General features: G+C 59.7%; 193 protein-coding genes, 1 tRNA gene and 1 pseudogene (2 of these 195 running past the window's edge). 53 read left to right on the top strand and 142 right to left on the bottom strand.

Features of this window, described 5'->3' with window-relative positions:
* From GBEM_RS08330 to GBEM_RS08310, 5 genes are all read right to left on the bottom strand, one after another.
* Window positions 1-465 carry the 5' portion of a PfkB family carbohydrate kinase gene (locus GBEM_RS08330; protein WP_012530092.1) on the bottom strand. Its footprint begins 453 nt before the window's first position, so the window shows 465 of its 918 coding nt (coding positions 1-465); it begins with the start codon at window positions 463-465; its stop codon lies beyond the left edge, outside the window.
* 82 nt (window positions 466-547) lie between these two features.
* Entirely contained in the window at window positions 548-1,411 is an 864-nt protein-coding gene (mtnP, locus tag GBEM_RS08325) for an S-methyl-5'-thioadenosine phosphorylase (RefSeq protein WP_012530091.1), read from the bottom strand.
* 32 nt (window positions 1,412-1,443) lie between these two features.
* Window positions 1,444-2,499, bottom strand: a complete 1,056-nt coding sequence (gene rlmN, locus GBEM_RS08320; RefSeq protein WP_012530090.1) for a 23S rRNA (adenine(2503)-C(2))-methyltransferase RlmN — start codon at window positions 2,497-2,499, stop codon at window positions 1,444-1,446.
* Window positions 2,500-2,566: 67 nt separating this feature from the next.
* Complete coding sequence (gene ndk, locus GBEM_RS08315) at window positions 2,567-2,980, bottom strand: nucleoside-diphosphate kinase (protein WP_012530089.1); 414 nt, start codon at window positions 2,978-2,980, stop codon at window positions 2,567-2,569.
* A gap of 147 nt (window positions 2,981-3,127) precedes the next feature.
* Window positions 3,128-3,331 (bottom strand): hypothetical protein, encoded by a 204-nt coding sequence (locus GBEM_RS08310; protein ID WP_012530088.1) that lies wholly within the window; start codon window positions 3,329-3,331, stop codon window positions 3,128-3,130.
* Window positions 3,332-3,797: 466 nt separating this feature from the next.
* Here GBEM_RS08310 and amrA point away from each other — a divergent pair, with 466 nt between their 5' ends.
* Complete coding sequence (amrA, locus tag GBEM_RS08305) at window positions 3,798-4,349, top strand: AmmeMemoRadiSam system protein A (RefSeq protein ID WP_012530087.1); 552 nt, start codon at window positions 3,798-3,800, stop codon at window positions 4,347-4,349.
* A 106-nt stretch (window positions 4,350-4,455) separates the two neighbouring features.
* Here amrA and GBEM_RS08300 read toward each other — a convergent pair whose 3' ends face one another.
* The 3 genes from GBEM_RS08300 to GBEM_RS08290 all read right to left on the bottom strand — a co-directional run bounded on the left by GBEM_RS08300 (window position 4,456) and on the right by GBEM_RS08290 (window position 9,036).
* A complete protein-coding gene (locus GBEM_RS08300; RefSeq protein WP_012530086.1) occupies window positions 4,456-5,781 on the bottom strand; it encodes a citrate (Si)-synthase in 1,326 nt (441 codons plus the stop codon).
* A 217-nt stretch (window positions 5,782-5,998) separates the two neighbouring features.
* A complete protein-coding gene (locus GBEM_RS08295) occupies window positions 5,999-7,189 on the bottom strand; it encodes a M24 family metallopeptidase (protein WP_012530085.1) in 1,191 nt (396 codons plus the stop codon).
* A 197-nt stretch (window positions 7,190-7,386) separates the two neighbouring features.
* Window positions 7,387-9,036, bottom strand: coding sequence for an AMP-binding protein (locus GBEM_RS08290; protein ID WP_012530084.1), 1,650 nt, complete (start codon window positions 9,034-9,036; stop codon window positions 7,387-7,389).
* A 654-nt stretch (window positions 9,037-9,690) separates the two neighbouring features.
* Between GBEM_RS08290 and GBEM_RS08285 the strand changes: the two genes are divergently transcribed.
* A complete protein-coding gene (locus GBEM_RS08285; RefSeq protein ID WP_012530083.1) occupies window positions 9,691-10,359 on the top strand; it encodes a hypothetical protein in 669 nt (222 codons plus the stop codon).
* Between the two features lie 170 nt (window positions 10,360-10,529).
* Here GBEM_RS08285 and GBEM_RS08280 read toward each other — a convergent pair whose 3' ends face one another.
* Entirely contained in the window at window positions 10,530-11,495 is a 966-nt protein-coding gene (locus GBEM_RS08280) for a D-2-hydroxyacid dehydrogenase (RefSeq protein WP_012530082.1), read from the bottom strand.
* Window positions 11,496-11,505: 10 nt separating this feature from the next.
* Complete coding sequence (locus GBEM_RS08275) at window positions 11,506-12,096, bottom strand: DUF502 domain-containing protein (RefSeq protein ID WP_012530081.1); 591 nt, start codon at window positions 12,094-12,096, stop codon at window positions 11,506-11,508.
* Window positions 12,097-12,308: 212 nt separating this feature from the next.
* On the opposite strand from GBEM_RS08275, the gene GBEM_RS08270 reads away from it, so the two are divergent.
* From GBEM_RS08270 to mtaB, 4 genes are all read left to right on the top strand, one after another.
* On the top strand, window positions 12,309-13,685 hold the full coding sequence (locus tag GBEM_RS08270) for a S41 family peptidase (RefSeq protein ID WP_012530080.1): 1,377 nt from the start codon (window positions 12,309-12,311) through the stop codon (window positions 13,683-13,685).
* Complete coding sequence (miaA, locus tag GBEM_RS08265) at window positions 13,682-14,602, top strand: tRNA (adenosine(37)-N6)-dimethylallyltransferase MiaA (RefSeq protein WP_012530079.1); 921 nt, start codon at window positions 13,682-13,684, stop codon at window positions 14,600-14,602. Before GBEM_RS08270 ends, miaA begins: the two co-directional genes overlap by 4 nt.
* Window positions 14,603-14,952: 350 nt before the next feature.
* Window positions 14,953-15,621: a serine O-acetyltransferase gene (gene cysE / locus GBEM_RS08260; protein WP_012530078.1), complete on the top strand. Its 669-nt coding sequence runs from the start codon at window positions 14,953-14,955 to the stop codon at window positions 15,619-15,621.
* Window positions 15,622-15,803: 182 nt separating this feature from the next.
* Window positions 15,804-17,093 (top strand): tRNA (N(6)-L-threonylcarbamoyladenosine(37)-C(2))-methylthiotransferase MtaB, encoded by a 1,290-nt coding sequence (gene mtaB / locus GBEM_RS08255; RefSeq protein ID WP_012530077.1) that lies wholly within the window; start codon window positions 15,804-15,806, stop codon window positions 17,091-17,093.
* Here mtaB and GBEM_RS08250 read toward each other — a convergent pair.
* The 10 genes from GBEM_RS08250 to GBEM_RS08205 form a co-directional block, all read right to left on the bottom strand.
* A complete protein-coding gene (locus tag GBEM_RS08250; RefSeq protein WP_012530076.1) occupies window positions 17,090-18,310 on the bottom strand; it encodes a response regulator in 1,221 nt (406 codons plus the stop codon). The two genes, mtaB and GBEM_RS08250, sit on opposite strands and share 4 nt — an antisense overlap.
* A gap of 261 nt (window positions 18,311-18,571) precedes the next feature.
* Window positions 18,572-19,831 (bottom strand): DUF6178 family protein, encoded by a 1,260-nt coding sequence (locus GBEM_RS08245; RefSeq protein ID WP_012530075.1) that lies wholly within the window; start codon window positions 19,829-19,831, stop codon window positions 18,572-18,574.
* A 119-nt stretch (window positions 19,832-19,950) separates the two neighbouring features.
* Window positions 19,951-20,229: a YcgN family cysteine cluster protein gene (locus tag GBEM_RS08240; RefSeq protein WP_012530074.1), complete on the bottom strand. Its 279-nt coding sequence runs from the start codon at window positions 20,227-20,229 to the stop codon at window positions 19,951-19,953.
* A gap of 14 nt (window positions 20,230-20,243) precedes the next feature.
* Entirely contained in the window at window positions 20,244-21,032 is a 789-nt protein-coding gene (locus GBEM_RS08235) for a hypothetical protein (RefSeq protein WP_012530073.1), read from the bottom strand.
* 24 nt (window positions 21,033-21,056) lie between these two features.
* On the bottom strand, window positions 21,057-21,932 hold the full coding sequence (locus GBEM_RS08230) for an ExeA family protein (protein ID WP_012530072.1): 876 nt from the start codon (window positions 21,930-21,932) through the stop codon (window positions 21,057-21,059).
* A 302-nt stretch (window positions 21,933-22,234) separates the two neighbouring features.
* Window positions 22,235-22,486, bottom strand: coding sequence for a hypothetical protein (locus GBEM_RS08225; RefSeq protein ID WP_012530071.1), 252 nt, complete (start codon window positions 22,484-22,486; stop codon window positions 22,235-22,237).
* Between the two features lie 193 nt (window positions 22,487-22,679).
* Window positions 22,680-23,948 (bottom strand): capsule assembly Wzi family protein, encoded by a 1,269-nt coding sequence (locus tag GBEM_RS08220; protein WP_226373942.1) that lies wholly within the window; start codon window positions 23,946-23,948, stop codon window positions 22,680-22,682.
* A gap of 430 nt (window positions 23,949-24,378) precedes the next feature.
* On the bottom strand, window positions 24,379-26,010 hold the full coding sequence (locus GBEM_RS08215) for a capsule assembly Wzi family protein (RefSeq protein ID WP_012530069.1): 1,632 nt from the start codon (window positions 26,008-26,010) through the stop codon (window positions 24,379-24,381).
* Window positions 26,011-26,075: 65 nt separating this feature from the next.
* Window positions 26,076-26,453: a GxxExxY protein gene (locus GBEM_RS08210; RefSeq protein ID WP_012530068.1), complete on the bottom strand. Its 378-nt coding sequence runs from the start codon at window positions 26,451-26,453 to the stop codon at window positions 26,076-26,078.
* Window positions 26,454-26,558: 105 nt separating this feature from the next.
* Window positions 26,559-28,502, bottom strand: a complete 1,944-nt coding sequence (locus GBEM_RS08205; protein WP_012530067.1) for a polysaccharide biosynthesis protein — start codon at window positions 28,500-28,502, stop codon at window positions 26,559-26,561.
* 539 nt (window positions 28,503-29,041) lie between these two features.
* On the opposite strand from GBEM_RS08205, the gene GBEM_RS08200 reads away from it, so the two are divergent.
* From GBEM_RS08200 to GBEM_RS08175, 6 genes are all read left to right on the top strand, one after another.
* Complete coding sequence (locus tag GBEM_RS08200; protein WP_012530066.1) at window positions 29,042-29,716, top strand: hypothetical protein; 675 nt, start codon at window positions 29,042-29,044, stop codon at window positions 29,714-29,716.
* Window positions 29,717-30,649: 933 nt separating this feature from the next.
* On the top strand, window positions 30,650-31,399 hold the full coding sequence (locus tag GBEM_RS08195) for a sulfite exporter TauE/SafE family protein (protein ID WP_012530065.1): 750 nt from the start codon (window positions 30,650-30,652) through the stop codon (window positions 31,397-31,399).
* Between the two features lie 327 nt (window positions 31,400-31,726).
* A complete protein-coding gene (cysD, locus tag GBEM_RS08190; protein ID WP_012530064.1) occupies window positions 31,727-32,533 on the top strand; it encodes a sulfate adenylyltransferase subunit CysD in 807 nt (268 codons plus the stop codon).
* Window positions 32,533-33,759: a GTP-binding protein gene (locus GBEM_RS08185; protein WP_012530063.1), complete on the top strand. Its 1,227-nt coding sequence runs from the start codon at window positions 32,533-32,535 to the stop codon at window positions 33,757-33,759. Before cysD ends, GBEM_RS08185 begins: the two co-directional genes overlap by 1 nt.
* Entirely contained in the window at window positions 33,756-35,528 is a 1,773-nt protein-coding gene (locus GBEM_RS08180; protein ID WP_012530062.1) for an alkaline phosphatase family protein, read from the top strand. Before GBEM_RS08185 ends, GBEM_RS08180 begins: the two co-directional genes overlap by 4 nt.
* Before the next feature lie 3 nt (window positions 35,529-35,531).
* Entirely contained in the window at window positions 35,532-37,505 is a 1,974-nt protein-coding gene (locus GBEM_RS08175; protein ID WP_012530061.1) for a sulfatase, read from the top strand.
* Window positions 37,506-37,604: 99 nt separating this feature from the next.
* Here the strand turns inward: GBEM_RS08175 and GBEM_RS08170 are convergent, their stop codons facing one another.
* From GBEM_RS08170 to GBEM_RS07970, 40 genes are all read right to left on the bottom strand, one after another.
* Window positions 37,605-38,165, bottom strand: coding sequence for a sugar transferase (locus tag GBEM_RS08170; RefSeq protein WP_012530060.1), 561 nt, complete (start codon window positions 38,163-38,165; stop codon window positions 37,605-37,607).
* A complete protein-coding gene (locus tag GBEM_RS08165; RefSeq protein ID WP_012530059.1) occupies window positions 38,162-39,133 on the bottom strand; it encodes a UDP-glucose 4-epimerase family protein in 972 nt (323 codons plus the stop codon). The genes GBEM_RS08170 and GBEM_RS08165 overlap by 4 nt, the downstream gene beginning before the upstream one ends.
* Window positions 39,133-40,377: a glycosyltransferase family 4 protein gene (locus tag GBEM_RS08160; RefSeq protein WP_012530058.1), complete on the bottom strand. Its 1,245-nt coding sequence runs from the start codon at window positions 40,375-40,377 to the stop codon at window positions 39,133-39,135. Before GBEM_RS08160 ends, GBEM_RS08165 begins: the two co-directional genes overlap by 1 nt.
* Before the next feature lie 18 nt (window positions 40,378-40,395).
* Window positions 40,396-41,532, bottom strand: a complete 1,137-nt coding sequence (gene wecB / locus GBEM_RS08155) for a non-hydrolyzing UDP-N-acetylglucosamine 2-epimerase (RefSeq protein WP_012530057.1) — start codon at window positions 41,530-41,532, stop codon at window positions 40,396-40,398.
* The gene (locus GBEM_RS08150) at window positions 41,529-42,653 is read right to left on the bottom strand and encodes a polysaccharide biosynthesis C-terminal domain-containing protein (protein ID WP_012530056.1); all 1,125 of its coding nucleotides are present in this window, start codon (window positions 42,651-42,653) and stop codon (window positions 41,529-41,531) included. Before GBEM_RS08150 ends, wecB begins: the two co-directional genes overlap by 4 nt.
* Window positions 42,650-43,666: a polysaccharide biosynthesis protein gene (locus GBEM_RS08145; protein WP_012530055.1), complete on the bottom strand. Its 1,017-nt coding sequence runs from the start codon at window positions 43,664-43,666 to the stop codon at window positions 42,650-42,652. The genes GBEM_RS08150 and GBEM_RS08145 overlap by 4 nt, the downstream gene beginning before the upstream one ends.
* 26 nt (window positions 43,667-43,692) lie before the next feature.
* Window positions 43,693-44,835, bottom strand: a complete 1,143-nt coding sequence (locus tag GBEM_RS08140) for a glycosyltransferase family 4 protein (protein ID WP_012530054.1) — start codon at window positions 44,833-44,835, stop codon at window positions 43,693-43,695.
* Window positions 44,832-46,172, bottom strand: a complete 1,341-nt coding sequence (locus GBEM_RS21445; RefSeq protein ID WP_012530053.1) for a hypothetical protein — start codon at window positions 46,170-46,172, stop codon at window positions 44,832-44,834. Before GBEM_RS21445 ends, GBEM_RS08140 begins: the two co-directional genes overlap by 4 nt.
* The gene (locus GBEM_RS20345; RefSeq protein ID WP_201764289.1) at window positions 46,169-46,906 is read right to left on the bottom strand and encodes a methyltransferase domain-containing protein; all 738 of its coding nucleotides are present in this window, start codon (window positions 46,904-46,906) and stop codon (window positions 46,169-46,171) included. Before GBEM_RS20345 ends, GBEM_RS21445 begins: the two co-directional genes overlap by 4 nt.
* 182 nt (window positions 46,907-47,088) lie before the next feature.
* Window positions 47,089-48,147, bottom strand: coding sequence for a CgeB family protein (locus GBEM_RS08125; protein ID WP_012530051.1), 1,059 nt, complete (start codon window positions 48,145-48,147; stop codon window positions 47,089-47,091).
* Complete coding sequence (locus GBEM_RS20340) at window positions 48,144-49,196, bottom strand: glycosyltransferase family 2 protein (protein WP_012530050.1); 1,053 nt, start codon at window positions 49,194-49,196, stop codon at window positions 48,144-48,146. Before GBEM_RS20340 ends, GBEM_RS08125 begins: the two co-directional genes overlap by 4 nt.
* Before the next feature lie 2 nt (window positions 49,197-49,198).
* Complete coding sequence (gene asnB, locus GBEM_RS08115) at window positions 49,199-51,061, bottom strand: asparagine synthase (glutamine-hydrolyzing) (RefSeq protein ID WP_012530049.1); 1,863 nt, start codon at window positions 51,059-51,061, stop codon at window positions 49,199-49,201.
* Between the two features lies 1 nt (window position 51,062).
* Window positions 51,063-51,896: a class I SAM-dependent methyltransferase gene (locus tag GBEM_RS20655; RefSeq protein ID WP_012530048.1), complete on the bottom strand. Its 834-nt coding sequence runs from the start codon at window positions 51,894-51,896 to the stop codon at window positions 51,063-51,065.
* Window positions 51,897-52,099: 203 nt separating this feature from the next.
* Complete coding sequence (locus GBEM_RS08105) at window positions 52,100-53,098, bottom strand: glycosyltransferase family 2 protein (protein ID WP_226373966.1); 999 nt, start codon at window positions 53,096-53,098, stop codon at window positions 52,100-52,102.
* Between the two features lie 62 nt (window positions 53,099-53,160).
* Window positions 53,161-54,648 carry an O-antigen translocase gene (locus GBEM_RS08100; protein ID WP_012530046.1) on the bottom strand — a complete coding sequence of 496 codons (1,488 nt, stop codon included), beginning with the start codon at window positions 54,646-54,648 and terminating at the stop codon, window positions 53,161-53,163.
* Entirely contained in the window at window positions 54,638-55,240 is a 603-nt protein-coding gene (locus tag GBEM_RS20335; protein ID WP_012530045.1) for an acyltransferase, read from the bottom strand. The genes GBEM_RS08100 and GBEM_RS20335 overlap by 11 nt, the downstream gene beginning before the upstream one ends.
* Window positions 55,237-56,340, bottom strand: coding sequence for a DegT/DnrJ/EryC1/StrS family aminotransferase (locus GBEM_RS08090; protein ID WP_012530044.1), 1,104 nt, complete (start codon window positions 56,338-56,340; stop codon window positions 55,237-55,239). The genes GBEM_RS20335 and GBEM_RS08090 overlap by 4 nt, the downstream gene beginning before the upstream one ends.
* Window positions 56,337-57,269, bottom strand: coding sequence for a WxcM-like domain-containing protein (locus GBEM_RS21935; RefSeq protein WP_012530043.1), 933 nt, complete (start codon window positions 57,267-57,269; stop codon window positions 56,337-56,339). Before GBEM_RS21935 ends, GBEM_RS08090 begins: the two co-directional genes overlap by 4 nt.
* A 71-nt stretch (window positions 57,270-57,340) precedes the next feature.
* Window positions 57,341-58,954 carry a hypothetical protein gene (locus tag GBEM_RS08080; protein ID WP_012530042.1) on the bottom strand — a complete coding sequence of 538 codons (1,614 nt, stop codon included), beginning with the start codon at window positions 58,952-58,954 and terminating at the stop codon, window positions 57,341-57,343.
* A gap of 119 nt (window positions 58,955-59,073) precedes the next feature.
* The gene (locus tag GBEM_RS08075) at window positions 59,074-59,790 is read right to left on the bottom strand and encodes a class I SAM-dependent methyltransferase (protein ID WP_012530041.1); all 717 of its coding nucleotides are present in this window, start codon (window positions 59,788-59,790) and stop codon (window positions 59,074-59,076) included.
* Window positions 59,777-60,751, bottom strand: a complete 975-nt coding sequence (locus GBEM_RS08070; protein WP_012530040.1) for a glycosyltransferase family 2 protein — start codon at window positions 60,749-60,751, stop codon at window positions 59,777-59,779. Before GBEM_RS08070 ends, GBEM_RS08075 begins: the two co-directional genes overlap by 14 nt.
* Window positions 60,752-60,824: 73 nt before the next feature.
* Window positions 60,825-62,012 carry a GumC family protein gene (locus GBEM_RS08065; RefSeq protein WP_012530039.1) on the bottom strand — a complete coding sequence of 396 codons (1,188 nt, stop codon included), beginning with the start codon at window positions 62,010-62,012 and terminating at the stop codon, window positions 60,825-60,827.
* 109 nt (window positions 62,013-62,121) lie between these two features.
* A complete protein-coding gene (locus tag GBEM_RS08060) occupies window positions 62,122-64,980 on the bottom strand; it encodes an SLBB domain-containing protein (RefSeq protein WP_012530038.1) in 2,859 nt (952 codons plus the stop codon).
* Between the two features lie 804 nt (window positions 64,981-65,784).
* Window positions 65,785-66,300 carry a KdsC family phosphatase gene (locus GBEM_RS08055; protein ID WP_012530037.1) on the bottom strand — a complete coding sequence of 172 codons (516 nt, stop codon included), beginning with the start codon at window positions 66,298-66,300 and terminating at the stop codon, window positions 65,785-65,787.
* A gap of 128 nt (window positions 66,301-66,428) precedes the next feature.
* Window positions 66,429-67,397 carry a KpsF/GutQ family sugar-phosphate isomerase gene (locus GBEM_RS08050; protein ID WP_012530036.1) on the bottom strand — a complete coding sequence of 323 codons (969 nt, stop codon included), beginning with the start codon at window positions 67,395-67,397 and terminating at the stop codon, window positions 66,429-66,431.
* Window positions 67,398-67,677: 280 nt separating this feature from the next.
* Window positions 67,678-68,499, bottom strand: a complete 822-nt coding sequence (gene kdsA, locus GBEM_RS08045) for a 3-deoxy-8-phosphooctulonate synthase (RefSeq protein ID WP_012530035.1) — start codon at window positions 68,497-68,499, stop codon at window positions 67,678-67,680.
* 382 nt (window positions 68,500-68,881) lie between these two features.
* Window positions 68,882-70,483: a CTP synthase gene (locus GBEM_RS08040; RefSeq protein WP_012530034.1), complete on the bottom strand. Its 1,602-nt coding sequence runs from the start codon at window positions 70,481-70,483 to the stop codon at window positions 68,882-68,884.
* A gap of 165 nt (window positions 70,484-70,648) precedes the next feature.
* Window positions 70,649-71,404: a 3-deoxy-manno-octulosonate cytidylyltransferase gene (gene kdsB / locus GBEM_RS08035; protein ID WP_041262700.1), complete on the bottom strand. Its 756-nt coding sequence runs from the start codon at window positions 71,402-71,404 to the stop codon at window positions 70,649-70,651.
* A gap of 197 nt (window positions 71,405-71,601) precedes the next feature.
* On the bottom strand, window positions 71,602-72,837 hold the full coding sequence (locus GBEM_RS08030) for an EAL and HDOD domain-containing protein (RefSeq protein ID WP_012530032.1): 1,236 nt from the start codon (window positions 72,835-72,837) through the stop codon (window positions 71,602-71,604).
* A 35-nt stretch (window positions 72,838-72,872) separates the two neighbouring features.
* A complete protein-coding gene (locus GBEM_RS08025) occupies window positions 72,873-73,943 on the bottom strand; it encodes a protein-glutamate methylesterase/protein-glutamine glutaminase (protein WP_012530031.1) in 1,071 nt (356 codons plus the stop codon).
* Window positions 73,944-74,441 (bottom strand): chemotaxis protein CheD, encoded by a 498-nt coding sequence (locus tag GBEM_RS08020; protein ID WP_012530030.1) that lies wholly within the window; start codon window positions 74,439-74,441, stop codon window positions 73,944-73,946.
* Complete coding sequence (locus tag GBEM_RS08015; RefSeq protein ID WP_012530029.1) at window positions 74,438-75,316, bottom strand: CheR family methyltransferase; 879 nt, start codon at window positions 75,314-75,316, stop codon at window positions 74,438-74,440. The genes GBEM_RS08020 and GBEM_RS08015 overlap by 4 nt, the downstream gene beginning before the upstream one ends.
* 98 nt (window positions 75,317-75,414) lie before the next feature.
* Entirely contained in the window at window positions 75,415-77,505 is a 2,091-nt protein-coding gene (locus GBEM_RS08010; RefSeq protein ID WP_012530028.1) for a chemotaxis protein CheA, read from the bottom strand.
* Complete coding sequence (locus GBEM_RS08005) at window positions 77,502-77,867, bottom strand: response regulator (RefSeq protein WP_012530027.1); 366 nt, start codon at window positions 77,865-77,867, stop codon at window positions 77,502-77,504. The genes GBEM_RS08010 and GBEM_RS08005 overlap by 4 nt, the downstream gene beginning before the upstream one ends.
* Window positions 77,867-78,229: an STAS domain-containing protein gene (locus tag GBEM_RS08000; protein WP_012530026.1), complete on the bottom strand. Its 363-nt coding sequence runs from the start codon at window positions 78,227-78,229 to the stop codon at window positions 77,867-77,869. The genes GBEM_RS08005 and GBEM_RS08000 overlap by 1 nt, the downstream gene beginning before the upstream one ends.
* A gap of 27 nt (window positions 78,230-78,256) precedes the next feature.
* Window positions 78,257-80,068: a methyl-accepting chemotaxis protein gene (locus GBEM_RS07995; RefSeq protein ID WP_012530025.1), complete on the bottom strand. Its 1,812-nt coding sequence runs from the start codon at window positions 80,066-80,068 to the stop codon at window positions 78,257-78,259.
* A gap of 430 nt (window positions 80,069-80,498) precedes the next feature.
* Window positions 80,499-81,143, bottom strand: coding sequence for a metal-dependent transcriptional regulator (locus tag GBEM_RS07990; RefSeq protein WP_012530024.1), 645 nt, complete (start codon window positions 81,141-81,143; stop codon window positions 80,499-80,501).
* A 349-nt stretch (window positions 81,144-81,492) separates the two neighbouring features.
* Window positions 81,493-83,484, bottom strand: a complete 1,992-nt coding sequence (gene feoB / locus GBEM_RS07980; RefSeq protein WP_012530022.1) for a ferrous iron transport protein B — start codon at window positions 83,482-83,484, stop codon at window positions 81,493-81,495.
* Between the two features lie 151 nt (window positions 83,485-83,635).
* The gene (locus GBEM_RS07975) at window positions 83,636-84,067 is read right to left on the bottom strand and encodes a Fur family transcriptional regulator (protein WP_012530021.1); all 432 of its coding nucleotides are present in this window, start codon (window positions 84,065-84,067) and stop codon (window positions 83,636-83,638) included.
* A gap of 226 nt (window positions 84,068-84,293) precedes the next feature.
* Window positions 84,294-84,617 carry a hypothetical protein gene (locus GBEM_RS07970; RefSeq protein ID WP_012530020.1) on the bottom strand — a complete coding sequence of 108 codons (324 nt, stop codon included), beginning with the start codon at window positions 84,615-84,617 and terminating at the stop codon, window positions 84,294-84,296.
* A gap of 153 nt (window positions 84,618-84,770) precedes the next feature.
* On the opposite strand from GBEM_RS07970, the gene GBEM_RS07965 reads away from it, so the two are divergent.
* Both GBEM_RS07965 and GBEM_RS07960 read left to right on the top strand, forming a co-directional pair.
* On the top strand, window positions 84,771-85,175 hold the full coding sequence (locus GBEM_RS07965) for a c-type cytochrome (protein WP_012530019.1): 405 nt from the start codon (window positions 84,771-84,773) through the stop codon (window positions 85,173-85,175).
* Between the two features lie 127 nt (window positions 85,176-85,302).
* The gene (locus GBEM_RS07960; protein ID WP_012530018.1) at window positions 85,303-85,602 is read left to right on the top strand and encodes a PQ-loop domain-containing transporter; all 300 of its coding nucleotides are present in this window, start codon (window positions 85,303-85,305) and stop codon (window positions 85,600-85,602) included.
* Window positions 85,603-85,615: 13 nt separating this feature from the next.
* Here the strand turns inward: GBEM_RS07960 and GBEM_RS07955 are convergent, their stop codons facing one another.
* Both GBEM_RS07955 and GBEM_RS07950 read right to left on the bottom strand, forming a co-directional pair.
* On the bottom strand, window positions 85,616-89,035 hold the full coding sequence (locus tag GBEM_RS07955; protein WP_012530017.1) for an aminotransferase class V-fold PLP-dependent enzyme: 3,420 nt from the start codon (window positions 89,033-89,035) through the stop codon (window positions 85,616-85,618).
* Complete coding sequence (locus GBEM_RS07950) at window positions 89,036-90,100, bottom strand: L-histidine N(alpha)-methyltransferase (RefSeq protein WP_012530016.1); 1,065 nt, start codon at window positions 90,098-90,100, stop codon at window positions 89,036-89,038.
* A 155-nt stretch (window positions 90,101-90,255) separates the two neighbouring features.
* On the opposite strand from GBEM_RS07950, the gene GBEM_RS07945 reads away from it, so the two are divergent.
* A complete protein-coding gene (locus GBEM_RS07945) occupies window positions 90,256-90,756 on the top strand; it encodes a DinB family protein (protein WP_012530015.1) in 501 nt (166 codons plus the stop codon).
* Between the two features lie 15 nt (window positions 90,757-90,771).
* On the top strand, window positions 90,772-91,950 hold the full coding sequence (locus GBEM_RS07940) for a hypothetical protein (protein ID WP_012530014.1): 1,179 nt from the start codon (window positions 90,772-90,774) through the stop codon (window positions 91,948-91,950).
* Between the two features lie 12 nt (window positions 91,951-91,962).
* Here the strand turns inward: GBEM_RS07940 and GBEM_RS07935 are convergent, their stop codons facing one another.
* Together GBEM_RS07935 and GBEM_RS07930 are read right to left on the bottom strand one after the other, a co-directional pair.
* Window positions 91,963-92,721 carry a 3',5'-cyclic-nucleotide phosphodiesterase gene (locus GBEM_RS07935; RefSeq protein WP_012530013.1) on the bottom strand — a complete coding sequence of 253 codons (759 nt, stop codon included), beginning with the start codon at window positions 92,719-92,721 and terminating at the stop codon, window positions 91,963-91,965.
* Window positions 92,722-92,910: 189 nt separating this feature from the next.
* Complete coding sequence (locus GBEM_RS07930; protein WP_012530012.1) at window positions 92,911-93,126, bottom strand: tetratricopeptide repeat protein; 216 nt, start codon at window positions 93,124-93,126, stop codon at window positions 92,911-92,913.
* Window positions 93,127-93,473: 347 nt separating this feature from the next.
* Between GBEM_RS07930 and GBEM_RS07925 the strand changes: the two genes are divergently transcribed.
* The 6 genes from GBEM_RS07925 (at window position 93,474) to mobA (ending at window position 104,345) form a co-directional block, all read left to right on the top strand.
* Window positions 93,474-97,961: a DEAD/DEAH box helicase gene (locus GBEM_RS07925; protein ID WP_012530011.1), complete on the top strand. Its 4,488-nt coding sequence runs from the start codon at window positions 93,474-93,476 to the stop codon at window positions 97,959-97,961.
* 245 nt (window positions 97,962-98,206) lie between these two features.
* The gene (gene fdnG, locus GBEM_RS07915; RefSeq protein WP_012530010.1) at window positions 98,207-101,386 is read left to right on the top strand and encodes a formate dehydrogenase-N subunit alpha; all 3,180 of its coding nucleotides are present in this window, start codon (window positions 98,207-98,209) and stop codon (window positions 101,384-101,386) included.
* Window positions 101,387-101,389: 3 nt separating this feature from the next.
* A complete protein-coding gene (locus GBEM_RS07910; protein ID WP_012530009.1) occupies window positions 101,390-102,178 on the top strand; it encodes a 4Fe-4S dicluster domain-containing protein in 789 nt (262 codons plus the stop codon).
* Window positions 102,171-102,785, top strand: coding sequence for a formate dehydrogenase subunit gamma (locus tag GBEM_RS07905; protein ID WP_012530008.1), 615 nt, complete (start codon window positions 102,171-102,173; stop codon window positions 102,783-102,785). Before GBEM_RS07910 ends, GBEM_RS07905 begins: the two co-directional genes overlap by 8 nt.
* Before the next feature lie 30 nt (window positions 102,786-102,815).
* Window positions 102,816-103,658, top strand: coding sequence for a formate dehydrogenase accessory protein FdhE (locus tag GBEM_RS07900; RefSeq protein ID WP_012530007.1), 843 nt, complete (start codon window positions 102,816-102,818; stop codon window positions 103,656-103,658).
* A gap of 12 nt (window positions 103,659-103,670) precedes the next feature.
* The gene (gene mobA / locus GBEM_RS07895) at window positions 103,671-104,345 is read left to right on the top strand and encodes a molybdenum cofactor guanylyltransferase (RefSeq protein ID WP_012530006.1); all 675 of its coding nucleotides are present in this window, start codon (window positions 103,671-103,673) and stop codon (window positions 104,343-104,345) included.
* A 105-nt stretch (window positions 104,346-104,450) separates the two neighbouring features.
* On the opposite strand, the gene modF is transcribed toward mobA, so the two are convergent.
* The 4 genes from modF to GBEM_RS07875 all read right to left on the bottom strand — a co-directional run bounded on the left by modF (window position 104,451) and on the right by GBEM_RS07875 (window position 110,158).
* Window positions 104,451-105,908 carry a molybdate ABC transporter ATP-binding protein ModF gene (modF, locus tag GBEM_RS07890; protein WP_012530005.1) on the bottom strand — a complete coding sequence of 486 codons (1,458 nt, stop codon included), beginning with the start codon at window positions 105,906-105,908 and terminating at the stop codon, window positions 104,451-104,453.
* 323 nt (window positions 105,909-106,231) lie between these two features.
* Entirely contained in the window at window positions 106,232-107,401 is a 1,170-nt protein-coding gene (gene nifS / locus GBEM_RS07885) for a cysteine desulfurase NifS (protein WP_012530004.1), read from the bottom strand.
* Window positions 107,398-108,252, bottom strand: a complete 855-nt coding sequence (gene nifU / locus GBEM_RS07880; RefSeq protein ID WP_012530003.1) for a Fe-S cluster assembly protein NifU — start codon at window positions 108,250-108,252, stop codon at window positions 107,398-107,400. Before nifU ends, nifS begins: the two co-directional genes overlap by 4 nt.
* Window positions 108,253-108,733: 481 nt before the next feature.
* Window positions 108,734-110,158 (bottom strand): phosphoglucomutase/phosphomannomutase family protein, encoded by a 1,425-nt coding sequence (locus tag GBEM_RS07875; RefSeq protein WP_012530001.1) that lies wholly within the window; start codon window positions 110,156-110,158, stop codon window positions 108,734-108,736.
* Between the two features lie 234 nt (window positions 110,159-110,392).
* On the opposite strand from GBEM_RS07875, the gene GBEM_RS07870 reads away from it, so the two are divergent.
* Complete coding sequence (locus tag GBEM_RS07870; protein ID WP_012530000.1) at window positions 110,393-110,686, top strand: PxxKW family cysteine-rich protein; 294 nt, start codon at window positions 110,393-110,395, stop codon at window positions 110,684-110,686.
* A gap of 89 nt (window positions 110,687-110,775) precedes the next feature.
* Entirely contained in the window at window positions 110,776-111,228 is a 453-nt protein-coding gene (locus GBEM_RS07865; protein ID WP_012529999.1) for an NUDIX domain-containing protein, read from the top strand.
* Window positions 111,229-111,389: 161 nt separating this feature from the next.
* Here the strand turns inward: GBEM_RS07865 and GBEM_RS07860 are convergent, their stop codons facing one another.
* The 39 genes from GBEM_RS07860 to secA form a co-directional block, all read right to left on the bottom strand.
* Window positions 111,390-112,211 carry a menaquinone biosynthetic enzyme MqnA/MqnD family protein gene (locus GBEM_RS07860; protein ID WP_012529998.1) on the bottom strand — a complete coding sequence of 274 codons (822 nt, stop codon included), beginning with the start codon at window positions 112,209-112,211 and terminating at the stop codon, window positions 111,390-111,392.
* Between the two features lie 75 nt (window positions 112,212-112,286).
* Window positions 112,287-112,676 carry a glycine cleavage system protein GcvH gene (gcvH, locus tag GBEM_RS07855; RefSeq protein WP_012529997.1) on the bottom strand — a complete coding sequence of 130 codons (390 nt, stop codon included), beginning with the start codon at window positions 112,674-112,676 and terminating at the stop codon, window positions 112,287-112,289.
* Window positions 112,677-112,679: 3 nt separating this feature from the next.
* Window positions 112,680-114,020: an acetyl-CoA carboxylase biotin carboxylase subunit gene (gene accC / locus GBEM_RS07850; protein WP_012529996.1), complete on the bottom strand. Its 1,341-nt coding sequence runs from the start codon at window positions 114,018-114,020 to the stop codon at window positions 112,680-112,682.
* 119 nt (window positions 114,021-114,139) lie between these two features.
* Window positions 114,140-114,610, bottom strand: coding sequence for an acetyl-CoA carboxylase biotin carboxyl carrier protein (accB, locus tag GBEM_RS07845; protein WP_012529995.1), 471 nt, complete (start codon window positions 114,608-114,610; stop codon window positions 114,140-114,142).
* Between the two features lie 82 nt (window positions 114,611-114,692).
* Window positions 114,693-115,763, bottom strand: coding sequence for a M24 family metallopeptidase (locus tag GBEM_RS07840; RefSeq protein ID WP_012529994.1), 1,071 nt, complete (start codon window positions 115,761-115,763; stop codon window positions 114,693-114,695).
* A 22-nt stretch (window positions 115,764-115,785) separates the two neighbouring features.
* Window positions 115,786-116,220: a type II 3-dehydroquinate dehydratase gene (gene aroQ, locus GBEM_RS07835; protein WP_041263105.1), complete on the bottom strand. Its 435-nt coding sequence runs from the start codon at window positions 116,218-116,220 to the stop codon at window positions 115,786-115,788.
* A gap of 11 nt (window positions 116,221-116,231) precedes the next feature.
* Window positions 116,232-116,594: a roadblock/LC7 domain-containing protein gene (locus GBEM_RS07830; protein WP_012529992.1), complete on the bottom strand. Its 363-nt coding sequence runs from the start codon at window positions 116,592-116,594 to the stop codon at window positions 116,232-116,234.
* Window positions 116,584-117,756, bottom strand: coding sequence for a tetratricopeptide repeat protein (locus tag GBEM_RS07825; protein WP_012529991.1), 1,173 nt, complete (start codon window positions 117,754-117,756; stop codon window positions 116,584-116,586). The genes GBEM_RS07830 and GBEM_RS07825 overlap by 11 nt, the downstream gene beginning before the upstream one ends.
* A gap of 1 nt (window position 117,757) precedes the next feature.
* Window positions 117,758-118,846, bottom strand: coding sequence for a 3-dehydroquinate synthase (gene aroB, locus GBEM_RS07820; protein WP_012529990.1), 1,089 nt, complete (start codon window positions 118,844-118,846; stop codon window positions 117,758-117,760).
* A complete protein-coding gene (locus tag GBEM_RS07815; protein ID WP_012529989.1) occupies window positions 118,843-119,355 on the bottom strand; it encodes a shikimate kinase in 513 nt (170 codons plus the stop codon). The genes aroB and GBEM_RS07815 overlap by 4 nt, the downstream gene beginning before the upstream one ends.
* A 162-nt stretch (window positions 119,356-119,517) precedes the next feature.
* Entirely contained in the window at window positions 119,518-120,699 is a 1,182-nt protein-coding gene (gene aroC, locus GBEM_RS07810; RefSeq protein ID WP_012529988.1) for a chorismate synthase, read from the bottom strand.
* A 172-nt stretch (window positions 120,700-120,871) separates the two neighbouring features.
* Window positions 120,872-121,177, bottom strand: coding sequence for a disulfide isomerase DsbC N-terminal domain-containing protein (locus tag GBEM_RS07805; protein ID WP_012529987.1), 306 nt, complete (start codon window positions 121,175-121,177; stop codon window positions 120,872-120,874).
* A gap of 83 nt (window positions 121,178-121,260) precedes the next feature.
* Window positions 121,261-125,895 carry a CFI-box-CTERM domain-containing protein gene (locus tag GBEM_RS07800; RefSeq protein WP_012529986.1) on the bottom strand — a complete coding sequence of 1,545 codons (4,635 nt, stop codon included), beginning with the start codon at window positions 125,893-125,895 and terminating at the stop codon, window positions 121,261-121,263.
* Between the two features lie 211 nt (window positions 125,896-126,106).
* Entirely contained in the window at window positions 126,107-126,676 is a 570-nt protein-coding gene (locus GBEM_RS07795; RefSeq protein WP_012529985.1) for a hypothetical protein, read from the bottom strand.
* Window positions 126,677-126,686: 10 nt separating this feature from the next.
* Window positions 126,687-129,527 (bottom strand): type IV pilus secretin family protein, encoded by a 2,841-nt coding sequence (pilQ, locus tag GBEM_RS07790; RefSeq protein ID WP_012529984.1) that lies wholly within the window; start codon window positions 129,525-129,527, stop codon window positions 126,687-126,689.
* A gap of 12 nt (window positions 129,528-129,539) precedes the next feature.
* Entirely contained in the window at window positions 129,540-130,100 is a 561-nt protein-coding gene (locus GBEM_RS07785) for a pilus assembly protein PilP (RefSeq protein WP_012529983.1), read from the bottom strand.
* Window positions 130,081-130,680 carry a type IV pilus inner membrane component PilO gene (pilO, locus tag GBEM_RS07780; RefSeq protein WP_012529982.1) on the bottom strand — a complete coding sequence of 200 codons (600 nt, stop codon included), beginning with the start codon at window positions 130,678-130,680 and terminating at the stop codon, window positions 130,081-130,083. Before pilO ends, GBEM_RS07785 begins: the two co-directional genes overlap by 20 nt.
* 15 nt (window positions 130,681-130,695) lie before the next feature.
* On the bottom strand, window positions 130,696-131,304 hold the full coding sequence (locus tag GBEM_RS07775; protein ID WP_012529981.1) for a PilN domain-containing protein: 609 nt from the start codon (window positions 131,302-131,304) through the stop codon (window positions 130,696-130,698).
* Window positions 131,301-132,353 (bottom strand): type IV pilus assembly protein PilM, encoded by a 1,053-nt coding sequence (pilM, locus tag GBEM_RS07770; RefSeq protein WP_012529980.1) that lies wholly within the window; start codon window positions 132,351-132,353, stop codon window positions 131,301-131,303. The genes GBEM_RS07775 and pilM overlap by 4 nt, the downstream gene beginning before the upstream one ends.
* Before the next feature lie 18 nt (window positions 132,354-132,371).
* Window positions 132,372-132,569, bottom strand: a complete 198-nt coding sequence (locus GBEM_RS07765) for a helix-turn-helix transcriptional regulator (RefSeq protein WP_012529979.1) — start codon at window positions 132,567-132,569, stop codon at window positions 132,372-132,374.
* 272 nt (window positions 132,570-132,841) lie between these two features.
* Window positions 132,842-133,459, bottom strand: a complete 618-nt coding sequence (locus tag GBEM_RS07760) for a hypothetical protein (protein WP_012529978.1) — start codon at window positions 133,457-133,459, stop codon at window positions 132,842-132,844.
* Window positions 133,460-133,473: 14 nt separating this feature from the next.
* A complete protein-coding gene (locus GBEM_RS07755) occupies window positions 133,474-134,694 on the bottom strand; it encodes a PulJ/GspJ family protein (protein ID WP_012529977.1) in 1,221 nt (406 codons plus the stop codon).
* Window positions 134,687-135,109, bottom strand: a complete 423-nt coding sequence (locus tag GBEM_RS20330; protein ID WP_012529976.1) for a prepilin-type N-terminal cleavage/methylation domain-containing protein — start codon at window positions 135,107-135,109, stop codon at window positions 134,687-134,689. Before GBEM_RS20330 ends, GBEM_RS07755 begins: the two co-directional genes overlap by 8 nt.
* The gene (locus GBEM_RS07745; protein WP_012529975.1) at window positions 135,075-135,584 is read right to left on the bottom strand and encodes a pilus assembly FimT family protein; all 510 of its coding nucleotides are present in this window, start codon (window positions 135,582-135,584) and stop codon (window positions 135,075-135,077) included. Before GBEM_RS07745 ends, GBEM_RS20330 begins: the two co-directional genes overlap by 35 nt.
* Window positions 135,585-135,794: 210 nt before the next feature.
* On the bottom strand, window positions 135,795-136,415 hold the full coding sequence (locus tag GBEM_RS07740) for a pilus assembly PilX N-terminal domain-containing protein (RefSeq protein ID WP_012529974.1): 621 nt from the start codon (window positions 136,413-136,415) through the stop codon (window positions 135,795-135,797).
* Window positions 136,416-136,429: 14 nt separating this feature from the next.
* Window positions 136,430-137,608, bottom strand: coding sequence for a prepilin-type N-terminal cleavage/methylation domain-containing protein (locus GBEM_RS07735; protein ID WP_012529973.1), 1,179 nt, complete (start codon window positions 137,606-137,608; stop codon window positions 136,430-136,432).
* Window positions 137,609-137,628: 20 nt separating this feature from the next.
* Window positions 137,629-138,042 carry a type IV pilus modification PilV family protein gene (locus GBEM_RS07730; protein ID WP_012529972.1) on the bottom strand — a complete coding sequence of 138 codons (414 nt, stop codon included), beginning with the start codon at window positions 138,040-138,042 and terminating at the stop codon, window positions 137,629-137,631.
* Window positions 138,014-138,499 carry a pilus assembly FimT family protein gene (locus GBEM_RS07725; protein WP_012529971.1) on the bottom strand — a complete coding sequence of 162 codons (486 nt, stop codon included), beginning with the start codon at window positions 138,497-138,499 and terminating at the stop codon, window positions 138,014-138,016. The genes GBEM_RS07730 and GBEM_RS07725 overlap by 29 nt, the downstream gene beginning before the upstream one ends.
* The gene (locus tag GBEM_RS07720; RefSeq protein ID WP_012529970.1) at window positions 138,499-143,205 is read right to left on the bottom strand and encodes a pilus assembly protein; all 4,707 of its coding nucleotides are present in this window, start codon (window positions 143,203-143,205) and stop codon (window positions 138,499-138,501) included. Before GBEM_RS07720 ends, GBEM_RS07725 begins: the two co-directional genes overlap by 1 nt.
* Window positions 143,206-143,273: 68 nt before the next feature.
* Window positions 143,274-144,068 (bottom strand): DsbC family protein, encoded by a 795-nt coding sequence (locus GBEM_RS07715; protein ID WP_012529969.1) that lies wholly within the window; start codon window positions 144,066-144,068, stop codon window positions 143,274-143,276.
* A gap of 225 nt (window positions 144,069-144,293) precedes the next feature.
* Complete coding sequence (locus GBEM_RS07710) at window positions 144,294-145,664, bottom strand: sigma-54-dependent transcriptional regulator (RefSeq protein ID WP_012529968.1); 1,371 nt, start codon at window positions 145,662-145,664, stop codon at window positions 144,294-144,296.
* A 64-nt stretch (window positions 145,665-145,728) separates the two neighbouring features.
* Entirely contained in the window at window positions 145,729-147,195 is a 1,467-nt protein-coding gene (locus tag GBEM_RS07705; RefSeq protein ID WP_012529967.1) for a sensor histidine kinase, read from the bottom strand.
* A gap of 10 nt (window positions 147,196-147,205) precedes the next feature.
* Window positions 147,206-148,030 carry a prepilin peptidase gene (locus tag GBEM_RS07700; protein ID WP_012529966.1) on the bottom strand — a complete coding sequence of 275 codons (825 nt, stop codon included), beginning with the start codon at window positions 148,028-148,030 and terminating at the stop codon, window positions 147,206-147,208.
* A 142-nt stretch (window positions 148,031-148,172) separates the two neighbouring features.
* On the bottom strand, window positions 148,173-150,839 hold the full coding sequence (locus tag GBEM_RS07695) for a valine--tRNA ligase (RefSeq protein WP_012529965.1): 2,667 nt from the start codon (window positions 150,837-150,839) through the stop codon (window positions 148,173-148,175).
* Window positions 150,840-150,925: 86 nt separating this feature from the next.
* The gene (locus GBEM_RS07690; protein WP_012529964.1) at window positions 150,926-152,143 is read right to left on the bottom strand and encodes a response regulator; all 1,218 of its coding nucleotides are present in this window, start codon (window positions 152,141-152,143) and stop codon (window positions 150,926-150,928) included.
* A gap of 240 nt (window positions 152,144-152,383) precedes the next feature.
* Window positions 152,384-153,529 (bottom strand): serine hydrolase domain-containing protein, encoded by a 1,146-nt coding sequence (locus GBEM_RS07685; protein WP_012529963.1) that lies wholly within the window; start codon window positions 153,527-153,529, stop codon window positions 152,384-152,386.
* 56 nt (window positions 153,530-153,585) lie between these two features.
* Window positions 153,586-153,993, bottom strand: coding sequence for a DUF2914 domain-containing protein (locus GBEM_RS07680; protein ID WP_012529962.1), 408 nt, complete (start codon window positions 153,991-153,993; stop codon window positions 153,586-153,588).
* 83 nt (window positions 153,994-154,076) lie between these two features.
* Complete coding sequence (argJ, locus tag GBEM_RS07675; protein ID WP_012529961.1) at window positions 154,077-155,252, bottom strand: bifunctional glutamate N-acetyltransferase/amino-acid acetyltransferase ArgJ; 1,176 nt, start codon at window positions 155,250-155,252, stop codon at window positions 154,077-154,079.
* A 165-nt stretch (window positions 155,253-155,417) separates the two neighbouring features.
* Window positions 155,418-158,294, bottom strand: coding sequence for a preprotein translocase subunit SecA (secA, locus tag GBEM_RS07670; protein WP_012529960.1), 2,877 nt, complete (start codon window positions 158,292-158,294; stop codon window positions 155,418-155,420).
* A 304-nt stretch (window positions 158,295-158,598) separates the two neighbouring features.
* Between secA and mnmH the strand changes: the two genes are divergently transcribed.
* Entirely contained in the window at window positions 158,599-159,639 is a 1,041-nt protein-coding gene (gene mnmH / locus GBEM_RS07665; RefSeq protein WP_012529959.1) for a tRNA 2-selenouridine(34) synthase MnmH, read from the top strand.
* On the opposite strand, the gene GBEM_RS07660 is transcribed toward mnmH, so the two are convergent.
* The gene (locus tag GBEM_RS07660) at window positions 159,614-160,507 is read right to left on the bottom strand and encodes a DUF2156 domain-containing protein (RefSeq protein ID WP_012529958.1); all 894 of its coding nucleotides are present in this window, start codon (window positions 160,505-160,507) and stop codon (window positions 159,614-159,616) included. The two genes, mnmH and GBEM_RS07660, sit on opposite strands and share 26 nt — an antisense overlap.
* Window positions 160,508-160,687: 180 nt before the next feature.
* Here GBEM_RS07660 and GBEM_RS07655 point away from each other — a divergent pair, with 180 nt between their 5' ends.
* From GBEM_RS07655 to GBEM_RS07600, 12 genes are all read left to right on the top strand, one after another.
* Complete coding sequence (locus tag GBEM_RS07655; protein ID WP_012529957.1) at window positions 160,688-162,658, top strand: cache domain-containing protein; 1,971 nt, start codon at window positions 160,688-160,690, stop codon at window positions 162,656-162,658.
* Between the two features lie 44 nt (window positions 162,659-162,702).
* Window positions 162,703-164,088 (top strand): sigma-54-dependent transcriptional regulator, encoded by a 1,386-nt coding sequence (locus tag GBEM_RS07650; RefSeq protein ID WP_012529956.1) that lies wholly within the window; start codon window positions 162,703-162,705, stop codon window positions 164,086-164,088.
* A 396-nt stretch (window positions 164,089-164,484) separates the two neighbouring features.
* Window positions 164,485-164,682 carry a hypothetical protein gene (locus tag GBEM_RS07645; protein ID WP_012529955.1) on the top strand — a complete coding sequence of 66 codons (198 nt, stop codon included), beginning with the start codon at window positions 164,485-164,487 and terminating at the stop codon, window positions 164,680-164,682.
* A gap of 79 nt (window positions 164,683-164,761) precedes the next feature.
* Window positions 164,762-165,013: a hypothetical protein gene (locus GBEM_RS07640; protein WP_012529954.1), complete on the top strand. Its 252-nt coding sequence runs from the start codon at window positions 164,762-164,764 to the stop codon at window positions 165,011-165,013.
* A 12-nt stretch (window positions 165,014-165,025) separates the two neighbouring features.
* Window positions 165,026-166,075 carry a hypothetical protein gene (locus GBEM_RS07635; RefSeq protein ID WP_012529953.1) on the top strand — a complete coding sequence of 350 codons (1,050 nt, stop codon included), beginning with the start codon at window positions 165,026-165,028 and terminating at the stop codon, window positions 166,073-166,075.
* Window positions 166,076-166,951: 876 nt separating this feature from the next.
* On the top strand, window positions 166,952-167,263 hold the full coding sequence (locus GBEM_RS07630; RefSeq protein ID WP_012529951.1) for a DUF485 domain-containing protein: 312 nt from the start codon (window positions 166,952-166,954) through the stop codon (window positions 167,261-167,263).
* A 22-nt stretch (window positions 167,264-167,285) separates the two neighbouring features.
* Entirely contained in the window at window positions 167,286-169,274 is a 1,989-nt protein-coding gene (locus tag GBEM_RS07625; protein ID WP_041263099.1) for a solute symporter family protein, read from the top strand.
* 204 nt (window positions 169,275-169,478) lie between these two features.
* Complete coding sequence (locus GBEM_RS07620) at window positions 169,479-170,696, top strand: DUF294 nucleotidyltransferase-like domain-containing protein (RefSeq protein ID WP_012529949.1); 1,218 nt, start codon at window positions 169,479-169,481, stop codon at window positions 170,694-170,696.
* A 48-nt stretch (window positions 170,697-170,744) separates the two neighbouring features.
* Window positions 170,745-171,068, top strand: coding sequence for a DUF4212 domain-containing protein (locus tag GBEM_RS07615; RefSeq protein WP_012529948.1), 324 nt, complete (start codon window positions 170,745-170,747; stop codon window positions 171,066-171,068).
* Complete coding sequence (locus GBEM_RS07610) at window positions 171,061-172,581, top strand: VC_2705 family sodium/solute symporter (RefSeq protein WP_012529947.1); 1,521 nt, start codon at window positions 171,061-171,063, stop codon at window positions 172,579-172,581. The genes GBEM_RS07615 and GBEM_RS07610 overlap by 8 nt, the downstream gene beginning before the upstream one ends.
* A 26-nt stretch (window positions 172,582-172,607) precedes the next feature.
* The gene (locus GBEM_RS07605; RefSeq protein WP_012529946.1) at window positions 172,608-173,882 is read left to right on the top strand and encodes a putative nucleotidyltransferase substrate binding domain-containing protein; all 1,275 of its coding nucleotides are present in this window, start codon (window positions 172,608-172,610) and stop codon (window positions 173,880-173,882) included.
* Window positions 173,883-173,891: 9 nt separating this feature from the next.
* Window positions 173,892-174,683, top strand: coding sequence for a sugar phosphate isomerase/epimerase family protein (locus GBEM_RS07600; RefSeq protein WP_012529945.1), 792 nt, complete (start codon window positions 173,892-173,894; stop codon window positions 174,681-174,683).
* On the opposite strand, the gene GBEM_RS07595 is transcribed toward GBEM_RS07600, so the two are convergent.
* The 12 genes from GBEM_RS07595 to GBEM_RS07540 form a co-directional block, all read right to left on the bottom strand.
* Window positions 174,673-175,128 (bottom strand): universal stress protein, encoded by a 456-nt coding sequence (locus GBEM_RS07595; RefSeq protein ID WP_012529944.1) that lies wholly within the window; start codon window positions 175,126-175,128, stop codon window positions 174,673-174,675. The genes GBEM_RS07600 and GBEM_RS07595 overlap by 11 nt on opposite strands.
* Before the next feature lie 226 nt (window positions 175,129-175,354).
* Window positions 175,355-176,155, bottom strand: a complete 801-nt coding sequence (locus tag GBEM_RS07590) for an inositol monophosphatase family protein (RefSeq protein ID WP_012529943.1) — start codon at window positions 176,153-176,155, stop codon at window positions 175,355-175,357.
* Window positions 176,145-176,612 carry a ferritin family protein gene (locus GBEM_RS07585; protein WP_012529942.1) on the bottom strand — a complete coding sequence of 156 codons (468 nt, stop codon included), beginning with the start codon at window positions 176,610-176,612 and terminating at the stop codon, window positions 176,145-176,147. Before GBEM_RS07585 ends, GBEM_RS07590 begins: the two co-directional genes overlap by 11 nt.
* A gap of 145 nt (window positions 176,613-176,757) precedes the next feature.
* Window positions 176,758-178,305 (bottom strand): ammonium transporter, encoded by a 1,548-nt coding sequence (locus GBEM_RS07580; protein ID WP_012529941.1) that lies wholly within the window; start codon window positions 178,303-178,305, stop codon window positions 176,758-176,760.
* 40 nt (window positions 178,306-178,345) lie between these two features.
* Complete coding sequence (locus GBEM_RS07575) at window positions 178,346-178,684, bottom strand: P-II family nitrogen regulator (protein WP_012529940.1); 339 nt, start codon at window positions 178,682-178,684, stop codon at window positions 178,346-178,348.
* A gap of 439 nt (window positions 178,685-179,123) precedes the next feature.
* Window positions 179,124-181,238, bottom strand: coding sequence for a putative bifunctional diguanylate cyclase/phosphodiesterase (locus GBEM_RS07570; protein ID WP_012529939.1), 2,115 nt, complete (start codon window positions 181,236-181,238; stop codon window positions 179,124-179,126).
* Window positions 181,232-183,688 (bottom strand): response regulator, encoded by a 2,457-nt coding sequence (locus tag GBEM_RS07565; RefSeq protein ID WP_012529938.1) that lies wholly within the window; start codon window positions 183,686-183,688, stop codon window positions 181,232-181,234. The genes GBEM_RS07570 and GBEM_RS07565 overlap by 7 nt, the downstream gene beginning before the upstream one ends.
* 116 nt (window positions 183,689-183,804) lie before the next feature.
* Window positions 183,805-184,491: a type 1 glutamine amidotransferase gene (locus tag GBEM_RS07560; protein WP_012529937.1), complete on the bottom strand. Its 687-nt coding sequence runs from the start codon at window positions 184,489-184,491 to the stop codon at window positions 183,805-183,807.
* A gap of 110 nt (window positions 184,492-184,601) precedes the next feature.
* Window positions 184,602-185,558 carry a CapA family protein gene (locus GBEM_RS07555; protein ID WP_226373941.1) on the bottom strand — a complete coding sequence of 319 codons (957 nt, stop codon included), beginning with the start codon at window positions 185,556-185,558 and terminating at the stop codon, window positions 184,602-184,604.
* 211 nt (window positions 185,559-185,769) lie between these two features.
* Window positions 185,770-187,764: a (Fe-S)-binding protein gene (locus GBEM_RS07550; RefSeq protein WP_012529935.1), complete on the bottom strand. Its 1,995-nt coding sequence runs from the start codon at window positions 187,762-187,764 to the stop codon at window positions 185,770-185,772.
* Window positions 187,765-187,817: 53 nt separating this feature from the next.
* On the bottom strand, window positions 187,818-189,146 hold the full coding sequence (locus GBEM_RS07545) for an electron transfer flavoprotein subunit alpha (protein WP_012529934.1): 1,329 nt from the start codon (window positions 189,144-189,146) through the stop codon (window positions 187,818-187,820).
* 66 nt (window positions 189,147-189,212) lie between these two features.
* Window positions 189,213-190,025: an electron transfer flavoprotein subunit beta/FixA family protein gene (locus GBEM_RS07540; RefSeq protein ID WP_012529933.1), complete on the bottom strand. Its 813-nt coding sequence runs from the start codon at window positions 190,023-190,025 to the stop codon at window positions 189,213-189,215.
* Between the two features lie 256 nt (window positions 190,026-190,281).
* On the opposite strand from GBEM_RS07540, the gene GBEM_RS07535 reads away from it, so the two are divergent.
* Window positions 190,282-191,127, top strand: a complete 846-nt coding sequence (locus tag GBEM_RS07535) for a TonB family protein (protein ID WP_012529932.1) — start codon at window positions 190,282-190,284, stop codon at window positions 191,125-191,127.
* On the opposite strand, the gene galU is transcribed toward GBEM_RS07535, so the two are convergent.
* From galU to GBEM_RS07500, 7 genes are all read right to left on the bottom strand, one after another.
* Complete coding sequence (gene galU, locus GBEM_RS07530; protein WP_012529931.1) at window positions 191,124-191,990, bottom strand: UTP--glucose-1-phosphate uridylyltransferase GalU; 867 nt, start codon at window positions 191,988-191,990, stop codon at window positions 191,124-191,126. The two genes, GBEM_RS07535 and galU, sit on opposite strands and share 4 nt — an antisense overlap.
* 96 nt (window positions 191,991-192,086) lie before the next feature.
* A complete protein-coding gene (gene folD / locus GBEM_RS07525) occupies window positions 192,087-192,932 on the bottom strand; it encodes a bifunctional methylenetetrahydrofolate dehydrogenase/methenyltetrahydrofolate cyclohydrolase FolD (protein ID WP_012529930.1) in 846 nt (281 codons plus the stop codon).
* 171 nt (window positions 192,933-193,103) lie between these two features.
* Window positions 193,104-193,352 carry an FmdB family zinc ribbon protein gene (locus GBEM_RS07520; protein WP_012529929.1) on the bottom strand — a complete coding sequence of 83 codons (249 nt, stop codon included), beginning with the start codon at window positions 193,350-193,352 and terminating at the stop codon, window positions 193,104-193,106.
* A gap of 84 nt (window positions 193,353-193,436) precedes the next feature.
* The gene (locus tag GBEM_RS07515) at window positions 193,437-193,898 is read right to left on the bottom strand and encodes a CBS domain-containing protein (protein WP_012529928.1); all 462 of its coding nucleotides are present in this window, start codon (window positions 193,896-193,898) and stop codon (window positions 193,437-193,439) included.
* 9 nt (window positions 193,899-193,907) lie between these two features.
* A complete protein-coding gene (locus GBEM_RS07510) occupies window positions 193,908-194,207 on the bottom strand; it encodes a DUF167 domain-containing protein (RefSeq protein WP_012529927.1) in 300 nt (99 codons plus the stop codon).
* Window positions 194,204-194,650 (bottom strand): DivIVA domain-containing protein, encoded by a 447-nt coding sequence (locus GBEM_RS07505; RefSeq protein ID WP_012529926.1) that lies wholly within the window; start codon window positions 194,648-194,650, stop codon window positions 194,204-194,206. The genes GBEM_RS07510 and GBEM_RS07505 overlap by 4 nt, the downstream gene beginning before the upstream one ends.
* Entirely contained in the window at window positions 194,647-194,976 is a 330-nt protein-coding gene (locus tag GBEM_RS07500) for a YggT family protein (protein ID WP_012529925.1), read from the bottom strand. The genes GBEM_RS07505 and GBEM_RS07500 overlap by 4 nt, the downstream gene beginning before the upstream one ends.
* Window positions 194,977-195,275: 299 nt before the next feature.
* Here GBEM_RS07500 and GBEM_RS07495 point away from each other — a divergent pair.
* The 6 genes from GBEM_RS07495 to GBEM_RS07465 all read left to right on the top strand — a co-directional run bounded on the left by GBEM_RS07495 (window position 195,276) and on the right by GBEM_RS07465 (window position 202,119).
* A tRNA-Sec gene (locus tag GBEM_RS07495) sits at window positions 195,276-195,373 on the top strand.
* Window positions 195,374-195,943: 570 nt separating this feature from the next.
* Window positions 195,944-196,714: a substrate-binding domain-containing protein gene (locus tag GBEM_RS07490; RefSeq protein WP_012529923.1), complete on the top strand. Its 771-nt coding sequence runs from the start codon at window positions 195,944-195,946 to the stop codon at window positions 196,712-196,714.
* Between the two features lie 138 nt (window positions 196,715-196,852).
* Complete coding sequence (locus tag GBEM_RS07485) at window positions 196,853-197,224, top strand: hypothetical protein (RefSeq protein WP_012529922.1); 372 nt, start codon at window positions 196,853-196,855, stop codon at window positions 197,222-197,224.
* A 20-nt stretch (window positions 197,225-197,244) separates the two neighbouring features.
* On the top strand, window positions 197,245-197,736 hold the full coding sequence (locus tag GBEM_RS07480) for a DUF1003 domain-containing protein (RefSeq protein WP_012529921.1): 492 nt from the start codon (window positions 197,245-197,247) through the stop codon (window positions 197,734-197,736).
* A 788-nt stretch (window positions 197,737-198,524) separates the two neighbouring features.
* Entirely contained in the window at window positions 198,525-199,451 is a 927-nt protein-coding gene (locus GBEM_RS07470; protein WP_012529919.1) for a substrate-binding domain-containing protein, read from the top strand.
* Between the two features lie 7 nt (window positions 199,452-199,458).
* Entirely contained in the window at window positions 199,459-202,119 is a 2,661-nt protein-coding gene (locus GBEM_RS07465; protein WP_012529918.1) for a response regulator, read from the top strand.
* Window positions 202,120-202,272: 153 nt separating this feature from the next.
* Here the strand turns inward: GBEM_RS07465 and GBEM_RS07460 are convergent, their stop codons facing one another.
* Window positions 202,273-202,737 (bottom strand): NADAR family protein, encoded by a 465-nt coding sequence (locus tag GBEM_RS07460; RefSeq protein WP_012529917.1) that lies wholly within the window; start codon window positions 202,735-202,737, stop codon window positions 202,273-202,275.
* A 420-nt stretch (window positions 202,738-203,157) separates the two neighbouring features.
* Between GBEM_RS07460 and GBEM_RS07455 the strand changes: the two genes are divergently transcribed.
* The 4 genes from GBEM_RS07455 to GBEM_RS07440 all read left to right on the top strand — a co-directional run bounded on the left by GBEM_RS07455 (window position 203,158) and on the right by GBEM_RS07440 (window position 207,603).
* Window positions 203,158-203,415 (top strand): hypothetical protein, encoded by a 258-nt coding sequence (locus tag GBEM_RS07455; protein ID WP_012529916.1) that lies wholly within the window; start codon window positions 203,158-203,160, stop codon window positions 203,413-203,415.
* A gap of 256 nt (window positions 203,416-203,671) precedes the next feature.
* Window positions 203,672-204,181, top strand: a complete 510-nt coding sequence (locus GBEM_RS07450) for a DUF3592 domain-containing protein (protein ID WP_012529915.1) — start codon at window positions 203,672-203,674, stop codon at window positions 204,179-204,181.
* A 163-nt stretch (window positions 204,182-204,344) separates the two neighbouring features.
* Window positions 204,345-204,854, top strand: a complete 510-nt coding sequence (locus tag GBEM_RS07445; RefSeq protein ID WP_226373940.1) for a DUF2059 domain-containing protein — start codon at window positions 204,345-204,347, stop codon at window positions 204,852-204,854.
* 541 nt (window positions 204,855-205,395) lie between these two features.
* Window positions 205,396-207,603 carry a methyl-accepting chemotaxis protein gene (locus GBEM_RS07440; protein ID WP_012529912.1) on the top strand — a complete coding sequence of 736 codons (2,208 nt, stop codon included), beginning with the start codon at window positions 205,396-205,398 and terminating at the stop codon, window positions 207,601-207,603.
* 706 nt (window positions 207,604-208,309) lie between these two features.
* On the opposite strand, the gene GBEM_RS07435 is transcribed toward GBEM_RS07440, so the two are convergent.
* Both GBEM_RS07435 and GBEM_RS07430 read right to left on the bottom strand, forming a co-directional pair.
* Window positions 208,310-208,570, bottom strand: a complete 261-nt coding sequence (locus tag GBEM_RS07435) for a GlsB/YeaQ/YmgE family stress response membrane protein (protein WP_012529911.1) — start codon at window positions 208,568-208,570, stop codon at window positions 208,310-208,312.
* A 207-nt stretch (window positions 208,571-208,777) separates the two neighbouring features.
* Window positions 208,778-209,215, bottom strand: coding sequence for a nucleoside deaminase (locus tag GBEM_RS07430; protein ID WP_012529910.1), 438 nt, complete (start codon window positions 209,213-209,215; stop codon window positions 208,778-208,780).
* A 319-nt stretch (window positions 209,216-209,534) separates the two neighbouring features.
* On the opposite strand from GBEM_RS07430, the gene GBEM_RS07425 reads away from it, so the two are divergent.
* Window positions 209,535-210,959: a metallophosphoesterase family protein gene (locus GBEM_RS07425; RefSeq protein WP_012529909.1), complete on the top strand. Its 1,425-nt coding sequence runs from the start codon at window positions 209,535-209,537 to the stop codon at window positions 210,957-210,959.
* A gap of 66 nt (window positions 210,960-211,025) precedes the next feature.
* A complete protein-coding gene (locus GBEM_RS07420; protein ID WP_012529908.1) occupies window positions 211,026-214,001 on the top strand; it encodes a beta-propeller fold lactonase family protein in 2,976 nt (991 codons plus the stop codon).
* A 122-nt stretch (window positions 214,002-214,123) separates the two neighbouring features.
* Here the strand turns inward: GBEM_RS07420 and GBEM_RS20650 are convergent, their stop codons facing one another.
* The gene (locus GBEM_RS20650; RefSeq protein ID WP_148212899.1) at window positions 214,124-216,091 is read right to left on the bottom strand and encodes a Nif11-like leader peptide family natural product precursor; all 1,968 of its coding nucleotides are present in this window, start codon (window positions 216,089-216,091) and stop codon (window positions 214,124-214,126) included.
* A gap of 446 nt (window positions 216,092-216,537) precedes the next feature.
* Here GBEM_RS20650 and GBEM_RS07415 point away from each other — a divergent pair, with 446 nt between their 5' ends.
* From GBEM_RS07415 to GBEM_RS07405, 3 genes are all read left to right on the top strand, one after another.
* On the top strand, window positions 216,538-216,960 hold the full coding sequence (locus GBEM_RS07415; protein WP_012529906.1) for a nucleotidyltransferase substrate binding protein: 423 nt from the start codon (window positions 216,538-216,540) through the stop codon (window positions 216,958-216,960).
* Window positions 216,960-217,262 (top strand): nucleotidyltransferase domain-containing protein, encoded by a 303-nt coding sequence (locus GBEM_RS07410; RefSeq protein WP_012529905.1) that lies wholly within the window; start codon window positions 216,960-216,962, stop codon window positions 217,260-217,262. The genes GBEM_RS07415 and GBEM_RS07410 overlap by 1 nt, the downstream gene beginning before the upstream one ends.
* 354 nt (window positions 217,263-217,616) lie before the next feature.
* Window positions 217,617-218,477: an AraC family transcriptional regulator gene (locus tag GBEM_RS07405; RefSeq protein WP_012529904.1), complete on the top strand. Its 861-nt coding sequence runs from the start codon at window positions 217,617-217,619 to the stop codon at window positions 218,475-218,477.
* A 600-nt stretch (window positions 218,478-219,077) separates the two neighbouring features.
* Here GBEM_RS07405 and GBEM_RS07400 read toward each other — a convergent pair.
* The 11 genes and pseudogenes from GBEM_RS07400 to GBEM_RS07350 all read right to left on the bottom strand — a co-directional run.
* Window positions 219,078-219,488, bottom strand: coding sequence for a hypothetical protein (locus tag GBEM_RS07400; protein WP_012529903.1), 411 nt, complete (start codon window positions 219,486-219,488; stop codon window positions 219,078-219,080).
* A 275-nt stretch (window positions 219,489-219,763) separates the two neighbouring features.
* Entirely contained in the window at window positions 219,764-219,970 is a 207-nt protein-coding gene (locus GBEM_RS07395) for a DUF6290 family protein (protein ID WP_012529902.1), read from the bottom strand.
* Window positions 219,971-220,005: 35 nt separating this feature from the next.
* Window positions 220,006-221,201: pseudogene (locus tag GBEM_RS07390) on the bottom strand (bifunctional 3,4-dihydroxy-2-butanone-4-phosphate synthase/GTP cyclohydrolase II).
* 240 nt (window positions 221,202-221,441) lie between these two features.
* Window positions 221,442-222,350: an electron transfer flavoprotein subunit alpha/FixB family protein gene (locus tag GBEM_RS07385; protein ID WP_012529901.1), complete on the bottom strand. Its 909-nt coding sequence runs from the start codon at window positions 222,348-222,350 to the stop codon at window positions 221,442-221,444.
* A gap of 10 nt (window positions 222,351-222,360) precedes the next feature.
* Complete coding sequence (locus tag GBEM_RS07380) at window positions 222,361-223,137, bottom strand: electron transfer flavoprotein subunit beta/FixA family protein (RefSeq protein ID WP_012529900.1); 777 nt, start codon at window positions 223,135-223,137, stop codon at window positions 222,361-222,363.
* A 13-nt stretch (window positions 223,138-223,150) separates the two neighbouring features.
* Entirely contained in the window at window positions 223,151-225,121 is a 1,971-nt protein-coding gene (locus GBEM_RS07375) for a (Fe-S)-binding protein (RefSeq protein WP_012529899.1), read from the bottom strand.
* Between the two features lie 139 nt (window positions 225,122-225,260).
* Window positions 225,261-226,604, bottom strand: coding sequence for an FAD-binding protein (locus GBEM_RS07370; RefSeq protein ID WP_012529898.1), 1,344 nt, complete (start codon window positions 226,602-226,604; stop codon window positions 225,261-225,263).
* Window positions 226,605-226,622: 18 nt separating this feature from the next.
* Window positions 226,623-227,435, bottom strand: a complete 813-nt coding sequence (locus GBEM_RS07365) for an electron transfer flavoprotein subunit beta/FixA family protein (RefSeq protein ID WP_012529897.1) — start codon at window positions 227,433-227,435, stop codon at window positions 226,623-226,625.
* 218 nt (window positions 227,436-227,653) lie between these two features.
* On the bottom strand, window positions 227,654-228,580 hold the full coding sequence (sucD, locus tag GBEM_RS07360) for a succinate--CoA ligase subunit alpha (RefSeq protein ID WP_012529896.1): 927 nt from the start codon (window positions 228,578-228,580) through the stop codon (window positions 227,654-227,656).
* Entirely contained in the window at window positions 228,577-229,755 is a 1,179-nt protein-coding gene (gene sucC / locus GBEM_RS07355; protein WP_012529895.1) for an ADP-forming succinate--CoA ligase subunit beta, read from the bottom strand. Before sucC ends, sucD begins: the two co-directional genes overlap by 4 nt.
* A gap of 358 nt (window positions 229,756-230,113) precedes the next feature.
* On the bottom strand, window positions 230,114-230,686 hold the final stretch of the coding sequence (locus tag GBEM_RS07350; protein ID WP_012529894.1) for a (Fe-S)-binding protein. 1,416 nt of this gene lie beyond the right edge of the window; 573 of the gene's 1,989 nt are visible here — the last part of the coding sequence; its start codon lies beyond the right edge, outside the window; it ends in the stop codon at window positions 230,114-230,116.

The following is a 230,686-nucleotide window of genomic DNA, read 5'->3' as shown; positions in this document are numbered from 1 at the left end:
CTCAGGCTTGGAGGAGATCCAGAAGTTCATGGTGTCCAAAGCCACCACTTTGGGGTTGGGCACCTGGTTCAGCACCTCCATCTGCAGTTCGGGGTCGATGTTGGCGAGGATCAGGTATTCGGCGCCGGCGTAGGATGCCGGTATCACCGGTTTGAAGCTCTCGAAGACGTTCAGGTGCGTCTCCAGAGTCTGCGCCTCGTTCAGGTCGTAGCCGTAGCGCCCTTTCCAGTGGAAGGTCTTGCCCGGGACCCTGGAGAGGCCGGTGAGATCGATGTTCCTGGAGGAGAGGAACTTGGTGTGCTCCTCGGGGAAGTCCTCCCCGACCACGGCCACGAGGTTCACGTCGGTGAAAAAGCTGGCCGAGGTGGAGAAGTAGGTGGCGGAACCGCCGAGTACGCGTTCCCTTTCGCCGAACGGGGTCTCGACGGAATCAAGGGCGACGGAACCAACGACAAGTATGCTCATGAAACCTCCTGGAAGTGTTGCGGGATGAGGTACGGCAAATCTATTCTTAATTCTGCATCTATCGGCAAAGGCTGCCGGTTCCTTAGAGGTATTTCCCCATGATCAGCTCCAGGTTCTCGCGGGTCTCTACCGGGATCACGGAGGTGTCGCTGATGATGGCGTATTTGAGGGCCTCGCCGCAGCCGCAGCCGCGCCCTGCCGCGACCTTCGCCACGGCCTGGCGGATGATCTTCTTGGCGGTGGCTACGTTATTTTTGATGATGGCGATGATAGCCTCCACCGAGACGTCCGCGTGGGCGTCGTGCCAGCAGTCGTAGTCGGTGGAGAGTGCGATGACGCCGTAGCAGATCTCCGCCTCGCGCGCGAGCTTCGCCTCGGTGAGGTTGGTCATGCCGATGATGGAGGCCCCGAAGGAGCGGTACAGGTGGCTCTCGGCGCGGGTGGAGAAGGCGGGCCCTTCCATGCAGACGTAGCAACCTCCCCGGTGCACCACCGCGTCGACCTCGACGGCTGCCGCGTGCAAAAGATCGGAAAGCTCTGCGCAGACCGGGTCGGCGAACTGGACGTGCCCCACCACGCCGTTTCCGAAGAAGGTGTCCTTTCTGAAGCCGCGGGTGCGGTCGATGAACTGGTCCGGTATCACGATGTGCCCCGGAACGATCTCCTCCCTGAGGCTACCCACGGCCGACACCGAGATGATGCGGGTGACGCCCAACTTCTTCATGCCGTAGATGTTGGCGCGGTAGTTCACCTCGCTGGGGGTGAAGCGGTGACCCTTGCCGTGCCGCGGCAGGAATACCATGCTGACCCCGTCCAGCGTCCCGGTCACATACTCGTCGCTAGGCCTGCCGAAGGGGGTGTCGACCGTCACCTGGGCGACGCCGGTCATCCCTTCCATCTCGTAGAGCCCGCTGCCGCCGATAACGCCGATTACCTCGTTTGCCATCTCTACCTCCAGGGATTTTATTTCAGTTCTCTCTAGCCTTCGCAGCCGCAGTTGCGGCGTTCGCCGTCCTCCTGATCCAGCCGTCCCTTGAGCTGGCCGCAGGCGGCAGAGATGTCGCTGCCGCGGCTGGAACGGGTGATCACGGTGACGTTTTTGTCCAACAGATACTTGTGGAAGCGGTCGATCGACTCCTGGGTGGGGCATTTGAAGTCGCACCCTTCGTGCTCGTTGAACGGGATCAGGTTCACCTTGGAGGGGATGTTGCTGATCAGCCGCACCAGCCTCTTCGCGTCTTCAAGCGAGTCGTTCAGGTCCCGGATCATCACGTACTCCATGGTGATCCAGCGCCGGGAGGGAAGCGGGAACGCCTTGCAGGCGGCGAGCAACTGGGCCAGAGGATAAGTGCGGTTCACCGGCATGATCCGGCTCCTCACCTCGTCGGTGGTGGCGTTCAGCGAGACGGCGAGGTTCACGGTGCAGCCGCGCCCGAGTTCCGCCATCTCGGGGACGAGCCCGGAGGTGGAAACGGTGACCTTCCTGGTGGAGAACTGGAAGCCGTCCGGGTCGGTCAGGATCTGCACTGCCGGGATCACCCCTTTCAGGTTCGCCAGCGGCTCCCCCATCCCCATGAAGACGATGTTATTGACCGGCTGGTCGCGCTTCACCGCGCAGACCTGGTTCACAATTTCGGCCGTGGTGAGGTTGCGGGAGAGCCCGAAGCTGCCGGTGAGGCAGAAGGCGCAACCCATGGCGCAGCCGACCTGGCTCGAGATGCAAAGCGTGTTGCGCCCCTCGTCGGGAATCAGGACGCTCTCCACCGCGCTGCCGTCGGACAGGCGGAAGAGGTACTTCCTGGTCCCGTCCTCCGACGCCTCAACCACCTCGGGCGTCAGGTTGCTGATCTGGGCGATCTCGCCCAGCATGACCCGGAACTCCTTGGAGACGTTGGTCATCTCCTCGAAACTTCCGGCGTCCATCTGGTAGAGCCACTTGAAGATCTGCTTGGCGCGGAAGCGCTCCTTGCCCAGCCCTGAGATGTACGACTCGAGACCCTGCAGGGTCAAATTCTTTATGTCTGTTTTCTGCATCGCCTTTTTCGGATATAAAAAAGCCCTTCTAGCGAAGGGCTTTCGATCTGCCTAGACCAGTTGCGAATTACACCAGCTCGAGCTGGTTGAAGAAGTAAGGAATCTCGTAGGAAGCGGACTCCGGGGAGTCGGAGCCGTGCACCGTGTTCTCCTCGATGCTGACGCCCAAAGCCTTGCGGATGGTGCCTGCCTCGGCGTTAGCCGGGTTGGTGGCGCCCATCAGGCCGCGCCAGTCGGCGATGGCGTTCTCTTTCTCGAGCACCAGCGCGATTACCGGGCCGCGGGACATGAATGCGCAGAGGTCGCCGAAGAAGGGGCGCTCTTTGTGCACATAGTAAAACCCTTCCGCCTGGCACTTGGAGAGACGGATCTTCTTCATGCCGACGATCTTGAAACCACCCTCTTCTATCATCGCCAGGACCTTCCCGGTGACGTTCCTCTCGACTGCATCAGGCTTTATGATGGCAAATGTTCTTTCCATTGCTTCCTCCGGATTCATTGTAGTAGACGACCGTTTTAACTAGCATTCCTGCCTGCCGCTTGTCAAGGCAAATAGGCGGGAGCAAATACAAAAAAAGCCCACAGAGGACTCTGTGGGCTTCTTGAAACAGGGAGACCCTGTTTCGAATTACTTGTGCTCAGCCGGTGCGGCCGGAGCAGCCGGAGCTGCCGGAGCGGTGGCGGAGGACATCGGAGCCTGTGCCGGTGCAGCCGGTGCAGCCGGTGCAGCCTGCTCAGCAGCCGGAGCCGGAGCCTCTTCTTTCTTCTTGCAGCCAGCAGCAAAGGACAGAGCCAGAGCCAGGCAAAGTGCCAAGGAGATCAGTTTTTTCATTGACGATATCACCTCTTTTCTTTTTAGATTTACCATTACTGCGCATAGCGCACTGGTTTTTTTGTCACAACAAAGGGCGAATATACTAGCATTCCCGCAAAAGTCAATACTTTTTAAAAGAAAGAAACGCAAAAAATTATTAAAGGACGTTACTCCTTCCGGAGGGAGCGAAAGCATGCGAACTACCGTCGTTTTGCCCCCGCTCACGCCCGCTCCCGGAGCCAAACTAACGGGGGCCTAACGAAGAGGAAGATAAAGGAAAAGGAACCGGGAACGTTGACGGCGGAAAGCCGCGCTGCCAGGACATCCGCTCCATCGGTACCCGAAGGCGAAACACCGGCGCCTTGCAGGCCCTCGGCAGCGCATAAGGGAGGCAACGTTAATGCTTGTAAACGGCGGGTAAATATATTATTTTAGGCAAATTAGTTTTCCGGCACCGCTAGCCGGCGCCGGTTAAGGGGGGCTCGTGAACGAAACACTCAACTCCGCAGACAAGAAACTCCTTTTGCACCTAGCCAGGGAAGCGGTCACTGCCGCCGTTGAGACCGGCAAAGTAAACGTGCGGCAGGTGACCGAGGCGCACCTGCAGGCGACCAAAGGGTGCTTCGTCACCATCAAAAGGCTGGGTGCCCTCCGGGGGTGCATCGGCAATTTCAGCTCGGAGAAACCGCTTTACCTGCTGGTGCAGGAGATGGCGGCCTCCGCGGCCACCAGGGACCCCCGCTTCTACCCCATGAAGGAGGAGGACCTGGCCGACTTCGAGCTGGAGATATCGGTCATTTCGCCGCTGCAAAAGATCGCGACGCCCGAGGAGGTCGTGGTGGGAAGACATGGCTTGTACCTGGAAAAAAACTTCTCCCGCGGCGTGCTGCTGCCGCAGGTGGCGGTGGAACAGGGCTGGGACAGGGAGACCTTCCTGGGCCAGACCGCGCTGAAGGCGGGGCTTAAGAAAGAGGACTGGAAAGAAGGGGCGGACCTGTACGTATTCACCGCAGAGATCCTCGCCGAGCGGCACTGAAGGGATCGCCTTTCCCGCAAAGAGGGGCATCGCCGTTATTTACCAATAGGGCATAAAAAAAGGGGACGCCATGAGCGCCCCCTTTCTTGTTTCTGCAGCTTCTTGCTTACATCTTCCTGCCGCCCTCGGCAGCCCACTTCTCGAGCATGTCGGTGGTGACGGACTTCGGACGCTCGATGGCGTAGCCGAGGCCGCGGTCCCAGGTGATGTTCGCCATGCAGCCCAGGGCGCGCCCTACGCCGAAGAGAACGGTGTAGAAGTCCCACTCCTTGAGGCCGTAGTACCACTGGATGACGCCGGACTGCGCGTCGACGTTCGGCCAGGGGTTCTTGGTCTTGCCGTGCTCGGTGAGGACGCCCGGTGCGGTCTCGAAGATCATGGCGACCAGCTTGAACAGCTGATCGTCCTTGAGGCCCGGGGTCTTGAGGCAGAACTCGCGCTGAGCGGTGTAGCGCGGGTCGGTTTTCCTGAGAACCGCGTGGCCGTAGCCCGGAACGACCTGGCCGGCGTTGAGGGTATCCCACAGAGCCTTGGTGACGTTCTCTTTGGTCGGCTCTGCGCCGTTGAGCTTCTTCTGGAACTCCATGATCCAGCCGAGCACTTCCTGGTTGGCAAGGCCGTGCAGCGGGCCTGCCAGGCCGTTGAGGCCTGCGGAGTATGCGTAGTAGGGGTCGGAGAGAGCGGAGTGCACCAGGTGGGTGGTGTGAGCCGAGACGTTGCCGGACTCATGGTCGGAGTGCAGGATGAAGTACATCCTTGCCACGTCCTTGTACTGCTCGCTCTGGCCGATCATGTGGGCGAAGTTTGCGCCCATGTCGAGCTTCGGATCGATGGCGATCTGCTTGTCGCCGCGGTATTTGAGGTTGTAGATGAATGCGGCCAGTACCGGGATACGGGCGACGATGTCGCTTGCGTCCTCGTAAACGGACTCCCAGGCGTCCATCTTGTTGAACTTGCCGCCGCTGTAGAATGCGGCGAACTTGGAGTCCTTCTGCATAGCCATGATGCCGACGGAGAGCATGACCATCGGGTGGCTCTCTTTCGGGAGCGCGCGGACTGCAGTGTAAACGTACTCGGGTACGACCTGACGGGTCTTGAACTCAGCCTCGACAGCAGAGACCTGAGCCGCGGTCGGAACTTCGCCGGTCAAAAGGAAGTACCAGAAAGACTCGACGGTCGGGTACTCGGAGCCGGCCGCTTTCGGCAGCGCTTCGAAGGTCTCGGGGATGGTCTTGCCGCGGAAACGGATCCCTTCCTGCGGGTCGAGGTAGGAGATGTCGGTAACGAGCGAACGGATGTCGCGGGCGCCGCCGATGCACTGACCGATGTCCACCTTGTCGATGATCACCGAGCCGAACTCTTTGGTCAGGCGGGTGATACGGGGACGGTGGGCTTGGATCTTCTCAAACAATTTCTCTTTTAATTGCGTCATGTGCCAGATCTCCTTTTCTGTTGGGGTTGAGGTACACACTGGATGAATTAAAACGATCGAATCGCCCGCTGACAGCGTGCCCGTCGAAATAGACCTCGGCCGGATGCGCTCGGAAGGTATACTGTATACAAAGATTTTTCAAATGTATACCAAAGCCCTCGGCCAATTTCAATACAAAAAATTCCGTTTTACTATTTTGCATACATTTTAATTCAAGTCAGAGCAGTACCAGCTCCTGCCGGGAAAAGGTCAATCTCTTAAGTCCCTGTTCCGAGAGATAAAACGAATTTTCGATGCCGACCGCACCTTCCCCGGGAAACACCAGTTTCGGTTCGAAGGCAAACGCCATCCCCACCTGGAGCGTCTCACTTTCAAAACCGCGGGCGATAAAAGGGTATTCGTCGATCTCGATGCCGAGCCCGTGGCCGATGAAAGGAACCTGGCTTCCCGGGGTCCCCATGAAGTTGTCCGCGTAACCCATCTCGCAGGCCAGATCGAGGCAGGCGTGGTAGATCCCCCCCCAACTGGTTCCCACCTCGGCCATCTCCATCATCAGTTCCTCTATGCGCAGCATGTCTTGGTAGCCGCGCCGCATCCGGTCCGAGACGGAGCCTATGGCGAAGACCCTGGTCTGGTCGACCAGGTAGCCGTCGAAGCAACTGGCGAAATCGACCACTACCGGCTCGCCGCGCCGGATCCTGTTGTAGCTGGCCCCGTGGCCGAAGGCGGGGGTAAGCCCCATACCGCCCAGCGCGGTGTTGCCGGCTGCGGGCGCCGCGGCATCCGGCCCTGCGAGCACCTGGGCTCCGCCGACCTCGCCGTTGAAGGCACGCATGCGCACATGCCCCTGGTGTCCTTCCAGGCGCGAGAAGCGCTCCAGTTCGGCGGCAAGTTCCACCTCGCAGATCCCCTCGCGGATCGTCTCGGCAGCCTTTTTGTACACCTTGTCCGCCTGGTTGCCGGCGTCCTGCATGATGTGAATTTCGTAGTGGGACTTCACCATGCGCACCCGGCGTATCAGGGGGGAAGCGTCGACCAGTTCGGCGTCGGGGTAAAGGGCGCGGTATTTGAGGTAGAGGTTGACCGGGAGGACGTCGAGCTCGAGACCTAGCCTTTTCGGCGCGCTATGGCCGTGGTCGGAAACAAGACCGGGGAGATCGTTGAGGGAGGACGAAGGGAGCACCTCGGCCAAGGCACTTTCCATGCGGGCCCGGAGGTAGTCCCTGCGTACCAGGTAGATGGGGCGCCCGGAGGCGGGGACGTAAAGGTTCCCTGCCTGCGCGGTCCCGGTGAAATAAAAGAGGTCCGCGTTCTGGACCATGATGACCGCGTCGATTCCTGCACCGGCCATCTCGCTTTGCAGTTTTCGGTACCGGTATTCCAGCTCGTTTTTTGGCGTAAGCCGCATCGCTCCTCCTTCTCGTTTCCATGACTCAATGACTCAAGGGGGACAGGCACCTTGCGGAGCCAGTCCCCTTAGGACCGGCGCCTTGCGAAGCCAGTCCCCTAGTTCATGAAAAGGAGAAGGAAAGATAACTCACAAAGCCCCTGCCGTCAACAAGACAGCAATGATAACGGCAGGTTAAAAAGCGATGCGGCGTCTTTTCAGATATTTTCCTCAAGCTGCAGCTCGCGTATCGCCATTTCCCGCAGCTTGAACTTCTGGATCTTGCCGCTGGCGGTCATGGGATAGGAGTCGACGAAGCGGACGTACTTCGGGATCTTGTAGTTGGCGATCCGGCCGCGGCAGAACTCCTTGACCTCCGCCTCGGACATCTCGCTTCCCTGCTTCAGAACCACGGCCGCCATCACCTGCTCCCCGTATTTGCGGTCCGGCACACCGTAGACCTGAACGTCGGAGATATTCGGGTGGGTGTAGAGGAATTCCTCGATCTCGCGGGGATAGATGTTCTCGCCGCCGCGGATGATCATGTTCTTGATCCTGCCGGTGATCTTGCAGTAGCCGTTTTCGTCCATGACCGCGAGGTCTCCGGTATGAAGCCAGCCGTCGGCGTCGATCGCCTTGGCTGTTTCCTCCGGCATCTTGTAGTACCCCTTCATGACCAGGTAACCGCGGGTGCAGAGTTCCCCCTGCTTCCCCGGCGGAAGCTCGGCGCCGCTCTCGATGTCCACGATTTTAAGCTCCACGTTGGGGAGCACCCTCCCCACCGTGGAGACCTTCAGCTCGATCGGGTCGTCGGTGCGGGTCTGGGTGATGACCGGGGAGGACTCGGTCTGCCCGTAGGCGATGGTGATCTCGCTGGCGTGCATGTCCCGGATCACCCGGCGCATCACCTCTATGGGGCAGTTGGAGCCGGCCATGATCCCGGTCCTAAGCGAGGTGAGATCGAACTCCGGGAAGCGGGGGTGCTCAAGCTCGGCGATGAACATGGTCGGGACGCCGTGCAGCGCGGTGCAGCGCTCCTTTTCCACCGCCTGGAGCACCTTCAAAGGATCGAAGATCTCCACCGGCACCATGGTGGAGCCGTGGGTGACGCAGGCCATGACGGCCAGGACGCAGCCGAAGCAGTGGAAGAAGGGAACCGGGATGCAGAGCCGGTCCTTTTCGGTAAAGCGCATGCACTCGCCGATATTGAAGCCGTTGTTGACCAAGTTGTGGTGGGTCAGCATGACCCCTTTGGGGAAGCCGGTGGTGCCGGAGGTGTACTGCATGTTGATGACGTCGTGCACCGAGAGGGTCTTTTCCACCGCGTGAAGTTCCGCGTCCGGGACCTCGCGCCCAAGCTCCACGATCTTCTCGAAATTGATGGTCCCCGCGGGGGCCCCTTCTCCAAGAAAAACCACGTGCTTCAAAAACGGCAGGTCGCGGCTTTCGAGTTTTCCCGGCTCGCTTTCGGCAAGCTCCGGCACCACGGCGGCCAAGGTCCGGATATAGTCGGTGTCCTTGAACCCCTGCACCAGGAACAGGAATTTCGAATCGGACTGCTTCATTATGTACTCGAGCTCGGCGGACTTGTAGCTCGTGTTGACGGTGACGAGCACGGCGCCGATCTTCGCGGTGGCGAACTGCAGCACGACCCATTCCGGAACGTTGTAGGCCCAGATGGCGAGGTGGTCACCCTTCTTGACCCCCATGCGCAAAAGGCCCTTCGCCACCTGGCGGCAGCGCTCGTTGAACTCACGATAGCTGTAGCGCAATCCCCGCTCCACGTAGATCAGCGCCTCGTTGTCGGGGAATTTCCCGGCAATGTCGTCCAGCAACGCACCGACCGTCAACTCTATCTGTTGCGACATGGAACACCCTCCTTGTAACCTTGCGGCTCATCGCCACACCCAGGAAATCAAGTTCCTGTAATAAAAAGGTTTTATCAATTAGCACAGCGTTTAAGGCATGTCAAGACATAGAATGGGCCATGCCGCCGGCAGCCCCGGCGCCTTCCCAGGCAAAACCGGAACCTCACTCCTAGCCGTAAAAAAAGCTTGACAGAAATTCCGCCCACCACGCAGCGCTTTACGCTAAGTGGCCGGAATTATTACTGCAACCATTCTAACGCCGTTACATTTGTACTGATCATTTTTTAGGCAAATCGCAGATGCTGGTAATTTGATGACGGTTTTGCCCGATCTCCACCTCTTTTCCACAGCGCTATCCACAAACTGTGTGGACGCGCGGCGCCGCCGCGGCATTTCGGCGAGAAATCGGCAGGTTGCACCCAAAAGACAAAAATGGAGGCTCAAAATGCCGCGTCCTTTCGCGTATACAAGGGGTCGATAAGAGTCCCTCCCCCGCTCGCAGTTCAGGATGGCCCGAGCGCTCGGCTTGTGCGCAAGGGTTACTCTGATAACCTGTGGAAGCTTTTTGCAATGAGGACTGGCTAACCCAATACAGGAGGCACGCAAAAAAACCGACAGCACCAACGAGCAGGAGCCCAAAAGGAGGTAGCAACGATGATAAAGGAAGCAATTACAGCGACCCTGATGCTTTCCCTGGGTGTTGCGGGGGTGTCCGAGGCAGGGGAAAACAACAAGCGGAGCAGCGGCAAGAAAACATCCGCGCCGGGATATACGGTCATCTCACCCATCTTCAGCCAGTTGGTCTCCTTCACCCTCCCCGCCGGGTTCACCACGGTCTGGGAAGACGGCAACAAAACCAGCTACCTGCGCGAGGCGGTGCCCACCGGCGAAACGGTGGAGAGCTGGACCCAGATGGTCACCGTCACCGGCGCCAAGGGGCTGGCCGGCAACCCCGACGTCACCCCGCGCAGCTTCGCCGGTGCCGTTGCCGGTGGGTTCGAGAAGTCGTGTCCGGATACATATAGCGGCAAGATCCTGAAGGAAGGGAAAAACGAGCGGGGTTACGACCACATCGTCGCGGTGGTGAGCTGCGGCGCTACCCCGGGGGGAAGCGGAATGTCCAGCGAATCGGCGCTGGTCGTGGTGATCAAGGGGGACAGGGACTATTACACCCTGCAATGGGCGGAGCGCGGATCTCCTTCGGGCAAGGCCATCCCGGTGAACCCGCAGAAGTGGAAGGGACGCCTGGCGAAACTGGCCCCCATCAACCTCTCTCCCATAGTTCCGGGTGCCCCCCAGCCCTCCCCTTCGCGCTCTAAGTAGAAAATCCTTCCTAAAGGCGCCGCATGCCGGGCGGCGCCGGCGATTCACCACGTCCATCTCGTTGCATCTCGTTCCCAAGGTCCACCTTGGGAACGCAAGGACCCTGCGAAGCTCCAGCTTCCCACGGAGGCAAAGCTGGAGGTTTGCGCCGCATGGGTTCCCAAGCGCTATCACTGCACCCCGTTCACCACGTTTTGCGGTTTCCCCGCCAGGAAGGAGGCGATGTTGGCGGCGGTCGCCGCCATCAGCCTGCGCCGGGCGGCAAGTGTCGCCCAGGCGATATGCGGGGTGACGATGCAGTTCTTGGCCAGCAAAAGCGGGCTGTCCGCGGGTATCGGCTCCCTAGCGGCGACGTCGACCGCGGCGCCGGCGATGCTCCCGCGGTTCAAAGCCTCGGCTAGGTCGCGCTCGACGACGAGCCCGCCGCGGGAGGTGTTGATAAGGAGCGCCTGCGGCTTCATCAGCGACAGGGTCCTTTGGTTCACCATCCCTTCGTTTTCATCATTGAGCGGGCAGTGCAGGCTCACCACGTCGGCCTGGCTGAAAAGCTGGTCCAGACTAAGCCAGCGCAAAGAGATCCCTTCCGGGGCCACCCGGTGCCTCGGGTTGTAAGCCAGAACCTCCATCCCCAGCGCCTGTGCGATGCGCGCCACCCGCGCCCCTATCCTCCCGAGCCCCACGATGCCGATGCTCCTGCCGCAAAGTTCCGTCAAAGGCTCTCCCACCAGGGTGAAGTCGGGAGAGGCGGACCAATCGCCGCGGGCCACGGCCTGATGGTACTGCGCCACCCGGTTGGTGAGTTCCAGGAGGAGGGCTATGGCGTGCTGGGCCACCGAGTCGCTGCCGTACTCCGGGACGTTGACCACCGGTATCCCCAGCTGCGCGCTCTTTTCCAGGTCGACCACGTTGTAGCCGGTCGCCAGCACGCAGACGAGCCTCAGTTCCGGGAGCGCAGCCAAGGTCGCCGCCGAGAGCACCGTCTTGTTGGTAAGGAGCACCTGCGCTCCGCGGGAGCGCTCCACCACCATCTCGGCAGGGGTGCGGTCGTAGAGCGTGAGGTCGCCGAAGGAGGCGACCTCGTCCCAGGGGTTGTCGCCCGGGTTCAGCGTATATCCATCCAGGACCACTATCTTCATAATGCCTCCCTTACTGCACCACGGCCCCGCCCGAGACCACGAACTTGACCGCGTCCTCGACCGACATGCCGCAGTCGTGCACCTCAGCTTCCTTGAAAAAGAGGGCGAAGCCGGAGGTCGGGTTCGGCATGGTCGGTACATAGACCACCACCAGTTTCTGCCCCTCGCGCACCACCTCCGCGGTGACGAACCCCACCGCGCGCACGCCTGGCCTCGGCCATTCCACGAAGACCGCCCGGCGGTAGGACGATTTTCCTTCCTTGAACACCTGCGTCAGCTGCTTGCTCGACCCGTAGATGGACTTGACCAGGGGGATCCTGGAGAGTAGCTGGTCCCACCACCTGATAATCCTGGTTCCCATGACGTTGGTGGCGAGCACCCCGGAGACGTAGATGACGATCGCGCCGGTGAGCATCCCCAGGCCGGGGATGTGGTACGGATTGTCGAGAAAGGCCGACAAAAGCGCGTCGAGATACGTGCCGAGGATGCCGTCGGCGAAGTTGAAGAGAAACTTGAGAATGAATATGGTGATGCCGAGCGGGACCACGACGAAGAGCCCGGTGATGAACCGCGCCTTGAAGTGCCTGATCATTTTCTCCATTACTGCCTCCGGAGCTTGGGTTTGGATTGGGTTATGCATCAAAAGGAGCCGCAATGTCAACGGGTTTCCCAGCCAGGAGCTCCTCGGAGGGGACGACTTACCGCCTGTGCCCCCCTCCATCCCCCCAATAGCAGTTGACATCTTTCTCGGCAGAAATTACATTAGCAGGCCGCCCAACTATCCACGCGATTTTACAGATAAAGGCTCTACCGATGTCAAAAAAGGTTTTCGCCGCATTTGCCGTGATTTTTCTCCTCCTCTCGCTCGTCTTGATGCTTCCCCTGATGGACCGGGAGGAGCGGGCCAAGAGAAGCGAGGCCGAGTACCTCGAGATGTTCCGCGACGTCGTCAACATCGTCAAGCAAAGCTACGTGGACAAGGTCGACGACAAGAAGCTCATGGCCGTCGCCATCAACGGGATGCTGGCGACGCTCGACCCACACAGCAACTATCTCCCAGCAACCGACTATACCGAAATGAAGGTGCACATGGCCGGTGCCTTCGGCGGCCTCGGGATCGAACTGGAGATGCGCAACGGCAAGCTGATGGTGAACGCCCCCATCGAGGACACCCCCGCCTTCCGGGCCGGGATCCAGTCCGGCGACCACATCTGGACCATCGACGGTAAACCTACCGCCGACCTCAACATCAACCAGTGCGTAAGCCGCATGCGCGGAACCCCAGGAACCTCGGTAACCCTCGGCATACTGCGCGAGGGTAAGTCGTCCCCTCTCACCTTCCGCCTGGTGCGTGCCATCATCAAGACCAAGAGCCTGAAAGGGAGGCTCCTTGAGCCTGGGTACGGCTATATCCGGATCGGCGAATTCCAGGAGCGCACCGGCGAGGACTTCGAAAAGGCACTGAAAACGCTTGCCGCCGATAACGGCCAGCCGCTTTCTGGCCTCGTGCTGGACCTCCGGTTCAACCCGGGCGGACTGGTGGACCAGGCCTGCCGCGTCGCCAACCGCTTCATCGGCGAGGGGCTTTCCTCAGGGGTCATCGTCACCACCAAAGGGCGCGAGGCAGCGATGGATAGAAGCCTTACCGCGACCGTCGGCGACAAGGAGCCCCGCTACCCGATCGTGGTGCTCATAAACGGCGGCAGCGCCAGCGCCTCCGAGATCGTCGCCGGAGCGCTGCAGGACCACAAGAGGGCCGTCATCATGGGGACCCAGAGCTTTGGCAAAGGAAGCGTCCAGTCGGTGATGACGCTCGACAACGGCGACGGCCTGAAGTTGACCACAGCCCGCTACTACACCCCCAGCGGGCGCTCCATCCAGGCCAAGGGAATCACCCCCGACATCGTGGTGGAGTTTGCCAAGCCCGCCCCCGCTAAAGACAAGCAAAAGGATGCAAAGGAATTGGAGATCCGCGAGCAGGATCTGGACGGGCACATGGACCAGGCTCCGGCGCCGCCGCGCCCGGCGTCCCCCGCGAAACCGCATTCGGCGCCCCCCGCGAAACCGCAGCAAAAGCCGAGCAGCAAGGAGTTGAAAGAGCAGGACCTCCTTAAAGCCGACAACCAACTGGCCCGGGCGCTCGACCTTCTGAAGGGGGTCAACCTGCTGAAAGCGAGCGGCCGGCGTTGACGGACGAGACGGAGACACCCGAGCGCATCCCGAACCTGCTGGTAATTCTCGGTGCGACCGCCTCAGGCAAGACGAGGCTCGGGGTGCAACTCGCCGGCAGGCTGAACGGCGAGATCATCTCCGCCGACTCGCGCCAGGTCTACTGCGGCATGGACATCGGCACGGGAAAAGATCTGCACGAGTACCAGGGGATACCCTACCACCTCATCGACGTGGCACCGGCGGGGCACGAATTCAACCTCTTCCAGTTCCAGCGGCTTTTCCTCGCAGCCTTCACCGACATCTGCAGCAGGGGGGCCTTCCCGGTGCTGGTGGGGGGAAGCGGCATGTACCTCGACTGCGTGCTGCGCGGCTACCGGCTCACCGAAGTGCCGCAGGACCCGGCTCTCAGGGAAGAACTCGCCCCCCTCTCCATGGATGAACTCGCCTCCCGGCTGGTCCGCTCCAACCCAAGGCTTCACAACAGCACCGACCTCACCGAGCGCGCCCGCCTGATACGGGCGATAGAAATCGCGGAATACCGGGGCGAGGCAGGCGACGACTGGCCCGAGTTGACACCTCTCACCATAGGGATACGGTGGGAGCGCGCGCAGTTGCGGGAGCGGATCACCAAAAGGCTCAAAGAGAGGATGGAACAAGGGATGGTCGAAGAGGTGGAGCGGCTGCACGCCATGGGGACCTCCTGGGAGCAGCTCGAATTCTACGGGCTCGAGTACCGTTACCTCGCGCGCTACCTGAAAGGGGAGCTTTCCAGAAACGACATGTTCCAGAAGTTGAACAGCGCCATCCACGACTTCGCCAAGAAACAGGAGAACTGGTTCAGGAAGATGCAAACAAACGGCATCGCGATCAACTGGGTCGAGGGAAATAGCGACCCGCTCGCGCAAGCGCTGGAACTGCTGGCAAAGAACAGATAAAGATAGAGATTGAGATTGAGATTGAGATTGAGATTAAGGTAAAGATTTAAACCCATTCGGTTCCTTGGTTTTATCCCTTTTATCCCCTTCATCCCTGTAAAAGGGGTTGAGGGTTTGCTTCTACTTTGCGTCTTTGCGGCTTGAGTGAGCGTAGCGAGCGGGCGTGACCCTGTTAAAAGGGGTTGAGGGTTTGCTTCTACTTTGCGTTTTTGCGGCTTGAGTGAGCGCAGCGAGCGGGCGCGAGACGGTCCCGGCAGTTAATAATTGACGTAAACAGTGTGGTATGTTACGACAAAAAGCGGACGGAGTTGTAGTTGTTCTCTACCGTACTGAAGCCTAGGGGGGTACCGATGTTTTCCAGACTGAAATCGGACATACAGGCAGTTTTTGACAGAGATCCGGCGGCAAGAAGCGTGCTGGAGGTGATTTTCTGTTACCCTGGGCTCCATGCTATCTGGTTCCACAGGATCTCGCACTGGTTTTGGAAGCACGAATTCTGGTTCCTGGGGCGCTTTACCTCCCACATCGGCCGGTTCATGACCGGCGTTGAGATACATCCGGGTGCAACCATTGGGCAAGGGTTCTTCATCGACCACGGCATGGGGGTGGTGATCGGGGAGACCGCCGAGATCGGCGAAAACGTCACCCTGTACCACGGCGTCACCCTGGGCGGGGTGAGTTGGGAAAAGGTCAAACGGCATCCGACCCTGATGGACAACGTGGTGATCGGTTCCGGCGCCAAGATCCTCGGCCCCTTCACCGTCGGCAAGGACAGCAAGGTGGGTTCGAACTCCGTGGTGGTTAAAGAAGTCCCCCCCAACTCCACCGTGGTAGGTATCCCCGGGCGCGTGGTGATGGCCACCGAGAAGCCGCAGGAGCGCCTGGACCTGGAGCATGGCAAGATGCCCGACCCGGAGGCGAAAGCGATATCCTGCCTCTTCGACCAGATCCGCGAGCTGGAAAGGAAATACGCGGCGCTCGCCGCCGAGCACGAACAGCTCAAGAAGAGACTCGGGTAAAGCCAAAAAACAAGATTAAGATTAAGATTAAGGTTAAACCAATCTTTTGGTTGTGATTTATCCCGTTTATCCCCTTCATCCCTGTTAAATATGTTTTAAGGTTTTCTTTGCGTCTTTGCGTCTTTGCGTGAGATCGATTTTCGTCTTTGCGTCTTTGCGGCTTTGCGTGAGAAAAAGGATTTATGAGTAAGACCATCGCCATAACCACCCTCGGTTGCAAGATCAACCAGTTCGAATCGGCCGCCATGACCCAGGCGCTGGAGCAAAACGGCTACAGCATGGTCCCCTTCTCGGATAAGGCCGACATCTACGTCATCAACAGCTGCACCGTGACGGCGAAGACCGACGCGGAATCGCGCCGGCTGATCCGGCGCGCCACCCGCCTGAACCCGGAAGCGCGCGTGGTCGTCACCGGCTGCTACGCCCAAATGAACGCGGAGGAACTGCTGAAGCTGGCCGGGGTCAACCTGATCCTCGGCAACAGCGAGAAGAAGGACATCGTCGGTTTCCTGGAAGGGATGGACGACCAGCCGCGGGCCGTGGTGAGCGACATCTCGCTGGAAAAGACCGGGGATACGGCGCCGCTGGAGACCTTCGCCGAGCACACCCGCGCCTTTCTGCAGGTGCAAAACGGCTGCGACGCGCGCTGCGCCTACTGCATCGTCCCCTACGCCAGGGGGGCCAGCAGGAGCGTGGCCGTCCAGGAGGCCCTAGACGGCATGGCCGCCTTCGCCGCCCAGGGTTTCCAGGAGATCGTCTTGACCGGGATCCACCTGGGCGCCTACGGACTCGACCTGGCCCCCGCCACAGACCTCCTCGGCCTGATGCAGAAGGCCCAGGAACAAGGTGTGGTGCGGCGCCTGAGGATCGGATCGGTAGAGCCGACCGAGGTGTCAAAGCAACTGATCGACTTCATGGCCCGCTCGCCCATGGTCTGCCCGCACCTCCACCTGCCGCTGCAAAGCGGCTCGGACAGCGTCCTCTCCCGCATGAACCGCGGCTACGACACCGCCCTTTTCCGCGAGGTGGTGCAGTCGCTCGCGTCGGCGATGCCGGAGGTCTGCATCGGTTCCGACGTGATCGCCGGGTTCCCCGGGGAAAGCGACCAGGAGTTCGACGAGACCTACCGCTTCATCGACTCGCTACCGCTCGCGTACCTGCATGTGTTCCCCTTCTCGCAGCGCCCCGGCACGCCGGCGGCGACCATGACGCCGCAGGTGCATCCCAAGGTGATCAAGGAGCGGGCCGAGGCGCTGAGGGTACTGTCGGAGCGGAAGAAATCGGATTATGCGGCGGGATTTGTGGGTCGCGAGCTTCGGGTCCTGGTGCAAAAGGGGGAGAAGGGACTCTCCAGAAACTACCTGACCGTGCTGATCGAAGAAAGCAAGGGGCTGGTGAACCGCGAGGTAACGGTACAGGTGACCGGGGCCAAAGATGGGGAACTGGTTGGCCGGGTGCTTAAGGAAAGCTAGACGCTGAAGGTGAAGGTGGCGCCCTTCCCCAGTTCGGCCTGCGCCTCGATCTTCCCTCCATGGCGGGTGATTATCCTCCTGGCGATGGCAAGCCCGATCCCCCGGCCCGGGAACTCGTCTTGGGCGTGCAGCCTCTGGAAGGGGGAGAAGAGCTTGTCCGCATACTCCATCTGGAAACCGACCCCGTTGTCCCTGACCGCGTAGGCGGGACGCCCTTCAAGCTCGGTGGGAAAGACCTCTACCAGCGCCTCGTCCCCTCGCGGCTCGGTGAACTTCCAGGCGTTGCCGATCACCTGCTCCAGCACCACCTTCAACAACCGCGTGTCCCCGCGCACCATCATCCCCTCCGCCACCTCGATCGACACCTTCCGCTCCGGCTGTGACCGCGCCAGTTGAGCCGCTACCTCCTTGGCAATAGAGGTTATATCCACGCTCTCCTTGACCAGCTTCCCCCTGGTGTGCCGCGACAGTTCCAGCAGCGCGTCTATCATGTCCGTCAGACGTCGAGCGGACTTCCTGAGCCGCTCCAGGTACTCTTTGCCCGTGTGGTTCAGCTTGGTGGCGTATTCGTCGATCAGCGCCTGGCTGAACCCCTCCAGGTGCCGCAAAGGGGCGCGCAGGTCGTGGGAAATGGAATAGCTGAACATGTCGAGCTCGCGGTTGGCGGCCTCCAGTTGAGAGGTCCGCTCCACCACCCTGCGCTCCAGTTCGCTGTTCAGCCGGAGGAGGCTTTCGTTCGTTTCGGTCAGCTCGCGGACCTTTTCCTCCAGCTTGCCTGCTACCAGCTGGCTGTAATTCTTGAGGAATTCCTCTTCAGGCCACGGCTTTTGCTCCACCACCTCGCCGGCCGGCTCCGCAGCCATCAACCTCCCCACCTCATCCCAAAGCTCCTCGGGACGCATGGGTTTTGCCAGGAAAGCGCGAGCTCCGAGGGAAGCCGCCAATTCCGCCTCGCGGCTCCCGGTATAGACGGCGGAATAGAAGATGAAGGGGATGGTTTTTGTGTCCTGAAATTTCTTAATTTCGTGAAGGAATTGGAAGCCATCCATGACCGGCATCAGGCAGTCGGAGATGATCAGGTCGGGTTTCTCCGCCGCGGCCAGCTCCAGCCCCTGCTTCCCGTTGGAGGCCTCCAGGACTTCGCAGCCGTGCCATTCGAAGTTGTAGCGGATAATCTTGCGATCGTTGCGGGAATCGTCGACAACTAGCACCTTCATCCGTACCCCCCCGATGCCTGCGATGGTAGTTAAGGAGAAACTGCACGTCTTTCGCGTCTCGCTTGTTCCCCCCAACCGCGAAGCAGACGACTCCGGGGCCGATGAACAAATGTTAAAGATATTACCAATGAGTAATAGATTTGCAATTGGATTGTGCCCCGAAGAAGGGGCGGATTGAGGCGGGACTGTCTAAGGGGGAAGAAGTGGGAACAAGGGGGGCAAGGGGGACAGGCACCTATCGGAGCCAGTCCCCCTAGGAGTTTACGGCTTTAGCTGGGCCAGAAGACCGGCCACGCGCTCGACGTCGGAAAGATCCCTGAACTCGCGGTAGCCGTCGACGCCGTCCGGGTCCAGCCCGCGGTAAAAGCGTGGGCGCTTGGCCTTAAGCCCCGAAAGGAGCTTCCCGGAGGCGTAGTCGGTCGTCTCGACCTCCCGGGCCTTGAATTTCAACTGCAGGACGATGCTGTAGCCCAGGTGGAACAGCCGCTTCAACTCCTCGCTTACCAGTATCCGGGCGGCCCGCTGCTCGTCCGCCGGCGCCAGCCTCTCCAGCGCAATGTTGAGATAGCCGCTCACCCGGCGCAGTATGGCCAGCATCGCTTCCGGCTCGTGGAACGCGTTTCCTTCCGCGACCAGCGCGCTGTTGACCAGGTAGTTCAGCTCCTGGTAGAGCGTCGGCGTGGCGGCGAGGGCGAGCGCGCGGGAAAAGAAGGTCCCCTCGTCGGCGCTCACGGGCACCAGTTCCCCCCCCTCCCCTGCCGGGCTCAACTCCTTCCCCCCTTCCAGTTGGAAATGCTCCGGATTCACCCGGGCGTAGATCGAAAGAGCCTCGTCCAGCGGGGGGAAGCCGAGGTCCTGAAGCCTGCCGGTGCGGAACCTCTGGCACTGCTCCTCCAACTCCAGGTCCACCTCCCCCTTGGCCCCTTCCATGAGTGCCGTGTAGAGGGAATTGTCCAGCTTGATCAGCATGGACAGGAAGGAACCGACCAGCTGGCTGTGCTTGGGGTTCTTGAAGTTGATCATGAAGACGCCGTCGAAGGTGTGATCGTATTCGGCGAGGCGTTCCTGGTCGTTGGACTGGTCGCCGACCCCCCCGCCGACCTCGATCTCACGGCTCAGGAAAAGCTGCAGCAGGTCGAAATCGAGGTGCTGCAAGAGCTCGTGAACCCGCGGCTCGCCACCTTCCATGAACTTCTCCAGCCAGTGACACACCTGCTCCTCGGAGAAGGTCCACCCTTCCCACGCCTCCATGTCCAGGATGAAAATGCACTGGTCGGCGGACGCTAATTGCAGCAGTTCCACCGCGTCGGCCTCGCCCACCTCCTTGACCAGCCAGAAAAACTCCTGGGGCTCCAGGGTGGCGGCCACCCTCTTCGCGTTCGGGTCCGCGATGATCAGCTCCATCTTCTCCCGTGCCGGCGCCGTCTTCAGATACTTCCCCTTCTCGTCGAGTGGTAGCGCCTGGAAATCGCCCTGCGAGAGCCTCGCTGCTGCTACCTGCCTGTTTTCAACACTTGCCAATATGCAACTCCTTTTATGTTTATAAGCGTGTCACGCAAAGCCGCAAAGCACGCAAAGTAAAAACAATAAATTGCTTTCAGCTTTTCTTGGCGTCTTTGCGGCTTTGCGTGAGGGGGTTACTAGATGATCCCTTTTTTCATCGCCTTCTTGTAGCCGCAGCTTCTGTGCAGCCACTTCAACTCCTTGACCAGCTCTGGGGTCAGCTCCACGCACTCCGGAAAAATCTTGAAACGCTTCTGATAGATCTTGCAGCGCCTGGTGTCGATATCGAGGTAGCGGCATGGGGTCGAGGTAAACAGAATCCTGCCGTCCTCATCCTCAATCTTTTCAAAACAGCAAAGGCCGCATTGCTCGCAAAGCCCCTCCCATTGTTCCCGGTTCAACTTCACTCCCGACATACTACGGTCTCCTCCTACTGCTCCGACGCTCCCAGCGGAATGGTGACGGGCCCTTTGCTGCCGGAAAACCTGACGCTGTCCTCGAATATCTGCTCCACCTTGTAACCGTCGACCACCGCACCCTGCCGAACCGGGCGGCCGTTCACCATGGCGAAGCTGGACTGGCTGTCGTTCTGCCACGCAATGCCGGTCACCCGGATCTCCTGGTGCGTCTTCTCGGAAGAAACGGCGCGCGGCGGTTGGGCAGCAACCGGCGCAGCAAGCGCGGGAGCCGCATAGACGGCAGCGGGACGAGCGGGAACCTGCGGCACCGGGACTTTGGCAGACCGTTGCTGTTTTGCGGCCGGTTTGGCAGCCAGTGTGGCAGCATGTTTGGGGACAGACGCAACTTGCTGTTTTCGAACCGGCGTCTTGACCTCATGCCTTGTTTGCTGAGGCTTTACCGCCACCGGCGCCGCTACCGGTTTTACGGGCGCAGCAGGAGCGGTCGCAGGAGCAGTCGTCACAAGAGCGGTCGTCGCAGGGGTGGCTGACACGGCAGCCTTCGCAACGGGGGCGACCGGTTGAGCCGGGGGTTGCGGAGCTGTTGCCACAACCTGCGCGGCAGGGGGAGCGGACTTCCCGAATCCCCCCATGATGGCATAGGTGACCAAGGTGGCAACTGCCGCGCCGCCCAATGACCAGGCGGGGATCAGCCAGGCCGGCCTGCGCTCTCGCTTTCTCCCCAGCCCGCCGGCACCGGGGTTCCGCTTCTGGTTTTGCGCATCCTCAACCTTCTCCAGCGCCTTCAATATAGAACTCATAAAGAACCCTCGGTTTCTTTGATCTTAGTTGAGCCAGCGCGGCACGCGCCCCAAGACGCGCCTTAAAATTCTCGCTATTATCCCGTAGGGAGCGCGTCCGGCCACCTCGGAGACGGCCTGCACCGCCATGCTCCCCGAGATGATACGGCTCTCCTGGGTGAATCCGATGAGAAGGGCCCGGTCGCAGACGACGTTCACGAGCCTCGGGACCCCGCCGGAGAAACGGAAGATCCGCTTCATCGCGGGTACGGAAAAGTCCGCCGCGCGGTGGCATCCGGCGAGTTCCATGCGGTGATCAATGTAGCGCCGGGTGTTCTCGAAATCCATCGGAAGCAGGTGGTAGCGCACCGTGATGCGCTGGTTCAACTGCCTCAGTTCCTCGCGCGCCAGCACGGTGAGAAGCTCGGGCTGCCCGGAAAGGACGATCTGGATCAGCTTGTCCGTCTCCGTTTCCAGGTTGGAGATGAGGCGGATCTGCTCCAGCACCTCCGGGGAGAGATTCTGAGCCTCATCCATTACCAGCACCACGCTGTGCCCCGCCCTCTTTTGTTCCAGGAGGAATTCGTTCAGCACCTGCAAAAGGTCCACCCGGCTCTCGCTGTCGCAGGAAAGCCCGAACTCGCGGTTTACGCTCTTCAGTAGTTCCAGGGAAGAGAGGCAGGGATTGAAGATGAGCGCGGTGCGGTGCCCCCTGCCGTCCAGCCGGTTCAGGAAGGTCCGCAGGACAGTGGTCTTGCCGGTTCCCACTTCGCCGGTCAGCTCCACGAACCCCACCCGGTTTTCCACGGCGTATAAGAGATGCGCGAGCGCCTCCCTGTGGTGGTCACTGAGGAAAAGGAACCTGGGATTGGGGGTGATGGTAAACGGGCTTTCCCGAAAGCCGTAGAATTCGCAGTACATGGCGGCACGCGTCCTTTGGACAAGGGTTCGTTTTTCAGGTCAGTGAATATAGCGCGAATCTGTCGACAAATAAAGGGGAAAGGGGAAAAAGAGCGCCTCACGCAAAGACGCAAAGACCGCAAAGGAAACACAAAAACGAATCATTTAACAGGGATGAAGGGGATAAAAGGGATAAAACCTTAAACGTTCAGGCATTTAAAGCCTTTCGGGTTTATGCAGTTACCCCATGCATCCCCTTCGTCCCTGTAAATAGGGTTTTTCTTGGCGTCTTTGCGGCTTTGCGTGAGACGGTTTGGAAGGGGCTATTCGCTCTCCATTACCCGATATACGCCATGGTGAGCCTCGGTATCGGCCCTATGAGCGGAGAGGTCGCAGGCGACGGCGTCGATCTTCTTGTTCAGAGTCTCGATTTTGAAATCTACCATATCGAAACGTTCGTCGGTCTTGCGGCTCAGATCGCGGATTTCGTTGCGAAGTACAGCATGCCCTTCCAGCACGAGGTCGAACTTGCTGTTCATCTGTTCCAGGATCACTTCAAGGTTATCTTTTTTCATACCTCGCCTCCGGAAGCACCCGGAGGACTATGCCACACCCCCCTGCGGAAATCAAGGCAGCAGCAAACCAAGGACTGTCACGCAAAGACGCAAAGGCGCAAAGGAGAGACCTTTTGGCTTTCTCCGCGTCTTTGCGGCTTTGCGTGAGAAGCTTTTGCAGCTTTGGTTTTTCTTAGCGTCTTTGCGGCTGTCCTCACATGAAGTAATGCCTCAGCCCTATCCGCATGATGAAATTCTTCTCCGCCTCCCTGGCATAGCCTGCGGAAATCGTAAGGTCGGTCTGGTTGGAGAGTTCGGTGAGAGCGGAGGCTTCAAAGCTTTCCCATCGAAACCTCTCCGGATACCCCTTGCGAAGATTTTCATACGACAGAGACAGAATCAGGGGGTCAAAGTGATATTGCCCCCGCAGGAAGAGGTCCCTTGCGTCGCCTCCGATGTAGTGACCGATAATCCTGCCGTGATAGGTATACCCTTGGGAATAGATGTGATGGGTGTACCAGAACCCTTTGTAGGTGGCGTCCACGTTGTCCGCATATTCGGCGCTGACTTCGAGCCTCTCCAGACTCAGAACCCGGGGAAGATAGATACCGTAGACGCCGAACCACTTCTCCGGAAAGTTGTTGCGTTGATCCTCGCCTGTCATCTCGACAGAAAGCGTTATCGGCTGCACTCGCCACGGTATTACCACCTTGGCATCCAGGCCGGCTCTTTGATCGCCGGCCTCACCCTCTTCATTTTCTCCCCGCCCCAACAAGCTGTTGCCGAAGGTGCGTATACCGGCATTGCGCCCTTCCCCCCCTAAAAGCGCCGTCTTCGCCAACCCCAGTTCCAACCAGGGAAAAGGCTTCAGGTCCAGTCGGAGGCCGTACAGTATCGGCCGGTCTACATCCGTTCGCTCCTCCTCCAGCCTGGAGATAAAGAAGCTGCCGCGGACGCCGATACCGAAGGGAAAATAGGGAACACTGTTGGAGATCTTGAAGATGGTCAGCGGGTCAGCGTTGTTCGACAACAACGGCGAACCGTTAATGCCGGTACCCCACCACTGGCTTTCTTTCCCCAGCACGAATTCCTCGCGGCCGAGATTGGCAAGGAGGTAGGCCTTTTTCAGCCGAAGCCCGGCATCAGCCTCGTACAGATCCGCCTCGGGCCTGACCACTGCGCCTACGTATTTGCTGTCGAAACGACCGGTCGCGTTCAGGAAAAGGTTGTGTCCCCCTCTGACCTCGACGCCGTCCCTGTTTTTCTGCCAGAAGAAGCCTTTATCGTCACTGTACATATACTGCAGATCCACGGTATCCATGACGAACTCTGGAGAGGTATCACCCTCCAGTTCCCTGCGGAATTCCCTTTTCAGCCGGGCGAGGGCTGCCTGCACGCGAAAAGAGTCGTCAGCCGCTACGTTGTGGATTGCCTCCGATGTCAGCCGGGCCGCCTCCCTGCGCGAGATCGGAAGGGTGGACAACTGCGCGGTGGTTATCCCACCGTTTGCTTCAAGAAACCTCAGGTCCCCATACAGCCGACTGTCCAAAGGAAGATAACTGTCTGCCAAGGCCACTTTAGATAGCAGAAGCAAGAAAAACAGTGACATCAAAACAGTAGCTCTCAACGGCCCTCTCCTTTTAATAGGCACAAATTAGACAATATTATTTATATGTAGCAAACAAATACAGTGATGGCAAACAGAATGGTTCAATTTAAAAGAGTTTTAATAAAACAAAGAGGGATCAGATCGAAGGGGAATACTGGATCTGCGAGATAACCGGACAGCATGAAGCAAAGCAAAAGTACGAATTATGCTTGTTCGTGAGAAAGGCGACAACTGGCAAAAAAAAGCCGGCGCCACATCGGTGGAGCCGGCCCAGCAACAACAGATCTCAATCTCAATCTTAATCTTAATATCGGTAGGTCAGTTCAGCCCTTAAGAGCTGGTTCTTGCGGCTCTCCCCCTGCCTCAGCTCAAGGTTATCGATCCACTCGTGCCCGTACATCAGGAGGGCATTCCATTCCCCCTGGACCGGGAAACTCCAGAAGGCGCGCAGTGCGTTCCTGCGCTCAACAGCCTGCATGACTCCGGCGGCGTCGAATTTGCCCATTGCGTCGACCGTCATCCGCCCATAGTCCCCGCGGGTGCTGTGCATTCCCTCAAGAGCCAGGTTGTTACGCACGGAAAACCAGTGGCTGTAGCGCAGGAACCACTCCTCGGCCGCCCCCCCCTGGGAATGCCCGATCGGGAGCCCGTGAGACAGGTACCCCTCCGGGAAAGTCCCGTTGGTGTAGAGGATCTCGTTGCCACGGAAGTATTCGAAGCGGAGGTCGTCCCGGCCGCTCTCGGTCAGTGTCGGGATAAAGAAGCCGGCCACGTAGCTCTCGACGATGGGCCAGAACGCGGCGGCATCCTCGCCGGAAAACTCTCCGTACAGTTCGCTGTTTCTGAGCCAGGGGAGCCTGAAGCGAAGATCGACACCGGCCAATGTGTTGGAATTGTCATGGTTCCAGCCGCCGATCAGCCCGCGAGCGTTGTCACCGAGACTGTTGCTAACGCCCGGCCCGCCGAGTTGCCGTCCGAGGTTGATGCCGAATTCTATATTCTGCGTCGGTTTCATCGAGAGCTTCCCGGCAAAAAACCAGGGCTCTCTTTCCTGACCGTCAGTCACCGTTTTTTCCAGCTGAGAAAAGATAAGTGTATATTTCAGGTCCCAAAGATATTTGGTGGAAACAAGCTCCGGGCTCGACAGTTTCACCAGGTCCATGTTGCGCGCGTTGTTGGTAAGCGTGATGGCGCCGCGGTAGCCGGGTCCCAGCCAGTTCTCGTCACGCCCCGCCTCCAGCTCCAGACCCTTGCCGCCGAACTTTATGTAACCCCGGTTCAGGCGCAGCGTCGCCTCGTCGGTCTTTTCCGACCAAAGCAGCATCGGCTCAACAAGCAAGGCCGCCTTTGCCCCCCAGTAAGCCTCGCCGCTACCGCGCAGGTCGAGGTTGGAGCCGGAGTGGTAGACCACGCCGTCGTTGTTTTCAAAAAGCGGTGTCCCCTCGAAGCCGCGCTGCTGAACGGGATTGGGGTAAGGGGTCGCCGGCCTGAGGCCGCTGCCGATGCCGAAGACGCCTTCGTTGCCCCCATCTTGCACCGCGCGGAAGTAGCTGCGCGGCTTACCATCCAAATACACGTAGCGAAGGCGCGCGGCAGCAACCGGCTCGAAATCCAGGGTTTTTGCCTTTCCCTCGTCGGCATAAAGGGCCGCCTCGCGTGGCAAAAGCTCCCTCAGCCGCTGGACCATCTCATCCGCAAGCGGGGGGGGGTCGCCGGAGGCAAGGCGCGTTTCCGCCTCACGCAGGAGCCGCACCGCCTCGGCCTTCGAGAAAGGACGGATCCCCTTCACATCGCCAGAGACGAGGCCATAGCCCGAGAGCTTTTCCAGGTATAGATAGATGGGGCTGTCGAGAGGGATGTTGGCGGAAGAAAGGGCAAAAGCTGAAGAAGCGAAGCTAGTGATACCAACGACGAGTGCTACCAGGAAAAATCTCATAAATTACATTCTCTCACGCAAAGCCGCAAAGGCGCAAAGGGTACCCGCAAAAAAAGAAGTCACTATCACAGATCGTTAACAACCCTGGTGATCCCGTCTTTTATCAGGTTCTCCCCAAAATTGATCAGCAGTCCCAGTTTCAAGTTGGATAATCTAAGGTACGTCAGCAACTGCTTTTTGTGCACAGGAGCTATTTTCTCAACAGACTTGAGTTCGACAATGACTTTGTCATTCACAACTAGATCAGCCCGGTATGCCTCATCAAGCCTTACCGACTCGTAAATTACAGGCATAGATCGCTGGCGCGACACCATGACATCTCGCTGTTCAAGCTCATAAGCCAGCACAGTCAAGTAAACAGACTCAAGCAAGCCTGGTCCCAAGTGCTTGTGGACCTTGAAAGACGCATCGACGATGATCGTTGCAATCTCGTTCTCCGTCATAGGCGTCTCCGTTGGGAACAGGAAGCCTTTCTTTGCGTCTTTGCGGCTTTGCGTGAGTCGTTTTAGGTTTGCGGCTTTAGCCTTTAGTATTTAACCTTTGCGTCTTCAAGCCGCGGAGCCCTCTTTTGAGGCTAACTGCAGGTTCCTCACCAGGGTAAGCTTTTGCGGAGGGAAGAGGTCCGGCCTGACCCGCTGGAAGGCAAACGGCGGCGCCACGTCGAACTCGTAGCGCGGCACGAACTCGGGCACCATACGCCGCAAAGACTTCAAAAGCTCCTTGATATCCTGGTTTCTGGCATGCCCAAACAGCTCGTCCAGATCCTGGCTCACCCTTCTCAGGTCGGTTTCCACCGGCGCCATCACCCGTATCTTCTTGTGGCTCGTGGGCTTTATCCCCTCGCCGTTGATCAAAAGCTCCTCGAACAGCTTCTCGCCCGGCTTCAACCCCGTGAACTGGATGTCCATTTCCTTGTACGGGATCAGCCCGGAAAGCCTGATCAGCTCCTCGGCCAGAGAAAGTATCCGGACCGGCTCTCCCATGTCCAGCACGAAGATCTCCCCGCCGCGCCCGATGCAGCCTGCCTGCATCACCAGCTGCGACGCCTCAGGAATGGTCATGAAGTAGCGCACCACATCGCTGTGGGTGACGGTGACCGGCCCTCCCTTTCTGATCTGCTCTTTGAAAAGCGGTATCACGCTGCCGTTACTGCCCAGGACGTTCCCGAAGCGGACCGTGGTGAACTTGGTCTGGCTCTTCGCCGCCAGGGCCTGCACGTAGATCTCGGCGCTACGCTTGGTGGCTCCCATGACGTTGGTCGGGTTCACCGCCTTGTCGGTGGAGACCATGACGAAGTTGCTCACCTTGGTCTTGTGCGCCGCATCCGCCACGATTCTTGACCCGAGGACGTTGTTCAGCACCGCCTCGGCCGGGTTGTACTCCATCATGGCGACATGCTTGTAGGCCGCGGCATGAAAGACCACCTCGGGAATGAACTCGTCGAATACCGCCTCCACGCGCTCCTGGTTTTTCACGTCCCCCACCATGGGGATGATCCGCAGGTCCGGGAAAGCAGCGGCAAGCTCCTTCTCGATGTAGAAAAGAGGGGTCTCCGCGTGATCGAAGAGGACCAGCTTCGCCGGCTTGAAACGCGCAACCTGGCGGCAGATCTCGCTACCGATGCTTCCAGCCGCACCGGTCACCAGGACCCGCTTGTCGGTCAGGTAGTTGCGGATGGCCGTCTGGTCGAGCATCACCGGGTCGCGCCCCAGGAGATCCTCTATCTCCACGTCCTTGATCTGGCTCATCGACACCTTGCCGTCGACAATAGCGGTGATGCCAGGAAGTGTTTTGAACCGCGCCTTGCTCCGCTTACAGTTGGCTATCACCCGGCGCATCAGTTCACCGTCCCCGGAGGGGATGGCGAAGATTACCTCTTCGATGGCGTGTTTTCTGACCATGGCGCAGAGGCGGTTGGTGCCCCCAAGGACCCGAACGCCGGAAAGACGCATGCCGCGCTTCTCAATGTCGTCGTCAACGAATCCTATTACGTTATAGGGGGAATCGGCCTCCTTGCGGATCTCTTTGAGCAGAAGGTTGCCGGCCTCCCCGGCGCCGATGATCAGTGTTTTCTTTCCTTTGTGCAAAGAAGGAAAGAATCTCGTCTCACGGTAAACCCTCCAGACCAGGCGGCTACCAGCCACCAGCGAGAAGAGGAGAAACCAGTCAAGAAAGTAGATGGAGCGCGGGAGAGCGAAAGGGCCTTTGATGAGAAGAAGCGCTAGAGCAGAGACGACGGAGGACAGGGTCACAACCTTGAAGATTTCATAAGCGTCCCGCAAAGAGGCGTAACGCCAGATGCAGCGGTACATGCCGGAGGCGATGAAGATGACCGATTTGACAGCTAAAACGATGACAAGCCCTTGCAGCAGGGGACTGGACTGATCGGCAGGAATTTGTAAATCGAATCGAAGCAGGAAAGCGAGAGTGAATGCGGCGACAATCAGGGCAACATCGAGGAAAAATACCAGAAACCTTCTTGTACGGAACATGCCCCCCCCACCCCTCATGAAATCAAGTTTGGACAAGCTAAATGTTAAATCCTGATACATTAGCCCGAGCAGATGGAGATTATAACACCTACTCTCAAAAAAGCAAACTCTAATCTCATTAAGGTAACAATAGGCCACCAAAGCAATACCTTATCTCACGCCCGTTCGCTGCGCTCACTCAAGCCGCAAAGGCGCGAAGAACGTCAAAAGCCGAAAGGCTCTCTACAGGGATGAAGGGGATGAAAGGGATAAAATCCCTGTTAAACGCCTTTCTTCGCGTCTTTGCGCCTTTGCGTGAGAAGGTTCTCTAGCTTTTCGGTTTTGCCGTTATCCCCTGTATCCCCTTCATCCCTGTGAATAGGTTTTGCTTTGCGCCTCTGCGGCTTTGCGTGAGGTGGTTGCCTGTTAAACGCCTTTCTTTGCGGTCTTCGCGGCTTTGCGTGAGAAAATTTTAAAAAAAATTACCATGGCCGCTGTACACGTCGTTAACCGGTGCTAAGATTCCACCCGCTACGGAAATCGCGTAAAGGAGGTTTCGAATGACACTACCGGAACTACTGGAACTCAACTTCAACGGCCACAGCATCAACGACTTCATCGCGGAAGTAAACACCATAGCCGACAAAACGGAGAAGCACCCGGCCCTTAAGGACTTTCCCGAATACTTCACCCCACCGGAGAAGCTCAGGGAAAAAGCGGTGCTACTGGTGCAACTTCGCGATGCCTCCGCCAGCGGCGACAGGGATAAGAAGGCGGAGAAAATGGCCGCCTGGGAAGACACCAAACTTGCCGTGATCATGAACGGTAAGCACATCACCATGCTGTCGTTGCACCGCAACGACCCCAGCATCCTGCTTAACACGGGCTACAAGTTGAAACAGAAGCACATTGCTAAACCCACCTCCTCCTCTTCCACGGACCTGCTGGCGGAGACGCCGGGCCTCGAGTTGAGGTACATGCAATCGGGTTCGGGGCCAATAGTGGGTGCCTTCACCGTCATCATAACCAAGGCTAAGAACAGGGCGTCCACAGAGCTGCAGATGTCTGACAACCCTTCTGACGAATCTTCCTGGAATAGCCAAGGGATCTATGCCAAATCGCGCATAGAGTACAAAGGGCAACCATCGGAAAAACGTGTCTACTTCAGGGCCAGGTACCACCAGGACGGCGGCGTCAGTCCATGGTCCCCGGTTGTAAACATCCTCGTTCTGTAAAAAGTCCGCCTCTTTAACAAGATGAAACGACGACGCGGCTGCATCTTACAATCCAGCCGCGTTTTCTTTTGCCCCGGCTTTAGCCTTCCGCCTTGCCCCCCCGCTCCACCCTGCATCATCTTCCAGGCAAATCGATACAGTTAGTCCCAAAGCTGGTGACATATATTTCAAACCGGGAACAGATTAGAAAAATCCGATCCAACTTTCACTCAACTTGAACCTGTTTCCAGAAAAACCGGTCATGCATTAGAAAAAATCGAACCGTTTTTTTCTAATGCATGACCGGTTAGAGAAAAAGCTGCACCTCTTTTTAAAAAAGTTGGACCGGATTAGAGAAAAACGGAACCAGATTAGAAATTATTGTAACGGGATTAGTTTAGAACGGGACTGGATTAGAGGAAACTGGATCAGTTTTGCTGAAAACAGTACCTGGAATTCCCAAAACCGGAACGCTTTTTTCTAATAGAGGACAGGTTTTTTCTAATCTGTGTCAACATTAGAGAAAACCGGTGCTACTTTTCGGAAAGCTGTACCCGTTTCGGGTAAACCAGTGCAGCTTTTTCTAAAAGTAGGTTCACTTTTCTTTGAACCCGTTCCTGTTTTGTCGAAAAGCGTCTATCGTCCCTCGCTTCGAATCCCAGAAGCTCTCTGCAGGGATGGGCCCAAGACACCGGCTTTGCCCCCTCCGCCCCGTCCTTGCAGTTATTCCCTCGATATCTTCATCGCAGTTAATCGCTAAAGATTTTTTCCGTGTCTTGCGGCTTTGCGTGAGCGGGTTATTTTGAGCCAATACACGGTGAGGATCACTTCCCGACGCCTCCATCTCGTTTCAGGGCAACCCTGTCATCGTAAGTATTTATCAATTGAATACTTTTGAAATTTGTGGTAGTGAAGTCGGAGTTTGCAAATGACCACAGGAGCCATTACTCCTTTATGGAAACAGCGTACTTAGTGCTAGCAGCAATTACAATGGAATTCATAGACAGTTCGATGGGAATGATGTATGGAACTGTGCTTAGCCCATTACTCATAATAATGAACTACGATGTTAAAAATGTAGTCCCTTCCCTGCTCATCTCTCAGGCCTTAGGCGGCTTCATTGCCTCATGGCGGCACCATCATCACAAAAATGCTAACCTCAATTCCGGCACCACCGACCACCAAATCGCCACCACGATCATCTGGTTCGGCGTATTTGCCAGCGCGGTCGGCGTTATGCTTTCGGTCCGCATCCCCGTAAAGATCCTAAACACCTATATCGGCATTCTGGTAACGCTGATAGGCTCAATGATCCTCCTTGGCCGCTCAATCGTTTTGACCAACGGCAAGATCTATCTCCTCGGCTTTGTTAGTGCTTTCAACAAAGCTCTGTCCGGAGGCGGATTCGGTCCTCTTGTGGCAGGGGGGCAACTTGTCCTTAGCAACCGGTGCGAAAAGGGAGCCATCGCTTCGACCGATTTCGCTGAAGCACCTATCTGTCTGATCAGTTTCCTCATATGGATTGGCATCAACGGCTTCCCTCCCCTTGCCCTGTGTATGCCTCTCGCAGCCGGGGCCGTCGTAGGTGGTTTTCTCGGCCCTCACTGGCTCAGCACAATTCAGGACAGAGAAAAACTAAAAAAGACCCTGGGCGTACTGGTACTGTTCGAAGGCATTTGGGTTTTGTACAAGGTGTGGAGCTAATAAGGTACTATCAATTGACACGCCTTGACTACCAGTAAGACGAATGATAGAGTTTAAACTCAACCTCAAACTAAAGGCCTACTATGCATCGTACTCATAAAACCGCACTCAGACTATCTGCTCTGGCAGTTTACCTTGTTGTCTCAACAGTCGACTCGGCACACGCTTATATCGATCCCAATACCGGCGGTTATGTATTCCAGTTCCTTTTCCCTATCATTTCAGCAATTGCGGGAGTTCTTGTTTTTTTCAAAAAGCAGACCGGCTTGGTCATAAGAAAAGTCCTGGACCTTTTCAAAAGAACATAACTGCCGACAGGAGAGAAACATGCACTACCTTCAGGCGCTCGAATCCAAGAGCGTCTACGTAATCCGTGAGGCCTACCAGAAGTTCAACGGACGTATTGCGATGCTGTGGTCGGTGGGTAAAGACTCCACCACTTTGCTGTGGCTGGTGCGCAAGGCTTTCTTCGGAAAAATCCCTTTTCCGGTAATGCATATCGACACCGGCTACAAGTTTCCCGAGATGTACGAATTCCGCGACAGGTTGGCCAAGGAGTGGGGCTTCGAGCTGATCGTCGCCAGCAACAAAGAGCAATTGGCCAAGGGAATGGGCCCTTCGAGCGGACTCAAACTCGACTGCTGCACCGAACTCAAGACCAACGCGCTGAAACAGGCGGTCGACCAATACGGTTTCCAGTCCATCCTTTTGGGTATACGGCGCGACGAGCACGGCATCAGGGCGAAGGAGCGCTATTTTTCCCCCCGCGACGCCGAGTTCCAATGGGACTATGAAAACCAGCCGGCCGAGGTGTGGGACCAGTACAACTCTTTCTTGCGCGAGGACGAGCACTATCGCATCCACCCCATCCTCCACTTCACGGAACTGGACATCTGGCGCTACATTCAGCGTGAGCAGATCCCCATTGTCGACCTTTACCGCAGCAACGGCGGCAAGCGCTATCGCAGCATCGGCTGCGTGCCGTGCTGCAATCCGGTTCCTTCGGAGGCTGCGACCATCGAGGAGATGATAGCCGAGCTTGAAACTTCGACAGACTCCGAACGCGCCGGCAGGGCGCAGGACAAGGAGAACCTCTACACCATGCAGAAACTGCGTTCGTTGGGATACATGTAATGACAGATGCGATCAAATCGGCATTCCCCATAGCCATCACCGGCCATGTCGACCACGGCAAGAGCACCCTCATTGGAAGGCTCCTCTACGACACCGGCACATTGCAGTCGGGCCGCTACCAAGAGATGCTGCAGAGCTCCTTGGAGACCGGGCGCGGTGACGAGTTCGCTTTCGTCCTCGACGCCTTCGAGGAGGAACGACGGCGCGGCATCACCATTGACACCTCGCAGATCTACTTCAACTCAAAGCTTCGCCCCTACCTGATTATCGACACTCCGGGCCACCGCGAATTCATCCGCAACATGGTCACCGGTGCGAGCTACGCCAAGGCGGCGGTGCTCATCGTCGACGCGGTGGAGGGCGTGATGGAGCAGACGCGGCGACATGCGTGGCTCCTGAGCATCGTTGGGATTCAGGAAATCTGCGTTGCGGTCAACAAGATGGACGCAGTAGCCTACTCGAGCGACGCGTTCGCCGCCCTTTCCGTCGCGGTGGAATCTCTTTTCACCGAGTTCGGCCTCTCCCCCGCAGCGATAGTGCCGATTTCCGCCCGCGTGGGCGACAACGTGGCAAAGCTGAGCGGCTCGATGCCATGGTACACGGGAAAATCGCTGCTTGAAGTGCTGGACTCTCTGGAGTGCCGCCCCATCGAAGAGCGTCCTTTCCGCTTCCCGGTCCAGGATGTCTACCGCTTCGATTCGGAGCCTATCGTGGTAGGCAGAATAGAATCGGGAGCGGTACGGATTGGGGAGAAGGTCACCATTTACCCAGGCGGGCGCGAGTCCGCCATCGGCACCATCCGCACCTTCCCCTCCAGTGAAGCGGCCTCTGCGAGTTACGGAGAGGCTATCGGCTTCACTCTCGAAGCCGCAGATGCAGAAATCGTACGCGGATCGGTCATTGCAGCAGGAGCTCCTCCAACCTGCGGTAGAGAGTTCCAGGCCACGGTGTTTTGGTTCATGGACGAATACGCGGCAGGAGACCCGGTCACCATCCGCTGCACCACACAGTCGGTGCCGGGCAGGATACTCCTACATCAGGTCTTCGACCCGGCCCAACCGGACGCGGAACTTCCTTCCGACCTCATCTGCGTCGGCGAGGCAGCACGCTGTACCATACTCACCGAAGTAGACCTGGCAGGTGACCACCCTGGTCTCATCCCTGAAACAGGCCGCTTTGTCATTGAACGAGAAGGCATTCCGGCAGGAGCAGGTATTTTTCGATGAGTAAGACGATTTTTCTCGGCATCGACGGCATGGACCCCAAGATTGCCGAGCAACTGATGAGTGCAGGCCAGCTCCCCAACTTCGAGCGGCTCGCAGCCCGCGGCCACTACAGCCAGCTTGCAACTATTAACCCGCCGCAGTCTCCGGTCGTCTGGTCCACCATCGCCACCGGCCTTGCCCCCAGCGGCCACGGCATCTACGACTTCATCCATCGCGATCCTGCCACGTACAAGCCTTACCTCTCGCTGCACCGTATTGAGCACGGCAGATACGTCAATCCCGTGCAGGGGGAAACCTTCTGGGAAAAATGTGCCGCAAAAGGAATCGGGTCCACCCTTCTCAAATGGCCCATGGGGTTTCCCCCCCGCCCCTTCCCTGGGCAGATGCTCGCGGGGCTCGGAGCACCGGACCTCCGGGGAATGCTCGGCACCTACACCTGCTATACCTCCGCTCCGGAAAAGATGGAGCGCGATGCAAAAGGACGTATTGTTCCTGTACCAGGTAGTGCCCAATCCGTCCAGACCGACATCACCGGTCCTTTCACGGTGGGACTCACCGGGAGAAAGGCCACCACGATACCGCTTAACATCCAGCTCGACGCGAACTCGGTCACCTGCCGGATCGGACGCCAGAGCTTCACCCTTGCGCCTGGTCAGTGGAGCCCCTGGCTCACCATAGTCTTCGACATCGGGTTTTTTAGGACCGTAAAGGGAATCTGCCGGTTCTACCTCTCAGGGCTACACCCGGAGTTCTCCCTCTACATGACGCCAGTAAACGTCGCCTTCGACAGCTCCGAATTCCCTATTTCACACCCGGCCGATTACGCGGTCGAACTGGCAGACGCCATCGGGCCCTTCTCCACGTTAGGGTTAGCTGAGGACACCAATGCGGTTAACGACGGCGCGCTCGACGAGGACGGTTTCATCTCCTTATGCGATGGTATCATGGCAGAACGCGAGTCGATGTTCTTGTATGAGTTGTCCCGCTTCCGCGAAGGACTCCTCGCCTGCGTCTTCGATACCACCGACCGTATCCAGCATATCTTCTGGCGCATGCATGACACAGGACACCCTATGCACGACCCAGCCCTTGCCGAGAGCTACAATGATGTCATCCCGCGCTACTACCGTTGGATGGATCGCATACTGGGGGTGGTCCTTGATCGCGCGCCCGACGCGGCGCTTATCTGCTGCTCCGACCACGGTTTCTGCAGCTTTCGCCGTTCGGTCCAGGTCAACGACTGGCTGCTGCGGGAGGGATTCCTGGCCCTAAAACCTGGTGCCAAGCTATGCGAGGGGCTCTTCGAGGAAATTGACTGGTCCAGGAGCCAGGCCTATGCAGCCGGGCTGAACAGCATTTATCTCAACCTGCGCGGACGCGAGAAAGAAGGGATCCTCAACGAGAGTGAGCTACCGGCATTGAAAAGCAAACTGGCTGCAAGGCTCGCCTCCTTGTACGATCGCGGGAGGCCTGTTGTCTGCCGGGTACACGATGCCGAGCTACTGAAAGGGGACAACCCTCATGCGGCCGCCGGCGGGCCGGATCTTGTAGTAGGTTTTGCGGAAGGGTACCGCGCCTCCTGGCAAACCGCCATTGGTGGCATAACCGGGGGCGAGATCATCGAGGACAACCTGAAGAAATGGAGTGGCGACCACTGCTGCGACGCAAGCCTAGTCCCAGGTGTTCTTTTCACAAACGCCCCCACCACCGGCTACATGTCGTCCGTTAATGAAATCGGGAACATGCTGGCGGAACTGACCCAAAGGTAGCCAATGCCACTCGACAGCCACCCCGATCACCCCACCACACTTCGCGACAGGTTATTATACGTTTTCAAGCTCTGGAGTTGTTTTCTGAGCTTGGTCTACCTGCCGCTCGACCTCATCTTCCGCCTGGATTCCTTCCTTCTCTCCAGGCCCGTTTCCTATGTCGTAGTAAGTAGCGCAACACTGCTGTTGCTCATGGTGCTCCTGTCCGTGGTGATTGCCGGTGCTTACTTCCCTTGGGCCGTCCTCGCAGGAGTGGTCCGAAGAGGGAGGGATCCTCACCGCGACAATGCCAAGCTCACTCACTTCCTGCTTGTTTTCCTGGGCTGCATGCTGTTCGCGAAGCTCTTTAAGCTCTGGCTGGCGAAGATAGGTCACCCAGTCTCGCTACGTGCCATTTATATTGGACTCGCACTTTTCCTGGCGATCTGTTGGGCAAACCGGCAGGTCTTTCACCAGAGGATCCGCTATCTCGTACTGTCGCTGTCGGGTCCCCGGTTCCTCCCCTCCCTTTGCGCCATCACATTTGCCATCACCCTTGGACATGCGATTAACGGTGGGCCACAACCCTCGGGGAAGCTCCAACGATCCCACTCCGCCGCCAGAACCGGGACTCCCAACATCATCCTGATTACCTTCGATGCTCTGTCGGCAGAGGATATGTCGCTCTATGGCTACCACTTGAAGACCACTCCCAGCATGGACGCCTTCGCCAGGGAATGCTACGTCTTTGAGAGTGTCATCGCCACCTCCAACTGGACCAGACCGACCGCTGCATCGCTTATGACGGGGGAGTATCCGGACCGCCATAGGTTGATCAACATCGGAAGCCACGACAACGTTATTGCTGCCCCGGACGAATCGCTCCCAGCCTATCTGAGAGATAGCGGGATGCGGACCGCCGCGGTGATCGCCAACGGTGGATATGCCCACCCCTACGCTATCGGCCTCGCCGATCAATTCGACCACAAACCCTTCCTCGCGCCGGATCAGCAGAGGCTCCCATACTTCAACCCTTTGCTCATGTTCCATCCGGAGTACTCATACCTTGGAGAACACTACTTCAAAAATGGTGCGGCTCTGTGGCTTGGAGAAATCCTAAGCGAACTTGTCGGCCAGTTGGACAACTTCTGCCGACATACCGTGACCATCTTTCCGCCGGAGATGGTCTTTCGGCATGGGGAACGGTACCTTAATTCCCATCGGGAAAAGCCGATGTTCCTCTGGCTTCACTCATTCGCCCCGCATGCAGCCTACTTACCGCCCCCTCCCCAGAAAGGGACCTTCCTCCCCGGCAACGGGTTGGCAGACAACGTGACCCAAGGCGCGTTCCTTGGGGCCTACCCAGATTCGAAACAAGGAACTGTAGACCAACTGCGCCTGCGTTACGACGAGCACATACTCTACGCTGACTATGCCCTTGGCAAGCACTTAAGATTCCTGAGGGACTCCGGCCGAATGGAAGACTCCATCATAATAATCTCGGCAGACCATGGCGAATCCTTCGCTGGGGGTTACCAGGGGCATGGCGGGCCCCTCCTCTCCCAGCCGCTGGTACACATCCCGTTGCTGATCCACCTGCCGGGTCAAACGAGCGGCAAGAGAATAACGGGCACCGCATCACAAGTCGATATAGCTCCCACGGTAGTGGAGCTACTAGGGGGCAAGATTCCTCGCTGGATGGAAGGTAAAAGCCTGAAGGGGGCGCTGACGGGCGGGAGCATCCCAACGCAGCCGGTATTCTGCATGAATTTAGATGGCAATCGGACCCACGGGAAGCTCACCAAAGGGAATATTGCAGTGCTGTTTGAAGGTTACAAGTATGTCCAAGACATAGGGGGCGGTCCTGGAAGGCTATACGATCTTCGGTCGGGCCAGTCCGAGATTGTCGATCTTGCAGACAGGGAAAGGGCACGCGCGGGCGCGATGCGCCGGCTCGTGCTGGATAGGTTCGGAAGCAGCGGTAGCCTTTCCGAGTAGACGAGGGCAAACAAGAAACCTGAGTGCCCGATTGGCAATCGAGGCTTCCCTGGCTTTTCCCATGTGGTGTTCAACCTCAGGCAGTAACTATGGAGTTAGTCAGTGCTGCACCCCATCTGTTTTAAGTACCTTAACCAAAGTAAGAAAGATGATGCGAAGGTCGAAAAGGAAACTGCTGTTTTGAACGTAGTAGGAATCGAACTCGACCTTGACCGGTATGAGAAGCTCATCCCTGCCGTTCACTTGGGCCCAGCCAGTCAGGCCAGGGGTAATGAGATGAACACCCTTACGGGTCCTCAGTTCGATGAGGTCATCCTGGTTGAAGAGCGCCGGCCGGGGGCCGACGAAGCTCATGTTCCCCGTCAGTATACTCAGAAGTTGCGGCAGTTCATCCAAACTAGACTTCCTAAGGAACTTCCCGATCGGTGTAAGGAACTGGTCCGGATTGGTGAGCAGGTGGGTGGCAACAGCAGGAGTGTCGACGCGCATGCTGCGGAACTTTGGCATCCTAAAGATGACGTTGCACCTTCCCACCCTATCGGACCAGTACAGAACCGGCCCCGGCGAAGTCAGCTTCACCAGCAGGGCGATCAGAAGCATTGGAACACCGAGACAGGCAAGCAGCAAAAAAGACAACACAAAATCGAAGGTTCTTTTCATGCATTCCACCTTTCCTTCCGTTGTCTCTTGAACCATTGAGCCGTCTCCCGCAAACCCTCATCCATGGAAAACGACGGCTGCCACCCGAGCAGTTCTTTGATGCTGCTGATATCCACCGTAAGCGACCCAGTGAGCCGAGTCACGGCGCCGGTTTTCCCGGTGACGCTGGCTGCGCACAACATAAGCCCAGGAGGAAACGGTACGAGCCGCACCGGCGCATCCAGAGCCTTTGCTGTCCTTCTGATCAACTCCGGCGTAGAGACATCGTCGTCATCACTGACCAGGAACGTCTTTCCTGCTGCAGTTGGATGCGAAGCGCAGGTCGCAAGGGCGTCAGCGAGATTGCCGACATAGATCAGGCTGCGCCTGTTAGCGATACTTGCCAGCGGAAGTGGGATCCCTAGGCTCACCACGTTCAGCATGTTGAGGAAGTTGGCCTTGACCCCGGGACCGTAGACGAGGGTCGGTCTCACCACGACGACCTCCAAACCGGTTTCAGCCTCTATCTTCCGGATGGCCTGTTCGGCCTCCCATTTGCTGATGCCGTACGGGTCGGTGGGGGCAGGGAGGGAATCGGCACAATAAGGATCCGCCGTTTCTTCGCCATTCACTTTGACGGAGCTGACAAATACAAGCCTCTTCACCCCCGACTGCGCGGCTTCCCTAGCCAGGCGGACGGTTCCCTCGACATTCACCCGGCGAAACTCTACCAGCGGATCCGCCGCTGGATCGTCCATGATATGCACCCGCGCCGCCAGATGGATTATCGTGTCAATGCCCGCCAGGGCATGGCTCCATGACGTGTGGCCGCTGAGTGGTTCAACAGTCACCGGGAGTACGCCTTGCTGCAAACACTTCGGGTCTTCAGACGGCAGCAACGTACCGCGAACCTCCGTTCCTTCGGCGATGAGCCTCCTGCACAGCATACAGCCAACAAATCCAGTGGCTCCGGTAACCAAAACTCTCATTATTGCACCACGTCCCTGTTGTCGACCGCCCTCAGTTCCTCCATCCACGCCTCCAGCCGGTCGAGGAGGATGGTGCGGTCGAAGTTTTCATTATAGTACCTGAGACCACGCTCTCCCATGCCCCGGCGCTGCTCCAACGGGGTATGCCGCATCTTCAGGATGGCATTGGCCAAGGCCGAAGGGTCTTCCGTTGGACAGCAGAATCCGGCGGCAGCCTCCTCAATGACCCGTGCCCCCTCCCCGTCCAGCGCAGCAACAATTGGTCTGCCGCAGGCGAGGTACGACTGGATCTTGGCCGGGATAGTAAGGGAGAAGATGGGTTCCTTCTTCAAGGTCACCAGCATCGCGTCCGCCAGAGAGAAGAAACCCGCCATAGCTTCCAGGGGGTAACGCCCAAGCAGATGAAAGGTCTCTTGAAGTTCCATCTTAGCAACTTCTTCATCCACCCATTTGCGCATCCTGCCATCGCCGATGATTACGAAATGAATGTCCTTATGGTTCCGAAGGCGCTGCGCAGCGCCCAGAATGGTCTCGAAATCTTGGGCGGCGCCGATGTTACCCGCAAACATGACGACGAAGCCCTCCGGGATTTTGCCCCTTTCAGGAGCGTCGCCAGCAAGATTTACGACAGCATAGGCGTCCTCCCCATACTGCGGGAAATAGCGAACCTGTCCCCTGTCCACGACGTACTGCAACACCGGTCCTACGAAAGCCCGGGAGGTGACCAGAATACGGTCACACCCCTCGTATATGAAGCTCACCAGTTTTCCCACTGCTCCAAGGATGAAGGGTGGCACGACCGCACCTGCCGCGGCAAGACTCTCCGGCCAGAGATCCTGCACCCAGAACAGCACCGGAATCCCCCTAAGTCGCTTCATAAACAGCGCCGGGAGAGCGACCGTCACCGGAGACGGCTCAAAAATAAACGCAACGTCGTAGCGGTCACGGCACCGCAGCGGTCCCAAGATCGAAGCCGCCAGCACGAAGGAGAGATAGTTGAGCGCCAGGCGGGCTCCTGAGGCTCGGCCACGAGGCAATATCGGCACACGAACCACTCGCGCTCCGTCATACTCATCGGACCACGGCCCCCAGAAGCGATATCCCTTAAAGAAGCTGCCATCCGGGTAGTTGGGCAGTGCCGTCAGCACCGTTACTTTGTGCCCACGTTCGACAAGCCCTTTTACAACATCGTTGATTTTGAAGTTTTCAGGCCAAAAATACTGTGTCACTACCAATACATGCATGCGCATCTCACCCGTTCGTTACTTCAGCTCCTTGCGCCACACCACCCGGTTCACGTAGTCGGTGTAGCTGATGATGATGCGCAACACCTTGTCGGACACGTTGGGCATGGAGTAGTCGAACACCGGGCGCAGGCTTCTGACCTCACCCCGCTCCTGGCTCTGCAGGATCTCCAGCCCCTGCAGCACCCGGTCCGGTTCCAGCCCGGTCATCATCACCGATGCCTCCTCCATCCCCTCGGGGCGCTCGTGCGCCTCGCGAATATTCAGAGCCGGGAAATTGAGGATGGATGACTCCTCAGTGATGGTGCCGCTGTCAGAGAGGACGGCGAAGGCGTGCTTTTGCAGGTGGACGTAGTCCGAGAAGCCGAGCGGCTTCAGGAGCTCCACCTTCTCGTGGAAGGAAAGCCCCTTCTCCTCGAAACGTTTGCGGGTCCTGGGATGGGTAGAGACTATAACCCTTTTCCCGTAGCGCTCGGCAATGCCGTTCAGGATGGCAGCCAATTTGACGAGGTTCACCTCAGAATCAACGTTCTCTTCGCGGTGGGCGCTGACCACGAAGTAGTCGCCGCGAGCAAGTCCCAGCCGGGTGAGAACGTCGGAGGCATCAATCTTTTGCATGTAGGAATTCAGCACCTCGAACATCGGGCTCCCGGTTTTGATGATCCGGTCCGGCGGCAGTCCCTCGCGCAAAAGGTACTCGCGCGCTATAGAGCTGTAAGTCATATTGATGTCGGAGATGTGGTCAACTATCTTGCGGTTGGTCTCCTCCGGCACCCTCTGATCAAAGCAGCGGTTGCCCGCCTCCATGTGAAAGATCGGGATCTTGCGCCGCTTGGCCGGCAGCGCGGCGAGGCAGCTGTTCGTGTCCCCGAGGACCAGGAGCGCTTCAGGCTTCTCCTTCTCTAGTACCTGGTCCACCTTTATGATCAGCTGACCGATAGTCTCCGCGGCGTTGGCACCGGCCGCATCCAGGAAATGGTCAGGCTTTCTGACACCCAAGTCGTGAAAGAAGATCTCGTTCAGCTCATAGTCATAGTTTTGCCCGGTGTGCACCAATATGTGATCGGCATGCTGGTCCAGCTTCGCCATAACGCGGGAAAGGCGTATGATCTCAGGCCTCGTGCCGACGACCGTCATTACTCTGATCTTTTTCATGCACCACACTCCACAGTTTCGAAATAAGTATCGGGCCGCTCCGGGTCGAACAGCTCGTTGCACCACATCACGGTCACCATTTCGTTGGCGCCGATGTTGCTGATGTTGTGAGTGTAACCGGTGGGGATGTCGACCACCTCCAGCTTGGCCCCGCTCACCGGGTACTCGATGATCTCTTCGGTGCCGACCTTGCGGAAGCGGATCACCCCTTCGCCGCTCACAACCAGGAACTTCTCGTTCTTGGTGTGGTGCCAGTGGTTCCCCTTGGTAATCCCCGGCCTGGAGATATTGACCGAGACCTGTCCCCTGTCCGCGGTTTTGATGAATTCGGTGAAGGAGCCCCGGTCATCGACATTCATCTTCAACGGATAGCTGAAGCGATCGGTAGGCAAGAAGCTCAGGTAGGTGCTGTAGAGCTTCTTTGACAGCTGGTCGGCGAGGTTGGGGATGCTCCTTTCCTCACGGCTCCGCTTGAACGAACCGATCATATCGGCGATTTCGCCGAGTTGCGCCGTATGGACCGGCTCCACCTTGCAAAACCCCTCCGCTGCCGGAAGACGGCCGTTCAGGTCTGCGGCAAAGGCGCGCACCACATCGTCCACGTAGACGAGATTCATGACTACCGACGGGTCGTTGACCTGAATGGGGAGGTCGTTCGCGATGTTGTGGCAGAAGGTGGCGACCGCGCTGTTGTAGTTGGGGCGGCACCACTTCCCGAAGACGTTAGGGAGCCGGTACAGGTACACGCGGGCCCCGGTGTCGCGGCCGTAGGCTGCGACCACCTCCTCCGCGCGGCGCTTGCTGACGCCGTAGGGGTTGTCCTGCGCCGCTTGGATGGAGGATGAGATGAGAAGCGGTGTTTTCCTGCCGTGTCTCTTCAGGATGGCTACCACACCCTCGGTGCTGCCGGTGTTTCCGATGGCGAACTCCTCCACCTGCTGCGGGCGGTTTACTCCGGCGAGATGGAAGATGAAGTCGGCTTCGACAACCAGCTCGGTGAGGCTCTCCTGCTCGCACTCCACATCAACCCCGTGAACCTCGACTCCCTCCAGGTGTGCCAGGGAAGCCGCGAGGTTCTTGCCGATGAAGCCATTCGATCCGGTGATGAGGACCTTCCTCATGCCCTCCCCTCCAGTTCGCCGCGAATGTAGTCGAGCTTCAAGAGCTTTTCCTTGATCTCTGCCACGGACAACCTCTGGGTGTTGTGGGAGTTGTAGTCGTCGATGGTTGACACCTTCTCCTCGCCTTCGGTGAAGTACTTGCCGTAGTTCAGGTCCCTGTCATCAGGAAGAATCCTGAAGTAGTCACCCATGTCTTCGGCCTTGGCAAGTTCCTCGCGCGTGAGCAGGGTCTCGTACAACTTCTCTCCGTGCCTCGTGCCGATGATGCGGATTTCGTTGTTCGCGTCGAACAACTCCTTCACCGCCACTGCCAGGTCCAGTATGGTGGAGGCGGGTGCCTTTTGCACGAATATGTCCCCTTGCCTGGCATTGCTGAAACCGTAGAGGACAAGGTCGACAGCATCGTCAAGGGACATCAGGAACCGGGTCATATTGGGATCGGTAACGGTGAGTGGCTTGCCCTCTTTTATCTGCTTCACGAAAAGCGGGATGACGGAGCCACGGGAAGCCATCACGTTGCCGTAGCGCGTGCCGGAAAATATCGTCCTGCTCACGTCGGTCATGCGCGCCTTGGCGACCATGAGTTTCTCCATCATCGCTTTGGAGATACCCATGGCGTTGATGGGGTAGACCGCCTTATCGGTGCTGAGGGTGATGACCTTCTTCACCCCGCTTTGCAGCGCGGCATTGAGGACGTTTTCGGTCCCCAGCACGTTGGTCCGTACCGCCTCCATCGGGTAAAACTCGCAGGAAGGAACCTGCTTAAGAGCCGCGGCATGAAACACGAAGTCGACTCCATGCAAAGCAGCGTTAATACCATCAAAGGCACGCACGTCGCCGATATAGAACTTCACCTTGCCGTTGTTCAGCCCGATGCGCATGTCCTCCTGCTTTTTCTCGTCGCGGCTGAAAACGCGGATCTCTTTGATGTCGGTGTGCAGAAAGCGTCGTAGCACTGCGTTCCCAAAGGATCCGGTGCCGCCGGTGATGAGCAGGGTCTTGCCAGAAAACATGTACTCCCCCTTTGCAGAAAATTTGCCTACCGCCCGTTACCACAGGCTACCTGCGCGATAAACGAAAAAGTCTCCCGGGCGCAACGCTCCCAGGAAAATGATCGAGCCGCTTGACGGGCCTGCAGCGCGAGGCGTGTCCGCAGTGCCCCGTCCTGATAAAGACGCATGATCGCCTGTGCGATCTCCTCGGGCCTCTCCGGGTTGAAATAGACCCCCCCTTCCCCGAGGACCTCCGGCATCGGTCCGCTGCCGGAGCAGGCGATGGGAAGCCCCGTAGCCATCGCCTCTAGAAGGATATTAGGGAGGTTTTCACAGCTGGAGGCGAAGACGAAGGCATCAGCTTTCTGATACTTCTCCTCCAACCGCTCGAACGAGAGCGGCCCCGTGTATTTGAGGAACTCCCCTGCGGGATCGAGACGTCTAATGGCGTCGGCGAGTCGCTTGCCGGCCGGACGGTAGCAGGGACCGACGAACTCGACCCACAGAGGCACCCCTTTGAGGCGGAGCGCGGCTACCGCTTCGGCCACATGCCACTGGTGCTTGTAGACGTCCACAATGGAAACGTAGAGCAGGCGTAAGGGGCGCGACGGCGAAAAACTTTCCCCCCTGCATTTCAGCCCCCCGAAGAAACGCTCCTCTATGCCGTGAGGTATGATGGCAACCTTCCCCGGTGCCCTGTCAAGTTGGGCCCGTACCGTATCGTGCGCGTAGCGGGTCAGGAAGATGGTGCCTTGGGCCTGCTCGAAGGAGCGCTTTTGGCTGGCACGCAAAAGCAGCATCTTCACTCTCATGAAACTGGCGCCGAAGCGGCGCGCTTCCGCTGGCTCGAATGGGAGGAGGTTCTGGGACATCACGACGCAGGGGAGCCCGGGCGCCGTCGGGAGCGTTCCTCCGGGGGAAAAAAGTACGTCGCATGAATGCTGTGCCAGGCAGCGGGGAAGCATCCACCGCTGCCACGCCATCCGTACCGGCAGTGTCCGGTCCAGAAGCTGCACGTGCAGCTTCTCCAACCTGCTACGGTCCGGTAGGCACCCCAGCGTGTAGGCCCCGCCCCAGACCAGCACCCGCACCCCGAGCGCCTCTAGGTCTGCGGCGGCCAAAAGCTGCCCCAGATGCGTTATCCCGCCCCCGGCCCTAATATTCGAGGCATCCACGCCGACGACAATCACGCGCTCACCTCCTGTCGGGGTTTGGCGGTGCGGGCAACCTTGAACTTCTGGAACAGAAAGAGGACAAGGTAAAGCGCAATCGCTGGGTATAGGGTAGCCTTCAGGAGGTTCATGAAATCGGAACGAAGGGAGTTTAACGCACCGAAGAGGATACCGATGCCGAGCACGGAGAAAATTGTCTTCCCTTTCGCTATCCCGTTCAGGACCTTGGCGACGACCACGCCGTAGCATAGGTGCATGAACGCCACCGCGGGCATCCCTCCCGAGTAGATCGCCTCCGCCAGGAAGCCGAAGTCCTGGCCGTACCAGCCGAACCTCTCGTGAAGTACAACCACCAGCGGTTCGCCGAAAAAATAGCGGCCGAACAGGAAGCGGGGGAACAAAGTGTTACCAACTGCCTTCACATAGTAGGAAAAACCCTGTATGCCGCTTGAGGCTATGTAGTCCGCCATCTCTGTATTCACGTGCAAGGTCGACATCGGGGAGATCACCATGGAGACCACGTTCGGGAAGTAGTCGACCAAGAGCGAGAAGCTCACGGCGAACATCTGCCATCCGACGTAGAAATCGCGGTTCATGCCAAGCAGGCTAGAGAGTAGGAACAGCAGCACGATGCACCAGATCATGCGCCGCACGAGAAGCATTCTGGCCTCGCCACTGGCCCATGAGAAAAAGGTGACCACACCGAGGATCAGCACAGGCGGGAGAGCAAGCCTTCTAGACCCGTCGAAGCCTACCAGAACGATGTGCAGGAGGACCAGTAATAGCGTGAGATTGATTCTCCAATTCATGCGCCGAAGTGGCCTTTTAAAATCGTAGAGAATGAGCATGCTTAAAAGGACCATGTTGAGGGGAAGTAGCGTCGTATACCAAAGCGGCGCCACGTCCTCCATGAACTGCACTCTCGTCCCAATTCCGATCTGCCTTATCGCGCAAACGTATGAATATAGCATCATCACGCAGGATGCGATCCTGATGGCGAGTGCGATGAGAGGCATCGGGGGGATGCCTTGCAGCGGATTGCCCAGCCGCGGCCGTAGCTTTTGAATCTCCTTTTTCGTCTTCCTTTCGGCGAGCAAAAGGGCGCCTCCGTGGAAGGAAAGCGCGGCTAATATCGAGTACACCAGCACTTGGGGAATGAACTCCTGAACGATGTCCCCCGAGAAGTTGAAGCCGAAGTAGTAATGGACCGGAAGGTAGGTCCAGTAGCTTGCCGAGAAGATGGAGGCCATGATCAGCAAGTAATATCGGTCCAAGCCCTTGTGCAGCAAGGGGGGAAGCAGCCAGACGAGGGCGTTGGTGCAAAGCAGCAGGTAGAGATGCGAGCCGTCGTTCATATCGCAGTTTGAGCCGATTGGTACATGTGGGGGATTTCCTGCTTAACCTGGTAGCGCGCGGAGCAACTGGCACAGATCAATTCTTTCCCACCCTCCTTCTTGATTGTGCCGCCACAGGTGGGACAAGCGAGAAGCCGCATCAGCTCGATAGAGCCATTCCTTTTCTTCTGTGACAGGAAGTTCCGGGCAAACTTCAGAGCGAGCTGCCCGGCATGATGCCGCACCCCCAACCGTTGGGGAGCGCGCTGCCCACCCTGAGGCGGTTCCCAGTCCAAGGAGACCTCTTCGTTGAGAACCTCGAAGTCGATCGTGTCCTTCCAGTAGAACCTGACGTGGAAGTCAAACGGGCTGTGGGGCATGGTTTGGCGGGTGACGACGGCTTTCACCCTGTGCTCATAGAGTTCGACCAACTCAGGGTCTGAGCGCCAGTCGGGCTTCTTGCGGATGATAAGCTTTCCGCTCCTAACCGTTATCTCGAGGCGATGGTCACGGTACGGGTTGATCCTTTCCATGAAGGCGTCGGGGACCTCAATGTATCCTGCCTTAGCCACGCGCTGAAGTTCCGACAGGAAGCGAGCCGGGTCGGTTGAGTGCTCGAGGACATGGGAAGCGATGACAAAGTCGAACGCCTTGTCCTTGAAAGGGAGGTGCTCAACAAACCCCAAAACGGTCGGACGGTCCACGACCAGCGGCACCCAGTGCCGCTCCTGCGTCTCCTGGTAGGCATCCAGCAAGATATTACTCCTGAAGTAGGGGTTGCCGCCGGAGCCGACCTCAAGGACCAGCGCGTCATCCGGGACAGGGCAATGCAGCCGCCGAAGCGGCCAAGCGAACCTGTCTTGGTTGATTTTTCTGAAAAGACGCATAAGAGCGGATTCGTGATCTAAAGACGCCATATTTCCCCTTCATTGCTACGTCAGATTTTTGCCAGGAGGGTTCGCATGCGCGATACCACGTCGTGGCCATCCGCGACCACGCGTGCCCTCCCCGCCGCAGCCACGGCCTCCCGCTCAGCATCGTGTCGCAGGTAGTGCCTGATCTTCTCAATAAGTTCGCCGGTAGAACGAAAGAACTCTGCCTCCTTCCCCTCCCGAAACAGCGCACCCAAGTCGTCGGAATGCTCGGCGAGCATGAACGTCCCGGCTGCCGGAATCTCAAAACATCGCCTAGTATACGTGTCACGATTCAGCTTCGAGAGGAGGCAGAGTGCGATCTTCGCCCCGCAGAGGGCCTTGTTATATTCATCGCCTAGCAGCGGCACTATCGGTGCAAGGCGCGCCAAAACCGGCGAGCGCTTGACCACGTGCTGCCACTCTGGGCCGAAGAGCCGGAAACGCACCCCCTCCTCGTGAACGATCCCTTCCAACAAAAGGTCGCGGCCGTCCGCCTCGTAATGCCCGGCAAAAACCACATCGCTGGAGAACTGCTCGGCCTCGTGAGAGGTCAGCTTAACTGGCCTGTTCCGCTCCGGGATATACCAGGACCGGAGCAACTCAACCCGGCGCGCACCTGCCCGTCTGAAGTCCTCCAGATTGTGCAACCGGTAGGCAAGCATCAGGTCGTAGGCTGGCACCGCGGCCAGAAAATGCCGCCATAGCAGCCGGGAGTGTCCCTGGGCGAAGGGATCGTCGTTGTTGTACCCCACGAGCACCGTCCCCGGGAGCCCTTCTTTGATCGTCTTGAGCGCATCCTTGGAGATGTGCGTGCCGCGGTAGACGAAGATCAACTCGGGGCGCACTTCAAGAACCGCAGCGATGAAGTCAAGGTTCAGTCGGGAGATCAGGGGCCCTGCTATGAGCCGGTTCTGGATCCTCCCAGCGACGCCGGTGAACTGTCCTATAAGACCTGTACCTGCCCCTTTGAAGTACTGATGCCAAGAAAAGCGGTACGGCTCGTGCCCGAGTGCGGCAAAGGCACGGTAGACCGCCTCCTCGTGCAGGTCCGAGTGCCAGTCGCCGGCTACTAGGATTCTCACCGCACCTCCCCTTGGTACACCGTCCCAATGGTTGGGGTGCGACCGAGTTTTTCCTTGATCCAACAGATGATGATCGCGCTCCTACGGCTTCCGAGCAGCAGCAGCGCTAGAAACCATAGGTGAAACATAGGATGGCGGGCGAATCCGAGCCGCCCAAGGGACACGGCGTAGTTCAGGAACACTGGTAGCGGACGCTGCGCCTGGATGGCGAGGATCGGATAGCAGTAGTTGGCAATGTCGCGTAAAATGAAATTGTAGATGGGAATCCGCCGCTGCTGCTCGACGAACCGCGCGATCTCCAGCATTCCTTTCATGAAATGGACCGACGACTCGGGTGTCTGCTCCTTGGGCTGAAACTTATTTCGCTCGGCGGCGCTGTTGCCGAAATCGGGGGTACCGCCATTACGGTAGAGGACAGTCACGTCCGGTAGGTAAACAGCGTTCATGTCCGCAAGGATGTTGGCAACTAGGTAGAGCTGGTACAGGAGCGTGCCGTCGAAGCGGTCAGTCGACCAGCTGCGCGCGGCATCCCTGTGGATCACCAAGCCGGGAATGACCACGGCACGGCGGTAGATGGTGGAGATGGTCCGACTGCCGGCGGGAAAGAACAGCTCGCGATCGAAGTAACGGAAGGTCTGCACCACGTTTTCCGGCTCGCCGTCGAACGCGGCATAAGTACGCAGCACAACTCCCACCTCCTCGTACCGGGACACTGCGGAAGCTACCTTGGAGAGCGCCCCGGGGCACATCAGGTCGTCATTCCCCATGAAAAAACAGTATTGACCGTTGGCCTGCTCGATCAGGTTGCGCAAATTGCCGTCGTAGCCAAGGTTTCGGACGTTCTCCTGGTAACGGACCGGAATGATCGAGCTCTCGGCGTAGCGCCTGGCGATGGACCGGATGGCCTCACGCTCTGGAGAACCGTCCTCGCAGATGAGAACCTCAAAGTCATCGAAAGACTGACACAGGATTGAATCGAGCAGGGCTTCGAGAACATGGGCGCGATTGTATGCCGGAATACAAACGGTTATCAGTGGTCTATTAGTCAAAGCTAATTCTCCTGGCTATTTTTTTGTGACAAGGCAAGCATCATCAATGCGAAGAGGCGCGAGCCGTTAGCACGCCCTTTCAGATGCCCGGCGATGAGCCTCGCAACCTCGTCCTGTACGATGCAGTCCGGTAACCAGCGGCGCATTTCCTCGACCTCGCCCCCCCGGGAACTGCGCAGCCAGCTGTCCAAAGGTATGGAGAATCCCTGTTTTCTGTTGATGTCGAGCTGGGGGGGGAGCATGCGACGGCCTAGCACCTTCTGGAGCCGGCGACTTTCCTGCCCCTGTACCTTCCAATGGGAAGGCAACCTGCCGAAGGCGAACTCGACCAGCCGGTAGTCAAGGAGCGGGGCGCGAAGCTCTAGGCTCACCGCCATGCTCGCTCGATCCACCTTCACCAGGAAGTCGTCCGGCAAAATGCCTCCGAAATGGGTTCTGGTCATGCAGTCAAGAGGGTCGCGGCCGGTCCGGAACAGCGACATCAGCCAACGCTCCGGCTCATCCAACTGTTCACCAAGGGCCTGAACCTGCTCCGAGGCCAAGATGCGACGGCGCAGCGAGAGGTCGAAATAAGGGCTTCCCCATATCATGGACTCGTACGCCCCACCCTGCAGGGCAAAGAGGCGGTTGCGCCCCTTGACCCCGGCGGGCAGTGCTCCCGCCGCACGGCCCGCCGCCAACAGCAGCGGCTTCGGTATCCAGCCCAGACAGCGCTGGTCCGCAGCTGCCATGGTGTAGTCGGCGTAGCCGCCGAAAAGTTCGTCGCCGCCGTCGCCACCAAGCGCCACCTTTACGTGCTGCACGGTTAACCGGGAGACCATGAAAGCAGGCAGAAGCGAAGAGTCGGCAAGTGGCTCGTCTATTAAGGGAGAGAAAGCGTCTAGGGTCCCCAACGATGGCTGGGGGACCTCCAGCACGTGGTGCTCGGTCCCGAAGTGGCGCGCCACGATGGCGGCGTATCCTGCCTCGTCGTAGCGGGTGCCGGGGAACGAAACGGTGAAGGTCTTGATCGGCGTGGTCGAGGCCTGAGCGGCGGCTGCCACCACCAGACTCGAGTCTAACCCCCCCGATAGCAACACCCCCACGGGCACGTCGCTGCGCAGACGCATGGCAACCGAATCCCGCAGCAGGCTCTCCGCCTCGTCCGCGAGATCTTCGCACCCGCGGCCCGGGTCAGGGAGGTTCTGGGGCAGGCTCCAATAGCGCCAGGTCTCAAGCTCCCCGCTTTCGGGGAGGAAGTAGCCGGCATGGGCGGGGGGAAGCTTTTTAGCCCCGGCAGCGATGCAGAGCGTGTCGGGTACGTAGCCCAAGGCGAGGTAGAAATTCAGCGCGCGCAGGTCGACACTCTTTCCCGGGCCAAGCGCCTTCAATTCGGAAGCGAAGCGTAACGAACGCCCATCGTGGACGTAATAAAACGGCTTCTTCCCCGCCCGGTCTCGCGCCATGAACAGACGGGGCTGGTTGGCGACATCTCCCTCATCCCAAATGGCCAGAGCGAACATGCCATTAAAGCGCCCCAGACAGTCCGCGCCCCACTGGCGGTAGGAGGCGAGGACGACCTCGGTATCGCCGCTGCCAGAAAAAAGGAATCCCAGTGCGGCCAGTTCGTCCCTGATCTCAAGGTAGTTGTAGATCTCACCGTTAAAGACTATGTGGTAGCGGCCGCACGAACTGGCCATGGGCTGGTGTCCAGCTTGAGACAAGTCCAGGATAGAGAGCCGACGGTGGCCGAGGACGACGGTCCGGTCCGGTGAGACCCAGCATCCTGAGTCATCGGGACCGCGGTGGGCGAGGCTGGCAATCTTCTCGTACAGTTGCTCCACCGGGGCGGACTGCGGCGATAGTGCTCCAAAGATGCCACACATGTCAGGATTTCCTCAAGATGATGACGCTGCCGTTGGCATAGAGATCCAGCGTATTCAGGCCATAGCGTTCCTTCAGGTAGGGAAGGCGCTCCGGGTGCTTGTCAAAATACCGCTCAGCCGCAGTGGATATGTTCAGATGCGAATTGCAAATCTCGTAACCGGCCTCGACGAAGATGCGCAGGTACTCTTCAGGGCGCAGAAAGGAAAAATACCCCCTTTCCAGCAGGAAGGGGCCCTCGCAGCCGTGCTCATGGTGCTTCCATTCGCTCATGGTCCGGTCAATGTATCTGTCGTACTCAGTGTCATCCAGCATCAAGTGGTTATAGTAGTCGTCTTCCGCCAGCGGGAACGTGTGATCGCCGTTGGGACCGTACCAGAGAGGACCATAGGTGGCGACGAAAAGCCCGCCCGGTTTAAGGGCGTCAAAGGCGCGGCGAGCCATCTGTGACAGGTCAGAGATGTGCTCAAGGACGGCATAGCTGAAGATGACGTCTACGCCTTCCTGCCCGATGAAGCTCCAGTCCTCCCCCACCAGGTCGCGCTGCAGGAACGTGATGCTGGTGCACCCGTTCGAGAACTTTGCGATTGCCTCGTCCCAGCATCTCTGATAGTTGACTATGTCCACCCCAATGACCCTGCCCGGGCGATGAGGGAACCAAGCGACAGCATCGTCCCCAAAGCCGCAGCCAAGGACAAGGACGGTCTTATCCCCGAGTCCGCCGAGCGTCCTTGAGCAAAAGGAACGCTGCCGCTGCAGCGATACGCTCCACTCCTTGGCAAAAACCTGGAAGCTGCCACAAGCCTCAGGGTACCTACTCTTAAGCAGTGGGGACATCAGTCTTTCTCGTGCCACGCAGAAGAGGTCCTTAAGTCGCCTCGACGGCTCGAAGCAGAAGACATGTCCTGCCGGGCTGCGGTCGGTGGCGTCAATAACCGCCTCGTGCTCTCCTGCTTGTTCTCTCTTCCGAATGTATCTTGTTCTTGCCATCTATTTACCCGACGTCTTGATAATGTATTTGCAGTGCATAGCAGACTCCATCAGCCTGGACAGTCCGTTCCGGAACCGAGATACTTTTGTTCCCCCCCGGGCAGCAGCAACTGAACCCTGCGCAATATCCGGCTGCAACGCTTAGTAAAGGCGGCGTACAGCGGGTAAGGGTTTGTGCGCCGGCCCGAAAGCATGAAGTCCCACAGCACATCGGCACAGTGTTCCGACACGTCGAACATCCCGGCGCGTGAGCGGGCGACATAGATGCGTAAGAATTTGACAAACTCAGTCAGCTTCCACTGCCAGACCAGCCACCCAAGGCCTGCTTCATCCCTCTGCGCGCAGCATTGCAGCGCTCGGCGCATCATGTCGTGAAACTCCAGGTTCATATTGATGCTCCCCACCCTGTTGCTCCAGTTGTCCGGATGACGTCTGTTGACGACCGTGCAGACGGGAAGGTATGCGATACTGTGCGAAAGCCCCGCCTGGATGAACCAGTCGGTGTCGGATACCGAGTAGCGCGTATCGAAGTGGCCGACCGCCTCCCACAGCGTCCTTCTGAATACCCACGTTGAGGGTTGGAAGGGGTAGCTCGTCTGCTTAATGATGTGCTGCAGAGTTTTCCTGCCGTTGATCACGAAAACCTGATCAGAGATCAGCGCGCAAGAGACAATTGGAAATTGGCGGCAGGTGTCAGTAAGGTTGAAAAAACCAGAATGCACCATGTCCACCTCGCGGTTTTCCTCAAGAAAGCCGACTGCCGTCTTCAGGTGATACGGCAGGAAATAATCGTCGTCTGAACAATAGGCTATATAATCCCCCTGAGCCGCGTCGATCACTTTGTTCCAGTTGGGTACCCCTCCGGAATTGGTAGCGTTCTCGATCAGTTTGAGCCGGGGGTGCTGGGCTGAGACCTCCCTTAGCACCTGCACCGTATCGTCAGGGGAGCAGTCGTCGCTCACGATCACCTCGAACGGTTCGAGCTCCTGGTTGAGTGCTGCGAGCACCGTCTGTTTCACCATCTGCGCCCGCCCGTATGTCGGTATCACCACTGAGATTTTGAGATTTAAGTCTATAGCCACATTTGCTCCGTGTTTGGACGTCAGCGTCCTTACTTTCTGCTGAAGGGATTCCTTCCTAGCGAGCGGGTTATGCGCAGCAATGAGGATGCTCCGACGCCGGTCGTGATCAAGGTGCCAGCTAGGTAACCGGCGGAAGAGCCGTCTTTGACCAGGAAGGTGACTAGCAACGCCAGCAGGAACAGTACCGAGATGTTGGCAACGTTGGCCCTGCTGGGAACGAACTTGATAAGCCGGTAGGCAAAGAAGCCATTCAGCAGGCACAGCAACAGGTACGAGATGAAGAACGATATGCCTGTCGCGCTGACGCCAAAGTACGGGATGCCCGCAGCCACCAGGGCCAGGTACAGGCCGTTCCAGAACAGTTCGGCAACGAGGAAGGCGCGGCAGCTCCCTTGGGCGAGCATGACGAACCCCATCGGCCACGCCACGATCTTGAAAAGGTCGCCGAGTACCTGCCAGCGCAGGATCTCCGACGTGGCGCCGAAGGCGCTCGAATAAAGAGCAGCCACTACAAAGGGGGCGAAGGTCAACATACCTAGTATGACCGGGGCGGTGAGAAGGATCGCCACCTCCCCCTGCTCGTTCACCATCCTGCGCGACTGCGCGTGGTCGTCCGCAACGGCGGTCAATCTCGGGTAGAAGTCCGTCCCCATTGCGTTCAGCGCGAAGCTCACGTACAGCATGGATATGTTCCAAGCAGCGTGGAACTGTCCAGTCGCCTCAATGCCAAGTTTTCGAGCGAGAATCGCTCGGACGACGAACTGGCACCCGACGGTCAGGACGGCGGACCCCATGAAGACTACGCCGAGGCGTAATAGCTTTTCCGAATGGGCCAGGAATTCTTCGCGGCGCACCGCCCTGTTCGGGAGTTCGATCTTGCGGCTTAGAAACCAGGAAACCAGCAGCGTGGCTAGCGAGCTGCCTACGACAGCGACGACGATGCCTGATTCTTTCAAGAGCCACAGCGCTGCCAAGGTAACGAGCATGCCGATGATGGCGCCCATACCGTTGACACGGGCAAGGTCTCCTATGCGGCGCAACCCGTTGAGGAGCGCGGTCTGAGCGCCGGAAACGGTAGTAGCCCATACACCGATTCCCAGAATGGCGATGGTGGTCGCGCCGGAGGGACCTCCGTAACCCGCTAGCTTAGATATCGGTGTCCTAAGCAGGAGCATGAGTAACGCTCCGATGATTGCGGCCGCCATGGCAAGACGCCTCAGGACTAGGTAGCAGAGCGCAACGCCGCCCTCCCCCCCCTTTGCCTCGGCATCAGATATCTGGCGCACGCCGCTTGAGTTAAGCCCGAGACCGGCAACGGTGGAAGCGGTGGCCTGAACGGATTGCAACAGGGCGAAGGCGCCAACCCCACTAGGGCCCAGAAGCAGGGCCACCACCTTGTTCTTCAGGATTCCTGTGGCGATCTGGACCACAGCCGAACTCCCCATGACCGCGGACGCCTTCAGTATGTGCCCGATGGAGCCCCTTTTTTCAGCTGTAGTCCCAGTCTCAGCAGCCATCGAGGGTCCTAAGTACTTTGGCGGGATTGCCCCCGGCCACAGAGTTTGGGGGAATGTCGCGCGTCACTACCGACTGCGAGGCGATGACCGAGTTGTCGCCGATGGTGACACCTTTCTGCACGATTACCCTGCTTCCGAACCAGACGTTCTTGCCGACCGTGACCGGCCTCGACGTGCCGGGACTGGTCCTGCGTTCGGCAGGGTGAATGCCGTGGAAGTCGGTATCCATCACAAGCAGATTGTCCCCTACCAGGCAGTCATCGCCGATGGTTATCCCGACCGTGGAGATGAGCGAGATGTTGTTGGAGAAAAGGACGTTACGTCCGATCTGGATAACGGCTTCGGCGGCGCGCGCCTGAATCAACACCTCGCCATTGCCTGCCTTAGGCGCGGGGCGTGAGCCGAAGGCCGTGTCGTCGCCAATGGATACCTTGCCGTATCCGTCACAGCGCAGTGGGACCTGCAGCAGAACGTTCTTGCCGACGTTTAGTCCGCCCCTAAGCGCCGTGGTCTGGAACCTCAGGCAGAGCCGATACCAAGCGTGGCGCATGCGAGTGAGTAAAACAAGCAGCAGACGGTAGAGGGCTCTCACAGGCACCGTCCCGCTGTATCAATGACGCTTTGGACTTCCGACTGCAGGAGATGTGGCCCCATGGGCAGGCTTAGCACTTCGCGATGGATGGCCTCAGTGATCGGAAACGTCCCCTGGGAGAGGCCCAGGTAGGCGCAGGCCGGTTGTAGATGTGGCGGGATGGGGTAATGGATCATGGTGCCGATGCCAGCCGCGGCAAGCTTCTTCTGCAGGTTGTCCCGGTCGGCGCTCCTCACTACGAAAAGATGCCAGATATGTTCTCCGAAGGAGGGAACCTCCGGCAGCACGAGGTCGAGCCCTTTTAGCCCATTCAGATAGTAGTCGGCAAGGGCCCTGCGCCTGTCATTCCACTCATCTAGCTTGCGCAGCTTGATTCGCAGCACTGCGGCGTGCATTTCGTCCAGCCGGGTGTTGTAGCCAATGGTCTCGTTCTGGTACTTGACTCGCGATCCGTAGTTTCGCAAGACCCGCACCCGGTCGGCGATCTCGCCGTCGTTGGTGACGACTGCGCCGCCGTCGCCGAAGGCACCGAGGTTCTTGCCTGGATAGAAACTGAAACCGGCTGCGTCGCCGAGGGTTCCGGCGCGCCGTCCGCGGTAGCTAGTGCCGTGAGCCTGAGCCGCGTCCTCGATCACCTTCAGACTGTGTTCGCGGGCTATGGCGTTGATGGGGTCCATGTCCGCTGGAAAACCATAGAGATGCACCGGAAGAATCGCTTTGGTGCGGCTCGTCACCGCCTTCTCCACCAGCGCCGGGTTCAAGGTGTAGGTATTTAGCGACGGTTCGACCAGCACAGGGGTCGCACCCGTGTAGATGACAGCAAGTATGGTGGCAATATAGGTGTTAGCGGGAACAATTACCTCGTCCCCCTCCCCAATCCCCATCGCTCTCATGATCAGGTGCAACGCATCCAAACCGTTACCGACGCCGACGCAGTGTTCAGCGCCACAGTAGGCGGCGAACTCCTGCTCAAACAGGGTGACCTCGTTGCCCAAAATGTACCAGCCGGAATCCATGACCCTATGGTAGGCCTGATCGATCTCGGCGCTTAACTCATCGTAGGTGGAGCGGAGGTTCAGAAATGGGATGCTCAAACTCATACTGCTCCCCTCATGGCCAAGAAATCGTCGTAGTTTCTGACGTAGTCATCGGGATCGTATGCGTCGGAGGCAAGTACCATAAGGACCGCGTCAGGGGAGAAGTTGTACTGCACCCCCCAGACCATCGGAGGGATGTGGGCTCCGATATTTGGGGAATTGAGCAGGATCTCCTCTCTGTGAACCGAATCGTCTACAAGTAGTGAGCATGCCCCCTTGACGCAGACTAGGAACTGGTGCAACTGTTTATGGGAGTGCTCTCCCCGGACCTCCTTATTGGGGACGTCAAAAACGAGAAAATACCGCTTAGGTATGAACGGTAGCATCTTTGCCAACTCGCCGGAGGAGAGGCTGCCACGCATGTCGGTGATGATCGGCATTCGGTGCAACGTCGTGCCGGTGAGGCTCTTGAATTCCTCCGGCATCTGGGATGGGCTCTTCTGAGGAACACTTGCGGCGGCGGGCTTACTGGTGACGTAACCGTGGATGCGAGCGGGGTTGCCGACGACTATGGCGTTGGGAGGGACATTCTTCGTGACCACGGCGCCAGCGCCCACCATGGCGTTCTTCCCGATGCAGACTCCGGCGAGGATGGTGGCATTCGCGCCTATGGAGGCCCCTTGGCGCACTATGGTCTTTGCGAATTGCTCAGGGTACTTTTTGCTGCGGGGGAAAAGGTCGTTGGTAAAGGTAGCGTTGGGACCGACAAAGACATCGTCCTCAAGCACCACCCCATCCCAGAGTTGCACACCGCACTTGACGGTCACCCTCTCGCCGAGAACTACGTCATTTTCGATGAACACGTTGTCGCAGATGTTGCATTCCGACCCCACCGTGGCACCCGGTAGTATGTGGGCAAAAGCCCATACACGAGTGTTGTTTCCTATCTTCGAAGACTCAACCAACGCCTTATCATGTACAAAATATTTCATTTTTTCCCTCCATGACTGATCACGGCACGGGTAACTCGACCGAAGGACAGAAGAAGTTCCAACCTTACCCGTTACCCATTTGCTTCTGGGAACTGCTTAGGCACTCTACGGAAAACGATCCCCCCCGCCGTAGCATCGTAGTAGAGGACGTAGTCAAGCATGGACACCTGGCACGGATCCGAGCCAGACTTGTCGGGTGTGCGAAAGTTACTATCACCTTTCTGTCGGACCAGACCGTTATGCACTGGATCGTACTCGAGTCTTACCACCAGTTCTTCCCCGGTCCCTTCTGCGGCACTACGCCCGTTGCACAAGACCCGGCCATCAACCACAATCCGCACGGGGTGCCCTGAAGCCGCCCTGGAAAGATAGTATTTAAGGTGGGAATCGAAGTGTGCGATGTACCGGGCATAGGCATCGCGCCTGGACCGTCTAGTAATCACGAGGCTGTCGTATCTACCTTCGCCGCTTTTCAGTATTTCGCCAACCCTTGCTGCAACAGTGCGGGCCTCGCGGAGCGACTGCTCAATGCTCATCCGCGCCGAGAGAAAAGAAATGAGGTTCGCGGTAAAGAAAAACAGTATAACCCCGCACATCCCCCCCCTCAGGAGAACATTGCGAGTAGCTTCCATCCCGTGACGGAGCAACAGTCCCACCGCCAGCAGGGACAACCCTAGAGCCGGCAGGAACAGGGCGTAGAGCGGAGGAGTCGTAAACCTGCTGCCGAAAATCCAGTAATAGGACCAAAGACCGAATGTGCACCCGAAGAAGATCGCGCCGTCCACCATCTGCTGTGCTGTATTTCGGGCGACGGAAGCCTTCAGCCTTGACAGTACTCGCCACAAGATCGCGGTGCAGGCGACGGGGATTGCAAGGATCGTCGCCAGTTGCAGTGGGCCGTAGCTTCTGAAGTTCACGCCGAAATAATAAAAGGCCCATTTGAAGGAGTATATCAAGCTCATCGCCTTCCTGATGAGTTGCTCTTCCAAGCCCAGCACTGCGCTGCCGTTTGCCACAATCTCCGCTCCCTTCATCAGCTTTGGCTGGTTCTGGATGAACCAGACCTGGCTTAGCAGATATGCCATCAGGCAAAGTGACACGAGGGCAAGGCAGGCAAGCGCCCTGTTTCGATTGTACTTTCTGTTCGCCGCAACCAGATGAAAACTCGCTGCGGCGTAGTACAGTGGCATCAAAAGCGTCGCCTCATACAGATACAGCGACACAACATAGGTTACGGCGACGAGGAACGCTGGGAACAGTCCTGACCTTCTGAATGTACATTCATAGACATACCTTATAGCTAGCAGATTGAACAGGTACGATGCGAGCCCGATGAATGAGTATCTAAAGATTATGAGGTAGTAGGAAAACGGAAAGGAGAGCATCAATATCAAACACAGTAGTTGAAAATCACTCCTATCTTTTTGATCTCCTGTCTCTTCAGTATAGATCCTGCCAAAGGTACGGATATAGCCATCTAGGACGACAAAGTACAGCACCGAAATGAGCAGTATAGCAAAATCAAAGTGCTCGACGAAAAACCTGTAATACAGGTAATTCAGGTCGAACCCCAAAACCCGGTAGAACTTATAGGTGTCGAAGTTGTAACTGAAGACTGAGAATGCATCCCAGCTAAACTTGCGGTATAGCTCGAGGAACCCCGTATCGTCGAGGTAGACCGGCATGGGATCGAGTATCACCGCATGCAACGCAACGAACAGCACCGGAAGCAGATATTTATTTCTCAACTCGACGATTAGGCACCCCAGCTTCGGATTTCATTCACGTACGAGGCTCTAACCGTTTAGCCGGCGTTCTGCCCCTGGCGCTCCTCGCAGTAGTAAAGGTCGTTGCCGATCACCACACAAATGGCTTCCGGGTTCTTCATCAGCTTCAGCAGACTGAAGGGATAGGGAAAGAAGTGTAGGTGCAGGTCGAAGGTGTACTTATATTCCCTTTGCATCGGGACCACCACAATCAGACGCATTGCAGCGACCCTCCTCAGTTCGGCTACCGCCCTCTCTATGTCGACCACGTGCTCTAACGTGTGGGAACAGACCACTGTGTCCGCAGCCCCCGTGGCAAAAGGAAGGAACTCCGCGCTCCCCTCCAACCACTGCACGCGTTGGTCTGATCGCGCTTCTTGCGGGAGATTGGTATCCAGACCTGCAACTTTTTTCAGACCAAGCTCAGCGATTCTCCGTGCAACGTACCCACTGCCGCACCCAACGTCCAGAACCGTTTCCCCTACGATATCGGAGAGTATGCGTTGCAGGCATTCCCGGTTTAGATCTGTGTCACGCTCCAGATGGCTATTGCGCAGTTCCTTGTAAAGTGCGCGGAGCCCCGCCTCTCCCAGTCCGGGAGCCTGCTCTTTGAAATCCAGGAAGCGTGCAGCCTTGTCCCTGAACAGCAGCCAGAACAACACTCCCATGAACATCCTGCTGTCCCTCAGAAACGGCGGAACGACATTGTCCAGGAACCAATTTATCCTTACCGTCACATCCCTATTCAGCTTCATGGCACTCAGCGATGTTCATCATTGAGTCGACTAGGTAGATAGGCCTCTCCCTGCTCTGTATCAGGATGACCCCTATGTACTCACCGATGATACCGGTGATAAAGAACTGTATGGCGAACAGGAACGAGACAAGGACGACGATGGTGGTGTACCCTGACGGCGCGTTACCGATGAACCTCATCACTATAGAGTAAATGCCGACCAGGATGCTGAACCCACCGACTATTAACCCGGTGATTATCCCAAGCCTGAGCGGGAGGTTGCTGAAGCTGAAGAACGCGTTGAGGGAAAGGCCGCAGAGATCGGAGAACGTGTACTTGCTTTTGCCGCACGCCCGCTCGCTCGCGGTGTAGCTTATGACCGACTTGCGGAATCCGAGTGTCTGAACGTACCCCCTAAGGAAACGGATCCTTTCACGAAACTCAACTTTTAGGATATTTGCCACCCTTCTCGATACCATGAAGAAATCGGAGGCGCCTGTTTCGAACTCCATGGGAGAAAGTTGATTTAACAGGCGATAGAAAAACAACGATTTCATCTTATCGAAGCGCGAGAGATTGTTGCTGGCGACCCTCTTCATGCAGACGATCTCGAAGCCGTTTCTGTACTGCTCAAGCATCTCGCCTATCTTAGCAGGCGGGTGCTGGAGGTCGGCGTCCATGCAGATGACCGGGTTGCCCCTGCTGTGGTCTATGCCGGCGATCATCGCAGCTTCATGGCCGTAATTGCGGGAAAGGTTGATGATCTTTACTCTAGGATCCAAGCTCGCCAGTTCCTTAAGAACCGCAGCACTACCGTCATTGCTCCCATCGTTTACGAAAATAACCTCTGCAGCAGCACCCAATTGGCCGAGAACCCGGCTCAGTTCATCATAAAAACCAGGCAGCACTTCTTCTTCGTTGAATACCGACACCACCACAGTCGCGAACAGAATGTCAGCATTTTGGGAATGTGAGTTCATAAGGCAACACCTATCGTAGCAAGACGATCCATAGCCTGCACAGCGACATATCAGGTCATTGACGTCAAATCTGTTACCTCAAAGAGAGGAGGCGCCCTTTGATATCGGCCAAGATCTTTCTATCCGCCTCACTCATCTTTTCCAGGTGCTCTTGCAAGAATATCAGCACCAGAGAGGCGGCCACCGCCACCATGGTAGCGGTGATGACAATGGCGGAGCGTCTTGGCTTACTTTTTACAGAGGGGGCTACAGCCGTGTCGAGCACCTGGAACGCTGAAGAATCCTTCGCCTCGCTGAGCTTGGCCATCTCATATTGCTTGGTGAGTTGCTCAAAGACAGATTCCTGTATCTTGAGCTCACGCATCTTCCGGGCATACTCGAGCCCCAGCCTAGGAACATTGCCTATCGCCGGAATACCCTCGCCACCTAGACCGGGACCTGACATCCTATCCATCTCGGCCTGCAGGCGCTTGATCCCCGCCAGGAGTGAGCGCACCTCTGGGCTCTCGTCTGTCTGCCTGGAGCGCAGTGCTGCCAACTGAACTTCCTTAGTCGCCAGTTCAGCCTTTAGCCGTGCTATCCCTTCGATGCTTGCCTTGGCCTGCGAGTCAACCTGTACTATGCTGTTTTGCTGGGAGAATGCTTTGATTTCATCTTCAGCCTTCTTCAGTTCTCCCTTTACCAATTCCAGCCGTTTTTCGAGAAATGCTCTTTCAGAGCCTGCCTTGGATAGGTTAAGCCTCACCGAAGTCCTGCCAAGCTCCTCAACATACATGTTTGCGACGCGAGCCGCCATCTTCGGATCCTTATCATCGGCCGTGATGTTAATGATACCGTCCTTGCCGGTCTGCATACGCACGGTCGCTTCTAGGCCTCTCCTAGCCAATTCGGCATCCTTGGTTTTATAATATGCAGTAAGGTCAAGACGCCGCACAACCTCGTCCGCCACAGATCTACTTCTCAGAAGGCCAAGGTAGAGTTCGGTACCAGAACCAAGGCCACCCGGTGCGAGACCAGCTATGCCACCGACCTGTCCCAACATTGCAGAAAGCCCGCCGGCCGTTTCTTTCTGTGGCGGCAACACCTTGGCAGTTGCGGAATAGATATTGGGGAGAGTGAAGCTGTAAGCAACAGATGCGACGACCGCGAATGTGCACATCTTGATGATAAACATCTTTCGTTTCGCGATAATCTGTAAAAGTTCGAGCAGATTAATCTGTTCCTCTACATCAATGTCAGCCTGATTCTGGTTCTCTGTCATGGGCTTCCTTCGAGTTGCTCCTGCGCCGGAAAGCGCGAAATCCAGTTAGTAAGGTGGTAAATCTGCGATGCCCGCTCCCGGACGCGACACAACTAAAGGAATTACCAGCCTAAAGGCCTGCAGCCACCAACACACCGGCCATTACAGCTATGTTACCTATGATGGTGGCAATGTCCTTCATATTCCTAAGGTAGGCGGTCTTCTCGTACTGCCTTGGTACGATGATGGTGTCCCCGGAATCAAGCGGCTTGCCCCAGAAGGAGTTGTAGAACAAGAATTTCGTGGAGTTGGCCTGGCTTGTGACCGAACCGTCCACCTTCACGACATAAATACCGTCGGTATCCGCATCTGCGGTCGCGCCACCAACCTGTTTCAGATACCACTCGACGCTACGCCCCTTCTGCGCCACGATGGTGTTCTGGTTATAGACGTCACCGATTACGTTGATGCCGCCGGGGTCGCTAGGAATGCTCAGTTTGTCCCCGCCTTGCAACTCGACGTCGTAATTGCTCCCCTCAAGCTCCTTCAGTGAGGCTATCTCAATCAGCACACGCCCTTCGGCCTTCTTCTGCTTCAGAATCTCGACGCTCTGCATCAGCCCTTCCAGGGTGGTCTTCGAGCTGGCCACTTCCTCGGCGGAGGATGCTGTCTGCGACATGTTGGTCTGGAGCTTGATGATGTTTTCCTGTGCCTTGGCCAGCGACTCGTCCATGCGCTGCTGCTGCAGTTTCCTGGCGCTCTCCCGGGTAAAGCGAGTCCCCTTGAGGTAGGCCCGATCGGTGAAGCCGCCGGCTCTTGCAATGACGGAACTGAGCCGCTCCCCTTTCGAGATGGGATAGGTGCCCGGGAAAACGAATTCCCCTTTGAGCGTTACGTAGCGCTCCTTCGCCTCGGCCCAGTTGGGTATGCGCCGTACGGTCAGCTCGTCGAAAGGAGACAGCTTGATGTTCGCTTCGCCGCCTGCCATGGCTTTTTCCAGATCCACTGTGATGGTGAACGAGGTGACGGCGTCGCCGGTACGCTTGATCCTGGTGATTTCGGCGTTCTTCAGGTAGGCTGAGAGCTTCACGTTGCCGGCCTGAGTCAGCAGGTCGCGCACCGTCATGTTCTCCATGTAGCGGACGGGTCCGGGGCGCTTCACCTCTCCGCTCACCTTGACCACGGGGACCTCCTCCATTTCGCGCTTGGAGAAGATCTTCACCCGGTCGAACTCCTTCAGTTCCAGGTCCTGCCCCGCCTCCCCCGCCATGGCACGGGAGACGTCGAACGGGACCACCTCGGGGTGCAGGTCGGGGGCAAAAAGCCTGATGATCTGGCCAGTGGCCGCGTGGTACTCGGGGAGCAGGCTATCTTTCTGCACCAGGGAGCTGATCTTCATACCCGGCTTCAGCGCGTAATCGCCAGGCCGGACCACGTGCCCTTCCAGGCGCACGTAGCCACGCAGCACCCGGTCGATGGAGAGTACTTTGACCAAGTCGAGGTCCTGGACCGGGACTGCAGCGGTGATATCTTCGGAAGTCTTGCCGATTACATCGAGGTTGACGTCGGTGACGACCTTCTTGTCGTGCGCCTGGACCCGGTACAACTGGACCCGCTGCAGGTAGCCTATGGAGTTGATCCCCCCGGCGAGCGCCAGCAGATCCTTCAGCGTCGTTTGTCCCTTCAACTCGTAGATGCCCGGGCGGCGCACGTTGCCCGCGACCCCCGCTACCTTCCCTATCACAGGGACAAGCACGGTGTCGCCCGGCTGCAGCCGGATGTCTTTCCCTTTGTCCCCTTTGAGGAAGAAATCGTAGAGGTCCACCGTTTCGAGGAGCTTGCCGTTCCTGTTGATCTGGATGTTCCTGAGACTGCCGTTCTTGGTGGGGCCGCCGGCCTCGGAAAGGGCACCGATGAGGGTGGAAAGGGAGCTTATGTTGTAGTCGCCGGGAGAGGCAACTTCGCCCACCACGTAAACCTTGACCAGCCTGAGCTGCCCCATGTTGACGTTCAATTCGAAGTCTTTGTAGATGCGAGCGATGTGGTTTTTGAGCAGCGCAGGAAGCTGTCCGTAGCTCTGTCCGCCGACTTTGACAGCGCCCACTTTGGGGATGACGATATCTCCGCTGCGGCTAACGTCGAGCTTGTAGGTGCCGTTGAGGCTTCCCCATACGGTCAGGATCAGACGGTCGCCCGCACCGATGATGTAGTCGGGGCCGACCGGAACGTCTGTCTGTGAAGCGAAGGGATCTTCCTTGGACTTGAAGAAGTTGTAGCCGAACTGGATCAGCTGTTTATTGCCATAGGGCTCAGGCTTCGCCTTGTCAGCCGTCACCGGGTTTTCGCTCATGGCGCGTTCAAGGGTGGACAACTCCTTCGCCTTGCGCTGCCCCGGGCGGGTCTTTCTGGCGACCTTGCTCCGTTTCACACGCTCCTTGCCGGTCTTAATATCGGAACGCTTCTTCTCTTCGTTTAGTTCCTTGCCGTCCTTGTCCTTCTTAGGCTCCTTGTCTTCCTTGAGCGCCTCACCGTCATTGACGTTGTACGGCTTTTCATAGCGTTTCTCGTAAGAGCTATCGTATGACCTGTCAGAGGAGCTGTCAGAGGAGTTGTCATAGGAGCTGTCATAGGAGTTGTCAAAAGAGTTATCGTAGGAATTGTCGTAGGTGTCGTCGCTGGAGATCTCATCCGCACTTTGTTCCTGGCGATCATCGTATCGTGAGGTATCGACATCCTCACCGCGGGCGCGCTGGCGCCGCGAATCCCTCTCCCCCTTGTCCATCTGGGGTTTGGAGATGGTGTCAGCCTCATCTTCGGGGTCCGGCAGCTTGAAATAGTCCGAGGCGCCGAAGATGGAGCCGTTCTCTTTCATGCCGGCGTTGGCAGAAGTTCCAGATGATGAATATTGAGCCTCGGGTTGTGAGGCGGGGAAGGCTATGGCGTTGGAAAGGAAGGCGAGCAAAACAGCGAACAGCAGGATTTTCTTCATGCTTATGCGTACCCCTACTTCATGAGATGACTCAGACGTTCATTGACAGGCTTTTCGCAGCACGGATATATCACGTTAAACTTCTAATGTAAATGAAATGTGCACGTATCCTAACGCTTTTCCGAACAGAGTGCAGTGCGGTCTGCTCAAGCCGTGCAGTCTTGAAAAATAGCTGTAACTGCAGAGCTATTTAAAAGCCCGAGTTAATTATCAGGGCTTTAGTCTATAGCACTTATGCCGTATGAAGTAAACTGAAAAAAGGACGCCGTAGAGAGCCGCTGCTGGCGGGTTTTCACACAATTGACACAGCCGCGTCGTCCGCGCCTGTTAAACGATTCAAAGCAGATTTCGTGCCACTTCTGGGGCGTGCAGCGGATAAAGCGCCGGCAGCCGCAGGGCCTGGGCGAGACGGAGCTCAATTCCTTTTCATAGGCAAAGACTTAGTGATTACAGCGCGGGGGGAGAACTAATTAAGGCGGGTTTCGTCTGTACAGACGCAGTTCGGTATTAAGAACTATTGCGGAGAGAATTACTGTATTTATTGGCATGTGACAGTGTCAAAAAGACAGTGAAGACTGAATTTTGACATTGAGAAAAACAAAGCGCCTCACGCAAAGACGCAGAGAACGCAAAGAACACCCTCAAACCTTTTACTCACATGGACCTTTAAAGTCTTTCAGATTCTGTCTCACGCAAAGACGCAAAGACCGCGGAGAAAACCTCTAGAACCGATTTATAGGGATGGAGCTTTAGCCTTTCTTTGCGTCTTTGCGGCTTTGCGTGACACGGTTTGCTTTGCGGCTTCTACACGTAGTACCTGGACGTGACGGTCTCCCAATTCCCCTGGGCCTTGAGGATGAGGTCGCAGACTTCGCGCACGGCTCCCCACCCACCCCTGTTCTTGGCGACGAACTGCGCGAACTCGTAGACCTCGCAGACGGCGTCCGCAGGGGCGGCGGCAAATCCCACCCTTTTCAACAGCGGGATGTCGATGACGTCGTCCCCCATGAAGGCGACCTGTTCGTCGGTAAGCCCCGTCGCCTCCAGCATCTGGCGGTAAGGGACCAGTTTGTCGAGCGACTTCTGGTAGACCTGCCCGATGCCGAGCTCTACGGCACGGTTGTAGACCACCTGGGATTCGCGGCCGGAGATGATCCCCACCTCGATGCCGGAGCGCTGCAGCATCTTGATGCCGTGGCCGTCCTTCACGTTGAAGAACTTGCTCTCCACCCCGTTGGAATCGAAGATGATGCGGCCGTCGGTCATCACGCCGTCGACGTCGAGAATCAGGAGCTTGATCTTTTTCAGTCTTTCTTCCATAAACACCTCACTAAGAAACCCCACCCCGGTCTCACGCAAAGACGCCAAGACCGCAAAGAAAACCTTTAAACGCTTTCTGCTTGGCGCTTCAGCCTTTCTTTGCGTCTTTGCGGCTTTGCGTGACCGGGTTATGCTATGCCGGCCTTCAGGAGGTCGTGCAGATGGACGATACCTACCGGGGCCTTGGCCTTATCATCGTCGAAGACAAAGAGCGAGGTGATGGAGTATTGCTCCATCTGCTGCAGGGCCCGCGCCGCAAGCTCCTCGCGATTAATCCGCTTGGCGCCGGCTTTCATCAGCTCCGCGGCAGGGAGGTTGATGATGTCGAGCCCCTTGCCGAGCGCACGCCGCAGATCGCCGTCGGTGATGACGCCTATGAGGGCGCCGTCGTCGGAGGTGACGCCGGTGATGCCGAGACCTTTGGAGGTGATGGTGAAAAGCGCCTCCCGCATCAGGGTCTTTTCGTTGACCAGGGGGAGCGCCTCACCGGAATGCATGATGTCCTGGACCCTCAATAGGAGCCTGCGCCCCAGCGCGCCGCCGGGGTGGAACATGGCGAAGTCTTCGGCCTTGAAGCCGCGGCTGACCAGAAGCGCCACCGCGATGGCATCCCCCATGGCGAGGGTGACGGTCGTCGATGCCGTGGGGGCAAGCCCGAGCGGGCACGCCTCTTCCTTTACCGATATGTCGAGAAAGATGTCGCCGCTCTTGGCGAGGGTGGAGGTGGGGTTGCCGGCCATGGCGATGAGCGATGCGCCCAGCCGCTTGATGATGGGGAGGATTTTCACCACCTCGTCGGTCTCGCCGGAGTTGGAGATGGCGATGACGACGTCGCCCTTCATGATCATGCCGAGGTCGCCGTGGATCCCTTCCGCCGGGTGCAGGAAAAACGCGGGAGTCCCCGTCGAAGCCATGGTGGAGGCGATCTTCTGGCCGATGAGGCCGGACTTGCCCATGCCGGTCACCACGACGCGGCCGGTCTCGCTGTTCAGGATCATCTGCACCGCTTGTTCGAACGCTCCGTTGATCGACGCCTCAAGGTTCAAAAGAGCCTCAGCCTCGACCCGTATCACCCTCTTCGCTTCTTCTATTATCAATTTCAACTCCTTAAAGGCGGTCTCACGCCGCAAAGACCGCAGAGAAAATCTTTAAAGCTTTTCAGATTCTGCCTCACGCAAAGACGCTAAGACCGCAAAGAAAATCTTTAAACCTATTTACAGGGATACGTTTTAGCCTTTCTTTGCGTCTTTGCGGCTTGGCGTGACACGGGTTCGCTTTGCGCCTTTGACCCAAAAGGCAAAACAAAAGGTCAGGTTACCCCTAAGCCTCTGTTTTGCCTTTCTTTGCGCCTTTGCGTCTTTGCGTGAGATGCTTTGGTTACTGGTTTACGATAGCGTCGATTGCTTTGAGCTTCTTCAAAAGCGCCGGCATGTCGTCCAGGCGCACCGAGTTAGGCCCGTCGCAAAGGGCCTGCTCCGGCTCCTCGTGCACTTCCATGAAGATGCCGTCCACCCCGGCCGCTACAGCCGCGCGGGAGAGGAACTCGACGTACTCGCGCTGTCCGCCGGAAGAGGTCCCCTCCCCTCCCGGGAGCTGCACGCTGTGGGTGGCATCGAAGATGACCGGATAACCGGTGGAGCGCATGATCGGGAAGCTCCTCATGTCGACGACGAGGTTGTTGTAACCGAAGCTCGCGCCGCGCTCGGTGAGGATGATGTTATCGTTGTCGCAGGAGCTGATCTTGCCGACCACGTTCTTCATGTCCCAGGGGGCCAGGAACTGCCCCTTCTTGACGTTGATCACCTTCCCGGTGTTGCCGGCTGCGACCAGGAGGTCGGTCTGGCGGCAGAGAAAGGCAGGGATCTGCAGCACGTCCAGGACTTCGGCCGCGGGCTCGACCTGCTCGATGGAGTGGATGTCGGAAAGGACCGGGACGCCGAGCGCCTCTTTCACCTTGGCGAGGATCCTGAGCCCCTCCTTCATCCCGGGGCCGCGGAATGCGGTGACCGAAGTACGGTTGGCCTTGTCGTAGGAGGCCTTGAAGATCAGCGAGATCCCCACGCCGTTGCAGATGCTCATCAGCCTCTCGGCGCAGCGCAGCGTGGCGGTTTCGTTTTCTATCACGCAAGGCCCGGCTACCAGCGCCAGCGGCCTTCCCCCGCCAATCTTCACTCCACCTACGGTGATTTCCCTCGTCATGATCTCTCCTTATCAAAAAACTAAAGGCTTTCTACAGGGATAAAGGGGATGAACAGGATAAAGGCTGAGCCAAGAAGAAAACCTCTTGTTAAGCCTTTGCCGTTATCCCCTGTATCCCTTGTATCCCTGTTAAATGCTTTTGGGCCTCACGCAAGGACGCCAAGACCGCAGAGAAAACTTTAATCCATTTACAGGGATGAAGGGGATGAATGGGATAAGACCAAAAACTTGAGGTTAAACTCCAAAGCCTTTTTTAGGTTCTGCAGTTATCCCTTGTATCCCATTTATCCCTGTTAAACGTTTTTGCTTTTGCCTTTCTTTGCGTCTTTGCGGCTTTGCGTGACACGGGTCGCTTCAGGTTGCGGCTTTGCGTGACCCTGGGTTAGCCTCTCTTCGCCTTGGTGGCCCCGATGAAGGCCTTGAAGAGCGGGTGCGGGTTCAACGGCTTGGACTTGAACTCGGGGTGGAACTGGCACCCCAAGAACCACGGATGGTCGGGAAGTTCGATGATTTCCACCAGGTTCCCCTCTTTGTAGACCCCCGAGATGACCATCCCCTTCTCCTCAAGGCAACTGCGGAAAAGGTTGTTGAACTCGTAACGGTGGCGGTGGCGTTCGGAGATCTCGGTGGCGCCGTAGGCCTTCTGGGCGAAGGTCCCCTTGGTGAGGGAACAGGGATAGGCGCCGAGCCTCATGGTCCCCCCTTTGTTCTCCACTCCCTTTTGCTCTTCCATCAGGTGGATCACCGGGCTCTCGCAGTCCGGCTTGAATTCGCTGGAGAACGCTTCGGGAAGCCGGCAGACGTTGCGGGCGTACTCGACGGCTGCCATCTGCATGCCGAGGCAGATCCCGAAGAAGGGGACCTTGTTGACGCGGGCGTATTCGATCGCCTTGATCTTCCCTTCGGTGCCGCGCTCGCCAAAACCGCCCGGGACCAGGATGCCATCGACGTCGGCCAGCGCCTTCTCGCCCCCGTCCTCCTCTATCTTCTCGGAATCGAGGTAGACCAGCTTGACGCGGCAGTCGTTGGCGATGCCGCCGTGGGTGAGCGCCTCGGAGAGCGACTTGTAGGACTCCTTGAGGTCGACGTACTTGCCGACCACCGCTATGCGCACCTCGCCGGAGCCGGGATTGGTGAGCTTGGACACCACCTGCTGCCAGTGGGAGAGGTCCGGAGCCTTGGTCCAGATGTTGAGTTTTTCCACCACCTGGTCGTCGAGCCCCTGATGGTTCAGCGCCATCGGCACCGCGTAGATGTGCTCGGCGTCCTGGGAGGTGATGACCGCCTTCTCTTCCACGTTGCAGAAAAGCGCGATCTTCGCCTTCATGTCCTGCGGGACGTCCTGCTCGCAGCGGCAAAGGAGGATATCGGGCTGGATGCCGATCTCGCGCAGCTCCTTCACCGAGTGCTGGGTCGGCTTGGTCTTCAATTCGCCGGCCGTCTTGATGTAGGGTACCAGCGTCACGTGCAGGTAGAGGACGTTGCCGGGGCCGCGGTCGCTCTTTAACTGGCGGATCGCCTCAAGGAAAGGGAGCGACTCGATGTCGCCCACGGTGCCGCCGATCTCGACGATGGCGATGTCGGAGCCCTTGGCGTTTTCCAGGATGTTCAGCTTGATCTGGTCGGTGATGTGCGGGATGACCTGCACGGTCCCGCCCAGGTAGTCGCCGCGGCGCTCCTTCTCGATGACCGAGAAGTAGACCTGGCCGGTGGTGAAGTTGCTCTTTTTGGAGAGCTTGCCGGAGGTGTAGCGCTCGTAGTGCCCGAGGTCGAGGTCGGTCTCGGCGCCGTCGTCGGTGACGAAGACCTCGCCGTGCTGGAAGGGGGACATGGTCCCGGGATCGACGTTTATGTACGGATCCAGCTTCTGGATGGTGACCCGAAGCCCCCTAGCCTCAAGAAGAGCGCCCAAAGAAGCGGCGGCGAGTCCCTTGCCGATCGAGGAGACAACGCCGCCGGTAACAAAGATGAATTTTGTCTTCACTTAAAAAACCTCCGAAACGTAGAAACAGTTCAACGTTCAAGGTTCAACGTTCAACGAAAACTACTGAAAACTCCAGCGGCAGCGTGACGTGAACCTGAAGCGAAGAACCTGATATGGAACCTTGCATCTGCTTTAAAACGTTGAACGTTGAACGTTGAACCGGTTTTAGCCTTTCAGCCTTTCCAGCACCTTATCCAGGTCCGCCGGGGTGTCTACGCCTATGGACTCGAACTCGGTCTCGACGATCTTGATGCGGTAGCCGTTTTCCAGAACCCGCAACTGCTCGAGCTTCTCGGCGAGCTCGAGGTAGGTCGGCTGCAATCCCGCGAACACGGGGAGGAACTCCCTGCGGTAGACGTAGAGACCTACGTGCTTGTAGCAGAGAAGCTTCCCGGAGACGAAGGCGTCGTCTTTCAAATCGTTCCACTTGTCCCTGAAAAAGGGGAGCGGCGAACGCGAGAAGTAGAGCACGTTCCCCGTGGGGTCGGAAACGACCTTCACCACGTTCGGGGAAAGAAAGTCGTGCAGCGTCTTGATCCTGCACTTCAAGGTGGCCATCGGGATGGACGGATCGTCCAAAAGCGGCCGGATCGCCTCGTCGATCATGGCGGGATCGATCAGCGGCTCGTCCCCTTGGACGTTCACGATGATGTCCGCATCGATCCTGGCGGCCACCTCGGCCAGGCGGTCGGTACCGGTCTCGTGGGTCGGCGAGGTCATCTCGACCCTGCCGCCGAAGGCGCGCACGGCGGCGGCTATGCGCTCGTCGTCGGTCGCCACTATCACCTCGGACACGAGGGTCGCCTTCGCTGCGCGCTCGTAAACATGCTGCACCATGGGGCGCCCCATGATGTCCGCCAAGGCCTTCCCCTCAAAACGCGTAGAAGCATACCTGGCGGGTATTACCGCGGTTATTTTCATTTGGCGTCTCAATAAGGACTCCGTCCGGAACTGCCGGCGTGAAGTCCTGGTTGCGGTTGTGGTTTGGTGAATTGGTATGGCTGGCTTTTTGCTGCGGCTTTAGCCGGCGGAGCGCAGCCTGAACTGCCGGCTCCGTCCCTTGTCTGGCGGGACGAAACAAGTTACATCAAAAGAAAGGGTTGTGTCAAGGTGTGAAATTAGAGAGATGCGGAGAGGCTGTCGGACCAGGCGATGGTCTCTAACTGGCAGGAAAGAAGCTGATCCAGATCGAGGCCGCTTTCTTCCAGTTGTTCGTTCACCCCTTCGAAGTCAGCCTCTTCCAGCCTCTGGGCCAGTAACAGTAGTCCCCCCAGTTCGCCTTCGCATGATAGGAGGGCCGACTTTACGTTCTCCACTAGATTCAGTTTCCCCACCAGCTCGTTCATGGAGTCGTCGAAGAGTACGTCGATGAGCGAGAGGATCCCGACCATGAAGGCCTGGTCGGCAAGCTCCCTCCCGGCGCGCCCCTTGAGGGCCAGCACCAGCAGCTCCATCAGTTTGCCGCGCGTCGCGGCCATCTCCAGAAGCGGGCTGTGCACGCCGTTGCTGTCGTTGCTGGCGTAAAGGGCCAGGGTGATCCAGCGCTTCAACTGCTCCATCCCCAGCACCATGAGGGCGTGGCGCAGGGTCTTGATGCGCACCCTGAGGCCGATGGCAACCGAATTCACCAGCCTTAGCAGGTTATAGGTGAGCCCGGGGTTCTGCTTGAAGGTCTCCTCGATCTCCTCCAGCTCCGTGTCGGCCATGACCTGCTGCATCAGCCGCAGCATGGCGATCTTCGCGATGTCGATCTTGTTCTGCCGCAGCACCACGGGACGGGCGAAGTAGTACCCCTGGAAGAGATGGAAGCCCAGCTGCGAGCAGAAGCGGTACTGCTCAGCGGTCTCCACCTTCTCGGCCAAAAGGGTGAAGGGCCAGGGATTGAGCCGCTCCAGCATCTCGGGAAGAGCGGCGGCCGGCGTCTCCAGCACGTCGACCTTGACGATGTCGATCGCCTCGTAGATCTCGTGGAAGTCGGCGGAGTAGACATGGTCGTCGAGGGCCAGGGTGAAGCCCAGCGACTTGAGGGTGCGGCAGCGTTCCACCACGTCCCGGTCCACCACGATGGTTTCCAGAAGTTCGATCACCACGCGGTCCTTGGGCAAAAGTTCCACCGCGTCGCTCATCAGCATCTCGCGGGTGACGTTGAAAAAGCCGCGATGCCTCCCCAGGACGTCCTCGATGCCAAACTCGGCCAGGGCTCCCACGATGACGCTGGCGCTCGCCACCTGGACGTCGAGAAAGTTCGCCGACTGCAAGCTCTCCGCGGAACGGAACAAGAGCTCGAAGCCGACTATCTTCTGGGTCCGGTCGAGTATCGGCTGTCGTCCGAGAAAGAATTTTTCTTCGCTCATGGATATCCCCGAAAAAGCTGTTCAACGTTCAACGTTCACGCGCAAAGCCTCAGGACTTCGCGGCTGATGGCGTCGAGGGGACGCACCAGGTCGACCCCCCCCAGCTTGATCGCCTCGTTGGGCATGCCGAAGACGATGCAGCTCGCCTCGTCCTGGGCGATGTTCACGGCACCGGCCTGCTTCATCTCCAGCATGCCGTGCGCGCCGTCGTCCCCCATCCCCGTCATGATGACGCCGACGGCGTTCTTGCCGGCGTAACGCGCGGCGGACCTGAAAAGCACGTCCACGGAGGGGCGGTGCCGCGAGACCAGCGGCCCGTCCTTGATCTCGACGTAGTAGCGGGCGCCGCTTCTTTTCAAAAGGAGATGGTGGTTCCCGGCAGCGATCAGCGCCCGGCCTCGCACCACGGTGTCGTTGTTCTCCGCCTCCTTGACCGTGATCCGGCAAAGCCCGTCCAGCCGCTGCGAAAAGGCGCGGGTGAAACCTTCCGGCATGTGCTGCACGATGACGATGCCGGGAGAGTCGGCCGGCAGCGACTCCAGGAAGGTGCGCAGCGCCTCGGTGCCGCCGGTGGAGGCGCCTATTACGACCACTTTTTCCGTGGTCTGCATCATAGCCTGGCTCTTGGGCTTCTCCATGATGACGTCGGCGGAAAGCTTCGGGGCTACCTGGTGCGGGGCCGCCGACACCTTCCTGACCCTCGCCTGGCTCGCCGCCTTCACCACGTCGCAGATCCTCACCCTGGACTCCTCGAGGAAGGTCTTGGTCCCAAGGCGCGGCTTCTGGATGATCTCCACCGCCCCGTACTCAAGCGCCTTTAACGCGGTCTCCGACCCCATCTCGGTGAGGCTTGAGCACATCACCACCGGGATAGGATGCTGGCTCATGATCTTGTGCAGGAAAGTGATGCCGTCCATGCGCGGCATCTCGACGTCGAGGGTGATGACATCGGGGACCTCGTGCCTGATGCGCTCCGCCGCGATGAAGGGATCGCCGGCCGTCGACATCACCTCGATCTGGGGATCGGAGGAGAGGATCTCCGACAGGGTCTGACGCACCACCGCCGAATCGTCCACTATAAGCACTTTTATCTTCTTCTTCACCATCTATGAAACCCCCGATTTACCGAGCCGTTGTAAAAGCACCTCTCCCGTATCGGTATGAAAGATGATCTTTCTTCCCCGCTCTCCCCCCAGGTCCTGGCGCACCACCCTGATCGCCTCCCGATTCAGCACCTGGAGCGCCATCTCCGCGTTCTGGCTTCCCACACCCGGATGTTTCACGCTCCCCTCGAACATGTCGGCGCCCCCGAATACCTTGGCCTGCAGTTCCTTGTCGGCGACGCCGTGCGCGCGCAGCCGCTTCAGCATCATCATGACGGCACAATCGACGTACTTCGCATGGGAGGGATCCTCGTGGCTGCAGCCGGCCGGACTGCCGCAACTGGGGAGTTGCGCGTGACAGATGGCGCCGAAGCGGGTCCTGGGGCAAAAAAGCGTCACCGCGATGCAGGACCCGAGCAGCGTGGTGACCAAAGTCGGTACAGAGCTTACCATCATCTGCCCCGGTTTGAGGAAAAGTAGGCTCTGAACCTGCTGGCTCATTTCTGCCTTCGGTACACGGTCGGATACACGCTCACCAGAGGCACGTCCAAGCCGCTCAGCGTCTCTGAGTGCCCCATGAAAATGAACGCCCCAGGTTTCATGTTCCGGTGAAAGCGCTGCAAGAGCTTCTCCTGGGTGGGGCGGTCGAAATAGATGATGACGTTGCGGCAGAAGATGATGTCCAAATGCTCCCGCATGCCGAAATCTTCGTCCATGAAGTTGAGCCTGCGAAAACGCACCTTCTCGCGCAGCTCCGGCACGATCCGGACCATGCCGGAGCTCCTGTCCTTGCTCCTCAACAGGTACTTCTTCTTGAGCTCGAAGGGGACCGGCTCCACCTGGCTCTCCTGGTAGATGGCGTTTTTCGCCTTCTCCAGGACCCGCGTGGAGATGTCGGTGGCGAGGATCCTGAAGTCGAACCCGGGGTTATTGAGGGCGAACTCGGAGAGAACCATGGCGAGCGTATAGGGCTCCTCCCCAGAGGAGCAGCCGGCGCTCCAGATGGCCAGGGTGGCGCCGGGATGTTTTCTCACCCAATCAGGCAAGACCGTATGGGAGAGGTAATTGAAGTGGTCGGGCTCGCGGAAGAAGTCCGTCTTGTTGGTGGTGACCATGTCGAGCATCTGCACCAACTCCTTCTCCAGCCCCTCGTTGGAGAAGAGGTAGTCGCAGTAATCGGTGAAGCTGTGAATGCCGAGCGCCCTCAGCCTTTTTTGCAGGCGCGCTTCCAGCATGGTCTTCTTCACGTCGGGCATCTTGATGCCGCAGGTGTCGTAGATGAAACGGCTAAGTCTGCCGAAATCACGCGCCGACAGGACGGCGGTGTGGTCGATGCGGCCGGGTTCTTCCATGCGTAGCGCTCCCGATGCGAACATTCATCACTCCCTCAAAGGCTGTTCAACGTCCAACGTTCTATGTTCTACGTGAAAGTCAAAGTCTGTTCTACGTTCTGCAGTTAGAAGTAGAACCGCAGTTAAGCCTGCCCGGCTTCCACCGCCTGCAATAGTTGCGGCACGTCCAGGATCAGCGCTACGGATCCGTCGCCTAGGATGGTGGCGCCGGAAATGCCGTCCACATCCCTGTAGGCGCGCCCCAGCGACTTGATCACCGTCTGGTGCTCCCCGATCACCTGATCCACCACGAAGCCGACCCGGCTGCCGTTCATCTGGGTGATGACGATCTGCTGGATCTCCGGAGGGGTTCCCTGGATCCGGAAGTGTTCCCTGAGCGGGATGTACGGAATCAACTGCGCCCTCACGTGGGCCAGGTTGCGGCCGTGGGAACGCTCCACGTCCTCGCGGGTCAGTTCCACGCACTCGTCCACCAGGGAAAGCGGCAGCATGAAGGAGTCCTCCCCGATCTGCACCCTGAGGCTCTCGATGATGGCCAGGGTAAGAGGGATCTTCACCGCGATGCGGGTCCCCTTTCCTTGCACGCTGGAGATGTCGATGCTCCCCCGTAAGAGCTCAATGGCCCGCTTCACCACGTCCATCCCCACCCCGCGCCCGGAGACGGAGGAGATCTTTTTCGCCGTGGAGAAGCCAGGCGCGAAGATGAGCGAGAAGAGTTCCTTGTCGCTCAACTCCGCCGTGGCGGCGATGATCCCCTTCTCGATCGCCTTGGCCCTGATGGCCTCCTTGTCGAGCCCGGCGCCGTCGTCGTCTATGGTGATGACGACGCTGTCGCCGGAATGAACCGCGGCAAGGTGCACGGTGCCGTGGGCGGGCTTGCCTGCCTCCACCCGGGCCTCGGGGAGTTCGATGCCGTGGTCGATGCTGTTGCGGATCAGGTGCACCAGCGGGTCGTTCAGCTTCTCGATCACCGTCTTGTCCAGCTCGGTCTCGGCCCCCTCGGTGGTAATCTCGATCTGCTTGCCGAGTTCGACCGAGAGATCGCGCACCAGGCGCTTGAACTTGCTGAAGGTACTGCCGATGGGAAGCATCCGGATGTTGAGCGCGCTGTCCCTGAGTTCCGCGGTGAGGCGCTCCACCTCCTCGGCAATGGCCACAAGCTCCGCGTCCTCCCGCTGCGCCGCCGTCTGGGAGAGGCGCGCCTGCACGGTGACCATCTCCCCGACCAGGTTTACCAAAAGGTCGAGGCGCTCGGCGGGGACCCGGATGCTGGAGGCGGCTTCGGTCGCCTGCTTCTCCTGGCGCACCTCCTTGACGTGCCGCTGCTCCACGAGGGCGGACTGCACCTTACCCTGGTCCAGGATACCGTTCGACACGGCCAGTTCGCCGAACTTATGCTGCTGGGCGAGTATCTCCTCCATCTCTTCGGTAGTGATGTCCCCACGCTCCAAGAGGATCATCCCGAGCTTCTTGTAGTCCTGCGGCTCGTCGAACTGGGTATGCTCCGCCACCTGCTCTATCCTCAACTCGCAGTCGTCCTCGACGAAGATGAAGACGTCCCTGATCGCGTTGTCGCCCTGGTCGGTGGTCAGTATCAGGTCCCAATAAACGTAGCAGGCCTCGGGGTCGATCTCCTCGAGGCAGGGGAAATCGCCGGTCTGCGCCACCACCGAGCAGGTCCCCAGCTCCTTTAGCTCCTGCAGCAGCGTAAGCGGATTGGTCCCGGTGATGAAGATGTCCCGGGACGGTGCGAAGCGGATCCGATAGGTGGCCAGATTGACCGGCTTTTGGGCGGCCGCGGCAGCCTCGGGGGGCTCTGCTGCGGCCGGCTGGAAGCCGGCCAGCTCGCGCAGTCCCATGATGATTTCCCCGCTGGCCTTGAGGTCCACCCCTCCCCCCCCGTCGTCGGCCCCGTCCAGCATGGCGCGGATCTGGTCCCGCGCCGCGAGCGTCAGGTTGACCAGGCGGCCGGTCACCTTCAGCTTGCCGTTGCGGACCATGTCGAAGATGGTCTCCACCTCATGGGTGAAAGCGGCGATGTCGTCAAAGCCGAACATCGATCCCGAGCCCTTGATGGTGTGCATGGCGCGGAAAACCCTGCCGATGACGTCGACATCGTCCGGCTGCTCCTCAAGCTCCAAAAGCGAGGTCTCCAGTTCAGCCAGGAGCTCGTACGCCTCTTCCTTGAATGCCTGCCGGTGCTGGTCTATCATCCGAGCACCTTCTTCACCACCGCCATCAACTGTTCCGGCTTAAAGGGTTTCACGATCCATCCCGTGGCGCCGGCCGCCTTTCCTTCCTGCTTCTTGGAGTCCTGCGACTCCGTGGTCAGCATCACGATCGGTATGAACTTGCAGCTGGGAAGGGCGCGGGCCCCCTTGATGAGCCCGATCCCGTCCAGGTTGGGCATGTTGAGGTCCGTGATCAGCATGTCCACCTTGGTGGAGGAGAGCTTTTGCAGCGCGTCCTTGCCGTCCACCGCCTCGACCACGTCATATCCCCCCTGCTTCAGGGTGAAGGTCACCATCTGCCTGACGCTGGCGGAATCGTCCGCCGTCATTATTACCTTGGCCATTATTTCTCTCCTCCTACCCAGATGCAGCTATAAGAAGTGTCCCTCGCACACCCGGTATGCCTGCGGAAACCGGCTCCGGCTGCCATTTCGCGAAAGGTCAGGTTTCCTCCGTCCGTGATGTAGAGCCACTTCCCCCCCCGGACGGCGCTTTGGTGCGCCGCGCAGAGAAGCTGCAGCCCGGTCAGGTCTATCCCGGTCATCTCGGAGAGATCCACCTGCAGCTCGCTCGCCGCCTCAAGCGCCGCCAATAGCGCCTGACGGAAACCGCCGGCGTCGCCGATGGTCACCCCTCCCGAGATTTTCAGTATCTGTTTTCCCCGCGACTCTGGGTCTTGCCTGCACTCCAACTTGAATTCGTCCATAAACCGTCCTTTATGCTGGAAAAGTTGCTAGAAAAGTTCCACATTGCCGCCCAGATCGTCCTCGGTGGCAGCCGGCGGCGGCGCGGCGGCAACGGTGAGCGGTCGCGCAGAAGCGTCGCGCCCGGCGTGAGCCCCGCTGAGCGATTCGTGAATCCTGCGTTCGCTTTGCATGGTGTAGCGCTGGGTGAGCTGCTCCAGGTTCCCGGCTCCCGGCGAGGCGGGAGCAATCTTTCTGGCCTGCGCCACGACCCCCGCTATTTCCCCCACCGCCGTCTCCAGCACCTGGCTCACCTTGCGGTGCACCGTGATCCCCGCCACCACCTGTTCGATGTCGCCGGAGAGCCGGGTGACCGAGTCGTCCATGTTGCGTAGCGAGTGCAGCAGGGTGTCGTGCACCTGCCTTAGCGTCTGCAAAAGCCCGGAAAGGGTCTGCACCATGCCGTGCACCTCGCTTTCCAGCCCCGAGGCCTCGGCCCCCACCCCCTCGTTGAGGCGGTCGGTCACCGCGATGATCCCCTGCAAGGTCCCGGAGACGGCGCCGGTGTGGTCGATGGCGTCGATGGAGAGGCGCTGGATGGCCTCGGCGAGAACGCCCAGGGCGGCACCCTCGTCGCCGGTGTAGGCTGACTTTATCTGCGCATTCAGCGCGATCAGCTTGATCTCCTCGCCGATCTTTTCGATGTCGCCCACGAAGGTGGCGATCTCCCCCACGGTCTGCGCCACGGTTGCCATGGCCACGCAGAGCGCCTGGTTCACCTTGGAGCTGTCCAAAAGTGCGTCGCTCACCACCGAGATATCTTTCTCCATCTCGGAGAAAAAGCTCCCTCCGGTCTGGTCCGCCATTCCCGCCATGCTGGAGGTCTGCGCCGAGAGCCCCGACTGCTTGCGCGCGATCTCCCTCAGGCCGTCGATGATGGTGGTGACCGCATCGTCCAGTTCCGCCTCGGCATGGCGCAACTGGGCTATCTGCAGTTCGCAGACCGCAGCCGCGGTATCGGCTCCGGCCGTCCCGGCGGACAACCCGTGCTTGAGGTCGGTCAGCGCCTCGTCGACGTGCTCGATCTGCTGCCTTACGATGTCGTGGGCCTGCATGGACATCACCACGTCGCCGATGGAGCGGTACACCTCGTCGGAGACCGCCGAGATCGTGGCTACGGAACTGGAGCAGCGCGCGTTGATCTCGGTCAAGGCCTGCATGCTCCCCCGGGTCCGGGCAAGGATGGCCATGACCTGGTCATGCTGCTGCGCGCCGCTGTTCAAAACCCCGGCCAGGGTCTGTTCAATGGTCCGGGCCAGCTCCTCCTTGCGCTTCAGGATTACGGCGGCCTTGTCGTTGACCTGCACCGACAGCTCCCCTACGTCGCTTGCCAGCGTGTCGAAGCCGGCCGCACTCTGCCCCAGGCGCGCGCTCTCTATCTTGGTGGAGATGCCGAGCATCCTAAGCACCTTGTTCACCTTCTTGAATCCCGACAGCGGGTCGCTTACCTTGGCGAGCAGTACCAGGATCTCGCGCAGCGTGTCCGCGCTCACCTCGATCTCGTTCTGGGCCCGATTCACGTAGCGCCCCATGTCGTCGAGCATCTCCCCCAGCCCGCGCATGGCCCCGATGACGTGGTCCCCCGCGACTTCCCCCACCATCTCGGAGGCAAGCCCGGAGATCCCGAGGCCCCGCTGGTAGAAATCCTGGAGCCTGCCGCCGATATCGAGAAACTCCTGCTCGGTGGTCCCGGAAACGGCAGCCAGTTGAGCGGCCTGCTCGGCCAGCACCGCCGACCAATCTTCCGACAGCCTCTTCAACTCCGCATCCTGCGTCACGCTATCCTTGCCTGCTGGCATCATAAGTACCTTCTTTATCGAGCAAATGGCTTCGTTAAATATTGCGGCCGGGGCGTTTTTCATCGTCACGGGCCCGGCTTTTTAATTTATCGTCAGGCATTGTCAGATCTTGAAGCCTTTTTTCTCATGTAACTGAAAATTCGTATGATTTAATGATGCTTCGACCATCCTCCCGTAATGGACGTAATGGACGTAATGGACGTAATGGACTAAATGGGGCTAGGGGCTAGGGGCTGGGGGCTGGGGGCTGAAAGGCAGGGGTTAGGGATCGGGGGCTAGGGGTCGGGGGCTAGGGGCTGGGGGCTATCCCCTGGTTCCCAAGCTCCAGCTTGGGAACCCAATGCGACGGCAAAGCTCCAGCTTTGCATCCTGGGAAGCTGGAGCTTCGGACGGGTTTTTTCCAGTCCCCAGCCCCTAGCCCCTAGCCCCTGTTTTATCGTCTGACGAAAATTTCGCGGGCCATGGCCGAGTCGATGGCGAATTCGGAAAAACCGACCCTGAAGATGTAGGACGGGAAAGCCTGTAAAAGCGAGATGCGGTTTCCGGGGAGCACCCCCATGGCCATCAGTTTCTGCATCTTCTTGCTGTCCTCGGTCTGGATGTAGGCTATGTCCCCCTCGTCGCCGGGTTTGAGCTCGGTGAGCGGCACCACGCCGAGATCACCGGTCTTACGCGCCTCCTCGCAGCACTCCCCGGGAGGTATCGGCTTGCCGTGCGGGCAGGTCACCGGGTGGTTCAGCATGGTGCAGACCTTGGTGTCCACCCCCTCGTTCAAAAGGTGCTCGAACTGGCACGCCTTCATGTCCCCGCTCTCGCCGCGGATGTTGAGCACGTCCATCATCAGCCTTTCGGCGAGGCGGTGGCGCCGGATTGTGTTGCGCCCCTCATCCCGCCCTTCGGGGCGGAAGTAGATGCGTCCTCCCTTGATCTCCACCAGGGCCTGCGAGGCAAGTTCTTGATAGGCGGGATCCGAGGCGTCTATTTCCATTCGGTCCAGTTCTGCGTAGCCGGTTCCTTTTTCCTCCGACTCGATCCACAACGCCTCCAGTATCTCTTCAGCCTTGTCAGTCAGCTTCATAAACCGCTCCTTTATCGAATATAAACTCTCAGTCATTTTGTTGTTTTCTTTTTGGAGAATACCTTCTTGAGTGTCTTGACCAGCGCTGGCTCCGGGGGATTCTCATAGTTGCACCTGGGGCACTTCACCATCTTGCAGCCGCTTGACATAGGGCAGTTCTTGCATCCGACGTTGCCCTCATTCTCCTCGAACTCGTACCCGCAAAACCCGCACCGCATAAATTCGGACTCTCTTTGGTAGCTGTCACAGCGCACTTTAGGGTGCATTTGAGTCAGTCATTGGATTTTAGTTGTCAATTGTCAATTGTCCATTGTCAATTGGTTCACAAAGGTTTTCGTCGTCAACTGGTTTACAGCAATTGCGTGGCAAGCAGGAAACGGTTCAAGAGCCACCCGCTGCCGAAGGCGAAGACGGAGACGAAGAGCCCGATGGCGATGGCCACATTCCAGCCGCGCTCCTTCTTCATGATCAGAAACTGCGCCACGCAGGGGATGAACAGGGTGAGGGTAACCGCCGCCACGGTGAGTTGCCGGGGGTTCAAAAGCCCCTTGGCCTGCAGGTCGTAAAGCCCTGCCGCGCCGTAATCGCGCCGGAAGAACCCGAAGATGAAAGCGACGGCCGACTCCTTGGGGAGCCCCAAGGCGGCCATGACCGGTGTCATCGCCTCGATCATCTTCTCGAAGAAATGGGTGATCTTACCGAGCCACAAAAGCACGGAGGCGAGGATGAACAGCGGCAGGATCTCCATGAAGTACCACTGCATCCTGGTGTAGGTCTTGGTCAGCACGTTGCCGAACTGCGGCAACCGCATCGGGGGGATCTCCATGTAGAACATCGGTGTCTCCCCCGGGAGCACCTTGGCGGCCAGAAGGCCGACCAGCAGGAATATCAGGGTCAGGCAGACGCCCCAGGCCAAAAGCGCTCCGGGAGTCTGGGAGAGAAGCGACATGATGACCCCCAACTGCGCCGAACAGGGTATGGCGAGCGCCAAGAGCACCGTGGCGATGACCCGCTCGCGAACCGTCTCCAGGGTCCTCGTCACCATGGTCGCCATGGTGTCGCAGCCAAAGCCTAACACCATCGGTATCACCGCCCGGCCGGTGAGTCCCATGGTCTTGAACACCCGGTCCACCAGGAGCGCAAGCCGCGGAAAATAGCCGCTGTCCTCGAGCACGGAGAAGAAGAGGAAGAAGGTGGCGACGATGGGGAGGATGATGCCGACGGCGTAGCGGAAGCCCAGGGTGATGATGCCGTACTCGCCCACCAGGAGTTCCTGGATCATCTCCCACGGGACGTTGAGTTTAACGACCTCGGTGATCCAGGGGTTGAAGTACTGCTCGAATCCCTTCCCTTCGAGGAAATCGACCAGCGTCCCGGCGCCGAAGACGCCGACGAACTGGTAGAGGCCGAAGTAAAGCACGATGAGCAGCAGCGGGATGCCGGTAGTCGGGCGCACAGTCCAGCGTGAGAATCGCTCGGCGAGCGTGACCACGCGCTTCTCCGGGATCTTGAAGGCGCCGTCCAGGATCTTCTTCACTATCGCCTTGCGCTCCATGGAGAGGTCGAGATGGAACGACTCGCGGCGCTCGAAGCGCTTGTCACGAACCACCGTCTGGAGGGCAGGAAACCATACGCCCTCGGTTTCCCGTACCAATTCGGCTACCTCGGTGTCGTCCTGCAAAAGCAGAAGCGCGATCGCCTTCTTGGAGAGGATGTACTCGCCCCTGAGGCTCTGGCAGATCTCGGCGATGTCACCCTCCATCAGACGCGAGTAGGTGAAGGGGGGGACGGCGCCGGAGGAGCTGCCGGCAATGGCGGATTTGATCTCGGGAACACCGATCTTCTTAGCGGTAGCGGCGCCGATGACCGGGATGCCGAGCCGCTGGGACAAAAGCGGGATGTCGATCTCCAGCCCCATGCGCGCGGCCTCGTCCATGATGTTCACCACCAGCACCACGGGAAGCTCCGCCTCGATGAGCTGCAGCGTCATCGGGAGCATCCGCTCCAGGTTGCGGGCGTCAAGGACGTGGAGCACGAGGTGCGGGCGCTCGGTCAAGAGGATCTCGCGGGCCACCCGCTCCTCCTCTGTGATCGGGAGTATGGAGTACATGCCTGGTGTGTCGATGATCTCGAATTCTTCCCCATTGATCGCCGTGCTGCCGCGGGAAACCTCAACCGAGGTGCCGGGATAGTTGGATACGGTGACGTAGGCGCCCGTGAGGGCATTGAAGAGAACGCTCTTTCCGACGTTGGGATTCCCCACCAGCGCCACCTTCTTGGCGCCGCTGGCGGCAACGGTTGCGGCTTCGTGGCAGGAACCCTTCTTCTTGAAAAATGACATGTTTTCCACTACCCCTCTTTAACGTTTGAATGCCAATTAAAAGTCGATGAATATCACTTTCATGATGGCGGGAAAAATTTTTTATAGCTTTTGGTGCGGGACCGCAGAGAACCGGTGGGCAGCCTAAACCAATGAGGAACCCGCCAGCCCTTTACTTTCTACAGCCGGAGCAAAGGCCGTAGAGTTCGAGGCGGTGGCGCTCGATCAGGAAGCCCCGGCTGTTGGCCACCTCGTCCTGCAGTTTCTCGATGGTCTCGTTCTCGAACTCCTCGATGTGGCCGCACCGGGTGCAGACCAAGTGATCGTGGTGCTCGCCCTCCCCCACGTGCTCGTAGCGGGTCTGGCCGTCGCCGAACTGCATCTCGCGGGCGAGACCTGCCTCGGCGAAGAGCTTCAGAGTCCGGTACACCGTGGCGTAGCCGATGTTCGGGTGCTTGGCTCTGAGCTTCAGATACAAGTCCTCGATGCTCAGGTGCCTGTCGCTGGACAGGAAGCTGTCGAGGATGATGTCCCGCTGCTTGGTCGTCTTGAGTCCGCGCTGAGCGATGAAGTCCGCGAAGATTTTTTTCTTGGCTCGTTTCATGTGAACCCCAATTGAAAGTGGATGTCATAGTAACGGCGGCGCCCGTCACTGTCAATGATTATTTTGAAGCACTGCGGACAGAATGGACAGAATGGACAGAATGGGGATGGGAGGAGTGCGGAAACTCTTATAGCACTGGCAGGACGAAGAACAGGCTGCTAACCACGCGGTAAGCAGCCTGCTGGTTTTTACTGCCGTGCGGTCTCTTGGGCGGTTCTACCTGCCGTCATCGAGCCCTTGGCTTGGGAGCTATCTCCGGGGGGATGTCTTCGGGGTCGGGGAGCAAGGGCCTGCCGCACTGTTTGCAGCAATCCTCGCAGCCGTTTTTCTTTAGAGGGCTTTGTTGCTGCTGCCCGGGCTGCACCGGCGCACGGGCGGCCTTGCACTTTTGGCAACAATCGCAAGCTCGTTCCTGTTTTTTGTCCTGCATATCCTCGATATCGGTGCCGACCACGCCGCTTGATTCGTATTTCTCTTCCCCACCCTCTGCGCGTGCGGTTGAAACCTGTAGCAGGAGAACCAGCGCCACCATGATCGTCTTTGTCATCATCTCTCTTTCCTCCCTTTCTCAGTAGGCGGGACGTAAAAAATTAACATCAGCCAATAAAAAGTCAATTGCAGTGAATTGTCGACAGCACCGGAAGCGGCAGCCACTTTCTTTGGTATACTCCCCGGATGAATAAACCCTAACAGGAGGTGTCACATGCAGAGGCGTTTGGTCGTAACTTTGGCAATTCTGGCACTCGTCGCAACCTGTGTCACAGGATGCAAGAAGAAGAGCGAAGAGCAAGCTCAACCTCCACAGAGCACCACCGCGGCTCCCGCTGCACCTGCAACACCACAACCGGCAGCTTCTGCAACCGCGACCACTGGGGAGCAGCTCTTCAAACTGCACTGCGCAGCCTGCCACCCAAACGGCGGCAATACCATCACCCCGGCTAAGACTCTCAGCAAGAAAGCGATGGCCGACCGGAACATCAAGAGCACGGACGACATCGTGAAGATCATGCGCAACCCAGGCCCCGGCATGAACAAGTTCGACGAGGGGATGATCCCGAAGGACGACGCCAAGAAGATCGGCGACTACATCCTGGCGACTTTCCCCTGATCCGGAACCACCCTATTGCATACAGAGAGGGGGCGGAAAATTCCGCCCCCTCTTCGTATCTCCGCCCCCATGCAGTTTTGTGACCCACTTCACTGCGCTTTCAGCGCATCGGTAGTACCTTTCACACATGAACTGCCTGTTCGCCCTCAAATCCCTCTACGCGCTGAACGGCGTCATCGCCGTGCTCCTGTACCTGCCGCAGATCGCGAAAGCCTGGAAGGACAGAAGCCACGCCCTGTCGCTCTCCCTGGTCACCTTCGGCGGCTGGAGCCTAGGCTCGCTGATCACCGCGCTCTACGCCTCTTTTCTGGTGCGGGACCAGATCTTCACCGCGATCAGCCTCGGCAACATGGCCGGCTCCGGGGCCGTATTCTTCATCGCCGCCTCCAACCGCCTGGCCTCCCGCGGCACTTCCTCCATCAGCTAAAGCTCCCCTCGTCTCAGCGGCAGGCTACGAAACGCACCGCCTGGCCGGTATCCCGCAACAGCTCCCGCAGACGATCCAGCACGTACTCTATCTCCCCGTCGTCGTTTGCCCGTCCCAGGGAAAAACGGACGGAGCAGTGTGCCTGCTGCGGCGTGAGCCCCATGGCAAGCAACGCGTGGGAAGGGTCCGGGTTTCCGGACTTGCAGGCGGAGCCGGACGATAGCGCCACCCCGTGGCGATCTAACAGCAACACCAGCGACTCGCCGCGGATCCCCGGCAGCTGCATGTTGAGCGTGTTGCAAAGGCGCCGCTTTTCCGGGCCGTTTTTACTCGCGCCGGGTACTATGCCGAGAATTCCCTGCTCCAGCCGGTCGCGAAGCCGCGCCAGCCGCTCCGGCTCGCCGGCGAAGAGCCCCGCCTGCGAAAGCTCCACTGCCTTGGCGAAACCGACGATCCCGGGAACGTTTTCGGTCCCGGCCCGAAGCCCGTGCTCCTGCCCTCCGCCGGTGATGATCGGCTCCAGTTTTACCTCCCGACCGATATAGAGTGCACCCACCCCTTTGGGACCGTGGACCTTGTGGGAGGAGAGGCTGACCAGATCCGCCCCCAACTGCTCCAGGTCCAGTTCCATCTTGCCCAGCGCCTGCACCGCGTCGCAGTGAAAGAGCGCCCCCATCCGATGTGCAATCCGCGCCAGTTCGGGCACGGGCTGAAGCGCCCCCGTCTCGTTGTTGGCGAGCATCACCGAGACCAGCAGGGTGTCCCGGCGGATCACCCGCTCCAGCTGTTCCGGCTGCACCACCCCCTCCCGGTCCACGTCCAACACGCTCAGTTCGTACCCCTGGCGGGAGAGGGCGCGGCAGGTGGCGAGTACGGCGGGGTGCTCGATGCTGCTGGTCACCAGGTGGCGCCTGGAGCCGTCTGCAGCCAGCGCCGCTCCGCGCAGGGCGAGGTTGTCCGCCTCGGACCCCCCTCCGGTGAAGACGATGCGCCGGGCGGTGCAGTTGAGCGCTTGAGCGACCTGGCGCCGGGCATCCTCCAGCGCAAAGCGGGCGCGGCTCCCCTTGCCGTGGATGCTGGAAGGGTTCCCCCAGTCGCCGCCAAGGTAAGGGAGCATCGCCTCCCGCACCTCCGGGCGAACCTCTGTGGTGGCGTTGTGGTCCAGGTAGACCTGGCGCAAAGCAACGACGGCCGGGGTTAGCCCTTCGGTGAAGGTGGACCCGATGGACTCAATGGACCCGGTGGACGACTTGGAACTGGCGGAGTCGGCAACGAAAGTCTCTGCCTTGCGCACTCGACAGAGAAGGGTCTTGTAGACGGGGAAGCCGGAGATGGGATCGTAGCGGCCGGGGTCGGTGAGTTGGTTCACGTTGCACTTTTGCCAGGCCTCGGAACCCAACGGCCCTCCCCCTCCCATGGCGGCGTCGATGCTCCCGCGCACGATGCCGCTGGTTAGCCTTGCTGTAAAAAGTGCCTGCCCCCTCGGGGTCTCGACCCAGACCCGCTCCCCCTCCCCGACCCCGAGCTCTGCCGCATCTTCCCGGTTCAAGGTGACCGGCGGCTCGGGAAGCGGGTCGGACAGGTCGCGCACGCCGTGGTGCTGGCTGCGAAAATCGTGCATCGTACGCGCGCCGGAGTTGAATACCAGCGGGTATTCACGTGCCAGCTGCGGGTCGGCAAGCGGCCCCTCCCCAGGCTCGGTGTAGACCGGCAGCGGCGCGTAGCCGTTTTCCGCGAGGATGGAGGAGGCGATCTCGAACTTGCCGCTGGGGGTGTTGAAACCGGGTTTCCCGTCGGGACGCAACAGCCCCTTTTCCCATTTCTTGTACTGCATCATCACGGCAGCAACCCGCGCTTCCCCCCCCTGCGCCCGCACCTCTTCCAAGGAAAAGCCGCTCCCCTCAAGGGCGAAACGGAGCATCTCCTCCTCGCTTTGCGGGTACAGCTCGCCGTACCCCAGGCGCCGGGCCAACTCCGCCAGGATCAGGAAGTCGCTACGCGCCTCCCCCTGAGGGAGGACCAGCCGCTCCCTTATCTTGAAGAGCGGGCCGTACCTCATGTAGGAGGTGATCTCGTAATAGGTAGCGGCGGGGAGGACGATGTCGGCATAGGCCGAATCGGCCGTGTGGTAGCGGTTGATGGAGACCATGAAGTCGAGGGAGGACAAGGTCCGGCGCCACAGATCCGGATCCGGCCAGGCGGTGATGATGGAGCCTCCCAGCACCAGTAGCGCCCGCACCGGATAAGGCTTTCCTTCCAGCACGGCCTCCGGGAGCACGGCGGCATGGGATTCGCCCCGGTAGGCGCTGTAGATCGGGAAACGGTCGCGCCCAAGCGCCTTCTTCAGATCCGGGTTTCGAATCAGGCGGGAACGGTTCTGGGGGAAGATATTCTCTTTCATCCGGAACAGCACTCCCCCGGGGACGTCGAGCTGCCCGGCCAGCGCGAAGAGCGTGAAGACGGCGCGAATCGCCTGCACCCCGCTATCGGAGTACTCAAGCCCCGTGTACATGACCGGTGCCGCGCCCCGGACCGAGGCGATGCGGCGCGCCAGGTTCCTGATGTTATCCGCCGGGACTCCCGAAATCTCTTGCACCGCTTCGGGACGGAAGTGCTGCACCAGCGTACGGAGTTCGGGGAAGCCGACGGTCCAGTCGCGGGCAAAAGCCTCGTCGTAAAGCTCCTCTTCCACCAGGACGCCGATCAGGGCCAGCGCCAGCGCCCCGTCGGTTCCGGGACGAATCGGGATCCACTGAGCACCCGCCTCCCGCGCGGTCTCCCCAAGCCGCGGATCTATCGCGACCACCTGCGCCCCTCGCGCCCTTGCCGCCAGGATCTGGCGGTGCGCCAGGGGAGGCGAATCGGTAGCCGGGTTGGCGCCCCAGATCACGATCAGTTCCGACTGTTCGAGGTCGGTCTCCATGGTGATCAGCATCTCTCCCATGGTGACGTGAGGGGCGATCATGGCGAAGGAAACGTAGCAGAGGGCGCCCACACCAAGCGTGTTTGGGGACCCAAAGGGAAAGAGAACGTTGGAGGCTGAGGAAACCGCGGCGTCCGCCGGCTGGAACAGGTCGCAAAGGGCCATGTCGAAGCTGCCGCGCCCGGTGTAGATCGCCGCCCCCTCCGCCCCGTAGCGCGCCTTCACCTCGTTCAACCGCGTCACGATGGTCTCGAAGGCCTCGTCCCAGGTGATGCGCTCGAAGTCGTACCCCCCCTTGGGGCCTATGCGCTTGAGCGGATAAAGGAGCCGGTCCGGGTCGTGCACGATCTGCGGGGAGTGGCGCCCGATACGGCAGAGGATACCCATCGGGCTTCCAGCCTGGGGCTCCACCGCCACCAGCCTCCCCTGTTCAAGGGTCACGGTGACCAGGCAGCCTGCCGGGCAGATGCCGCACATGCCGTTACGGGTCTCGCGGCTATGCTCCGACATCTATGACCTCCCCGATTGGCCGCTATACCTTGGCAAGCGGCGCAGCAACAAGAGCGCAAACCAGCGCCGCTCGTCGCTGAAGACCTGCTCGGTGCCGAAGCCGCAGCGGTTCAGCTCCGGGATCACCTGCTCCAGCCGGAACTTCCGGGAGATTTCGGTCCGCACCGATTCCCCTTCGGCTATGGTAATGGCCCTCCCCGGGGGTTGAAGGAGGAAAGCCTGCCGCTTCGTGAAACAGGCGTCGATCTCGATCTGCTCCAGCTCCGCCTGGTAACGCGCCGAATGCTCGATGGACTCGAGGTCTATGGCACTGCCAAGTTCGCGGTTCATCCGGGCGAAGATGTTGCGGGTAAAACGCTCCGTTACTCCAGCCCTGTCGTTGTAGGCCGCCTCCAAGACCGAACTTCTCTTCACCAGGTCCAGGCCCAGGAGTAAGAAGTCGCCCGGTCGCATCGACGCCGCCAGGGCGAGGCAGAAGCTAGTCATCTCGAGCCGGCTGAAGTTGCCGATGCTGCTCCCCAGGAAGGTCACCAGCACAGGGGAGAGCTGCGAAAGAAGCGGGAACGCTTCAGCGTACTCGCTGTTCACCGCGATGACGCGGGCAGCAGGAAACCTCGCCGAGATGCTTTTGCAGGCCCCCAGGAGCGCGGTCAGGCTCACATCCACCGGAAAATAGCAGACCGCCTTGGAGCGCTCCAGCCAGGCTCTCAAAAGATTATCCGTCTTCGCCGCGCTGCCGGCCCCAAGCTCCATTATGTTCGTCGGTCCGGTGAGGGCCCTGATGCGGGCGGCGTTGGCCGCGAGGATCGAGGCCTCGGTACGGGTAAGGTAGTATTCCGGCTGCGCGGTGATCTGGTCGAAGAGGATGCTCCCCTGCGCATCGTACAGGAACCTGCTCTCCAAGCGGCGCGGCGGAGACGCGAGCCCTGCCGCGGCCGAGCGCGCGAAATCCTGCACCGGGTCCGCAGCGGCCGACGGCCGCACGATTCTAGGGCCTCGGCCTCGGCTCGCTTCACTGAGTTGGCGGCAGATTTGGGGTTCGGGCGAGGCGAAAAAGGTATCCATGGCTCCTCCTTGAGGGTTCCCAGAAGTAGTAGATTATAAGCTGCTAATTATAACCGTCAACGCTCATGATAAAGGCGACGCTCGCCTTTGCATTTATGAACCCGGGCCAGTAGAGTTAGGGTGTGAAAAATCAGAGGCCGGCAAGGAGGGGTCACATGAAAGAGGACCGTTCGCTGAGAAAGGAACTCCTCGACCTGCTGGAAGGGGGCAACGCCCATTTCAGCTTCGAGGAGGTGCTCGCCGGGCTGCCGCCGGATTCGATCAACCGGAAGCCCCCAAACACGCCCTACTCGCTCTGGCATTTCGTGGAGCACCTGCGCATCGCCCAATGGGACATCCTGGAGTTCATCCGGAACCCGGCGCACGTCTCGCCGGACTACCCCTACGGTTACCGCCCGGCCGCGGGTTGGAGAACCGACGTTGCCGGGTGGGAAAGAAGCTGTGCCGGGTTCCTGGCGGACCTCGAAGCGCTAAAGGAACTGGTCAGGGACGAGCGGAACGACCTTCTGGCTCCGCTGCCGCACTCCCCCTCTTACAACATCTTGAGAGAGGTCGTGCTGGCGGCCGACCACAACGCCTATCACATCGGCGAGATCGCTATTATCCGGCAGGTACTGGGGCTGTGGCCCGCGGACAACAGGTACCTGACCGGCTGAGAGAAGGGAGCGGACATGGACAAAGAGAACAACATCATGCTGGTCGGCGACATCATGCTCGACTTCGCCGGGAGCACCGGGCTTACCGACCCCGACCGGGCGCCGCGGCGCTACCTGTGGACCGACGCCTTCGCCGTCTGCAACTTCCTGGAGCTTTACCGTCGCTCTCATGACGAAACCTGGCTGGAGCTGGCGCGGCAGTTAGTCGACCAGGTGCATCACGTCCTCGGGCGCCACCGGGACGACGGCCAAGCGAGCGGCTGGTTGAGCGGTCTCGACGAGCAGGAGGGAGAACTACACCCAACCATCGGGGGACTGAGGATAGGGAAGAAGCTTCCCGAGCGCGCCCCGGACGAGCCTGCAGACGAGCGCCTGGAGTGGGATCGCGACGGGCAGTATTACCACTACCTGACCAAGTGGATGCACGCGCTAAGCTGCATGACCCGGGTCGCCGGAGACGTCACCTACCTCAGGTGGGGCATGGAACTGGCCCGGACCGCGCACCGCGCTTTCCGCTACGCCGCGACGCCGGAGGGGTCGCCTGCGCTGCAGTGGAAGATGAGCATCGACCTGAAGCGCCCGCAGGTCCGTTCCGCCGGGCTGCACGACCCGCTGGACGGCCTGGTCACCTACAGCGAATTGCGGTCGCTTGCGGGAGACTTCGCCGTAGACGGGCTGCCGGACCTGGGAGAGGAGATCGGGGAACTGGCGGCGATGTGCCGCGGCAAGAGCTTGGCCACCGACGACCCTTTAGGCATCGGGGGGTTACTGTGCGATGCCAACTGGATGGAGCTGCTGGTGATCAAAGGGGATTTTCAGCATCTGCGCCTCTTCCGGCAGGTACTGGACGACAGCCTGGCGAGCCTGGAGAGCGCGGGGGACGGTTTCCTGGAACTTCCGGCGCGCTACCGGCTGGCGTTCCGCGAACTGGGATTGTCGATCGGGCTTAGGGGGGTAGCGAACCTGGCGAGGCTCGTGGTCGAGTTCCAGGAGGATCACGACCCCGATCTGCTCTTCGAGCTCACCCCACGCATCGAGGCGCTTACGCCACACCTGGCGATGGTGCCGAAGATAGAGCGGTTCTGGCGGGAGGAGCGGAACAAGGGGACCGAGCATTGGAAGGAGCACCGGGACATCAACATGGTGATGCTGGCGACAAGCCTCGCCCCCGAGGAGTTTTTGCAGGCGGGTTAGGCATTGGCGCATTCACAGGTCATAGACGTTTCCGCCGCGCAAAAGCTCGACCCCCGGAAGACGCAGGGCCGCAAGCTCCGCCTCGATCCGGTCGTAATACTGCGGTTTCAGATGGGTAATCAGGATGCGCGGGGGGAGTTTCGGCAGTTTCGCCAGCTCCTTCCCCAGGAGCATGGGCGTCAGGTGACCGGTGAGAAGCGCTATCTCCGCCATGTCGCTCGGGAAGGAAACCTCGACGATCAGCGCCGCCAACTCCCCGGCCAACTCCCAGATGCGCTCGGTGGGGCCGGTGTCGCCTGTGTAGAGCAGCGAAGTCCCCCCCCTGCTCACCCGATAGCCGACCGCAGGGACGGGATGGTTCACGGGGGAGGCCAGCACCTCGTAATCGCCGACCGCGAAGGACTTATCTACCGGGATCGGCTGGTAGCGCAGCACCGGGGCCTCGGGCGTGGGGATGCGGGTGAAATCGGGCCAGATGACGCCGTTCATCAGGTGGGTGCCGAGAGCCGCGAGGACTTCAGTCGTGCCGCGGACCTGGACGGTCCGGGAAAGTCGGGAGACGACGATGTTATCGGCCAGAAGCGGGATGCCGCGGATATGGTCCAGGTGCGAATGGGTCACCAGGATGTCGTCGATGCGCCACTGCTCGTCCTCGCTGAGCACGGCACCCACGGTCCCGGCGTCCAGGAGCAAAGAGTCGTCGATCAGAAAAGCCGATGGACTGTGTCCGGGGAATTCGGCACCTGAACAACCTAGTACGCGTAATCTCACAGATTTCCTCCCCTCCCTAACCCTCCCCCTCCGGGGGCGGGGACTCCGCTTCGCTCCGGGATCGAGAATTACCCCCCAAAAACGAGTACCTGCCCACGGCAGCGTGCAGCGCGAAGGCGGAGCCTGCCCACCGTAGCCCAAAGGGCGAAGGCGGAGCCTGCCCACCGTAGCCCAAAGGGCGAAGGTCGGCTATTTCGGCAATACCGCCAGTCTTTCCTGCGCCTGTTTCGCAACCGGGCTATCGGGATATTTGTTCACGATCTCCTGGTAGAGCTGCTTTGCGTGTTCCCTGTTGTTCTGCTTTTCCTCGAACTGCGCGGTGTCGAAAAGCTCCTTGCCCTTGTCCGAGTTGCACGCACCCGTCAACGCAAGCACCAGCATCATCAACAGTACGGATTTCTTCATCTATATCTCCTTTTGATTCCGGCGGGTTCTTGATGCCGCGGGCATCAAGGACGACCTTCGCCTTGAACTCAACGTAGGTTGCCGCAGTGTAAATATCACTTGGTACTCTTTGAAGACAACTATTTTGTCTCATCGAAATCGTGAAATCGCCGCTTTTGTCGTTGAGGAACGATAAGGGCAATGTCACATCCGTTTGCTATGCCTTTCCCGCTGCTTTGTATCGTGACGTCGCGTGCTGCGTCAGCCTCTCTAGTTCCTATCGGCTGGAGTCAACGCGGCTCAAGCAGAATCGAAAGATGACTGCGAGAAAACTTGATTAACTTCCCTCTTGACCTAAAGTCATAGCTATGCCGGAAAACGTCCTGAAATATTTCCACCCGCTGATAGCCGACTGGTTCAGGGAAACCCTGGGAGAACCGACACTGGTACAGTCGCGCGCCTGGAGCGAGGTGATGCAAGAGCGGCACGTGCTGGTGACTGCCCCGACCGGAAGCGGGAAGACGCTGGCCGCTTTCTTGTGGGCTATCAACCAGTTGGTGACCGGCGCCTGGCCCTGCGGGGAAACGAGAGTGCTCTACGTCTCCCCGCTTAAGGCGCTGAATAACGACGTGCGCCGCAACCTGACCGCGCCGCTTTTCGAATTGCGCCAGCACTTCGCGAAGCACCGGGTTCCCTTCCCCGATATCGGGGTAATGACCCGCAGCGGCGACACACCAGGCGACGAGCGCCGAAGGATGCTGCGCCATCCCCCGGAGATCCTGATCACCACACCCGAGAGTCTCAACATCCTCCTTACTTCAAAGGGAAGCAGGGCGACGCTCAACGGCGTCGCCACCGTAATCCTGGACGAGATCCATGCGGTCGCCGGGGGGAAGCGGGGGACGCACCTGATCACGGCGGTGGAGCGGCTGGTGCTCTTGAGCGGTGAATTCCAGCGCATCGCGCTGTCGGCCACGGTGCGGCCGCTGGAAACGGTGGCGGATTTCGTGGGGGGGCTCCGACAAGTCGGAAGAGAGCATGTTCCCCGGCCCATCTCCATAGTCCGCGGGGACCGCGGGAAAAGCTTCAGCCTCACTATCAGCGCTCCGGATGAGGCTGGGGAAAAACGAGCTGCGGACGAGTTATGGCCAGCGCTCACGGCCCGATTCGCGGAGATCATCGAGCGGCACCGCTCCACCCTCTTCTTCGCCAACAGCAGGCGCACCACGGAAAAGGTCACCCGCCTGATCAACGAGCTCTCGGGCGAGGAGCTCGCCTATTCCCATCACGGCTCCCTGTCGCGGGAGATCCGCCTGGCCGTCGAGGAACGGCTGAAGCGCGGCGAGCTGAAGGCGATAGTGGCAACCAACTCGCTGGAATTAGGCATCGACATCGGTCGGCTGGACAGCGTGGTGCTGATCCAGACGCCCCGCTCCATCTCCTCCGCCATTCAGCGCATCGGCCGCTCGGGGCACGGGGTGGGAGAGGTGAGCTCCGGGATGCTCTTTCCCACCTACGGCATGGACTTCGTCTCGGCGGCAGTCATCGCCCGCGCCATCGCCGACGGCGAGATCGAGGAGGTCCGCCCGGTGGAGAACCCACTCGACCTGCTGGCCCAGATCGTCCTCTCCATGGCACTGGCCGAGACCTGGCAGTTGGACGACCTTTACGACTTCCTGAAGGGGTGCTACCCGTACCGGAACCTTTCCCGGCAGCAGTTCGACCTGGTGATCGGCATGCTGGAGGGAAGATACGCGGACTCGCACGTCCCCGAGCTGCGCCCGAGGGCGACGGTGGACCGGCTGGAGCAGACCATCTCGACCCGCCCCGCGCTTTCCATGCTCATCTACCTGGAGGGAGGGACTATTCCCGAGAGGGGGTACTTCGAGCTGCGCCTGAAGGAGAGCGGCGCCAAGATAGGGGAGCTGGACGAGGAGTTCGTCTGGGAGCGGAGGATCGGGGACACCTTCGCGCTCGGGGCGCAGGTCTGGCAGATAACGGAGGTGACCCACAGCACGGTCCTGGTGGTGCCGGCCAGGAAGTCGCAGCAGATCATTCCCTTCTGGAGGGCGGAGGAGCTGGACCGCGATTTCTTCTATTCCGAAAAGATCGCCTCGTTCCTGCAGCACTGCGACGAGCGGCTGGGGGAGCCGGAATTGATCGAGGAGCTGATGCAGCGGCATTTCATGGACCGGGACGCGGCTCGGGCGCTGGAGAGCTACCTGAAACTGCAAAAGGAATCGACCAATGCCCCCCTTCCCCACCGCCACCATCTGCTGATCGAGCAGTTCCGCGACCCGGCCGCAGGGGCGGAAACGGAGCAGATCATCCTGCACACCCTCTGGGGGAACGCGGTCAACCGCCCGTTCACCTTCGCGCTCACAGCAGCCTGGGAGAAGCGCTACGGCTACCCGCTGCAGGCCTTCTACAACAACGACGGGATCGCGCTATTGCTCCCCCACGACCTGGAGCAGCCGGAGCATCTCCTCGAACTGGTCACGCCGGAGAACATCGAGCCGCTGCTCAGGGAATCGATGGAGGGGACCGGCTACTTCGGCGCGCGCTTCAGGGAGAACGCAGGGCGCGCGCTGCTGCTGTCCCGAAGCAACTTCAAAAGGAGGATGCCGCTTTGGCTGAATCGCCTCCGCTCCAAGAAGCTCCTCGCCTCCGTGCTCAGGTACCGCGACTTCCCTGTGCTCTTGGAAACCTGGCGCTCCTGCCTTAAGGATGAATTCGACCTGGTGAACCTGAAGCGGCTTTTGGAGGAGATCCAGGATGGGAGCATCTATCTTACCCGGGTCCGCACCACGAAAGCATCCCCCTTCGCCCAGGGGCTCATCTGGCAGCAGACCAACAAGTACGTCTACGAGGACGACACCCTGGGGGGCGGGCGGCGATCGGCGTTGGGAAGCGACCTCCCCAAGGAAATGGCGCTCTCCGCGCACCTGCGCCCGCGGCTCCCCGCCGAGTTGGTGCGGCTCTTCGAGCAGAAGCGGCAGCGTCTGGCCGCGGGATACGCCCCCGATTCCCCCAGGGAGCTGATCGACTGGGCGAAGGAAAGGCTCCTGATCCCGTTTTCGGAATGGCCGCTGCTCCTTGAAGCGGTCAGGCGCGACAGCGGCTTAGCGGAAGAGGAGCTGCTGCCGCAGATAGCCGGGCGGCTGGTCGCTTTGACGCTGCCGAAAACTGAGGCCCCGCTGGTGGCAGCCGTCGAGATGATCCCGGAGCTGGCCCGGGCTTTTGCGCTGGAGAAAGAGGAGCTGCCCTGGTCGCCGCTCGCCGGCGACGAGCGTATGACGGCACTTTTGCAGGAGTCGCTGGACCGGCTCTGGGAGCGTAACAGTCTTGCCACAGACGAGGGAGCTGAGGAAGAAGAACCGGCCGCGGCAAGGTCGGTGGCAAGGTGGCTGAGCTATTACGGTCCTATAGAGGTAACCAGGCTGCAACTGACTTTGGGGCTCTCCGACCAGCTGCTGCGCGATACCTTGCAGACGCTGGAAGAGACCGGCGCCATGCTGATCGACCAGTTCACCGAGGCGGCAACGGAGCCGCAGATCTGCGATGCAGTCAACCTTGAGGCGCTGCTGCGCATGCTGCGCAGATCGAGAAAGCCCGCCTTCGAGGCGCTGGATCTCTCCCGGCTCCCCCTGTTCCTGGCGACGGTGCAGGGGCTTGCCGCTCCGGGGAGTTCCGCGGACGACCTAAGGGACAGGCTGGAGCAGCTGCTGGGCGCGCCGCTTTCGGCACCCCTCTGGGAAGAAGAGGTTTTGCCCGCCCGCCTTGCCCCCTACTTCGGGGCCTGGCTGGATAGCCTCATGCAGTCCAGCGACCTCCTTTGGTTTGGCTGCGGCCCGAAGAGACTCTCCTTCGCCTTTCCGGAGGACTTGGACCTGTTTCAGATTCAGGAAAGGGAGAATGCACCTCTGGAGCCGGGGGCCAAGCCCCCCTCCCCTCTTATCCCCGATCCCCGGGGGCACTACAGCCTCACCGCGATCTGTCTCATGTCGGGCCTCTCCCCGGCGACGGTGACGAAGCAACTCTGGCAAGAGGCCTGGAGCGGGGAGCTCGGCAACGACTCTTTCGCTGCGGTGCGCATGGGGATTCTGAACCGGTTCGAGCTGCCGCAACACGCCGCGAGCCACAGCCGGCACCTAAGGCGCCCGTCCGGAAACCGCTGGAGCCGCGTGCAGGAAGGCCCGGGCAATTGGTATCTACTCCCGGCGCAGGAAGGGGCGACCGACGCGCTGGAAATAGAGGAGAGGAACAAGGACCGGGTGCGCGTGCTGCTGGAGCGCTACGGCATCCTCTTCAGGGAGCTTCTGGCGCGCGAGCTCCCTCCCCTGCAGTGGAGCCGGCTGTTCAGGACGCTGCGCATCATGGAGATGTCCGGGGAGGTGCTTTCGGGGAGCTTCTTCACGGGCATACCGGGGCTGCAGTTCATCTCCCCGGAGGCGTACCGGCAGCTTGAGCGCGGGATGCCGACGGACGCCGTCTACTGGCTCAACGCCGCCGACCCCGCCTCCCTTTGCGGCATCGGGCTTGACGGGTTGCCGTATCGCCTCCCCGCCCGCCTCCCCTCGACCCACCTCGTGTACCGGGGCGCAGAGCTGGTGCTGGTATCGAGGCGTTACGGCAAGGAGCTTGAGATTAAGGTGGAGCCGGACGACGAGAGGCTCCCGGAGTACCTGCGCTTTTTCCACACCCTCCTTTCCCGCGACTTCAACCCGCTGAAGAGAATCCAGGTCGAGCGGATCAACGGGGAGCCCGCCGCGTCCTCTCCTTACGCCGGCGCCCTGCTCTCCTTCGGGTTCCAGCAGGCCTACAGCGGCCTGGAGCTGTGGCGAAAATACAGCTGATCCTCCAAGCAGTCCCCACCTCCCATAACGAAGTAACAAGGTTCTACCACATCCGCACACATGCCCTCGCCCCTAAACATATCCTCTACACCGCGCCAGAGAATTTTTTGTATCTTAAGTTGAAATTACAAATGTATAGGGATAAGATGAGAACGCCTGGCTTTTCATTATAATGAAGACACGACGTTTTAAAATTGACGCAGAACAGGTGGGTTTTCCAACAGTAAAAAACGGAGGAAGCAGCCATGGAAGTGTCACGGAGGAACTTTTTAAAGATCTCGGGTGTCGGCGTGGCGGCGACCACACTGGGGCTCAACCTCGATCCCGTCGAGGCGAAAGCCCAGGAACTCGCCATCCAGCACGCCAAGGAAACCACGACCATCTGCCCCTACTGTTCCGTCGGGTGCGGCATGATCGTGCACACCCAGGGCGACAACGTCATCAACGTCGAAGGGGATCCGGACCACCCCATCAACGAAGGGGCCCTCTGCCCCAAGGGTTCTTCCGTGTACCAGCTGCGCGACAACAAGGCGCGCATCACCAAGCCGATGTACCGGGCCGCCGGCGCCGCAGCCTGGCAGGAGGTGACCTGGGAGTGGGCGCTCGACCAGATCGCCAGAAAGACCAAGGCGACCCGCGACGCCTCCTTCGTCCCCACCAGTAAGATAAAGGTCAAGGAGAAGGTCGCCGGGGTCGAGGTCGAGAAAGAGATCGAGGCCGAGGTGAACCGTACCATGGGTATCGCCTCGGTCGGCAGCGCCGCGCTGGACAACGAGGAATGCTACCTGTACCAAAAATTTTTAAGGGGGTTGGGCCTGGTGTACATCGAACATCAGGCGCGCATTTGACACAGCGCCACTGTAGCGGCTCTGGCAGAGTCGTTTGGACGCGGTGCGATGACGAACCACTGGATAGATTTCAAGAACGCCGACGTAATCCTCATCATGGGCGCGAACCCCGCCGAGAACCACCCGGTCGCCTTCCGCTGGATCCTGAAGGCGAAGGAGTCGGGGGCGAAGGTCATCTGCGTCGATCCCCGCTTCACCCGCAGCGCCGCAAAGTCGGACCTGTACGCGCCGCTGCGCTCCGGAACCGACATCGCCTTCCTGGGCGGGATGATCAACCACATCCTGCAGAACAAGCTCTACTTCGAGCAGTACGTGGCCGAGTACACCAACGCCTCCTATCTGGTGAGCGGCGACTTCAAGCTCCCGGGAGAGCTGGACGGCCTCTTCTCCGGGTACGACCCGCAGAAGCGGAGCTACGACGTTAAAAGCTGGTCCTTCCAGAAGGAGGCCGACGACAGCATCAGGAAGGACCCGACCCTGCAGGACCCGAACTGCGTGTTCCAGCTCCTGAAGAAGCACTACAGCCGCTACACCCCGGAGCTGGTCTCCAAGACCACGGGGACGCCCAAGGAAAAGCTCCTGGAGGTGTACCAGCTCTACGCCTCCACCGGCAGGCCCGACCGCGCCGGCACCTCGCTTTACGCCATGGGGTGGACCCAGCACACGGTCGGCACCCAGAACATCCGCACCATGTCCATCATCCAGCTCTTGTTGGGGAACATCGGCGTCGCCGGAGGCGGGGTGAACGCGCTGCGCGGCGAATCGAACGTGCAGGGATCGACTGACCAGGGACTTTTGTTCCACATCCTCCCGGGCTACATGCCGGTCCCCTCGGCCGACCTTCCCACCACGGCTGCCTACATCGAAAAGCACACCCCGAAGAGCAAGGACCCGCAGAGCGCCAACTGGTGGGGTAACCGCAACAAGTACCTGGTCAGCTACCTGAAGGCGATCTACGGCAACAACGCCACCAAGGAAAACGACTTCGGCTACAACTGGCTCCCGAAGCTCGACCCGGGCATGAACGGCTCCTGGCTGATGATCTTCGACAACATGCTCAAGGGGAAATTCAAGGGGTTCTACGCCTGGGGGCAGAACCCCGCCTGTTCCGGGGCGAACTCCAACAAGGTCCGTAACGCCCTTGGGAAGCTCGACTGGATGGTGGCGGTCAACCTCTTCGACAACGAGACCGCCTCCTTCTGGAAGGGACCGGGGATGGACCCGGCCAAGGTGAAGACGGAGGTCTTCTTCCTTCCCGCGGCGGCATCCTTCGAGAAGGAAGGCTCCATCACCAACTCCGGGCGCTGGGCCCAGTGGCGCTATGCGGCGGTCAAGCCGCTCGGGCAGAGCAAGCCCGACTCCGAGATCATGAACGACCTGTACCAGGCGATCAGGGTTCTCTACGCGAAAGAAGGGGGCGCGCTCCCCGATCAACTTTTGAAACTTACCTGGAACTACGGCTTCAAAAGGGCCGACGGCAGCATCCGCTCCATCGACATCCACCAGGTGGCCAAGGAGATCAACGGCTACTTCCTCCAGGACGTCGCCGAGCCCGCCAAGCCGCTCAAACCCGGTGAGGCACCCCCGAAACCGCCCCAACCCTGGGAAGCGAAGAAGCTTCTCGGCAAAAAGGGAGAACTGGTGGGAGGTTTCGCCCAGCTCCAGGCCGACGGGAGCACCTCCTGCGGCTCGTGGATCTTCTGCCAGAGCTACAACGAGAAAGGGAACATGATGGCCCGGCGCGGCAAGAAGGACCCCACGGGCCTCGGGATGTTCCCGGAATGGAGCTGGTGCTGGCCGGTGAACCGCCGCATCATCTACAACCGCGCCTCGTGCGACCCAAGCGGCAAGCCATTCAACGTGAAAAAGGCAGTGGTCTACTGGAACCCGTTGGCGGTGCTGCCGGACGGCAAAATGGGGGCATGGGTGGGCGACGTCCCCGACGGCCCCTGGCCGCCTCTTGCCGCAGGAGCGGAGGGGAGAAAGCCCTTCATCATGAGGGCGGACGGGGTGGCCGCGATCTTCGGTCCGGGGCTTAAGGACGGCCCCTTCCCCGAGCACTACGAGCCGATGGAGTCGCCTCTGGCCCAGAATCTTCTCTCCAAACAGCTCAACAACCCGGCCGTAAAGATCTTCAAGGACCCCGCGGTGAAGGAGGACATCCTCGCCAACGCCGACCCGCGCTTCCCGCTGGTCGCCACCACCTATCGCGTCACCGAGCATTGGCAGACCGGCGTCATGACCCGCAACACCCCTTGGCTATTGGAACTGCAGCCGCGCCAGTTCTGCGAGATCAGCCAGGAGCTCGCCAAGGAAAAGGGAATCGCCAACGGCGACCTGGTCGAAGTCGCCTCCGCCCGCGGCAAGGTCGAGGCGGTGGCCATGGTGACCGTGCGCATGAAGCCGATGAAGATAGGGGACAAGGTCGTGCACCAGATCGGCCTCCCCTGGTGCTTTGGCTGGCACACCCCCGGCGTGGGAGACGCCGCCAACCTGCTGACCCCCACCGCGGGGGACGCCAATACGATGATTCCCGAGACCAAGGCGTTCATGGCCGGGATCGCGAGAAAGGGGTGAGCCATGGCCGACACTATTAATCAAAGCGGCCGTAAAGGCTTTCTTGTCGATACTTCCAAGTGCATCGGCTGCCGCTCCTGCCAGGTGGCGTGCAAGCAGTGGAACAAACTTGAGGCGGACAAAACCGCCAACATGGGGAGCACCGAGAACCCGCGCGACCTGACCCCGGCGCTCTACAACCGCATCCGGTTCATCGAGCAGGAGAGTTCAGGCCAGACGGTATGGCAGTTTTTGAACCAGCGCTGCATGCACTGCGGCGACGCGGGGTGCATCAAGGTCTGCCCCTCCCCGGGTGCCTTGTACCGGACCAAGGAAGGGAGCGTCGTCTTCAACAAGGAGAAATGCATCGCCTGCAAGTACTGCGTCTCGGCCTGCCCCTTCAACATCCCGCGCTACGACAGCAACGACAAGGTCGCCAAGTGCCATCTCTGCTATGACCGGATCGCGGCCGGGATGTCCCCCGCCTGCGCCAAGGCGTGTCCCACCCAGGCGCTGCAGTTCGGCAACCGCAACGACCTGATCAAGAAGGCCACGGCCGCCAAGAAAAAGCTCTACGGGGTGGATGACCTCTTGGGGCTCGGGGTGGTCTACGCGCTGGAAGGGCCGCCCGAGCAGTACGGTTTGCCGGCGAAACCGGAGATACCCACCTCGATCTTCCTCTGGAAGGACGTCATCAAACCGCTGGGCATCCTCGGTTTCTGGGGGAGCATCGGCGCGGTGCTGCTGCACTACGTGACGGTCGGCCCGCAGCGCACCGAGGAGACGGAAGAGAAGGGAGGAAGTCATGAGTAACTACATCGAGCGCTTCAGCACGCGGCAGCGCGTGCTGCATTGGATCGTGACCGCGAGCTTCTTCACCCTGGTCCTCTCCGGGGTGGGGCTCTTCTCGCGCCTGTTCAACGGCTACTTCAACTTCTTCGGCGGTGGGCAGAACGCGATCCTCATCCACAAGATCGCCGGCCCCATCTTCTTCCTGAGTTCGGCCTATATGTACCTGGACCACAGGGCGGAGATCTCCAGCTTCGACAGCAACGACATGGAGTGGTTCAGGAAGGCGGGGGGCTACCTCTCACGCGAGCCGCATCATTTCCACATCGGCAGGTACAACCCGGGGCAGAAGATGTTCGCCCTGTTCATAGCGGTAGCCACCCTGGTATTGGGGATCACCGGCCTCTTCATCTGGGTCCCCACAGCTTTCCCGCGCTGGATCGTGCAGATCTCGCTGATGCTGCACGGGCTGATGTTCGTGGGTTCCATCATGTTCATGGTGCTGCACGTCTACCTGGCCACCATCGGCAACCCGGGGACGGTACAGGGGATGCTCTACGGAGACGTCCGCAAGGATTGGGCGCGTCATCACCATCCGAGATGGTACCGGGAGCGGACCGGCGGGAAATAAACCTTGAGACCACACAGACAGGAGCCGGAAATGTACAGCACGGAGAGGAAAATCGAGGCGCTGCAGAGCGCGGTGCACCGGGCGCCGGAATATGCGGCCATCGCGCCGTTCTTCGCGGCGGTCTACCACTACCAGTTGCAGCACGAAGGAGGCACCGGCATCGGGGTCGAACTGGCCGGAGTGGATCAGGAGCAAAGAAGCTCGAACGGCTTCCCGCTCATCTCCCCCTCGGAGCTGAGGGTGGACCGGTTGACGCTGGTCACCTTCCTGGCCGGTTTGGTGACGGTGCTGGAGGCGGAGAGCACGGAGGGGGCGGCGGCGCTACGGAATATCGGGGAGGCGTTGCAATCCGGGAAGCTCGACCCGGAGCCTATGCTGGCGGCCATATTGGAGCGGCGCCGCGCCCCGCTGGACGAGGCTTCCCTGGCACTTGGTGTGCCGGGAGCGCTTCTTGAGTACATCCTGGAGATTCCGCTGAAGGCAGCGCTGGAACCTTGCGCCGCCGTGCTCGGCGCGGGGGCCTTCCCCGGGTGGCACGAAAGCATCTGCCCCGTTTGCGGCGCGCGTCCGGCCATGGCAGAGCTCTCAGGCGACGAAGGGGAGCGCCGCCTCTGCTGCTCGACCTGCAGCTACAGCTGGTCCTTCCGCAGGATCAAGTGCCCGTCCTGCGGCTGCGAAGACCCGCAACAGCTCTCCTACTTCACCGCAGGCGAGGGGGCGACCCGGGTCGATACCTGCCGGGCTTGCAGCAGGTACATCAAGACGCGCGACACAAGGAAGGGTGGGAGCGAGGTGCCGCTGGAGGTGGAGGATCTGCTGACCATCCACCTGGACCTGCTGGCGTCCAGAGAAGGGTTCGTACGGGGCAAGTAGAAAGGACATCTTATGAAGAAGACAGGAGCAACAAGACGGCAGGTCGCCGCGGGCGGTATCACCGGGGTCATCCTGGCGGGGGGGGTCTCCAGCCGCATGGGGAGCAACAAGGCCCTGCTCCCCTACCGGGGCGGACGCTTCATCGAGTCGATCCACCGCCTGCTCGGAGAGCTTTTCGACGACGTGCTGCTGGTCACCAACACGCCGGAGCAGTACGACTTTCTCCCCTGCAGGAAGGGAGCTGACCTCTACCCAGGGATGGGGACCCTGGCGGGGTTGCACGCCGGGCTGCAGCAGAGCCGGACCCCGTACATCTTTGCTGTTGCGTGCGACATGCCGTACCTGAACCCGGAGCTGATTGCCATGCTGGCGGGGTGCCGGGACCGGGGGGACGTGGTGATCCCGCACGGAGAGAAGGGGGCGGAGCCGCTGCACGCGCTGTACGGGAAAGGGTGTCTCCCGGCGATGGAACGCTCGCTTGACGCCGGGAGGCGGCGCATCGTCTCGTTCTTTCCGGAGGTACGGGTCTGGGATGTAACGCCGGATGAGGTAGCGCGCATCGACCCCAGCTTCGACTCCTTCAAGAACATCAACACGCCTGACGACTACTTCGCCCTTAGAGAAGAGGAGCGCGCGTTTTGCCGGCTCTACACCCCGACGAGCGGCGCTATGACCGTCGCAGGATAGGGATCTCTCACCCGTTGCTTCATTTGAGGCCGGTGCTCGAACGAAGTGTCTCCCCCTCCCGTCAAGGGAGGGGGAGAGCTGGAAACGGAATGAACCGCGTCTATCTCAATGGACGATCTTGCCGGTGTAGCCGCCGCCTGCGGCGGGGACCAGTTCCATGTGGTTGGCGATGCAGGGAATCCGGTCCTCGGAGTGATGGTTCACGTAGAGGATCTGGGTGTCCCCCGTCCTTCCCAGGTGATCCACCAGCTTCAGCACCATCTCCCGGTTCACGTCGTCCAGTCCCTGGCACGGTTCATCCAGGATCAACAGGTCCGGCTGCTTCACCATAGCCCGGGCCAAAAGTACCAGCCTCTGCTCGCCGTAAGAGAGCTCGCGGAAGGTGTCGCCGGCGCGGTGGTTCATGTGCAGCAGTTCCAGCCATTCCTGGGCGATTTCGAGCTGCCTGGGGGAAGGGTCTGAATAGACGCCGATGGAGTCGAAGAATCCGGAGATAACCACCATCTTGGCGGAACCACCTACCCGGTAATCCTGCTGCAGCGTAGTGGAAACCAAACCGATCCGCTTCTTGATGTCCCAGACCGTCTCGCCGGTCCCCCGCTTCCTGCCGAAAAGAGCGATGTCGTTGGCGTAGGCCTGGGTGTTGTCCCCGCTGACGAGGCTCAGCAAAGTGGATTTCCCCGAGCCGTTCGGCCCCGTTATCTTCCAGTGCTCCCCGGGCGATACGGTCCAGGAAAGCCCGGACAGAATCGGTTTCCCGCCGTAAGAGACTTTCACGTCCTTCATCTCGACTAGCGGCACCCCAGCCGGAAGCGGCTCAGGGCGGTGCGCGCAATCTATCTCCGGTAACCGATCGGGAAGGGTGTAATGAAAGGCGTGGAACCGGCGCAGCGCCTCGGAATCGAGCATCCCGTTCTTGGTGCCGCTCATGAAGATGCGGCACTCTTTCAGGTAAGCCACGTGCGTGATTTCGGGGACGATCTCGCTGAAGCGGTTCAGGAGCAGGATCACCCGGATGCCGCGCCCGATGCAGCGGCTGATAAGGGTGCGCAGCACTTCGCAGGAATGCTGGTCCAACCCGTCGAACGGCTCGTCCAGCACAAGCAGCTCCGGTTCCAGCAACAGGGATTTGCAGATCAAGACCTTGCGCATCTCTCCGGTGGAGAGGAACTTGATGCCCCGCTCCAGGATGCCGGTGAACTCCATCTCCTGGGCGAGTTCGAGCAGCGTCGCCTCGTCGGCCTGGGAGCCGGAGAGGATGAACTTGGCCACCGGTGTGCCTTGGGTGACGTAACCGAGAAAGTCGGAGTCGTCGTTGTAGCGTTCCGTTTCCAGGAGCTCGTCGATCTTCTCGAAGGAGACGTACCCGGCTTTGGCCGGGATGCGGCAGATGCCGGAAGCGACCTTCAGTTCGCCGCAGAGGAGTTTCCCCAGCGCCGATTTCCCCGAACCGTTGGCCCCGATGATGGCCCATTGCTCGTCCGCTTCAATGTTGAAGGTGATCCCTTCCAGGTTTTTCCCGTTGTGTATCTTGGCTACTGCGTCCTGCAAAACGATATTCACTGTTCCATCCGATATTTATTCGCCGCACTTGCGGCGTCTTGATGCTTAGTCGGTAGGTGTTTCCCACCTTAGAGCCCTTTCCCGAAGGAGGGGACTGGCTCCGCCAGGTGCCTGTCCCCTTAGAGCTTTGGGGAAGGTGGCTGAGCTGAAAGGAGCGTTCCACTAGAGGGACAGGCACCTAACGGAGCCAGTCCCTTCTGCCGCGCACCCTCTCTCTCCAGCAAGGCCAGTGTGGTACCAACACCGTTCGCTAATAGAGCATAAATAAAGGGGTGAGCGAAAGTCGCTCACCCCTTGGTCATTATGAATCTGACAGCGGGGTCCTACTTGTTCAGGAACTCCCTGCCAAACGGCGACATCTGGCGCAGGCGGCTGATGATCGGGGGGAGTTCCTTGATCACGGCATCGATCTCGGCGTCGGTGGTAAACCTGGAAAGCGAGAAGCGGATGGAGCCGTGGGCGCAGGTAAAGGGAACGCCCATAGCGCGCAGCACGTGGGACGGCTCGAGGGAGCCCGAGGTGCAGGCACTGCCGGAGGAGGCGCAGATTCCCTTCTCGGAGAGGAGCAGCAGTATCCCCTCCCCTTCCACGAACTCCATGGCGATGGAAAGGGTGTTGGGGAGGCGGTTGGTGCCGCCGCCGTTGATCCTGGTGTTGGGGATGAGCGCGGTCAGTTCGCGCTCCAGCCTGTCGCGCATCTCGCGCACGCGCCCCGCTTCCTCGGGCATGTGCAGGTGGGCAAGCTCGCAGGCCTTGCCCATGGCGATGATGGAGGCGGTGTTCTCGGTCCCCGCCCTGCGTCCGCGCTCCTGGTGCCCGCCGACCAGAAGCGGACGGAACGGCGTGCCGCGGCGCACGTAAAGAACGCCTACCCCTTTGGGGGCGTGCAGCTTGTGCCCGGAGAGGGAAAGCAGGTCGATGGCGGATTCAGCCATGTTGAGCGGGATCTTGCCCACGGCCTGAACCGCGTCGGTGTGGAAGAGCGCGCCCTTTGCCTTCACCATCTTGGCGGCTTCCTCGATGGGGAAGATGACGCCGGTCTCGTTGTTGGCGTACATGAGGGAGACGATGACGGTATCGTCATCCAGCGCCGCCTCGAGTTCCTTGAGGTCGAGTTGCCCGTTGCCGTCCACGTTCAGTTCGGTGACCCGGTAACCGCGCTTGGTGAGGTTGCGGCACTGGGTGAGCACCGCGGGGTGCTCGACACGGCTGGTTATGATGTGGCGCTTCTCGGGGAAGACCTCCAGCGCGGAACGAATGGCGGCGTTGTCGCTCTCGGTCCCGCAGGCGGTGAAGACGATCTCGTCGGGGAGCGCACCCAGAAGCGCGGCGACGCGGCTGCGTGCCTCGTCCACTTTCTTTTGCACCTGACCGCCGAAGAAGTGCATTGAGCTCGGGTTGCCGTACAGCTCGCAGAAATAGGGACGCATCTCCTCGAAAACCCGCTCGTCCACCCTGGTGGTGGCGTTGTTGTCAAGATAGATCTCTTTCATCCCTGAACCTCCTGCACGGTGATGTCAGGAGAAACCATCTCACGCAGCTTCTGCTCGACAAATTTCGCGGTGTTGCCGGAAGAGGCGCAGCCGGCGCATGCCTTGCGGAAGGCGACCTGCACGTTGGCACCGTCGATGTCGATCAGTTCGAGGTCGCCGCCGTCGGCCCAAAGCTGGGGACGGATCTCGTTCTCCAGGGTCTCCTGGATCAACTGCATCTTCTTCAGGTTGGTGAGCTTCGTCGGCCTCTCCGGCGCGGCCTTCTTCTCCTCGCCCATTACCTCGGCGATCAGCTCCTTGATCTTCGGGATGCAGCCGCCGCAGGCGCCGCCCGCCTTGGTGAAGTGGGTCACCTGTTCGGCGGTGTGCAGTTTGTTGGAGGAGATGACCTTCTTGAGGAAGATATCTGTCAGGCCGAAGCACTTGCAGACGATCTCACCCTCGGTCTCGACGTGGTCGTGTCCGTGCTTGGGCGCCTCGACGCCGCGGTATTTGGCGATGGCGACCTCGAGCGCCTCCTGCCCCATGACCGAGCAGTGCATCTTCTCCTCGGGGAGCCCCCCAAGGAAATCGGCGATCTCCTGGTTGCTGATCTGCAGCGCCTCGTCCAGGGTCTTCCCCTTCACCATCTCGGTGAGGGCGGAAGAAGACGCGATGGCGCTGCCGCAACCAAAGGTCTGGAACCTGGCATCGACGATCCGTTCTTTTTTCTCGTCCAGCTTTATGAACAGCTTAAGCGCGTCGCCGCAGGCCAGGCTGCCCACCTCGCCAACCGCATCCGCATCGGTAATCTCTCCCACGTTCCGGGGGTTGAGGAAATGTTCTTTAACTTTATCTGTGTAGTCCCACATAGACCCTCCCTTCTAATTAGTCCGGGTATCATAGCGCAGAGCTGATAGAAAGAAAACCCCAAAACGCGCTTATAACTACAGCACGTCAGTCAGGTATACCTCCCCGAGTAAACATCTGCGGGGAACTGCAATTCCCGCTCCGCACGCCCGTCCATTGACCGATGACGAAGACTTCGCCCGACATAACTATCGACAATTTGGTTGAAAAAATTTCTTCCCACAACGTATGGCGGAGGTACATGAAGTAAAGGCGCCCCCGCGATCTGTGTAAGAAAACAGCATAAGCAAGTATGAAGATATAGCGCTCCAAAAAAATGGGGCACGGAGCTGCAATCCGATAATCCAATGAGAGAAGGTCCGATCACCCTCCTGTCATGGTGTTTCAGATTCATCCGCGTCCCATTTTTATTTTTTTTAAACTCGCCCCGACTCGCTTGGGGCGAAAAAACGCCATCGCTGTCGATTGTGGAACGCTTCCGGCTTACGCTTTGCCCACGATGAATTCGCGGCCGGCTTCCAAAAGCGCCTGCAGGCGCGCCTCGTTGGAGGCCTCGGCGTAAAGCCGCACCACCGGTTCGGTCCCAGACTTCCTGAACAGGAGCCAGCTCCCGTCCTCCAGGATGAACTTGTTGCCGTCCACCGTCACCTTCTGCTTTACCGATACTCCTGCGAAGCCTGCGGGGGTGGCCGCGATGCGTTCCGGGAAGACTTCTTCCAGTTCCGGCGACAGCGTGATGTTGACGCGCTTGGTGAGATAGCGCCCCACCTTCTCGTAGAGCTGCTCCAGCAGAGCCCTCACCGGCTTGCCTTCGCGCGCGACCATCTCGGCCACCAGCAGGCAGGCCAGGATGCCGTCCTTTTCGGGGACGTGCCCCTTGATGGTGAGCCCGGCGCTCTCTTCGCCGCCGATGATGATCTTGTCCTGGCTGATCAGCTCGCCGATGAACTTGAAGCCTACGGGCGTCTCGAAGACCTCGATCCCGTGCAGCTTGGCCACCGCGTCCACCAGATGCGAGGTGGCGACGGAGCGCCCTACCCCGCCGGTCATCCCCTTCACCCGGACCAGGTAATCGAGGAGCAGCGCGATGATGTAGTTGGGCTCAATGAAGCTGCCGTCGCTATCCACGATGCCGAAGCGGTCCGCGTCGCCGTCGGTGGCGATCCCCAGGCTGATGGAAGGGTCCTGCTGCACCAGCCGGATGAAGTCCTGGATGTATTTCTCGGACGGTTCGGGGGGGAATCCGCCGAAGTAGGGGTCTCGATTGGCGTTCATCTGCACCACTTTGACGCCGTGGGCCTTGAGCGGTTCGGCGAGGTAGCCGCGGGCGGTGCCGTAGAGAGGATTTACGGCGATGGTCCCCAACTTGGCGATGGCGGCGAAATCGACCTTGGTTGCCAGATCCTCCAGGTAAGCCTGCATCGGGTCGATCTCCACCAGGAGCCCCTTCTGCATCGCCTCGTCGATGGAGCACTCCGTGTAGCAGATCTCTCCCGCCATCTCGTTGGCGCGGTTTTCGATGTCGGTGGTGGTCTGCGGCAGGGCAGGTCCCCCCCAGGAGGGGGAAAACTTGATGCCGTTATATTCGGGGGGATTGTGGCTGGCGGTGAAGTTGATGGCGCCTGCCGTGCCGCGCCTGAGGATCTCGAAAGCGATTACAGGGGTGGGGGTGTCGCGGATGCAAAGATAGGTGGTGATGCCGGCTCCAGTCAGCACGCGGGCGGCCTCACGGGCGAAGGATTCGCCCATGAAACGGGAGTCGTACCCTACGATGATTCCCTTGCGCGCCTCGCCGGAGGCCTTGACGTTGTCCGCAATGGCCTGAGTGACTACCTTCACATTCTCAAAGATGAAATCTTCACACATGATGCCGCGCCAGCCAGAGGTGCCGAAAGTGATACGCTGCATAAATCCCTCCTAAAGAATTGAATAGGCACCAGATGGTGAGGCGAACACCCGCTCGCCCCGATGGAAGGGGGCGAAATCACAGCACCAAGCGACCTGAAAAATAATTACTAGAGATTAATGCATCGCTTTTGGAGAGTCAACTTTTTACGGAAAAAAGTGGGTTGACATTTTTCTTTCGAAATTGGTATGGTAGCTTTTATCAACGATTACGAAGGAATTCAGGAGGCTTAAAACATGCAATGTCAAACCGTACTTCCTGGTGCCGAGTGCACTTTCATGGGCAAACAAGGTTGTGTATTCACTGAAGGCGCTTGCCAGCCGGTAGTGGAAAATTGCGAGGGTTGTGACAGGGTCGTCGACGGCACCATCGGGAAGGTTTGCAGCGCATACCCCGCCCCCGAGAAGAAATGGTCCGCAGGCATCTGCAACTTCGCTACCCACGTGAAGGTTGAGCTCAAGACCGACGACGCCAAAGTCAACCCGCTGAAAGCATCCAAGAAAGCAGCAGGCGCCAAGAAGAAGAAGTAGCACACACCGAAACACGCTGTACCTTAAGGGGAGGACCGATACCGATGTCCTCCCCTTTTTTTGCTCGAAATCCCTCGTGGAGGTGACCCATGCCCTTTGACTATCTGGCCTGCCCCGCCTGCGGCACCAAGGTCAAGCAGTACAAGAACCCTCTCCCGACGGTAGACGTCATCATCGAGCTGCCGGAGGGGATCGTTTTGATCGAGCGGCGCAACGAACCTTTTGGGTGGGCGATACCCGGCGGCTTCGTCGATTACGGCGAATCTCTTGAGGCCGCCGCGGCCCGGGAGATGCTGGAAGAGACCTCGCTCGAGGTTACCGGCCTGAGGCTCTTGGGATGCTATTCCGATCCTTCGCGGGACACCCGCAGTCATAATATCTCCACAGTGTATGTCGCCACGGCCGCAGGCACCCCGAAGGCAGGAGACGACGCCGCCAACCTGGCGGTGTTTCCCATCGACAAGCTGCCGCAGCCCCTTTGCTTCGACCACGGCAAGATCCTCTCCGACTACCGCCAAAGAAAAGAAGCGGGAACCATCTAGCACCGCTTCAGCGAGAGCTAAAAAAAAGGGGCGGGATGATCACTCGCCCCTCCCCCATTGTCCGTTCACATGCAGCCGCAGCTTCATGCGTACCACTTACGATTGCCTTTCGTTGTCAATTATCAATTGTCAATTGTCAATTGGTTCACGCGCCTCTCCCCTCATTCGAAGAACCGTATCTGAGGCAAAGTCGGGATGAGCCCCAGTTCGAAGGCATGACGGAAGAACAGGCGTGCCCCCTCTATGTGCGCCTCGGTCAGCTCGTAGTTGATGGTGTTCCAGTAATCCACCAGGTCGCTTTCCCCGATCCATTCCCGCTCCTGACAGGATGCGGCGATCTCGGGGTAGCTGCGATAGGCGAGTTCCTTGGCCGCGACCAGGTCTCGTGCCAGCATGGTCATCCCGGCATGCTTCGCGGTGGCAGCATCGCGCCTCACGATCCACAAGGCAAAGACAAAGGGGAGCCCGGTGAAGTCGTACCAGAGTTGCCCCAAGTCGTAACAGTAAGCGGCGACTCCCGAGGCGGCACCCTTGAGGGCTGCGTCCCCTATGAGGAGCAGGCCCGGGAAGCGCTTGAGCGCCTCGGCAAGAGGCTCGCGGGTCCTCTCGAAGCTGTTGCTGAAACCGTACTTCCGTGCCAGCAGCACCTTGAGCAGATTCACCGAGGTGTCGGATTCGGCGCTCAACCCGATGGGGCAGCCGTCGAGCTCCTCAACCGGGACGGAGGAGAAGAGGAAAACGCTCTTGACCGCACCGATGGAGCTGATGGAAAGGCTGGGAAGCAGGCAGTACTGCTCGTGCGCGGTAGCGTACTCGATCGACGAGGAAGGGCTTAGATCGATCTCTCCCGAGCGGAGCATGGCGTTCAAGTCGGCCGGCACTCCGTCCACGAAACGATAGCCGCTGCAGTCGAAGTGCGAAGCGAGAGCGGTGAAGATAGGGGTGCAGTTTGCGTACTTGATGTGTCCGATGTCAATAGTCACTGAAGAACTCCGGGGGCTGCAAAAGGAAAAGGCGAGAGATGCTCTCGCCTTTTCTTGTATATGTGCATCTGATTCTTAATCTTCCGCTACGGCGACGTAATCCTCGTAGTGTTCGGCGGACATGAGGAGATTGGATTCCTCGGAGTCCGCCACCTCGATGACCACCAGCCACCCCGCGTCGTAGGGATCGTCGTTGACGAACTCCGGCGCGTTCCCCAGTTCTGAGTTTACCTCCAGCACGGTGCCGGAAAGCGGGGCGTACAGCTCGGCAACGGTCTTCCTCGCCTCGACGGACCCGAAGGAATCGTCCTGCTCCAACTCGTCGCCAGGTTCGGGAAGCTCGACGGAAGTAATGTTGCCCAATTCGGTCTGGGCATAATCGGTAATGCCGATTACGGCGCGCTCGCCTTCGATGCGCACCCACACGTGTTCCTTGCTGTATTTAAGCTCTTCGGGAAAGTCCATAGTTTACTCCAGTACCAGCCTTTCGATGAAGCCGGTGTCTATGTTCCCTTCGATGAAGTCTTTGTTGGCCATGATCCTCTTGTGGAACGGAATGGTGGTCTTGATCCCTTCCACGATGTACTCGTCCAGCGCGCGGGCCATCCTCTTGATCGCCTCTTCCCTGGTGTCGGCATGCACGATCAGCTTGGCGATCAGGGAGTCGTAGTGCGGCAGGACCGAGTAGTTGGTGTAGACGAAGGAGTCTACCCTGACGCCGAGACCGCCGGGGGTGTGGTGATCAGTGATCTTTCCCGGGCAGGGGGTGAATTTCACCGAGTCCTCCGCGTTGATGCGGCACTCGATGGAGTGACCCTTGATCTTGATGTCGTCCTGGGTGTAGCGCAGTTTGAGGCCGTATGCGGAGCGGATCTGCTCCTTCACGACGTCCACGCCGGTCACCATCTCGGTCACCGGGTGCTCCACCTGCACGCGGGTGTTCATCTCCATGAAGAAGAAGTTGTTGTTCTTGTCGACGAGGAATTCCATGGTGCCGACGCTGCAGTAGTTGACCGCCTTGGCCGCGGCGACGGCGGCCTCGCCCATCGCTTTCCTGAGTTCCGGAGTGGTGACGGTGGAGGGAGCTTCCTCGATCACCTTCTGGTGGCGACGCTGGATCGAGCAGTCGCGCTCACCCAGGTGCACCACGTTACCGTGCTTGTCGGCGAGGATCTGGATCTCGACGTGGCGCGGACTCTCGCAGTAGCGCTCGATGTAAACCTCGGGGTTGCCGAAACCGGACTGCGCCTCGGCACGAGCGGTGGCGAAAGCGTTCGGGAGCGCCGCCGGGGAATGGACGATCTTCATGCCGCGTCCGCCGCCCCCCGCCGTAGCCTTGATGATGACCGGGAAGCCGATCTCCTTGGCGACGCGAATCGCTTCGTTGACGTCATGCACCCCTTCCTTGGTACCGGGCAGGATGGGGACGCCGACCTTGATGACAGCCTGGCGGGCGGAGATCTTGTCGCCCATGATGCGCATGCTTTCCGCGGTAGGTCCGATGAAGGTTATGCCGCACTTCTCGCAGATCTCGGCGAAGATCGGGTTTTCGGAGAGGAACCCGTAGCCCGGGTGGATCGCTTCCGCGTCGGTGAGCTCCGCCGCGGAGATGATGGCGTTGATGTTGAGGTAGCTGGAGAGGCTGGGGGGCGGACCGATGCAGACGCTCTCGTCGGCGAGCTTCACGTGGAGCGACTCGCTGTCGGCCGTGGAGTAGACGGCGACCGTCTTGATCCCCATCTCCTTGCAGGTTCTGATGATCCTGAGGGCGATCTCACCCCTGTTGGCGATAAGAATTTTATGAAACATTTATATCTCCAGAGAACAGATTAAGATTAAGACTAAGATTAAGTTTTAGACTAAGACTAAATCAGGAAGCCACATCAACTGAATCTAGTCCTGATCTTTATCTTTTTCCCAATCTGTTGTTACAGCTTTTCCACGACGAAAAGCGCGTCGCCGTACTCGACCGGTTGAGCGTTCTCTTTGCTGATCTTCACGATCTTGCACTTGAACTCGGCCTCGATCTCGTTCATGAGCTTCATAGCCTCGACGATGCAGAGGACCTGCCCTTTCTCGACGATCTGGCCGACCTCCACGTAGGGAGCCGCGTCCGGAGCCGGTGAGCGGTAGAAGGTGCCGACGATGGGGGAAGTGATCACGTCACCCTGCTCTTTTTCGGCGGCAGCCGGCGTAGCGGCCGGTGCTGCAGCTGCAGCAGGAGCGGCGGGAGCCGTAGGAGCGTACTGGTACACCGGGGCCTGCATCTGGAACTGGGGAGCGGCGGAGCTGCAGCCCCTCTTGATGACGACCTTGTCCTCTGCGTTTTCCAGCTCGAACTCGGTGATGTCGGTCTCGGTTACCATCTTTATCAGCATCTTCAGGTCTTTTATATCCACATCTATCTCCTTTGCATTTACGCTAACTGCATGATTAAAAGACTGCCCCGGAGCGCATCGGGTGCAGTCTGCTTGAAAACGGTCACGGCAATACGATCAGGTCCTTGGGGACCTTGGTGATGCAGCGGCAACCATGGGACTCGGCGACCACGGTGTCCTCGATCCTTACCCCGCCCCATCCCGAGATGTAGATCCCGGGCTCGATGGTGAATACCATACCCTCCTGGATCACGTTCTTGCTGCGCGGCGATGCCGCCGGGTGTTCATGAATATCTATGCCCACGCCGTGCCCGAGCCCATGCCCGAAGTACTCGCCAAAGCCGCGCGAGGCGATGTAATCCCTTGCCACAGCGTCAAGGTCCCTGAAGCTCAGCCCCGGGTGAACGGCGTTCATGGCGGCGCGTTGGGCGCCCAGCACGGTCTCGTAGACCTCGCGCTGCCGGCTGTCCGGCTCGCCCAATGAAACGGTCACCGTCTCATCGGAGCAGTAACCGCCGTAGATGGCGCCGTAGTCGAAGGTGATCAGTTCCCCTTTTGCGAGCCGCTTCCCGGACGCCTTGCCGTGGGGAAGCGCGCCCCGCTCGCCGGAGGCGACGATGAAGTCGAAGGACTTGTTCTCCGCCCCCCTCTCCCTCATGGCAACCTCCAGCATCCAGGCGGCCTCGCCCTCGGTCATGCCGGGGGTCACCCGCGCCAGCGTCTCCAAAAGCGACTCCGACGCGATCGCGGCCACCCTTTCCAGGATCTCCAGCTCGCCGGCGTCCTTGACGCTGCGCAGCGCCGTCATCTCGGCGTCCGCCGGAAGGTATTCGATCTGCGGCGTTTTGCTGCAGAGCTCCAGGTAGACGGCAACCATGGTGTGGGCCGCCTCGAAGGCTACCTTGGACGGCTGCAGCTTTTGCAGCAACTCGACCAGCGATTCCATCTTGTTGGAGAACTCGGCAACTCTTGCGCCTGTGACTTCGGCGCCGGCCTGGGAGGTGTAACGGGAATCGGTCAGAAACCATCCGTCGTCTGGCGAGAGAACCAGCAGCGCCTCGCTGCCGGTGAACCCGGTAAGGTATCTGATATTACTGAGGTTTGTGACCAGCAGCAGGTCGCCTCCGACCCGCTCGAGGCACCCCCTGGCCGCAGAGATTCTGTCTATTACCATAAACCCGCCCGTATGACAATTCTTATTTTCCCAGCCGCTCCGCGAGTGCACGCAGTCCTAAAAGGTAGCTGATGGCGCCGAATCCGCAGATCTGACCCACTGCAACCGGAGCTATGTAACTGTGGCTTCTGAAGGGCTCCCTGGCGTGGACGTTGGAGAGATGCACTTCCACAGCGGGGAGCGCCACTGCGGCGATGGCGTCGCGGATGGCGACGCTGGTATGGGTGTAGGCAGCAGGGTTGATGAGGATTCCCTGGCAATCCGCCATGGCTCCCTGGATGGCGTCGACCATGGCCCCTTCCGAATTGGTCTGCAGGATGCGCAGCTCCAGCGAGAACTCAGAGGCAAGCGCCATGAGCGACTGGTTGATCCCCTTTAGCGTTGTGGTGCCGTAGACCCCCGGCTCGCGGGTGCCGAGCAGGTTCAGGTTCGGTCCGTGAAGGACCAATATCCTCACGTCTGGTTTTGTCATTGCAGCGCCTCCGCAAAACCGGGGGCGGCGCGTTTCAAGAGGTAGCGCCCCTTGCCGAAGTTGCCGTCGGCGGTCATGATGAGCGCCACGAAGAAGTCGTCGCTGATCCCGCGCACGACGATGCTGCATCCTCCGGTGATGATGGAAACCTCTTCCAGCTCGCCGGTCTTCAACACCCCAACCGTCCTCTTGATTTCTTTGAGCACCGAAGCGTATTCGACGGTCATCGTCTGCACGTCGACCCCTGCCGATTGCTTCACATATTCATCGATGGAGATGCCGTCGTATCCCATGATGACGCCGCCAAGGCCGCCGCCGCTTTCCTCAACGATCGACTTGAGTATCGCCTTAAACCCCATCTTTTCTTCTCCTTATGTTTTCCAGCCAGCGTTGCAGCTCGACCTCGGCTTCGCCTGCGCCACCGGTCGGCGCGCTCCGCGTCTCCAATACCTCCAGGGCAGGCTCTTCCATTACGGCCGGGGATTCGATGGCAAACGCCGCCTCGGCGGTTGCAGGAAATTCCAGCTTAGCCGGCGTCTCCAAGGCGGCAGGTATCACCAGTTCGGAGTTCCGCTCTGCTTCAGCCATGCCTTCCGGCTCGACCGGGACATCCCAGCCGGCTTCAAAATCGTCAGTGTCCTCCAGCAGTTCCGCGGCGGGCGCCGTCGCGGCAGCCGGTCCCTTTGCCGCTCCTGCGGATTCGACCGGCATCTGCTGCAATTCCAGCATTTCCTGAAGTTCCGCGCAGCGCAGCCGGTACTGCGAGTTGGACGGGTGCGCTGTGATGAGCTCCCGGTAGATCCCCAGCGCCTTCTCGACGAACCCCTGGGAGACGTAGAGTTCCGCCAGGGTCGCAGTCGTAAGCGGATCGGGGGTGGCAGCGTCGCTCCGTTGCGGGGGGAGAGGCTCGACCTCGACCTCTTCCAGGTCCTCGATGGCCCAGATGTCGTCGTCTTCCAGGGGTGCCGCGGCAGCCGGCGCCTGGGGGCGGGCCGGTTCCACCGCGGGACGGAGGGGAGCGGCAAAATCCTCTTCCACCACCTCCTCCAGTTCCTCTATGATCTCGATGTTCTCCAGCACTTCTTCGGGTTCCTCCTGGGAGGGAGTGACGGCGACCGAGTTCAACAAAAGCGAACTCTCCAGGTCGTCCGGGTCCTGTTGCAGCACCTGCTCCAGCACCTTGCGCGCCAGGACCACCTCATTTTGTTCCACGTAGAGCTGACCCAGTAGTTTCAGGGCCTCAAGATGATTCGGCTCGAGCGCCACCGCCCGCTCCAAGGCGTTGCGCGCCTGGCCGGTAAGCCCCTTCGCGTAACAGGCAGTGCCAAGGGCCAGGAAACCGGCAGGGAGGTCGGGATGTGCGGCGCACCCTTTCTCAGCCACCATGATGGCATCGTCCAGAAGGCCAAGCTTTCGGTACAGCTCCGAGAGGGGCGCGAAGCACAAGTTCTTGGCATCGGTTGCCAGCATGTCCTCGTAGCGCTGTATCTCCGTCCAGAAGGATAAAGCGTCCTCTACCATGTCATTCTCCTATGCCACAGATCTCCAGAAGCGCCCCCAGGTCGGTGAGCCTTTCCATGCGGTAGGCACCAATCCCCTGGTTGCAGATGAACAAGAGTCCCTTGTCGCGTACCTTCTTGTCGTGCGAGAGCGCCTCCCTGTACTGCTGAGGCGGGAAGGAAGGAAGTTCTGTCGGCAGCCCCAGCGCCACGACCAGGGCCTCGATGCGCTCCCGATCCGCCTGGGAGCAGAAGCCGTAGTGCTGGGAGAGCCGCGCAGCCTGTACCATGCCGATAGCGACCGCCTCCCCGTGCAGGTAGCGGGTGTAACCGGTGAGGGTCTCCACGGCGTGCCCCAGGGTGTGCCCGTAGTTCAGCACGGCGCGCACCCCACCTTCCCGTTCGTCCTCCGCCACGACCTTCGCCTTGATGGCGCAGCTGCGGCTGACCGCCTGGATCAGGGCCTCCTTGTCGCGGGCCAATAGCAGTTTCGCGTTTTTTTCCAGGAAATCGAAAAAGCCGCCGTCCAGCACCGCACCGTACTTGACGATCTCTCCCAGACCGCTCAGGAACTCCCTTTTCGGGAGGGTATCGAGGGTGGCGACGTCGATGAGGACCGCTTTGGGCTGGTAGAAGGCGCCGATCAGGTTCTTGCCGCGGGGATGGTTGATGCCGGTCTTGCCGCCGACACTGGAGTCGACCTGGGAGAGAAGCGTGGTGGGAATTTGGACGAAGGGGATGCCGCGCAGGTAACTTGCGGCGGCGAACCCGGCCATGTCGCCGATGACCCCGCCGCCTAAGGCCAGGATGAAGGAGCCGCGGTCGAGCGAGGCGTCTACCAGGCCGTCGTAGATCAGGTTCAACGTAGCGCTGTTCTTGTACCCCTCACCGTCCGGGAGAGTTACCGGCACCACCCGGTACCCTGCGCGCTCCATGGAGAGCCTGACAGTTTCGTAATAGAGCGGGGCCACGGTGGTGTTGCTGACCACCGCCGCCGTTCCGGACAGGCCGACTTCGCGGCAAAGGGAACCGATTCTGTCGAGATTGCCGGCGCCCATTTCGATGTCGTAACTCCGTTCGTCAAGCGCGACCCTGATCTTTTCAGCTATCACAAAAACCCCTTCAAAGAGTCGATTACTTCCGAGGCCACCGCCTCTATGGTCTTGCCCGTGGTGTCGATGCGCAGGTCGGCGTCGGCATAATACTCTTCGCGCCCTTGCAGCATGGAACTGATCCGTTCCACCGATGCGTCAGCGGCGAGAAGAGGGCGTTCGCTGTCGCCGGTTACGCGCGCGGCGATGGTCTCGACGCTCGCGGTGAGGTTGACGATGCGGCCCGAGCCTCGCATGGCCTCCCGGTTCTGTGGCGCGATCACCGCCCCGCCGCCGGTGGAAACAACCTGTGACTGGCGGGAAGCAACTTCCGCCAGTGCGGCGGTCTCAACTGCCCTGAAAGCCGGCTCTCCCTTTGAAGCGAAGATTTCCTTGATACTGGTACCCGCCCGGTCCACGATCACCTGATCCAGATCGACGAAGGTCCAGCCGAGTCTTTGGGAGAGGACGCGGCCGACGCTGGTCTTGCCGCACCCCATGAAACCGGTGATAAAGATGTTGTTCTTCAAAGAAACCCCAAAAAATCCATAATCGGAACACAGAGGTCACTGAGGTCCACGGAGGTCACAAAGGAAAAACTGGTTAAAGGTTACATCTACAGGCCTTTCATCTGTGTTTCCTCAGATGTTCCTCTGTGAACCTCTGTGTCCTCAGTGGTGAGAGCCTTAAGCCTAGAATTCCCGAAGGTACTCGATGTACGAGGAGTAGTTCCTGGCCGTCTCGGCAACGGAGTCGCCGCCGAACTTGTCCATGAAGGCCGAGGCTATCTCGATGGCGACCACCGCCTCGGCGACGACCGACGCCGCCGGGACGGCACAGCAGTCCGAGCGCTCCACCGTCGCCTCGAATGGCTCCTTGGTCAGGATGTCCACGGACTGCAGAGGCTGGTACAGGGTCGGGATCGGCTTCATGGCGCCGCAGATCACGATCTCCTCGCCGTTGGTGATCCCCCCTTCCAGCCCGCCGGCGCGGTTGGTGTTGCGGTAGAATCCGGTCTTCTCCCCGCGCGCCACCCGCTGCTGGTCGAAGAAGATTTCGTCATGTACCTGCGAGCCGGGAAGGCGCGCCGTTTCGAAACCGGCCCCAACCTCGACCCCTTTGAATGCCTGGATGCTCATCACCGCCGCGGCGAGCCGGGCGTCCAGTCTGCGGTCCCACTGCACATGGCTCCCAAGCCCAACCGGCAGGCCGGTCACCCTCACCTCAACAACACCACCCAGAGTGTCACCGGCGTCCTTGGCGCGGTCGATGGCGGCGATCATCTCCAGTTCCGCCTTGGGGTCGTAGGTGTAGACAGGTGAGGCAGCTATCTTCTCCTGCAGCGCTTTAACGCCTAGGTCGGGACGCTCGGCCTTCACCCCGCCCAACTCGAGAACGCAGCCGGTCACGGCGATGCCGAAACGGGCGAGATACGCCTTGGCCACGGCGCCTACCGCCACGCGGACGGCGGTCTCGCGGGCGCTGGAGCGCTCCAGGATGTTGCGCACGTCGCTTTGGCAGTATTTCATGGCGCCCGGCAAGTCGGCGTGGCCGGGTCTTGCGCGAGTAACCCTGATGCTGTCGTCACGGTGTTCGGCGTAGGGAGACATGCGCTCTTCCCAGTTAACCCAGTCGGAGTTTTCCACCACCAGGGTGATAGGAGAACCCATGGTCTCCCCCCAGCGCACGCCGGATAGGATTTGCACCTTGTCCGTCTCGATCTTCATGCGGCCGCCCCGGCCGTACCCTCCCTGCCTGCGCGCGAGATCGACATTGATGTCGGCTTCGCTGATCTTGAGGCCGGAAGGGACCCCTTCCACGATGGCGGTCAACTGCGGGCCGTGCGATTCCCCCGCGGTGAGATATCTGAACATGCATACTCCTAACATCGATTTTCAAATGCCGATTCAAGCGGCAAAGCAATTTTCTCGGCGATTTTCGCGGATAATATCAACAAATACAGCCACAGGCAAAACAATATCACCGGACAAACGAAAGCCAGGCTATTTCCCTGGCTTTCGCTGTACCTCTTACGATATCGTCCGACTACTTCTTCTGGAATTTCTTCTGCGTCTCCACTGTGAGGTTGCCCTTGGTATCTACAGACAGCACACTGCCGGAAAAGACGTGCTTCGCTTTCTTGTCCACATAAAAAACCACCGGCTGCTGATTGACGCTGACTACGACTTCGTACAGGCCCGGGACCTCTTTGAGTTCGGAAAGCTGCAGAACCTCGAAGTTCACCGGGATGAACTTCTTGATAGCCGCCTGTACCTGCTCCTTGGCAGGCGGTTTCGAGCATGCAGCAAGGGAAAGCACCATCAGGGTAAGCACCAGAAAATTCTTGAACATCAAAACACTCCTCAATCTAAGCTTAGCTCAAGCCTTGCTCCCCTCTCCCACTGGGAGAGGGGACGGGGGTGAGGGGGATAAGGTTATGCCTTCTCTTCCACTCGGCCCGGCACCTGAATGCCGCGCATCCGCCTCCAGGCGAAGAGGACCGGCAGCGCCAGAAGTGCCAGCGGGTACTTGACGGCAAAGATCAGCGGGGTGAGCGCCCAGCGGGTCAAAAGCCTCAAGAGGTCGTGCTCGTAGATGAAGTCGGCGACCGGCGGGCTGTAGGTGTAGTAGAACTTCACGAACGCCCTGCCCGGCGCGCTCTTCATGAGCACGTTGTCGCGGAAGTGCCGGAGCACCACGACCTGCGGGTCGAGGTAGCTGCCGAAGGCCGCCGTCGCGATGAAGCAACCACCGCCGCTGCTGCCGCCGCTGCTCGGAGGGGCGATGTTGTTGCCGGTGCCGGAGGTGGGGTCGGTTGCGGCGCCGATGCTGCCGACGACGATGGGGTCCTGGATGAAGCCGGGGGCGTTGTCGGAATCGTGGAGCGGGTTGTTATCCTGAACTGCGAAAGTGACGACGTTTCCGCTGCGCGCCACAGGGTTCGGCACCGGGGTCCAGACGCCGTTGGTCACTTTGTAGAAGACCGGATTTGCCGGGAGCGATCCGAAGGTGACGTCGACATTGACAGTGCCGTTCGGCACCACGTTGTCGAGACGTACCCCGATGACCGTGCTGATGGTGAAGTCGCTGGGCTTATTCGCTGAGACAAAGCTTGCAGGGGGTGTGAAATAGGCAAGGGCGGTTGAGCCGGTGATCCCGCCGCTGCCGCTGGCGATGGCGGCAGTGGACGTCACGCCGTTGCCGGTCACGGTCAGCGGGTAGGTGGTTCCAAAGGAGTCGGTGATGGTCACCTTGCCGCTGTAGGGTTTGACTGCAGTCGGGGTGAAACCGATCTCGACAGGCACCGACATGCCAGGGTCGAGTTGGTATCCGGTTGGAACGTAGGGAACGATTTCGGAAGTATCGGCACTGATGGACGACAGCATGACAGGCACGGATCCAGTGTTTTTCAGCTTCAGGCTTGCGCTGGGTTTGCGGCTCCCGGTCATGACGCTGCCGAAGCTGTAGGCGTTGACCGTGCTGCCAGTGCCGTCTACATAGACGATGGTGCTGGAGGGAAGACCCGGGGTGTTGACGACCACGGTGTAGAGCTTTTCTACGGTGGCGCCGTCATAGTCGGTGACCCGGACGTAGAAGTAGTATTCGCCGCCCGCGGTGACCGTACCGCTGATAATGCCGGTAGCAGCATCAAGCGCGACGCCGGGGGGCAGGTTGCCCGAACTGGTCCAACGGTAAGGCTTAGTACCGCCTACGGCGGTCAGCTTCTGCAGATAGGCCGCCCCTGACATCACCGGATCGAGAGCGGTGGTCGACAGAGACAGGGTGGGGTTTACCTGGATGCTAAGCGCTCGCTGTGTGGTCGCACCGGTGGCGTCGGACAGCAGTACCGAGAACTGGAAAGTGCCGGTACCGGTAGGAACGCCGGTGATTGCCCCGGTGCTCAGGTCCATCTGGAGACCCGGAGGAAGAGAACCGCTGGCTAGGCTCCAGGTGTATGAGGGTGTGCCGCCGAGCTTGACGAGCGGTTGCGAGTAGTTAGCCCCGACAACTACGGCTGGAAGGCTAGTGGTCGTGACGGAGAGAGCCGGGTTTATGGTCAGGTTCAGCGTCTTTGTGGCGGTATAGGTTGCGTTCGGCGTCACGCCAGTATCGATATAGGTGGCGGAAACTGTAAGGGTATTGGCACCAGCGATGAGAGGACCGGTTGCGGTGGAAGTCACAGTGCCGTCACTGTTGACCACGAGTCCTTGAGGCACCGGCCCAACTGCGGCCCAGGTTACCTTTGTGGGGGCAATAGCCACCCCGCCGATGGAAGCGGTGAGTTGGTCGGTGTAGCCGGGGTTTAGCTGGGTCCAGGAGCGGAGCGAGGTGTTGCTGATGGACATCGCGGTCACGTTCATGGTGAACGTCTTCGTACTGGTCGCCGCGGCGTGGTCGGTGACCGACACGGTGAAGCTGTAGGTCGGAAGAGCGGTAGGGCTGATCGTGCCGCTGAGCACGCCGGTACTGTTGTTAAGCGAAAGCCCCGGGGGGAGCGTGCCGGAGGTTACGGTCCAGTTGCCATAGGGGATCACGCCGCCGTTGGCACCGAGGGTGGTGGCCGGATAGGCGACCCCGGCGGTGCCATCGGGAAGGACAGTGCTCGCGATGGAGAGAGGCTGGGTTCCGACCCCGGCGCCGGAGAGGTAGATCACGGCCTCGCCGCCGTCGGAGTTGAAGGCCATCTTGTAGCCGTTGGTGCTGTTCCCTGCGTAGGATCCAGCCCCAGTGGGTTGGAAGCGGATGGTCATGTCGGCGCTGGTGCCGGGGCTGACAGTGGCCGGCTTCGGCGTAATGAAGGAAAATGGTGCCGCCGGGTCCGAGATCAAGCTGATGGTGAGCTGTGAGTTGCCTTCGTTTCTAATCTTAAACGAGATGTCTTTGTAGGGGGTCGCAGTCGAGATGTCCACGTTGCCGAAATCGATTGAGCCGCTGTAAATGGGAATTCCCTGCGCGTCGGTTACTACGAGTTGCGGCAGGGTGGAATACTCGAGAAGCTGTGTGCTGATGTCGGAGTTGTTGTTAAGCCTGCCGTCGGTCCAGACCACCATGAACTTGCGGAAGTAGACATCTCCGAAAGCAACGGCCGGAGCCAACTGGTTGCTGGGGGCCACAGTGATGATGGTGTTGCCGCCGGACAGGTTCCCCTGCGGGTCGATGAACTGGCCGTAGACATCGATGTTGGAGATGTTGGCGCTCTGATTGCGCGCGTCCTCCCACGCCACGAAGAACCTCGAGTTGACGGGGTCGAAGGAGGCGGTAGGAGAGCTCTGGTCGCCAGTCGCGTTGGAGATGTTGACCGGTGACCGGTACGGGGTGAAGCTGGTGACGTCCATGATCTGCCCCAGGATGTCCTTCCCTGTATTGGCGGCATTGACGTTGTCTTCCCACGCGATCAGCAGTCTCTTCGTGTTGGGGTCAAGGGCCAGCGCCGGCGACGTCGCGTCGGTGCCGAAGCTGTAATCCTTGACCAGCCCCAGTCCGGCGTTGCGGCGGATCTTTATCTTAGGCGTGGCGTCGACGTCAGAAGCCACGAAAATGGCGTCCTTGTAGATGCAGGTCGAAGTTGTTGAGCTCACTTCGTACCTGAGCGTCATAGTCACGGTGCCGTTGATGCCGCTCCAGGCAACGTAGTTTTCGCCTGAGCTGGGGTTGAAAGCGAGCTTGGGCTTGGACTCGGCAAGCTGCACGCTCCAACTGGTGGTGATGGTGCTGCTTGATTCTTGCAACTCGCCCTGGCTAACCAGCGACGAGACGGTCTGTTTCGCACCCAGCGACCCCGTGGCCGGGTTGATGGTGACGTACTTGATGACGTTGTCGTCGACTAAGGGGTACGGGAGGTAGTTGACCAGGGTGCTGTTGCTGCAGACGGACCCTGTGATCTCCATGGTGTTGTTGGTATCACGGTTGCTGGTGTCCATCCAGCTGACCACGAATTCGCGGGTCACCGTGTTGTAGATGATGTCGGGGTCGGCCTGGTTCAGGTGCGCCGTGGTCCGGTAGCTCTGCCCAGCGCCGGTGAAGCTCATGGCGGCAGTGGTGGTAAGGGTAAGTTGCTCCACAGCGGGGTCAACCGACAAAACCTCGTACCAGACGTTGTTCACCGCAATCTTGTCGCCCGGGGTTATGTGGTCGGCATTGAATTGCGTCATTGCGCCGGTAACGGTGGCGGTGGGCGTAGTAGCGTGGAAGGAGTAATAATGGAGCCCGCTCACCGAAATGCCGCCGGGGAACAAGGTGTAAGGCGTGGTCAGGGTGAGGTGGGTATTGTCGGCGACTGCCGCAACCGAATACGATACCCCCTGGATAACGATCACGTCTCCCGGGGTGATGCTGGTGAAAGTGGTCCCTGCGCCGACGACTGCTGTCGGTGAGCCTACAGCGATGGAGACGGTACCGTTGCTTACCGGGAAGGTGCTGGAACCGGTAACGCCGACGGTGCCGTTGAAGGAGGTACCGACGTGCTCGGTGATGGCGAAGTTTGAGGGGGTGGCAGTCACCGCGCCGGCCTGGTTTAGGTATTGGCCTGCGGCGGAGATGAACTGGCCGAAGATCTGGCTGTAGCCGTTGCGGGAGTCGGTCCAGACTACGAGGAATTTGCTGTTGTCGGGGCCTGCGGGGTCAGGATCGGGGTAGAAGGCGACCTTGGGCTGCCGCTGATCCCGGTGTGCGGCCGGCGCCACGTAACTCGAGTCGGTGATCCTGATCTCAGTCCCCAGCGTCATCGGCGGGGTCCCCGTCTTGGTCGCGTGGCTCGTGGTGTTATCGAAGCGGAGCTTGCCGTCGGAGTACAGGCTCTGCCCGAAAGAGAAGCGGCCATAGATGCTGGTGGCGCCGGCGACCCTGGAGTCGGTCCAGACCGAGAAGAACTGATGGTTGACGTTATCGTAGGCCACGCTCGGCTGGGCCTGGTCGTTCGAGTCCGTCGTCACCTGCTGGTCGACGTCAAGTACCTTGCCTGTGGTCTTCTTTGCCCCAGCCTGCTGCTTGCCGTCCTGACCGGAGCATGCGATAAGCGCCGCAAAGATCATCAGGGGGAGTATCCAGCGAGCATATCTTTTAAGATTCATCTTAAACACCTCTTCGAATTGGAACTCTTTCAAAGATGACCATCACACAGACACTGGGAAAGGCCATCTGCCACAGGGTTCGACAGTATGAGCTGCCGGAAACGGTAGGTCGTTGCTTATCGTCTATGAAGTCGGAGTAAATGGCACATTTACCTCGTGAAAGCCATTTCATGCACTTTGGAAGCATTAATATGAGACATCGTGCAAAGATTTAAGTTCTGTCTGCCACGGCCAGATTCATCTTGGCAGTGATGTTTCTCGTTTTGCCAATCCCCCCTGGCTCGGTGGTTTCAAAAATAATGTCCACGTAGTACTCGAAGACAGTGGAGCTGCATAGAGGCATTGGTAACGTAGTACGATTCAGGAGCGCAGTTTTCTGCGCTTCCGTTAAGACAGGAACCGTAAACGTGAACGTACTACCGGGAGCTACGGTCTGATTTGTGTTAAGAAATGTATCGGGAATAGCTGGTGTAGCAGGGTTGGCCGGTATGTAGTGTATGGTTATTCTGGTGACCTCTAAGTTAAGGGCGCCAGTAGTGAATTGTGGCTTTGAAGTGAAATCCACGTCTACATTATCAGTCTTGACCGTGCCGCCAGTGGATACGGTGGTACAGGCGTTGCCGGTGACAATGTCAGATTCAAGCCTAGCAGTCTTAGGAACTGCCGTTGCGTTGACAGTAGCGAATTCGCCAATTCCGCCTCCGAGATCACCACCACCGCATGAACTTAGGGCAACAATGGCGGATGCCAGACAAAACAACTGTGCAATTTTTCTGAACATTACAATCTCCTTAAAGAACTATCTTAGGCGTAATAAAAATCAGCAGTTCGGTCTTGGTCTTCTGCTTGGAGTTGGATTTAAAGAGCCAACCCAAAAGCGGAATGTCCGAAAGAAACGGGACCCCGGTATCGGACTCGGTGTCGCTGTCGACATAGATGCCACCGATGACCGTGGTGTCGCCGTTGGACACCACCAGTTCGGTGGTCGCCTCCTTCTTGTTGATGGGAGGGGGCGACCCGGTGCCGGGCGAGTTGTTGCTAGCCTTGATCTTCATGCTGACCGAGCCGTCCGCGGTAATGTGCGGGGTTACCTCGAGGGTCAGGGCGGCTTCGACGAATTCGGTCTTGGTTCCTTCGGCTGAGGTGGTCTGGTATGGTATGGACTGCCCCTGTGAGATCTTCGCGGCCTTGTTGTTCAGAGTGACGACTTTCGGGGTGGAGATGATCTTCACCTGCCCGATGGTCGCGGCCGCGGCAAGCCTCATGTCGAGTTTGATGTTGCTGGTCAGCTTGCCAAAGGACATGCCGAGCCCGAGTCCGCCTGCACCAGAGGAGCCCGGCCCGGCCGCTGAAACAACTCCGCCGAAACCGGTGTCTACCGAGTTGATGCCAGCAACCGAAGCGGAGCCGTCGCGGTAGCTAAGCCCCCACTGCACGCCCAAGTCGCGGGTGAAAGTCGAGGTGGCTTCGACGATGCGGGCCTCGATCATCACCTGTTTCTCGGGGGCGTCTAACGTTTTCAGGAGCGCCTTCATGTCGTTGAGAGCGGTCTGGATGTCCTTTACGATCACGCGGCTGGTGCGCTCGTCCTTGGTGATGACGCCGCGATCGCTCTTGAGCATGCCGAACTGCATCGCCACGTCGTTCACCGAGGCGTAGTTCACCTCGAACACCATGGTCTTCAGTTCCATCAGACGCTCAGCCGCTTTCTTCGCAGCGAGTTCCTCGTCGGCCTGGTTCTGCATCTTGGATCTGGGCTTGATCTGAACGATGTTCCCCTCGCGCACCATGGCAAGCCCTTTGGCATCGAGGATCACGTCGAGGGCCTGGTCCCATGGTACGTTTACCAGCTTTATGCTGATGGTCCCGGTGACGTCATCGGCGATGAGGAAGTTCAGGTTGCTTACTTCGGCGATCAACTGGAAGATCTTCCTCACATCGGCGTCGGAGAATTCGAGGGTCACCCTCCTCCCCGTGTAGACCTTCTTGGCCGGGCGATCGCTGGGAAGCTGAACCGCCATGTCGTCGCTGGTACGCGCCGGCGTCGGGGTCAGTTCCTCGGCGACCCTGGGCTCGGCAGAAGCCTTGGCCCTGGCCTTGGGAGCAGGCGGTGCGGCAGGGAGCTTGGGAGCCGCTACCGGACCCGGGTTCACGAAGTCCCAAAGGAGCAGATCTCCCTTGCGGCTGGTGCTGAATTCGGGGTTGCCGCGCAGCTTAACCAGGACCTTGGTAACGGTGCTCCCCTTTACCTTCACCTGGTAAGGCGTTACCGAGAGCACCGGTGTGCCGAACTGGGTGGTGTCGAGCGCGCGCTGCAGTTGTTTTGGTACCTGGCAGTTGGCGATGCTGAGCGTTACCCCGTGGGGCCCGCGCAACGGCTGTCCGGGCTCGCAGGTCCCGAAGAGCTTCATGGAGACGCGGGAAACGCCGTCGACCACCTTGAACTCGATCCCTTCCAGCGCCCCCTTGGTCTGGCGGGAGTGGGGAACCTCGGACTTCAGCTTCGCTGCTGCCGGCGCCGGGACGGGGCGTGTTGCCGGAGCCGGAGCCGGGGCGGGGCGTGTTGCCGGAGCCGGAGCCGGGGCGGCCGCCGCTGCCGGGGCTTCAACAGCCGGAGCCTTGGCGATGGCCGGGGTCTTTCCCTTGAGCCTGATCTTCACCCCGAGGTCGCTCTTGACCACCTCGTACGGAGGGAGGCTGTCCCCCGCTGCATCCAGCACCACGCGCACCTTATCTGGGGTCGACCCCACCCGGGCGTTGGCGATGCCGAAGGCGTTGACAGGCACCACGTTCTGGGGAAGCGAGTTCTTGACCTTGAAGAGGTCGAGGACGATGCGGTCAGGTTTGATCAACTTGAAGGAGTTGAAGGTCTGCACCCCCCCCTGGATGGAGAGATCAACACCGTCCGCCCCGGTGATCACGGCGTTGAGACCGCGTCCCCCCTCTGCGCCGCCACTCTTCTCGGGGGCGGCACCAGCTTTCGGTTGTGCGACAGCTGCGGTTGTTGCCTTGGGCACCGCGGCAGGCGCGGCGGTCTGTGCCGCCATGGCTTCCGCCTTGATGGGAGCGCTGGCCTCAACGGCGGGCGCGGCAGCTGCGGCCGGCGAAAGAGTCTTCTCGTCGATCCTGCTCTCGGAAAGCGCGGCTTCCTTGACTTCGGCCGGCTCGGCCTTCGCCTCGGGCTCCACTACCGGGAGATAGATCTTGAGCCTGCTCTTGTCCGAGGGGTCGGTGGCGACCGCGAAGTCGACGTCCTTAGTCAGGACGAGCCTTAGATGCGTCAGCACGCTCCCGCCCAAAGGTTGGCGCTCGACCTCAATCTGCTTGATGTTGCCGCGGTTCACCTCGATGGGAGAAGTCACAGCCCCCGGCTCGGTTTGGGAGATGTCGACGATGATCTGGGTCGGATCGCCCCCCTTATAGGAGGTATAGGTGATCGGCTTGTCGCTGACCAGCTCCACGCTGGTGGCGTCGGCCGACACCGTGACCGACTTGAGTGTCGCAAAGGCGGAGGCCTCTGCCTGGGCAGGCTCGTTCGCAGCGGTCATCCGTTTCACGCATCCGGCGGAAATGGTCAACAAAACGATGAGTGCCACGGCATGACATAGAATTCTGCACTGGTACCTTGTCATCTGAAACGCTCCTTACCTTTTCTTGGGCAGCGTGAGCACGATAGTCCTGCTCTTGGGGCGGCCACCGCCTTCGCGGTAACGCTCCACCACCTCCACGCTTGAGGAAGTGATCCTGGAAATACGGCCGTTGGCGTTGCCGATCTGCATGCCTGCTTTCACTACATAACCCTTGCCGTTGGGGTCGATCACCAGCGCCTGGTTCTCCCTGAGGCCGGCGATGATCCCTGCCACCTTGAACTTCGACACTTCATAGCTCTGGATCGGGAGAAGGTCCGCGGCAGGTGACACCGCGCCGCCTCCTCCCCCGGTCCCCGGAGATCCAGGCTGCGGTTTCGCCACCACGGGGGCCTGCGACTTGAACGGGTCGGTCTTTTTGCTGAAATCCAGTGAGGCGCCGGTGCTGCTCACCGAGGAGCGCTGTGCCTGCACCGGTGCTGCGGGCTTGGGTGCCGCAGGCTTGGGTGCGGCGGGCGGAGGTGGAGGTGGAGGCGGAGCCTCTTCCTTCTTGCAACCGGTGCCGCAAAGAGCCAGCAGCAGCAACGTCAGCGCGATGTTATTTAGGCTTTTTTTCATTTTTTTTCTCTTTAGGGTCGAGGAAGCGGAAGGTGGTGGCCAGGCAGCTGACCTTCAGGGTGGTCCGCCCGTTGCTCTCCTTGATATCAGAGACGTTTACGTTGGTGATGTTGACGATGCGCGGCAATTTTCCCACCGAAAGGAAGAAATCGGCGACCTGGTAGTAGGTCCCCGCCACCGCGATGTCCACCGGCACTTCCGCGTAGAAGTCCTTGGGAACCTCTGGCTTGGGCCTGAAGAGCAGGAAGTCGAGCCCCGCCCCTTTCCCCTGGGTGGAGATGCTGGTCAGAAGCGACGGGATCTCCTTCTGGTTGGGAAGCTCGGTGAGGGCGTTGTCCAGGTCCTTCTTGAGCTGCTCGTACTCGGCCTTGAAGCGCGGCAGGTTGTTGGCGATGCTGCGGCTTTCCTGGATCTGCTTCTGGAGTTCTTCCTGCTTCGCCTTGAGCTCCTTCAGCTCGTCCATCTTCGGGCGGTGCAGCCCATAGAAAAGGGCGACCCCCTCCACTATCAGCACCAAAGCCAACAGGGCGACCTTCTCCTTGGTCGGGAGCTTGAGCAATTTTTCTATTTGTGGATCCATGGCAAGGCCTCTGCGTCAGGGAGTTGGTTTGGGTGGAGGATTCTTCCCGGCTGACGGGGAACCCACCGCTTCAGTTGCGGACAGCTGCTGCGCGATCTGGACCTGCAGTTCGAAACGTTTAGCCTTCACCCCGGCGGTCTCGTTCTGCTCTGAAACCACCAGCTCGACGTTGCTGAAGGCGCCTGAGGCCTGCAAGCTTTTCATGAAAACTGCGATCAGCTCCTCGCTCATGGCGACGCCGGCGATAGTGACGCTGTTGCCGTTCTCGGCGTACTTGGTGAGCCACAGCTTCGGCGGCAGCGCATCGGAGAGGGCCGCGAGCCTTGAGGCGGGACCGGTCTTCGCACGGCGCAACTGGTTCAGGACGTCGAGCTTCTTCTTGACCTCCTGCTGCAGCTTTTTGATGTTGTCGATGGTGCCGATCTTCGTCTTGAGCGATGCCAACTCGGATTCGGAGTTGGCGATCTCTGCCGTGGTCGCGGCGATTCTGCCACGCAGCACGCCGTAGAAGCTGAGCCCCACCACCAGGACGCCTACAACGCAGACGATCAGTATCGAGACCTGCTGCCGGATGGTCTCTTTCTTCTTGGATGCCCGCAAGGGGAGGAGGTTTATCTTGATCATTTGTCCCCGACCCTCCTCGTCGCCAGCCCCACCGCTACCGTTATCAGCGGTGCGATCTCCTCAAGGTGCTTGAGGTCGAATTCCTTCTCGTTCACCGCGACCTTCAAGAGCGGGTTGAGGATCTCCACCGGCAACGCCAGCCGTTGCTGGACTGCCTCCATGAGAAATGCGGTCTTCGCGGCGCCGCCGGAGAGATACACCTTGGTGATCCTCCCCTCGCCTGCCGTGGAATTGTAGAAGTCCAGGGAGCGGCGCATCTCCAGGGCGATGGTCTCGTTCACCCGTTGCAGCGTCTCGGCCAGCCTCTGGTCTTCGTTACCGGTGACGGAGAGCTTCATTTGCTCCGCCTGCTCGCTGTTGATCCCGAACTGCTTCTGTATCTCCTCGGTGTATAGGTTCCCCCCCATCTGCACGTCGCGGGTGAACAGCGAAACCCCGTCCCGTATGATGTTGAGGTTGAAGATGCTGGCGCCGATGTTGACCAGGGCAACCACCTCGTCCGGGTCCGCCGGATAGTTTGCCTCGTAAGCGTTTTGGACGGCGAAGGAGTCGACGTCCACTACCACCAGCTTGAGCCCGGCCTCAGCGAACACCGAAAGGTAATCGTTGATGATGTCCTTCTTGCTGGCGACCAGAAGGACGTTCATCTTCGAGGGGTCCTGCTCGTCGGGAGACAGTATCTGGAAATCCACGTTGACGTCGTTGATGTCGAAGGGGATGTACTGCTCAGCCTCCCAGTGAATCTGGTCCTCCAGCTCTTCCACCGGCATCACCGGGAGCGAGATCTTCCTGATGATCACCGAGTTGCCGGAAATGGAACACGCCACTTCCTTGGCCTTCACTCCCAGGCCGGAAACAAGCTGTTTCACCGTCTCCACGATCGAGGAACTGTCCATGAGGGTGTTGTCGACGATGGCCTCGGCGGGAAGCGGCGAGATGCCGATCTTCACCAGCTGGTACCCCCCCTTCACCGGGCGCAGCTGCACGAGCTTCACCGCGCTGGATCCGATGTCGACCCCTACTATGTCCTTCTTCTTTGAGAAAAGCATCGCGTGGTCCTATTTCCGCTAATCCTGAAATACCTTCTGTTTGTCGGAGAGTGAAAAGCCAAGGGCAAGCAGGATCTTGCGCTTGGTTTCCATCCTGCAATCCTCTCCCCGCTCGATCCGGTCGATGGTGATAGGCGACACTCCGGCAAGGCGCGCCAGCTCCGCCTTGCTCATCAGTCGCTCTTCCCGCAGCTTTTTGACGCTATTCATGATCATGGTAGGCACCGGTTTAAAACAGACATAACAAATTTGCTAAAGATCTACACTATAAGAAAGAAAAGTCAAGCAATTAATCAAAATTATATGTAATTATATTGCAAAGAGGTACAAAGGCGGTCTATTGAAGCCTGGATCCCGGCCCCGGCTGCGCCGCACCTGCAGAAACAAAGGGTTTATTAAAGAAGGGTCCGTCAGACATCGGAATGCCTTCCGCAACGGCCAAGAGAGGAAGGGCGGCGGCGAGAAAAGTACGAGCAAAAAGACGGTGATCAATAGGCGTAAAGCACAGACAGCCGCGCCTTTTCGCGGGATCCTGCCTCTTCCCGAACCCCCTGCACGGAAAGGTTGTACATGGCGGGGACGTGTCGCGGATGAACCGTGTCGTCCCTGCTGGAGACCGCGCCGCCCGGGTCGAGCAGGTCGTTGCCGCTGGCATCGGAGTTGCCGGGGGTAGTATCGACTATCTTAGAGGTGACCAGAAAACCCTTCGCCGGTGGTTCCCCGGCGAGGCGGAAAGAAACGTCCGGCGCCTGCGCGGGGTCCGTGGAGGCTTGGGCCGCACTGCAGTTGCTCCAGCCTCCTACCGATTGCTCCAGCTTCTGCTTCAGGCAGTTCGCGTCGCTTAGCTGCAGGTTGATCAGCGCGTAGTCGTGCTCCAGTTGGTTAAGGCTCCCAGACTGGAACAGCCTCGGCACGATCTCCGCTGCCAACAGTTCCGCCCCTCCCTGGGCGGCCGCGAGAGAGCTGCGGTAACGTTTTTGGCTACCGGAAACCTTGGTGCCGGTCGTGATTATGGTGAGCAGGGTCAGCGCGATCACCAGCGTAAGCATGGTCAGCATCAGTGCCGTTATCAGCGCCGCCCCACCTTCAGAGCGAAGGATTGCCATGCTCCCCTCCCCTGCTACAGGTTTTTGGGCTGCACCACAATGGTGTAGAGCTTCCAGCGGTAATTGCGCCAGATGCTGCCGAAGATGTCGGCCATTTTGCTCGAAGTCCAGATGCGTCCCAGGGCGCTTTCCTCCGGGTTTTCTTTTAGCGCCGGATCGCCGACGAGGATAGCCCGCTCGGGTTCCGCCACGGGGTAGCGGTAGGTATCGTCCCTTCTTCCCTGCTGAGCCAGGATGTAGACCCGGATCTCCTTTAGCTGTTTACGCGTTTTCAGTGCGTCCTGTGCGTCCAGTTCCTCGCCGTCCGGGTGATAATCGACCACGCCGTCCCCATTTGAGTCAGTGTAGAGCACCACCTGCATGTCGGCCACGCAGTCGAGGATGGGACATTCCTCTGGTTTCTTGCCGCTCTGGTTGATCACGGACTTATAAAGGACGCCGGTCCCAGGAGCGCAGGTTCTGGATATGTCGCCGGGACGATCAATATAGTAATCGGTCCTGTTGAACGGAAAGCGAAGAGATCCGCCCGGCTCGTCTATGCCGTAGACGAGAAAGTTGTCGCCCGGCTCTTTGGGGCGGAATTCCTTTTGGAAAGCATCGGCGTAGGAGGTGTAAAACTGGTTACCGGCGATGACGAGCTCCCGCACCTCTCTTCCTGCTGACATTCCGCTTTTCAGCACGATGGCGCGGTCACCGGGATGAAACGTTGCGCCTGATGCATCCCTGGGGGGAGTGACTACCGTCCCCGCGCTGTAGTTCAGGTAGCCCCAAGCCCGGGACACCTTGTTCGTCCCCAGCGTGGTCCCTTTGAGTACAACGTAGTCGGAGCCGTTGTAACCGACGTTGTTGCCGACCCGATAGGCCCGCGGGATGTACCGGTCGGTGGCGTAGGTACGGTCGTCGAATAACGACGGTTTGGCGTTGGGGCAGCCGCCGGGGCAGTTGTTCACCAGCACCAGGTCGTCACTGGCTTCCATGTAGCTGATGGCCGAGACGCCTCCGCCAGGCCCGCTCCAGTAAAGCCCGAATCCGGCGGATTCCGTGTCGCTGCGCATCAGTTCCAGCCCGATTAGCCCTCCGATGTCCGTTTCGGCGCTTTTAAGCAGCTGCCCGGAGCCGCGAACCATCCTGGAGAATGAGACGCTGATCAGGGCCATCACGACCGAGAAGATCAGCATCACCACCATCAACTCGATCATGGTGTAGCCGTGCGCGGAATTGCGACTTTTACTCATCGGATCTCCTGGTCCTCACTGTGAAAATCTCGTGGTTGAAGCGCTCCCCGTGGACTGTCCACGAAACCGTCACCCTCAGCTTCTTGGCGGGGCGCGCCGTGGAACCGGTGGATCCGATGTCATCTACCGTTCCCGCCGCCTCGAACGGCATCTCCCGACCTCCGATCTTTTTCGGGATATCCCTCTTGAAGCCGACGATCTCATCGAAAGGGATCCTGCGCAGATCGTGCATCTGCTCCTCGGCGACCTGGACAGCCTCATTCCGCATCCGGTCGCGCAGGTTTTGCCGGTAGCCCAGCTGCAGCGACTGCAATAGCCCAAGGAGCCCGACAGTGAGCACCGACATCGCCATCAGCACCTCTATCAAGGTGAAGCCGAGGCTATTTGACCGTGATATTGGCGCTCCTGCATTCATTTCCCTGCCCCTTTTTACCTATGCTGATCCTGGTTGAGAAGATTTTGATGCTGTCCACGGCTGCCGAGGCGGCATTGTCGTCGATGCAAATGGAGCCACCGGAACTTGCGGCGGTGTCTATGATCCCCCGCGGTTCGAAGTCGATCATGTAGCGTTCGCCGTTAGCGCTTGGAGCCTCCCAGACCACCGGGAAGGTGAGCGGATGGCTCTGCAGCGGCTTAACCCCGCTGGTGTCGTCTTGGTATGTGGAGTAACGCTCGAAACGGTCGTGGTAGACCTTGATCCTGGCCCCCCTCCTCTGACAGATGGCGTCTGCACGTGCCTTCTGTATCTCGGAGAAGAGGAACCTGGTCTGGGCCTCGGCCCGGTAGCGTTTCTGGTAGGTGTTAAAACTTAGGGTCCCGATGGCGTACAGGATGGAGAGGATGCCCATTATCATGAGCAGCTCAATGAGTGAAAAGCCGCGTGACTGCATCATCCCTCCGCCTCTAAGCTGCCCACGGCGCATGGCGCACCCTGCAGATTAAATTTGAACTTTCCAATAGTAGCAGCAAGGTAAAAAATAAAAAGGTCGGCGGGGCAATTCTGGAAAGCGCAGGAGGCGATTGCTGCAAAAAAAACCCTCCCGGCAAGGGGAGGGTTTCGTTGGAGAGGGTGTGAGAAAAAGGTAGGAGTCAGGCTGCCGTTAGTAGGCGTAGAGCACCGAAAGGAGTGCCTTCTCCTTCGGGTTGTTGGCGCGTTCGCCGCGCACCTCCAGAGTGTAGATCACGGGGTTGTGCTTTGGAGAGATCCCTGCCCCAGTCCCCGCCACCCCTGCCCCGCTGTCCAGATAGTCGATCCCGGTGGTGTCGGAGTTCCCCGGGACGGTATCGACGATCTTGGCGTAGACCTTGAAGTTGCCGGCGGTGTCGAGCGACTTCAGGGTGAACTGAAGGTCTGGAGCGTCCTTGGCATCGAGGGTCTTGGAGAGAGTGCCCCAATCGTCGGTGGCGGTATTGAGTTTCACCTTTAGCGAACTGCTCGCCACCAAACCGATATCACCGATCCCGCTCGTGTTGTAAGCGGTAATCAGCGGCCCGATCCCGCTCGAATAGTTGCTGAACAGCTTGGGGATAAATTCGCGGGTGAGCAGTTCGGTGCCGCCATAGGAGGCCTCCAGGGCGTTGCGGTAGTTCTTCTGGCTCCCGGAGAGCTTGGTCTGGAGCAGCAGCATCTGCATCAGCGCCGCCACGATCCCCAGGCAGATGAGCGTGAACATCAGTGCCGTCACCAGCGCGATACCATCTTCGTTGCCTAACTTTTTCATAAAAGTACCCAGCTCTATTGTATGAGGTTCTGCGGTCGCACGACTATGGAGTACAGCTTCCAGCGGTAGTTCTGCCACCCTGTACCGATCACGTTCTGCAGGTCGAAGCTCCTTCCCACCACCCCTCCGCCGAAGTCCTCTCCCACCACGACCTGCCTGCTTGGATGGGTGTAGCCGCTGTCCTTCCTACCGGTATGCGCCAGGATGTAGAGCCGTATCTCCTTGACCTGTTCGCGGATGTCCTTGGCGGTGGCAGGTGGGGCCGCCTGGTGCAGGTTCACCTCGGTCGATCCCACCGGGCCCAGTCCATAGACCACCTGCATATCCGCCACGCAATCGAGAAGCGGCAGTTCGGTGAACCCACTCGTCTGGTTCAGGTACGCCTTGTACAGCACCCCGGTGTTGGGGGCGCAGGCCGGAGGGGGAGTGGGTGGGGTGCGCACATAGTAGTCGGCGCGGTTGAAGGGCATCCTAAGCGAACTGGCCTTAGCAACTCCGTAGACCTCGAAGACGTCACCCGAGCTATGTGGAAGCGTCAAGGTGGTGTATGTGCTGAATGGGGCGGAGAAGGCGCCGCTGCCGCTCATCACCTGCATTTGCTTGGTCGGTATCCCGTCAACAAAGACATTCCTGATCACCATGACCCGCTCCGCTGGGGAGCCCGTGGTGGCGAAGGAACGGATGGGATCGTTCCATTTCGACTCGTTCTTTGATGTATTGCTGTAGGTGACGGTGATCCATTTCTTGGGCGTCGCCTCCGGCAGCAGGGTCAGCGATTTCAGCACCAGGTATTTGGAGCCCACGCTTCCCACCTTGTTGAAGGCGGTGTCCTCGCTCTGCACGGCGCGCGGCACCTTGTCGGGAGCATCGTTGTAGCTGCTCGGGCTTTTCCCGCTCTCCCAGAAAGGCGCCCCGACCGGCATGGTGGTGACGCCGCTATTTACCTCGGTGTAATCGGCGCCGGGCGTATTCTGGAAGGTCCAGGGGAGCCCGTAGCCTGCGCTCTGCAAATCGGAACGGAGCACCTCGAGCCCGACCACGTTGCCGATATCCGTCTCCAGGAGCTTGGACTGCGACCCCATCTGGGTCAGCACCGTCTTGAATCCGTTCGAAGTGACCACCAACACGGCAACGAAGATCGCCATCACCACGATCAGTTCGACCAGCGAATAACCACGGCTGTTCCTCAGCATTTCGAATCCCCCGCGTCCGCTCATGGCCTGGCCACCACCGAGACGACGCGGTTTTGCGAGGTCATGTTTCTATAGGCCCATTTGACCACCACGGTGAGCTGCTTACTCGATGCAGTCCCCGGGGTGCTTTCAGCCATGGTGGCCGCGGAGCGCTCGACGACAAAGGTTTTCTTCGCTCCGCGGACGCTGGTGGTCACGTTTACGAAGGCGTAGGGACCGACGATGCTATCGAAGGGGGTCCCCCTAAACTCGGCCATGTATTTCTCCCCCAGCTTCACCCCCTCGTTGCGCAGCTCGTTCTTGCTTGTTTGTTGCAGGGAGACGTTGATGGTCTCCAGCACCCCAAACATCCCGACCATGGCGATCAGCAGGGCGACCATGAGCTCGACCAGCGTGAACCCGCTGTTATTTGGCAACAATTTGTGTTGGGACACAGGCTCCTCCCGAGTTTCTTTTTCCCATATAGGCCTTGGCAGCGGTCACCACGACGCTGTCGATATTTCCTGGGTTCTCCGCCACCCCACCGGGTTCCACGCAGAGGGCGCGGTCGCCCCCTGTCATCAGGCCGCTGGCCTCGAAGCTGACGCGGTCGTCGGCGCCCATGGTGGCTGCGAACGGAAGTTGCTGCACCTGAAGCGCAGGACCGCTCCCGTCGGAGCTCGCGTAGACTGTCAGCCTCCGGTCTCCGAGCACCAAGGTGCGCGCCTGCTTAGTGTAGAGGGCCTCGACGCGCATCTCGGTCATCTTGGCGTAGATGGTCCTGGTCTGCTGCTCAATGCTCGACTTTTTCTGCATGCGGCCGAACTGCATGCTCCCAATGCCGAGCAGGGTGCCGATGATGGCCAGCACCACCACCATTTCGATCAGCGAAAAACCTCGCTCTCCCCTCATTACCGCTCCTGTATGTGCATGATCCGCTTGACCGGCTTGTTGCCGCTCTTGGTCACAATGGGGAAGGCGTCAGCCGGAGGCTTCCCGGTCATCGGGATTCCCGTTACCCGCCCCAGTCGAGCTGAACCGGCGCCGAAGGCCTCGGCGAGATCCACCTCCTTGAACTCGCCGGTGGAGAGCTGGATCAGCGCCTTGCCGACCAGCGCCGCATCATCGGGTCGTCCGCCTGTGCCATAATCGAGCCCCCAGAGATACGAGTTCCCACCGAAACCGCAGGCGTCGGCCGTCGGCGCGAAGGAGGTGAAGAACACGGTCCCGTTGGTTAGCGCCACCGCGTCGGTCACCACTCGCTCGGCGCCGTTGGCGGTCGTGGAGTTGGCCAGGTCGATCTTCCAGCCGCCGGCGCCAACGGCGGTTACAGAATCGGACTGGTTGGTAACCCCGCTGGTTATGGTCGCCGAGCAGTCTTTGTCGAGGTAGTTCCCCGGACGTCCGTTGGTGTTGTAGCAAGGTTCCTTGATGCCGTAGATGGCGCGCCTGGAACTGAAGTCATCGACTGTGCTGCCGTAGCGGTAGTAGTACCTGCCGGTGCCGAAGTAGAGCCAGAGCCTCTTGTTTTTGCGGTCCTGCAGTCTGGCAATGGCCGTGACAACCGGGCCGGTGTTTTCGATCACCGAGCTCCACCCCCACGTTGAGGGGGTGGAGCTCTCCTTGGTCATGATCCTGATCACGCCGCCGTTGGTCCAGGTGTCGGGGGTGCCGGAGACCTTCTTGGTGTACCCGACGTAGATGGCGTCGTCCTGATAATTGCCGGTGACGCCTTGGTTCCAACGGTCTGCATCTATGGCCGACCCAATCATCGAGCCGGCAAAGGCGTCCGTTATACCGGTGTCGATGGTGTGTTCCAGATTCCCGGTCAGCAGGTCGACTATGAAGAACTTGAGGGTCTGGTTGGAGCGCCCCATAAACTGGTTGTTCTCGGTGTCGACCGGGCCGGTGGGGCCGGAGCCGAAGACGGCATACCAGTGCCCATTGGTATTGCTGGGTCCTACCCGGATGATTGCCGGGCCGGAGGTGGCAAACCCGAGATCGGCATGGTTGAACTCCCAAAGCAGCTTGGGAGAGGCCGGGGTGGTGACGTCCAAGGCGAAGTAGGACGAGTAGCCGAACCCGAGACTGCCGTTGGCGGGATCTGTAATCGGTGTCTGCACGCAGTTGGACCCGCTGGCGCAGGTCTTGGTCGAGGCGCCGCCCAACCCCATCCCGCCGATCAGGACGCTTCTCCAGGTGTTGCCGCTGTTCAGGTTGTTGCTGCTGTCGACCACCGAGGAGAGCTTCGTGCACTCCCAGTAGTTGGCGGCTGTGCACCCGCCCGACGCGGCGGTACGTGTGCCTATGCTGGCGTCGAAAAGAAGGCTCGCCCCATCCACGTAGTAGAGGTGATGGTAGTTGGAGGCCGGGTAGTAGTTGAGATAGGGGAGCACGTTCTTCGGGATGTAGGCCCACATCTCCTTGCCGAGGTCCGGGTCGGGGTCGATGCTTGCCTTTTCGAAGCCGCTGGCGTTCACCCGCAAGAGCCCCAGCTTGAAGGCGTGCATCATGCCGTCGTTGGCCCCCACGTAGACCATGCCGCGCCCTTTGTACTCGTTGGAGCCGATGTACGAGCTGTAAGAACTGTCGCTGTAGCCGCTGGGTGCGGGGAGGTTGTAGGTGTTCAGCTTGCTGACCGACTGGATGCGCGGGGTCGAGGAGATGATATCCCCCAGCTTCCACACGCCGATCCCCCTCAACCTGGCGTCGTCGAGGTAGGTCGAGCTCCCCACGGTGCCTGCGGGAATACCCCACTTCTTGACGGTCCGGCTGCGCATGGTGGCGTTATCGAAACCCTGGACGTACTTCATGATGTCGCGGGCGTTGGCCGCGGAGCTCGCCTGCAGGTAAGGGGTCAAGAGCGTGGAATGGTCCGGCCGCACCGGATCCCCCTCGCCGTAGCTGAAACGCATCAGCCCGGTGCTGCCCAGCTCCGTCCCGCCGCTGATGAGCGGGGTGTAGAGGTTCCTGGGATCGGAGAGCACGTTGCGGGCGTGGAGGATCTTGCCGGCGCGCCAGAGGCTGTTGACGTCGTCCGCGTCCACCTTCGTCTCGGCCGTGTCCGCTATGCCGTCGCCGTTTGTGTCTTGGGACAGGTAGCCGTAGGTGGTGTTGTCGGCGGTGCTGAAGCGGAAGCTCACCACCTTGTCGTGCTGGAGGTTGAGCTTCAGCAGGTCGCCCGGGGGGGTGTCTTCCCTGATGGTGCTATGGCTGATCTGGGGGTCGACGAAGTACCACAGGTTCTGCATCTCTCCGATCCAGTCGACGCTGGTCTGGCTCTCGAAAACCTTCTTCGGGAAGAACACCGCCTGCAGGATGTTGGCCCCGCTCCCCTCGCTGTTGCTGAGGATGGAGGCGGCGGTACCGGAGGAGGCGCCGGCGGCGACGTTCTCCAGGGCCGTTTTCAGTGCGGTGCGCAAGTCGGCTGGGTCGGCGGCGCTGTTCACGGTGGTGCCGCCGTTTAGGGCCGTCAACCTCATCTGGTTATAGGAGTCGCACACGTCGGTGGTGTTGCTACTGGGTGGGGCGTTGAAGACCACGTGCGTCTTGATTGTCTGCGCCGCCTCGCACAGATCGGTACCGACCGGATCGCAGACCTGGCTCGGGTTGAAGATGTTGCGGTGCTTGGCGAAGTAGCTCAGGTCGTGGAGGAAAGGACTGCCGGAGTAGCTCCCGCAAGTGGTCGCCTCAGCCGTGGTGCTGGGATCGCGGAAGACGCCGTCGGTCCCCCCCTCCAGCACCTTGCCCATCACGGTGGCGTTCTGGTCTGCCGTTGAGGAGCCGTCGGTGATGATCAGGATGTTGTTCTGCTGGCAGCGAAACTGAATCGGGTTTCTGTTGGCGTCGAAGTCGGTGCTGTTGACCGGCGCCGCGATCGAAGCGGGCGCCGTGGTCCGCGCAGTGAACTTGGTGGAGCTCAGCGTCGGTGTGGTAGCGGTGGCGTCCTTGACGAAGTAGGCGATAGCGTTGTAGTACCCCTCGGCGAAGGGAGTCCAGGTCTTGGCCACAACGTCGTCTATGTCCTTGACGATTCCGGAGCTGTGGTCGCCGATGGACGACCCTATGTAGGAGTTCGTCATCATCATGCTGGCGTCCTTGTTGGTCACGCCGCTTGCGGGGCAAGGAAGCGCGGTGCTGCCGCACTCCGTGGTCGAGCCGAAGTCGTTGAACTTCATGGCGCCGAAGCGTATATCCTCGGAGAACTGCTGCACCAACCCGCTGGGCGCTGAAGTGACGGCGACCTTGGCATCGAACACCCCGACCGGCGCCCCGATGGCTCGCACCCCCGCGTCCATGATGACGGCGGGGATATTGCCGCTACTGGGGATGATGCTGGTGGGGTCGGTTACCTCGGCGAAGTTCGTCCCCATGCAGTAGTGCAGGATCTCACGCTTGATGCAGGTGTCGGATCCGGCCCCCGAGCCGAATTTGTCGGAAGAGCCGTTCCAGCACCTCCCCACGAACCCCGTGGTGTCTGAGCCCGGACCTATGTAGCGCCCGGTGGGAATCCCGTGCACCGCCGCGCTGGTACAGATGTAGTTGCCGTTCGACTCGTCGGTCAAGGCCGCGGGCGCGATGGGATTCTTGTTGTCCAGGTAGACGTTGTTGCAGGCAACCTTGATGTCGTTGAAGTTGAGTCCCGTGGTGGGCCAGCCGTCCGAGTCGTAGCTGGTGGTGGGGTCGGCGAACTTCTTCTTCAGCACGTAGCAGGTCTGCTGGGTATGGTTCAGGGTCGCCAGCGCGTTGTCCGCGGGCGAGGCGCCCAGGCAACTCTTCGTGTCCGTTGAGGCCTGGCCGTAGCTGCCGTTGCTCCAGTTGTAGACCGCACACTGGCAAGCGGTGGCGTTGTAGGTTCCCTCGAAGATCTCGATGGTGCTCTGCCCCCCCTGGGTGCGCGGGTCGAAGTTCGGCTCGACCGATGTGGGCCCCCTGACGGCAAAGGAGAGCTTGGGAATGGCCGGGAGCACCTTCACGAATCTCCTGCCCACGCATCCCCTCGACTCCCCCTTGAGCGTGCTCGTAGTTGGGTCGAACTTCCCGCCGGTGAGGATCTTCTTCTCGATGTCGAACTTGGAAGCGGAAAGCCAGTTGAGGAACTTGCCGCTGGCGACGAAGGTGGAGACGGTCCTGGTGGAGGGGGTGGCGCTGGCGTCGCCGGAAAGCGCCACGTAGACGTAGCTGGTCTTGAAGATGTTGACGTTGTCCGCCGCGGTGGCGGGAAGCCCTGCGACCACGGAGAATTTCCCGCCGGAGTACTGGTAGAACGGGTAGTTGCTGCTGTTGGCGATGGGGTCGAAGGTCGAGAAGTACCCTTCGTACTCCTTGGTGTCGTCGTAGGTGTTGTCGAAGCAGTAGGCCGAACTGACGAGGTTGCTGCCACAGCTGTAGGTAGGTACGGTCCCGTTGGATCCGGCGATGTACCCCATGTCATACATACTGGAGGAATTGTCGATAAGCATCAGCAGGTTCGGCTTGATTCCCCCGGAGATAAACGGCGGCGCCATGCAGTAAGGGTTGCCGGCATCCTCCGCGCAGGCCACGGCGGGAATGAGCATTGCGGCCAGCGCGATCAGGCAGGCGGTCTTTATCAAGAGCTTCTCGATTCGGTTTCCCATGTGCATACCTCGTCCTTTTGAAAAACGCGCCTGCCTAGGTTCCACCCGAGCCGGTCGCGGCGGATGCCTCAGTTTGTCCCCGTCAGCAACTTTTGCATTGTGGCTGCATCCTTGAAGCCGGGAAGCACCCGGCCGTCCGGCAGTACCAAGGTCGGGGTGGAGTTGATCCCCGCCGCGGCGGCGAAACGGATGGTCTCGTCCACTGGTTTCTTCGGCGTCGCCTCGGTGGCGGCAGGAAGCGCCTTGCCTGCGAAGGAGTTCTCAAGCAGTTCGAGCGACTTCGCAGCCAGGATCACCCTTGACTTGTCGTAGGCGTTCGGGTGCATCTTCAGTGGAAAGAGTTTGATGTAGATGGCAAGATCCGGTTCCAGGGCCGCGAGCTTCTTCAACTCGCCATGCGCCTTGGCGCAGTAGGGGCACTCGGGGTCGGTGAAGACAAAGAGCTTCTTCTTCCCCTTTGGGTTTCCCATCACCAGCGCGTCGTTGCTGGAAAGGGTCTTGGGGTCGAGGCGTTCCTGCTGCTTGGCTGCTGGCGCATTCGCCCCCACCGGCTGTCTGGATGCGATGTCGAACGCCTGGCCGGCGATGATGTACTTCTTGCTGTAATCGACATAGGCGACTCCGGAGTTTCCCTGCTGCTCGAAGGTCACCTCGTATAACCCGCGCACTTCCGCTGGCTTCACATCCTTGACCACTCCGATCCCCTTCAGGAGCGAGCCGGCCTCCTGCAAGGTGATGCTGTGGCACGAGGCGCACTCTCCGCCGCACCCGCCGGACATGGCGAAGACGGGGACGACGAGCGCCAGGGGCGCGAGGGCAGAAGCTGCGGCGACCAGATATTTGAGACCTTTGAACCAAGACATGTATCTACCTCGTTTGACGTTTTGGGCTTTCAGAGTGCAGCAACTATCATGCCGCCAACCAACGGAGTGAAGAGGCCCCGCCATTGGCTGCAATTCTCAGGAGTTCGGGGTTCCACGCCGGGAGGTCCCGGCGAAAACTATGCAATTTTTTCATAGCAAAAGCAAGAGGTATGCAAAAAGTGCCTTCTCTTTCGCGTGAGCCCGGTCGGCGCGGCGTGGCATCGATCACCCCAGCTCGTACTCCTTCAGCTTGTACAAAAGCGCCCGGTGGCTTATTTCCAGGAGCTTAGCGGCGCGAGTCCTGTTGCCTGCGGTCTGTTCCAGGGCGCGCACGATAAGCGCGCGCTCCAGGGCCTCCCCCCCCTTTTTTATCGACAGCGACTCGGGGATGTCGGTCGCCCTTCTCTCGATCCCCACCCCGCGGCGCACACTCTCCGGCAGGCACGACAGCCCAAGGGCACCCGCTTCGCACAGCACCAGCCCGCGTTCGATGCAGTTCTCCAGTTCCCTCACGTTCCCCGGCCAGCGGTAGCGCACCAGGGCCTGCAGCGTCTCGGGGCTCGGGCGCACGCCGGTTATCCCCATCCTCTCACCATGCTTTTCCAGGAAGTGATCCACCAGGAGGGGGACGTCCTCGATCCTGTCCCGCAGGGCCGGCAGCGAGATGGGAAAGACGTTGAGCCTGAAGTAGAGGTCCTCGCGGAACCTTCCTGCCGCCACCTCCTGTGCCAGGTCGCGCGAGGTGGCCGAAACAACGCGGACGTTAACGGCCTGGGAGGTTGCAGCACCGACCCGGCGGATCTCCTCCTCCTGCAGCACGCGCAAAAGCTTTACCTGAAGCGGCAAGGAGAGCTCGGAGATCTCGTCGAGGAACAGAGTGCCGCCGTCGGCTTCCTCAAAGAGCCCCGTCTTGTCTTGGCTCGCGTCGGTGAAGGCGCCCTTCACGTGCCCGAAGAGTTCGCTTTCCAGCAGCGATTCGGGGATGGCGCCGCAGTTGACCGCCACAAAGGGGCCAGCCCGGCGCACCCCGCAGTAGTGCAGCGCCCGGGCGACGAGTTCCTTGCCGGTCCCCGACTCCCCCAGGATGAGCACCGAAGTCTTGTGCTCGGAGAGCTTCAACACCAGCCGCCCGATCTCGGCCATGCGTTCGCTTCTGCTGATGATGTCGCCCAAGGGACGGCGGCGCACCACCTCCTCGCGCAGCCTCCGGTTTTCATCCTTCAGCCTTTCGCGCTCCTCCGCTTTCTTCAGCACCAGCGAGATCTCGTCGCTGTTGAAAGGCTTGGAGATGTAGTCGTAGGCGCCGAGCTTCATGCAGCCCACGGCATCCTCAAGCGTGCCGTAGGCGGACATCATGATCACGGTGCTGTTTATCCCCGCAGTGGTGCAGGCGGCCAGGAAAGCCCTGCCGTCCAGGACCGGCATGCGGATGTCGCAGAGGATGAAGGCGTAGCTCCCCTGTCGCGCCTTCTCCATGGCCTGCTCGCCGTTCGCCGCCTGCTCCACCTGGTATCCCTGCTTTTTCAGCATGACCTGGAGCATGTGGCGCAGGTTTTCCTCGTCGTCCACCACCAGTATTTTCTTCTTCTCGGTCACACTTTCTCCTAAACGCCCAGCCTGTCTGACCTGTCTGACCTGTCTGACCTTGCGGCCCCAGCCCCTAGCCACTGCCTCCCGCCGGCAGCGTCAGCCTGAACCGGCTCCCCTCTCCCAACTCGCTTTGCACGGTGAGTGTCCCGCCGCACGACTCGGCTATCCTGGCCGCGATGGCTAGCCCCAGACCGGTTCCCTTACCGGGCTCCTTGGTGGTGAAGAAGGGGTCGAATACCAGCGGCAGGTGCTCGGGCGGCATACCTTCACCGGTGTCGGCAACCTCGATGGCGACGCCCCCTCCCACGCTCATCCCCTTGAGCTGCAGCTTGCCCCCCTTGGGCATGGCATCCTTGGCATTCATGATGAGGTTGATGAGCAGCTGCTCCAACTGGTGCGGGTCGGCATACAGCCGCGGCAGGGACGGCTCCGCCTCGACCGTGACCTCCAAGAGCTTCAACGCCCCCTGTGCCTCCAGAAGCTCCACCACCTTCTCCAACAGCTGCAGCACTTCTATTTCCTCACGCTGGCTACCCTTGGGCCGGGCATAGTCCAAAAGCCCCCTGACGATCCTGTCGATCCGCTTCGACTCTTCGGTGATCCTGCGCAGGTAATCTGACTTCTCCGGGTCGCCGGCAACCTCCTCGGAGAGAATCCCGCTGTACCCCATGATGGCCGCAAGCGGAGTCCCGATTTCGTGTGCCATCCCGGCCGCCAAAAGCCCAACGGACGCCATCTTCTCGGAACGTATCGCCTCGTTGCGCGCCTCGATGATCTCCCGGTTGGCGCGGTTCAAGGAGGCTACATTTGCCTCGACCTCCTCCCTCTTCTCCCTGAGCGCCACCACCATCGTATTGAAGGCGTCGCCCAGTTCCGCCACTTCCTGGCTTCCGGGGATGTCCACGGTGCCGCTCAAATCCCCCGCCGCGATTCTGCGGGTCGCCGCCAACAGTCTTCTTATCGGCACAACTACGCTTGAGGAAAGAAGATATGAGCCGACCACCAGGAGCAGCAGGAAATCGAGGATGAAGTAGGAAAGAAAAAGGTTCCGGGAACCTCTGAGCTTTTCCCGCTCGGGAAGCAGCGACAGGGTGAGCCGAGCCGCCCCGATCGCCCTCCCCTGCTCCATGACCGGAAGGTAGCACCACGCAAGCCGGCCGTCCGGCGACACCTGGAAGGTCCCGCGCCCACGGCGCAATACGCCGAGCAAAGCGGCATTGGCCCCGCCCGGATCGGAGAGGGTGTAGAGGTCTCGCCCCGCGGAATCGATCACCAGCAGCCCCACGAAGGCACGGTCCTTCCTAAGGTGCTCCAGGTACTTGGCCGCGGCCGAACCTGGTTCGGGCGGGGCCAAAGGACGCGGCAGCAGAAGGACGATGCTGGAAAGCAACAGCTTTCCTTCTTCCCCCTTTTGGTTCAGCAGGTCTTTTTCGGCGGTGTTGAAGGAGATTACGGAAAGAAGCACCCAGGTGAGCACCAGCATGATGCTCAGGGCGGAGAGGGTATAGAAGGTGAGGCTGAACCGGGTAGGTTTCATACGGGACGCTTTAGCTTCCCATGCTCAGGTACCAGTGAATGATTCTGTTGCCGTAGAAGATGTAGAGCACGGCGCCGCTTGCCAGGAAGGGGCCGAATGGGATGGCGAGGCTGGAATTCTCCTTACGGGCCAGCATCACGCTCACCCCTATCACGGAGCCGATCAGGGAGGCCGTGAAGATGATGAAGAGGATTGCCTTCCAGCCGAGGAAAGCGCCCATCATGGCGAGAAGTTTGATGTCTCCTCCTCCCATGCCGTCCTTCTTGGCGATGGCCTGGTAGATATAGGCGACAAGAAAGAGGCTCCCGCCGCCTGCCAATATGCCGATCAGCGAGTTGAGCCACCCCAGTTGCGGAATGAAAAAAGACGCTGCAAAACCGGCGACGATGCCTGGGAGCGTGATGGCGTCGGGAATGATCTGGTGTTCCAGGTCTATGAAGGTGACCACGACGAGCGCGCTGCAGAATACGAACAGGACGCCAAAGATCGATCCCTGTCTCAGCACGATCTGCATCGGTGCCTCTTCGATGAGCCGCACAGGGAAAAGCCTGATGAAAAGCGCCAGGGTGAGGAAAGCGTTCAAAAGCTCCACCAGCGGGTACTGCGCCGAGATGGGAGCGCCGCAGCCGCGGCATTTCCCCTTCAAGAGGAGATAGCTCAGCACCGGGATGTTATCGTACCAGCGGATGCGGTAATCGCACTTGGGGCAGTGCGAAGGGGGGGAGACCACCGATTCCCCTTGGGGCATGCGGCAGATGCAGACGTTGAGGAAGGAGCCGACCACGCCCCCCAGGATGAAGGCGAAGCAGGAATAGATGATGTAGGGGATGCTCAATGCGAACCTCGTACGCCCCTCATGAGCGGGCTGCAGAGCAGTATAAATGAAAATTAAAAGCGGGGCTAGGGGCTAGGGGCCAGGGGCTGGAGAAAAACTTGTTTTTCCCTAGCCCCCAGTCCCCAGCCCCTAGCCCCTGCTTCTACCTGAGCCTCTGGATCTTCTCCAGGCTCTCTTCCAAGAGCTTCTTCTTGTTGGCAAACTCGCCTATCTTCTCGCGCTCCTTCTCGACCACGTCAGCCGGGGCGCGCTCGACGAAGCTCGGGTTCTCAAGCTTCTTGGAGAGGAACTCGATGTCCTTCTCGATCTTGGCGATCTCTTTGCCTAGACGCTTCTCCTCTTCCTCGACGTTCACCAGCCCCCTGAGCGGCACGATGATCTCGACGTCGCCCGCGACCTGCAGCGAAGCTTCTGCGGGACGCTCGATCCCCTGGCCGATGCCCAGGTCGGAGAGGCGCGCAAGGCTCATAACGTAGGCCTCGTTGCGCTTCAAGAGGGCAAGGCTTGCCTCGGACTTGCAGTCGAGGATGGCGGCGATCTGCTTGCTCGGGGCCACTTCCATCTCGCCGCGGATGTTCCTGATCCCCTTGATCACTTCCATGACCAGATCCATCTCGGTGGCGGCAGCGGCGTAACCTTCCCACTCAGCGCAAGGGGTCGGGAAGCTGGAGATCATGATCGACTCGGCGGCGCCATCCTTTTTCGGAAGCGCCTGCCAGATCTCCTCGGTGATGAACGGCATGAACGGATGCAGAAGGCGCAGCAGGTTCTCCAGCACCAGCCAGAGCACATACTTCGCCGAAGCCTGCCTGTCGGCGTCCCCCTTGTAGAGGTCGTCCTTGGCAAGCTCGATGTACCAGTCGCAGAACTCGCTCCAGGTGAAGCGGTACAAATCGTTCGCCGCCTCGTTGAAGCGGAAGGATCCGAGCGCGGCGTCGACCGAGACGGCGGTCTGGTTCAGCCGGTACAGTATCCAGCGGTCGGCGTTGGAAAGCTTGAGGGAAGCCGGGTCCACCCTGTTCGGGTCGAAACCCTCCAGGTTCATCATGGCGAAGCGGGAGGCGTTCCAGATCTTGTTGGCGAAGTTGCGGTAGCCGGCGATCCTCTCCTCGGCGAGCTTGATGTCACGACCCTGTGCTGCGAAGGCGGCCAGGGTGAAGCGGAAGGCGTCGGTGCCGTAGGCGTCGATCACGGTCAGCGGATCGATCACGTTCCCCTTGGACTTGGACATCTTCTGCCCCTGCGCGTCGCGCACCAGGGCATGGATGTAGACGTCGGTGAAGGGGACCTCGTCCATGAAGTGGAGCCCCATCATCATCATGCGCGCCACCCAGAAGAAGAGGATGTCGAAGCCGGTGATGAGGCACGAGGTCGGGTAGAAGGAGGCGAGCTCTGGTGTCTTCTCCGGCCACCCCATGGTGGAGAAGGGCCAAAGCGCCGAGGAGAACCAGGTGTCGAGCACGTCGGTTTCCTGGCGGATCTCGTCGGAGCCGCACTCGTCGCAGCAAGTCGGATCCTCCTTGGCGACCGTGATGTGGCCGCAGTGGTCGCAGTACCAGGCGGGAATGCGGTGCCCCCACCAGATCTGGCGCGAGATGCACCAGTCGCGGATGTTCTCCATCCAGTCGTAGTAGGTGTTCTCCCACTGCTGCGGGACGATCTTCGTGCGCCCGTCCTTGACGGCGCCCAAAGCGCGCTCGGCCAAAGGTGCAACCTTCACGTACCACTGCAGCGACATGTACGGCTCGACCACGGTCTTGCAGCGGTAGCAGCCGCCGACGGAAAGCGCGTGGTCCTGGATCTTCTCCAAAAGCCCGGCAGCTTCGAGATCGGCCACCACCTGCTTCCTGGCGGCGAAGCGCTCCATCCCCTCGTACTGCTTGCCGGCTGCGTTCACGACGCCCGACTCGTCGAAGACGTTGATGCGGTCCAGGTTGTGCCTGACCCCCATCTCGAAGTCGTTGAAATCGTGGGCCGGGGTGATCTTCACCACGCCGGTGCCGAACTCGCGGTCGACATAGTCGTCGGCGATGATCGGGATCTCGCGGTTGACCAGGGGGAGCATCACCATCTTCCCGATCAGGTGGGCGTAGCGCTCGTCCTCGGGGTGTACCGCCACCGCGGTGTCGCCCAGCATGGTTTCCGGGCGGGTGGTGGCAACCACCAAGAAGTCATTCGTCCCGACCACCGGGTAGCGCAGGTGCCACAGGTGCCCCGCCTTCTCCTCGTGCTCGACCTCGATGTCGGAGAGCGCGGTATGGCAGCGCGGGCACCAGTTGATCAGGCGGTTGTCGCGGTAGATCAGCTTCTCCTGGTACAGGCGCACGAACACCTCGCGCACCGCCTTGGAGAGGCCGGCGTCCATGGTGAAGCGCTCGCGCTCCCAGTCGCAGGAGGCGCCCAGGCGCTTCAGCTGGCCGATGATCTGCCCGCCGGATTCGCCCTTCCACTGCCAGACCCGCTCGATGAACGCCTCGCGTCCCAACTCGAAACGGTCCTTCCCCTCGGCCGCCAGCTGGCGCTCAACCACGTTTTGCGTCGCGATGCCGGCATGGTCGGTCCCCGGCATCCAGAGGACGTTGTAACCGGCCATACGTTTCCAGCGGCACAGGATATCCTGCAGCGTATTGTTGAGCGCGTGCCCCATATGCAACACGCCGGTGATGTTCGGGGGGGGGATCACGATGCTGTAGCCAGGCTTGTCGGAGGGGACGTTCGCGTGGAAGTAACCCTTCTGCTCCCACTGCTGGTACCAACGCTCCTCGACGCTTTTCGGCTCGTAAACCTTTTCCAGCTCTTTGTTTGCCATCTAATCGACCTCTTCGGTATCTAAAGTATGAAAAAAGGGGATCGTGAAATCCCCTGATTCGTAAGCGGATGCCGGGACGGGCTGGATCAGCCGCGCTCGCCCGACCTCAATTTCCTGATCTCTTCCTTGATGAGCACCTCGGCCAGGTCGGGAACCACCTCCCAGACGATCCTCTCGATGACCTCTCTGGAAACCTTGGAGAGAGCGGCCACCAACTGCTCCTCGCTCAGTTCCGCAGGAGCAGCCGGAGCGGCTGCAGCGGCAGCGACGGGAGCTGCACTCTGCGGTACTTTGGCGGGCTCGGCTACCGGAGCGGCTACGGCCGGGGCTTCCCGCTCCAACACCGCCTCGGCCACGGTCGCAAAGGGATCGTACTCCGGGAACTGGAACGCCTCGGCCTCGGCTGCCGCGGCAGGAGCAGCTTCAGCTGCCGCAGCCGGCTCCTCGGCGAGGGCGAAGAACTCCTCCTCGCTGATGCTGACCGGCAATTCCTCTACCTGCGCTTCGGGCTCCAGGTCCAGGGCGGGGCCCGTTTCTTCGATGTCTTCGGCGTCCTCGTCGAAGCTGAAGAGCTCCTCGGCCTCGAACTCCCCTTCCGGCTCCACTACCCCGAAAAGCTGGGCAGGAGGTGCTGCCGGAGCGGCCTGAACCTCCTCCAGCTCGAAGGCCCCCCAGAGATCGTCCTCCTGCGTCGCTTCCACCAGTTCCTCTTGCACCGCAGCGGCGACCACGGATACCGCGGGTGCTGCTGCGATGGGCTCCGGCTCGGCCTCTGCCGACACGTTTCCCCAGACCGCCTCGGCATCGGGGAAAGATGCAGCCTCGGGAGCCTCCACGGGAGGCATGTTGTCGAAAGAGGAAAGGTCGCCCCAAAGCTCCTCGGCGGCGTCGGCGGCGGGGGCCGCGGCGGGCATAGGCGCGCTCTTCCGGGACTTCCCCACGGCCAGCATCTCCTTCACCCGGTCGATCAGCTGCTGGGACTCAAACGGCTTAGAAATGGAAGCGTCGGCGCCGCAGTCGCGCGCCTTCTCCTCGTCCAGCGGCTCGAAAGCGCCGATCAGGAGCAGGATCGGTACGGAGTTGAGCTTGGGATCGCGGCGGATCTCGGCGCAGACCTCGTACCCGGTCTTGCCGGGCATCAGGGCGTCGACCAGCATCACGTCCGGGTTTACCTCCCGCGCCTTCTCAAGGGCAGCCGTGCCGTTGTCGACTACGGTTAGCTCGAACTCCTCGTTGGCAAATATAATTGCCACAACCTTCTGGATGGTGATGCTGTCATCGGCGAGGAGCAGTCTATTGCCCATCTATCCCTCCGCTACTTTGAAAGCTTATTGTCAGGAGTTAATTTGGCACAGAAAAGTCGAATAGTCCGGCTAAGACAGGCAATGCAATCGAAGTGCTGATACAAAGAATTTGTCTTTTGACAGGACAGAAAGAAATGACAGTTCACAACTGAGCGCAAAGTGATCCAGTTTCATGCAAAACGGTAGAAAAAGCTAGCATAAAGGGTACAACGTGTCAAGGTATTTGCCCTTTTCTATTAATTACTCGTCATTGAATCTGGCCATCTCTCCAAGCTCGGGCGGAATGCCGAATAGCTGCGATGCCACGGTGGAAAGATCGCCTCTGAGCTTGTTGAACTCGTGGGTGTTCTTGTAGTCCAGCCGGGCGGTCAGAAGTATCACGAAGGTGTCTGACGCCGGGTCGATCCAGATAGAGGTTCCCGAATAGCCGGTGTGGCCGAAGGATATCCTGGAGAAGCCGTTGCCGCGCGGAGAAGAGAACGGGGAGGAGATGTCCCAGCCCAGGCCCCGCACCACGCCGCCGCCGCGCGAGAAGTAGGGGGCGGTCATCTGGTCCACGGTCCTCGCCGCCAGCACCCGCCTGCCGTCGAGGGTCCCTCCCCCCAACATCATGCGGCAAAGCCTGCCCAGGTCGCGCGCCGTGGAGAAGAGCCCCGCGTGCCCCGCCACTCCGCCCAACTGCCTGCAGAGCGGGTCCTGCACCTCTCCCATGAGGATGCGCCCCTCGGTCAGGGTAGCGCAGAAGCGCCCTTCCCTCTTGGGATTGAAGCAGGTATCGGTCATGCCGAGCGGGCGGTAGAAGGAGGCCTGGGTGTAGACGTCCAGGGGAGCGCCGGTCGCCCTGCGCACCAGTTCCGCCAGGAGAATGAAGTTGAGGTCTGCGTACCGGAAGCGGCTACCCACCTCCCCCTTGAGCTTCTGGGTGGCGGCGCCCTCTATGGCCGAGCGGATCGGGCTATCCCCGTAAAGCTGCACGTCATCGAGCCCTGAGGTGTGGGTGAGCAGGTGCAGCACCAGGATGGAATCCTTGCCATGCCCGGCCATCTCCGGAAACCATTTCACCACGGGATCGATCAGCGAGATCCTCCCCTCTTCGGCGAGTTTCAGGACCGACGGGGTGGTTGCTGCGACCTTGGTGAGGGAAGCGATGTCGAAGATGGTGTCGACCGCCATGAGGGGGGCGTCGGGGAGGGGGGAGATCCGGCCATAGGCCTTCTCGAAGAGGATTCTGTCCCGGCTCCCGACCAGTACCACGCCGCCGGCGATGAGGTTGCGGCCTATGGCGTCGCCGATCAGCGCGTCGATCCTGGCGAGGTCGGCGGCATAGCCGCTGGTGGCGCAGAGGACGAGTAGGAGGCTACAGATGATTTTTCTGAAAAAAGGCATGGCTCGCCGAGAAACGGGGTTGAAGGCTCTGATTACGCGATAGCTCCCGCGGGGGGCTAGTTCATCCTGAAGTTGACCGATTTCAGCACCTTTCCCTCGCCGTCAACCGCGTCGCAGCGCCACTCCCCCGAAAGCCCCTTCTCCACCACCTTGCGGCTGTAGGTGCGCCAGTGCGCCCCTTTCACCGGGAGCTCGTACTCGGCGACCACCTCGTCGTTCAGGTACCAGAGCTGCTTGATCGTGGTGTCGGTGTCCTCGGGGGCCGAAAAGCGGGTGAAGCAATAGAGCGCTTTCACCGAAGCGGAAGAGATGCGCCGCACCGAGTCGATGGGGTTTCCCTTGACGATCTTGGTGGTTACCGCCATCTCGGTGATCTTCAGGTCGGCGGCGTGCGACTGGCTGAAGCCTGCGAGAAGGATAAAAAGGATAGCGGCGACTGTGGTGAAAAGCGTGGTGCGATTCATGGTGCCTCCAGCAGCGATTCCCGAATTAAATGCCGGCAGTTGCGATCGGTGCCGGTACCCCCAAAGGGGGATTTTTTCAGCCTCTAGGTCCTGTAATCGGCGTTGATGCGCACGTAGTCGTAGGAGAGATCGCTGGTGTAGACCGCGGCTTCCCCGCTTCCCAGCTTCAGGTCGATGGTGACCTTGAACTCCTTTTGCTGCAGCACGCGGGTGCCGGCCGCCTCGGCGTCGCCGCCGGCGAAGATCCCGCCGGAAGCCATCACCACGTCGTCGAAGCGGATCTCCACCTGCTGCTGCTCCACGCTGGCGCCGGAGTAGCCGACCGCGGCGATGATCCTCCCCCAGTTGGCGTCCTGGCCGAAAAAGGCGGTCTTCACCAGCAGGGAGTTGGCGACGGCGAGTGCGGCGGTCTTCGCGTCGGCGTTGGTGGCCGCCCCCTTGACCCTGATCTCGACGAACTTGGTGGCACCCTCGCCGTCTTTCACGATCAGCTTGGCAAGCGACAAGAGGAGGTCGTGCAAAAGGGCGCGGAAGGCGTCCCCTTCCGGGGTCCCCCCCTTGATCACCGGGTTTGCCGCCGCGCCGTTGGCGATGACGAGCGCCGTGTCGTTGGTGGAGGTATCGCCGTCCACCGTGATGGCGTTATAAGAGCCGTCCACCGCCTCGGCGAAGGCGCTCTTCAAGAAAGCGCCGTCCACGGCAGCGTCGGTCACCAGGAATGAGAGCATGGTGGCCATGTTGGGCTGGATCATCCCGGCACCCTTGGCTATGCCCCAGATGCTGTATGGCGTTCCACCCGCCTCCCCCTCGCGCCGCTCGATCTTCGCGAAGGTGTCGGTGGTCATGATGGCGGTCGCCACGTCCTCCAGGGTGCCGTGGTCGAGTTGATCGACCAGGGGCTGGATTCCCTTGCGGAAACGGTCCATGGGGAGCTGCTGCCCGATGACCCCGGTCGAGGCGATCAGCAACTCCTCGTCCGGAAGCCCGAGGGCCTCCGCCGTTTTGCGTCCGCATTCCAGCGCGTCCAGCATCCCCTGTTCGCCGGTGCAGGCGTTGGCGTTGCCGGAGTTGACCAAAAGAGCGCGGCAGGAGCCGTTTTCGGAGCGCTCGCGCGAAATTATGACCGGAGCCGCCTGGACCTTATTGGTGGTGTAGACCGCGGCGACCTTGGCCGGCAGGTCGGAGAATATAAGCGCCAGATCGAGGCGACCTGGCTTCTTGATGGCCGCCTCAACGGCGGAAAAGCGAAAACCTTTCATGCGAACTCCTAAAGGCAGATAAAGATAGAGATAAAGATAAAGGTAAAGCTTAAGAACATCCCAGATTTTGTCGAAAAATCACCATCTTGTTTACGGTTTTTCTCAATCTCAATCTGTTTATTCTCAATCTGCTTCACCTCTCAATCTGCTTCATCTCTGTTTTCATTACTTGCCGCAGCACTTTTTGTACTTCTGGCCGGAACCGCAGGGGCAGGGATCGTTTCTACCCGCGCTCCTCTTGCTCTTGGAGGGCATCTGCGCGGGCGCCGACGCGGCCTCCTCGTCCACCAGGTTGAAGACCATCCGCTGCTGGGGCTGCTCCAGTTCGAACTGCTCCATCTCTTCTTCGCTTCCCACCTGCACCCAGAAGATCTTCTCCACCACCTCTTCCCTGATGCGCAGCATCATGTCCATGAAGAGCTTGTAGGCTTCCCTCTTGTACTCCTGCTTGGGATCCTTCTGGCCGTAGCCGCGCAGCCCGATCCCCTCTTTCAGGTGGTCGATGGAAAGGAGGTGGTCCTTCCACTGGGCGTCGATGACCTGGAGCATGATCACCTTGATCAGGTGGTCCATCAGGTCGTCGCCGAACTCGGTCAGCCGCTGCTGGAAACGCTCGCGGGCGGTGGTCCTCAGGGTCTCCTCGAAGTTCACCGGCGTGATCCGGTCCATCAGGTCCGGGGTGAGGTCCAGATGGAAGCCGAACACCTTCTGCACGCTGTCGGTGATCCCCTGCCAATCCCACTCGCGGGCGGGGGTCCGGTCGATGACGTAGGCGGAGACGATGTCGCCGACGGTCTCCTCCATCATCCCGGTGAAGCTGTCCCGGATCTCGTTCCCGGCGAGAATCTCTTTTCTCTGGGTGTAGATCACCTCGCGCTGCTTGTTCATGACGTCGTCGTACTCGATCAGGTGCTTCCTGATCTCGAAGTTGTGCGCCTCGACCTTTTTCTGCGCGTTCTCGATGGCGCGGGTGATGAGGCCGTGGGTGATGGCCTCACCCTCCTCGATTCCCAGCTTGTCCATGATCATGGAGACGCGCTCGGAGCCGAAGATGCGCAAAAGGTCGTCCTGCAGCGAAAGGTAGAACCTGGAGGAGCCGGGGTCACCCTGGCGGCCGGAACGGCCGCGCAGCTGGTTGTCGATACGGCGCGATTCGTGGCGCTCGGTGCCGAGGATGTGCAGGCCGCCCAGGGCAACCACCTCGTCATGCTCGACGGCGCAGACCGGCTTGTTCTTTTCCACCAGGAGGTTGAACTGCTTCTGGTGCTCGGCGAGCACCTGCTGCTCCAGTTCCTCCAGGTCGATCTCGCCCTCCTGTTTCAGGCATGAGGCGACGACGGGCATGATCCCGGGGTACTCGCGCTCCAGGGACTGCAAGAGCTCCTTCTCCGGGAGATCCTTGGAGAGGGTCTCCATGAAGGCGGCCATGAACTCTTCGGTCCTTGCCTCAGGCGTCCCCTTGAACTCCTGCCGGGCGAGGCCGTCGGGGTTCCCGCCCAGAAGAATGTCGGTACCGCGGCCTGCCATGTTGGTGGCGATGGTGACCATCCCCTTGCGCCCCGCCTGCGCTACGATCTCCGCCTCTTTCTCGTGCTGCTTCGCGTTCAGGACGAAGTGCGGGATACTCTGGCGCTTCAACAGCTCGGAGAGCTCCTCGCTCTTTTCGATGGAGATGGTGCCGACCAGGATCGGCTGCCCCTTCTCGTGCAGCTCCTTGATCTCGCCTATGACCGCGTTGAACTTCTCGCGCTCGGTCTTGTAGATCACGTCCGGGAAGTCCGGGCGCAAAAGCGGGCGGTTGGTCGGGATCACCACCACGTCCAGTTTGTAGATCTTGTGGAACTCCTCCGCCTCGGTGTCGGCGGTACCGGTCATGCCGGAGAGCCTTTCGTACATGCGGAAGTAGTTCTGGAAGGTGATGGTGGCAAGCGTCTGGTTCTCGTTCTCGATCTTCGCCCCTTCCTTCGCCTCGATCGCCTGGTGCAGCCCGTCGGACCAGCGGCGCCCCGGCATGAGGCGCCCGGTGAACTCGTCGACGATGATGACCTCGTTGTCCCGGACCACGTAGTCGACGTCCCTCTTGAATAGGGCGTGTGCCCTCAAGGCCTGCTGGGTGTGGTGCAGGACCTCCATGTTGCGGGGATCGTAGAGGTTCTCGATCTTCAGGAGCTTCTCCACCTTGAGCACGCCTTCCTCGGTGAGGGTGGCGCTCTTCGCCTTCTCGTCCACGGTGAAGTCGCCGGTGTAGGTCTTCCTCTTGCCGGAGAGGGTGTTCGCCTCGACCTCGATCACCTCACCCCTCTTAAGGAGCGGGATGATGCGGTCGATGATGTAGTACTTGTCGGTCGAGTCCTCGGTGGGGCCGGAGATGATGAGCGGGGTCCTCGCCTCGTCGATCAGGATGGAGTCCACCTCGTCGACGACAGCGAAGTTGAAGGGGCGCTGCACGTACTCGTCCAGGTCGAACTTCATGTTGTCCCTGAGGTAGTCGAAACCGAACTCGTTGTTGGTGCCGTAGGTGATGTCGGCGGCATAGGCCTCGCGCCGCTCGTGGTCTTCGAGCCCGTGCACGATGACGCCGACGGAAAGCCCCAGGAACTTATGGATGCGCCCCATCCAGTCGGAGTCGCGCTTGGCCAAGTAGTCGTTCACCGTGACCACGTGCACGCCCTTACCGGAAATGCCGTTCAAGTAGGAGGGGAGCGTCGCCACCAGGGTCTTACCTTCGCCGGTCTTCATCTCGGCGATCTTGCCGGAGTGGAGCACCATGCCGCCGATCAGCTGCACGTCGAAGTGGCGCATGCCGAGGACCCGCTTTCCCGCTTCACGGCAGACGGCGAACGCCTCGGGGAGCATAGAGTCGAGGCTTTCGCCGCGGCTGTAGCGTTCCTTGAACTGGGCGGTTTTGCCGCGCAGCGCCTCGTCGGAGAGCTTGACCAATTCGGGCTCCAGCTGGTTTATCCGCTCGACGATGGGCCACATCCGCTTCAATTCCCGCTCGTTTTTGCTCCCGACTAACTTCTTTATCAGCGCTCCAAACATCTATCGATTCTCCTTGGCCGTAGAAACAGTGATGAAAAAACAAGGTACGCTACCATAAAAGTGAGAAAGCCTCAACTGAAAAGGCTTCAGCGGCGGGCACCTAACAGCACTGTTTCATTCACCCCCCTTCGCGGCGCCGCAAGCCTCTCATCCCCCCTCCCAACCTCCCCCCTCCGGTGGTAGGAGAGCCCGGGGGCCGCGCCTGTGCCGCCGGTGCCGGTTCCCTTTCCCTTCCCAAAAGCTCCTCCTTGCATTCCGCTGGGGCTCTCTTTATAATGAGCCCGCCAAAAAGGAGCCCTGCAACTTGGAAACAGTACCATTTAACGAAGAACTCATCGACACCCATCTCGTAGTCGACGTACGCACCCCCCTGGAATACGAGGAGGATCACCTCCCCGGCGCCATCAACGTCCCGCTTCTCACCAACGAAGAGCGGGTGGAGATCGGCATCCTGCATAAAGAGACCGGCCCGCATGCCGCAAGGAGAAGGGGGCTCGAGCTCACCGCGCACCGCTTCCCGCAAATGGTGGAGGAGATAGCGACAGCCGCGGCGGGAAGGCCGATCCTCGTCTACTGCTGGCGGGGAGGGCTCAGGAGCAAGACGGTCACCGTCATCCTGGATCTCGCCGGCTTCAAGGCGGTGCAGCTGCAAGGAGGGTACAAGAGCTTCCGCCACGAGGTGAGCGAGTACTTCACCCCCTTCACCCCCAAGGCGCCGCTCGTCGTCTTGCACGGCATGACCGGCATCGGCAAGACCACGCTTTTGCAGCGCCTGAAAGAGCGCGGCAACTCGGTGCTCGATCTGGAGGGGCTCGCCTGCCACCGCGGTTCCGCCTTCGGCCAGCTGGGATTGAACCAGACCCTCACCCAGAAGCGCTTCGAGACCCTTTTGTGGGACGAGATCAGGAAGGCCCCGGCGGGGCGCCCACTCATCCTGGAAGGGGAGAGCGAGCGCATCGGGCGGGTGTCGCTTCCCGGGGACTTCTACCAGAAGATGGCGGCCGGCATCAGGGTCTGGTGCCACGCGCAGCTCAAGACCCGGGTGCAGCGGCTCATCGACGAGTACGGTCTTCCCGGCTACAAGGAAGAGATGGCGGTAGCGCTGCAGAGGATCCGGAAGAAACTGGGCGGGAAAAGGTGCGAGGAGCTGGCGGAAAACCTGGAGAAATGGGAGCTGGAGCCCTTCATGGCGGGACTTGTGAACGACTACTACGACAAGGTCTACTACAAAAACCGCAGCTGGGAGGCGGACACGGAGCTTGGCATGGAGGATTTCGACCAGGCGGCCGTCGAGCTGGAGCGCTATCTATCCCTGCGTTTCAAAACGGATGGCGCGAGCGCCTGACCCGGTATTTCGCCAGCAGCTCCACCGGGTGGTAGGAGAGCTTCGCCTGCCTCAAGGCGGGCTCCCCCAGGTCCTGCTCCCGATTCAGGTAGCTGCACTCGGGGAAGAGGAGCCGGGAGAACTCTCGGTCCAGCAACTGGTACAGCCCCTCCAGGAACAGGTCCCCCTTCTCAAAATGGCAGACAGCCGTCTCCCGGTTCAGCCGCTCGCCTAGCGCGAACCCCCTCACCGCCCCATCGACCAGCACCACCACCCCCGACAACCCGAGCGCTTCCCTAAGCCTCAGCGCCTCGGTCGCCCCCTCCACCTCCTGGGCGAGCGACGACTCCTCACCGAATTCGGCGCGCACCCGGCGCCACTGCTCCAATAGTTCCAGCGCCCCATCCAGGTGCCCCTCGTTGAAGAGCTCCACCTGGTGGCGGTGCCGCAGCTGGAAGTAATTCACCCGGTTCTTTTTCTTGTGGTACTTTTTGCCGTTAAGTTCCGCCATCTCCTGTTTCAGATGCAGATAGTCGAAATTGTCGCGGTCGGGGACCACTTCGAGCCCAAAGTTTGGGAGATAGCGGGAGAGGAAACCGTCGTCGGCGCCGTAGAGGGTGAGTCCTTCATCGAGAAGCCTGCGGGTCGCGGCGGCAATGTCGCCGCCAAAGGGGGGAAGAAAATAGGGGGAGCCGTCGTAGCCGCGCCCAAGCGCCAGCACCGCGTCCCCCAACCGGGTAAGCCTGTAGTCGTGCGCCTTCCTGAATAGATAGAGGTTCGCGAAGGTGAGTTCGGAGACCCGCGGCTGCAGCGCGTCGAAAAGCGGGTCCAGCTGCGACTTGTCGTCGACGTTGATCCCCCTGGAGTTGGGGTACTGCGGGATTTCCATGGCGGCTCCGGAAAAAAATTTTCAACAGTATACCGACATATTTGCAAAAATGCGAAAAAACGCTGGCAATTGCCGCGCCGTATACGATAGTATTGCGAACGTTGTTTTACACTGGCCGAAAAGTACCTATCCGGCCACAGCGACAGGGCCTACGCCTAAACCGATTCAGCCGGGGGAGCCGTGCAGAAGTACCTCTTCGCCTTCATAAACAAACTGAAACTGCGCTGGAAGATGGTGGTGCTGGTGTTGCCGCTGGCGATCATACCGATCTTCCTCGTGGGCGGGGTCATCGGCTACATCTCCACCAAGCAGGCCTATCTGGGGATCACCCAGACCAGCAAGGACGACCTGCAGCACATGGCCGGCTTCACCGTCGACCTTTTGAACTCCCACTACCAACAGTTCCAGGTCTACAAGCAGGACAAGGAGAAGACCTTCCACGAAGAGTTGAGGACGGTGAGCGAGCTTGCCTTCAACGTGGTGAAGTCGCAGCAGAGCCTGCAGCAAAAAGGGCGCATGGACATGGCGGCGGCGCAGCGCGAGGCGCGTAACGCCCTGGCCAAGGTAAACGTGGGGAAGACCGGCTACATCTACGCCATGAACAGCCGCGGAGAGCTGAAGGTCCACGTGGCGCAGGAAGGGGTCAACGTCTTTGACAGCCGGGACGAGACCGGGCGCTACTTCATCCGCGAGATGATAGAGAAGGCCCGCCGCTCGAAGCCCGGCGAGGTGCTCTACATCGTCTACCCCTGGCGCAACGCGGCACTGGGCGACAAGTCGCTCAGGAAGAAGGTGGTGGCCTACCGCTACTTCAAGGAGTGGGACTGGATCATCGCGGCAGGGGGTTACCTGGAGGAGACCTACGAGGACGTGGCCTTCGAGCGCCGCTCCTTCCAGGAGTTGAAGGAAAAGATCAAGGGTAAGAAGGTGGGCAAGACCGGCTACATCTTCGCCATGGATACCTCGGGTAACTTCATGATCCACCCGACCGGGGAGGGAAAGAACTTCCTGAACGCGGTCGATTTCAGCGGGCAGCATTTCATCAAGGAGATGTGCGAGAGGAAAACCGGCTGGATCCGCTACCCCTGGAAGAACAAGGGGGACAGCGGCCCCAGGATGAAGATCGTCCGCTACGAGTACTTCCAGCCCTGGAACTGGATCGTCGCGGTAGGCTCCTACGAAGAGGAGTTCTACCAGGAGGCGAACGTGATCAAGGGGCGCATCATGGAGAGCATGGTGGTGCTCACCATCCTGGTAAGCGTGATGGCCGTGTTCCTGGTGCTTCTTGCCTCCAGGGTGATGACCGAGCCGATTTCCAGGATGATCGAGGTGATCAGGAGGGTGAAGCAGGGGCGCCTGGACGAGACCATGAAGGTGGAGACCCAGGACGAATTGGGGGAACTCGCCACCGCCTTCAACCGGATGACCAAGATCATCAAGCACAACAAGGAGCTGGAGGCGAACCTGGCCCAGCAGGGGAAGATGGCGTCCTTAGGCGTCCTCTCCTCGGGCGTCGCCCATGAGATCAACAACCCGCTCGGGGTGATACTGGGGTACGCCGCGTATATAGAGAAGAAGCTCTCCCCGGACGACCCCAACTACCGGTTCATCCACGAGATCAAGCGCGAGAGCAAGCGCTGCAAGAAGATCGTGCAGGACCTCCTCTCCTACGCCCGCACCCCGCAGCCGGTGCTGGAGCCGACCGACCTGAACGCGCTTTTGGAGCAGATCGTGGACTTCGCCGCGAACCACACCGACATGCACCACGTCTCGGTGGAAAAAAGCTTCGACCCCTCGCTTCCGGAGATCATGGTGGACGGCGACCAGTTGCGCCAGGTGGCGATCAACCTGATCCTGAACGCCGGCGCCGCCATGCAAAAGGGGGGAAAGCTCGTGGTCAGCACCCAAAACGGGGAAGACAACTGCGTGAGCCTCAAGTTCTCCGACAACGGCGCGGGAATCGCGGCCGAGCACATGGAGCGGATCTTCGAGCCGTTTTTCACCACCAAGGTCAAGGGAACAGGGCTCGGGCTTGCCATCACCAGGCAGATCGTCGAGCAGCACCACGGCAAGATCGGCATCGAGAGCGAGATCGGCGCCGGGACCACGGTCGAGGTGCGGCTGCCGATCAACCGGGACGACTACTGTTAAGATAAGTGCCGCCCCGCTGCGGGGAGAGGTACGGAGGGCTAAGCGTGACAGGAAAGAAAAGGATCATGGTGGTGGACAACGAGGAGGGGCTATGCCGCATGATGGAGGCGGTCCTCTCCGACAATGGCTATGCGGTCACCGCGCACACCAGGAGCTTCGAGGCGGCCGAAAGCTTCCAGGCGGGCCAATGGGACCTCTTGGTGACCGACATCAAGATGCCGGGGATGGACGGGCTGGAGCTTTTGCAGAAGGTAAAGCAGAAGGACCCGGCACTCCCGGTCATCATGGTCACCGCCTACGCCACCGTGGAGATGTCGATACAGGCGCTCAGGAAGGGAGCTTACGACATGCTCACCAAGCCCTTCGAGCCCGAGGAGCTCCTGTACCGGGTGAAGAACGCCCTGCAGCACACCCGCCTCATGGAGGAGAACCGCGAACTCCGGGAGGAGCTTGTGGGGAGGTTCAACTTCGGCAACATCATCGGCGCCTCCACCGCGCTCAAGGAGGTCCTGGAGCGCGTGGAGAAGCTCGCCGTGCGCGATACCTCGGTGCTGATCACCGGCGAATCCGGCACCGGAAAGGAGCTGATAGCGCAGGCGATCCACTACAACTCCCCCAGAAAGGAGAAGAAGTTCGTCGCCATCAACTGCGGCGCCCTCCCCGCCTCCCTTTTGGAAAGCGAACTCTTCGGCTACCGCAAGGGGGCCTTCACCGGGGCGGCGGAGAACCGCCGCGGGCTTTTGGAGACCGCCGACGGCGGCACCCTCTTTCTCGACGAGGTGGGAAACCTCCCCATGACGGTGCAAAAGACGCTTTTGCGCTTTCTGCAGGAACAGGAGTTCAACCGGCTGGGGGACCCCACCCCCACCAAGGTGGACGTCCGGGTCCTTTCCGCCACCAACTCCGACATGAAGCAGGCGGTCAAGGCGGGTGATTTCCGCGAGGATCTCTATTACCGCCTGAACGTGGTCAACATCCACCTCCCCCCCCTAAGGGAGAGAAAGGACGACATAGCGCTTTTGGCGGCGCATTTCATCTCGCTTCAGAACTCCAAGTTCGGGACCCAGATCAAGGGGCTCGACCGCGAGGCGCTGGAGGCGGCGGCGGAGTTTCCCTGGCCCGGCAACATCCGGCAGCTTAGAAACGTGATGGAGGCGTGCCTCGCTATGGAGAACAACGACTACATCACCTTCCCGGTCTTGTCCCAGTTCATCGAGGTGGCCCCGCTGGAGACGGGGGGCGAGGCGCCGGCCGAAGAAGGGGAATACGCCAAGGCACTGATGCGCTTCGAGACGGAGTACCTGCGGGGGCTTTTGCGCAAAAACCAGGGGAACGTCGAGGCAGCAGCGAAAGAGGCCGGCACCAACATGGCGACCATCTACCGCAAGATCAAGAAGTACGGCATCAGGAAGGAAGAGTACAACTTGTAAACCGCAGCTTTCCCCGCAAGGCAGCGGAACTATTTGCAGCATTGCAAAAACGACGTTTCTCGCTGTTGCAAGGCTGCAAATGTCCCCTCTCCGCGCCGTCCCAGGTGTCTAACCCGTCTGAAATGCGGCATTTTACCGCCTGACCTCCTCTTTTGCCGGCAAAACCTAAGGCGAGACATCGCGAAGCTCCCCTCTAATTTCAATTTGCGTTTGTGCGAAAGCGCCCATCGTGCGCTACGGCCGCCATGCATCGATCCCCTCCTAACAACGCGTTATTCCTACCTTTAACCGGAACACCAGCTGTAAACTCAAAATTGGTACGGTGGTTGCTAATGGTGTAGACGTCACTCTTTCTTGCTTGAGTATCGTCTGCTTTTTAAAAGGTATTGGGGTCTTATGCGGGAAGCTACGGTCTGCCCTTTCTACGGCAAAAACGATGATTACTGCGACGTCGGCTGCGGCTACATCTCGCCGCACGACGTGAAGCAGATCATCAGTTTCTGCAGCTGCCGTTACGGGGAATGCCTAAAGTACCAGGAGCTTTCCGACCGCGTCCCGCTAGGGGCGCTCGATCACAAGCTTTGCCCGGCGTGAGCCGACGGGCCTCCGGGCGAAGCGACGGTATGAATGGCAAGCAGCAAACCATGTTTTTGATTGCAAAAGGAGAACGGCGATGAGTGAAAAAGAACTTGAACTGCTCTCAAGACTCGAGGAATTAGAGCGGCACACGTGGCGCAACAGCGCCATACTGCGAGCTGTCGCCATGGTAGCCTTCACCGCTATGATCGGCATAGTGATCGCTTCGGGTGTTGTCGGCGGAGGACGCGGCAGCCACTGGTCGGGACCGGCCTGGAACACCATGTGGCTCTACGGCCTTTTCGCAGCCAACGCGGTCTCCATGTTCTGGACCACCCACAAGGAGTAGGAGGACGTCGTCATGCCCATGAAAATGTCCAACATCTTGCTGCTTTTGCTGGTAGTCGTGATCTGCGCGACCTTCTCGCTGCGCATCTTCCAGGGATTGGACGAGATGATGGGTGAGCAGTACTGGGTGGTCGACACGGCCCAGGGGGACCACGGCTGGTACGGCATGGGACTCCTCCCCCACGTAAAGAAGGTCCCCAAGGAAGTGGTCCAGGCGGCGAACACCGACGCGGACGACAAGAACAACTACATCATCTACGCCCAAAACGGCGACTTCGCTGGGAACTCCGTCTACGGCATCTGCCTCGGCATCCCGCTCATCATGTACTTGATCTGGTTTGCCTTCATCCTCGGGTTCCCGGACCGCATCGACCCGTACCTTTTGCCGCGGCGCATCTTCACCCTGACCGTCATCATCATGTGCTCCATCATCGTAAACCTGTTCCTGATGAGAATCGCCGCCGACTTCGCCCGCGACCCCATGTCCCGCATCGCCAACGTAGCCGGCAACCATGCCTCGCTTTTGTTCCACAACGCCGGCATCTGGTTCGCCATCCTCTTTTCGGCCCTTGGGACCCCGAACCACTCCGCCCGCGAGACCGCCGCGCCCGACAGCCGCAACTGGCAGACCCAGGCCAACGAGAAGTTCAACTGGATGTTCGTGCTCCTTTTCGCGGTGACGGTGCTGGAGGTGGCGCTGGTCAAGAACAAGCTCGCGCTCCCGGACGCAGCGGTGGACTACTCGGTCTGGATCATCCTGGTAGTCATCTTCATGCGCATGTTCGGCTTCTCCCCCAAGTATTGGGTGAAGCGCGGACGCGGCATCGGCATCATGATCGCCGGCACCCTGGTCACCCTCCCCATCTTCTACCTCCTGGAGCGTGCCACCGGCACCCTCGGAGCGGGGTTCGCCTCCCCCATCCTTTCCAAGGCGCTAGGACCCGAAAACGCCAACATCGGATTGTCGCTGATGGTATCCATCTATCTCATCTTCTGGATGGAGTTCGCCGCAGCGATACGAATGAACGGACCGTCCAAATCATTGTCTCTGGGAAAACAGTAGCTGCATCTGTTTCTAGAAGTAATTATTTTCAAAGGGAAAGCCGGACTTGGCTTTCCCTTTTTATTTATCAGCTCACACGTTTATACATCTGCAATAAAACAATGTAACTGCTTTTTCCAAGCATCAAAGAATAGCACTAGCTGGCTCTTCTGTTGCAGCAAAAGATCATGATCTATCTTGCCGCGAGCGGCGGTTTCCCTCTCACAAGCTCGTGCCCGGAGTCATCCTGCAGCGACTGTCGTCTTGCCGTTTCACCCCCCACCGATGCCGTTAAGTCCTGAAAACCAGAAGCCTTTGCAGTATTATTTTGCGGAAAGTCCTAAAGTTTTCTTCAGCTATGCCGATAACAAACAGTAGCGGCATTTTCCCACCAAACAATGCGACAGCGTTTGAGTCAGCCGTAAACCTCCGCTACAAAACCACCAAGGCAACCCTCTCCCGCACCAAACCTCTCAGAATAATAAAAAATAATTTAGTCGCACATTTCAATTTTTATCATGTGATTTCAACAAATTACAGCTTACCAGATCCGCAATTTTCATCCCTGACTATTATTTTTTGCTTTAGAACGCTGTTTATTTTTATTGTACATTTGCAAATCATGTGATAAAACAATTTCACGTATACGCTGAAACGCTCCTATAACCCGGGGGCGGTGCAAACAAGGGTGCCATGCACCTCTCTTAAAAAAGCTGAGAACAGAACCAGTTACGGCCGCCAATAACGACAGATCCGTTTAACAAACCAAGTTTCAGAAGCTGCAGAATACGCATCGAAAATAAAAGGAAATCGGAAAGGGGGATTTATCGGAACTTGACCACGGGGGCGGGACGCCGTCACCACAACAGCGCAGCTTACAAGAAAGGAGTGACTACCATGGCAGAAAGACAGTACGACTGGAAAGCAATCGCAAAAAATCCAAAATTCGTGGAACTGCACCACAAGAAGACGGCCTTCCTTTTCGGATGGTGGATCTTCTCCTGCGTGTACTACTTCCTGCTCCCTATCGGGGCGGCGTACACACCGGGGATCTTCAAGGTCAAGATGATCGGCGTCATCAACTTCGGGTATGTCTTCGCCCTCTCCCAGTTCTTCGTCTCCTGGGGAATCGCGCTCTACTACTCGCACGTCGCCAACAAGGACTTTGACCGGTTGACCAGGGAACTGATCGACGAACTGCATCTCTAGGAAAGGAGGAACGACAATGACGATGAAAAAGATATTTATTGCAGCCACCCTGGCCCTCTCCGTTGCCGCTGCCGCCTTTGCCGAAGAGCAAAAGGCAGCCCCGGCCGCAGCCCCCGCGGTGAGCGCACCCGCAGCTCAGGGCGCAGCCCCCGCGGTAGCAGCCCCCGCAGCCCAGGTCAACCAGTCCCAGGCGGTTGCAACGCCCGCCCCGGCCAAGCCCGCTCCGGCCAAAAGGGAGTTAAAGACCAACAGGACCATCACCATCGGCATGTTCATGGTGATCATCGCCATCACCATGGGTGTGGTAGTCTGGGCTGCCAAGCAGACCAAGACAGCTTCCGACTTCTACGCCGCAGGCGGCGGCATCACGGGGACCCAGAACGGCTGGGCCATCGCCGGCGACTACATGTCGGCAGCCTCCTTCCTGGGGATTTCCGGCCTCATCTCGCTCTACGGCTATGACGGGTTCATGTACTCGGTCGGCTGGCTGGTGGCCTACATCACGGTGCTCCTGATCGTGGCCGAACCGTGCCGCAACGCGGGCAAGTACACCCTGGGGGATATCCTCTCCTTCCGTACTTCCCCGAAACCGGTGCGCGCCTTCGCCGCCCTCTCCACCGTCGCGGTCTCCACCTTCTACCTCACCGCCCAGATGGTCGGTGCAGGCAAGCTGATGGCGCTTCTGGTCGGCATCCCCTATAAGATGTCCATCATTGGCGTCGGCATCCTCATGGTCGGCTACGTCGTCTTCGGCGGCATGGTCGCCACCACCTGGGTACAGATCATCAAGGCAGGCCTCCTCATGTCGGGCGCCTTCCTGCTCTCCTTCCTGGTCATGATCAAGGCAGGCTTCAACCCGATCGGCTTCTTCTCCACCATCGTCAACAGCCCCGACATCCAGGACCACGTCTCCAAGCTGGTATTGAAAGACGGCGTCATCCTTGCCGGCGCGGACGCAGGACAGCGCTTCCTTGAGCCTGGCCTCTACATGAAGAACCCGCTGGACCAGATCTCCCTGGGGATGGCCCTCGTGCTCGGCACCGCCGGCATGCCGCACATCCTGATGCGCTTTTTCACCGTCCCGACCGCACAGGCGGCGCGTAAATCGGTCATCATCGCGATGTTCATCATCGGCGGCTTCTACGTCCTGACCACCCTGCTCGGCTTCGGCGCAGCCATCCACCTCACCCCGCAGGGGATCACCCAGGTCGACCCGGGCGGCAACATGGCTACCCTCATGCTGGCTCAGCAGATGGGCGCCGACATCGCACCCGTCTTCGGCGACCTCTTCCTCGCCTTCCTGTGCGCCGTCGCCTTCGCCACCATCCTCGCCGTCGTCTCCGGCCTGGTGCTCGCGGCCTCCGCGGCCATCGCACACGACATCTACGTCAACGTGATCAAAGACGGCCACGCCGACCAGCACGAGCAGGTCTTCGCGGCACGCGCCACCTCCTTCGTGGTAGGCGCCTGCGGCATCATGATCGGCCTCGCGGCCGAGAAGCAGAACGTCGCTCACCTGGTGGCACTCGCCTTCGCGGTCGCCGCTTCCGGCAACCTGCCGGTCGTCATCCTCTCGCTCTTCTGGAGGAAGTTCAACACCGCCGGCGTCATCTCCGGCCTTTTGGTCGGCACCATCGCCTCCATCGCGCTGGTGATGGTCTCCCCCAACATGACCTACCCGAAAGTGGTGGCCGAAGGCGCCAAGAAGGTGGTCGTCGCCATGGAGAAGAAGCAGGCCGCTCTGCCGGCAGGCGAGACCCTCTCCGAGAAAGACGCCAAGGCGCTCGCCAAGGCGAAGGTGGACGCACAGCAGACCGGCACCTCCATGGTCGGCCTGGAGAAGCCGCTCTTCACTCTGAAGAACCCGGGCATCGTCTCCATCCCGCTGGGCTTCATGGCCGCCATCCTCGGTTGCCTCGCCTTCCCGAACAGGCGTTCCGAAGAGATGTTCGACGAGGTCTACGTACGCCAGAACACCGGTTTGGGTATGGCCAAGGCAGTCGAACACTAGCAGCAAACGTATAGGGTTGAATCGACTGGGGGAGGGAAACCTTCCCCAGTTTTTTTGTTTCTGAGGCGGCAAAAAAGGACTGTAACGAGGCCCAAAACCCCTTTTTTTATACCTAGCCATCCGATCCGCTGCAAAACAGTTTTACATCATAGTTTTTTTCTGTAGAATCAACGCCACGATCTCATTTGAAAGCAGGCGGATAGCATGCCACACCGGGTCTACCTACCAGAACCAAGCGACGCGGAACTCCTCAAAGAGCTCCTGGGGGAGGTGCACGCGTACCTGCCGCTTTTGGACCGGGGAGAGATGCGCCGCTTCCTCAACGGGCTTAAGCTCGAAGTCGAAGAAGAGTTGGGAGAGTTGCGCAACGCTTCCGGCGAGGAGGAGCAGCTTCTCGAGCGGGTGCGCCGCGAGTCCGACTACGGCCGGCTCTTCCAGATCCACGAGGAACTGAACCGGATCGAGATGGAGCGTTTCCTCTCCTTCTATTCGGTCACCGCGCTGCACGAGAACTGCACCAGTTACCGCGATGCCCTGGCCGACCGCGCCCTTCAACTGGTAATGGAGGAGATGGGCACCCCCCCGCCGGTCCCATTCGCCCTGATCAGCATGGGAAGCGACGGGCGGGAGGAGCAGACCCTCATCACCGACCAGGACTACCTGATCGTCTACGGCGACGAGGGAGGGGAAGAGGCGGACGCCTGGTTCAGGCAGTACTCCGAGATCCTCGTGGAGCGGCTGGCGGAGATTGGTTTCAAGAAATGCACCGGCGGCATCATGCCCTGCAACGACAATTGGCGCGGTTCGCTGTCGCAGTGGCAGCGGCGGCTTCTGGGGATAGTCCGCTACGAGACCGAGGACTACGGCAAAAACCTGATGGACCTGATCGTACTTTCCGACGCCCGCTTCGTCGCCGGAGACGGCGAGCTCGCCGGAGTCCTGGTAAGCCGGATCCGCTCGCTTTTACAGGACTACTTCATGGCGCTTTGGGGTATGGCCAAGGCGGCCACCGAGATGCGGCTGGCACTAGGGTTTCTGAAGCGCTTCTGGACCGAGGGAAGCGGCGAGCACAAGGGGTGCTTCAACCTGAAGCTCCTCGCCTGGGCGCCGCTGGTGATGAACGTAAGGATTCTCGCCATCAACCAGGGGATCCCCGCCACCTCGACGGTGCGGCGCATCGAGCTTTTGGAGCGCGAGCACAGCTTTTCCGCGGAGAGTGCGCGCGGGCTTATCGAGGCGTACCGGATCCTCACCAAACACCGCATCCTGCTCCAGGTCAAGGTGATCAAGGGGATTCAGGACGACGCCTACTACCTGAACCCCTACTCGCTTCCGGCCGACGAGCGGGAGAGGATCAGGCAGGCGCTTCTGATGATAGAGGACCTGCAGAAGACCATCCACACCAACTTCTCCATAGTTTAGATCCTTGCCCCTGCCCCCGCCGGGGCGGCGGCAAGGAACGGAGGCGCCATGAGCCAGCCGGAAAAAAACTATCAGGTCAACCTGTTGCGCCCGAAGCAAGGGCACATGCGGGACGAGGTGCTCATCATCCTCGCCATCCTCTTCGGCTGGGGGGTCTGCACCTTCGGCTTCCAGCTGCTGGTCTACCTCTGCCGGGGAACCGGCGCGGGGAGCCTTCTGACCCGGCTCACCCTGTTCAACCTGCCGCTTCATTTCTGGTTCACCGGGCAGTTCCTGCCGCTTTGGTTCATCGTCCTTTGCGTGGTCTTCAACCTGTACGTGGACCGCATCACCGAATACCACAGCCGCAAGCGGGACAAAAGCTATGAATGATTCCTCCTGGTCCATCTTCGTGGTGCTTTTGGTGCTGGCTTCCTTCATCGTGGTGGGGCTCAGGCAGAAGTCGCGCGAGAGTCAGGAGTACGGCTTCGGCGGCCGCTACACCGGGAGGATCGGGGGAGGTGCGGCCATCGCCAGCAACTGGATGAGCGCCGCAAGCCTCATGGGTCTTGCCGGGATCATCTACCTGCAGGGGTACCAGGGGCTCGCCTACGTGATCGGCTGGACCGGGGGGTACGTGCTGCTCCTCGTGCTCCTGGCGAGCCAGATCCGCCGCTTCGGCAAGTTCACCGCCCCCGAGTTCGTGGGGGAGCGCTACGGCTCCCAGGCCGCGCGCGCCATCGCCGCCGCCATCTCCATTGCCATCTCCATCATCTACTGCGTGGCCCAGTTCAAGGGGATAGGCCTCATCTTCTCCTTCATGTTCGGCATCGACTACCAGCAGGGGGTGACCTACGGGGCGCTGGCCGTGGTCTCCTACCTGGTCATCTCGGGGATGCTGGGGGTCCCGAGAAACCAGCAGCTGCAATACCTGGTGATCAGCGTCTCCTTCATCGTCCCGCTCATGTGGCTCGCCCGAAAGCTCGGCTACTTCTGGCTCCTCCCCCAGTTCGGCTACGGCCGCGCTCTTACCGATCTGTCGCGCCAGTTCAACATCGACTTCACCCTCCCCTTCGCCAACGGCTCCCTCTACCAGTGGTGCGCGCTCTGTTTCACACTCATGGTCGGCACCGCGGGGCTTCCCCACGTGCTGTCGCGCTTCTACACGGTACCCAACGTGCGCGACGCGCGCTGGAGCGTGGTCTGGGGGCTCTTCTTCATCGCCCTCATCTACTGGTCCGCCCCCGCCTTCTCCGTCTTCGGCAGGCTCTTGGAGGCGAGAAGCGGCCTCATCCCCGACCCCGCCGCGGCCCGCGATGCAGCCGACGTGATCGCGCTTAAGACTGCGGTCTGGGCGGGGCTTCCGGGGTGGCTCGTCGGGGTTCTCGCCGCAGGGGCCCTCTCGGCCGCCTTCTTCACCGTGGCGGGGCTGCTGATGACCGGCGCCGCCTCGATCTCCCACGATATCTACTATTCCATGGTCAACCGCAGCGCCAGCGAATCAGCGCGGATGCAGGTGGCCAAGGGTGGGACCTTGGTGCTCGCCGCCATCGTGCTCCTTTTGGCGCTCGACCCGCCGGGTCTGATCGCGGAGATCACGGCCGTCGCCTTCGCTTTGGCAGGCAACACCATCTTCCCGCTCTTTCTTCTGGGGATCTGGTGGGGGCGCGCCAACCGCTACGGCGCCATAGCGGGGATGCTGACCGGCATCGTCTGTACCGCCATCGCCCCTCTTTGCGGCGGTATTTTCCCGCAGCTGGCCCTCCTCTTCCCGGTCACCTCGTCGGCGCTTCTGGGGGCCCCCCTGGTGATAGCGGTGATGATAGCGGTTTCGCTCGCCACCCCCGCCCCATCGGAGGAGATGGGGCGCTTTCTGGAAAAAGAGGTGCACGGGCACCTCGACTGACAACGTCTTTGTACTGGGAGCCGTAAATGGCGATGCTGCTGGGAACCAAAGGAGACGACATCCTCAAGTGGCGCGAGAGCGCCCGGCTGGTGGAGGGGCTGAAGACGCGGCTTACCTGCAAGTGGGGGCGGAGCTCCGCGCAGGAGGCGCAGTCCTTCCTGGAAGGGATGACCGAGGCGCTGGAGGCGGAGCTCGACTACGAGTCGCAGCTGGACGCGGAGCTTGCGGCCTTGCACCAGGCCCTGAGGGAAACCGTCGCCCCGGCCGGGTTGCCTCCCCTAACCGCGCGCCACGGCGAACTTCTCTCCGCCCACTTCAGCAGGCGCGGCTCGGTCCTCGCGCTGACCGGCGCAGGCAACGCCTGGCACGACCTCCTGGTGGCGCGGGCGGCGCTTCTGGCGGAGGAGCGGATGCTCTCCCTGGGACAGGGAAGCCCCCCCGTCTACGCACTGCTGGTGACCGGGGACCGGGGGCGCGGGGAGCAGACCCTCTACGGCAAAAACCGCTATCTCCTTTTGCATCAGCTCGATTCGGAGCGCTTTTTCCTCTTCACCCGCCAGCTCGCCACTGCCCTCAAGGAGGCGGGGGTGATCGCGGAGGAGGAGGGGCTTTGGCACGGGTCGCTGGCAGACTGGCGGGCGCTTTTGAAAGGTTCGGGTGCTGCCCGCAAGAGGGACCCGCGCGAGGAGATGGAAAACCCCCTCCCCCCCTTCACCGCTCCGATGAAGGGGGGAAGCCCGTCGATGCCCGAAGGGCAGTGGCGCCTGGAGGCGATGGCCGACCTTTGCTTCGTGACCGGGTACGAACCGTTAGCCGACGAGGCGATAAACGCCGCTGCGTCATCGCTCAAAGAGCAGAGAAGCCGCGAGGCGTTTTTCCAGCTGGCGCGCAAGGCCATCCACCTCCCGCTGGCACTGGGGCACTTCGGGCGCTGGAGGATTGAGAAAAGCGGAGAGCACAAGGGGGAGATCGACGTGGAAGGGCTCGGCCTCACCCCCCTGGTGAGCGCGGTCCGCGTGCTGGCCATCCACATGGGGGTGCAGGGGGGAGGGACGCTGCACCGGGTGAGGGAGCTTCTCTACCGCGGCCTTTTCAGCGTGGAGTTGGCCGAGAGGGTGCTCGAGGCCCTGCAGTGTCTGATGCAGTTGCGGATACTGAGCGAGATACGCGGCGAGGCGGCAGGGGCGTACGCGAACCCCGAGGAGTTCACCCAGGAGCAGGACGAGAGGATCAGGGCAGCCTTCGAGGCGGTGCTCGACCTGCAGAAGATGGCCTACCAGCGCATGGTGGGACAGGGATAGGGCGGCTCTATGCGAATTTCCATCTCGGCAGGAACCCTCTTCACCTTCCCGCTCCCCAAGGCGTTCGCCATGGCGGCCGAAGCAGGTTTCGACGGCGTGGAGCTGGTGATAAACCAGGAGTTCCAGAAGGTAAGTTCGCGCCGGCTGATCAAGGAACTCTCCCGGGATATCCCGATCCTCTCCATACACGCCCCCTTCATGCCGCTGGACGGCTGGGGGGGGCCGGTCGACGCGCTCAAGCGCTGCGTGGAGATCGCCACCGACTGCGGCATAGGCCTGGTGAACTTCCACCCTCCCTCATGGATCGGGCTCGAGTTCGCCTACTGGCGCTGGCTGTACCGGATGCAGGATTTCCAGAAGGAGATTGGGGGGGAGGTGGCTGTGACCCTGGAGAACATGCCCTGGACCGGCAAGTACCGGATCAACGGCTACATACTCTCCGACACGCAGAAGATGATCGAGTTCCTCCACGAAAAGAACCTCTTCCTCACCTTCGACTGCACCCACATGGGAAGCGGGCGGGCCAACTTCATCAACGATTTCTACCTTTGCTACAACTCCGGGCGGATCAGGAACATCCATTTCTCCGACTACGGGCACGGCCGTCAGCACCTGCTCCCCGGCCACGGCATCCTGCCGCTCACCCGTTTTTTAAACCACCTGAGAAACACCGCCTACAACGACATCCTCACGCTCGAATTGTCGCCCCACGAGTTCCCCAAGGGGGAGCAGATCATCGTCGAGAGCCTGAAGGAGATCCTCGCCTACCTGCGGCGCGAGACCGAGAAGGCTACCCCCTGACCACGTAGACCGAGCACTTGGCGTCCTTCACCACCTTATGGGAGACGCTCCCAAGAAGCTTCCTTTTCAAGAATCCCTTCCCCGTCGAGCCGATCACGATGACGTCGATCTCCTCCTTCTGGGCAAATCTAAGCAGTTCCTCGGCCGGGTCGCCGTAGACCACAGCCGTCTCCAACTGCACGTCGAGCTCTCCGGCATTTTTTTCCACCACGTAGAAGATCCGCTCCTTGAGTTCGGCCCATTGGGCCTGCTCCGTGATGGGGCGCGCCGGGACGAAGTCGGTGAAGGTGTTGCGCGGGGCGTTTGGGAGGACCAAAAGGCCGTAGACCTTGCTCTTGAACTGGCTGGGGTTCCCGGCGGCCATGCGCACCGCCTCTTCCGCCGCCTTGTCGGAGAGGGGCGAGCCGTCGATGGCGACCAGGATCTTCTTGCGCAGGTTGAGCATCAGCTTCCTCCGGTAGGTGGGATGAAACAAAAGGAAGCTGGATTATAAAACAATGTCACCTGTAATGAAACAACTTTGACGCGGGAGGCACCCGGGGCTAGCCGCTCAACGCTCCCCTCTCCCTTTGGGAGAGGGTCAGGGTGAGGGGATTTTCTGGTTGCAGCAGAACGAAAAAAAGGCGCCCATAAGGACGCCCTTTTAAACCCCGCCTTCACCGACCACGCCTCTATCGCGCCGCCCCCCGCCCCAGTATCGAGAGCATCTCCTTGTGTATCGCGCCGTTGGAGGCGAGGATGCGGTGGTCGTAGACCGAGTAGGGAGCGCCTGCATGGTTCGTCACCTTCCCCCCCGCCTCCTGCACCAGCAGGGTCCCGGCGGCAACATCCCAGGGTTTCAGCTTGCACTCCCAGTAGCCGTCGAGCCTCCCGGCCGCTACACAAGCGAGGTCCAGCGCCGCAGCACCGGCGCGACGCACACCGCGCGCGGCCAGTTGCAATTCGATGAAGTTTTCGAAGTTGTTCTCGTTGTCGCGGGCGATGTCGTAGGGAAAACCGGTGGCGATCAGCGACTGCCTAAGCGGCGCGCGCTGCGAAACCAATATCCTGCGGCCGTTCAAAAACGCCCCCTCCCCCTTCGCCGCGCTGAAGAGCTCGTCCATCATGCAGTGGTAGACCACCCCCGCCAGGATCTCCCCCTCTTTCTCGAAGGCGATGGAGACGCAAAACCAGGGGAAGCCGTGGGCGTAGTTGGTGGTGCCGTCCAGCGGGTCGACGATCCAGCGGAGCCCCGGGTCCCCCTCCGGGTACTGATTCTCCTCGGCTAAGAAGCTGTGGCCGGGGAACACCCCACTGATCCGGTTCACGATCAGTTCCTCGCAGGCGCGGTCCACCTCGGTCACCAGGTCCACCTCCCCCTTGTAGGAGAGGGTGTGCTCGCTCCAAAGCCGCTCCTTCTGCAGGGCACCGGCCTCGCGAGCGGCTGTTGTAGCGGTATCCAGCACCTTCCTTATGTCTATCTCAACCGGCATCGCACATGCCTCCAGGTTCCTCGCCGTATACCTGCAGCAGCTCGTGCATCTCCTCCAGCAGGGTGAAATGGATCTCGTCGTCAGCCGCTATTCTCAAAAAGAGTTCCCGCTCCCAGCCGCTGGCCTCTTCGGCCAGTTTGCCGCAAGCGCGTGCGCTCACCGCCTCGAACTGCATGGCGCTTTTGTAGCACCCCAGGTCCCCGGTGAAGGAAAGGACACCTTCCTGCACGGCGAGCCGGCGCAGTATCCTCCTCGCGCCGTCCAAGGTGGCAGAGGCAGGCAGCTCCACCCGCGCCCCGTCTTGCAACGCACGCAGGGCGTCGGCGTGCCTCGTCTCATCCTCGGTGAACATTCTGAAGATAGAGGTGAAGCCGGCGATCCCGGCCTCGGCGCCGCAGCGCTCGTAGTAACCCCTTGCGTCCCCTTCCTTTCTGAGTGCCATGTCGCGCGAGTCCATATCACCCTCCCTCAAAGAGATCATTTACGGCTGGAAAACAGTAACAGAAAAAAACGGCATTTCTAAAGGTTGGAGACTTTTTTGGGCAAAAAAAACGGGGGGACCTGTTGGTCCCCCCGCGGGCTTTACTTTGGCAAATCAGATTCTAGTTGTAAGCACTTTCCGAATGCTGCGTCTGGTCGAGCCCCATGATCTCGTCTTCCTTCTCCACCCTGAAGCCGATGGTCTTGTCCAGCACGAAGGAGATGACGAAGGTGACCACGACGGCATAGAGGGCGGCGGCGCCGACGGCGACGAGCTGGGTCACGAACTGCTTCATGTTCCCCGAGCTAAGACCGGTGGCTCCGACGGTGGCGAAGACGCCGGTCAGGATGGCGCCGGTGGTGCCGCCGATGCCGTGCACGCCGAAGGCATCGAGGGAGTCGTCGTACTTAAGCTTCGCTTTCAGGAGCACGCCGCCATAGCAGACGAGGCCGCCGGCAACACCCATCAGGAGGGCGGCACCCGGCTGCACGAAGCCGGCAGCGGGGGTGATCACGACGAGCCCCGCCACGACGCCGGAACCAAAGCCCAAGGCCGAAGGCTTCCCTGCATGGATCCACTCGGCGATCATCCAGGTAAGGCCTGCCGCCGCAGGAGCGATGGTGGTGGTCATGAAGGCGAGGCCGGCCAGGCCGCCAGCGGCATCCGAGCAATTTGCGCCGACCACGGCGGAACCGGCGTTGAAGCCGAACCAGCCGAACCAGAGCACGCCGACGCCCAAAAGGGTCAGCGGCAGGCTGTGCGGAGCCATGCGCTCGGTCGGGAAGCCATGGCGCTTGCCCAAGAAGTAGAGCACCACCAGGGACGAGATACCCGAGGAAAGGTGAACGACGGTGCCGCCTGCGAAGTCGAGCGCGCCGAGCTTGAAGAGCCAGCCATCCACCATCCAGACCCAGTGGGCCAGCGGGTCGTACACCAAGGTGGTCCAAAGGAGGACGAAGAGACAATAGGCGGAGAACTTGATCCTCTCGGCCAGGGCACCCGAGATGAGGGCCACGGTGATCATGGCGAACATCCCCTGGAACATGGCGAAGACGTATTCGGGAATGGCGCCGGGCTCGGTGGATACGTTCTGGAACAGCGCGTAGACGGGGTTCCCGTCCTTAAAGCTGATGAGGCCGCTCAAAAGCGCCTTCGAGAAGTTGCCGATAAGACCGTGCCCCAGGTCGGGGCCGAAGGAAAGGGAGTAGCCGATCAGGGCCCACTGCACCCCGACGATCCCCATCGCCACCAGCGAATGCATCATAGTGGAGAGGACGTTCTTGGAGCGGACCATGCCGCCGTAGAAAAGGGCGAGGCCGGGGATCATGAAGAGAACCAGTGCGGCGGAGATCAGCATCCAGGCGGTGTCGCCGGTATTCAGCACCGGGTCGACGTTCTTAGGGACGGCGGCTGCAGCGACAGGAGCCGCTGCTGGTGCTGCGGGTACTGCGGCAGTGGCTGCCACCGGCGCGGCGGGCGCGGCAACGCTCGCTGCAACTGCGGGGGAGGCCGCCTCGCCGGCTTTTTCCTCGGCGCCGGCCATTGCCGGGAGGAGCAGCAGGGAGGCCAGCAGCATGAGCTTGGTGAATTTAACGGTGAGGCAGCTGGAAACGACAGAGAAACCGGCGTTGCGAGCTGCGTTCTTAGCCTTCATATCGTCACGAATCATAACACTCTCCATTGGTCGGTATGGTTGTCGGTGCAGGGGCTTAGATGGCCTCTCCGCCCTTCTCTCCGGTCCTGATCCTGACCGCGTCTTCCAGCGGCAAGATAAAGATCTTGCCGTCGCCGATCCTTCCGGTCCTGGCGATCTCCTCGATGGTCCCCACAGCCTTGGCCACCAGTTCGTCGGCGACCGCGATCTCCAGCTTCACCTTCGGGATGAAATCCACCACGTACTCCGCACCACGGTATAGCTCCGTATGGCCCTTTTGACGGCCGTAACCTTTTACCTCGCTCACCGTGATCCCCTCGATGCCGATTTCATTCAGGGCATCCTTCACTTCATCGAGCTTGAACGGCTTGATGATTGCTTCGATAAGCTTCATCGCTTGCCTCCTTTTGTGACGGCGGTGATGTTCTGTTAACTCTTTAGAGACATTCGCACCCGGCCGGCCTATCCGGCCCGGCTGCTGTTTAGCGTCCACTTCCTGTTTTCAGGCCCGTGAAGGCTTCAATGCCCTGGCTTTTTTCCACGTCGAAAGCACAGCTTTTGGTCCAGCCTTGAAATCAGTTCCCCCTTTCCCGATAGTTGGCGCCTTCCACCACGACCTGCGCCATTGCCTACGGGCGGGAAAGCTATCTGGGGCACCTCGCTGTGCCGTTTGACAGCTGGATAGCACAGGCCGTGCCACGCTCTGTACCCAAAACCTAAACGGTTGAAATCGCTGGATCAAGATTCCACCGGGGTCCATGGCAAAGGGAGTTGCCGTCTCTAACGCGGCAGGGCTGACTATTTTTTAAGCAAGACAGGAAGAGGAAGTGCGGCTACTGCCAGCGGTTGAAAAGGCGGGGAAGCTCCGTAGAGGGGACCGGTTTACTGAAGAGGTAACCCTGGTACATGTCGCAGCCGTTTTTGGTGAGGAAGTCGAGCTGGGGCTTGGTCTCGACCCCCTCCGCGATCACCTTCAGCTTCATCGTGTGCGCCATCTCGATGGTGGCGAGGGTGATGGCGGCGTCGTCGGGGTCGGTGGTGATGTCATTGATAAAGGTCCGGTCGATCTTGAGGACGTCAAGCGGGAAGCGCTTTAAATAGGAGAGCGAGGAGAAGCCGGTCCCGAAGTCGTCGATGGCGAGCCTCACCCCCATCCCTTTCAGGGCCTGCAGCGTCTTTACAGTGCGTTCGGTGTGCGCCATGAGCACTCCCTCGGTAAGTTCCAGTTCCAAAAGCCCCGGGTCGAGCCCGCTCTCTTTCAGGACCGAGGTCACCGTCTCCAAAAGCTCGTTTTTCATGAATTGCTGGCCTGAGATGTTGATGGCAAGCGTCACCGGCGGGAACCCCGCGTCCAGCCAGAGCTTGTGTTGCCGGCATGCTTCCCGCATCACCCACTGGTCGATCTGGATCACCAGCCCGATCTCCTCGGCCAGCGGTAGGAAACGCCCCGGTTCGACGAGGCCCAGTTCCTTGGAGTTCCAGCGCACCAGCGCCTCAATCCCCACCACACGTCCGCTTTGGTTTGAGACCTGCGGCTGGTAGTAGACGATGAATTCCTCCTCCTTGAGCGCCTTGTGCAGCTGGCTTTCCAGTATGATCCGCTCCAGCGCCTTGGCGTTCATGGACTCGTCGTAGATCTGGTAGCCGTTTCTCCCCTGTTCCTTGGCCTGGTACATGGCGCCGTCCGCGTTCCGGATCAGGTCGCTCGCCGTAGTGGCGTCGAAGGGGTAGAGGCTGATGCCGATGCTGGTGGAGACGAAAACCTCCTGCCCTTCTAGCGAGTAGGGAACTGAAACTGCCTCAAGGATTCGGCGGGCGATCTTGGCCACGTCCTGGAAGTGCTCTATGTCGGAGAGCATGATGGTGAACTCGTCCCCTCCCAGGCGCGAGACCAGGGACGGCGGGCACTCCTCGTCGGCGCGGGCGAGACAGTCCCCTCTGCGGACGCAGCGCAGCAGCCGGTCGGCCACGTCCTGCAGCAGGCGGTCCCCTACCCCGTGCCCGAGGGTGTCGTTGACGAGCTTGAAGCGGTCCAGGTCGAGGAAGAGGACCGCGAGCATCCGGTCGTAGCGGTTGGCGAAGACCAGGGCCTGCTCCAACTGCTGCAGGAAGAAGCGGCGGTTGGGAAGGCCGGTCAGCGCGTCGTAGTAAGCCAGGAGCCGGATCTGTTCCTCGGCGCGCTTTCTCTCGGTGATGTCCTGGATAGTTCCAGTTAAGCAGACAGCCTCGCCCTGCTCGTCCAGTACCGTCACCAGCTCGGCGTGCAGGGTGCGCTCTCCCCCCCCCAGCGTGATCCGATAGTCGAAGGAAAGCGGTGCGCGCTTGCCGATCGCCTCGTCGATGGATCCCTGCACGAAACCGCGGTCCAGGGGGTGCACCGGGTCGAGGATGGGGTTTCCCCCTTTGAAAGAGCGCTCGATGCTGCAGATGCTGTAGACCTCCTCGGAGCACCGGATCTCGCCGGTAACGAGGTCCCACTCCCAACTCCCGATATGGGCGAGGCTCTGGGCGTGAGCTAAGCCCGCCCTGCTCTCCCTCAACTGCTCCAGGGCGCCGCTCGCCCTCAGCATGTAGCTCACCCGGTACCCGAGCACGTGCCAGTTGATCGGTTTGGTGATGAAATCGGTGGCCCCCGCCTCGTAGGCGCAGTCTATTGACTCCAGGTCGTCCAGGCCGGTCATCATCAAAACCGGCGTGTCCCGCCCGGAGGCGGTGCGCCGGATGGCGCTGCAGACGGAGAAGCCGTCGATGCCCGGCATCATCACGTCCAGGAGCACGATGTCTGGCGCGTGCACATCGAACTCCTCCAGCGCCTGCTCGCCGTTTTCCACGTCGCGCACGGCGAAGCCGGAGTTCTCCAGGGTCTCCCGGGCCAGAAGGCGCACTGCCTGGTCGTCGTCCACGACCATGACGAGCGGTGTGCTGCGCTTTGCTTTCCTAGTCAGCATGAAGGTCCTCCCAAAAGGGCATCCCTGACCAACCGGTATTCCTCCTCAACCTGTACGAGCAGCGCCCCCGCCCCCTCGGTCGACCCCGCGCGCCCCAGGCTCTCCAGCTCCAGGCAGACCCCGGCAAGCCTTACGGCGCCTAGATTCGCGCTGCTCGACTTGAAGCTGTGCGCCGCTGCCTTGAGCTTCTCGGCGTCGCCGCCGGACTCAGCCTCGCGCAAGGTCTGCAAAAGCGTCGGCGTGCTGGCGAGGTAGAGGTCTACCACCTTGCGCAGGATCGCGACGCCGCGGTTGCCCGGCAGGGTGCGGATCAGCTCCAGCACGCCCCCCGCCCTTCCCGGACAGATGGTCTCCGCCAGGATCCCCGCCGGCCGCGCTTGCGTGGCACTCGCCTCGCCGCAGCCAAGACGCCTTTCGATCGACTTGGAGAGCTGCTCCCGGCTGAAAGGTTTGGAAAGGTAGTCATCGGCACCGGCGGCGAGACAGGCCTCGCGGTCTCCCTTCATGGCGTAGGCGGTGAGGGCGATGATGGGGACGCGCGCGGAGGAACCTTCTTCCCGCTGCCGAATGCGCCGGGTCGCCTCCAGGCCGTCCAGCACCGGCATCTGGCAGTCCATGAAGATGAGGTCGAATGCCCCCCGCTGCAACTCCTTAAGCGCCGCGAGCCCGTTCTCCGCCACCTTCACCCGGCAACCCAGGCTCTCCAGCAGCCCTCTCCCCACCTCCTGGTTCACCACGTTGTCCTCGACTAAGAGCACCTGGCGCAGCCGCCGCAGGGTGGGCGCTTCCTCACCTCCCCCTTGCTCCTCTTCCATGCCGAGTGCGGAGACAAGTGCGGCATAGAGCACTTCCTGGGTCAGGTTGCGCCTGGATAAAAGCGCCACCTCGATCTCGCGCACCCGCTCGGCCGGAGCCGCCTCAGGCTCCTCGGCCAGGAGCACCAGCCGCACGGAGTGCCCTACCGCGACGCTACGGATGGCCGCCGCAAGCGCCAGGCCGTCGGTCCCGGCCACGCAGTGGTCCATGAGGACCAGGTCGAAGGGGGCGGCCACCAGCCTGCAGAGAGCGCCGGGCGCGTCTCCGACGCAGTCAAGGTCCATCCCCAGCCCCCCCATGAGTTCCAGGAGGGTCTCCTGCAGCTCCGGGTCGTCTGTTGCGACGAGGGCACGCTTGCTGCGCAACGCGCTGTAGGAGCGCTCGGGGGGCGGGGCCTTCTGGTGCGGCTCCAAAGCCACGGTGAAGCTGAAGCTCGACCCTTTACCCGGCTCGCTGGAAAGTTCCATCCCCCCCCCCATGAGTTCGGTCAGTTGCTTCGCGATGGCGAGCCCCAAGCCGGTGCCACCGTACCTGCGGGTCATCGACTCGTCCCCCTGAGCGAAGTGATCGAAGATCCGCTCCTGGGCCTCCCTGGAGATGCCGATCCCGGTGTCCTCGACGGTCACCCGCACCAGGGCAGGTCTCCGCACCAGGGAGACCGAAAGGGTGACGGCACCCTCGGGGGTGAACTTCACCGCGTTCCCCAAGAGGTTCACCATCACCTGGCGCAGGCGCCCCGGATCCCCCTGGAACATCACGGGGAGCCCCGGCTCGATCCGGCAGCTTAAAGCTATACCCTTCCTGGCCGCGTCGTCGGCGAACATCGCAACCGCGTCCGCCGTCAACTGATGCAGGTCGAAGGGGATCATCTCCAGTTCCATCCGCCCCGCCTCGATCTTGGAGAAGTCGAGTATGTTGTTTATGATCCCCAAAAGGGCCTCGCCCGAGCAGCGCACCGACTCCACGAACCGGGCCTGCTCCTTGGAGAGGTAGGTGTTCAAGAGCAGCTCGGTCATCCCGAGGACGCCGTACATCGGTGTCCTGATCTCGTGACTCATCTGCGCCAGGAAATCGGACTTGGCGCGGTTGGCGGACTGGGCCGACTCCATGGCCCGCCGCACCTCTTCCAGGCTCTCCTCCAATTGCCGGTTCACGCTGGAGAGTTCAGCGGTACGCTCGGCCACCTCCAGCTTCAGCTCTTCCGAGTGGAGGGCGAGCCGCTCGTCGCGGATGGAGATCTCCTCCAGCATCTCGTTGAAACAGTCGAAGAGAAGCCCTAACTCGTCGTTGCTGCCGTCCTCCACGCGAACCTGGTAGTCCTGGCTGTGGGAGACGATTTCCATTTTCTTGCTGAGCCGGTGGATGGGGTCCGAGATGAACCGTTTGATGCGCAGCGACAGGAGTTGGGCCAAGACGCCCAGCCCCAGAGAGGCGAGCGCAGCGGCGCCGGAGAGAAACAAGAAGAGCGAGCGGAAAGAGTCAGACGGCACCCACTGCCAAAGGAGCGCCGGATAGCGGAGCTGGTAGCAGGCGAACGCGGCCACGAGCGCCAGCAGCAACAGCGCGTTGCACGCGACTAGCGGCGCCATGAGCTTTGCCTTCAGGCAGCTTTTTACGGTCCGATTGCCGTCCACGTCCCCCCCCGTCGTGCGCTCGGGAGGATTACACCGCCTCCCCCATGCGTGGAGGCGCCAACGCAGCGCCCCCCGGAGCGCAAAACGTTAAAACTGTACAATAATGTTTTTTAATTTCAAGAAATTCGGGAGGCGGCGGCGAGGGATATGAAATTTCCGATCAGCCGCTGCGAAACCTTGTTGAAAGCGGCCTCGGCGGCGAGAAAGGAGCTCAGGTGGTCGGTCTTGGGGAGGGGGAGGAGGTCCCAGGCGGCGACTATGGATGGGTCGACCTCCGGATGGAACTGCACGCCGTAGGCGGCCTGCCCCAGCCTGAAGGCTTGAGCCGGGCAGGCGGCCGAGGAGGCGAGGAGCGTGGCGCCAGGGGGGACGGTAAAGCTGTCGTTGTGCAGCTGGAAGGTGAGGAAGGGGTCGGGAAGCCCCCGGAAGAGCGGGTCCAACTCTCCTTCGCGGGTGAGGTCCACCTGGCAGACGCCATGTTCGCCGTAGGGGGAACGGGAGATTACCTCCCCGCCGGCGGCAAAGGACAAGAGCTGCCCCCCGAGGCAGATCCCCAGAAGCGGCGTGCCGGCCTGGAGCGCCTCCCTCAGGAAGGAGAGCACCCGGGTCAGGTAGGGATGCTTCGCCGTATCGTGCGCCCCCATCTCCCCTCCCAGCACCACGATGCCCGTGGCCTCAGCGGGGTCAGGTAGGGCCTCGCCGCTATAGGGGGTCACTGTGGTAAATGTCTCCCCCGCGGCGGCCAAGAGCCGGCTGCAGCTTCCGGAAGGGCACTGCGGGTCGTTCTGCACGATCAGGAACATGTCGTCTCCATTACCAAAACCATTGGCAACGAGGAAATCTAAGGACTTCCGAGAAAGGCGAATCTTTAAAGGTTAGACCCTCTCGTGTCTTTGTTTGTGCTCAGATTTCCTCAGAAGTTCTCCCTGTTAGAGGTTTTGAGTTCCCCCAGGCTGCCAAAGCTTAAGGGTGAGTCGGGGAAGTCCTCGGCGGAGAGCCTCCGCATCAGGGAAAGCGCGCGCTGCTTGGGATCGGGAGCGGGTGCCGTAAGACACGCCTGCCGGAAGGAGTTGATGCTCCCCTCCAGGAAGGAGCCGTCTTTGTCGAGGCGGACCGTGAGCAGCGGAGCGTAGCCGCTCTCGCCGGCGACGCTCACCCCGCCGAAGGTGGCGAAGTTCCCGAGGCTGTAGGCGATCAGCCGGCCGCGGTAAAGCTCCAGGGCCCGCGGCACGTGTGGGCCGTGGGCCACCACCAGGTCCGCCCCCGCCGCCACCGCCTGGTGCGCGAAGGAGAGAAGGTCGCCGCGCGGCTCATCCAGGTAGCGCTCCATCCCCGGGGTCACATGCTGCGCGTCGCGCCCCTCCGCTCCGGCATGGATCGAGAGGATCAGGATGTCGTAGTTCGCCGCTTCCCGGGCGATCTCCTGCAGGGCCTGTGCCGGAAAGGTGATGGAGCGAGGCGGTGGGCCGAAGGCGAGCGAGATGATGCCGACCCGGGTGCCGCGCACAGTGAACTCGGCGACCTCCCCCTTCTTGCTGGAGTAGAGTACCCCGGCCCGGGCCAGTGCCTGCTTGGTGGAGGCGACCCCTTCTCTGCCGAAGTCCTGGGCGTGGTTGTTGGCAAGCGACACCATGGAGATCCCGGCATCGCTTAAGATCCTGGCGAAGGCGGGGGGGGTGCGGAACAGGTAGCGCCTGCCGGGAAGGGGCTCTTTGACTGGGTTTCCCCCCTCGCAGAGAGGGCCTTCCAGGTTGGCCATGGCGATGTCGGCGCGCTTGAAAAGGGGTGCGGCGGCGGCGAAGAGCGAGCGCCCGCCGTCCTTGGGGAGTCTGGCTGCGGGGAAGTCGCTCCCCATCATGACGTCGCCCACGGCGGCCACGGTGATGCCGCGCTCGGCAAAGGCAACGAGGGGGGGACAAAGGAGGGTAAAAAAAGTCGGCAGCAGGAAAAGCCGTGCCGTATGAAGGGTCGCTTTGATCAGATGGATCCTTTCCTGTTGCCTTTTGAAAAAGCAGATCTCCCGCCGGCAGCCCCTTTTTTAGGCAAGGCGCCAGGCGGGAGATCTAAGTATTCGGCTACAGTTACGCTTTGCGGTGCAAAAGCCCCTCAGCCACTACCTCTACCACGTCCTTCACCCGCACCTGTCCGGCACCCTTGTCCTTCAGGCCGTCCTCGATCATGGTCATGCAGTAGGGGCAGGCGACGCAGATGGTGTCGGGGGAGCCTTCAAGCGCCTCGGCCACGCGGGCGTGGTTCACCCTCTCGCCGGTGAACTCCTCCATCCACATGCGCCCGCCGCCGGCGCCGCAGCAAAACGAGTTCCTGCCGTTTCTCTCCATCTCCTGCGGGGCGCTTCCGGTAGCCGCTTGAATCACGCCGCGCGGCGCGTCGAACACGCCGTTGTGGCGCCCGAGATAACAGGGGTCGTGGTAGGTGATCTTGCCGAGGCTCTTCTCCGAGCCGTCCAGCTTGATGCGCCCGTCCGCGAGAAGCTCCGCGATCAGCTGGGACTGGTGCAGCACCTCCAGCTCCAGCCCGTATTGGCGGTAGTCGTTTTTAAGCGTGGTCAGGCAGTGCGGGCAGAGGGTGATCACCTTGGTGACACCCTTCTCGCGGAAGAGCTCCACGTTCTCCAGTGCCATCTTCTCGAAGACGTACTCGTTGCCGAGCCTTCTCAGCGAATCGCCGCAGCACTTCTCCTCTTTTCCCAGGATGCCGTAGGAAACCCCGGCCGCATTCAGCACGCTGGCAAGCGCCACGGTCACCTGCTTCGCGCGCGAATCGAAGGAGCCGGCGCAGCCGACGTAAAGAAGATACTCGGTCTCCCCTGCCACAAACGGCTTCACCTCCAGGGTGGAAACCCACTTGCTCCGCTCGCTGGGAGCAATCCCCCAGGGGTTGGAGCGCTGCTCCATGTTCTCGAACAGGTTCAGGAGTTCCTCCGGGAAGCGGGACTCGTCCTGCACCAGGTGCCTTCTCATCTTGACGATCTTCGGCATCTGCTCGATCAGCACCGGGCAGGCCTCCATGCAGGCGCCGCAGGTGGTGCAGTCCCAGATCGCCTCCTCGGTGTTGGTCCCCTCCCCTTCGTTGCCGATGAGCGGGAGCGTCCCCTTCCTCCCCTCTCTGAGCGCGTGGCTGTTCTCCAGGAGGTTGGTCTTGATGGCGTGCACGATCTGGCGCGGGTTCAAGGCCTTGCCGGTGCTGGCGGCGGGGCAGGCGGCCTGGCAGCGGCCGCACTCGGTGCAGGAGAAGGAGTCGAATAGATCCTTCCAGGTGAAGCGCTCCACGCTCCCCGCCCCGTACTCGGCCCCCTTCTCGAACTTCTCGCGCGGCTGGGTAGCCGGCCAGTCGAGGCTACCCAGGTAGCAGTTGGGGATGGCGGTCAAGATGTGCATATGTTTGGAATGCGGCAAAAAGCAGATGAAGGCCAGAAGCACCAGGGCGTGCAGCCACCAGGAGACGGCCTCGACCGTCCCCAGAAGCCCCGGATAGCGGGTTAAAAGCGACCCTACGAAGCTCGATACCGGCATCGCAGCAGAAGCCGCCTCCTTCCCCTGCGCGATCTGCGCCCCGTGCATCCCGAAGTAGGCGAGCATGAGGAGCGCGATGAAGGAGAGGATGACGAAGGCCTCCGGGCTTCTCCCCTTCACGTAGAGGGAGTCGAGATAGGGGGGCCTCACGATGAGGCGTCTCCCGAAGGAGAGCGCGATCGCTATCAGAGTCAGAAGCGAGACCAGGTCGAACAAGAGCAGCAGAGCGTGGTGCAGCCCCTGCGGCAGCGCGGCGAGGCTTACCGACGGGAAGACGCCGTTCAAAAGGAACTCCCCGTTGGCGATGGCCAGGATCAGGAAGGACCAGAAGATGACGAAGTGGTTCAGGCCGAACGGTTTTTTCACCACGCGCAGCTGGGCGAAGGCGTACAAAAGCATCTCCTGCAGGCGGCGCCCGGGGTGGTCGAGCCTTTCCTCGGGCTGCCCGAAGCAGACCAGTGAAAAGCGGCGGTACACGCTCCAGCAGAAAAAGGCGAGCGAGGCGACCAGTAGCGTCGTGAAGAGTGCGGTTTGCGGCATCATGGATGTTTCCTCTTTGAAAAATGCGGCCCTTAAGCCGCGGGAAGTATGATGAATCAGGCCCCTGACCTTGCTCCCTTGAGCGCTTTGAGCTTCGCGGTCAGCGAAGGGATCACCTGGAACAGGTCGCCGACGATCCCGTAGCTTGCCACCTCGAAGATGGGGGCCTCCGGATCGCGGTTGATGGCGATCACCACGTCGGAATCCTGCATCCCCACCAGGTGCTGGATGGCGCCGGAGATGCCGCAGGCGATGTAGACCTTGGGGCGCACGGTCTTCCCGGTCTGCCCCACCTGCCGGTCCTGGGGCATCCACCCCGCGTCGACCGCGCTTCTGGACGCGCCCACCACCCCGCCCAAGACCTCTGCCAGCTCCTCGAGCAGTCCGAAGTTTTCCTTCGCCATCATCCCCCTACCGCCGGAGATGATGAACTCGGCGCCGGCGATGTCCACCTTGGAGCCCCCTTTGTCCATCAGGATGTCGAGCACCTTCACCTGGACTTCGTCCTCGGCTACCGGGACCGGCTCGCGCACGATCTCACCCTTGAGGCTCGCGTCGAATTCCGGCATCGGCATCACGTGCGGCCTCACCGTGGACATCTGGGGGCGGAACTTGTCGCAGACGATGGTGGCCATGATGTTGCCGCCGAAAGCGGGGCGGGTCTGCATCAGGTTCCCTTTATCGATGGAAAGGCCGGTGCAGTCGGCGGTAAGACCCGTGGCGAGCACGGTGGCCACCACACCCGCGAGGTCGCGCCCAAGCCCGGTGGCGCCCATCAGGATCACCTCCGGCTTGTACTTCTCGACCAGCGCGCAAAGGCTCTTCTGGTACGCCTCGGTGCGGTAGTGGCGCAAGACCGGCGCGTCCATGAGGTAGACCGTCTCGGCCCCGTACCCCATCGCCTGGCGGCAGAGGTGCTCCACCTGGTCCCCCATCACCACCGCGGAAAGCGGGCAGTTACGGGCCGCAGCCAGCTCCTTTCCCTTCCCCAGGAGCTCCCAGGAGACCTTGGCGGCCTCCCCCTCGGTCTGCTCGATGAAGACCCAGACGCCGCGATAGGCGGCAAGCTTCTCCCTTAAAGCGGCCTCCTCCGGGTCGAGCTCCTCCTCGGGCGGAGCTCCCGCGGCAGCCGCCGCCAGCTCGTCCAGGATCCGCTTCTCTTCCGGGGTGAAGGCCATCTCTATGGCCTGCGCGGGGCAGACCTTGACGCATTTGACGCAGCCGATGCACTTGGACGCGTCTATGACCGGCTCTCCCGCCTCGTTCATCTGGATGGCGTCGACCGGGCAGGCGCTCTGGCAGCGGGCGCCGCAGGCGATGCAGCGCCCTTCCAGCACTGCCGCTTTGCCGCGCGGCTTCTTCGGTTTCTTCACAGCTTCAGTCATGAACTTTTCCTGTTTGGGTATTTGTTCCACGGCGTGGCCTTTGAGGACCCCGACCGTGGTATCAAGCTAGAGCGCGAGAAGGTCCTTCTCCATCATCTTGTCGATCAAAAGCTGCGCCGCGCCGTCCGGATCGCGGGCGCCGTCGCCAAGCATCTCCCCCTTGGCGCGCTCCGGCGAAAAGATCCGGCTCACCCAGGTCGGGGAACCTTTAAGACCGATGGTGTTGACGTCTAGGCCGAGCACCGAGTTGTCCCAGAGCTCCACCTTGGCGTCGGCCGAATCCAGGCGCATGGCGACAGTCGGGTAGCGCGGGCGGTTCAGCTCTCTAACCACGGTGAGGAGCACCGGAAGCGGCGCCTCGACGTGCTCGTGCCTTCCTTCGAGCTTCCGGGATACCTTGATCTTCTTCGCGGCAGGCTCCAGTTCGTCGACCCGGTCCACCAGGGTGAGCTGGGCCAACTTAAGCCTCGTGGCGATGCCGGGGCCGACCTGGGCGGTGTCGCCGTCGATGGTCTGCTTGCCGCAGATGACCACCCCGACCTCTTCCTCCTCGCCAAGCTTCTCGATGGCAGCCGCCAGCACCTTGCTGGTCGCCAGCGTATCGGCGCCGCCAAAGACGCGGTCGGAGAGGAGCACGGCTCGGTCGACGCCTAGCGCCAGCGCCTTTCTCAGGGTAGCCTCGGCGTTCGGCGGCCCCATGGAGATGGCGACCACCTTGAAGCCGAAGCGGTCCTTGAAGCGCAGGCCCTCTTCTACGGCATGGGTATCGTAGGGATTTACGATGAAGGGAACACCCTCGCGGATCAGGGTGTTGGTGACGGGGTCGATCTGTACCTGCGTTGTATCGGGGACTTGCTTCACACAGACAACTACCAGCATGGACACCTCGGTTCTATTTGATGCTTCAAGCTACGATACTTCAGCCGAAAAAAAATTGATCCAGGTCAAGCGGGGGGGGGAAATGGTCAACGGTTCGAAGGCGTTAGACGGCAGAGAGTGTGCCTGCAGCCTTGATTCCCCTTGCATTTTACCGGCCTATCTTCTACCATCACAAAGCCTGCGGGGGCTTCCCCGCACGAGGCCAGCCGGCCGAGATCTGCACAAAAAATAAACACCCGGCCATGGGTGGAGCTACATGTCAGATAGATACGTCGAGAAAAATTTCCTCTATTTGCTGCTTTTTTCGGCACTACTCCACGTAGGTGCCTTTTTAATTATCACGACCCTGCCCCAAGAACAACCCAAAACAGCTCCAGAGCCAACTTTCGTCGACCTGACCGACCTCCCGGACCTGCAGCCCCAGCCGAAGCTGCCGAAAAAAGCGGCACCCAAAACGGAGATCAAGAGGTATGCGGAGACGCCGCAGCGGGTGGCGAAGGAGATGGCACCCAAAGCAAAGGGCGCGTTCGACAGGCTGACGCCGTCGCTGCCGCGCCTGCCCAACTTGCGCCCCGCCCCCCCAGGATCCGCCCTGCCTGCGCCGCAGCCGGAGGAGACGGCCAAAGCGCCGGTTTCGCGCGGCGAGGGGATCCTGAAGCCGCGCGCTCAGCAGCTGCCCGACCGTTCCCGCCTCTTCCCCAGCGCCAACAGGCTCGCCCGACTGGAGGAGAGCTACCGGGAGAAGTACAGGAGCGAGGTCGAGGAGGGAGAGACCCGCTTCCTCAACACCGAGGACATCCAGTTCGGTTCCTTCCTGCGCCGCCTGGAAACCGCGGTCTACGGCGTCTGGCATTACCCGCAGGCGGCGCTTTTGCGCGGCATCGAAGGGACCACGCCGGTCAAGATCACCTTCAACAGGAAAGGAGAGATCGTCAACATCGACCTCCTGGAGAGTTCCGGGAGCAAGATCCTCGACGACGAGGTATTCAGGGCCTTGAACGCGCTGGGCCCCATCGGCTCCTTCCCCAAGGGGTACCGCGGCGAAACCTTCAAGCTGATCGCCTTCTTCCACTACGGCAACGGCGGCGGCAGGCTCCGTTAGCAGCCAAGCCTCTTCCTTAAAAACGCCAGAAACTCCCCGTTGAACTCGTCCCTTTTCAGCGCCATATCCACCGTCGCCTTCAAAAATCCCAGCTTGTCCCCGCAGTCGTGGCGTATGCCGTCGAAACGGCAGCCGTAGATCGACTCCTCGCGCGAGAGCGTCTTGATGGCGTCGGTGAGCTGAATCTCCCCACCCTTCCCCGGCTCCTGGTTCTCCAGGATCGGGAAGATCCCCGGGGTGAGTATGTAGCGGCCGATGATGGCGAGATCCGACGGGGCCTCGGCGACCGGCGGCTTCTCCACCAGATCGAGCACCTCGAAGGCGCGGTTGGCCAGGTGGTTCGCGCGTACGCAGCCGTAGGAGGAGATGGTCTCGATGGGAACCTGCTCCAGGGCCAGTACGGGAGAGCGGTAGCTCTCGTAGGTCTCCAGGAGCTGGGACAGGCAGGGCTGTTGCGCGTCGATGATGTCGTCGCCCAAAAGGACGGCGAAAGGCTCGTCGCCGATGAATTCCTTGGCGCAGAGGATGGCGTGGCCAAGCCCCAGCGCCTCCTTCTGGCGCACGAAGAAGATGTTGGCCATCTCCGCGATCTTACGCACCTGGTGCAGTTCCTGGTCCTTCCCTTTCTCGTAGAGAAGCGATTCCAGCTCGAAGGAGATGTCGAAGTGATCCTCGATCGCCCTCTTGCCGCGTCCGGTGACGAAGAGGATCTGCTCGATGCCGGACGCGACCGCCTCCTCCACCACGTACTGGACCAGCGGCTTGTCTATGAGCGGCAGCATCTCCTTGGGAGTCGATTTGGTCGCGGGCAAAAACCTGGTGCCGAGACCGGCGACGGGGAAAACGGCCTTCTTAACGCGCATGGAGATACTCCTTTGTCAATACATGGAATTGCACGGCGCCCCGCTGCCGCCAAAGCGGCCCGCCCCCCGTCTGGAGACAGGGGGCGGAGTACTTCCCTAGAGACCCCTCTTGGCGGACTCAAGCGTGTTCTGCAGCAGCATGGTGATGGTCATGGGGCCGACGCCGCCGGGGACCGGCGTGATGGCCGAGGCGCGCTCGCTGGCCGCGGCGTATTCCACGTCCCCTACAAGCTTCTTCTCGCCCACCCGGTTCACGCCGACGTCGATCACCACGGCGCCCTCCTTGATCCAGGCCCCCTTGATCATCTCCGGCACCCCGACCGCGGCGATGACCACGTCGGCCTGGGACACCTTCGCGGCCAGGTCGCGGGTCTTCGAATGGCACAGGGTCACGGTGGCGTTTTGCTGCAGGCACATGAAGGCCACGGGCTTGCCCACGATGTTGGAGCGGCCGACCACGACCACTTCCTTCCCTGAAAGCTCGACCCCCGCCTCCTTCAGCATCACCATCACGCCGTAGGGGGTGCAGGGCTGGAAGAGCGGCTTGCCGATCACCAGGCGCCCGACGTTATAGGGGTGGAAGCCGTCGGCGTCCTTGTCCGGGGAGATCGCCTCCAGCACGCGCTCGGTGTTGATCTGCTTGGGAAGCGGGAGCTGCACCAGGATGCCGTGGATCTTCGGGTCGTGGTTCAGCTTGTCGATCAGCGCCAGAAGCTCCGCCTCGCCGGTGTCGGCGGAAAGCTTGTATTCGTCGGAAAAAATCCCCACGTCGGCGCATGCCTTTTCTTTCATGGAGACATAGACCTTGCTGGCGGGATCCTCTCCGACCAGCACCACGGCGAGACCCGGAACGATCCCCTTTTGTTTCAGTTGAGCCGCTTCCGCGCTGATTTCAGCACGGATCTTCGCCGCGATGGCCTTGCCGTCGATGATTTTAGCCATTACATCCACCCCTTTGTTTCATTAATAATATAAGGCGCACAGGTAATAGGGACCGGCGCCTGAGACAGTTTTTTAAAAGCAAGATAATAAGGAACCGGGAGGGTTTTGTAAAGCAGTTTGCAGGGATTAGGGACAAAAAAACCCCCGTGGAACGGGGGCGTTTCAGGTTTTTTAGGAAGCCGAAGGGCAACCGGCGCAGTTACCGCCGGACGGACAAGCCGGGGCGGCCGGGGCAGCTTTCGAACCGCCGTAGCCGTCGCCGTACCAGCCCCCCCCCTTGAGGGAGAACCCGGACTGGGAGATGAGCTTTTCCACCGAGCCGCCGCAGGCGGGGCACTCGGAAGCGGGCGCGTCGGAGAACTTCTGGCGCAACTCAAAGGTTTGATCGCAGCTTTTGCAGTGATACTCGTAAAGTGGCATCGCTTTTACTACCTCCTCTTTAACTAAACGCTACCGTAAGACGGCAACCGGCAGACCTAATATAAGTATCTGCATTCCCCTTTGTCAAGGGGCATCCGACTCAAGGCCCTTGGTCATGGCGAAGAGCAGGCGTGAGCGGTAGATGATTCCCACCACCTTTTTGCCGTCCACCACCGGGACCCTCTGGAAGCGGTGCGTGAGGAAGAGGTGCGCCACGTCGCTCACCCGGGCGTCCTGGGTCACCGAGATCGGCTGGTGCTCCATGATGTCCGAGATGGGGAGGTCCTTGATCCTGTCGCACAGGGAGGCGAAGAAGGCGGAATCGGATTTGTCCTCCGAGGCGCCGTCCATGAGGGCGGTGATGATGCTGAGCGGGGTAAGGATGCCGGCAAGCCCGCCGCGGTCGTTCAGCACGATAAGCCCGGGCGCGGCGTTCATGAAGCTCTCGTCTCCGAAGTTGCTTTTCATGATCCGGACCGCCTCGCCCACCGTCGTCCTGACCGAAATCGACGGCACGTCCGTCACCATAATGTCTCTTGCCTTCATCGCTGCTCCTTACTGTATTTTAAGTAGTGAGAGGAGCGCGTCATGGTCGACCCCTTCCACTTTGACCACCTTGTGCCTGGACTTGGCCCCGGACTTGATGCTCACCTTCGACTTCGCCACCCCGAGGGTCTTGGCGATCAGCTCGACGCACTGCTTGTTGGCGGCGTCCTCGACCGGGGGCGAGGTGAGCCTGAGCCTCAGTTCCCCCTCCTTGGCGCCGCAGATCTCACTGCGCGAGGCCCTGGGCTGCACGTGCACGGTAAAAAGGAGCCCCTCCGGCGTCGCGGTTACCCTTAGCTCTTCGCTCATTGATCGAGTGCGAGGAGCTTGTAGTAGTTGTCCAAGAGGGCCTTGAAGCCGCTTTCGAACTGAACCTTCTCCCTTTTGAGTTCCTGGATCTGGTTGTTGAGCTGAAGCAGCCTATTTTCCGCTTCCGCCACGATCCGCTCCCCTTTAAGCTCCGCCTCGGAAACGATCAGGTGCGCCTCCTTCTGGGCGTTCGCCTTCATCTCCTCGGTGATGCGCTGGGCGGCCAGCATGGTCTCGCGCAACTGCACCTCGCGCGCCTCCATCTCGGCCATGGCCTGGGCGTTGCGATTCAGGCGCTCCTTCAGGTCGTTGTTCTCCCTGATGAGCTCCTCCATTTCGCCGGCGACCGACTGCAGGAAAGAATCCACGTCCTCAGGGTCGAGCCCTCCCAGCATCTTTCCCTTGAACTGCTGCTGCTGGATGTCCATGGGGGATATTTTCATAGAGCCTGTCCCTTGAGTTGGTTGCTGAAGAGCATCAGATAAGTGTAAGCGGTGTCGAAGACGATGATCTGCACCAGGTAGATGAGGACGAAGAGCACCAGCGGCGACAGGTCGAGCATTCCGGTGTTGGGCATGTAGCGGCGGATCCGTTGCAAAGCCGGTTCCGTGACGCGGTAGATGAAGTTCACGATGGGGTTGTAGGGATCCGCGTTGATCCAGGAGATGATGACGCTTGCCAGCAGTATGTATTTATAGATGGTGAGAACACCGCTTGCCAGCTCTACTATCTTTGCAAGGGCCAAGAGAATGTTGGCTAGCAGTATCATTTATCCCCCTCAAAGCTTGGTTTTCGGCTTGCAAAGCTATACAGAAATCGGCTTTATTTGTCAAGGGTAGCTGCCCGGTGCAGGCACTGCTATTGCGGCAAAATTACAGCGGTAGTTTGATGAATAAACCGCCCCTTTGACAAGGAGAACATCTGAAGCCTTCTGATAATTTGTCTTTCTGAGACTTGCTCTGGGACTCCCTGCCAAAGGTTATGAGCTGCAACGGTGAGCAGTAACAGAGTCGGACATTATATATTGACATGCAACTGAAGATGATTTAGAAACTCTTAGGCAAATGAGGAAGCACCACCGTCGCTGGTGGGCGGCCCGGTCTTCAAAACCGGTGTGGGGGGTGAGAAACTTCCCAGGTGGGTTCGATTCCCATGTGCTTCCGCCAATTATAGTTTCAGGACATTTCAACGCCATTCCAAACCCGCCAAATTGGCGGGTTTTTTGTTTTTCCAGGGCCGGAGCGGTGCAGCTCAAACCCTGAAATCGGGGGGGCCCCACTCACCTTGGTAGGCGCCTTATCCGTTAATAACGAATCTCCTTATTTACGTTTAGTTGGTTATCCGTTAACAGCCGACTATCGGAGCTTCTTATCGGCACCCGGCAGTCACGGCAAACCAGGCGGCCGGAGCCCTCGGCATCGCCTTCCGAAGCATAGACCTGCCCCATGATCATGACCTGCAGGCAACAGAACCTCCTTTCACTGGGCTTGAATTGATCAATCGGCCTGACTGAAGCTCACGCCCCTGATATGTCAATCGCATGTTTATCCGACTTCTCTCATTCTATTTCCTTCAATACCGTTGCACCAGTGCGTCAAGAATAAACGGCTTAGGAACACTCAGGTAGATAAATAATAGCTTGATCAGGAGCACGCTTTAACTTAAAGTGCGCATTTGTCGATCAGTCACACACACGACGAACCCTGAACGTAGGGCTGTCGCGGAGGTCGCAGTACATGAAACACCCATTTCCATTCCACATGATGATCATCGGTTTATGCTTTCTCGCGGGATGCGCTACCGCTCATAAGAACTCGAATGATGCCGATACCATCCACATCGGCGGCGGCGATGCCGCATTGACCGAGGTGATCGCTCCGGTTATCGAAACCTTCGAGGAGGAGAACCCGTCGCTGCACCTGATTACGCTGCAGAGCAAGCCGGGAACGGAACTGGCGGCTCTTGAGAGCGGCTCCCTCGATGCCGTCGTCTCCACCGTCAGCCTGGAAAGACTGCTCATGCGCGCAGCTGAAACCGGATCGGCGCCGGCCGGAGCGCTCTTCCGGGAGGTCCCCATCGGCAGGAATCAGACCGTCGTCTTTCTCAACGACATCAAGATCAAAAAGCTGAGCAAGAAGCAGCTAAAGGCCATCTTCACCGGCAAGATCACCAACTGGAAGAAAGTCGGCGGCCCCAACCGGCGCATCGTCGTGGTCTGGTCTCCGGCAGCCGACGCGGAGAACGAGCTCTTCATCCGTGAGATTCTCCAGCGCGAGCGCATCACGGCCAATTTCGTTCCGGTCGCGAGCGCGGAGGAGATGAGGAAGAGAGTGCTGGAGACCCCCGGCGCCATCGGCATAGGTCCCGACGCGCTGGTTTCTTACGGGGTGCGCGTCCCCGGCAGCCCGAAGATTGCCTCCTCGGTCATGCTGATCACCAAGGGAGAGCCTTCGCCGGAGCTGCAGAAGCTGCTCGAATTGATCAAGGACGCAGCATTTCTCCCCTGACGGCATAACGCTCCCCTGACGGCATAACGAGTAGTCGACGGACAGCACAAAATGGACTACAGCGGTTGCCACCGCTGATGGTAACCCGTACGATAGGGACACCCATCATCTAATGCTTTTGGTCCAAGGAGGTTCACCATGCGTTACATCAATTCCGACAAAATCCTTGCCGCCCAGCTCACCACTCCGGCCGAAAATCCCCTCGCCGGCGACGACACGCGCCTCATCGACGTGTGGTTTGACGGTAGCGCGGTGCGAAAGCAGTTGTTCAAAAAGGTCAATAAGACCGAGCAGGAAGCAATGGCGCAAGAACTGGAGGACAAGGGGTTCATCCGCTCCGGCAATCTCCTGATCAACCCGCGTGCGGTTCTCTTCGCCGAGATGGAGCACGAGATAGTCGGCGGCCTCGTCACCATCGGCTACCAGGACAACGGAAAGCCGGTCGAGCTAAAGGTGGATAGCGACGTATTCAAGGATCTGTGCGAGCGGCTTGCGCGAGAGAAAAAGTAAGTCAGGTCAAGGAGAATCAGATGATCCGCCCAACGCTTCCACCCCCCTACCGACACGAACACGGCCCGATAAAAAATGCCAACTTGGTTGTCACGGAACAGCTCACGTATGGTCAAAAAGCGGCCGACTGGATCGCCGACAAAGTGGGATCTTGGGAGTTCATAATCGGCCAGTCTACACTTCTCCTCATTTGGGCAACTCTGAACGTTACCGCTTGGATTCGGCATTGGGACCCGTATCCGTTTATCTTGATGAATCTTGTACTATCGCTGCAGGCTGCTTACACTGCCCCCATGATCATGATGAGTCAAAATCGAAAGGCGGATCGTGACCGCATCGAGGCTCACATCGATTATGAAATAAATCTGAAGGCTGAGGTTGAAATTAAAGCCATCTTGGACAATCTTGACGCCCAGAACATTGTGATAGCTCAACTACATCAGATGCTCGAAGAATTGACTGCCGACAAAGCGTTAAACAAGACGAACGCACGCCCAGAAAGCGGCACCTGACCCCCTAGGACCGCCGCCACCTGGCATCCACCCAACCAACATCGCAGCTCCACTTCCGACCGGAAGAGAAACCGTGTCTTCGCGGCAAACAGGTGACCAAACCCCTCGGCCGCCACCCGTTGCGGGAGCCCTCCCGACATCATGCAGGGTTCCTGTTACCGCTGCAGCGCGCAACAGCCTTCGGCTCTTTGAAGACATAAGGAGAACAAATACGCACAATTCGGTCAAAATTAACTTGATCGGAAGATCTCTTTAATTTAAATTACTAAAGTTCGCGAAGGGGTCCTGCGGCAACAAGAGCACAGGGCGCTACCGACCGGCAAGGCGTTAGGCGGAAATTTTTTGTAGGAGAGTCATATCTACATCCAATTCGTTGCAGGCATAACAGGGATAGCAGTAGCCGCATTAGGGGCGGCATTGAGCGCGCTTTTTAAGTACCTGTTACGGACACGATTGAAGCGGCATTATCAGGACATTTACCAAAGGATGTTCCCTAAGGGTCCGATAGGCTGGCTCGGCGGAAAGGACGTTGAACAGTTGATCTACTGCTCGCAAGACAACACGCTCGTGAGGCTCTACAAAATATCCAAATTGGCTCCCGTTATCGGTTTGATAGCTTTCGCAGTAAGTGTCGTCGCCTTCATCGTCTTGTCGTCTTGAGTGTGAAGGAACCGGGACCCTGCTCCACATGCAGTGCAGATTTCAAGTTCTCTTTAAAAAGAACCGATAACTGTATGTAGCTGATCCACAACCTGTCTCGGGCAACCCCATGTCAGGAGGTCCCTATCGTGCTGACCAACCGGTTCATAGCTGTACTTATGGCTCTGGCTGTCATCATAGTCCCAGGATGCAGCAAAGAGGAACCGAAGAAGATCGATCTGGGCAAAAGGGCGGTCCTCAAAAGCGAAGACAGGGCGAAGACGGGGGTGATCCGCATCGCGGTAGGCGGGATGATAACTCCCAAGGAGGGACTCGCCTACTACCGCGAGTTCCTCGACTACATCGGCAACGAGCTCGGCAGGCCGGTCGAATACGTGGACTCGCCGAACTACGAGGAAACCAACAAGATGCTGGAGAACCGGGAACTCGACGCGGCCATCGTCTGCAGCGGCCCCTATGTCGACGGCCATAAGAAGTTCGGCCTGGAACTTCTGGCAGCACCCAAAGCCTTCGGGGCTCCCGTTTATTATTCCTACATCATCGTCCCCAAGGAGAGTTCCGCCAGAGCTCTGGACGACCTGAAAGGAAAGTCGTTCGCTTTCACGGATCCTCTCTCCAACACGGGGAAGTTGGTGCCCGACTACCTCCTCGGGAAGAAGGGGTACAACTCGAACACCTTCTTCAGCAAGACCGTCTATTCGGGCTCCCACGACAAGTCCATACAGGCCGTGGCCGGTGCCCTCGTCGACGGAGCTGCGGTGGACAGTGTCATCTGGGAATACCTGGCCAAGACAAAGCCCGAACTGACGGGTAAGACCCGGATCGTCCTCAGGTCCGAGCCTTACGCCATCCCGCCGTTCGTGGTCCATCCCGCACTGGATCCCGCAGTGAAGAAAAAACTCCGCACCATACTGCTCACCGCCCACACCAACCAAAGAGGGAAGGTAATCCTGGACAAGATGATGACCGAGAGCTATGTCCCCATAGAGGACAAGGCCTATGACTCGGTGCGCAACATGAAGAAATGGTTGGCCGGCGAGCAAAAGGAGCGATAGTCAAGGCATGGGAAAACGCGCCCTCAACCTGAGATCGAAGATCCTGGCCATATTCCTGACCCTCTCCATGGCGACCATAGCCGGCATGGTCGTGATCGCCCTTTTGTTCATCAAGCCCCTTCTGGAATCGAAGCTCGAAAAGCGCGCCCACTCCATAGCCCACGCCATCTCTTCCCAATGCACAAACCCGATCCTCTCCAGGAACTTCCTTCAGTTGGACCTGTATTTACGCGAGTACACCGACTTGGAAAAGGACGTGGCCTACATCTACGTCACGACACCGAGCGGTGAGGTCATCGCCCACTCCTTCGGCCGTACCTTCCCCGTGGCGCTGAAAGAGTTGAGCCAGCCGACCGGCAAAAAGTCAAACGGAAGCACCAGGCTCCACACGACGGAAGGAGAGGTCATCCAGATCTCGGAACCCATCCTCGACGGACATCTGGGCAGGCTGCATGTGGGAATGTCCCTCGCCCCGATACACAAGGACATAAACGAGATCATCATGTCCTTCGTCAGTTTCGCAGCCCTGTTCTTCTTCTCGTCTTTGCTGCTGATACTGTTCATCGACAGGTGGATCGTCAGGCCCATTTTCCAGATCAGGTCCGCGTCGTTGAAGGTCAAAGCGGGGGACATCGACAGCAGGGTCACGGTACGATCCCGGGACGAGATCGGAAGCCTCGCCGAGGATTTCAACAGCATGCTCGACGCCATCAAGGAGTCAAGGGCGTCGCTGGTTCAGGAAAAACAGCTGCTGACCGAAAGCGAAAACAGGCTGAGGAAAATCATCCAGCAAAGCCCCCTCTCGATGGCGCTCATCTCCCCGGACGGCGCCGTAGAGTACATAAACGACTACGCCGTGCAGACCTTCGGTTACCAGCCGCAGGACATACCCCGCATCGAAGACTGGTGGCTCAAGGCGTGCCCCGATCCGGCCTACCGCGAGCAGGTGATCGGGCAGTGGACTGGGCTCGTGGAAAAGGCGGCCGAGGCAAGCGGCTACATCGAGCGTCGGGAATACCAGGTCACCTGCAAGGACGGAACGCTTAAGACCATCCTGATTTTCGGGCTGCTGATCGACAGCGAGGTCTTCGTCGTCTTCGAGGACATCACCTCGCTCAAGCGGGTCGAGGAAGAGTTGAGGGCCTCCAAAGAGCACCTGGACGCCACCATGAACGCCCTGCCGGATCTCTTGTTCAGGATCGACCGGGAAGGCCGCTTCTACGATGCCCGCTATTCCAGCACGGACGAGCTCTACGTCGCGCCGGAGGTGTTCCTCGGCAAGCGGCTGGTCGAGGTACTGCCGCCGGAGGCTGCAACCACCATCATGGCCGCGCTTGCCGAGGCCGTTGCCAAGGGGAGCCACCGGGGGGCCACCTATTCGCTCCCACTGCCCGAGGGAGAGCGGTGGTACGAACTCTCGCTGGCCGCGATGGGAAACCCGGACCTGCCGCAGACCCAATTTATCGTCCTTGCCCGCGACATCACCGAAAGGAGGCTTGCCGAGCAGGCGCGGCTCAAACTCGAACAGCAGCTTCTCCACGCCCAGAAACTAGAGAGCCTCGGGGTATTGGCGGGGGGGATCGCCCATGACTTCAACAACCTGCTGACCGCCATCGTCGGCAACACCGATCTCGCCTTGATGCGTCTCAACCCGGAGTCGCCGGTACGGGACAACCTGCAGCGCATCGAGCAGGCGGCCAGCCGTGCGGCAGACCTGTCCAAGCAGATGCTGGCGTACTCCGGCAAAGGGAAGTTCGTCATTCAAACCATCGACCTGAACCGGCTGATCAGGGAAATGACGCACATGCTGGAAGTTTCCATCTCCAAGAAGGCCGTGCTCAACTTCAACCTTGCCGATCCGCTGCCGCCCATCGAGGCCGACGCCACCCAGCTGCACCAGATCATCATGAACCTGATCATCAACGCCTCCGAAGCCATCGACCGTGAGAGCGGGGTCATCTCGATTACTACCGGCAGCATGCAGTGCGCCAGGAACTACTTGAACGGCATCTGGCTGCACGAGCAGCTTGCCGAGGGGCTCTACGTCTGGCTGGAGATAACCGACACCGGTTGCGGCATGGACGCGGAAACGGCGGGGAAGATCTTCGACCCCTTCTTCACCACCAAGTTCACCGGCCGGGGGCTCGGCATGGCCGCCGTGCTCGGCATCGTCCGCGGCCACAAGGGGGCGATCACGGTCAAAAGCGAACCCGGCCGCGGCGCCTCCTTCAAGGTGTTCCTTCCTGCCGGCGGCAAGCCAAAGGAAACCCTCGACCGGGCAGATCAGGATGCGGCGGAGTGGAGGGGCAGCGGAACCGTGCTGTTCGTCGACGATGAACAGACGGTCCTGGAGATAGGGAGCGAGATGCTGAAGGAACTCGGTTTCGAGGTCGCAACCGCGGCGGACGGCGGCGAGGCGCTGGATATCTTCAAACAGGACGCGGATAGATTTTCCTTCATCATCCTGGACCTGACCATGCCCCGCCTGGACGGCGAGCAGACCTACCGGCAGCTGAGGCAGCTAAAGCCCGAGGTCAAGGTCATCATGTCCAGCGGCTACAACGAACAGGAAATCAACCAGCGCCTGGGCGGCACGGGGCTGGCCGGTTTCATCCAGAAACCGTACAACCTCTCCATGCTCAGGGACGTCATCAGGAATATGAAGTAAGTTAATTTATTGACTTGATCTTGGAGATGTTCTGAGGCGGTTACCGTTGCCGCCTTTCTCGACGCCCCGCACACGAGTCACACCGAGCAGTTCATCGTCAACGCGCTGCGCAAGAAACGGCCGTGCTGTCGGCTTTCTCATGACGAGCAGCCGCTACGCCTCTCTTGCTTTTTTAACTTTGGAGCGATTGGCCATGAGACGGCTGCAAAACTCTTCCTCGGTTAAAACTGTTTTCCTGGGGTCATGCTCCCCAATGCTGTGAGACAAGACTTCGTCGCCGGTAGCCAAAAGATCGTCGGCGAAATCAGCTGACAACAAGGCAGCCTCATACAACCTGTCGAGTAGTTGCTGGTATTCCGGCGAGAGACGATCGTAAGCCTTGCCTTGCCACCAAAGTGTTTGACAGCTTTGCCATGCTTCATTTCTGGTTTGCCCAATAGTCTTGGCTTCTTTGCCGGACATCATGCAGATCCGCTTTTGCATCTCCGGATCATCGAACTTAAATGCCTGAAGCGCTCCCTCCAGGCATGCACAATGGAAACCATCCAGGACAAACGCACGTGGAGTGAAATTCGACAGTCTTCCGGCAATGCCCGTCGTATAGCCACCGACATCCATAACTCACCTCGTACTTGCTGGAATATGAAATTGACAGAAAACATGGAGCATCTGCCAGTTGGTCGATCCGGCGCATAACCTGCCTTAGCGACAGCACGCCGCAGTATTGCAAAAAACAGGCATTTTCTCAAATCGATTCCATCAACAATCTGCCAAGCCACCTGCGTCTCCCACCTTTTCCCTCGTTACCCCCTCACCTCCCCACCTCCAATGCCCGCCATCTACAACCCCCTGAAGTATCTCCGCCTAAAGCCCGCTTAAATACAGCAAAACTCTTACCTGATCTCAGAGAACTCCTGCGTTTCACAAATGAAATCTTCGGTTAAATTAGATATAGCCAATCTTTAACGTTTGGGGTGTTGCCTGGAAGTGAGAAAGGCAACAGTCCCGGGGGCGGGAAGTGATTGAGGGAGGAGACCTGTGAGCATAACCGATACCTTGCTTCTAGGTCCTGAAGAACTCGTTGAGCTTTGCAAACGTTACTCCACTTGCCAAGTGGAGAAGCTTACTACTTCAAAAAATCTGTTCCAGCAGTACCGCGTGCATATAGAAGGAGAAGACGAAGAAGGTTACTATAATTTCTTGCTTGATAAAGGCCTAGCGATGTCGTCTGATAGTTTCTATACCAAAATGAAAAGTGACAAGACCTTTGCTCGCCGGATTAAGCGAAGGACCTAACTATTCTGACCGCACAACCATCCCTCCCTCCCCCGCAGCGCCCGCCATTTGACATCTCGCCACGCTACGACGCTTCTCCCACGCGCTCCCCAGTTACAGAACCCGCCACTGTCTTAAGCGGACCACCAGCACTCGACAAAAATTAGCTTGATCGCAAGATCTCTTTAATTTAAATTGGCACAGCATCTGCGTTTACAGGAGATTGCTGCGAAACCGATGGATTCCCTCTTGCTGAGATCTGATTAAAGGAAATGATATGGTTCTGGGACCCGGGAAAATAGTTGGGACATTCTTTACTATCCTTGCACTGATAGTTGCGGTGACAACCATCGTAAGGATTCAGGTCTCGATGAGGATGCAGTACGTCAATGGAGAGTTGGCTGACGACACCAATGGCAGTAAAGACATCTCCTACACGATTGGACGCGTCGGCACTAGTAAAGGAAACACAGTCAACGTCAGAGTACGGTACCGTTACATGGTCCAGGGCAAGGAGTACAAAGGACACATTTTCACCCTTAATGGGAATTCGTACGCTACTTTTTCCGAGGACAAAGTAAAGAAGCTCATATCGGATCTAACAAGCTCACCGCAGATCCGGGTTTGGTACGATCCGAAACACCCCGAATTCTCGGTTATTGTCGAGCCAAAGCTTGGTATTGAGTGGATGTGGTTAGGTTCACTAGTTCTTTTAGCTCTGCTCAGTTTTAAATATTTAGACAGAGCCATAATCAGGATGCAAGGCCTTAATAAAGCAACCAGTTAACCATGACGGTGCGAGGTGGAGCAACTTTTTGCTCTTGCAGTTGCAGTGACACCTTATCCCAGGCTAAACAAGGCATTACCAGCAAGGAAATAGCTTTGGAAAGCGCTGCAGGCCATCAGCTGTTTTTCAAGCCGATGAACGTTTGGGTTGAGCCGGTGATCAGTTGGCTGAAAAAATAGCGGCCCGCGTTGCAGGTGCCGCCGCCCTCCCCCCACTGAAAAAGGAGATACAGATGAAAATTGCGTCTTTCACAATTGTGCTGGTGCTTTTGATGGTTTCCGTGGCATTTGCGCTTGAAGACACCTCTTTGAACAGGCTGACCCAAGCGGAACGATACCTGGAGGTGACCCCGCCAAAAGATCTGCTTCAGGATGCAGCCGAGCAGATGGCCATGAACTTTGACCCGTCAGAGCGGCAGGCGTTCAAGGACTTGATGACGAAACATCTGGATATCGAAGCCCTCACCAAGACAATGAAAGACACAATGGTGAAGCATTTTACTGCTGACGAACTGAAAGCCCTCGCAGACTTCTACGGTTCAGTGGAAGGGAAGTCGTCTATGAAGAAGTTTGGAGCATATATGGCAGACGTGATGCCATCCATTCAAGCCGAAATGCTCAAAGCAATCTCAAAGGCCAATCGTGAAGTTGCAGATACAGAAGAGGAGAAATGACCGAGCTGGGAGGGTCCACATAGTTTCGGTGTCCATAGGATTACGCGATGGCTATTCGATTGTCAGAGAACTTTGTCTACGATGTGGTGGCACTTTTTTGTGTCCACGATGTCGCGCCACTCAACACATAGGCTCTTGGCGTCAGCCAAGGGCCTATGTTGTATCCACTCCGGCCACCTCCGGTCTCTCAGGTCCAGACCCGGTGCCTTCCCTTGATGCCGCCCTCCAGAAATGAGCATCCCGCGAGACGAAACGGTGACGTAAACCTGACTCAATGAGCATTATAATCATCCAATTCTGACTAAAACGGCTTAACTCCCCCAGTCTTGCGTCGAAAAGAACATAACCTCCTCGTACCTTTCCGGCAGATCGAATGCTCCTCGTGATCCACCTGCGAAGCGCCGTCCAGTCGCAGATGACCGTAACGGTCTGCGTGAAGGAGGGCCACCTGGATGATTCGGGAGCTAAATATTCTTCAGTCGATGCATACCGTTGTCAGCTAAGTGCGGGGGTAAGACACCAAGAAAAAGGGAGACCACACATGTTCGGCAAATTGAAAATCGGGCAGAGAGTGAGTTTGGCGTTCGGCGCGTTACTGCTGCTGATGATTGCTTTGGCGGCAACGGCCTATTGGGGCATTACCAGTGTCGACCATGAAGTCGTCAAAGCCCTCGACAGTGACGGGGTGATAGCCCAGCATGCCGGGCGGGCACGCGCCAACATACTGGGGCTGCGCCGTTTTGAGAAGGACATGATACTCAATGTCGCCTCCCCCGAAAAAGTCGATGAGTACTTCAAAAAATGGCAAGGGCAGGAGGAAAATCTTCAGCAGCGACTGAAGACCCTGGAGCAGGCCGCCACCGGGCCGAAGGACCGGCAAGTTGTAAAGGCGATCAGAACCGAAGCGGCCACCTACCGAGACGGCCTCCTCAAGGTGCATGAAGCGATGGCGAAAGGCGAGATCCGTACCCCTGCACAAGGTAACGCCGCAATCAGCCAGTACAAGGATGCCACCCACAAGATGGAAGGCCAAGCGTCGGACTTTGCCACGGACGGGTATGCCCGTCTGGACGGCATCAAAGCGACCATCGGTCAAAAACTGCAGAAAATAGTGAAGTTACTGGTCATTTTGGTGGCTGTGATCCTGGTGATCGGCGTAGGCACCACCCTCTATCTCTCCAGAAAGATCGGAAATATCCTGAAATCGCTGATTAAGGAGACGGAAGGACTCACCGAGGCGGCGGTGAGCGGAAATCTCGCCAGCCGCGGCAATGCGGATAAGATAGATTTCGAGTTCCGCGGGATCATCGTCGGACTGAACCAGACGATGGACGCGGTGATAGGGCCACTGAACATGGCGGCCGAGTACGTGGACCGGATCTCCAAGGGGGACATTCCCGCCAAGATAACCGACGACTACAAGGGTGACTTCAACGAGATAAAACTCAACCTCAACAACTGCATCGACAACGTGAACGCACTGGTCACCGATGCAAACCTGCTCGCCGAGGCCGCGGTCGCCGGGAGACTCGCCACGCGTGCCGATGCCACCAGGCATAGCGGGGACTTCCGGAAGGTCGTGGATGGCGTGAACAACACGCTGGACGCGGTTATCGGCCCCCTGAACATGGCCGCCGAGTACGTGGACCGGATCTCCAAAGGGGACATGCCTCCCGAAATAACCGAAGAGTACCGGGGAGACTTCAACTCGATCAAGCACAACCTGAATGTGCTGATCCAGGCGACCAACAGCATCACGATCGCAGCGAAGGAGGTTGCGGACGGAAACCTTACCGTACAACTCGCGGAGCGCTCCGGCAGCGACGAGCTGATGCACGCCCTTTCGAGCATGGTTGCCAAGCTTTCCGAGGTGGTGACCCAGGTGAAGACCGCCTCCGATAACGTGGCCGCCGGAAGCCGGCAGATGTCGTCAGGTTCCGAAGAGCTCTCCCAAGGCGCCAGCGAACAGGCTGCCGCCGCCGAAGAGGCGTCCGCAGCAATGGAGCAGATGACCGCCAACGTCAGGCAGAACGCGGACAACGCCCTGCAGACCGAGAAGATCGCGACCAAGTCCGCAACGGACGCACAGCAGGGTGGGGAGGCCGTCGCCGAGACGGTGACGGCGATGAAGGATATTGCCGGTAAAATCTCCATTATCGAAGAGATCGCCAGGCAGACCAACCTTCTCGCCTTGAACGCCGCCATAGAAGCGGCACGGGCGGGCGAGCACGGCAAAGGGTTCGCCGTTGTGGCAAGCGAAGTGAGAAAGCTGGCTGAGCGCTCCCAGAAAGCCGCCGCCGAGATATCGGAGCGCTCCTCCTCCAGCGTCCAGATCGCGGAAAAGGCAGGAGATATGCTGAGCAGGATGCTCCCGGACATCCAGCGCACGGCCGAACTGGTCCAGGAGATCTCCGCCGCGTGCCGGGAGCAGGACAGCGGAGCCGAACAGATCAACAAGGCGATCCAGCAGCTCGACCTGGTGATCCAACAAAACGCCTCAGCAGCCGAAGAGATGTCGTCCACCGCCGAGGAGCTTTCCTCCCAGTCCGAGCAACTGCAAAGCACCATCGGCTTCTTCAACATCGGTGCAGATCGCACGGCGGGTTCGTTGAAGCAGAACGTAAAGGCGGGCTCAAAGCCTGCGGCCCCAAAAGCACCTCGGGCCCAAAGCCCTCGCTTGACCCATGCCGGCCCAGCGGGTGCTGCCTTGGAAATGCACCCGACCGACGCGGAGTACGAGCGTTACTGATCGACACGGATCAGGACACTTCTCATTCAGGCCAGGTTAAAGACAGCCCTTGGCTAAGAAATGCCAGTTCAGAAGGCCTCCCCCCCTGGGAGGCCTTCTTGCGTTTCATGCGCTGAGGTGCGCTGAGGTGCGCTGATTATCAGGGACTAAGGACTAAGGAAGAGGGGCTGAGGGGTCAGGTCAGGACCTGGACAACCGAGAGGATTGCAGAACCTCTTTGACCTTTTCGTGGACGGTTGTTTCGCTGTTGTTTCTAGTCTCGTGCTTGCCTTCACCACTGCAGAATCTCCAAACCCGAAGTGAGCGCCGATACTCCTCAACCTCTCGCCACTATAGCGAGAGGGGCTGAGGGGGGCTGAGGGGTCTGGTCTGGACCTGGACAACCGAGGGGATTGCAGAATCTCTTTGACCTTTTCGTGGACGGTTGTTTCGCTGTTGTTTCTAGTCTCGTGCTTGCCTTCACCACTGCAGAATCTTCAAACCCGAAGTGAGCGCCGATACTCCTCAACCTCTCGCCACTATAGCGAGACAGATATGGGTCACGACCTGGGGGTCTTAATTCTTGCTCATCTCCCTGTCGATGTCAGTGAGCGCCACACTTATGGCCCCCTCTCCCCCTCCTAAAAACAGATAAAACAAAGCAGGCTACTTTACCAGCCGGGAAAACAACTGGAAAAGTAGCCTGCATGCATTTCAATACCAAGTTTTAGCCGCGGTGCGGCCTCCTGATGACTCGATAGAGGACCAGGAGAATAATCGCGCCCACGATGGCCAACAAAATGCTCAACATGTTGAACCCTGTTACCGACCCTATCCCGAGCGTCGTGCCTATCATCCCGCCCAGGAATGCCCCAGCGATACCGAGCAGGATCGTTATGAAGATCCCTCCCGGATCATCGCCGGGCATCAACAACTTCGCAAGTGCACCAACCACCAGACCTAATATTATCCAAGTTAAAATTCCCATTGTTCACCTCCCGCGCGCTTCGCGCTTCCTGGGGAACCTCTCTTCTCCATCTTCTGTTGTCGCCGCGATCGTCTCATCGGTGCTTAAGAATATTGTAATCCTCGCGCCGGCAGAAAAGAAGAGGAAAGACGTTTGTGGAAGTCAGATTGGGGAGTGTCAGAGGAAGGCCATTGTCCAGTCCTGCCTTGCCATATTCACCTTATGCCACTACACCCCGATATCCTCGTTCCACAGCTCAGGTTTTTCCTCGATAAAAGTGCGCATCAGGCTGATGCATTCCTGATCCTGCAGCACATCGACCTGCACACCATGAGAGCGGAGCAACTCTTCCTCTCCTGTGAACGTGCTGTTTTCACCAATAACAACTCGCGGAATCCCATACAAAAGGATTGCTCCACTGCACATGGAGCAGGGGGACAGGGTCGTATAGAGCACCGATTCCCGGTAGACCTGCGCCGGTAGCCGTCCGGCGTTTTCCAGCGCGTCCATTTCTCCGTGAAGAATCGAACTGCCCTTTTGCACACGCCGGTTGTGTCCTCGCCCAAGGATGAGCCCTTTATGCACAAGCACCGATCCGATCGGAATACCCCCTTCCCCAAGTCCTTTTTTTGCCTCTTCAATGGCTGACTGCATATAGATGTCCATTCTCCCCCCTTCCCAATTAAAGATATTTCAGCGCGCCCTTCCTCACCTTTTCGGGAGAGGGAAGGGTTTCTGAAGGCAAGGCAGCTAACTTTTTCACTGTGCCTACAAGGCACCACGATAAAGGCTCGCCCCCATGTCTCATTCCAATCGCGCAGGCTTTTAGACAGAATCCGGCATCCCTAGGCTGCGAGCATTAAAATACTATAATAAAAATCCGCTTTATTGCAGCATTCATATTACCGAATTGAATAGTGCAGACGAGAGAAGTCACTGAATCAGCTTGGCAAAGCTCACATCAAATGAGGTAAAGGGGTGCCCGATGATGCGGAACAAAGCGGTCAGGTTTCTTTTGGGGAGTTACGTCCTGCTGGTTTCAGTTTTTATGACTGGCTGCAGCGACAGCAGTAATGGTTCTACCAGTAATGTTGTCGTGTTCAGCGATGTCCATTTCAATCCGTTTTATGATCCGTCTCTCTTTCCGGCTCTCGTCGCAGCCGATGCCAGCCAATGGGAAGGCATCTTCCGGACCTCGGCCATAACCGCTCCTTCGGCATGGGGAGCCGATTCCAATTACCCCCTGCTTGCTCTTGCGCTCTCCAGCATAAAGCAGAATCGAGGCGACAGCCCGTTTGTCGTCTTTACCGGAGACATCCTGGGGCATTACCTCCCGCAACAGTTCTACGGCCTCTACGATCCGCCAAACGCACATACTCCGACCGCCGCGGACATCGCAGCCATGAAGGCTTTCACGGACAAGGCGGTGGCTTTTTTCATGCTACAGGTGAAAGCGGCTGTCGGAGACACCCCGGTCCTTTTTGCCCTGGGCAATGCCGACTCCTACACGGGACTGGGACCGGACAGCAGCTTTCTGGCCAATTCGGCCGAATTGTTTTACACGCAGTTCGTGAACGGCACGGTGGACCACCGGACATTCATCGATTCGTTCAAAGGGGGGGGATACTATGCGGCACAGCCCCCCGGAACGAACCTGATGGTGATAGGACTCAACACCTTCGAGTTTTCACCCTCCAACGCCTATTTCAGTACCACCGCCAATGCCCCTGCCGTAGCGGCGGAATTAGCCTGGCTCGATACCACGCTTGCCCTGGCCCAGGCCACGGGGAGGAAGGTGTGGCTCCTGATGCACGTGCCGCCCGGCGCGGACAAATCTTCGACGGCGCAAACCGTCGGTGCCGACGGTCACATCGCCACTGCGGTGATGCTGTGGGACCCGGGTTTTCAGGACGATTTCCTGCGGGTACTGGCCAAGTACCCGGGCCTGATAACCCAGACGCTTGTGGCGCATACCCATATGGACGAATACAGGATCATCGCGCCGAATACCGTGGGGGTCACCACACCCAGCATCGCTCCCTATTTCGGCGACAACCCCGCGTACAAGATCTTCACCGTTTCCCGTGAGACATGGAAGGCCACCGACTATAGGGCCCTGAACTACGATCTCGCCACCATGCCTGGACAGTTCGACAGCTACTACACCTTCTCGACCGCGTATCTGATGCAGGGGTACCTCAACGATTCCATGTCCCAACTGTCCCCCCTGCTCCGCTCCGACAATTCAAAGCAGCAGCTTTACCGGGGATATTATTTCTCCGGACACAATTATGCGGCTCCCATCGGCGGCCTCGCGGATCCCATCACCGATAAAACCTGGCCGGTCTACTGGTGCGGTACGGGCCATATCGACCAGCGGGAAGTCGTCGAATGCGTGAATGCCTTCTGACGCCCTTAACCGGCAAAATCCATACGCTTCATAATTTCCCGCGGTCCATTTAAACAAGGAGAACTCATGCGAGGCATTCAATGGCTGGGTCTGATCTTTTTCACTACGGTTATCTTTCTGGGTGGTTGCACTGGCGGTGGCGGTGGCGGTGACGGCGATTCCTCGCAGCTCTTGATAAACATGAACCAAAAAATCACGCCGCTCGCGACCCCGTTGTCCACCTTCGAGACGTTGAACCCTGGCCTGTCGGACAAACCGGACTGGCTCGCAGGCTACGCAGTCAGTACGGTGGTGAGCCCCGACAGTAAGACCATGCTGGTCCTGACAAGCGGCTACAACCGCGTCTTCACCGCGACTCCCAGCACTCCCTATCCTTGGTACACCCCGGACTCGAACGAGTACGTGTTCATCTACGACATCTCGACAGGGAGGCCGATCAAGAAACAGGTGGTACAGGTCCCGAACACCTTCCACGGGATCGTCTTCGATCCGTCAGGCAAGGCCTTTTACGTAGCTGGCGGCGTGAACGACAATATCCACATTTTCACCATGATCAGCGACGGGAAATGGGGGGAAACGTCATCGCCACTTTCCATGATGCACCCGGCGGGCAACGGTCTTGGCGTATCGCAGCCTGCGCCGGGAGGAGCGGTGAGCGTCAACACCCAGATTGCGGTGAAACCTTGCGCTGCCGGCCTCGCCATATCGAACGACGGCAAGACACTGGTGGCGGCGAATTTCTATAACGACTCGATAACGATCTTCAGGGGGGGCTTGAATCACTGGTCCGCAGGAATCGAACGCGACCTGCGCCCCGGCAAGAGCGGCGGAACATCTGGGACGGCAGGCGGCGAATATCCTTTCTGGGTGGCGGTAAAGGGGAGCGAGACGAATGGTACCGCGAAAGCCTTTGTATCGAGCATCCGTGACCGCGAGGTGGTTGTGGTGGACCTCAACGGCGCGCCGTCGGTAACGGCGCGGATCGCCGTAAAAGGCAAACCCAACAAAATGACCCTGAACAAAGACCAGTCGCTTCTGTACCTGGTCGAGGATCAGACCGATACGGTCGATGTCATCAACACCGCAACGAACACGATAGTGGAAACCATCCAGGTCATCGCCCCTCCTTCGGCCATGCCCGACTCGCTGGCGAAATTCAGGGGAGCGAACTCCAACAGCGCCACGCTCTCGCCCGATGAAAAACAACTCTACGTGACAAACGGAAACCTGAACTGCGTCGCGGTCGTGACGTTGGGTGGAGCGAACGGCGGCAGCCAGGTTACCGGTCTGATCCCGACGGGATGGTATCCGAATTCGGTTAGCTTCAGCAGCGACGGGAACTGGGTGTACGTGGTCAACGGAAAATCTGCGACCGGCGCGAATCCCAGCTTCCGTTACAGTAACGGCCCCCCCTCGTACCCTAACGGTTTCTTGACGAACCAGTACAATCCCCAGCGGACCAGGGCCGGACTGCAGAGCTTCCCGCGCCCCACCTCGGCACAGATCGCAACCTTGACTGCACAGGTAGCATCGAACAACCGTTTCTCCTACACCGACAGCGGCAACGATATGGCGACCATGGCGGCTGTACGGGACAAGGTCAAACACGTCATTTTCATCATCAAGGAGAACCGCACCTACGACCAGGTTCTGGGCGATCTGGAAGTCGGTAACGGCGACCCCGATTTGGCGCAGTTCGGCAGGCGTTACACGCCCAATCAACACAATCTGGCGCGACAGTTCGTTACCCTCGACAACTTCTATGCAACTGCGGAAGTGAGCAACGACGGCTGGTGCTGGACCACTGCAGGGCGGGCGCCCGACGTAGTGGAGCACACGGTTTCGGTCACCTACGCAGGGCGCGGCCTGGGCCTGGACACCGAAGGCGCGAACCGCAGTGTGAACATCGCCCAGGACCTTGCCACCCGCAAGGCTTTCAACCCCCTCACGCCGGACGATCAAGACCTGCTGCCGGGACAAAACAACTCGGCTGCACCCGATGGTCCGCCACCGACTTATGAGGCGGACAAGGGGTATCTCTGGGACGCCGCACTAAGGAAAGGTCTCACTATACGCAACTACGGCTTCTTCGTGGACACAACGCGTTACAACATCCCCCAAAGCGACCCGAACTTTGTCCCCTTGGATCCGAACCCGTTCTCGAAAAGCCTGACCGTCGCCTTTCCTACGAGCCCCTCCCTGACAACACTCACGGACCGGTACTTCCGGGGGTTCGACAACGCGTATCCGGATTACTATCGTTTCAAGGAATGGGAGAGAGAGTTCGACCTTTATGAGGCCAACGACGGCCTGCCTACGTTGAGCCTGGTTCGTTTCATGCACGATCACACCGGGAATTACAATACCGCGATTGAAGGGGTGAACACGCCCGAGTTACAGCAAGCGGACAACGACTATGCTGTCGGCCTTTTGGTGGAGAAGATTTCCAAAAGCCCGAAATACAAGGACAACACCCTGATCTTCGTAATCGAGGACGACGCGCAGGATGGTGGGGACCACATGGATTCGCACCGCACCATCGCATTTGTCGCGGGTGCTTATGTGAAGCAAGGGCAGGTTGTTTCTTCGCAGTACAACAGCGTCAACTTCCTTCGCACCATCGAAGAGGTCCTGGGGCTTCTGCCGATGAACCTGAACGACGCGCTGGCAAGGCCGATGGCAGACATCTTCACCACCACGCCGAACCCATGGAGCTTTACGGCCGTTCCGGCACAGATTCTCAACGGCACGACGCTGCCGCCGTTCCTAGACAAGTCGGCCAACAAATTGGCCCGCCTCGACATCCCGAAATCGACGCGAGACGCCAAATACTGGGCGAAGGTTACCAAGGGAATGAACTTCGCCACTGAAGACCAGTTCGATTTCGCCGCCTACAATCGCATCCTGTGGAAAGGTCTGATGGGCGACAAGCCGTATCCCATTGAGCGCAGCGGCAAGAATCTGCGCGGGAACCGCAAGGAACTGCTGGCGCGCTACGATCGCTCGTTGAAAGGCGCGATCAAACAAACAAGCCTGAAGTAATCTCGACGCTCCGGGCGATTTAAAAGAGGACTTAGCCGAACGGCTAAGTCCTCTTCTTCATATTCAAGAGTGAAAGTGGTGGCCCCCCACTCCGGCCACGCAGGGGGACTGCTCAGGAGAATTTACAACTCGCAATGACTGACATCAACCGCGTTCTGGCGATAAACCCCGTCCTTGCCTGCAACGGGTTGAAAGCTGTAAGTACAATCACCCAACGGCGGAAAGTTTGGAAACCCCGCGGCCTTAAACGCGGCTATACTGTTTTTCAAATTATCCTGCGATGGCTTGAAGTGCCCGCTGTCGTTTGTAATCCATTGAATATCGCCATTGATCACTTGAATAGTACCAGCGCCGATGACCTTGATTGTCTGTTGAACCGTTGACCCAGGCTCTGAGTTTGGAGACGGCAACCCGGCAATAGACCCCATCAATATACCAGCGTGCGTGGTTAGCCTTGGCTTGGCGCAGGCAGCTGTAGAATCGCCTTCGGGAATAGTTTGACCGATGCAATTAGCTGATCCCCGTACCTGAATGTAACGCCCGTCGACGTTTACTAAGTAAATTTTATTGTCTCTGGCATCAATGACATATAATGTTTCCCTACTGGGGCTACCTGTCCAAGTATTCACCAATGTATTGGTTGACTTGTAATAAGCTTTTCCTTTGTTAAATACAATTTCATATGCTGACAAAGCGGCGTTGGGGATGCCTTTTGCACAGTTTGGGTATGAAAGCCATTGTTCGCATACGCGATTATCTTTAGTTCCGTTATCGTTGTATTCCAAAAAAACAACAAAATCCTTGCATATCTGGTTAGGGAGACAAGTTCTGGGAGCTGTGCAGATGCCGCTTGGATTAATCGATAGTCCGGCATTGCAGGAATAGCTCGACTGCACGCACTCGCAATATTCTTTAATGCAGCAGAAATTGAAGGGCCAGTAAACGCAAGTTTCTTGGGTGCATTGAGAACATGGCTCCTGCCCACTACCGCCACAGCTAGCAGAGCCGGCCGAAAGTGATCGCTTAACTGTAGACGATGACGATGCTACTGGGCCTCTGCTTTGCGCAATATCTGCCTCGGTGATTTTATAACCCTTGCTGGCCGCTGCTGCAATCAGCTGAGCATCGGATACGGCGGAGGCCAAAGCGGCCATTAAGCTGTGATCATTTACAGCAGCGTCCAAAAGTGCATTCATAGCGGGGTTATACGTGGGTTGGCCCGGAACTGGAGGCAGAATACAAGTGACCGTTGAGTACGGAGAGCCAATAGTGGCGTAGGTATATACAGACCAGGGTTGCTTTTTATCGGCGCAAAGCTGTTTGCCGGCACTATGCTCAATGTAAGGGTCAAGGAGTTGATTTGCGCCGCTACCGAATGGAGCGGCGGTTCCATAATTTTGTACCCCGTTTGTCCATGAGGCCTGCCCACTGGTACTCGTAGGCCAGATAACATAGTTCGCTGTAGTATTTCCCTTAGCCATTTGAGGAATGAATAAATCGCTCCACTTCAACGAAACGACCTTGTTGGCTTGCCCTCGGAAAGAGATAGTTTCCTTCGTGGCATCTACTGCAATATCCCAAATATAACGAGCACCGGTTTTTTCAATAAGGCCAACCACCTTACCGGCGGAGTCATACGCAACTATGGCCATCCCTACCCTATTATCGACATAGCTTAATGCCCAAAAATCTAAACCGTTGGCATTAACGACGGGACAGGTTTGACTAGCGTATAAGCTGTCGGGTCCTTGTAAGCAGGTCTTCTTCATCCCGATTGGTATTTGTAGTTGTGTGGCCGTATCGACGGTTTGAACGGTGGGGGAAATCTCCACATCATTGGTGGCCGCACATCCGCAGACGGCTTCACCTTCGCCCTTGTCGATGCACGCTTTGACAGGTGGGTGATGGGGATCATTGCTCCAGTTCCCAGCAAAGACCAATCCGTATTTCTCGCAAACGGGGCCACACACACTGGCTGCCGCGGCGTTGTTCGCGATCTGTGGGCTGCAACGGTCACCTTCCGCCGAATAAGCAGCGTTAGCTACAAAAGCAACCAAGATGACACACAACATCGATATTTTCTTTCTCATTTCATCCTCCATAGGTGTATTCCTCCCTCGAACCCTGCTACAAGACAGAAGGCAGGCTACTGGGGAAAGATCGTCCAGCTCCTGCTGTGACATGGCGCACCGACCCATTGGAATAAATTAACAATCACACAACTATGTAATGTAAGACGCGCTTGTCAACCCCGGAGAATGTCGCAGGGCCATCGGCGGAGTCGTCGGGCCTCGTGCAGCATGGCCACCTTTCCACTCAGGACAAAAGCCAAGACACAAGACCCTCCGCGCCTTTATCCCACACGCTCAGAGAAGTCATCAGGAACATGAAGCAAGTTTTTAGACATTGACTTGATCTTGGAGATGTTTTACAAAAGTCGAAATGGAAAAGAGCCTTTGGTCAACCCAAGGGCTTTTTCTTTATGCTGGCAATTCCGAGCCTTGAGACGAGGCGTCGTGTGTGAAAGGAGCCTACCGTGCCTGCAGATATCCGCTGGAAACAGCGCTTCTGCAACTATGTAAGAGCGCTGAATACTTTGACAGAGGCAGTGCAACTGGCGCAAGAGCGCCCACTGACCAAACTGGAAGAACAGGGGATGGTACACGGCTTCGAGTTCACCCATGAACTTACCTGGAATGTTCTGAAGGATTACCTGGAAGACAAAGGGATTGTCGGTCTGATCGGGTCGAAGGACGCAACGCGGGAGGCTTTCAAGAACGGACTCATCGACGATGGCACTGCCTGGATGGACATGATCAAGGCCCGCAATCTCAGTTCTCACACCTATAACCCTGAGACGGCGGAGGAAATCGTCGAAAACGTGCTTGCGCGCTTTTATCCGCAGTTCGAGCTGATGGCGAGAAAATTCGCTGCTTTGGCAGAGACCGAGAACGACTGATGCCCTACGGCTTGAGCGACGACACAATCGAAAGGATCTGCAGCGTTTTAAGCCGTCATCCAGCCATTGAAAAGGCGATCCTATACGGGTCGCGGGCGAAAGGCAATTTCAAGCCAGGGTCCGACATAGACCTGACCCTTTCCGGCGATGCCCTCACCAGTGGCGAGCTTGGCTCTATCGCCGAGGAGTTGGACGACCTCTTGTTGCCCTACAAGATAGACCTTTCGTTATTCGCCCGACTCAATCATGCCGAGCTTACGGAGCATATCGAGAGGGTCGGGGTGGTGTTTTATCAACGATGACCCGCCCGGCGTCAGGTCTTCAATTGTGCTTCGTCAGGAAAGTGATATTTCAAGACCTGGCAACGCAGCGATCCGATATGTCAATGTCCAGACCTGACCCCGATGTCCCGCTCGCTGAAAGGCGCGATCAAACAAACAAGCCTGAAGTAATCTCGACGCTCCGGGCGATTTAAAAGAGGACTTAGCCTAACGGTTAAGTCCTCTTTTTTATGTTTGACTCGTAATAAGCACTTGCAACCTGAAGAATAGTCGTAGGACAATCGGCGGAATAATTACAGGAAACAGAGCAATTACGGTCAGGATTCTCTCTTGAAGTTGGGGTAGGATGACCATCGGATAGAGAGGGGCGAGGACATGGACAAGGCACAGGCATACGCAGAAAGGTTCGACAGGGTGCTACGCTACATCGAACGGCACCTGGACGAGCCTTTAACGGTGGAACGGTTGAGCCGGGTGGCGCATTTCTCCAAGTTCCACTTCCACAGGCAATTCTCGCTCTACACCGGCATCGGCGTCTTCGGCTACATTCGGCTGCTGCGGCTTAAGCACGCTTCCTACCGGCTTGCCTACCGCCGGGAGGAGCGCATCATCGACATTGCCCTCGATGCCGGGTTCGACAGCCCTGAAGCGTTTGCCCGCGCCTTCAAGCAGATGTTCGGACATTCCCCCTCCCAATTCAGAAAATCACCCATATGGCAGCCATGGAGGGAGCGCTTCCGGCTGCCGACCATCGAAAGGAGAGGAAACATGGACGTGAAAATTGTGGAGTTCGCCGAGACGCGGATTGCGGTCCTGGAGCACCGGGGCGCGCCGGAAAAGGTGGATGACTCGGCACTTAAGTTCATCGAATGGCGCAAGCAAAGCGGGCTGTCACCGGTGAAGCAGTCCCGCACCTTCGGCCTCGTCTACGACGACCCCGCAACGGTTGAGCCGGAAGAGTTCCGCTTCGACATCTGCGGTGAAGTGTCGCAGGAGGTGCCGGAGAACCCGCAGGGAGTGTTCAACAGCGTCATCCAAGGTGGCCGGTGCGCGGTGGTGCGGCACTTGGGCTCCCACGATCGGATAGGCGACAGCATTTATCCGCTCTACCGCGACTGGTTCCCGAAAAGCGGCGAAGAGCTGCGGGACTTCCCCCTCTTCTTCCACTACCTGAACCTCATGCCCGACGTGGCCGAGCACGAGCTCGTCACAGACATCTACCTGCCGCTGAAGTAGTTACGCCCTTTTAGCAGGCCCCAAGTTGTCCGCGATGATCTGTAACTTACACATCGCGGTATGTAAGTCATGCATCGCAACGAGTAACTCATGCACCGCGGTATGTAATTCACACATCGCGTTATGCTACTCGCACAGTGCAGTGTGATACCCACATACCGCAGTCAGTAATTCATACACCGCAGCATGTAACATTTGCATCGCTCTCTGTAAACTACTTGGCGCGATGTATAATTCGCACATCGCAATATGTATTGCATACACCGCGGTATGTAACCAGCACATTGCAACAAGTAATTCATGCACCGCGGTATGTAACTCATGCACTGCGGTATGTATCTCATGCATCGCGGTATGTGAATTACACATCGCGGTATGTAATTCGCACATCGTGGTATGTAATTCGTATATTGCGGTGGGTAACAGGCATACAGCAAGGGGATGAATTTGAAGTCAGGAAAAATGGAAGGTTACGCGCAGGCGTCTGCTTCAGAGACGTGTGGCTGCAAAGGGAGGCAGGTGTGGAGGTGAGGAGGTTGAGGGGGTGCCTGACGGCACCCCCAGTTCGACCTTTAAGTTCGGGTGTGGCTGTTGCGGGCATTAATCTTTTTTTTCGACCTGGGCTGCTTCAGGGGCAGTTGGAACTGTCTTGGCCCTCGGGTGCCCCCTTCTTTCTTTGCTGCAATCGAACCCGGAGGCGACGAGGATGCCGGGATTGCGGACAGCGGCCATCTCCATGACCAGCGCGATCTCGTCCAATTTAATGACGAGTTGTGCCTGGAGTACCTCTCGTTCGTTAATCACCAGTTTGCTCCCCAACATCGACTCGTGATACACCGCATCGTGCTTTGCCGATGTGGCGAGGTACGATTCGAGCAGCCCCGGGTTACCCGCCCAGACGGAGTCTGGAATCCTGGTTTTTTCAGCCAAAGCAGTTGCCACCCTCTGGTTGAACGCATGAAACGCCGTTGGCCCGATTTGCCGATAGTTCCGCAGTAATTGCTGACCCATCTCGTACCTCCCTTCCGCCGCCATGGCGAAGCGTAGGACTTCAATTGATTAGAATTTATCAATCTCAAAACTCCGTTGAGCATACAACGCAGCGCTAGCAATGCAAGCTGAGGGGTGACAAAAACGAATCAACCTGAAGAGGCGGGAGCACGGAGGAAATCTTAGAGGTTCTACCCTCACCCCGACCCTCTCCCACCTGTGGACCGTAGCCTACGGTGGGCGAAGGCCCAGAGGGAGAGGGAGGATGGACGGAGGTTAGGCTGGGTTGCTGCTGATCAGGGCGCGCGCTGAGAGTGGCGGCGCCTCGTGGGTCTGACGCGGCGCAGCAAGGCGGGCGAGCCGAGGGCATCCCTCATCAGCTCGGACATGGTGGTGTTGTGAAGCTCTAGCAGACGGGTAAGATACTCCAGCTCCTCGTCGCTTACCCGGACCGAGATTATGTGCCGCCGCTGGCGGCCGTCATTGGTTTCTAAGTAGTCCATCTGCTCTCCTACTGGCACGTTCTTCCGTCCCGGCGTCAGATGAAATGCAACAAATGCCCCATCTTCTCCCGCTTGGTCTTTAAATACCTCGCGTTGTCATTCCCGGGGGGCAGCTCCAACGGCACCCGTTCTTCGATGCCGATCCCGTATCCTGCGAGCCCTACTTCGGGTTGTTGGTCATGAGCCGGATCTTCTTTATACCTAGATTTGAGAGGATCTGCGCGCCTATGCCGTAATCCCGCATGTCGGCCTTGAACCCCAGGGCGAAGTTTGCTTCGACGGTGTCCTTGCCTTGATCCTGCAGCGCATAAGCCTTCAACTTGTTGGTCAGGCCGATGCCGCGCCCCTCCTGCCGCATGTAGAGGATTACCCCCCTCCCCTCGGCTTGTACTTGCTGCATGGCCAGGTGCAGTTGGTCAGCACAGTCGCACCTGACACTGCCGAAGACGTCGCCGGTCAGACACTCTGAGTGGACCCGCACCAGGACCGGTTCGTCTCCACCTATGTCGCCTTTGACCAAGGCTATGTGCTCCAGGCCGTCGACGTCGTTTTCAAAGCCTACGGCGCGGAAGTCGCCGAACTGGGTGGGGAGTTTGACCTCGACGCAGCGGCGGACCAATGACTCGTGCTGCATCCGGTAGGCGACGAGGTCGGCTATGGTGCAGATCTTGATCCTGTGACGCAGGGCGAACTTCTTCAGATCGGGCATGCGGGACATGGTGCCGTCATCGTTCATGATCTCGCAGATGACGCCGGCAGGCTCTAACCCTGCCAGGCGCGCCAGGTCGACGGAGCCCTCGGTCTGACCGGAGCGGACCAGGACGCCTCCTTCTCTTGCGCGCAGCGGGAATATGTGTCCCGGCCGCGCCAGGTCCTCGGCACAGGCATCGGGGGCTACGGCGGTGAGAATGGTGTGGGCGCGGTCGGCGGCGGAGATGCCAGTGGTGACTCCGCGGCGCGCCTCGATGGAGACGGTGAAGGCGGTGCCGAAGGAGGAGGTGTTGTCGCGCACCATTGAGGGGAGCGCCAGCCTGTCGCAGCGCTCTCCGGTCATGGTCAAGCAGATCAGCCCGCGCCCGTGCATGGCCATGAAGTTGATTATCTCAGGGGTTACACACTGGGCGGCGATGGTGAGATCGCCTTCGTTCTCGCGATCCTCGTCATCGACAAGAATGACCATCTTACCGGCCCGGATGTCCTCGATTGCCTCGGCTATGCTGGCGACTGACATGGCTTTTATCCCCCTTTTTTTTAAATCCTCGCACGCGGATGACGCGGATTGAAAGCGATTAACGCGGATCAAGCAAAGACTTGTTGTTTCAAGATTGATCCGATTTTATCCGTGTCATCCGTTAAATCCGTGTGCGATGCCGTTGGTCTTTGTCTAAGCAAGCCGTGCGGCGGAGGGCTGAGCACTCGCTCCGCCGCACGGCGCTGGTCCCAGGCATTGTCCCGAGCCAATATCTTCCGGCTACGCGGCGCGCAGCTTTTCCATCAATACCGGGGCCAGTTGCAGTACGTCGGCTACTACCATTACGTCTGCGGCCTCGCTGATGGGGGCGTCTTTGTCTTTGTTGATGGCGACGATGAAGTCGGATTTCTTCATGCCGGCCAGATGCTGTATCGCGCCGGAGATGCCGCAGGCAACGTACAGCTTGGGGGATACGGTCTGGCCGGTGGTGCCGACCTGATGGCTGTGGGCGACCCAGCCGGCGTCGACGACGGGACGGCTCGCACCCAGTTCGCCGCCGAATGCCTTGGCCAACTCGGCGATGATCGCGACGTTCTCTTTCTTGCCGACGCCGCGACCGGCGCTGACGATGATCTCCGCGCGGCCCAGATCGACGTCTTTCTTCTCGGCGGGCTCGTAGCCTACGAACTGCAGCTTGGAGCTTCCGGCGACGTCAATGGCCTCGACCTGCGCGCTTCCCGACGCCTCGACGGCGTTGAAGGCGCCTGCCTGGACGGTGAGGACGGCGCGTGCCCCTTTGGGGGCCACGGTGCGGCGCAGCTTCGCGTTGCAAAGCGTCAGCTCGAACTTGCCGTCGACGATGTTGACGACCTCGGAGACCTGCCCTACCTTGAGCGCGGCCGCAACCCTGGGAGCCAGGTCCCAGCCGTAGGAGGAATGGACGAACACGACGTAGTCGGGATTCTCCTTATGGATCGCCTCCAGTACGACCTGCTTGTGCAGGTCCGGGTTGTACTCGCCGAACTTGTCGACGTCCGCAAGATATACCTTGGCGTCGACCTTCGGCGCCTCTTTACCGACCAGGACCAGGACCTTCTCGGCGCCCAGGCGATCGGCGAACGCCACCAGCTCATAACTGGTGTCGAGGATCTTTCCTTCCCTTTGTTCACAGATAAGCAGTGCTTTCATGGCTCACCTCCTATTTCACGACCGTAGTCTTTTCCTTGAGAATCCCCAGCAGACGATCGGCGATCTGCGCCAGATCACCTTCCAGCACGACGGCGGAGCCGCTTTTCACCGGCGGGTAGAGCTTTTCGGTGGCGACCGCCGACTCTTCGCTCAGGAGCTCGGCAGCCGGGACGGTCACAAACTCCTTCTTCTTCGCCTTCATGATGTTGGGAAGGGTCGGGTAGCGCGGCACGTTCAGGCCGAGCTGGCAGGTGACCAGGGCCGGAAGCGGAAGCTTGACGACGCTCTTCAACCCGCCTTCGAGCTCCCTCTTGGCGGTGATGACGCCGTCGGCAAAGCCGAAGCCGACCAGAGTGGTGGTGCAGTTGTGCCCCAAGCGCTCAGCGACGGTGACGCCCACCTGGGCGGAGCCCCTGTCCTGGGACTGCATGCCGGTGAAGATGACGTCGAAGTCTTTCCCCTTGGCGAAGGAGGCGATGATGTCGGCGATCTGCCAGGGATCCTTGCGGCAGCTGTCCGGGTCCTGGACGTGGACGGCGCGGTCGCACCCCATGGCCAGCGCCTTTTTGAGCGCATCCCCTACCCGATCCGGCCCGATGGAGAGGACGGTGACGTCGGGCGCGTCGCCCAGCTGTTCCTTCAGCTGTACCGCCTGTTCCACCGCGTACTCGTCATACTCGTTCATCCGGTAGGCGAGATCGGCTTCGTCGTACCAATCGCCGCTCCCGTTGACCTTGAAACGGGATTCCATATCCGGTACCTGTTTGATGCAGACTAGAACTTTCATTTTTGCCTCCTATCTAGTTGATTGCCTCGGCCATTACCTCTGCGATGTCTTTTACCCTCACCTTTTCCGCGCCCTGGTCCTTAAGTCCGTCCTCCAGCATGGTCATGCAGTAGGGACAGCTGACGCAGATGGTGTCGGGCTGCTGCTTCAGGGCCTCGTTGACGCGGTCGTGGTTGATTCTCGTGCCGATCTGCTCTTCCATCCACATGCGCCCGCCGCCGGCACCGCAGCAGAACCCGTTCTCTTTCTGGCGCTCGAACTCCCCGGGAGCGGCACCGGTCGCTGCCTCGATCACCTGGCGGGGTGCGTCGAAGGTGTCGTTGTGGCGCCCCAGGTAGCAGGAGTCGTGGAAGAGGGTCTTGCCCAGGTTGACACCTTTGGCGGCGGGGAGTTTCCCCTCCTGCACGAGCCTTGCGATCAGCTCGCTGTGGTGCAGCACCTCCAGCTCCAGACCGTACTGACGGTAGTCGTTCTTGAGCGTGCTGAAGCAGTGCGGGCACTGGGTGACGATCTTGGTGACCCCTTTCTCCTTGAACTTGGCCACGTTCTCCCGCGCCATGCGGTCGAAGACGAATTCGTTACCCAGGCGCCTCACGCTGTCGCCGCAGCAGAGCTCTTCCCTGCCGAGGATGCCCCAGGTGACGCCTGCCTTGTCGAGCACGGTGGCGAGGGCCACGGTGGTCTGCTTGGCGCGGCTGTCAAAGGAACCGGCGCACCCTACGAAGAAGAGGTATTCGGTCTTGCCTGCCGTGAACTCCCTGTCCCCCAGGAGGGTCGCCCATTTGCCGCGCTCGGAGGGGGCGATGCCCCAGGGGTTGGAACGCTGCTCCATGTTCTCGAAAAGGTTCAAAAGCTCTTCCGGGAACCTGGCCTTTTCCTGGACCAGATGGCGACGCATCTTGACGATCTTGGGCATATGCTCGATGAGGACCGGGCAGACCGACAGGCAGGCGCCGCAGGTGGTGCAGGACCAAAGGGCGTCCTCGCAGCTGGTCCCCTCAGCCTTCTCGCCGATGAGCGGGAGCTGCTGCTTTCCGGCATTGGCGACGCCGTTCTCCAAGAGGTTCACCTTGATGTCGTGGATGATCCGGCGCGGGTTCAAAGGCTTCCCGGTGTTGTGGGCCGGGCAGAGGTCCTGGCAGCGCCCGCATTCGGTGCAGGAGAAGGAATCCAGCAGATCCTTCCAGGAGAACTGCGCCACCTCGCTCACGCCGAAGCGCTTGCCGAGTTCGAAGCTCTCGCGCGGCTGCACGTTGGGCTTCTCCAGGTTGCGGAAGTAGCAGTTGGGGATGGCGGTGAGTATGTGCATGTGCTTGCTGCGGGGCAAAAGGTTCATGAACAGCAGGAGCACCACGGCATGCACCCACCAAGAGGCGGAGGCGATAGCTTCGAGCGAGGCTTGCGGCATCCCCCGCAAAAGAGTCGCTAGCGCACCGGAGACGGGCCTCAAGGTCTGCTCCGCGCCGAGAGCGATTTGCGCCGCGTTCAGCAGGAAGAAGGCGACCATCAGGGTGGCGATCAAGGCGAGGATCAGGAGCGCCTCGCCGCTGCAGGCCTTGGTGTAATCGTTACCGAGGTAGGACGGCGCGAAGAAAAGCCGGCGAGTGAGCGCTACCGCGACGCTGACGAGCGCAACCACCGAGACCAGGTCGAAGGCGAGTCCCAGGGCGTGGTGCAGGGGGGCCGGGAGCGCCGAGAGGGTGAACCCGGGGAAGAGCCCTTCGGCCAGGAAGGAGACGTTCGCGACCAGGAGCAGCATGAAGGCCCAGAAGAGCGCGAAGTGATTCAGGCCGTAGGGTCTAGCGAGGACCCTCTCTTGACCGAAGGCGTACCGGAACATGCCGGCCAGCCGCTCGCCGGGCCGGTCGAAACGGTCCTCGGAGGTGCCGACGGCGACCAGTTGCAGGCGCTGGTAGCAGCTGAAGCAAAAGGCCACGAGGGCGATGATGAAAAGCGGCATGAAATAGATTTGAGTGCTTGGCATGACTACCTCGGAATCTCGTAAAGTCCCCCCTCCCCTCGCGGGAGGGGGGGAGGGGGTGGGGGCAGATGCCACTTCTGCGCTGCTGGCTACTTCACCCACCCCCCTGCCCCCTCCCGTCAAGGGAGGGGGGGAGAAAAGATCAAACGGCGATGCGGTCCGGGACCGACCCGCCGCGGGCACCTTTCATTTCGCGGACCCTGCGCGTCAGCGCCGGGAGCACCTGGAACAGGTCTCCCACTATCCCGTAGGTGGCCACCTGGAAGATGGGGGCCTCTGCGTCCCTGTTGATGGCTATGACTACGTCGGAGTCCTGCATCCCGACCAGGTGCTGGATGGCGCCGGAGATGCCGCAGGCTATGTAGATCTTGGGACGGACGGTCTTTCCGGTCTGCCCTACCTGACGGCTGTGCGGCATCCACCCCGCGTCGACGGCGCTTCTGGAGGCGCCGACCACTCCGCCCAGTTCGACTGCCAGCTCGTGCAGGAGGGCGAAGTTGTCCTTGTTCATCAGACCGCGGCCGCCGGAGACGATGATCTCGGCTCCGGCGATGTCGATGTCCGCGCCGCCTTTGTCGCTAATGGTCTCGATCACCTTGGCGAGGATGTCCTGCTCACGCAGGTAGAACTGCTCGAGGATCACTACGCCTTTGCTGCCGTCCTTTCGCTCGGGCATGGCCATGACGTGGGGCCTGACCGTCGCCATCTGGGGACGGAAGCGGTCGCACATGATGGTGGCCATGATGTTGCCGCCGAAGGCGGGGCGGGTCTGCATCAGGTTCCGCTTGTCGTCGATGCCGAGGCCGGTGCAGTCGGCGGTGAGACCGGTCTTGACAATGGTGGCCACGGCGCCAGCGAGGTCGCGCCCCTGGCCGGTGGCCCCCATGAGGATCACCTCCGGCTTGTGCTTTTCGACCAGGTGGCAGACGGCGTCGGTGAAGGGCTTGGTGCGGTAGTCCTTGAAGACACTCTCGTCCAGGACGACGGCCTGATCGGCGCCGTAGGCGAAGGCCTCTTCGCAGAGGTGGGCGACCTCGTGGCCGATGATGAGGGCGGAAAGCTTCACTCCGAGCGTTGCGGCGAGTTCCTTACCCACGCCGAGGAGTTCCCAGGAGACCTTGGCGGCCTCGCCCTGGTACTGTTCGATGAAGACCCATACGCCACGGTACTGCGCGAGCTTGGCGCGAAGCTCCTTTTCGGCCGGGTCGAGCTCCTCTTCGACGGCGCCGTGCTGGGCTTCCCACTGTTTCAGCAGCTCCAGCTCCTCGGGGGTGTAGAACATCTCCAGGGCGCCGGCGGCACAGACCTTGACGCACTTGGCGCAGCCGATGCACTTCCCGTCGACGATAGAGGGCTCACCGGCCTCGCTCATCTGGATGCCGCTTACCGGGCAGGAACTCTCGCACCGGGCTCCGCAGGCTATGCACTTGCCGGCTACCAGCCGTGCTATGCCGCGTGGTTTCTTGATCTTCTTCTCGTTTTGCATCACGAACTCCTTGGCGAACTAGAGAGCTAAGAGGTCTTTGGCCAGCATCTTGTCAAGCAGCAAGTGCGCGGTTCCTTCCGGATCGTTCACGCCGTCCCCGATGATCTCCCCCTGGTCGCGCTCGGGTGAGAAGATCTTGCTGACCCAGGTGGCGGACCCCTTGAGGCCTACCGTCTCCACGTCGAGTTGCAGCACCTGGTTGTCCCAGAGCGCGACCGGCGTTTCCTGGGCGGAAAGGCGCATCGGTACTGTTGGGTAGCGGGGGCGGTTCAGCTCGCGCACCGCGGTGATCACAACCGGGAGGGGCGCCTCCACGATCTCGTGCCTTCCTTCCAGCTTGCGCCTGACCCGTATACGCTTGTTGGGAACATCCAGCCACTCGATGCGGTCAACCAGGGTGAGCTGGGTGAAGCCAAGGCGGGTGGCGATGCCGGGGCCTACTTGGGCGGTGTCGCCGTCGATGGTCTGCTTGCCGCAAAAAACGATGCCAACTTCTTCCTCCCGCCCCAGGCGCTCGATGGCTGAGGCCAAGACCTGGCTCGTGGCCAGCGTGTCGGCGCCGCCAAAGGCCCGGTCGGAGAGGAGGATGGCCTGGTCCACACCCAGCGCGCACGCCTTCTTGAGGGTCGCCTCGGTGTTGGGGGGGCCCATGGAGATGGCGATGGCCTTGAGGCCGAAGCGATCTTTGAGCGCCAGCCCCTCTTCGAGGGCGTGGGTGTCGTAGGGGTTGACGATGAAGGGGATACCTTCCCGGACCAGGGTGTTGGTGACCGGGTCGATCTTCACCTGGGTGGTGTCTGGCACTTGTTTGATGCAGGAGATCACAAGCATGACCTTCTCCTTCGGTTGGACTTCGAATCTTGTTTTTTCATACCCCAAATCCCCCCTGTCCCCCCTTCGCAAAGGGGGGGACGTTAGGCCCCTCCCACTCAGGAAGGTTCTTTGCAACAAGTCCCCCTTTGCGAAGGGGGATTTAGGGGGAGTTGCTTTGCTCAGCTTTGGCTAAGGGGGACAGGCACCTTCGGAGCCAGTCCCCCCCCTTACTTCATTTACGACGCCGCGGCTGCGGCGGGGGCGTTGACGTAGTGGTGACTCACCTTGGAATCGGGGCGGTACACCTTCATCAGAGCCTGGGCCATCTCGGCGGGGGTGGCCGCTACGCTGATGCCGCAGGATTCCAAGATGGCTACTTTCTCGGCCGCGGTCCCCTTGCCGCCGGAGATGATGGCGCCGGCATGGCCCATCCTTTTTCCCGGAGGGGCGGTGCGCCCGGCGATGTAGCCTGCCACCGGCTTGGTCATGTGCTCCTTGACGAAATAGGCGGCTTCTTCTTCGGCACTGCCGCCGATCTCGCCGATCATGATGACGGCTTCGGTGTCGGGGTCTTCTTCGAACATCTTCAGGCAGTCCAGATGGCTGGTGCCGTTGACGGGGTCGCCGCCGATGCCGACGCAGGTGGATTGCCCCAGGCCGTAACCGGTCAGCTGCCAGACCGCTTCGTAGGTGAGGGTGCCGCTGCGGGAGACGACGCCGACCTTGCCCGGACGGTGGATGTAGCCGGGCATGATGCCTATCTTGCACTGGCCGGGGGTGATCACGCCGGGACAGTTGGGGCCGATCAGGCGGGTCTTCTTGCCCTGCATGTATTGCTTCACCTTGACCATGTCGAGGACCGGAATCCCCTCGGTGATGCAGCAGACGAGATCGAGGCCGGCATCGATGGCCTCCATGATGGAGTCTGCGGCAAACGGCGGCGGCACGTAGATGACGCTCGCGTTGGCGCCGGTCTTTTCTACCGCCTCAGCGACGGTGTTGAAGACGGGGAAGCCGTCGACGTTGGACCCTCCCTTGCCGGGGGTTACCCCGCCTACCATCTGGGTGCCGTACTCGCGCGCGCCCTGCGCGTGGAAGAGACCGGTGGCACCGGTGATGCCCTGGGTGATGACCTTGGTGTTCTTGTCGACTAAGATGCTCATGCTCTCCCCCCTTTGGCAGAAACGGCCATCACGATTTTCTGGGCGGCGTCGGCCATCCCGTCGGCGGCGACTATGTCGAGCCCGCTTTGGGCCAGGAGCTCTTTGCCTTTTTCCACGTTGGTCCCTTCCAGCCGGACCACCAGGGGTACCTTGAGGGCGACCTGGCGCGCCGCCTGGATGACGCCGGTGGCGATGACGTCGCACTTCATGATGCCGCCGAAGATGTTGACCAGGATCCCTTCCACGTTACGGTCGGAGAGGATGATTTTGAAGGCCTCGGTGACGCGCTCGATGGTGGCCCCGCCCCCTACGTCCAGGAAGTTGGCGGGATCTCCCCCGTAGTGCTTGATGATGTCCATGGTGGCCATGGCGAGGCCTGCGCCGTTAACGAGGCAGCCGATGTTGCCGGTAAGGGAGATGTAGGAGAGGTCGTGCTGCGACGCCTCGATCTCGTTGGGGTCTTCCTCGTCGAAGTCGCGCATGTCGCCTATCTGCAGGTGGCGGAAGAGCGCATTGTCGTCGAAGCCGAACTTGGCGTCGAGCGCCAGGAGTTCCCCCTCCGCGGTGACCACCAGCGGGTTCACTTCCAGCATGGCGCAGTCGCAGGCGATGAAGGTGGTGTAGAGCGCCTCCAACATCTTGACTGCTTTCCCCACCTGCTTCCCTTCGAGCCCCAAGCTGAAAGCGATCTTGCGGCCCTGGAACTGGGTCAGCCCCACCAGCGGATCGATGGTTTCGGTGAAGATCTTCTCCGGGGTCTTGGCCGCCACTTCCTCGATGTCCATCCCCCCTTCGGTGGATGCCATCACCGCGACTTTGGAGCTGTTGCGGTCGACGACGAGGCTTACATAAAGTTCGCGGGCGATGTTGCAGCCGTTTTCGACCAGGACCCGGTGTACCACCTTCCCTTCCGGTCCGGTCTGGTGAGTCCTCAAGGTCATGCCCAGCATGTCGCGGGCGATCAACTGCACTTCGCTTGCGCTCTTGGCGAGCTTCACGCCGCCGCCTTTGCCGCGGCCGCCGGCATGGATCTGCGCCTTCACCACCCAAGGTCCTTCGCCGAGCCTCTTGGCCCACTCGCGGGCGCTGGCGCCGTTATAGCAGACATGCCCGTCCGGGACCGGCACGCCGAATTTTCTCAATATCGCTTTTGCCTGATACTCGTGAATGTTCATCGGTATCCTCCAAGGCCGGGTGATCCTGCGGTGCGCTCTCTCTTATTGCTGGAGCGGGTAACCGGCGGATGGACCGGCTCTTTTCTGAAGTGCATTAAAGTACTTTTTTACTGTTTTTAAGCCGACAAAAAAGGCGACCGTCTCATCATGGAGGATTCAGCAGATGGTTGTTTCTCCGGATACGCGTCTTCATCGGTACCATCCCTCCTTTCCCCGCCCAACCTCCCACTTTGTTTCACCTGCTTATTCAGCGTGCGCTCTTTGCGGTGGACCCGGTGGACACCATGGAACCTTTTCAACTTCCCCCTTTGCGGGGGGGATTTGCCTTTGTGAACCAGCCCCCGCAGTTCCGCTTTTGCTACGCGACTACCTTTTCCACCAGGATCTCGGCGATGTCTCTCGGGACCAGCAGCCCTTCCAGCTCCGCTCCCTTGATGCCGTCCTCGAACATGGTGAGGCAGAAGGGGCAGTTGGAGACCAGCATGCCGGCGCCGGTCGCCGAGGCCATCTGGGAACGCTTGACGCTGATGCGGCTTCCGAGCTTTTCCTCGGCCATGATGCGGCCGCCGCCGGCTCCGCAGCAGAAGCTTTCCGCCTGGCTTCTATCCATCTCGCGGATGGTGCCCCCGGCCGCCTGAACCAGCTCGCGGGGTGCCTCGTAGGTGTCGTTGTAGCGCCCCAAGTAGCAGGAGTCATGGTAGGTGCATTCGAAGGCGCCCGGGGTCACCTTGAGACTTCCTTCCTTGAGGAGACGGTTGAGGAAGGTGGTGTAGTGCTCGGTCTCGACGTCGAAGCCCAGGTCACGGTAATCCTTGGCCAGCGTGTTGAAGCAGTGCGGGCAGGCGGTGACGACCTTCTTCACCCCGTACTCCTTGATCATGGCGATGTTCTCGGCGGCGAGGGTCTGGTAGAGGTACTCGTTGCCCATCTT

Origin of the sequence: Citrifermentans bemidjiense Bem, assembly GCF_000020725.1 — a bacterium.
GTDB lineage: Bacteria > Desulfobacterota > Desulfuromonadia > Geobacterales > Geobacteraceae > Geomonas > Geomonas bemidjiensis.
This window is presented reverse-complemented; position numbering and strand designations above follow the sequence as displayed.

Coding starts and splice junctions, on each gene's coding strand:
- mtnP (WP_012530091.1), bottom strand. CDS start 1,411: ATGGCAAACGAGGTAATCGGCGTTATCGGCGGCAGCGGGCTCTACGAG.
- rlmN (WP_012530090.1), bottom strand. CDS start 2,499: ATGCAGAAAACAGACATAAAGAATTTGACCCTGCAGGGTCTCGAGTCG.
- ndk (WP_012530089.1), bottom strand. CDS start 2,980: ATGGAAAGAACATTTGCCATCATAAAGCCTGATGCAGTCGAGAGGAAC.
- GBEM_RS08310 (WP_012530088.1), bottom strand. CDS start 3,331: ATGAAAAAACTGATCTCCTTGGCACTTTGCCTGGCTCTGGCTCTGTCC.
- GBEM_RS08300 (WP_012530086.1), bottom strand. CDS start 5,781: ATGACGCAATTAAAAGAGAAATTGTTTGAGAAGATCCAAGCCCACCGT.
- GBEM_RS08295 (WP_012530085.1), bottom strand. CDS start 7,189: ATGCGGCTTACGCCAAAAAACGAGCTGGAATACCGGTACCGAAAACTG.
- GBEM_RS08290 (WP_012530084.1), bottom strand. CDS start 9,036: ATGTCGCAACAGATAGAGTTGACGGTCGGTGCGTTGCTGGACGACATT.
- GBEM_RS08285 (WP_012530083.1), top strand. CDS start 9,691: ATGATAAAGGAAGCAATTACAGCGACCCTGATGCTTTCCCTGGGTGTT.
- GBEM_RS08280 (WP_012530082.1), bottom strand. CDS start 11,495: ATGAAGATAGTGGTCCTGGATGGATATACGCTGAACCCGGGCGACAAC.
- GBEM_RS08275 (WP_012530081.1), bottom strand. CDS start 12,096: ATGGAGAAAATGATCAGGCACTTCAAGGCGCGGTTCATCACCGGGCTC.
- GBEM_RS08270 (WP_012530080.1), top strand. CDS start 12,309: ATGTCAAAAAAGGTTTTCGCCGCATTTGCCGTGATTTTTCTCCTCCTC.
- cysE (WP_012530078.1), top strand. CDS start 14,953: ATGTTTTCCAGACTGAAATCGGACATACAGGCAGTTTTTGACAGAGAT.
- mtaB (WP_012530077.1), top strand. CDS start 15,804: ATGAGTAAGACCATCGCCATAACCACCCTCGGTTGCAAGATCAACCAG.
- GBEM_RS08250 (WP_012530076.1), bottom strand. CDS start 18,310: ATGAAGGTGCTAGTTGTCGACGATTCCCGCAACGATCGCAAGATTATC.
- GBEM_RS08240 (WP_012530074.1), bottom strand. CDS start 20,229: ATGTCGGGAGTGAAGTTGAACCGGGAACAATGGGAGGGGCTTTGCGAG.
- GBEM_RS08235 (WP_012530073.1), bottom strand. CDS start 21,032: ATGAGTTCTATATTGAAGGCGCTGGAGAAGGTTGAGGATGCGCAAAAC.
- GBEM_RS08230 (WP_012530072.1), bottom strand. CDS start 21,932: ATGTACTGCGAATTCTACGGCTTTCGGGAAAGCCCGTTTACCATCACC.
- GBEM_RS08225 (WP_012530071.1), bottom strand. CDS start 22,486: ATGAAAAAAGATAACCTTGAAGTGATCCTGGAACAGATGAACAGCAAG.
- GBEM_RS08215 (WP_012530069.1), bottom strand. CDS start 26,010: ATGAGATTTTTCCTGGTAGCACTCGTCGTTGGTATCACTAGCTTCGCT.
- GBEM_RS08210 (WP_012530068.1), bottom strand. CDS start 26,453: ATGACGGAGAACGAGATTGCAACGATCATCGTCGATGCGTCTTTCAAG.
- GBEM_RS08205 (WP_012530067.1), bottom strand. CDS start 28,502: ATGTTCCGTACAAGAAGGTTTCTGGTATTTTTCCTCGATGTTGCCCTG.
- GBEM_RS08200 (WP_012530066.1), top strand. CDS start 29,042: ATGACACTACCGGAACTACTGGAACTCAACTTCAACGGCCACAGCATC.
- GBEM_RS08195 (WP_012530065.1), top strand. CDS start 30,650: ATGGAAACAGCGTACTTAGTGCTAGCAGCAATTACAATGGAATTCATA.
- cysD (WP_012530064.1), top strand. CDS start 31,727: ATGCACTACCTTCAGGCGCTCGAATCCAAGAGCGTCTACGTAATCCGT.
- GBEM_RS08185 (WP_012530063.1), top strand. CDS start 32,533: ATGACAGATGCGATCAAATCGGCATTCCCCATAGCCATCACCGGCCAT.
- GBEM_RS08180 (WP_012530062.1), top strand. CDS start 33,756: ATGAGTAAGACGATTTTTCTCGGCATCGACGGCATGGACCCCAAGATT.
- GBEM_RS08175 (WP_012530061.1), top strand. CDS start 35,532: ATGCCACTCGACAGCCACCCCGATCACCCCACCACACTTCGCGACAGG.
- GBEM_RS08170 (WP_012530060.1), bottom strand. CDS start 38,165: ATGAAAAGAACCTTCGATTTTGTGTTGTCTTTTTTGCTGCTTGCCTGT.
- GBEM_RS08165 (WP_012530059.1), bottom strand. CDS start 39,133: ATGAGAGTTTTGGTTACCGGAGCCACTGGATTTGTTGGCTGTATGCTG.
- GBEM_RS08160 (WP_012530058.1), bottom strand. CDS start 40,377: ATGCATGTATTGGTAGTGACACAGTATTTTTGGCCTGAAAACTTCAAA.
- wecB (WP_012530057.1), bottom strand. CDS start 41,532: ATGAAAAAGATCAGAGTAATGACGGTCGTCGGCACGAGGCCTGAGATC.
- GBEM_RS08150 (WP_012530056.1), bottom strand. CDS start 42,653: ATGAGGAAGGTCCTCATCACCGGATCGAATGGCTTCATCGGCAAGAAC.
- GBEM_RS08145 (WP_012530055.1), bottom strand. CDS start 43,666: ATGTTTTCTGGCAAGACCCTGCTCATCACCGGCGGCACCGGATCCTTT.
- GBEM_RS21445 (WP_012530053.1), bottom strand. CDS start 46,172: ATGAACGACGGCTCGCATCTCTACCTGCTGCTTTGCACCAACGCCCTC.
- asnB (WP_012530049.1), bottom strand. CDS start 51,061: ATGTGTGGCATCTTTGGAGCACTATCGCCGCAGTCCGCCCCGGTGGAG.
- GBEM_RS20655 (WP_012530048.1), bottom strand. CDS start 51,896: ATGTCCCCACTGCTTAAGAGTAGGTACCCTGAGGCTTGTGGCAGCTTC.
- GBEM_RS08100 (WP_012530046.1), bottom strand. CDS start 54,648: ATGGCTGCTGAGACTGGGACTACAGCTGAAAAAAGGGGCTCCATCGGG.
- GBEM_RS08090 (WP_012530044.1), bottom strand. CDS start 56,340: ATGAGTTTGAGCATCCCATTTCTGAACCTCCGCTCCACCTACGATGAG.
- GBEM_RS21935 (WP_012530043.1), bottom strand. CDS start 57,269: ATGAAATATTTTGTACATGATAAGGCGTTGGTTGAGTCTTCGAAGATA.
- GBEM_RS08080 (WP_012530042.1), bottom strand. CDS start 58,954: ATGCCGGTCTACCTCGACGATACGGGGTTCCTCGAGCTATACCGCAAG.
- GBEM_RS08075 (WP_012530041.1), bottom strand. CDS start 59,790: ATGAAGCTGAATAGGGATGTGACGGTAAGGATAAATTGGTTCCTGGAC.
- GBEM_RS08070 (WP_012530040.1), bottom strand. CDS start 60,751: ATGAACTCACATTCCCAAAATGCTGACATTCTGTTCGCGACTGTGGTG.
- GBEM_RS08065 (WP_012530039.1), bottom strand. CDS start 62,012: ATGACAGAGAACCAGAATCAGGCTGACATTGATGTAGAGGAACAGATT.
- GBEM_RS08060 (WP_012530038.1), bottom strand. CDS start 64,980: ATGAAGAAAATCCTGCTGTTCGCTGTTTTGCTCGCCTTCCTTTCCAAC.
- GBEM_RS08055 (WP_012530037.1), bottom strand. CDS start 66,300: ATGGAAGAAAGACTGAAAAAGATCAAGCTCCTGATTCTCGACGTCGAC.
- kdsA (WP_012530035.1), bottom strand. CDS start 68,499: ATGACGAGGGAAATCACCGTAGGTGGAGTGAAGATTGGCGGGGGAAGG.
- kdsB (WP_041262700.1), bottom strand. CDS start 71,404: ATGAAAATAACCGCGGTAATACCCGCCAGGTATGCTTCTACGCGTTTT.
- GBEM_RS08030 (WP_012530032.1), bottom strand. CDS start 72,837: ATGAGCGAAGAAAAATTCTTTCTCGGACGACAGCCGATACTCGACCGG.
- GBEM_RS08025 (WP_012530031.1), bottom strand. CDS start 73,943: ATGGTGAAGAAGAAGATAAAAGTGCTTATAGTGGACGATTCGGCGGTG.
- GBEM_RS08020 (WP_012530030.1), bottom strand. CDS start 74,441: ATGAGCCAGCAGGTTCAGAGCCTACTTTTCCTCAAACCGGGGCAGATG.
- GBEM_RS08015 (WP_012530029.1), bottom strand. CDS start 75,316: ATGTTCGCATCGGGAGCGCTACGCATGGAAGAACCCGGCCGCATCGAC.
- GBEM_RS08010 (WP_012530028.1), bottom strand. CDS start 77,505: ATGATAGACCAGCACCGGCAGGCATTCAAGGAAGAGGCGTACGAGCTC.
- GBEM_RS08005 (WP_012530027.1), bottom strand. CDS start 77,867: ATGGCCAAGGTAATAATGACGGCGGACGATTCCGCCAGCGTCAGGCAG.
- GBEM_RS08000 (WP_012530026.1), bottom strand. CDS start 78,229: ATGGACGAATTCAAGTTGGAGTGCAGGCAAGACCCAGAGTCGCGGGGA.
- GBEM_RS07995 (WP_012530025.1), bottom strand. CDS start 80,068: ATGATGCCAGCAGGCAAGGATAGCGTGACGCAGGATGCGGAGTTGAAG.
- GBEM_RS07990 (WP_012530024.1), bottom strand. CDS start 81,143: ATGAAGCTGACTGACAAGGCTGAAGAGATACTGGAGGCGTTGTGGATC.
- feoB (WP_012530022.1), bottom strand. CDS start 83,484: ATGTCATTTTTCAAGAAGAAGGGTTCCTGCCACGAAGCCGCAACCGTT.
- GBEM_RS07975 (WP_012530021.1), bottom strand. CDS start 84,067: ATGAAACGAGCCAAGAAAAAAATCTTCGCGGACTTCATCGCTCAGCGC.
- GBEM_RS07970 (WP_012530020.1), bottom strand. CDS start 84,617: ATGATGACAAAGACGATCATGGTGGCGCTGGTTCTCCTGCTACAGGTT.
- GBEM_RS07965 (WP_012530019.1), top strand. CDS start 84,771: ATGCAGAGGCGTTTGGTCGTAACTTTGGCAATTCTGGCACTCGTCGCA.
- GBEM_RS07960 (WP_012530018.1), top strand. CDS start 85,303: ATGAACTGCCTGTTCGCCCTCAAATCCCTCTACGCGCTGAACGGCGTC.
- GBEM_RS07955 (WP_012530017.1), bottom strand. CDS start 89,035: ATGTCGGAGCATAGCCGCGAGACCCGTAACGGCATGTGCGGCATCTGC.
- GBEM_RS07950 (WP_012530016.1), bottom strand. CDS start 90,100: ATGGATACCTTTTTCGCCTCGCCCGAACCCCAAATCTGCCGCCAACTC.
- GBEM_RS07945 (WP_012530015.1), top strand. CDS start 90,256: ATGAAAGAGGACCGTTCGCTGAGAAAGGAACTCCTCGACCTGCTGGAA.
- GBEM_RS07940 (WP_012530014.1), top strand. CDS start 90,772: ATGGACAAAGAGAACAACATCATGCTGGTCGGCGACATCATGCTCGAC.
- GBEM_RS07930 (WP_012530012.1), bottom strand. CDS start 93,126: ATGAAGAAATCCGTACTGTTGATGATGCTGGTGCTTGCGTTGACGGGT.
- GBEM_RS07925 (WP_012530011.1), top strand. CDS start 93,474: ATGCCGGAAAACGTCCTGAAATATTTCCACCCGCTGATAGCCGACTGG.
- GBEM_RS07910 (WP_012530009.1), top strand. CDS start 101,390: ATGGCCGACACTATTAATCAAAGCGGCCGTAAAGGCTTTCTTGTCGAT.
- GBEM_RS07905 (WP_012530008.1), top strand. CDS start 102,171: ATGAGTAACTACATCGAGCGCTTCAGCACGCGGCAGCGCGTGCTGCAT.
- GBEM_RS07900 (WP_012530007.1), top strand. CDS start 102,816: ATGTACAGCACGGAGAGGAAAATCGAGGCGCTGCAGAGCGCGGTGCAC.
- mobA (WP_012530006.1), top strand. CDS start 103,671: ATGAAGAAGACAGGAGCAACAAGACGGCAGGTCGCCGCGGGCGGTATC.
- nifS (WP_012530004.1), bottom strand. CDS start 107,401: ATGAAAGAGATCTATCTTGACAACAACGCCACCACCAGGGTGGACGAG.
- nifU (WP_012530003.1), bottom strand. CDS start 108,252: ATGTGGGACTACACAGATAAAGTTAAAGAACATTTCCTCAACCCCCGG.
- GBEM_RS07875 (WP_012530001.1), bottom strand. CDS start 110,158: ATGCAGCGTATCACTTTCGGCACCTCTGGCTGGCGCGGCATCATGTGT.
- GBEM_RS07870 (WP_012530000.1), top strand. CDS start 110,393: ATGCAATGTCAAACCGTACTTCCTGGTGCCGAGTGCACTTTCATGGGC.
- GBEM_RS07865 (WP_012529999.1), top strand. CDS start 110,776: ATGCCCTTTGACTATCTGGCCTGCCCCGCCTGCGGCACCAAGGTCAAG.
- gcvH (WP_012529997.1), bottom strand. CDS start 112,676: ATGGACTTTCCCGAAGAGCTTAAATACAGCAAGGAACACGTGTGGGTG.
- accC (WP_012529996.1), bottom strand. CDS start 114,020: ATGTTTCATAAAATTCTTATCGCCAACAGGGGTGAGATCGCCCTCAGG.
- GBEM_RS07840 (WP_012529994.1), bottom strand. CDS start 115,763: ATGGTAATAGACAGAATCTCTGCGGCCAGGGGGTGCCTCGAGCGGGTC.
- GBEM_RS07830 (WP_012529992.1), bottom strand. CDS start 116,594: ATGGGGTTTAAGGCGATACTCAAGTCGATCGTTGAGGAAAGCGGCGGC.
- GBEM_RS07825 (WP_012529991.1), bottom strand. CDS start 117,756: ATGGTAGAGGACGCTTTATCCTTCTGGACGGAGATACAGCGCTACGAG.
- aroC (WP_012529988.1), bottom strand. CDS start 120,699: ATGTTCAGATATCTCACCGCGGGGGAATCGCACGGCCCGCAGTTGACC.
- GBEM_RS07805 (WP_012529987.1), bottom strand. CDS start 121,177: ATGTTCAAGAATTTTCTGGTGCTTACCCTGATGGTGCTTTCCCTTGCT.
- GBEM_RS07800 (WP_012529986.1), bottom strand. CDS start 125,895: ATGAATCTTAAAAGATATGCTCGCTGGATACTCCCCCTGATGATCTTT.
- GBEM_RS07795 (WP_012529985.1), bottom strand. CDS start 126,676: ATGTTCAGAAAAATTGCACAGTTGTTTTGTCTGGCATCCGCCATTGTT.
- pilQ (WP_012529984.1), bottom strand. CDS start 129,527: ATGACAAGGTACCAGTGCAGAATTCTATGTCATGCCGTGGCACTCATC.
- GBEM_RS07785 (WP_012529983.1), bottom strand. CDS start 130,100: ATGAAAAAAAGCCTAAATAACATCGCGCTGACGTTGCTGCTGCTGGCT.
- pilO (WP_012529982.1), bottom strand. CDS start 130,680: ATGGATCCACAAATAGAAAAATTGCTCAAGCTCCCGACCAAGGAGAAG.
- GBEM_RS07775 (WP_012529981.1), bottom strand. CDS start 131,304: ATGATCAAGATAAACCTCCTCCCCTTGCGGGCATCCAAGAAGAAAGAG.
- pilM (WP_012529980.1), bottom strand. CDS start 132,353: ATGCTTTTCTCAAAGAAGAAGGACATAGTAGGGGTCGACATCGGATCC.
- GBEM_RS07765 (WP_012529979.1), bottom strand. CDS start 132,569: ATGATCATGAATAGCGTCAAAAAGCTGCGGGAAGAGCGACTGATGAGC.
- GBEM_RS07760 (WP_012529978.1), bottom strand. CDS start 133,459: ATGGCAATCCTTCGCTCTGAAGGTGGGGCGGCGCTGATAACGGCACTG.
- GBEM_RS07755 (WP_012529977.1), bottom strand. CDS start 134,694: ATGAGTAAAAGTCGCAATTCCGCGCACGGCTACACCATGATCGAGTTG.
- GBEM_RS20330 (WP_012529976.1), bottom strand. CDS start 135,109: ATGAATGCAGGAGCGCCAATATCACGGTCAAATAGCCTCGGCTTCACC.
- GBEM_RS07745 (WP_012529975.1), bottom strand. CDS start 135,584: ATGCAGTCACGCGGCTTTTCACTCATTGAGCTGCTCATGATAATGGGC.
- GBEM_RS07740 (WP_012529974.1), bottom strand. CDS start 136,415: ATGAAAAAGTTAGGCAACGAAGATGGTATCGCGCTGGTGACGGCACTG.
- GBEM_RS07735 (WP_012529973.1), bottom strand. CDS start 137,608: ATGCTGAGGAACAGCCGTGGTTATTCGCTGGTCGAACTGATCGTGGTG.
- GBEM_RS07725 (WP_012529971.1), bottom strand. CDS start 138,499: ATGAGGGGAGAGCGAGGTTTTTCGCTGATCGAAATGGTGGTGGTGCTG.
- GBEM_RS07720 (WP_012529970.1), bottom strand. CDS start 143,205: ATGGGAAACCGAATCGAGAAGCTCTTGATAAAGACCGCCTGCCTGATC.
- GBEM_RS07715 (WP_012529969.1), bottom strand. CDS start 144,068: ATGTCTTGGTTCAAAGGTCTCAAATATCTGGTCGCCGCAGCTTCTGCC.
- GBEM_RS07705 (WP_012529967.1), bottom strand. CDS start 147,195: ATGAAACCTACCCGGTTCAGCCTCACCTTCTATACCCTCTCCGCCCTG.
- GBEM_RS07695 (WP_012529965.1), bottom strand. CDS start 150,839: ATGGCAAACAAAGAGCTGGAAAAGGTTTACGAGCCGAAAAGCGTCGAG.
- GBEM_RS07690 (WP_012529964.1), bottom strand. CDS start 152,143: ATGGGCAATAGACTGCTCCTCGCCGATGACAGCATCACCATCCAGAAG.
- GBEM_RS07685 (WP_012529963.1), bottom strand. CDS start 153,529: ATGCCTTTTTTCAGAAAAATCATCTGTAGCCTCCTACTCGTCCTCTGC.
- GBEM_RS07680 (WP_012529962.1), bottom strand. CDS start 153,993: ATGAATCGCACCACGCTTTTCACCACAGTCGCCGCTATCCTTTTTATC.
- argJ (WP_012529961.1), bottom strand. CDS start 155,252: ATGAAAGGTTTTCGCTTTTCCGCCGTTGAGGCGGCCATCAAGAAGCCA.
- secA (WP_012529960.1), bottom strand. CDS start 158,294: ATGTTTGGAGCGCTGATAAAGAAGTTAGTCGGGAGCAAAAACGAGCGG.
- GBEM_RS07660 (WP_012529958.1), bottom strand. CDS start 160,507: ATGGAAATCCCGCAGTACCCCAACTCCAGGGGGATCAACGTCGACGAC.
- GBEM_RS07645 (WP_012529955.1), top strand. CDS start 164,485: ATGCGGGAAGCTACGGTCTGCCCTTTCTACGGCAAAAACGATGATTAC.
- GBEM_RS07640 (WP_012529954.1), top strand. CDS start 164,762: ATGAGTGAAAAAGAACTTGAACTGCTCTCAAGACTCGAGGAATTAGAG.
- GBEM_RS07635 (WP_012529953.1), top strand. CDS start 165,026: ATGCCCATGAAAATGTCCAACATCTTGCTGCTTTTGCTGGTAGTCGTG.
- GBEM_RS07630 (WP_012529951.1), top strand. CDS start 166,952: ATGGCAGAAAGACAGTACGACTGGAAAGCAATCGCAAAAAATCCAAAA.
- GBEM_RS07625 (WP_041263099.1), top strand. CDS start 167,286: ATGAAAAAGATATTTATTGCAGCCACCCTGGCCCTCTCCGTTGCCGCT.
- GBEM_RS07620 (WP_012529949.1), top strand. CDS start 169,479: ATGCCACACCGGGTCTACCTACCAGAACCAAGCGACGCGGAACTCCTC.
- GBEM_RS07615 (WP_012529948.1), top strand. CDS start 170,745: ATGAGCCAGCCGGAAAAAAACTATCAGGTCAACCTGTTGCGCCCGAAG.
- GBEM_RS07610 (WP_012529947.1), top strand. CDS start 171,061: ATGAATGATTCCTCCTGGTCCATCTTCGTGGTGCTTTTGGTGCTGGCT.
- GBEM_RS07605 (WP_012529946.1), top strand. CDS start 172,608: ATGGCGATGCTGCTGGGAACCAAAGGAGACGACATCCTCAAGTGGCGC.
- GBEM_RS07600 (WP_012529945.1), top strand. CDS start 173,892: ATGCGAATTTCCATCTCGGCAGGAACCCTCTTCACCTTCCCGCTCCCC.
- GBEM_RS07595 (WP_012529944.1), bottom strand. CDS start 175,128: ATGCTCAACCTGCGCAAGAAGATCCTGGTCGCCATCGACGGCTCGCCC.
- GBEM_RS07590 (WP_012529943.1), bottom strand. CDS start 176,155: ATGCCGGTTGAGATAGACATAAGGAAGGTGCTGGATACCGCTACAACA.
- GBEM_RS07585 (WP_012529942.1), bottom strand. CDS start 176,612: ATGGACTCGCGCGACATGGCACTCAGAAAGGAAGGGGACGCAAGGGGT.
- GBEM_RS07580 (WP_012529941.1), bottom strand. CDS start 178,305: ATGATTCGTGACGATATGAAGGCTAAGAACGCAGCTCGCAACGCCGGT.
- GBEM_RS07575 (WP_012529940.1), bottom strand. CDS start 178,684: ATGAAGCTTATCGAAGCAATCATCAAGCCGTTCAAGCTCGATGAAGTG.
- GBEM_RS07570 (WP_012529939.1), bottom strand. CDS start 181,238: ATGCTGACTAGGAAAGCAAAGCGCAGCACACCGCTCGTCATGGTCGTG.
- GBEM_RS07560 (WP_012529937.1), bottom strand. CDS start 184,491: ATGTTCCTGATCGTGCAGAACGACCCGCAGTGCCCTTCCGGAAGCTGC.
- GBEM_RS07550 (WP_012529935.1), bottom strand. CDS start 187,764: ATGATGCCGCAAACCGCACTCTTCACGACGCTACTGGTCGCCTCGCTC.
- GBEM_RS07545 (WP_012529934.1), bottom strand. CDS start 189,146: ATGACTGAAGCTGTGAAGAAACCGAAGAAGCCGCGCGGCAAAGCGGCA.
- GBEM_RS07540 (WP_012529933.1), bottom strand. CDS start 190,025: ATGCTGGTAGTTGTCTGTGTGAAGCAAGTCCCCGATACAACGCAGGTA.
- GBEM_RS07535 (WP_012529932.1), top strand. CDS start 190,282: ATGTCAGATAGATACGTCGAGAAAAATTTCCTCTATTTGCTGCTTTTT.
- galU (WP_012529931.1), bottom strand. CDS start 191,990: ATGCGCGTTAAGAAGGCCGTTTTCCCCGTCGCCGGTCTCGGCACCAGG.
- folD (WP_012529930.1), bottom strand. CDS start 192,932: ATGGCTAAAATCATCGACGGCAAGGCCATCGCGGCGAAGATCCGTGCT.
- GBEM_RS07520 (WP_012529929.1), bottom strand. CDS start 193,352: ATGCCACTTTACGAGTATCACTGCAAAAGCTGCGATCAAACCTTTGAG.
- GBEM_RS07515 (WP_012529928.1), bottom strand. CDS start 193,898: ATGAAGGCAAGAGACATTATGGTGACGGACGTGCCGTCGATTTCGGTC.
- GBEM_RS07510 (WP_012529927.1), bottom strand. CDS start 194,207: ATGAGCGAAGAGCTAAGGGTAACCGCGACGCCGGAGGGGCTCCTTTTT.
- GBEM_RS07505 (WP_012529926.1), bottom strand. CDS start 194,650: ATGAAAATATCCCCCATGGACATCCAGCAGCAGCAGTTCAAGGGAAAG.
- GBEM_RS07500 (WP_012529925.1), bottom strand. CDS start 194,976: ATGATACTGCTAGCCAACATTCTCTTGGCCCTTGCAAAGATAGTAGAG.
- GBEM_RS07490 (WP_012529923.1), top strand. CDS start 195,944: ATGAAACACCCATTTCCATTCCACATGATGATCATCGGTTTATGCTTT.
- GBEM_RS07485 (WP_012529922.1), top strand. CDS start 196,853: ATGCGTTACATCAATTCCGACAAAATCCTTGCCGCCCAGCTCACCACT.
- GBEM_RS07480 (WP_012529921.1), top strand. CDS start 197,245: ATGATCCGCCCAACGCTTCCACCCCCCTACCGACACGAACACGGCCCG.
- GBEM_RS07465 (WP_012529918.1), top strand. CDS start 199,459: ATGGGAAAACGCGCCCTCAACCTGAGATCGAAGATCCTGGCCATATTC.
- GBEM_RS07460 (WP_012529917.1), bottom strand. CDS start 202,737: ATGGATGTCGGTGGCTATACGACGGGCATTGCCGGAAGACTGTCGAAT.
- GBEM_RS07450 (WP_012529915.1), top strand. CDS start 203,672: ATGGTTCTGGGACCCGGGAAAATAGTTGGGACATTCTTTACTATCCTT.
- GBEM_RS07440 (WP_012529912.1), top strand. CDS start 205,396: ATGTTCGGCAAATTGAAAATCGGGCAGAGAGTGAGTTTGGCGTTCGGC.
- GBEM_RS07435 (WP_012529911.1), bottom strand. CDS start 208,570: ATGGGAATTTTAACTTGGATAATATTAGGTCTGGTGGTTGGTGCACTT.
- GBEM_RS07430 (WP_012529910.1), bottom strand. CDS start 209,215: ATGGACATCTATATGCAGTCAGCCATTGAAGAGGCAAAAAAAGGACTT.
- GBEM_RS07425 (WP_012529909.1), top strand. CDS start 209,535: ATGATGCGGAACAAAGCGGTCAGGTTTCTTTTGGGGAGTTACGTCCTG.
- GBEM_RS07420 (WP_012529908.1), top strand. CDS start 211,026: ATGCGAGGCATTCAATGGCTGGGTCTGATCTTTTTCACTACGGTTATC.
- GBEM_RS20650 (WP_148212899.1), bottom strand. CDS start 216,091: ATGAGAAAGAAAATATCGATGTTGTGTGTCATCTTGGTTGCTTTTGTA.
- GBEM_RS07410 (WP_012529905.1), top strand. CDS start 216,960: ATGCCCTACGGCTTGAGCGACGACACAATCGAAAGGATCTGCAGCGTT.
- GBEM_RS07405 (WP_012529904.1), top strand. CDS start 217,617: ATGGACAAGGCACAGGCATACGCAGAAAGGTTCGACAGGGTGCTACGC.
- GBEM_RS07400 (WP_012529903.1), bottom strand. CDS start 219,488: ATGGGTCAGCAATTACTGCGGAACTATCGGCAAATCGGGCCAACGGCG.
- GBEM_RS07395 (WP_012529902.1), bottom strand. CDS start 219,970: ATGGACTACTTAGAAACCAATGACGGCCGCCAGCGGCGGCACATAATC.
- GBEM_RS07385 (WP_012529901.1), bottom strand. CDS start 222,350: ATGAAAGCACTGCTTATCTGTGAACAAAGGGAAGGAAAGATCCTCGAC.
- GBEM_RS07380 (WP_012529900.1), bottom strand. CDS start 223,137: ATGAAAGTTCTAGTCTGCATCAAACAGGTACCGGATATGGAATCCCGT.
- GBEM_RS07375 (WP_012529899.1), bottom strand. CDS start 225,121: ATGCCAAGCACTCAAATCTATTTCATGCCGCTTTTCATCATCGCCCTC.
- GBEM_RS07370 (WP_012529898.1), bottom strand. CDS start 226,604: ATGCAAAACGAGAAGAAGATCAAGAAACCACGCGGCATAGCACGGCTG.
- GBEM_RS07365 (WP_012529897.1), bottom strand. CDS start 227,435: ATGCTTGTGATCTCCTGCATCAAACAAGTGCCAGACACCACCCAGGTG.
- sucD (WP_012529896.1), bottom strand. CDS start 228,580: ATGAGCATCTTAGTCGACAAGAACACCAAGGTCATCACCCAGGGCATC.
- sucC (WP_012529895.1), bottom strand. CDS start 229,755: ATGAACATTCACGAGTATCAGGCAAAAGCGATATTGAGAAAATTCGGC.